Below are 211,660 nucleotides of genomic sequence, written 5' to 3' on the forward strand. Positions count from 1 at the left end.
CGGTCTTCCTGAGCTGGGACAACCCGCGCGCCGAGGCCTACCGCCGCCTGAATCACATCCCCGCCAGCTGGGGCACGGCGGTGAACGTGCAGGCGATGGTCTTCGGCAACATGGGCCAGGACTGCGCCACGGGCGTGGCCTTCACGCGCGATCCGTCCACGGGCGAGAACCGCTTCTACGGCGAGTACCTCAAGAACGCCCAGGGCGAGGACGTGGTGGCGGGCATCCGCACGCCCCAGCCGCTCAACAAGGCCAGCAAGGATCCGGACAACCCGCTGCCGAGCCTCGAGGAGGAGTTCCCCGAGTGCTACGACGAGCTGGTGGCCATCTACAAGAAGCTCGAGCGGCATTACCGGGACATGCAGGACATCGAGTTCACGATCCAGCAGGGCCGCCTCTGGATGCTGCAGACCCGCAACGGCAAGCGCACCGGCTTCGCCGCCGTGCGCGTGGCCGCCGAGATGCTCGGCGAGGGCCTCATCGACGAGAAGACGGCCGTCCTGCGCGTGGACCCCGGCCAGCTGACGCAGCTGCTGCTGCCGGTCTTCGACCAGAAGGCCAAGGCGGCGGCCATCGACAAGGGCGGCCTGCTGGCCAAGGGCCTGAACGCCGGCCCGGGCGCGGCCACCGGCGCCATCACTTTCAGCGCCGACGAGGCCGCGCGCCGCGCCGCCGAGGGCGAGAAGGTGCTGCTGGTGCGCATCGAGACGAGCCCGGACGACATCCAGGGCATGCACGCGGCCGAGGGCATCCTCACCAGCCGCGGCGGCATGACCAGCCACGCGGCCGTGGTGGCCCGCGGCATGGGCAAGAGCTGCGTGGCCGGCTGCGGCGCCCTGGAGATTGACTATGCACACGGCGTCATGCGGGTCGCCGGCAAGACCTTCCGCGAAGGCGACGCGCTCAGCATCGACGGCCTCACCGGCGAGGTGCTCGAGGGCTCGATCCCCGTGCGCCCCAGCGAGATCGTGCAGGTGCTCATCGACCAGGACCTGCCGCGGGAGAAGAGCCTGCTCTTCCAGCAGTTCGACCGCATCATGTCCCTGGCCGACGGCTACGCCCGCCTCAAGGTGCGCACCAACGCCGACACGCCCGTGGACTCCACGGTCGCGCGACGCTTCGGCGCCCAGGGCATCGGCCTCTGCCGCACCGAGCACATGTTCTTCGAGGGCGAGCGCATCGACGCGGTGCGCGAGATGATCCTCGCCGACACGCTCCCCGGCCGCGAGGCGGCGCTCGCCAAGATCCTGCCCATGCAGCAGTCCGACTTCGAGGGCATCTTCCGCGCGATGGACGGCCTGCCCGTCACCATCCGCACCCTGGATCCGCCGCTGCACGAGTTCCTGCCCCACGGCGACGGCGAGATCGGCGACCTGGCGCGCAAGCTGGGCGTCCCCGCCGAGCGCCTCAAGGCCAAGGTGGAGCAGCTCAGCGAGGCCAACCCCATGCTCGGCCACCGCGGCTGCCGCCTGGGCATCGTCTACCCGGAGATCACCGCCATGCAGGCGCGGGCCATTTTCCAGGCCGCCGTGGCCGTCCAGAAAACCGGTGTGCGCGCGCTGCCCGAGGTGATGATCCCGCTGGTGGGCAACGTCAAGGAGCTCGCGCTGCAGCGCAAGGTGGTGGACGACACGGCCAAGGCCGTCTTCGCCGAGATGGGCGCGCGCGTGGACTACCTCGTCGGCACCATGATCGAGCTGCCCCGCGCCGCCCTCACCGCCGACGAGATCGCCGCCGAGGCCGAGTTCTTCTCCTTCGGCACCAACGACCTCACGCAGACGGCCCTCGGCCTCAGCCGCGACGACGCCGGCCGCTTCCTACCCTACTACGTGGAGCTCGGCATCTACCCGGCCGACCCCTTCGCGCGCCTCGATCAGAGCGGCGTCGGCCAGCTCGTGCGCATGGGCTTCGAGAAGGGGCGCAGCGTGCGCGGCGGTCTGAAGGTCGGCATCTGCGGCGAGCACGGCGGCGATCCGAGCAGCGTGGAGTTCTGCGACGGCGTCGGCCTCAACTACGTGAGCTGCTCGCCGTATCGCGTGCCCGTCGCCCGGCTGGCCGCGGCCCACGCGGTGCTCAAGGCCTCCGAGAGCGAGGGAGCCTCGTCGCCGGGGGTGAAGGCCTGAGTTCCGAGCGCATCGACTCCGCCGCCTTGCGCCTGGCGCGCGAGGCGGCGGCGCGCATGGATCGGCCGGCCGTCCTGCGCTCGGTGCGCCGCTACACCACCGCGCTGCTCCTGGTGCAGACCGCCCTCGCGGCGCTGCTGGCCTGGCGGCCGGGGCCGCCGCGCGTCGGCGCGGTCTACCTCGTCGCCGCCCTGCCCTGGACGCTGCTGGTGAACGCCGTGCTCGGCCGGAACGTCCACCTGCTCTACACCGCGGAGGGACAGCCCCTCACGCGCCTCAACCTCGCCACGCGCGTCACGCTGATCCGGGTGCTGTCGATCCCCCTCGTGGGCGTCCTCGTGCTGCAGGGCGAGAGCATGATGGCGGGGCTGGTCTTCCTCGGCGCGGCGGTCACGGACTGGCTGGACGGCCACCTCGCGCGGCGCATGAACGACGTCACGCAGCTCGGCCGCATCGCGGACCCGAGCATCGACGCGCTCTTCTGCGGCCTCACCTTCGTCGCCCTCGCCGCCGCCCAGCGGCTGCCGGGCTGGCTGCTGGTGCTGGCGGGCATCCGCTACGGCACCCTGCTGGGCGGCGCGCTCTTTCTCAAGCTCTACGCCGGCGGCGTGCCCGTGCGCGCCACCTTCCTCGGACGGCTCTTCTACTTCATCCAGTACTCGCTGCTGCTGGCATTCCTGCTCTTCGACACGCCGGTCGTGGACCGCTGGACGCCACGCGCGCTCGGCGTGTTGCAGGTGCTGGTCACCGCGCAGCTGCTGCTGCTCGGGCGGACGATGCTCGCGGAGATGCGCCATGACCTCGAAAGCGACGCGGACTGATCGCCTGCTCTGCTGTCTCCTGCTGCTCGTGCTCGCGACGGGCTGCAGCACCCCGGCGCGCCAGCCGGTGACGACCTGGGAGGGCACGGCCGCGCACGTGCTGCTGGAGTACCGCGGCGAGGCGCTGGCCGTCTACGCCAGCGGGGACTTCAACGACTGGACGCCCCAGCGCAGCCCCTTCCAGCGCATGGGCGGCGACCGCTGGGAGCTGACGCTGAACCTCGCGCCCGGCGAGTACCGCTATCTGCTCGCCGTGGAGACACGGGACGACTGGTCCCTGCACCTCGATCCCGCCAATCCCCTGCGCAGCGAGGACGGCGGCGGCCGCGCCCTGTCGCTCCTGCGCGTCGGGAACGGAAACCGCGTGGACGACTAGACAGCGGATCGACTCCCGACGGAGTCGCCCGCCGCCGGAAGGACCCCTCGACGTGCAGCTCGACGCCCAGCTGGCCGCCCCTCTCGCCGCACTGCTCGTCGGTTTCGCCCTCTGTGGCTGGGCCGTCTGGGCCTACCGTCGCACCCTCACGCCCATCGGACCCGCGCGTCGCCGCCTGCTGCTCGCGCTGCGGCTGGCGGCATCGCTCTTGCTGGCGCTGATGCTGGGTGGACTGGACCTCGTGCTCGAGCGACCGCACTCGACGCCGCCGCTGCTGCGGGTCCTGGTGGACGCCTCCGCGAGCATGGAGCGCCCCGCCGGCGCGGACAGCACGGGGCCGAGCCGCTACGCCGGCGCCCGCGCGCTCGTGGACGACGTCGCCCGCCGCTATCGCGGCCGCCTGCGCGTCGAGCCGGCGGCCTTCGGGATGGAGCTGCGCGAGGGCGAGCTGCCCGCGCGCGCCACCGCGCCGCTGACGGACCTGGGCGGCGCCCTCGCGGCGCTGCCACCGGCCGAGCCCGGCGAGGCGCTGCTCCTGCTCAGCGACGGCTGCGACACCGAGGGCGGCCTCTGGAGCAGCGCGCTGGAGCGGGGGCGTCCCATCTTCGCGATGGCGCTCGGGGACAGCGTCGCGCCGCCGGACCTGCGCATCGACCGCGTGGACGCGCTCTCGGTGCTGCGCAAGGGCTCGCGCCTGCCGCTCACCGTGGACATCGCCGCCACGGGCGTGACCGCGCGACAGGGCCGTCTTCGCGTGACCGAGGGCGGCCGCGAGCTGGCGGCCCGGGACTGGCTGCTGGAGCCCGGCGAGACGGGCGCGCGGCTCGATCTCTCGCTGGAGCTGGACGGCGTCGGCGAGCACATGCTCGAGCTCGCCCTCGAGCACGCCGGGCCCGACGCCGCGCCGGGCAACGATCGACGTCTCCTGGCCGTGCGCGTGGTGGAGAGCAAGCTGCGCGTGCTGGTGCTCGCGGGCCGTCCCGACTGGGATCTATCCGCGCTGATGGACGGCCTTCGCGGCGAAGAGGCGCTCGACCTTCGCCTGGTGACGGCCGGGCCCGACGGCGGCCTGCGCGAGTCCCCCAGCGGCCGGCCCTGGACGCCGGAGGGCGGCGCGGGCGCCGACGGCTCCGACAACGGCGAGATCCACGGGCTGGTCCTGCACTCCTGGGCGCCGCAGTGGGATCCGGCGCTGCTCGAACGCCTGCCCCTGCGCGGCGGCGTGCTGATCATGGACGCCTTCCTGGCGCGCCCCGGCCGCGCGCGCCTGCCGGCGCGCTGGCGCGTGGACGTCCCGGGCATGGCGCCGCCGCGCCGCGAGCAGGTGCTGGACTGGGGACCCGACGCCACGCGCCACCCCGCGCTGCAGGGCGCGCTGACGCTGGGCATCGCCCCGAGCGCGCTGCCCGCGATGGTGCGCGTGGACCGCAATCCCCTGGCCGACGGCCGCGTGCTGCTCGCCGTGGGGGACGTCCCCGTGCTCGCCGCGCGCGAGCTCGGGGGGCAGCGCACCGTGGCGGCCAGCGGCGAAGGCTTCTGGCGCTGGCGGCTGCAGGGCGACGACGGCCGCCTGCTCTACGCCGAGCTGTTCTCGGGACTGCTGCGCTGGGTGGCGCGCGAGGATCCGCCGGGCCGGCTCCTGGTGGACTGGGGCGACGAACCGCTCATGGCCTCCCAGCCCGGCCGCCTGCACGCCGAGGTCTTCGATCCGGACTTTCGCCCGGTCGCAGGCGCCGCGCTGGACTGGAGCCTGAGCCGCGGCGACAGCCTGCTGGCCGGCGGCAGCTTCCAGCCCGAGGCCGCGGCGGAGGGCTACGCCGGACAGCTGCCGGCGTTGCCGTCGGGCGTCTATCGACTCGGCCTGACGGCCACGCTCCCCAGCGGAGAGCAGCTGAGTCGCCGGCTGGAGCTGCCCGTGCAGCCGCCCCGCCGCGAGCTGCGCGAGCTCGCCGCCCGGCCGGAGACCCTGCGCTGGCTGGCCGCCCGCAGCGGGGGCGAACTGCTCGCGGTCGGCGATCTCGACGGGCTCGACGCCGCGCTCGACTTCACCCCGCGCGCCAGCGTCGCGCGCAGCGTGTTGCGCCTGTGGCAGCATCCCCTGGCCTTCCTCCTCCTCCTCGCCCTGCTCGGCCTCGAGTGGGGACTGAGGAAGCGCTTCGGCATGGTCTAGGTCCCGCTGTCCTCCTCGGCCGCGGGGCCGGGGAGGTCAACATGGACGCCGGTCGCGTCGCACGCCGTCTGCTGCTCGTCGCCGCCTTCTGTCTCTACCTGCTCTGGGTCATCCTGGCCAGCCAGGCCCGCGCCGGGCTCCTGCTGAACGAGGTGCTCTACGACCCGCCGGGCGCCGACGGCGACGGCGAGTTCGTGGAGCTCATCGCGGCCGGCGACGACAGCGTGCGGCTCGCCGACGTCCGCCTGGAGTTCTGCAACGGCGCGACGCCGGGTGACTGGGAACTGCTCTGGTCCGGGGAACTGGCGCTCGCGCCCGGCGCGCTCTTCCTGGTGGGGGAGCCGGCGGTGGCGGGCGCGGACGTCACCGTGGATCTCGACATGCAGAACGGGCCCGAGGCGCTGCGCCTGCTCGCCGGGGAGACCCTGCTCGACCTCCTGGGCTATGGCGAGGGGCTGGATCCGTCGCTCGTGGAGGCGGCCGCCGCCGACGATCCGTCGGGCCTCGCGCTGGCCCGTCAGCCCGACGGCGTGGACACGGACCAGAACGCGCTCGACTGGTTCCCCGCCACGCCCAGTCCCGGCGCGCTCAACCTGCCGCCCTTCCGCGCCGCGCTGCGCGCGGTCGCGGCCCCCTGGCTGCCCGTGGCGCCCGCCGCCCCCTGCACGCTCGCCGTGGACGTGGCCAACGACGGACGGGATCCCTGGGGGGCGCCGCTCGTCCTCGCGGTGGACGGCGTGCCACGCGGCGCGCTGCCCGACCTCCCGCCGGGCCAGAGCGCCCGCGCGGCGATCGCGCTGCCGGGCCTGCCCGCGGGAGCCTATTCCCTCGCGATCGCGCTGCTCGCGCCCGACGGCGAACCCGCCGACACCCTGACCCTGCCGCTGGCCGTAGGCCTCGGCCCGCTGCAGCTGGCCGAGATCCTCTTCGCGCCCACCAGCGGCGGTGTGGAGTGGGTGGAGTGCCTCTGCCGCGAGCCGCTCTCGGGACTGGAGGACTTCCAGCTCTCGGACCTGGGCGGCACCGCGGCGAGCTTCCGCCCTCCGCCGCTGCCCGCGGGCGCGCGCTTCATTCTTTGCCCCGACCCCGAGCTCCTGCGCGCGCAGTGGCCCGCCCTGGATCCGGACCGGCTGCTCGCCGCCAGCCCCTGGCCGAGCCTCGCCAACAGCGGCGAATCGGACGAGGCGCCCGGCTGGACCGACGGCCTCCGCCTCGACGACGCCGCCGGCCGCCGCAGCGACGGCGCGCTCTACCGCGGCGACTGGGTGCCGGCACGCGGTTGGAGCCTCGAGCGTCTGCGCGACTACCCGAGCGGCGGCCTGCCGCCCTGGGCGCCCTGTCCGACGGGGGCGACGCCGCTGGCGGGCACGTCGCCACCGCCGGCGCCCACGGCCGGCGGCCTGGCCCTGACGCCGAACCCCTTCGATCCGCGGCGGGAACGCCTCTGGCTCGACCTGCGCGGCGAGGGCGGCGCGCTGGCCGTGGACATCTTCGACGCCGCGGGACGCCCGGTGCAGCGCCTCGAGGCGAGCCTGGCCAGCGGCCTCGCGCGCCTCGTCTGGGACGGCCGCGACGCCCGCGGCCGCGAGCTCGTGGACGGCGCCTACCCCCTGCTCGCGCGCTGGCAGTCCCCCGATGGCCGCCCGCGCGCGCTCCGCGCCGTGGCCGCCCTGCGGCGGAGCGGGACGTGAGGGGCGTCGCCGGCCGGCTCGCCGTGCTCGCTCTCGCGCTGGCGACGCCGGCGCGGGCGCAGCTCCTCAGCCTCTACCCTGAGCGCTCGCCGCGGGAGCTCCAGGCGTCGCTCGACGGTTTGGGTCCCTGGACGCCGCGCGTCCTCTTCGGCCAGTGGCGGCCCTACGGACTGGACGCCCGGGTGCAGGAGCTGGGACTGGCCGCGGCGGCAGCGGGCCTGGAACTGGACGTCCTCGCCACGCGCCAGGACTGGGGCCCGCTGGGGGCCTGGAGCCTGCGCGCGGGGGCGCGGCGGCGTCTCGCGGGAGGGCTGGCGCTGGGGCTGGCCTGGAGCGGCGAGCGCATCGACGGCGGCCGGGGCAGCGCCGCGCTGCGCCTGGAGGCGGCCCTGGGCCGGCGGCCGCGTTGCGTCCTGAGCGCCCGGCTGCTCGGGCCTCGCGGGCCCGCGCCGCGCAGCGCGGCGGCGCAGCTCGGCCTGAGCGTCGCCGAGGCGGGGTGGATCCTGCGGCTCTGGCGCCGTCAGGCGGGGCCGGACGGCGCGGAGGAGGGCCTCGCCCTGGAGCGGGGCGTCGGCGCGCTGGCCCTCGGCCTCGAAAGCCAGTGGCCGGGCTGGCAGGCCGTGGCGGTCCGCGTCGACGGGGGCCGCATCGCCCTGCGGCTGGAGGAGCGCTTCCATCCGGCCCTGGGGACGAGCCACGGCCTGCGCCTGCTGCTGCGCTAGGTGGACGTGCGCCGGCTCCTGCTTCTGCTCGTACTCGTATCCGCCAACGTCCGTGCCCAAGAGGCGTTGCCGCTGGACGCTGAAGTTCCACCCGAGGTGTCGGGCCTGCCCCTGCGCAGCGGGGGCACCCTGTCCTGGGGCGTGGCGGACGGCGCACCCGCCGGCGGACGCTACCGGACGAGCCTCGGCGCCGGGCCCTGGTTGCTGGGCGTGGCGGGGGAGTCCAGGCCCGGCGAGCGGGCCGCGCAGCCCCGGCTGGCGTTCGGCCGCACGCGTGGCCGCTGGCGGCTGCTGCTGGGCGGCGTCGACGGCGTCTGGGGCGACGGCTGGCTGCTGGGGAGCCGCCGGCGCAGCGGGCTGGGGCGTCCGCGGCTGCCGGGCCCCGCGCCCCTGCCGCTGCGCCTGTCCACGGCGCGCTCGCCGCTGGGGCGCGGCGCGCTGCTCGCGTGGACGGGCGGCGGGCTCCAGGGGGGGCTGGCCGTCCTGCGCGAGGACGACGGCCCGCAGCGCGCCGCCCTCGGCCGGCCCGCTGGCGCGGGGCGTCCCTGGACCTGCTGGCCGGGCCGGCGATGGGCGCGCTGGCCCTGGGGCTGCGGCGCGGCGGCGCCGCCGGCGGCGCGCAGGTCGACCTGGCCCTGCTCGCGCCCGCGACCGGCGGCCGCCGCCGGGGCCTCGGCTGGCGCCTGGCCCTGCCGCTGGGCGACGGCGTCGACCTGGCTGCCGAGGGACGTCTCCTGGACGGTCCGCGCCCCGCGGCCCAGCCGGGCTGGCTCGGCGCCGACCCCGGCGAGGAACTGCACGCGGCCCTGGGCCTGGCCGCGCGGGAGGGCTGGGTGTGGCGGCTCGGCCGTCGCCATCGCCGCGGTCTGGGACTGGCCGAGGATCTCCGCCGCGACGAGACCGCCCTGCACCTCGACGGCGAGCTGAGCGCGGGACAGCTGCGCCTGGCGCTGCGGCAGGTGGAGGAGCAGGTGGCCGTCGAGCTGATCGCGCCGCCGGGCTTTCCGCGGCGCGCGGACGAGCGCCGGGTGAGCCAGGAGCTCAGCGCCGCGCTTGCGACGTCCTCGCGCTGGCGCATGAGCTGGCGCCGACGTCTGAGCGCCACCGGCGGCGGCAGCCTCCTGCAGTTCGCCGGTCCGCTGCCGCCGTGGCCCGCGCTGCGCCTGCAGCTCTCGCGCGTGGATCTCGAGCCCGGCGCGCCGTCCTTCCTGCTCTTCGACGCCGACGCGCTCTCGCGCAGCGTGGAGGCCCTGTCCGCCGGCGGCTGGCGGCTGGGCGCGCGGCTCGGCCTCGGGCCGCCGGGACGTCGCCTCGTGACGAGCGCAAACCTGTCACGCCAGGACGCCGGCGACACGCGCTGGAGCGCGCGCTGCGAGCTCGACCTCGCTCGTCGTTGACAGGATCCGCGCGGGGTGTTCCCATGCGCCCGTGATGCGCTTCCACGGCAGCGGCGAGTGGACCGTCCTCGGTCTCATGTGCGGCACCAGTCTGGACGGACTGGACGCCGCCCGGCTGCGCCTGCGCGCGGGCGCGTCGGGTCTCGAGGCCTGGGAGTTCCTCGACTTCGCGACGGCGCCCTACCCGCCCGCGCTGCGCCTGGAGGCCGAGGCGCTCATCGAGGGCGGGCGGTGCAGCGCCGCGGCGTTGGGCGGACTGCACGTCGGGCTGGCGCAGGCCTTCGCCGCCTTCGTCACCGAGCGCTTTCCCGCGCCGGTGGCCGACCTCGCCGCCTTTCCCGGCCAGACGCTCTGGCACGATCCCGACGGCGCGGGCTTCAGCCTGCAGATCGGCTCGCCCGCGGCCTTCGCGCTGCTGACGGGGCTGCCCACGGTGGGCGAGTTCCGTCTGCCCGACGTGCTGCTGGGCGGACAGGGCGCGCCGCTGGTGCCGCTGGCCGACGCGCTGCTCCATCGCGACGCGGTGGAGGCTCGCGCGCTGGTCAACGTGGGCGGCATCGCCAACGTCACGCTGCTGCCACCGGGCCGCGGGGTGGACGGCGTCCGCGCCTGGGACACCGGTCCCGGCAACACGCTCATGGACAGCCTCGCGCGTCTCGCCACCGGCAAGCCCTTCGACGCCGACGGCGCGCTCGCCGCCCGCGGCCACGTGCTCGAGCCGCTGCTCGCCGAGTGGCTCGCCGACCCGTGGTTTCGTCGCGAGCCGCCGAAGTCCACGGGCCGCGAGCGCTTCGGCGGCAGCTTCCTGCCGCCCGCGGCGCTGGACGCTCTCCGCCGCGAACACGGCGACGCCGATCTCATGGCCACCCTGCTCGAACTCACCGTGTGCGCGATCGCCGACGCCCTGGAACGCGAGCGCGTCGATCGCGTCTACCTGGCCGGTGGCGGCGCGGAGAACCCCGCGCTGCGCGCGCGCCTGGCCGCGCGGATCGCGCCCGTGCCGCTCGCGACCAGCGACGCGCTCGGCCTGCCCAGCGCCGCCAAGGAGGCCGCCGACTTCGCCGTGCTGGCGCTCGAGGCCGCGGCGGGCAGGCCCGTCGCGCTGCCCGCCGTCACCGGGGCGCGCGCCGCCGCCGGCGCCGGCCTCTTCGCCCCCGGCGCACAGTCCTTCACCGCCTGAACGAGGATCCATCCCCATGACGACGACGCTCCGAACCCTTCGCAACCTCGCTCTCGTCTCGCTCGGCATCGCGCTGCTGGCGGGCTGTTCGGCCAAGTCGCCTGTCCCCGTCGTCGAGCAGCGCACGGTGGTGGAGGCCAAGCCGGAGCGCCTGCCGGCGCTGCAACTCGGACGCGAGCCGGACATCCGCATCCTGCTCACGCGCAACGTGAGCGCCGTGGAGGTGCGCTGCAGCCGCGGGTTCGTCGCCCTCGACGCGCGCGGCCGCGTGATGGGCCGCTACGGCACCGGGCAGCGCTACCACTTCTTCCAGAGCCGCAGGAGTCCGGACCGCCTCGAGGTCTACAGCGAGAGCCTGCGCGGCGGCGCGCGCACGCGCGCGGCGCTGGGACGTCTGCCCTTTCACGACGCCGTCTACCTGCAGCCCGAAAGCGGCGGCGTGCTGAGCGTGAACGGCCAGAGCTACCGCGGGCGCTTCAAGCTGTGGCGCGAGGGGGACCACTTCAGCTGCCTCAACCTGCTGCCGCTGGAGCTCTACCTGCGCGGCGTGGTGCCGCACGAGATCGGCCACCTCAAGGCCAGCGGCTTCGAGGCGATGAAGGCGCAGGCCGTGGCGAGTCGCAACTACGCGCTGCAGCGCCTGGCGGACAGCCGGGACCGCCCCTGGGACATGGTGGACACGGTGTTCGATCAGGTCTATCGCGGGGTGCACGAGGAGTCGCGCTGGGCCAACCGCGCGATCGAGGCGACGCGGGGGCAGGTGCTCTACGACGGCGCGCGGCCGGCGGAGGTCTACTACTCGTCCACCTGCGGCGGCTACACGACGGACATCGATCAGGTCTGGAAGCACGCGCCGGCGGCCCACCTCGTGGCGGTGCGCGACGCCGACGCGGCCGGCCGCTCCTGGTGCCACAGCAGCAAGTACTTCCGCTGGCGTCACAGCTGGAGCGCGCGCGAGCTGGGGCAGATCCTGCGCGCCTACCTGCCCGCGGCGGCGGAGCTGCCGTCCGGCACGAAGATCGGCTACATCCGCGACGTCCGCATCACCCAGACCACGCCCGAGGGCCGCGCCAAGCGCCTGGAGGTGGAGACCGACCGCGGCACCTTCGTCGTGAAGGGCGACCGCATCCGCTCGGCCTTGAAGCGCGATCTCGACGGCAACGCGCTGCGGAGCATCCTCTTTCAGCTGCAGGCGGAGCGGGACGCCCAGGGGCGCCTCGTGCGCCTCACGGCGGTGGGTGCGGGCTGGGGGCACGGCATCGGGATGTGCCAGGTCGGGGCCATCGCGCGGAGCGCGGCGGGGGAGTCCTACGACCAGATCCTGGCGGCCTACTACCCGGGCACGCGCCTCAGACGGGTCTGGCACTGAAGCGGGGAAGCCCTTGGGGGCTGGCCGCTTGCGCCATCGGACCGGGCCGTCCGCTGAGTATTGACACGCCCGGGCCCCTTTGCTACTTTCCCCCCCTGCCAGTTTGGGGGGCGTAGTTCAGCCTGGTTAGAACGCCTGCCTGTCGAGCAGGAGGTCGCGAGTTCGAATCTCGTCGCTCCCGCCTCAAGCGGTACCGTGAGCCCTGTCACAACGCGAGTTGCGGCAGGGCTTCGTGCTTCCGGTAGCGGCTTTCCCCCCTCGACAGGCCCCCCTCGGCTGGCTAGACTGCTGCGGCGCGCCGGCTTGCGCGCCGGTCCGCCCCACCCGAGGAGCCCGATGCGCCCGCTCGTTCCCCTCCTTGCCTCCGCCGCGCTCGCGGTCGCGCTTCCTGCCGCGGCAGCCACCTTCCTGGTGCTGCCCGACGGCAGCGGCGACACGCCGAGCATCGCCGACGCCCTTCGCCTCGCCGTGAGCGGCGACGTGATCGAGCTCGGCGACGGGGTCTTCGGCGGCCTGGGCAGCGCGGGCCTGGCCACCGACGGCCGCGCGCTGACCCTGCGCTCCCACAGCGGCAACCCCGGCGCCTGCGTGATCGACGGCGCGGCGGCCACGACCTCGCTCCTGCGCATCGGCGGCGGGGGCAGCGAGCTCTGCCGCATCGAGGGGATCGGCTTTCGCGGCGCCGCCCTCTCGAACGCGGACGGCGGAGCGCTGTTCATCGAGAGCGGCGCCCCGCGCATCGCGAACTGCCGCTTCAGCGACAACGCGGCGCACCGGGGCGGCGCGGTGCTCTGCACGGGCGGCGCGCCGCGCTTCGAGAACTGCCTCTTCGTGGACAACCGCGCGTCCACCGGCGGCGGCGCGCTGGCGGCGACGGAGGCCGCGGACGTCACGGTCACCGGCTGCCGCTTCGCGGGCAACACGGCCGCCTACGGCGGCGCCTTCTTCGTCGACCGGGCCTCGCTCACGCTGACGGGCAACATCGTCGTGGGCAACAGCGCGAGCGAGCGCGGCGGCGCGATCTACGCCGGCGACCACGCGTCGCTCGACGTCGCCACCTGCACGCTCGCCTGGAACGACGCGCCCGCGGGCTGCGGCCTCACCCTCGTCACCTTCGCGAACGCCGCGCTCCGGCGGACGATCCTCGCCTTCGGCGCCGGCGGCGAGGCCGTGGACCTGCGCTACGACGCCACGATCGCCGTGAGCTGCAGCGACCTCTTCGGCAACGCCGGTGGCGACTGGACGGGCGCGCTGGCCGCGCAGGCGAACCAGGCGGGCAATCTCGCCGCCGACCCGCGCTTCTGCGGCGATGCGGACGACCAGAACGTCGGCCTCGCCGCCGACTCGCCCTGCGCGGCGGGCGCCAGCGCCTGCGGCGCCATGGGCGCGAAGCCCGTCAGTTGCGCCGGTCGGGAAGCGCGCGAGACCAGCCTCGGGGCCGTCAAGACGCTCTATGGACGGGGGGGGGACTAGCGTGGGTCCGCGGATCATCGTCACCGGGGCGGCCGGCTTCATCGGCAGCAATCTCGTGGCCGCGCTGAACGCGGCCGGCGAGCGGGACCTCCTCCTCGTGGATCACCTGGACACGGGGCCCAAGTGGAAGAACCTGCTCGGCCTCCGCTACGAGGACTACCTCGACAAGGCGGAGTTCCGCGCGCGGCTGCGGGCGGGGCGTCTCGACGCGCCGCGGGTGATCTACCACCTGGGCGCGTGCAGTTCCACCACGGAGACCGACGCCGGCTACCTGATGGACAACAACTACGCCTACACGCGCGAGCTCTGTGCGTGGGCCCTGGCGGCGGGGGCGCGCTTCGTCTACGCGTCGAGCGCGGCCACCTACGGCGACGGCGCGCTCGGCTACGACGACGACGACGCCCTCACGCCGCGCCTGCGTCCGCTCAACATGTACGGCTACTCGAAGCAGGCCTTCGATCTGTGGGCGCTCGCGCACGGGCTGCTGGACCGCATCGCGGGACTCAAGTACTTCAACGTCTACGGACCGGGCGAGCAGCACAAGGGCGACATGCGCTCGGTGGTGCACAAGGCGGCCGAGCAGATCGCCGAGCGCGGCCGCGTGGGGCTCTTCCGCTCCTACCGGCCGGACTTCGCCGACGGCGAGCAGCGGCGCGACTTCGTCCACGTGGACGACGCCGTGGCCGTCACGCTGCACTTCGGCGCGCCGGACGCCCCCGGCGGCCTCTACAACTGCGGCACGGGTCGGGCCCGCACCTGGCTGGACCTCGCGCGCGCCGTGTTCGCGGCCATGGGCAAGGAGCCGGCGATCGACTTCATCCCCATGCCCGAGAGCCTGCGCCCCAACTACCAGTACGAGACACAGGCCCGCAGCGAGAAGCTGCGCGCCGCCGGCTACGCCGCGCCCTTCCGTTCGCTGGAGGACGGCGTCGCCGCCACCATCAAGGCGATTCACGGGAGCTGAGGATGCGCTTTCTCGTCACCGGCGGCTCGGGTTTCCTGGGCATCAATCTGATTCGACGCCTGCTGGCCGAGGGCCAGGAGGTCCGCAACCTCGACCTGCTGCCCTTCGACTATCCCGAGGCGCCGCGGGTCGAGTCGGTGGCGGGGGACATCCGCCACCGCGCGACGGTGGACCGCTGCATGGAGGGCGTGGATCAGGTGGTCCACTGCGCGGCGGCGCTGCCGCTCTATCCGGCCGAGGAGATCCGCAGCACGGACATCGACGGCACCCGCAACGTGCTCGACAGCGCGAAGGCGCACGGGGCGGCGCGCTTCATCCAGATCTCCAGCACGGCGGTCTACGGGATCCCCGATCACCATCCGCTGGTGGAGACGGATCCGCTGGTGGGCGTCGGACCCTACGGCGAAGCCAAGATCGCGGCCGAGCAGCTCTGCGTGGACGCGCGCGGCGACGGCTTCTGCGTGCCCATCATCCGCCCCAAGTCCTTCATCGGGCCCGAGCGCCTGGGCGTCTTCGCCCTCTTCTACGATTTCGCGCGCACGGGTCACGGCTTCCCCGTGCTGGGCAACGGCAACAACCTGTACCAGTACCTCGACGTCGCCGATCTCTGCGACGCCATCTGGCTCTGCGCCACGCTGCCCGCGGCCACGGTGGACGACGTGTTCAACATCGGCGCGAAGGTGTACGGCACCACGCGCGAGGACTTCCAGGCGGTGCTGGACGAAGCCGGCTACGGCAAGAAGATCAAGTCGCTGCCCGCCGGGCCGGCCATCGCGGTGCTGAGGGTGCTCGAGGCGCTCAAGATCTCGCCCCTCTACAAGTGGGTCTACGAGACGGCCAGCAAGGAGTCCTTCGTCTCCATCGAGAAGGCGGAGCGGGTGCTGGGCTACGCGCCGAAGTTCTCCAACCGCGATGCGCTCCTGCGCAACTACCACTGGTACCTGGAGAACCTCTCCCGCTTCCAGGGCGCCTCGGGCGTCACGCACCGGGTGCCCTGGAAGCAGGGCGTGCTGGCGATGGCCAAGCTCTTCTACTAGGCGTCGTCTCAGCGCAGCAGGACGAGCTTCCGCGCATCCGTTCGTCCCCCCGTCTCGAGACGGACGAAGTAGACGCCGCTGGGAGCGGCGCGCCCCTGGGCGTCGCGGCCGTCCCACTGCGCGGCGTAGCGCCCGGCCGGGCGCGCTCCCTCCTGCAGGACCGTCACCAGCCGCCCGGACACGTCGTAGACCGCCAGGCGGCTGGCCTGCCGTGCGGGCAGCGTGAAGGCGAACTGCGTGATCCCGGTGAAGGGGTTCGGGGCGGGGGCGTCGAGCAGGGCGTGCAGGGGGCCGCCGTCGCCTGGCCCTTCCGCCACCCCGGTGCTCGAGGACGTGCGCAGATCGGCCTCGCTGGGCGCATTGCCGGGAGGGGAGAGCCAGCGCGAGCGCGGGAAGTACACCGAGCGGCTGATCGTGCGCAGACGCCAGTGGTACAGCGTGGAGGGATCGAGCCCCCCGGCCAGATCGGCGAGCTGCACGGCGCTGCCGTCGACGCCGGGTGCGCCCGTGTCCCGGACGGGCCCGGTCACGAGGCCGCTGCCGTCGAAGGGCGTGCCGCGGGGCTTGACCTCGAACTGCAGGCGGATCGCGTCGCGGCCGGCGGCGCTGCGGCCGATCGCGTCGATGCGGAAAGCGTGGCCGGAGTCCGAGAGGCCGAGCAGGGCGATGGGGCCGCTGTCGTCGAAGCGCCGCTGGCGCGGGACGCGGGGCGGACCCCCGCCGCGGCAGCCCAGGGACAGGTAGAACTTCCCCTGGTCGGGCTCGGCGTCGTCGAAGTAGGGCGCGCCGATGAGGAGATCGGCGAAGCCGTCGCCGTTGACGTCTCCGGCCGGAGCGAGCGCGGTGCCGAAGCCGTCCTCCAGCTGCTCGCCGCCGAAGATCGCGGTGGACACCGGCGCGACGCCCGTCGCCGAGCCCCGATACACCCAGACCTTGCCGATGCTCCCGATGTACTTGCGCTCCCCGATGGCGATGTCCGAGAAGCCATCGCCGTTCGCGTCGCCGGCCGAGGCCACGGCGACGCCGAACCAGGCGTAGGGCTGGTAGCCGCGCTCCCACCAGTCGGGGAAGAGGGAGAGCCCCGTGGGCGATCCGTAGTACACGAACGCGGCGCCTTCCTCTGCGAGCGACTGCTGATAGCGCGGCGCGCCGACGATGACGTCCGAGTAGCCGTCGCCGTTCACGTCGCCCGCGCAGGCCACGGAGGCGCCGAAGTGAGCGTTGCTGCCGCCGGCTTCGGAGTACCAGTTGGCGAAGGGTCCGAGGCCGGAGGCGGAACCGAAGTAAAGGAACGCCCGGCCCTGTCCCGCGGCTGTGTTGGTGAACTGCGGCGCGCCGACGATGACGTCCGAATAGCCGTCGCGGTTCACGTCGCCGGCCGAGCTGACCGAGGCGCCGAACGCCGCCGAGTCCTGGTTGCCTTCCCGTGTCCAGGCGGGCGAGGTCGCGAGTCCTGCGGCCGAACCCAGGTAGAGCGCCGCGCGGCCTTCGTAGGCCTGGTCGTCGGTGAAGTCAGAGACGCCGATGATGACGTCGGCGAAGCCGTCGCCGTTCACGTCGCCGGCCCCGGCGACCGCGCCGAGGTAGTCCGGGAACTGCTGGTCGTTGTTCTTGAACCAGTCCGGGGTGGCCGACAGGCCGCCCGCGGAGCCGTAGAAGACGTAGCTGCGCCCGGCGAGGCCGTTGCCGTTGTCGCGTCCGGGCGCGCTGATGATGACGTCGGCGAAGCCGTCGCCGTTCACGTCGCCGGCGCCCGCGACGGCGCCGCCCACCCGCGCGCTGGCCATGTCGCCGACGAAGGTCCAGTCGGGCGTGCCGTGGTTCGTTCCGTCCGGCCCCAGGAAGAGCATGGCCATGCCGGCCTGCGGGAACTCGGTGGAGTCGTAGAAGGGGGATCCCACCAGGAAGTCGGAGTAGCCGTCGCCATTCACGTCGCCGGCCGAGGCGACGGCGGCCCCGAAGAGGTCGGAGCCCTGGGGGCCCAGGACCGTCGTGGGGGTCAGGACGTCGAGGCCACGCCCCGTGCCGTTGTAGACGAACGCCGCGCCCTCGCCCGGCTGCCCGTTCTGGTAGAGGTAGGCGCCGGCGATGGCGTCGTTGAAGCCGTCGCCGTTCACGTCCCCCGCGGTGCCGACCGAGTAGCCGAGGCGCGAACCCGCCTGCGCGTCGTAGAATGACCAGGTCGCTGCCGTCGCCGGTCCGCCGGGGCCGCCCGCGTAGACGAAGGCCACGCCCGCGTCGACCCCCGAGAAGTCGAGTTTCGGCGCCCCGACGATGACGTCCGCGTAGCCGTCGCCGTCCATGTCGCCCGCCGTCGCCACCTTGGTGCCGAACTCGGCCCCGGCCTGGTCGCCCTCGGCCGACCAGACGGGGCTCGCCGCGAGACCGTCCGCCGAGCCGAGGTAGACGAAGGCCGCGCCCTCGTCCACCTGGCCGTCGTCGTAGTAGTTGGCGCCCACGATGACGTCCGCGTAGCCGTCGCCGTTCACGTCGCCCGCGGTCCCCACCGACCAGCCCAGCCGCGCGTTGTCCTGGTCGCTTTCGGCGGTCCAGCTTGCCGTCGCGCTCAGTCCCGCCGGCGAGCCGAGGTAGAGGTAGGCCCGGCCTTCGTAGGCCTGGCCGTTGCTCAGGCCCGGCGCGCCGATGATGACGTCCGCGTAGCCGTCCGCGTTCACGTCGCCCGCCGGACCCAGGGAGAAGCCGAAGTTGGCCAGGTTGGCGTTGCCCTCCATGGTCCAGTCGGGGTCGAGGCTGAGGCCGAGAGGGCCGCCGAGGTAGAGGTAGACGACCCCCTCGTCGCTCTCGCCGTCGTCGTAGAGGAAGGCGCCGACGAGCACGTCGTCGTAGCCGTCGCCATCCACGTCGCCGGCGGTGGACACCGCGAAGCCGAAGTGGCCGCCGGCCTGGTCGCAGGTCGCCGTCCAGTCGGGGGCGTTGCTCAGGCCTTGCGGCGATCCGAAGTAGACGTAGGCGCGCCCCCGGTCCGTCCCCTCGTCGTCGTAGCCCGGGGCCCCGATGATCACGTCGTCGTAGCCGTCGCCGTTCACGTCCCCGGCCGTGGACACCGAAAGGCCGAAGTTGGCGTTGTCCTGGCCGCCGCTCGCCGACCAGTCGGTGCTGGGGTCGAGTCCCGTGGGCGTGCCGAGGTAGACGATGGCGGCGCCGTCGTTGGCCCCGAGAGCGTCGTAGAGGTAGGCGCCGGCGATCACGTCGGAGAAGCCGTCGCCGTTCACGTCGCCGGCCGTGGACACGGAGGCGCCGAAGTCGGCGTAAGCCTGGTTGCTCTCGGCGGACCAGGACGGCGTGTTCACGAAGTCGTCGATGTCCACGGCGTCCGCTCCCGCGGGCGAAGCCCACGCCAGCGCGAGCAGCATCAGGATGGCGGCCAGGGGGCGCGGGCGTCCGGCGGGGCCCGCCGGCGAGCGGGGTGGCGAGGCGGCATGCATTCGAAACTTCCCTTCGCGCAGCCGGAGCCGTCCGGCGCCAGCGCCGCCAGGTCGGCCACACGCTGTGGCCGACCGCGAGGCGACTGTCTCTGCAAGGGGAAGCGCCAAAATCGGGGGATTCGGCTCACCGCGAGGCGAAAGAATCGGCGCTCGACGGGAGGCGCTGGGGCCGGGCGCGCGCCCGGCCCCGCGTGGTCGCTACTTGGCGCGGGTGTAGCTGATCTCCATCCACTTGACCTCGCCGCTGCCCATGGGGCTGGGGCCCCACATCTCGAAGACGTGCTGGTCGTCGCTGATCATGTGCGAGACGAGGCGGCAGGGCATCTCCATCCCCATCACCGGGTCGACGTAGGAACCGTGGCAGACGATCTGCTTCGACTTCGGATCGTAGTCGCCCTCGTAGCTCATGATGCCCGTGCCCATGGAGTCGAGCCAGGTGCCGACGTACTTCTTCTTGCCGTTGTCGTAGCCCATCATGCCGCGGCCCTCGTAGGGCATGCCCATCATGCTGCCGGTGAAGTGGGACTCCAGGTAGCGGCCGCCGAAGATCATCGACGACGTCTCGGTGCCCGTGCTGACCATGGGCTCGCCGCTGGGATCCTGCCAGGACTTGACGGTGGCGTTCCAGGTGCCGGCGCCCTTCGCGAGCATGGCGTGGGGCTCGCCGGGAGCGGCGGCGTCCATGTAGGCCTTCATCATCGCCTCCTCGCTCATCGCGGGGGGCGCCTCGTCCTTGGCGATCGCGCCGCCGGCCAGCAGCAAGCAGAGACCGACGGCGAGCGTGAGAGCGCGCATTCTTGTCCTCCGTGGATTCGGTGAGGGGTGGGACGTCACTTGCGTCCCGGCAGGGCAGAATAGCGCAACGGCGCCGGCTTGCCAATGGGGGCGGCGGGCGCCGCCCCCATGCGCGAGAGGTCTAGCGGACGAGGGTCATGCGCCGCACGGCGCGGAGGCCGTCCGCCTCGAGGCGGTAGAGGTAGACGCCGGAGGCCTGGGGGTGACCGGCGTCGTCCGTGCCGCGCCAGGTCACCTGCTGGTGGCCCGCCGGCAGCGGGCCGTCGAGCAGGGTCGCCACGCGCGCGCCCTTCAGGTCGAAGATCTCCAGCCTGACCGGCCCGGCCGTCTTCAGGTCGAAGCGCAGGGTCGTGGTGGGGTTGAAGGGGTTCGGGTGGTTCTGGAAGAGCGCGGTGGCCACGGGGAGGGCGCCGTCGGGGAGTTCGGGATCGTCCACACCGGTTCCTTCGGTCTGGTGGTTCGCGTTGAGGAAGGGCGTGACGGTCACGAGGCCGAGGCTGGCGTTGTCCTCCTGGTCGGTGATGCCGGCCTTGATCGTGGCGTGGTCCGTGCTGCCCCAGTAGACGAAGGCGGCCGTCAAGTCGCTCGGACCATTGCGCAGATTGCGGCCGGCGGTCCCGCCGCCGTTGTCGTAGATGTCGTTCCACTGGTCGGGGTCGATGCCGAAGCTCATCGTGCCCCCGCCGAGGTAGACGCCGTAGGTCGAATTGTCGAACACCCGGCAGTTGCGCAGCGTCAGGGCGCCAGTCGTGCTCTGGATGCCGTAGCCGCCGTCGGTGACGGTGACGTGGTCGAGCATCAGCGTCCCGGCGCCGTTCACGTCGAAGCCGGCCGCGGCGCCCGTCATGCTGCAGTAGGCGAAGTTGCCGCCGCCGCTGGTGTAGAAGCGCAGTCCGTACCAGTCGGAGCCGGTGTTGCGGTCGAGGGTGACGCCCTGGCCGGCCGTGCCGGCGGCGTTCAGCGTACCGAAGACGTCGAAGCGCGTGTTGCCGTTGAAGCGCACGGTGACGCCGTCGCCCAGGGTGAGATTGCCCGCGGTAGCGATGGTGGCATTGACCGTGACCACGTAGTCGAGACCTGCGAAGGCCGGCCAGGTGCCGGTGCGGTCGCCGTTGCCGCTCCTCACCTGGATGGCGTTGTTGGTGTTGCCGGTCGTCGGGATCACGCAGCCGGGATCGGGGAAGGCCTCCGGGTCGATCGTCAGCGGCCAGCTGCAGGCCACGCCGGTCCCGCCGATGCTGTTGCCGGCGCCGAGGGTGAAGCTTCCGTTGTTCTCCACCCAGATCGCGCCGCGGGTGCCGCCGCAGCTTTCGAAGACGACGTTGTCCACCGTGGCGCCGGGGCAGTTGTTGAGGTAGAGGCCGGCGTCGGTGGTGCCGCGAATCGTGAAGGTGCTGGTGAGGGCGATGTTCGAGACGTTGCGCTGATCGAGGCCGGTGACGCAGTTCTCGATGAGGGTCGCCGCGTCCAGGAACTGCGGGGTGACGCCCTGGAGGTAGAGGCCGTCGGCGCTCATGCCGTCGATGTGGAGACTGGTGAGGGTGAGGCTGCCGCCCGTGGCCTGGATGCCATAGCCGCCGTCGGTGATGGTCACGTGGTCCATCGTCAACGCGCCCGCACTGTTCGAGTCGAAGCCGGCCGCGGCGCCCGTCATGCTGCAGTAGGCGAAGCTGCCGCCGGCGTTGGTGTAGAAGCGCAGTCCGTACCAGTCGGAGCCGGTGTTGCGGTCGAGGGTGACGCCCTGGCCCGAGCTGCCGGCGGCATTCAGCGTACCGAAGACGTCGAAGCGCGTGTTGCCGTTGAAGCGCACGGTGACGCCGTCGCCCAGGGTGAGATTGCCCGCGGTGGCGATGGTGGCATTGACCGTGACCACGTAGTCGAGACCTGCGAAGGCCGGCCAGCTGCCGGTGCGGTCGCCGTTGCCGCTCCTCACCTGGATGGCGTTGTTGGTGTTGCCGGTCGTCGGGATCACGCAGCCGGGATCGGGGAAGGCCTCCGGGTCGATCGTCAGCGGCCAGCTGCAGGCCACGCCGGTCCCGCCGATGCTGTTGCCGGCGCCGAGGGTGAACGTGCCGTTGTTCTCCACCCAGATCGCGCCGCGGGTGCCGCCGCAGCTTTCGAAGACGACGTTGTCCACCGTGGCGCCGGGGCAGTTGTTGAGGTAGAGGCCGGCGTCGGTGGTGCCGCGAATCGTGAAGGCGCTGGTGAGGGCGATGTTCGAGACGTTGCGCTGATCGAGGCCGGTGACGCAGTTCTCGATGAGGGTCGCCGCGTCCAGGAACTGCGGGGTGACGCCCTGGAGGTAGAGGCCGTCGGCGCTCATGCCGTCGATGTGGAGACTGGTGAGGGCAAGCGTTCCGCCGCTGCACTGCACGCCGGTGCCGCCGTCGGTGATGGTCACGTGGTCCATCGTCAACGCGCCCGCACTGTTCGAGTCGAAGCCGGCCGCGGCGCCATTCATGCTGCAGTAGGCGAAGCTGCCGCCGGCGCTGGTGTAGAAGCGCAGTCCGTACCAGTCGGAGCCGGTGTTGCGGTCGAGGGTGACGCCCTGGCCGGCCGTGCCGGCGGCGTTCAGCGTACCGAAGACGTCGAAGCGCGTGTTGCCGTTGAAGCGCACGGTGACGCCGTCGCCCAGGGTGAGATTGCCCGCGGTGGCGATGGTGGCATTGACCGTGACCACGTAGTCGAGACCTGCGAAGGCCGGCCAGGTGCCGGTGCGGTCGCCGTTGCCGCTCCTCACCTGGATGGCGTTGTTGGTGTTGCCGGTCGTCGGGATCACGCAGCCGGGATCGGGGAAGGCCTCCGGGTCGATCGTCAGCGGCCAGCTGCAGGCCACGCCGGTCCCGCCGATGCTGTTGCCGGCGCCGAGGGTGAACGTCCCGTTGTTCTCCACCCAGATCGCGCCGCGGGTGCCGCCGCAGCTTTCGAAGACGACGTTGTTTACCGTGGCGCCGGGGCAGTTGTTGAGGTAGAGGCCGGCGTCGGTGGTGCCGCGAATCGTGAAGGCGCTGGTGAGGGCGATGTTCGAGACGTTGCGCTGATCGAGGCCGGTGACGCAGTTCTCGATGAGGGTCGCCGCGTCCAGGAACTGCGGGGTGACGCCCTGGAGGTAGAGGCCGTCGGCGCTCATGCCGTCGATGTGGAGGCTGGTGAGGGCAAGCGTTCCGCCGCTGCACTGCACGCCGGTGCCGCCATCGGTGATGGTCACGTGGTCCAGCGACAGCGGCCCCGTGCCGGTCATGTCGAAGCCGGCCGCGGCGCCCGTCATGCTGCAGTAGGCGAAGTTGCCGCCGCCGTTGGTGTAGAAGCGCAGTCCGTACCAGTCGGAGCCGGTGTTGCGGTCGAGGGTGATGCCCTGGCCCGCCGTGCCGATCGCCTGGATGCTGCCGAAGGCGTCGATGCGCGTGTTGCCATTGAAGCGCACCTCCACACCGTCCTCGAGCGTGAGGACGACTCCAGTCGCCAGGCTCACGTTGCTCACGACGACGTGCGGGTTGTCGGCGGCGTGCCAGGTTTCGGGGCTGTTGATGGCGCCGGAGTGGTCCAGGGCGAAGGCCCCGGTGGGCAGGAGCAGGGCGCCGAGCAGCGCCAAGAGGGAGGCGGGAATCCGGCGCCGCGACGGCGCCGCGAAGCGGCGAGGGGTGATCATGGCGTCCTCCAAGGGGGCCGAGGGGGTGAGGCTGAGTCCTGTGACTGTCACGCATCGCGCGGGGCGAAGGGGACAGGGATTCCACGTCTCGGCAAACGGATAAGAGGCTCCGTCACTCGGCTGTCGGATTCAGGCCTCGCGCTCGAGCTCGCGCTGCAGCCAGCCGCGGAGGACGGTCCAGTCACGCTTGACGGTGGCCGTCGAGGTCTCGAGGACGGCCGCCGTCTCCTCGATCGTCATGCCGCCGAAGAAGCGGCACTCCACGATCCGCGCGTGGCGCGCATTCAGCGACGCCAGCTGATCCAGCGCCGCGTCGAGCCCGAGGATGCGCGCCGCCTCCGCCGCCGGCAGCTCGGCGGCGTCGTCGAGCGGCACGTGCAGCGCTCCGCCGCCGCGCTTCTGACGGTTCCGTCGCCGGGCATAGCTCACGAGGATGTTGCGCATGGCCTGAGCGGCCAGCGCCAGGAAGTGCGCGCGCGAGTCCCACTGCACGCGCTCGGACTGGACGAGCTTGAGGTAGGCCTCGTTGACCAGCGCGGTGGTGTCGAGGGTGTGCCCGGGGCGCTCGTGCTTCAGCTTGGCATGTGCGATCCGGCGCAGCTCCTCGTAGAGGCGCGGCACCAGCGCGTCCAGCGCCTGCCGATCGCCCCCGCTCCAGGCGAGGAGCAGTTCGGTGACATCCCGCTCGTCCGACATCGCCCGTCCATCGTTCGCGCCACGGCCGACCCACCCGGGCCTGGGGCCGCCCGGGGGGCCACACTAGCACGCGAACGGAGGACGCGCAACGCGCGCCCGATCAACGGAGTCGAATCACCTTGCGCGATTCCCGGCGGTCGCCTGCCTCGAAGCGAAGGAGATAGACGCCGGTGGGCACCGTGGCGCCGTGCTCGTCGCGGCCGTCCCACTGGAGCGTGTGTCGCCCCGCCGTCTGGACGCCGTCCGCCAGCAGGGCCACCCGCCGGCCCGACACGTCGTAGACGGCCAGCCGGCAGGCCGCGTCGCGTGGCAGCGCGAAGCCGAACCGGGTGCTTCCGGAAAAGGGGTTCGGTTGGGGGGGCTCGAGCAGGAGGGCGATCCCGCCGCCGTCGGGCTCGCTCACGTCCGTGGTCGCCCGGGTCCGCAGGTGGGTCTCCAGGGGCGCGTTGTCCGGCGGCGACAGCCAGCGCGAATGAGGAAAGAAGGGCGAGTCGCTCAGGATGCGCAGGCGCCAGTGATAGGGCGAGCCCGGCGACAGCCCGCCGACGACGCTGCTCAGGCGGATTGCGCTGCCCGCGCCGGATGGCGCGCCGGTGTCGGCCAGGGGACCCGTGACGAGGCCGGCGCCGTCGAAGGGCGCGCCCACGGGCTCGATCTCCGCCTGCAGGCGCACGCGGGCGCGACCCTGCGGGCTGCGCGCCTGTGCCTTGAGCCGACTGAGATAGCCCGAGTCGGAGAGTCCGCGCGGGCCGATGGGCGCGGCGTCGTCCACCCGCGCCTGCCGCGGACGGCGATCCAGCCCCCGGCCGCCGTTGCCGTAATAGAGGTAGGCGGCGCCTTCGGCGAAGTCGGGACTGTCCAGCTCAGGCGCGCTGATGAGCAGGTCCGAGAAGCCGTCCCCGTCGACATCCCCGGCGCAGGCTGCACAGGCGCCGAAGTGGCAGCCGGTCTGCCCACCGATTGCGGACCAGGCCGGGTCGTAGCCGAGTCCGAAGGGGGAGCCGAGGTAGACGAAGGCCTTGCCGTCGTCGACGCCGCCGCCGTCGAAGTAGGAGGACCCGACGACGATGTCGGAGTAGCCGTCGCCGTTCAGATCGCCGGCCGAGGCGACGCGGGACCCGAAGTTCGCGTGATCCTGAGTCCCGTCCGCGGTCCAGTCGGGCTGCGTGGAAAGCCCGGCGGCCGAGCCGTGGTAGACCTTGATGCGGCCCCGGTCGATGCCGCCGGCATCGTAGCCGCTGACGCCGACGACCACATCGGAGTAGCCGTCGCCGTTCACATCGCCGGCGCTGGCGGCGCGGTTCAGCTGGGCCGAGTTCTCGTCGCCGTCCGCGTGCCAGCTGGACTCGGTGGACAGGCCCGCGGCCGAGCCGAGGTAGAGGTCGACGCGGCCTTCGTAGGACTGATCGCCGGAGAACTTGAAGTCGACCACGAGCACGTCGGAAAAGCCATCACCGTTGACGTCCCCCGCCGAGGCGACCTGAAGCCCCAGGCCGCCGAGAATGCGGTTGCTCTCGACGCTCCACGCGGGCGTGCTGGAGAGCCCCGCCGGCGAGCCGAGATAGACGAAGGCGGCGCCTTCCGCGCTCTCGCCGTCGCTGTAGTCCGGGGCGCCCACGATGACGTCGCCGTAGCCGTCGCCGTTCACGTCACCGGCGCCGGCGACCGAATACGCGAAGCCCGATGACGGCTGGTTGCCTTCGGCCGTCCAGGCCGGGGAGGCCCCGAGCCCGGCGGCGGAGCCCAGGAAGACGAAGGCCGCGCCTTCGTTCGTCTCCCCGTCGGTGTAGAGGTCGGCGCCGACGATCACGTCGCCGTAGCCGTCGCCATTCACATCGCCGGCAGCGGCGACGCAGTCGCCGAAGCTCGCGTACAGCCCTTCACCCTCGACTTCCCAGTCGGGCGTCGTCGACGGCCCCGCGGCCGATCCGAGGTAGAGCCGCGCCCGGCCCACGTTCTGGGGGCCGTCGTCGAAGTAGGGCGAGCCGACGATGAGGTCTGAGAAGCCGTCGCCGTTCACGTCGCCTGCGGACGCCAGGGAGTGCCCGAGGACCTCTGCAGCCTGGCTGCCGTGGGCCGTCCAGCCGGGGCTCGGTCCGGGGATGCTCCCGCCGCCCGCATAGACGAAGGCGGCCCCCTCGTTCAGCTGCCCGCTGTCGTACTGGTAGGCGCCGACGAGGAGGTCCGAGTAGCCGTCGCCGTCCACGTCGCCGGCGGTGGCCACGCTGCAGCCATAGAGCGCTGGTCTGTCCGCCCTCGCCGATCCAGCGGGGCACCACATCGAGCCCGCTGGCATCACCTTCGTAGACGAAGACGCCGCCCTCGTCGGTCTGCCCGTCGTCCCAGAAGGGCACGCCGATGGCGACGTCGGCATAGCCGTCGCCGTCAACGTCGCCGGCGGTCGCCACCGAGGCGCCGAACTGCGCGAGCGCCTGCCCCGAGTGCGCCGACCAGTCCGGCGTTGCGCTCGGGCCCAGCGGTCCGCCGAGGTAGACGAAGGCTTTGCCCTCGTTGCTCTGTCCGTCGTCGTAGAGCGGCGCGCCCACGACGACGTCGGCGTAGCCGTCGCCGTTCACGTCGCCCGCGCCGGCCACCGCCGCGCCCAGGTGGGCCACGGCCTGGTCGGACTCCGCGATCCAGAGCGGCAGGTCAGACAGCCCCGCTGGCCCGCCGGAGTAGACGAAGGCCGCGCCTTCGAAGGTCTGCCCGTCCGTGTACTGCGGCGCGCCGACGATCACGTCGTCGTAGCCGTCGCCGTTGACGTCGCCCGCGGTGCCCAGCGACGAGCCGTAGTAGGACGTCGCCACGTTGCACTCGCCGATCCAGTCGGGGCTCGCGCCGGGGCCGGCCGGTCCGCCGAGGTAGAGGAAGGCCGCGCCTTCGTCGCTCTCGCCGTGGTCGTAGAGCAGCGCGCCGACGAGGAGGTCGGCGTAGCCGTCGCCGTTGACGTCGCCGGCGGTGGCCACGGGCAGCCCGAAGAACGCGCCGGCCTGATCGCTCTCGGCGGTCCAGGCGGGCGTCGCGCTCAGCCCGTCCGGGCCACCCAGATAGAGGAAGACCCTGCCCTCGTCGGTCTCGCCGTCGTCGTAGGCGAGCGCGCCGACGATCACGTCGTCGTAGCCGTCGCCGTTCACGTCGCCAGCCGCGGCCACCGACTGGCCGAACTTGGCGCCGGCCTGGCCGCCGGTCGCTGTCCACGCGGCGACGGTGGAGGGTCCGCCGGCGGAGCCGAGGTAGAGAAAGGCCGCGCCTTCGTCGGTTTCGCCGTCGTCGTAGAGGTAGGCGCCGACGACGACGTCGCTGTAGCCGTCGCCGTTGACGTCGCCTGCGGTGGACACGCTGATGCCGAGCGAGGCCAGCGCCTGATCGCTCTCGGTGATCCACAGGGGCGCGTCCATCAGGCGTTCCGCCTCGCCCGTCTCGCGCGCCAGCGCAGGCCGGACCAGGAGAGAGAGGAGCAGGAGCGCCGCGAGCCGGGCGGAGAATGCTCCGCCGCGGCCGCGGGGAAGCGGGCGGGTCGTGCTGGGCATGTCGCGACTCCTTCGGTCAGGCTAGAAGGGGAATGCGCCGAATCGGCGCGAAGTGGATCACGGCCGTCCGCGTTGTGCGCCAGCCAGGCGCGTGCTAGAGTCGCCGGATGGACGCCGAGCGCTGGCAACGCGTGCAGGAACTGGTGGAACGGGCGCTGGGCCAACCGCCCGACGCGCGTGCCGCGTTCCTTGCGCGCGCCTGCGACGACGATCCCGCCCTCCGCGCCGAGGCGCTCTCCCTGCTCGACGCCTGCGAGCGCAGCCCCGAGGAGCCGGCCCCACCGTCCGCCTGGCTGCAGCCGCTCGCGGCCGCGCCCTCTCCCCGGCTCGCCGAGAACGCGACGCTCGCGAACCGCTACCGTCTGCAATCCCTGCTCGCCCGGGGCGGCATGGGCGAGGTCTACGAGGCCTGGGATGAGGTGCTGTCCATTCCGGTCGCGCTGAAGACGCTCCATCTGGCCGCGGGCAGCGACGACGCCTACCGCCGGCTCAAGCTCGAAGGTCTTCTGGCGCGCGCCGTGTGGCATCCCAACGTCTGTCGGCACTACGCGCTCGAGCGGCACCGGGGCCCGGACGGCGACCTGTGGTTTCTCACCATGGAGCTCCTGCGCGGGGAGACCCTCACCGCCAGGCTGCGGGCGGACGGCCGGCTGCGCGGCGCGCGCGCCCTGGCGGTCGCGACCCAGGTGGCCCGCGGACTGGGCGCTGCGCACCAGGCGGGCGTCGTGCATCGCGATCTCAAGCCGGGCAACGTGATGCTCGTCGACGCGGACGGCGAGCGTCAGGCCGTGGTCATGGACTTCGGCATCGCACTCGCCGATGGCGCGGCGTCGGATCCTCTCGCCATCGTCGGCACACCGGCCTACATGGCGCCGGAGCAGCTGCGGGGAGAGGCCGTGGGTCCCGCGGCGGACCTCTACGCGCTCGGCCTCGTGCTCTACGAGCTGGTCACCGGAGCGCTTCCCTTGCCCGGGGACGGATCCCGCGCCGCCGCCGAGCGACGGCTGCGCGAAGACCCGCCGTCGCCGCGGCAGCTCGTCCCCGACCTCGACGAGCGCTGGGAGTCGGCGATCCTCGGCTGCCTGCAGCGCGACCCCGAGCGGCGGTTCGCCAGCGCGGAAGCGGTGGTGGCGGCGCTCACGGGCTCCGAGGCCTGGGCCGGGGCCGTTGGACTCGAGCGGGGACGCCCGGTCGAAACTGCCCTTCCCGCCGAGCGCGATCGCTTCGTCGGCCGCGCCGCCGAGCGCGAGCAACTGCGCCGCGCCCTTGACGGTGGCGCGCGGGTCGCCACCCTGCTCGGCGCGGCCGGCCTGGGCAAGACGCGCCTGGCCATCCACTTCGCGCGCGAGCACGCGGGCGGCTGGCCGGGAGGCGTGGTGTTCTGCGACTTCACGGAGGCGCGGAGTCTCGACGGCGTCGCGTCCGCCGTGGCGGGCGCGCTCGGCGTGCAGCTCGCGCGCGGCGACGCGATCGCCCAGCTGGGCCACGCCCTCGCCGGACGCGGACGCGCGCTGATGGTCCTGGACAACCTCGAGCAGATCGTCGACCTCGTCCCGGCGACGCTCGGTCGCTGGCTCGACATGGCCCCCGAGGCGCGGTTCGTGGCCACCAGCCGCGAGCGGCTGCGCCTCGGCGACCTCGAGGCCGCGATCGAACTGGAGCCGCTGGAGGCGGAGGCGGGGGCGGCGCTCTTCGCGGACCGGGCGCGGCGCCTGCGGCCGGGACTGGCGCTCGACGGGCAGGCGGCTGCGGCCGTGGGCGAGATCGTCCGTCTCGCCGACGGCCTGCCCCTCGCCATCGAGCTGGCCAGCGCGCGCGTGGGCGTCATGGACGTCCCTCAGATCGCGCGGCAGATGCGGCAGCGCTTCAGCCTGCTCAGCGGCGGCAGCGGCTCGCGCCACGAGACGCTCATGGCGGCGATCGACGCGTCCTGGGAGCTGCTCAAGCCCTGGGAGCGCTCGGCCTGGGCGCAGTGCGCGGTGTTCGAGGGCGGCTTCGCGCTGGACGCCGCCGAGCACGTGATCGCGCTGGATGCGCACGCCGACGCGCCGTGGGTGGTGGACGTCCTGGGCGCGCTCGTCGACAAGAGCCTGCTGCGCGCGTCGGCGCCGCTCGCGCGGGCCACGGCAGGCAGCCCCGCGCCGCGCTTCTCGCTCCTGCCCACGCTGCACGAGTTCGCGCGGCTGCGGCTGGACGGCGCGAGCACCGACGGCGAGAGGATGCCCGACGCCGCGGACGTCCAGGTCAGACATGGCGCCTGGTACGCGCGCTTCGGGGAGCGGGACGCGATCGCGCTGCTTCGGCGGCGCGGAACCGCGGCCGCACGCCACGCCGTGGAACCCGAGCTCGAGAACATCGCCGCGGCCTGCCGGCGCGCGATCGACCGCGATGACGCGCCGACGGCGGTGGCCAACCTGCGCGCGCTGTGGGCGGTGCTGGCCCTGCGGGGGCCCTTCGGCGAGGCGCTCGCGCTGGGACGTCTCGCGCTCGACCGGCTTCATGCGTCTGCCGCCGACGCGCTGCAGGTGCTCCGCGTGCTGGGCCAGGCCGCGTGGTACGCCGGCCTGCCCGACGAAGCCGGGGCGCACCAGCAGTCGCTGCTGGCCGGAGCGCGTGAGCAGGGCGATGAGGCGCTTGCCGCGCAGGCCCTGCTCGACCTCGCGGGTTTTCACGTCAGTCGAGGCCAGATGGAGGAGGGCGAGGCGATCCTTCAGCAGGCGCTGGCGGCGATCGCGGCCAGCGGCGATCACGCGAGCGAGGGCCAGGCCCTCAGCCTGCTCGGCGTCATCCACCGCGGACAGGGGCGTATGGACGCGGCGCGCGAGCAGCTCGAACGCGCGCTGGCGGCGGCGCGCGGCGCCGGCGACCGGCGGCTCGAAGGCTCGGTGCTCGTCAACCTGGGACTGGTCCTGCAGGACCTCGGCGATTCGGACGGCGCACGCCGGCACTACGAGGAGGGGCTGGCGGCGCACCGCGAGGTGGGGCACCGTCGCTTCGAGGGCAACGCGCACGACAACCTCGGCGCGCTCTGCCTGGACCAGGGCCACCTCGTGGACGCGCGCCGTCACATGGAACAGGCCCTGGCCATCCACCGCGAGACGGGCGCGCGCTTCTCGGAGGGCATCACGCGCATCAATCTGGGCTCGCTTTGCCACGCCGAGGCGAGGCCGGCGGACGCGCGCGCGCAGCTCGACGCGGCGCTGCGCATCCAGCGTGAGGTCGGCAACCGCAGGATGGAGGGGCACGTGCTCGGCGCGCTCGGCCGGCTGGAGCAGGAGTTCGGATTGCCGCAGGCGGCGCGGGCGCGCTACGATGCCGCGCTGGTCATCCATCGGGAGCAGGACGATGGCCGTTCGGAAGGCTACATCCTCACCCATCTGGCGAGCCTGCTGAACGCGGATGCGACGCGGGACGAGGCGCGGGCCTGCCTCGAACGCGCCGAGCCGCTGCTGCGCCAGGCGGAAGCGACGCTGGATCTGGGCCTGCTCCTCTGTGTCAAGGCCGAGCTTGCGCAGGGCGACGGCGATCCGTCGCTCGCGCGAACGGCGATCGCGGAAGCCCAGACTCTGGCGGAACGCCTGGGCGCGGAGCCCGGCTCCGAGTTCGGACGCATGCTGGCGCGGGCGCGCAAGGCGCTGGCGTCTGGATCGCAGAAGGAGTGAACATGTCGAAACTGCGTGTCTCGAGCTTCGGGTTGTCCCTCGACGGCTACGGCGCCGGCCCCGATCAGAGCCTCGAAAACCCCCTGGGCGTGGGCGGGCCCGAGATCATGAAGTGGTTCATGCCCACGCGTGTCTGGCAGGCGATGCAGGGCGCGGAAGGCGGCGAGACCGGCGTCGACAACGGCATGGCCGAGCGCAGCTTCGCGAACGTGGGCGCCTGGATCCTGGGCCGCAACATGTTCGGGCCCGTCCGCGGCCCCTGGCCCGACGAGAGCTGGCGCGGCTGGTGGGGGGAGAACCCGCCCTACCACGTGCCGGTCTTCGTGCTCACGCAGCACCCGCGGGCGCCGCTGGTCATGGAGGGGGGCACGCGCTTCCACTTCGTCACCGAGGGGATCGAGGAGGCGCTGCGCCTGGCCCGCGAGGCCGCCGGCGGCCGCGACGTGCGGCTGGGCGGCGGCGTGGACACCGTGCGTCAGTATCTGCGCGCGGGGCTGGTCGACACGCTGCACCTCGCCGTGGGGCCGGTGCTGCTGGGCGCGGGGGAGTCGCTGTGGCAGGGCCTGGATGCCAGGGCGCTCGGCTACGCGGTCGCCGAGACGGTGCAGGGCGAACGCGCGCTGCACGTCATGCTGAAGCGCGCCGACTGAGAATCGCCCCGAACCCGCGCTGGGCGGATCCGGGGCTTCGCTGAAGCAATGGCGCTCGTCAGAAGTTGACGGTTTGCACCATCCCCGCGGAGGTGAAGGTCGTCCGCAGCGTGCCGCCCGAGTAGGTGCCGCCGCTGTAGAGGCCGTCCAGCTCCGACCCGGTGCAGCTGCCGCCCGTGTAGACCCGATAGCTGGTGCCGGCGGTGAGGTCCACCGTGGAGAGCAGGATGCACGAGTAGCGATTGGCCGGCCGGAAGGTCACCAGCGCGCCGCCTCCCGTGTCCTCGATGTGGAAGAGCGTGCCGGCGCTCAGCGTCGTGTTGGTCTTGAGCAGCACGCAGCGCTGGGTGGACTGGCTGCTCGGCGTCTCGACCATGTTCGAGTTGATCTGCGAGACCACCGTGAACCCGCCGTCCACGCGGAAAGTGCCGTTGACGTCGATGCCCACCTCGGGTTGCGCGGGCGGCCCGTGCACGATCAGCGTGCCGCCGGCAAGGGTCAGGTTGCCGTTGCTGTCGATCGCGTCGCCTGCGGGCGCGTAGAGGTGGATGTACCCGCCGCTGATGGTGAGGTTGCTGCCGTCGTTGAACTCGCCGTCCACGCCGTAGGTGGCGTTGAGCCCGTCGTCGGTGGACGTGAGGTGGATCTCGCCGCCGTTGATGAACAGGTTCGGCGACTCGAGGCCCTCCACCGAGTTCACGATGTTGATGAGACCGCCGTTCACCTCGAGCCAGCGCTTGGACTTGATTGCGTCGTCGGCCGACGAGATCGTGATGTCTCCGCCGTCGATCGTGACCGTGCTGTCCACGGACACGGCCTTGGCCTCGGCGTAATCGCCGCCGCCGATGGAGATCGGTGCGCCCGTGGTCGTGATGTTGAGCGTGGGCCCGGTGCCGGGCACCCCGATGCTGAGGTCGAAGTCCCCGGAGATGCCCTTGCCGCCGGACCCGGAGTGGGACAGGGTGATCGTCCCCCCCGTCAGGATGACGTTCGCGTCGGCCTTGAGGCAGGGCCCGTGATAGGCGTCCGCCAGGCCGACGTCGTTGACGTAGACACCGCCGTCGCCGCTGGAGCTGATGTCCAGGACACCGGACGCGATGGCGATGTCGCCGTCGCAGGAGACGCCGCGGCCGGCCAGGCCGACGGTGGTCACAGTGACGTCGGCCCCGTCCAGTTCTACGAGATCGTCGGCCTTGATCGCGGTGCAGTAGGAGGGGTCGAAGCCCGCGCCGGAGGCCTCGAGCACCACGCCGCCGCTGGTCTGGATCGTCAGCAGGCCGCCGGTGAGCAGCACGCTGCCGGCGTTCAGCCCCTTGGACTGGTCGCCCTCCACCGTGAGCTGCGTGTTGCCGCCCGCGATCGTGATCGCTCCGTCGCACTTGACCGCGTCGCGATCGTCATCGGCGATGAGTACGGTGAGGGTGCCGGCGTCGATCGTCACCGGACCGTCGCCTGCGTCGACGCCATCGGCGTCGGCGCTCACGCTCACGCTGCCGCCGTGCTGGAAATAGCCCTCGTTGGTGTGGACGCCGTCTTTCACCGCACTCGTCACGATGATCGTGCCGCCCTGCACCTCGATGTAGTCATCGCTGCCGAGGCCGTGCTGGTCGTCACCCTGACCGTTCACGGTCAGGCTGCCGGCGCCGGTGAAGATGAGCTGCCCTTCGCTGAAAAAGGCCGCCTTCTGGTCCTCGTCGTTGGGGGGATCGGCGTAGGTCACACCGTCGGTGAGCGTCGAGCTGCCGAGCAACGCGACGCCGATGGTCACGTCGGCCTGCACGTTGATGGCCGGGCCGTCGAGGTTCTCGATCGAGACGCCGTCCAGGCGCAGGGTGAAGTCCTCGTCAGAGTAGATCTTGAACATGCCGTCGCCGGTGGTTCCCGACAGCGCGTACACGATCCCGGGCATGCCCGCCGCGCCCGACACGATGACGTCGGCGCCGGTCACGTCCACCGCGACGCCGGCGCTCTCCAGCGGATTGACCACGGTCACCGCCCCGCCGGCGTAGTCCACGGTCACAGTGAGGTCGGCGCTGTTGGCGAAGGTGATGCTGTCGATGTCCGCCAGCGCGAACTGGCTGGTGACGCCGAGCGCCTGGTGAACGCGCAGCAGCGTGCCGGCCGCGAAGGTCACGCTGTCGATGTCTGCCACCTCGAGCTGGACCAGGCCGCCCTGGGTGTGCAGGCGAAGCAGGTCGCCATCCGCACGCAGGCCCGAGAGGTCGAAGGTGACGCTCTCGATGCTGTCGAGGGCGTAGGTGTCGGTCTCGCCGTCAAGGCCGAGGACGTCCATCTCCTGGGCGACGGCCAGCGGCGCAACGCAAAGCGCGAGCAGCAGGAGTGCAAGCAGTCTCTTCATGGTGTTCCCCTTCCTCACTTTACCAGCAGCAGCTGCTGGGACAGGGTGGATTCCCCCGCGGCCACGGCGCAGAAGTAGACGCCGCTGGCGACGCGGGCGCCGCGGTCGTCGCGGCCGTCCCAGTTGACCTGGTGCTCGCCGGCAGTCTGCGTCGCGTCGAACAGCGTGCTGACGAGCGCCCCCTTCGCGTCGTAGATCCGCACCGCGACCCTGGCCGGCGCGGGCAGCGCGTAGGCGATCGTGGTGCTGGGGTTGAAGGGGTTGGGGAAGCTGCCGAGGAGGCGGAAACGCGAGGGCGTCTGTCCCCCGCCGTCGGGCTCCTGGACCGCGGTCAGGATGTCCCGGAAGGTGATGCGCTGGATGTCTGCGTGGGGGATCGTGACGGTCCCGCCACCGCTCAGGTGGATGGTCATGGCGTAGTCCTGCCCGAAGGCGTTCGCTGCAAGCAGCAGCAGGACGCACGCGCCGAGCGCTTTGATTCTCATCACTGCCTCCACACGTGGGGTTGGGTCCGCGGGCGCCGCAGTCGACCGGCGCCGAACCGCCAAGATTACCACAGTTGGACACCCAGCAGGTCCGAAACGCGGCATCGGGCGCGCGGCAGGCCACCCTTGCGGGGCGGCCGGGTCGGGCGCATACTGCGGGCACCCTCACCGCGTCACGAAAGGCGACTCCCATGTCCACAGGAACCGTCCGCCTGCAGCGGGTGATCAAGACGACTCCCGCCAAGCTCTACCGCGCCTTCATCGACCCCGACGCCATGGCCAAGTGGCTGCCGCCCCACGGCTTCACCGGCAAGGTGCACAGCATGGACGCGCGCGTCGGCGGCGCCTACTCCATGTCCTTCACCAACTTCTCCACGGGCGGCTCGCACAGCTTCGGCGGCGTGTTCGTGGAGATGGTCGAGGGCGAGCGGCTCGTCTACACCGATCGCTTCGACGACCCGAACCTGCCCGGCGAGATGAAGACCACCGTCACCCTCCGCGCGACGCCCATGGGCACGGAGCTGAACGTGGTGCAGGAGGGCATCCCCGCGATGATCCCGCTGGAGGCCTGCTATCTCGGCTGGCAGGAGTCGCTGCAGCTGCTGACGCTGCTGGTGGAGCCCGAGATCCCCGACGGCGCCTAGCCGCCCGTCGAATCCAAGGAGCCCTCATGTGCAAGGAGACCTCATGACCCTGCGCTGGATTCTCGCCGCGCTTCACCTGCTCGCCCTCGGCATCGGCCTCGGCGCCGTCTACTCGCGCGCGCGGCTGCTCAAGGGCCTGCGCGACGCGGCCCGCCTGCCCGAGGTCTTCCTCGCCGACGGCTACTGGGCGCTCGCCGGCGCCCTCTGGCTCGTGACGGGCCTGCTGCGCGCCTTCACGGGTCTCGAGAAGGGCGCGGCCTACTACCTGCACCATCCGCTCTTCCACGTGAAGCTGACGCTCTTCGTCGTCATCCTGCTCCTGGAGATCCGGCCCATGCTGGTGCTGATCCGCTGGCGGCAGGCGCGGCGGCGCGGCGAGACGCCGGACCTCGGCGCCGCGCCCGGGCTCGCGAAGATCAGCCACGCCCAGGCGGGGCTGGTGGTGATCATCCTGTTGCTGGCCACGGCCATCGCGCGCGGCCTGCTCTACCCCGCGAACTAGGAGAGGCATGGAGCCGCGACTCGCGATCGTCACCGGCACGAGTTCCGGCATCGGCGCCGCCCTGGCGGCGGCGCTGCTGGGCGAAGGCTGGGACGTCCTCGGCATCTCGCGCCGGCCCGTGGCGCTGGCGGACCCGCGCTACGCGCACCGCGTCGCGGATCTGGGGGATGTCTCCGCGCTCACCGGCTTCATCGACGCGCAGCTGCTCCCGCGCCTCGCTGCGAAACCGTGGTCGCGGGTGGGGCTGGTCAACAACGCGGCCAGCCTCGGTGGCCTGCGCCGGCTGGCGGAGCTCCCGCCCGAGGATCTCGCGGGGATCTACGCCATCAACGCGGTGGCGCCGGTCGCGCTGATGGGGGCGCTGCTGCGGAGCGTTCCGCGCGCGACGCCGCTGCGGATCGTCAATGTCTCCTCGGGCGCCGCGCATCACGGCATCGCGGGCGCGGGCGACTACTGCAGCAGCAAGGCGGCGCTGCGCCTGGCCGGGATGGCCCTCGCCGAAGAGCTGGAGCCCGGGCGCGACGTGGCCGTCTTCAGCTACGAGCCCGGCGTGGTGGAGACGGCCATGCAGGTGGCCGCCCGCTCCGCCTCGCCGGACACCTTTCCGGCCCAGCCCATGTTCGCGGGCTTCAAGGCCGACGGCCGTCTGAACGCGCCCGAGGCGGTGCTCGGTCCCATGCTCGACTTCCTCGCCGGACCCGCCGAGTCGCGCTTCGTGGAGAGCCGCTTCGGCGGCTAGCGGCACGCTTCCGGGTCGGTGACTCCGAAACCTCGCTGAATCGGCGGGGAGAATCGTGGGGGGTGACAAACAGAAAAGCAGCACCGGAGATCCGGCGCCCGAGCTAGCCCCCGGCGAATGGAGCATCGATGCGCGCGACCCCTTCCCCTCGTCTCGCCCTGCTGCTGCTTCCTTTCCTTTTCCTCGGCTGCAGCGACAAGAGCAGCACCACTCCCTCGACCTTCCCCACCGCAGGCCTCCTGGCCTTTCTTCCCTTCGACGGCGATGCCAGCGACGAGAGCGGCAACGGCAACGACGGCACCCTGATCGGCGGCGCCACGGCCTCGGGCGAGCTCCTGCTGGGCAACAACGCCGACGACATGCTCTCCCTGCCCGCCTCCGTCATGGACGGCCTCACCGACTTCACCTTCGCGGCGTGGCTGCGCCTGGACGCGCTCCGGAACGAGGGCCACGAGGTGATCAGCGGGGCCAACGCGGTCGAAGACAACGACCTGGTCTTCTGGTACCGCGAGCACACGGACGAGTGGGCCATCGGCGTCAACAACGGCAACGCCGCGCTTTCGACCGACGCACGGATCGAGGACGGCCAGTGGCACCACGTCGCGCTCACCCGATCGGCCGGGCAGTTCCAGCTCTACCTTGACGGCAGCGCCTCCGGCAGCGCCGTCTCGCAACCGACGGATGCCATCGAGATCGATCCCGGCGGCCTCATCTTCGGCCAGGACCAGGACACGGTCGGCGGCAACTTCGAAGCTGACGAGGCCTGGGCCGGCGCCATGGACAACTTGCGCATCTACGACCGCGCGCTGAGCGCCGGCGATATCGGCAAGCTCGCGGAGGAATCCCGCTAGACCGAGTCTAGGTTGCGGGCGGGGAGGCCCTGCGCTAGATTGGCCTGCGGAGGTGCCGGCCATGGCCCTGTGCGCGAGCGATCCGCTCTTCTGGCATCGGTTGCAGTTCGGCTTCACGGTGACCTTCCACTATCTCTTTCCCCAGCTCACCATGGGTTTGGCGCTGCTCATCGTCGTGATGAAGGGCCTGGGCCTGCGCGTGGGCGGCGACGGCTGGAACGACGCCGCGCGCTTCTGGATCCGCATCTTCGGCCTCGCCTTCGCCATGGGCGTGGTGACGGGCATCCCCATGGAATTCCAGTTCGGCACCAACTGGGGCGAGTTCTCCGCGCGCGCCGGCGGCGTGATCGGCCAGACCCTGGCCATGGAGGGGATCTTCGCCTTCTTCCTGGAGTCGAGCTTCCTGGCGCTGCTGCTCTTCGGCGAGCGGCGGCTCGGGCCGCGCGGGCACGCGCTGGCCGCGCTGGCCCTCTTCGTGGGCTCGTGGCTGTCGGGCTACTTCATCATCGCGACGAACGCCTTCATGCAGTCGCCGGTGGGGCATCGCCTCGCCGCCGACGGGAGCTTCCAGGTGGCGGACCTCGCGGCCTTCGTCTTCAATCCCTGGGCCGTGGTGCAGTTCGCGCACAACCAGGTGGCGGCCACGGTGACCGGCGCCTTCGCCATGGCCGCCCTCGGCGCGTTCTGGACCCTGCGCGGCGAGCACGCGGACGTGGCGGCGCGCTCGCTGCGGCTGGGCGTGGTGGCCGGGCTCGTCGCCGCGGTGCTGGTGACCTTCCCCACGGGGCACGAGCAGGGGCGCATGGTGGCCCAGGAGCAGCCGGTCACGCTGGCCGCGATGGAGGGCCGCTTCGACAGCGGACCGCGCGCGCCGATGGCGGTGATCGGCCAGCCCAACGTCGAGGCGCGCAAGCTCGACAACCCCATCGTGCTGCCGGCGGTGCTGTCGTGGATCGCCTACGGCAACTTCTCCGCGGACGTCCGCGGCCTCGACGCCTTCCCCGAGGGCGACTGGCCCGGCAACATCGAGCTGCTCTTCTACGCCTTCCACATCATGGTGGGCCTGGGGACGCTCTTCGTCGCCGTGATGGCCCTGGCCGCGCTGCTGGCCTGGCGGCGGCGGCTCGTTCGCGCGCGGTGGATGCTGTGGATCCTGACCCTGGCCTTCCCCTTTCCCTTCATCGCCAACACGGCCGGCTGGATGACGGCGGAGCTGGGGCGGCAGCCCTGGCTCATCTACGGGCTGATGCGGACGGCCGAGGGCGGCTCGCCGCCCGTCCACCCCGGGGACACGCTCTTCACCACGCTGGGCTTCGCCGGCCTCTACCTGGTGCTCGGGGTGCTCTTCCTGGGCCTGGTGGCCCGGGAGGTCGGACAGGGTCCCCGGCCAGCGCACGCCGGAAACCACTGAGGACGCGATGGAAGCGCTCTGGTATGGCATCGCCGCGATGACCCTGGCCATCTACGTGGTCATGGACGGCTTCGACTTCGGCGCCGGCGCGCTGCACCTCTGGATCGCGCGGCGCGACGCGGAACGCCGCCAGGTGCTCGCGGCCATCGGCCCCTTCTGGGACGGCAACGAGGTCTGGCTGCTCGCCGCCGGCGGCGTGCTCTTCCTCGCCTTTCCGCGCGTGCTGGCGGCCGGGCTGAGCGGCTTCTACCTGGCCATCATGCTGGTGCTCTGGCTGCTGATCCTGCGCGGGATCGCCATCGAGTTCCGCTCCCATCTGGCGGACGGCATGTGGCGCAGCCTCTGGGACGCGATCTTCGCGCTGGCCTCCACGCTGCTGCCGGTGCTCTTCGGCGCGGCGCTGGGCAACCTGCTCCGCGGCGTCCCCCTCGCGGCGGACGGCTGGTTCGCCCTCACGCTCTTCGCCTCCTTCTCGCCCCGGGGCGAGCTGGGAATCCTGGACTGGTACACCGTGCTGGCGGGCGTCCTGGCCCTGGTCGCGCTCGCCCACCATGGCGCGCTCTTCCTCGCGTGGAAGACGGACGGGGACGTCCAGCGCCGCAGCCGCCGCGCCGCCGCGGGCCTCTTTCCGGCGCTGCTGCCGCTCTGGTTGCTCGGCACGGTGGCGACCTTCTCCCTCAACCCCGCGCTGCGCGCGGCGGTGACGTCCCGCCCCCTGGCCTGGCTGGCCGGAGCCCTGCTGCTCGTGGGACTCGCGCTGAGCGGCCTTGCGCGCCGCGCGGGCCGCGACCTCACCGCCTTCCTGGGCTCGGCCGCCTTCCTGCTCGGCGTGCTGGGGGCGACGGCGGCGTCGCTCTACCCGGTGCTGATCCGCGCCGCCGGCGACGCCACGCTCTCCCTGGACGCCGCGGCCAGCGCCGCGAGTCGCGACTCGCTGACCGCCGCGCTCGGCTGGTGGCCCGCGGGGCTCGCGCTGGCGCTGGTCTACATCGCGATGGTCTTCCGGCTGCACCGCGGCAAGGTGAGCGCGGCGCCGGTGGCGGAGGAGGAGCGCTGATGCGCAGCAGCGACCGCTGGACGGCCCTGGGCGCGGGCGCCATCGCCGGCGCGACGATCCTGGGCCTCTTCGGCCGCATCGCCATGGCGGCGGTGGCCTGGGCCGTGGGCGCGCCCCTGAACCTGAGCGCGGCGGGCCTGCTGGAAGTGCTGGTGCTCGGCGCGCTGCTCGGCGCCGCGGGGGGATCGCTGCTCCGTCTGCCGCTGCTCGCGCGGCGCTCGACCGGCGCGGCGGGCGTCCTCATGGGCCTCCTGCTCTTCGCGCTGGCGCTCCTGCTCTCCGCCCTGGGGGGACGTCTCCGCCTGGAGGCCACGCCGCTGCAGGCGCTCACCGTCGCCGTGGTGCTGGCGGACTTCCTGCTCTACGGCGTGGCGGCCTCGGGCCTCCTGGCGCTGATGCGCCGGCCCGGCTGAGGCCGACGTGGGGGAGACATCGCCGCTGCGCGGGGCGACGCCCGCGGACATCCCCGGCATCGCGCGGGTTCATGTGCAGGCCTGGCGCGAGACCTACGCCGGCATCGTGCCGGCGGCACACCTGGCGCAGCTGTCCACCGAGCGCTCCGAGCAGGTCTGGGTGCGGTCGCTCGCGGCCCCCGCGGGCCGGACCTTCGTGCTGGCGCCGGGTGGCCAGGTGCAGGGCTTCGTCTCCGCGGGACCCACCCGCGGCGACCTGAAGGACTTTGACGGCGAGATCTACGCCCTGTATCTTCTCCGCCACCTGCAGGGCCGCGGCCACGGACGTCGCCTCTTCGCGGCGGCCGTCGAGGCCCTGCGGGACGACACGCACCGATCGATGGCCCTCTGGGTGCTGCGGGACAACCCGACCCGGGGCTTCTACGCGCACATGGGTGGCGTGGTGGTGGGCGAACAGCCCTTGACGATCGGGGGAGAGGAGCTCGTGGAGGTCGCCTACGGCTGGCCCCGGCTTTCCGACGTGACCATCGGCTGACCGCTTTCGGGACTCGCGTTCCGCCCCGGGGCGGGCGCCGAAGGCCCGTGGAGGAGTCGATGTCCTACCCTCGCGCCCTGCTGCTCACCGCCATCACCATGGTCGCCTTCGCGAGCAACTCCCTGCTCTGCCGCGCCGCACTGCGCGGAGCCTCGATCGACGCCGCCGCCTTCACGGCCCTCAGGCTGGCCTCCGGCGCCGTGATGCTGGCCCTGCTCTCCCGCCTGCGCCGCGGCCGTGACCGCGCGCCCGGCAGCTGGCGGTCGGCCCTGGCGCTCTTCGCGTACGCCGCCTGCTTCTCCTTCGCCTACCTGAGCCTCCCCGCCGCGACGGGAGCGCTCCTGCTCTTCGGCGCCGTTCAGGCGACGATGATCGGTCACGGCATCTCCGCCGGCGAGCGGATGGGCCGCTGGCAGTGGTTCGGCGTGCTGCTCGCGCTGGGCGGGCTGATCGGGCTGCTCCTGCCCGGTCTCAGCGCGCCGCCCCTCGTGGGAGCGGTCCTCATGCTGGGCGCCGGCGTGGCCTGGGGCGTCTACTCCCTGCGGGGTCGCCGCGCGACCAATCCCGTCGGCACCACGGCCGGCAACTTCCTGCGCGCGACGCCGTTCGCCCTGGCGCTGGTCCTGCCCTTCTGGCGGCAGCTCGCGGTGACGCCCCGCGGCGCCCTGCTGGCCGTGGCGTCGGGCGCCCTCGCCTCGGGTCTCGGCTACACGATCTGGTACCTGGCGCTGCCCGCGCTGAAGGCCACCCAGGCGGCCACCGTCCAGCTCAGCGTGCCCGTGATCGCGGGCCTGGGCGGCGTGCTCCTGCTGGGAGAGCCGCTCGGCCTGCGGCTCGCGCTGGCGTCCCTGGCCATCCTGGGCGGAATCGCCCTCGTGATTCTCGAGCGCCGCGCCGCCCCGGGCGCGGTCGCCGTCGCTCCCGAGCCCGCCACCCTGACCGCCAACGACGGAGGATGATGCCCATGCAGATGCCGACACCCGCTCCCGGCCACCGACTGCTCGAGCGCCTCGCCGGCGTGTGGGAGGGGGAGGAGACCATGTTCCCGTCCCAGTGGGATCCCGCCGGCGGCACCGCGCAGGGTCGCACGGAGAGCCGACTCGCTCTCGGTGGTTTCGCGCTGATCGGCGACTACACCCAGGAGCGAGAGGGACGGGTCACCTTTCGCGGCCACAGCGTGATGACCTACGACCCCAAGGCCGACCTCTACACCCTGCACTGGTTCGATTCCCTCGGCTCGCCGCCGGAGGTCTTCACGGGGCGCTTCGACGGCGACGTGCTCGTCCACAGCCACGGCGGGCCCCACATGCACGTGCGCCTGACCTACGACCGGTCGGAGGAGGGCACGCTCGGTTCGTCCATGGAGATGTCGCCGGACGGCAAGGACTGGAAGCGGCTCTTCGAGGCCCGCTACCGCTTCCGGCGCTAGGCTGGCCGCGGGGCCGTCAAACGGGGTACAATGGGACCGACCCCAGCCGCCGGGAGACGACCCATGCGCCGCAGCCTGCTCAGCCTCGCCGCGATCGCCCTCTGCCTGCTCGTCCTGCTGCCCCTCGTGCGCGGTGCGCGCCCCGTGGGAACACCCGTGGGAACAGCGGAGCACGAACCCAGCCGCGAGCCCAACGACTGGTTCTGGATGCAGCGCGCCTACCCCGGCGTCACGCTGAGCCAGGACGCGCTGGCGCGTGGCATGGCCCAGGCGGCGGCCAAGGAGGCCGGCGGCGCGCTGATGAACCGCTCGACCTGGACGCAGGCCGGGCCCACCAACGTGGGCGGGCGCGTGACGGACATCGCCGTCCATCCCACGAACCCCGATCTCGCCTACGCGGCCATGGCCAGCGGCGGCATCTTCGTCACGCCGGACGGGGGCACGAGCTGGTCGCCGATCTTCGACCAGGAGGCCGCGCTGCCCGTGGGCGCGGTGGCCCTGGATCCGAGCGACCCCGACGTGATCTACGCGGGCACGGGCGAGGCGAACGCGGCGAGCCTGAGCTTCTTCGGCCTCGGCGTCTTCAAGTCGGTGGACGCGGGCGGGAGCTGGCAGTCGCTGGGCCTGGAGGCGACGCGCTACATCGCGCGCATCGTGGTGGATCCCGCCGACGGCAATCGCGTCTACGTGGCCGCCACCGGCGCGCTCTTCGAGCCCAACCCCGAGCGGGGCGTGTACCGCAGCCTGAACGGCGGCGCAGACTGGGAGCGCGTCTTCGCCCTCACGGACTCCACCGCCTGCACCGATCTCGCGATCAATCCGCAGAACCCGCAGGTGCTCTACGCCGCCATGTGGGAGCGCATGCGCGGCCTCACCTACCGCCGCTCGGGCGGACCCAGCAGCGGCCTCTGGCGGAGCGAGGACGGCGGCGACAGCTGGCAGGAGCTCACGGTGGGCCTGCCCAGCGGCAGCGACGTGGGCCGCATCGGCGTCACCGTCTGCGCCAGCCAGCCGAACGTGCTCTACGCGATCTACGCGGACGCCAGCGCCTACTTCCAGGGCGTCTACAAGAGCACCGACGGCGGCGACACCTGGACCGCCACCAACGACGGCGCGCTGAGCGGCATGTACAGCAGCTACGGCTGGTGGTTCGGGAACATCCGCGTGGATCCGTCCAACCCGAACAACGTGATCGCGCTGGGCCTCTACGCCTACCGCAGCAGCACGGGCGGCTCGAGCTGGAGCCAGACGGGCAGCAACATGCACGTGGACCACCACGCGCTGGCCTTCGCGCCGTCGTCGCCCGGCCGCGCCTACGAGGGCAACGACGGCGGCCTCTACCGCTCGAACAACGGCGGCAGCACCTGGAGCAAGCTCTACGACCAGCCCACGAGCCAGTTCTACGCCATCGCGGTCGACTACCAGAACCCCGAGCGGCTGATGGGCGGCACCCAGGACGACGGCACCCTGCGCACCGCCACCGGCGCCCTCGACGACTGGTCCGACATCTACGGCGGCGACGGCTTCTACTGCCTCGTGGACCCCACCAACTCCAACGTGCTCTACGCGGAGTCGCAGTACGGCTACTTCGGCAAGTCCACCAACGGCGGCGGCAGCTTCAGCGGCGCCACCAGCGGCATCAACAGCGGCGATCGCACGAACTGGTCGACGCCCGTGGTCATGGATCCCTCCGACCACCAGCGGCTCTACTACGGCACCTATCGCGTGTATCGTAGCACCAACGCCGCCGGCTCCTGGACCGCCATCAGCGGGGACCTCACCGACGGCAATCACGGCGGCGGCTTCGGCACGATCACCACGCTGGCCGTGGCGCCCGGCGATCCCGACCTGATCTTGGCGGGCACCGACGACGGCCGCGTCTGGCTCACCGCCAACGGCGGCGGTGCCTGGCAGCCCGTGGACGCCACGCTGCCGCGCCGCTGGGTCACGCGCGTGGCCGTGGATCCGAGCGACACGCAGGTGCTCTACGTCACCTACTCGGGTCTGCGCTGGGAGGAGACGGGGCACGTCTTCCGCAGCGGCGACCAGGGCGGCTCCTGGCAGGACGTCACCGGCGACCTGCCGCAGATGCCCGTCAACGTGATCGTGGTGGATCCCGATCAGCCGAGCCGGGTCTTCGTGGGGACGGACGTCGGCGCCTACACCAGCCTGCAGCCCGGCGGCGCCTGGCAGGTGCTGGCCACGGGCCTGCCCCGCGCGCCGGTGCTCGACCTCGTGCTGCACCAGCCCACGCGCACGCTGGTGGCGGGCACGCACGGGCGCTCCATGTTCCGCCTCGCGCTGGACGACCTCACCGCCGTCGCCGAGGCCGCGCCCACCGCGCGCCTCCTGGAGGCGCAGCCCAACCCCTTCAACCCGCAGACCACGCTGCGCCTGGCGGTGGAGACGCCGACGCCGGTGCGCGTGAGCATCGTGGACGTCCAGGGCCGCACCCTGCGCGTGCTGCTCGACGAACGCCTCCCGGCCGGCGAGCGGACACTGCGCTGGGACGGCCGCGACGACGCCGGCCACGCCCTGCCCAGCGGCGTCTATCTCGCGCGGCTCAGCCAGCCCGCCGGCGACAGCGCCCGCAAGCTGGTGCTCCTCCGCTAGCCTTCTCGCGCTTGTGACGGGACGCCCGGGCCGCTAGACTCGGGCGCCCCCGTCGAAAGCGAGCGCCCATGATCCGCCGGCTCCTGCCGCTCCTGCTCCTCCTCGCCCTGGTCCTGCCCGTCCGTGCCCAGCCGCCGGCGCTCCAGCTCGAGACCCTCGCCGGGCCGCTGGACCTCGATCCCTCGCTGCCGCGCCTGGACGCGCTGCTGGGCTTCCCCTGGGGCGAGCGCCCCGCCGACGGCGACGCGATCCTCGCGGCTTGCCAGCGGCTCGCCAGCGCCTCGCCGCGCGTCTCGCTGCTCCACTACGGCCAGACCTGGGAGGGACGTCCCCTGGTCTGCGCGGCGGTGAGCAGTCCGGAGAACATCGCGCGCCTGGAGACGCTTCGCGCGGCCCACGTGGCGCGCATGCGTGGGGCCGACACGGGCGACGACCTGCCGCTGGTGCTGTGGATCGGCGCCAGCGTGCACGGCGACGAGACGTCGGGCGCCGACGCCGCGCTCGGCCTGCTCGCGCTGCTCGCCGCCGACCGTGGCCGGGCGACGGCCGGCCTGCTCGAGCGGGCGATCGTCCTCATCGATCCGCTGCAGAACCCCGACGGCCGCGCGCGCTTCATGGCCCGCTGGCGCGCCTGGGGTGGGCCGTCGCCGGTGCTCGACGACCAGGACCTCGGCCACCGCGGCGAGTGGCCCCCCGCCCGCGGCAACCACTACCTGCAGGATCTCAACCGCGACTGGTTCACCCTCTCCCAGCCCGAGACGCGCGGACGCGTGGCGCTCTTCCTCGACTGGTATCCGGCGATGAGCGTCGACCTGCACGAGATGGCCAGCAGCGCCACCACGCTCTTCTCGCCCCCGCGCGAACCCGACAACCCGCACCTGCCCGCGGCCACCCGCGGCTGGTGGCAGACCCTCGGCGACGCCGTGGCCCAGGCCTTCGGCCGCCGCGGCTGGCCCTGCGTGACCGGCGACTGGAACGAGGAGTTCAGCCCCAATCGCGGCGGCTCGTGGCCGCTGCACCTGGGGACCGTGGCGATCCTCGCCGAGCAGGCGAGCAGCGACGGCGGGGCCATCCTGCGTCCCGACGGCCAGATCATGGACTACCCCGACACCGTGGCGCGGCAGTTCACCGTGGCCTGGACGCTGCTCAGGACCGCCGCCGACAGCGCCGAGGCCCTGGCGGCCGACCAGCGCGCGTCGCGCCGCGCCTGGAAGGGCGTCGCCACCGACGGCACGCGCCTCTACCTCGTCGACGCCTCGCGGCGGCCCGAGGCGGCGCGCGATCTCGCCGAGCGCCTCACCGCTCAGGGCATCCGCGTGGACCGGACCCGCGCGCCCCTGCGGCTCGACGACGCGGTGGACGCGTGGGGCGAGCGGCGCGGCGGCCGCGCCTTCCCGGCGGGCAGCTATGTGGTGGACCTGGACCAGCCCGAGGGACGGCTCGCCGCGGCGGTGCTCGAGCTGGATCCGTCGCTGCCCGACAGCTTCCTCACGCGGGAGCGCCGCAGCCTCGAGCGGGGCGGTGGCACGCTGCTCTACGAGGCGGCCGCCTGGTCGCCGGCACTGGCGGGCGGCGTGGACGTCTACCGCTCCTCGCGCCGTGCCGAGCTGCCGTCGGAGCCCCTCGCCGAGGCCGCCCCCGGGGGCGTCTCGGGCGACGACGCCCCGCTGGGCTTTCTGCTGCGGCCGGACAGCCCGGGCGCGATCGACGCGCTCGCCGCCCTGCTGGGCGAGAGGGTCCACGCCCTGGCCAGCCAGGAGGCCTTCGCGCGCGACGGGCAGGAGTGGCCGGCGGGGACCGTCTACCTGCCCAGGCGGGGCAACGGCGCGGCGCTCGGCGAGCGGCTCGCGGCGATCGCCCGCGCCACCGGCGCGGAGTTCGTGGGGGTGGACCAGGCGCTCTCGACCTCGGGCCCCGATCTCGGCAGCTCGACGTGGCGCCGGCTCGGATCGCCCCGGGTGGCGCTGCTGGCCGGCTCGCCCTTCTACGCGACGTCCTTCGGCGCGCTCTGGCAGCACCTCGAGCGCGACCTGGGCCTCGCCGTCACGCGGCTGGACTTCGATCAGCTCGACACGGCCGATCTCGATCGCTACACGGTGATCCTCGTCCCGGACGCCGGGAACGGCCGCGGCGCGTCGCTGCGCGGCCGCCTGGGCGGCGCGGGCTGGACGCGCCTCGAGGCCTGGGTGCGGCGCGGCGGGACGCTCATCGCCACCGGCGAAGGCACGGGCCTGCTCTTTCCGCCCCCCGACGAGGCCCCCTGGGGCGACGCGCTGGGCGCGCTGCGCCCGCGTCGCCAGGTGCTGGACCAGGTGGACAGCCTGCTCGACGCCGGCCGGCGTCTCGCCACGCTCGACGCGCTGCGCGTGGACGGCGCCGCGCTCCGCGCAGGGGACAGCACGGCGGTGCGCCGCGCGCCCCTACCGGCGGCGAGCATCGCCACCACAACCCCCGAGTACGACGCCTGGCTGCGCCGCTTCGCCCCCGGGGGCGCGATCCTGCGCGTCGACCTGAACGCACGCCACTGGCTGAGCGCCGGCGTGGGGGACCGCGTGCCCGCCATGGTGAACACGGACCTCGCCCTGCTCAGCCTGGCGCCGGAATCGGTGGTGGGCCGCTTCGCCCCGCCGCCCAGCCTGCGCCTGGCCGGGGTGCTCTGGCCGGAGGCGCGCTGGCGCTGGGCGGAGACCGTCTATCTGAGTCAGGAGCGCGTGGGGGACGGCCAGGTGATCGCCTTCCTCGGCAACCCGGCCTACCGCGGCGCCTTCCGCGGCACGCTGCGGCTGCTGGACAATGCGCTGTTGCTGGGTCCCGGGCTGGGGACGCGGCCCAGGCCGCCCGTCCTGCAGGACTAGTCGCGCCGCCCGAGCCCCGGGGCGGGCGACTCGCCACCGCCGCCGACGGGACGTCGCCAGGGCAGGGGCCCCGTGCCGCGGCCCCAGGCGAGGGCGCGGCGCAGCGCGCGCACGTTGTTCTCCGCCAGGACGTAGAAGGTGGGCAGCACCACCAGCGTGAGCAGGGTGCTCGCCGCCAGGCCGCCCATGACCGCGCGCGCGAGCGGGAAGTAGTACGCGTCCGCCACCGACGCGCGGCCCAGCGCCAGGGGCAGCAGGCCGAGGACGGTGGTGGAGGCCGTCATGAGGATCGGCCGGAAGCGGTCGCGGCAGCCCTCGACGATGGCCTCCTCACGGCTGAGGCCCCGCCGCCTCAGCGCGCCGATGTGATCCAGCAGCACGATCCCGTTGTTCACCACGATCCCCACGAGGATCACCATGCCGATCATCGCGAACAGGTTGAGCGGCGTGCGGGTCAGCATGAGCGTCCAGAACACGCCGAGCACCGCGAAGGGGATGCAGAGCATGATCACGAGCGGGTGCAGGAAGGACTCGAAGAGCGCGGCCATGACGAAGTAGACGCAGGCCAGCGCCAGCAGCGTGTTCACGCCCATGTCGTTGCGCTGCTCGCGCTGCTCGCGAAGGCGGCGACCCTCGGACCAGCTGTAGCCGCTGGGCAGGTCGAGGGAGTTCATCACGGCGCGGACCTGCTTCATGGCGCCGTCGTAGTCGTCGCCCTCGTAGGAGGCGCTCACGGTGAGCGCGGTCTTCTGGCGCTCGCGCATGATCTGCGCCGGCCCGCGGCCGATCTCGAAGCGGGCCACCTGGCCGAGGAGGACGGCCCGGCCGTCCTGCATCGTCACCGGCAGCCGCATCAGGTTCTCGACGTTGCGGCGATCGCTGGGCTCGAGGACGATGCCCATGTCCACCTCGCGGTCCTCGCCCTGGAACTTGCGCAGGCCCACGCCCCGGAAGGTCAGGCCCAGCACCTCGCTGAGCTGCCGCGGGCTGACGCCGTAGCGCGCCGCCAGCGCGCGGTCCAGGATGACGCGCACCTCGTCGCGGCCGGACTCGCGGTTGGTGTCCACGTCGTGCAGGCCGTCGATGAGCTCCAGGCGGCGGATGACCTCCGTGGAGAGCGAGGCCAGCAGGTCGGAGTCCTCGCCGAAGAGCGTCGCCGAGATGAGCTGCGCGCCCTGGCCGACGTCCTCGTCGCCACGGAAGCGGTACTTCGCGCCGGCGAGCACCGGCAGGTTCTCGCGCAGCTGGGCCCGCAGGTCGCCGATGCGGTCCGGAGTCACCTGCACGCCGTCCGCGAAGTAGAGGCGGAAGACCGTGTAGTTGTCGTCGAAGAAGGTGTAGACGGCCTTCAGGTCCATGCTGTCGCGGCGCGCCACCAGGTAGTCCTCCAGCGCGGCGACGTACTCCTCCACGCGGTAGAGATTGGTGTTGTCGCTGTACTCCACCTCGAACTGCACGTGGTCGCGCTTGACGCCGCCGCCTTCGTCCATGTCCGCCGGCCCGAAGCCCGTGACCTTGGCGACGAGCAGCGTGAGCGCCACGACGCCGACCAGCAGCGTCACGGTGGCGCGGCGGTGCCGCAGGGCCGTCCAGCGCAGCACGCTCAGGTAGCGCTCGCGAAGCCAGCGCAGGAAGGCGAACTCCCCGCGGCTGCCGCCCGCGCGCACCCGCGAGATGAGCAGGGGCACCACCGTGAGGCAGATGAGCAGGGAAAAGATGAGCGTGACGGAGATCGTCATGCCCACCTCGGACAGCCACAGCGTGATCTCCGAGTTCTTGGTCAGCACGATGGGGGCGAAGACGATCACCGAGGTCAGCGTGCTCGCCACCACCGCAAGGGCCACCTCGCGGCTGCCTTCGCGGGCGGCGGTCAGGGCGTCCTCGCCCTTCTCGCGCCGGCGGTAGATCGCCTCCAGCACCACGATGGCGTTGTCCACCAGCATGCCCACCGCGAGCATCAGGCCCATCATGGTGAGGATGTTCAGGCTGCGGTGGCTCAGGTAGAGGAAGGCGCAGGTGGCGATCACCGAGACGGGAATCGCCACGGCGGCGACCAGCGTGGTGCGCAGCCGGCGCAGGAAGACCAGCAGGATGCCCACGGCCATCAGCGAACCGATGAGCCCCGACATCAGCAGGCCCTTCAGGCTGGCGAGGATGTTCTCGCCCTGGTCGAACCACACCACCACGTCGATGCCCTCGAGCGTGGGGTCGTCCTGGATCTGCCGCAGCACCTGGCGGACGCGGCGCGTCACCTCCACGATGTTCGCGCCGCTGGCCTTCTGGATCTCGAAGGCGATGGCCGGCTCGCCGTTCAGATGCCGGTAGTAGTTGGGCGCCGGCTCGGCGTAGACGATCTCGGCGATGTCGTCGAGCCGCACGCCCGCCTCGCCCACGGGCAGGGCGCGGATCTCGTCGAGGTTGCGGAACTGCCCCAGGCTGCGCACGGTGACGCGCTGCCGCCCGTCCATCACCCGGCCGAGGGAGAGGTCCACGTTGCTGGCGTTGAGCGTGCGGAAGAGCGCGCCGATGTCCACGCTGTGCGCCACGATCTTGTCCAGCAGCAGGTAGATGGTGACGTCCTTGGGGCTGATGCCGTCCACCTGCACCCGCCCCACGCCCTCGATGCGCTGCAGCGGCGCGATGATCCGCCGCTCCAGCAGCTCGTAGGAGCCGGCGAGATCGCGGCCCGGCGCGCTGATGCGGCCCTCCATCACCGGGATGTCCGTGGTGTTGAAGGTGAAGATGAAGTAGTCCTCCACGTCGTCCGGCAGCAGCGGGCGCACCTGCTCCATGCGCTCCTTGACCTCGAGGCGCAGGACGTCCACGTCGCGCCCGAAGTCGAACTGCACGCCGACGAAGGCGCCGTCGCGGCCGGAGAACGAGCGCAGCTCCTTCACGTCGCCCAGGGTGGCCATGACCTCTTCGACCGGGCGCGCGATCTCGCGCTCCACCTGCGCCGGCACGGCGTTGGGGTAGGGGATCTGCACGCCCACGAAGGGCCAGTCCACCTTGGGCAGGAAGTCCAGCTTGAGGCGCGTGAGGCTCACGGCGCCCAGCACCACCACGGCGGCCAGGGTGACGAGCACGGTCACGGGACGGCGCAGGCTGAAGTCCGACAGGCTCATCTCAGGCCTTCCGGTCCAGCAGGTCGTAGGTCACCGGGATGACCACGAGCGTCAGCAGGGTCGCCAGGCTCAGTCCGCCGATCACGGCCACGGCCATGGGGGCGCGGATCTCCGCGCCTTCGCCGAGCCCCAGGGCCATGGGCGCCAGGCCCAGCACCGTGGTCAGCGTGGTCATGAGGATGGGCCGCAGCCGCGCGGCGCCCGCCTCCACCAGCGCCCTGCGCTTTGGCACACCCTCGCGGCGCCGCTGATTGACGAAGTCCACGAGCACGATGGCGTTGTTCACCACGATGCCCGTGAGCATGACCGCGCCGATCAGCACGACGATGCTCACCGCCGTGTGCGTGGCCAGCAGCGCGAAGACCACGCCGACCAGGCCCAGCGGCACCGTCATCAGGATCACGAAGGGGTGGAGGAAGCTCTCGAACTGGCTGGCCATGACCAGGTAGACCATGAAGATGGCCAGCGTCACCGCGAGCATCAGGCTGCGGAAGGACGTGGACAGCTCGCGATTCTGTCCGCCCAGGGTGGCCGCCATGCTGGGCGGCGGGGGCATGTCGCCCAGCAGCTTTTCGATGGCCCGCGTGGCGCTGCCGAGGTCGCGCCCCGCGAGGTTCGCGCCGATCACCGCGGCGCGCTGCTGCCCCACGTGGACGATCTGCGCCGGTCCCGTGCCCACGTTCACGTCGGCCACCGTGGCGAGCGGGATCGGGCGCCCCTCCACCTGTCCCACCACCAGGCCGCCGATCTCGGCGACGTTCATCTCCTGGGCCGCGGCGCGGCGCACGCGGACGTCCACCTGGCGGTCCTCCTCCTTGAGCCGCGTGGCCACGTCGCCGCGGATCTTGCCGCGCAGCGTGCGGCTCACCGTGTCCATGTCGAGGCCGAGGCTGGCCAGGCGGTCGCGCTCGAAGTGCACCTGCACCTCGGGGTTGCCCTGCTCCAGGCTGCTCTTCACGTCGCGCAGGCCGGGGATCTGCGCCATGGCCACGGCGAGGCGGTCGGAGTAGGCGGCGAGGCCGTCCAGATCGTAGCTGTAGACCTGCACCTCGATGGGCGTCTGGAAGCTGAAGTAGCTGGGCCGGCGGAAGCTGTAGCGGATCTCGGGGTAGCCCGAGAGGATCTGGCGACAGCGGTCGATGAGCGCCGCCTCGCCCGCGCGATCGCCGGCGTCGGTCACGGTGATGCCGAGCTGCGCGACGTTCTCGCGGCGTTCGCTGCGCGCTCCGCCCAGGCTGGGGTTGTCGCCGGCGCTGGCGTAGAGGACGTCGATGCGCGGATCGTCCTTCAGCGCGTCCTCGATCTCGCCGAGCTTGTCCTCGGCGCGCGCCAGCGGCGTGCCGGCGGGGAACTCCAGATCGAAGGCGAACTGTCCCTGCGCGAAGGGGGGCACCAGCTCGAGGCCGAGGAAGGGCAGGCAGAGCAGCGCCGCCGCCGCGAGCAGCACGGCGACGGCGAGCGTCGCGGCGCGATGGGCAAGCGCGGTCTCGAGCAGGCGCGGGTAGGCGCGGTCGAGGCGCTCCCAGCCCGCGTCGAAGATGCGCTGCAGCGGCCAGAAGATCCAGCCCAGCAGGCGGCTCAGGCCAGCGCCCACCCAGCGGCCCACGCGGAGCAGCAGCCCGGGCAGCAGGGCGAAGAGCGCGCGTCCGACCCAGCGCAGCAGCCAGCCCACGGGCCGCGCCGGCCAGGTCAGGACGCGGCGGACCCGCCCCCGGGGGCGGACGGGCCGGGGCGTCGGCACCGCCTCCGGCTCTTCGGGCAGGGCGATGCCCGCCGGTCGGCCGCCCAGGCTCGAGAGCACGGGGATCAGCGTCAGCGCCGCCACCAGCGAGACGAGCAGCGAGGCCGCCACCGTCAGCGCCTGGTCGCGGAAGATCTGTCCCGCGATCCCCTCCACGAAGATGATGGGCAGGAACACGGCCACCGTCGTCAGCGTGGAGGCCGTGACCGCGCGCGAGACCTCCGTGGCGCCTTCGCGCGTCGCGTCCCAGAGGCTCGCGCCCTCGCCGCGCCGCCGGCTGATGGCCTCCAGCACCACGATCGCGTTGTCCACCAGCATGCCCACGCCGAGGGCCAGCCCGCCCAGGCTCATGATGTTGAGCGAGATGCCGAGCTGCTGCATCACGAAGAAGGTGCCGAGCACGGACACCGGGATCACCGTGGCGATGACGAAGGTGCTGCGCCGGTTCTTGAGGAACAGGTAGAGGACGAGCACGGCCAGCAGGCCGCCGATCACGGCGTTGCTGCGCACCTCGCGCAGCGACTGCTCGATGAAGGTGCTCTGGTCGGCCAGCACCACCAGGTCCGTGCCCTCCGGCAACTCACCGCGCAGCCGCTCGAGGCGCCGCTTGACGGTCTGCGCCACCTGCACGGTGTTGGCGCTGCCCTCCTTGAAGAGGCTCAGCTCCACGGCCTCCTGTCCCCGCACGTGGGAGACGACCTCGCGCTCCTTGTAGCCGCGCGTGACCGTGGCCACGTCGTCCAGCGTGACGCGGCGGTCGCCGTCCTCGTAGACGATGGTGCGGGCCACGTCGCCCTCGTCCTCGAACTCGTTGAGGGTGCGCACGAGGAACTCGGCGTCGCGGTCGCGCAGACGGCCGCCGGCGGTGTTCAGGTTCTGGTCGCCGAGGAAGGTGGAGACGGCGCTGATGGGCAGGCCCAGCGCGGCGAGGCGGTCTTCGTCCACCTCGACCTGGATCTCCTCCTCGAGACCGCCCTGCACGCGCACCGACGCCACGCCCTCCAGCGACTCGAGGTCCTTCTTCAGGAGGCGGTCGGCGAGGTGGCGCAGCGTGACCAGATCGTGCTCGCCGTAGAGGCCCAGGCGCAGGATGGGATCGAGGTTGGGGTCGTAGCGCAGGAGGACGGGGCTGCTGGCGTCCTCGGGCAGCCGCACCATGTCGACCTTCTCGCGGACGTCGAGCGAGGCGAAGTCCATGGCCGTCTTCCAGCCGAACTCCAGCGTGATCTCCGACACGCCGGGCCGCGAGACGGAACGCAGGCTGCGCAGACCCTGGATCACCGACACCGCCTCCTCGAGGGGCTCGGTGATGAGCTTCTCCACCTCGGCCGGCGCCGCATCGGCGTACTCGGTCTGGAGGGTGAGCGTGGGGTAGGAGATGTCGGGCAGCAGGTTGAGCGGCAGCCGCGTCAGCGAGACGAAGCCGAAGAGCAGGGCCGCGACGGTGATCATGAACACCGTCACCGGCCGCCGCATGGAGCCGGTGACGATCTTCATGACGCGTCGTCCTCGGCGGGGGTCGAGTCGGCCAGCGCGCTGCCCTCGGCGCCCAGGTCCTTGATCTTGGTCCCGGGCCGCAGGCTCCCCGTACCGACGCTCACCACGCGCTCACCCAGGTCGAGCCCTTCGAGCACCTCCACGTTGCGTCCGTTCGCGAAGCCCGTGCGGACGCTGACCTTGATCACGCTGTCGGCCACGGCCTTGAAGACATAGGTCTCGCCCCCCTCGGGCACGAGCGCCCGCTTGGGGATGACGAGGACGTCGCGATGCATGTCCGTCTGCACCTTGACCCGCACGAAGGATCCCGGGCGCAGCACGCCCTCCTGGCCCGCGATGCGGCAGGTGATCTTCACCGTGCCCGTGCGGGTGTCGACGATCGGCGCCACCCGCAGCACCTCGCCCGGCAGCTCGAGCTCGGGCTGGGTGTCGGGCGCGACGACCACGGCCTGACCGGGCGCGATGCGCATGGCCTGCTTCTCGGGCAGGTAGATCTGCGCCAGGAGCGGGTCGCTGTCCACGAGCCGGTAGAGGGTCGTGCCCGCGGTCAGATGCTGCCCCGGATCCACCCGCCGCTCGACGATCCGCCCTCCGAAGGGCGCCAGAATCCGCGTGTTCGCCACGCCGATCTCCGCCGCCTTGCGCTGCGCCTCCGCCTCTTCCCACTGGAAGCGAAGGTCCTGCAGTTCCTTGTTGCTGATGCCCTGCTCGTCGTGCAGCGCCTCACCGCGCTTGAACTCCCGCTCCCGGGCCTCGGCGCGGAGGGTGGCCTCCTTCAGCGCCACCGCCTCCGCCTCGCCGTCGAGCTGGGCGAGCAGCTGTCCGGCGATGACCCAGTCGCCCTCCTCGGCCCGGAGGCTCTGGATCTGGCCCGCGGCCTTCGACTGGACGTCCACCTGCTTCTCGGGCTCGAGCGAGGCCGTCGCGCCGAGATAGCTGGGCACGTCGTCGCGCGTCACCTCCGCGAGCTCGACGGGAATCCGCGGCTCCTCGTCCTCCTTCTTGTCCTTGTCGTCCCCGTGACGGAAGCGCGCCAGCAGTCCGCCGGACTTGCCCTGGCTCTTGCTGCTGTCGGCCTGGCTGCTGTCGGCGACGGCCGTGCTGTCGGCGGCCTGCCCTGCGTCGGCCGACGTGTCGCCGTTGCTCTTCGCGCAGCCCGAGAAGCCGTGGCTCGCGGCGAGCAGGAAGATCGCGAGAATGACGAACAGACTCAGGGGGCGAGAGTCGGCGGTGGATCCGGAGATCCGCTGCATGGTGGCCTCCTCGGCTCGAACGGGGAGTGGCGGCGAGCTGGACAGGTCGCTGGCGTACGGTCCTTGTCGTGAACGGTTACGCCTCGACTCCTTGGAGCCGCGCAGGCCGGTCTTGGTTACATCGCCCCGCGGCTTCGACGATCTGCGGACCCGTGGCTCGGCGTGCGCCCGCCCCCGGGGGCGGGTTGTTCAGCGGCGGCGCGTGTCTGGCGCTATCGGACCTCCTGGTCTCGCTCGCCCCCGGGGGCGGGTGGGGCTGCCGCGGGAAGATTCTCTCGACTATCTCTCGTGCCGCCCTTGACGGCCTTCATATGATACTATACATTGGTATCCCACGCAAGCCTCCCGCTGCACTTTCCTGGGACTTTCAACATGGAGACTCGAGCCGACCGCGCCCGGCGACTGCACCGGGCTCTGACGACTGAACTTCAGCGATTGCAGCGCCTCGAGAAGGGCGCGCTGCTCTCCTTCGCTTCTATCATGGAAGATCAGCTCTACCGCGAGCTGGGCTATTCCTCGATCCATGCCTACGGGCGAGAGGCGCTGGGCTTCTCCGAGCGCAAGCTCTCGGCCTTCGTGCGCATGGCAGGCGCCCTGGAGCGGCTACCGGAGACGCGGCGTGCCGTCGAGGCCGGCGAGTTGCCCTGGACCAAGGCGCGGGAGCTCGTCTCGGTGGCGACTCCCGCGAACGAGACCCTCTGGTTGAGCGATGCCAAGCGCCTCGGCCGCCGCGCGCTCGAGCGGAAGGTGAAGGCGAGTCGGCCGCGGCCGCCGAGGAAGCGCCAGGATCCCCCGGCGCTGTTCGCCGCGGGCGACCCCGAAGCGCGCCGCGAGGAGGCCGAGGCCGCCGCGCCGCTGCGCATCACGCTGAACTTCACGCCGGAGCAGCACGCGCGCTGGGAAGCGCTGATCGAGCAGCTGCGCAAGGACGGGCAGCTCGACCCGAGGGAAGAACTGGTGCTCGCAGCGCTCGCCACCCGCCCCCGGGGGCGGGTGAAGCAGGCCGCCACCGTGATCATTCGCCGCTGTCCGGACTGCGGGGCGCAGGCCTACGTCACCAGCCGCGGCGAACTGCCCGCCCCCGGGGGCGACCTGCCGCGCACGCTCACGCCGGCACTGCGGCGGACGATCCTCGCCCGCGACGGCCACCGCTGCCAGGGGCCGGGCTGCACGAGCACGCGCTTCCTCGAAGTACACCACCGGAAGCCCCGCGCAAACGGCGGCACGAACGACCCGAGTAACCTGATCACGCTCTGCAGCGCGTGCCATCAGCTCCATCACGAGCGGGGCCTCGCGCGGGCGGTCGTCGCCGGGGCGAGCGCGCGCGGCTCGCCCTGACTGACGCCGCCGCACGAAAAAGCCCGGCGACACGGGGTCGCCGGGCGGGGCGGAGCTGTGCGCGTGCGCAGCCCCACACGGCAAGTTTTCATTCAACCGGGTCCGGTACTCCTGCTATACTGAGGCGGATGCACCTGCCCCGTCGTGGGCATCTCGGGTAACCCTCGAAAGGACACTGTGATGATGAAGACCGTGAAGGGACTGGCCGCAGGCCTGCTAGTTCTCCTCCTGGCCCTGCCGGTGCTGGCCGACGCCACGCGCCTGCCGCTCGGCGAGGACGCCACCCGACTGGAACTGCTCTCCCGGGTGGGCGATGCCTACCACTATAGGCTCAGCCTCGACGGGCTCGCCGCCGAACGCGTGATGACGCCCCAGGGCGCCTTCACCCGGCTCGAGATTCCCGGCTACTACCACAGCCAGGACGTGGGCGCCCCCGCGCTGCCGCTCGTCAACCGGCTGATCGAGATCCCCTTCGGCGCCCGGGCGCAGGTCAGCGGGATCGACGTCCGCGAGCGCACGGTGGACCTGGCCGCCAGCGGCTTCGGCGATCCGCTGCTGCCGGCGCAGGCCAGCGTCTCCAAGAGCATGGATCCGGCCATGGCGCCCTTCGCTTACGATGCCGACGCCTACCGCGTCGATCCCGTGGCGCGCGATCTGGTGCGTGTGGTGGATTGCGGTCAGCTCCGCGGCGTGCACGTGGGACGTCTCGAGATCTCCCCGGTGAGCTACTCGCCGGAGGGGGGGAGCCTGCGCGTGGCCGAGAGCGTGGAGTTCACGGTGGACTTCGCGGGGGGGGATCCCGTGGCCGAGGCCCGTCTCAAGGCCCTCACCCGTAGCCCCTTTTTCACCCCGGTCTACGAGCGCATCGAAGGCGTGCGCGGTCTGCACGACAGCTATCCCGATCACGTCCGCGATCTGGTGACCCTCGTCGTCGTCACGCCGCCCGAGTTCGAGAATCAGCTGGCGGACTTCGTCGCGTGGAAGGAGCGCCGCGGCTTCAAGACGATCCTCGCGGTAACCGGCACTCCCGAGGTGGGCAGCACCAAGGAGCAGATCCGCGACTACATCCACGGGCTCTACAACAACGCGACGCCGGAGCTGCCGGCGCCCAGTTTCGTGATCTTCGTGGGCGACATCGCGCAGATGCCGACCTTCACCGAGGGCGGCGACGTGACCGACCGGCCCTACTGCGCGGTGGACGGGGACCTCTACCCCGACATCTACTACGGTCGCTTCAGCGCGACGAACCCGACGCAGCTGCAGAACATCCTCGACAAGACCCTGATGTACGACCAGTACGCCATGCCGGATCCCAGCTACCTCGACGAGGTGGTCATGATCGCGGGCATGGACGGCAGCTTCGGGTCGACCTGGGCCAATGGCCAGATCAACTACGGGACGACCTACTACTTCAACGCGGCGCACAACATTCTCAGCCACACCTACCTGTACCCGAACTCCGGCAGCCATGCCGCCGACATCGTGCAGGACGTGAGCAACGGCGTGAGCTACGTGAACTACACGGCGCACGGCAGCACGACGAGCTGGTCGGACCCGTCCTTCACGCAGTCGAACATCAACAGCCTGCAGAACTCCGGGAAGTACTGCCTCGCCGTCGGCAACTGCTGCCTCACGAGCAGCTACGAGGTGGCGGAGTGCTTCGCGGAGACCTGGCTGCGCGTCGCGGACAAGGGCGCGATCGGCTACATCGGCGGCAGCAACTCGACCTACTGGGACGAGGACTACTGGTGGGGCGTGGGCTACGGCTCGATCGTGGCCAACCCCACCTACGAGACTCACGAGATCGGCGCCTACGACGGCCTCTTCCATGACCATGGCGAGGCCATGACCCAGTGGTACGTCACCAACGACGCGCTGATCTACACCGGCAACCTGGCCGTGACCGAGGCCGGCAGCAACCTGATCAGCTACTACTGGACGATCTACAACCTCATGGGCGACCCGAGCCTCAGCACCTGGATCGGCACGCCGGGCACGAACCCCGTCAGCCACGACGCCACGCTGTTCACGACCAGCGCCTCGATGTCCATCAGCGCGCTCCCGAACAGCTACTGCGCGCTCAGCCAGAACGGCGTGCTCAAGGGCGCGGGCACCGTGGACGCGACCGGCACGCTGGACATGGAGATCTGGGAGCTGCTGACGCCGGGCACGGCCGAGTGCATCGTGATGGCCCAGAACAAAGTGCCGCACGTGGAGACCGTGAACATCGCCGTACCGGCGACGATCGTCTTCGATCCGGCGACGATCGACGCGGGCGTGCCCACCGACGTGACGGTGGGCGTCTACGAGGCCGACGGCGTGACGCCCAAGCCCGGCATCGAGGTCTGGGCCGACGGCATCGGCTACGCCACCGCGCATTCCACCACCGGCGTGGACGGCACCTGCGTCCTCAGCCTGGACTACCCCTACGGCCCGAGCCTGGACATCTGCGGGCAGGACCCCGCCGAGACCTACCTGCTCTTCCGGCAGGCGCTGCCCGTCAACGCGCTGGCCCAGAGCGGCATCGCGCTGCGCGTGAACACGGACATCGGTCTGAACGGCGCCTTCCCGCTCAACCTGCCGGGCACGCTCGAGGCCTACAAGCCCTTCGGCGGCGCGCTGCCGGCGCACGAGCTGTGGGCCTACGTCAACGACGAGCCCGGGCTCATGAGCACGGCGGACGCCCTGACCCTCACGCCGAACGCGCTGGGCAGCGTGCGCGGCGTCTTCGCGCAGGTGGGCTACGACTGCGTCGAGGCGACCTTCCCCATCATCGAGGCCTTCGGCACCCTGACCGGCCACGTGGACGCCGACGGCAGCCCCGCGGCGGGCGCGCTGGTCCAGGGCTGGGACGGCGGCGCGCAGCCGGCCTTCGAGGCCGTCTGCAACGCCTCGGGCGACTACGACATGGGCGAGGACATCCTCGTCGCCGACTACACGCTCACGGTGACGCTCTTCGGCTTCGAGCCCTTCAGCGAGGCCCTCTTCGTCGGCTACGGGCCGAACGTGCACGACGTCGACCTGCTGCCGGCGCCGAGCGGCCTGCTCACGGGCACGATCACCGAGGCGGGCAGCGGCGCGCCCCTCGGCGCGACCGTGCGGATCTTCCGCAGCGACACCGGCGAGCTCTACGAGGAGCTGAGCAGCAGCCCGACCACCGGCGCCTACGCCAGCGGCGCGCTGCCCTACTTCGACTGGGACGTGACGGTGCGCGCGAGCGGGCACATCCCGGAGAGCGCGACCATCACCGTGGACGCGCCCGCGGTGACCCGTGACTTCGTGCTCGAGGAGACGGTCGGCAACATCCTGATCATCGACGACGGCGCCAAGTCCACCTGGCACGAGGCCAAGCTCGACCTGGCCGGCAACGTGATCGAGGCGGGCTACGAGGACGCGCCCAAGGACATCGCCACCCTGCAGGGCGACCTGGAGGGCCTTGGCTACACGGTGATCGTCGAGACCATGTCCAGCAACCCGTCCACCTGGTTCGACTACGATTTCATCATGACCTGCAGCGGCAACAACACCACGACGCTGGACAACGCCACCTTCCGCGCGGCGCTTCTGAGCTTCGTGCAGGCCGGCGGCAAGCTGCTGGTGGAAGGCGGCGAGGTGGGCTACGACTGGGACTACCAGGACAGCGCCTGGGCCCAGGCCGTGCTGCACGTGGCAAACTGGAACCACGACAGCAGCGGCAGCGTGACCGTCTACGACGCCAACCATCCGGTGATGAGCTTCCCCAACGCCATCACGGGGCCGATCACCGTCAGCTACTCCGGATACGGCGATCAGGACGCCCTCGTGGTGACGGCCGACGCGGAGCGCATCGGCGCCTGGACCAGCTATCCCACCGATGCGAGCATCATCGTCTGCGACCGCGACGCCACGCCCGAGGATGGCGACTTCGTCATGTTCGGCTGGTGCTATGCGTCGATGGACGCGGCGAAGCGCGTTCAGCTTCTCGAGAACGCCGTGGTCTGGCTCATCGGCGGCGGACTGACGCCCGTCGAGGAGGCGCCCGTGACGCTGCCCACCCAGGTCGCACTGCGCGGCAACTTCCCGAACCCCTTCAACCCGAAGACCTCGATCCGCTTCGAGCTGCCGGCCACGGCCCAGGTCGAACTCGCGGTCTACGACGTGAAGGGCCGCCGGGTGGCGACGCTCGTCGACGGCACCCTGATCGCGGGACCGCACGTGGTGGAATGGCAGGGCCGTGAGGCGAGCGGCGCGCAGGCCACGAGCGGCGTCTACTTCGCCCGCCTGAAGGTGGGGGACGAGGTGCTGACGCGGAAGATGCTGCTTCTGAAGTGACGCGATCGCGTGTCCTCTCTCGCGCCGCTTCGAAGGCGCGCGACCCGGACACGCGACCGCTAGCAGGCAGACTCGAGGGGGGAGCCGCTTGGCTCCCCCCTTTGCGTCCCCGACGGTGCTATACTCCAGGGCGCGCGACGCGTCGCCGCGCTCCCGGGAGGTCCACCATGCGCCGAATCGCCCTGCTGCTCGCCCTCGTCCTCGTCGCCCTGCCCCTGGCCGCGCACGCGCAGTGGTCGGACGATCCCCTGGTCAACCTGGCCATCGCCGACCGCCCGTCGGAGCAGGTGGTGCCCAAGATCGCGGCCACCGCGGACGGCGGCTGTTACGTGGCCTGGTTCGATCTGGCCAGCGGCAACTACGACGTCTACCTGCAGCACCTGGACGCGGCCGGCAACGCGCTCTGGGCCCACAACGGCATCCTCGTGAGCGGCCACTCGCAGAACTCGTCCCTGGTGGACTGGGATCTCATCGCCGACAGCGAGGGCAACGCCGTCGTGGTCTTCACGGACGCGCGCGCGGGCAGCGACCTCGACGTCTACGCCTACCGCGTCTCGCCCGCCGGCGCCATGCTCTGGGGCGCCGATGGCCTGACCCTGAGCGACAACACGGACTACGAGCCCTCGCCGCGGGTGACCCAGGCGGCCGACGGCGACTTCGTCTTCATCTGGGCGCGCCTGCCGGATGTGGGCGACGGCAAGCTCATGATGCAGCGCGTCGCCCCGGACGGCACCCTGCGCTTCGCCGCCGGCGGGATCGCCGTGGCGGGCGAGGCCGGCGAGAGCCCCGGCTTCTGCGACCTGGTGCCGTCGGGCGCGGACGGCGTGATCGTCTGCTGGATCCGCGACATCAGCAGCTTCCTCAGCCCGCGCCATCTCTGGGCCGAGCGCTTCGACGTCACCGGCGCCTCCGCCTGGGGCGCGCCGGTGGTGGTCTACGACCTGGTGAGCCTGCCCATCGCCTACTACCCGCAGCTCCTCCCCGACGCCGCGGGCGGCGCGGTGCTGCTCTGGCACCGCAGCCTGAGCAACCTGTACAGCAGCCTGGTGCAGCGCCTGGACATCACGGGCACGGAGCTCTGGGCGCACCAGGGCGTGGCCGTGTCCACGTCGTCGACGCACTACCACATCTCGCCGACCTTCACCTTCGACGCGGCGACGGGCGCGACCACGGTGTTCTGGGACGAGCGCAACACCGCCCAGAGCCAGTGGGGGATCGCGGGCCAGCGCTTCGACGCGGCCGGCGCCCGCCTCTGGGGCGACGGCGGCCGCATCTTCCTGCCCACCGACACGCTCTACAAGTACGCCCTGCGCGCCCTGCCCGCCGCCGGCGGCGCCCTGCTCTTCTGGATCGACGAGCCCGGCGGCTTCGGCTCCGACCGCATCCGCGGCGTGCGCGTGGACGAAGACGGCAACTACCTCTGGGGGCCCGATCCCATCGGCGTGGCCACCCTGCCCAGCGGCAAGAGCCGTCTGCCCGTGGCCGGCGCGCCCGACGGCACGGCGCTCCTCATCTGGGAGGACGATCGCGGCGGCACGGTGGACGTCTACGGCCAGAACGTGCGCCCCGACGGCACCCTCGGCGGCGATCTGACGGCCGTCCCCGGGGGCGCCCCGGCGGCGGCGGCGCTGCTCGGCGCCTACCCGAACCCCTTCAACCCGGCGACCACCCTGCGCGTGGAGCTGCCGGCGGCGGGCCGGGTGCGCGTGAGCATCCTCGATCTGCAGGGGCGGCGTGTCCGCACCCTGCACGCCGGCCTGCTGCCTGCGGGGCCGAGCGCGATGGTCTGGGACGGCCGCGACGACGCCGGCCGCGCCCTGCCCAGCGCGCTCTACCTGGCGCGGGTGGAGACCCCGGCAGGCACGGCGACGGGCAAGCTGCTCCTGCTGAAGTGAGTTGCCTTGAATTCCGGGCGTGATTGGCCGAAACTTCGGCCATGCTCCAGCCCCTCGCCGTGAGTCCGTGAGGCGGACGCCGCGCGTCCTCGCCGTCGCCCTGCCGCTGGCCCTGCTCCTCGTGGGAGCGGGGACGTCGCCGCCCTGCGCCGCGGCGGGGAGCCCGGACGCCGCCCGGCGCCAGGCCGTCGCGAGCGTCGACAGCCTCTGGCTGGCGGGCGACGGCCCGGCCGCCCACGCGCTCATCGACAGCCTGCTCCCCGGCTTCAGAGCCGCGCGCGACAGCCTCGCGGTGGCCCGTCTGCAGCTGCGCCGCGGCTCCATGCGCGCTGCCCTGGGCGACGGCAACGCCGCCCTGCCCGCCCTCGACGAGTCGCTGGATCTCGCCCGCGCCCTGGGCGACAGCAGCATCGTCTGCGACGGCCTGCGCTGGCGAGCCGTCGCCCTCGGCCAGCTGGGCCGCGGCCTGGAGGCGCGGGCCGCCTTCACCGAGCAGCTCGCCCTGGCCACGGCCATCGGCGACAGCGCGGGCCAGGGCTGGGCGCTGAGCGGACTCGCCTACCACGACGGTCTCGCCGGTGAGACCCTGCAGGCGCGCCAGCGCTACACGCGCGCGGCGGCGATCTTTCGCGCGTTGGGACACGTGCGCGGCGAGCTCTGGGTACTCAACGGGCTGGGCATGACGGCCTCGGACCTGGGGGAGTTCGGCGTCGCCCGCGACAGCTACACGCGCACGGGCGCCATCGCCCGGCAGGAGGGCTTCGGCTTCCTCGAGGCGATGGCGGAGAACAACCTCGGCACGCTGGACTTCTCGCTGGGGGATCCCGGCCGCGCCCTCGCGCACTTCGAGCGCTCCTTCGCGCTCTTCGCGGCCCAGGGGGCGATGCGGGAACGCCTCGCCATCGCCCGCAACATCGCCGTCTGCCGCACGGAGCTGGGCGATCTCGATCACGCCATGGCCATGCTGGACTCGCTGCTGGCCGACAGCCGGGCCGGCGGCTACCAGGCGCTGGAGTACGACATCCTGCGCCAGCGGGCCTACGTGCTCTATTCCCAGAACCGCATGGACGAGGCCGCCCTCGGCTTTGCCCCGCTCATGGACTGGCCCGCGGACACGCCCGTGGACGCGCGGATCGAGACGCTCGTCGGCTACTGCGCCGCCCTCGAAGGCCAGGGCAAGTTCGCGGAGGCGCTCGCGCTCCTCGAGGCCAATGCGGACCTCGACCGCGCCGGCGTGGACCTGTCGCCGCGCCTGGACTACGCCACGCGACGGGGAATCCTGCTGCGGCGCCTGGGTCGACCCGCCGAGGCGCTGCGCCTCCTCGCCGACACCGCCCAGCGCGCCGACTCGCTGGGCCTGCAGTCGGTGCGTTCGGGCTGCCTCGTCGACGCCGCGCGCTGCGCGGAGACCCTGGACCGCGTGGACGAGGCCCGCGGACTCTACCTCCGGGCCTGCGAGGTCTGGGAGGAGGAGCGCAGCGTGCCCCTCGATCCCGAGTGGCGCGAGCGGCGCGGCGAGACCGGCCAGGCGGCCTTCACGGGCCTGGCCTCCCTGCTGCTCGAGCACGAGGGCGCCGACTCTCCCGCCTTCCGCGACGCCTACGCCCGCCTGCAGCGCTACAAGGCGCGCACGCTGCTCGAGCACATGCGCGGCCCCGGCCCGGCCCTGCCCGCCCCGCCGCCCGCCGTGAGTCTCGAGCGGCTGCAGGGCGGGCTCCTCGCGCCCACGGAGATCCTGCTCGACGCCTATCTCGGCGAGGCGCACTCCTTCCTGCTGGCCGTGACCCGGGACTCGCTGCGCGTGCTGCGCCTGCCGCCCAGGGCCGCGCTGGAGGCGCGGCTCGATCTCTTCGACCGGCTCGTGGCCCGTCCTCCCGGGGACGACGACTCGCGCCGGGCGCTGCTCGCGTCCGGCGGCCGCGCGCTGGCGGAGGAGCTGCTGCTGCCGCTCGCGCCGCTGCTGCGGGAACATCCCCGCGTGCTCTTCGCCCCTGACGGGGCGCTGCACGGCCTGCCGCTGGCCCATCTGGCGGGCTTCGTCCCCGGCGTGGGCGAGATCGACGGTTTCCAGGTGGTGCGCGTGCCGTCGGCGGCCGTGCTCGCGCAGCTGCGCGAGGGGGGCGAGCCCGGACCGCGTCCGGTGCAGCGGCTGCTGGCCCTCAGCGCGGACGGCGATCTCGAGGGACGTCCCCTGGCCGGCGCGCGGCGGGAGGCCAGCTACCTCGCCGGGCGCTACCGCGGCGTGGAGACGACGCTGGACCCGTCGCGGGGCGCGCTGGCCACGCTCGCCGACGCGGACCTGCTGCATCTGGCGCTGCACGCGGAGGCGCCGCCCGACTATGCCTGGCGCGCGTCGCTGTGGCTCGGCGGGGCGGAAGGTCCGGCACGGCTGTCGGCGCAGACGCTGCTCGCGCAGTCGTTCAACGCCCGGCTGGCGGTCCTGGCTGGCTGCAGCACCGCGGGCGGGCGCATGCCGGTGGGCGCGAGCGCGCAGAACATCGCCAGCGCGCTGCTCGGGGCGGGCGTGCCGGCCGTGGTGGCGAGCCTCTGGGCGCTTGACGACGCCGCCGCCCTCGCCTTCGCTCGCGCCTTCTACCCGCGTCTCGAGCGCGGCGAAAGCGTGGCGGCCGCCCTGGCCGGGGCCCGCGCGGAGCTTGCCGCCGTGGCGCCGGATCCGTACTACTGGGCGGGTCTGGTGCTGGTGGGCGACGGCGACGCCCGGCTCGCCCTGCGCCGCCGCCGGCTGCCCCCACGGGCCGCCGGGCCGCTCGCCGCGGGCGCCGGGCTGCTGATCCTCGCCTTCACGGTGGCTGTGATTTCGCGTACGGAAGGAGCGTCGAAGGGATGAGACGGCGCTACGCGACCCTGGACGACGACGCCCTGCTGACCCTCGCCCGCAACGCCGGCGACGAGGGCGAGCGCCGTCAGGCCGCCGCCGCGCTGCTCGCGCGCTACCACGGGCGGGTCTACCAGTGGTGCGCGGGCCAGCTGGGCGACCCACAGCGCGCCGAGGACGCGGCGCAGGAGGTGCTCTTGTCCGCCTATCGTGCCCTGCCCGGCTTCGACGGCCGGGCCCGCTTCGGCTCCTGGCTCTTCGCCATCGCGCGGAACCGGTGCCTGAGCGAACGGCGGCGGCGAGCCTTCCCGCGGGCGGAGGTCGAGCCCGACAGCCGTCCGGCCACGACGCCCGACCCCGAGCGCGAACTCATCGAGCGCGACGCCCGCGACGCCCTGCTGCGACGTCTCACGCGCTGGCTGGATCCGCTGGAGCAGGAGGCGGTCTGCCTGCGCTATCTCGAGCGCATGCCGGTCGACGCCATCACGCGGGTCCTCGACATCACGCAGTCCAGCGGCGCCCGCGGCGTGCTGCAGAGCGCACGGCGCAAGCTGCGCCGCGCCTACCCCGACCGGGAGGCCTTCCAGGATGACTGAGCCCCGCCACACGCACTGCATCCCCGTCGAGGGCCTGGGCGAGCTGGAGGCGCTGTCGCCGGAGCATCCCTGGCGGCGGCATCTGGCGGACTGCCCGCACTGCCGCGCGCTGCTGGCCGCCTACCGCGGCTTCGTGGACGGCGACGCCGCCCGGGCCGACGCCACGCGCGAGGCGCGGCTGGCGGCCTTCATCGAGCGGGAGATCGCGGGACAGGACCGGCCCGAGCCACACGGCCTCGCGCCGCGGCGGCGTCGCGGCCTGCCCCGCTGGCTGGCGCCGGCGCTGGGCGTCGCGGCGGTGGGGTTCATCGCCATCGGCCTCTGGCCGCACGCCGAGGGGCCGGAGCCCCGCCTGGGCGAGGCGCAGCGCGGTCCGAACCGGAGCGTGGACTCGCTGGTCGTCGCGACCCGTGCGGAGGGGGTGCTGCTGCGCTGGCAGGCGCCCGTGGACGGCGAGCGCGCCGAGGTGCTGGTCTTCGACGCCACCGTCAACCCGCGCGCCGCGTTTCGCGTGGGGGACGCCGACTCGCTGCTGCTGACGCGCGGCCGCCTCGATTCGCTGCGAGCAGGGGGGGGCGCCCTCTACTGGCGCGTGCGCGTGGAAACGCCCGGCGGACCCGCCGAGTCCGCCCCGCAACCGCTGCCGGAGCCGCGCGACCAGCGTCCCTAGCCCCGTCCGGCTAGCACTCCGGATCGCCCGTGGGGCCCAGGTCGTCCAGCAGCTCTTCCAGGTCGCGGGTCTCTTCACCGCTGTTCGCCAGCCGCCGCGCCTGCGCGTAGTCGGCGTCGAGGTCGGCCTTGAAGCGCTCGGCCGTCTGGCGCGCCTGGCTTCCAGAGGCCATCCGGCGCTGCCGCATGCGCCGCAGGAACGAGCGGTAGGGGTCTTCGCAGGTGTAGTCCTTGAGGGTGTAGCGCGCCACGAAGCGGCCGCAGGCGGCGCACTCCACGAAGACGTCCACGTCCTGCCCGGGGCGCATCAGCACCAGGTTGTGCATGGCGGTGCCGTCGCAGTGGGGGCAGTGCTCCCGCTTGGTCCTCACGTCCAGCTCCACGCTCCACCTCCGTCGGGACGGGGTCTAGGGTACCGCCGGGAAGAGCCCCGGCAACCAGCGAAAGACGGCGCTCTCGTAGAGCACCGTGAGCAGAATCCCCAGCACGGTGATCAGCGCGCCCACGCGGGCCATGTCGCGAACGCTGAGTCGCTCCGATCCATAGGCGATGGCGTTGGGAGGGGTGCTGATGGGCAGCGCCATGCCCAGGCTCGCGCAGAGCGCGGCCGCCACGCCCATGCGGGCCGGCCAGGCCGCGGCCACCGTGAGCGCCAGGGGCAGGATGACGTTCGCGCTCGCCGTGTGGCTGATCACCGTTGCCAGCAGCGCCATGGCCGCGCCCACGATGGCCAGGGCGGCCAGCGGCGGCAGGCCGTCGAGGGCGAGCACGCGCACGACGCTCTCGCCGAGCCCCGTGGCCTGAATCCCCACGCCCAGGGCGAGCCCGCCGCCGATGAGCAGCAGGATGTCCCAGGCCAGGTCGCGCAGGTGCTCCTTGTCGAAGAGCCCCGCCACGCTGAAGACGCAGACCGGCAGCAGCGCCACCAGGGCCGAGGGGATGTGGTGGACGGCGTCGCTCAGCCAGAGCAGCACGGTCACGGCGAAGGTGCCGTAGACCAGCCCGCGCCGCGACGCCGGCCCGCCCGCGGGCAGGTCCAGCGTGAAGGCGCTTCCACCCAGCGGGAAGAAGGCGAGCAGCAGCGCGTAGGCGATGGCGAGCATGAGCAGCATCAGCGGAAAGGCGCCGGCCATCCAGGCGAGGAAGGACAGGTGCACGCCGCGGTCGGCCAGCAGCCCGATGGCGATGGCGTTGGGCGGCGTGCCGATGGGCGTGCCCATCCCGCCGATGTTGGCCGCGAAGGGGATGCCGAGCAGGAAGGCGCGCGCCAGCGGGCTCTCCCGGGGCAGGCCCCGCACCAGGGGCAGCAGGCTCGCCACCATGATCGCCGTGGTGGCCGTGTTGGACATCCACATGGACATGCCTGCGGTGAGCAGCATGACGCCCAGCAGCACCCGGCGCGGGCGCAGCCCGAAGCGCGCGAGGCAGAAGCGCGAGAACTCGAGGTCGAGGTTCTGGCGGCTGAAGACGCGGGCCATCACGAAGCCGCCGAACATGAGGACGACCACGGGACTGGCGAAGGGGGTGAGGAAGAGGCGGTAGTCCAGCGCCGGCGCCCCGAAGCTGGGTCCCAGCGGCCCCAGGAGCAGGGCGCTGGCGAAGGCCGTGACCACGCCCGTCACGTAGAGGGGCACGGGCTCGGTGATCCACCAGTGCACCGCGAAGACGAAGACGCCGGCCATGATCCGCTGCGCGGACGGCAGTCCGCCGAGGAGGCTGGCCACGAACAGGCCGAGCAGAGGGCCGGCGGCCAGTGCGACCTGCCGGCGTCGCTGGGGAGACATGCTTCACCCCCGGGACCGAACCGCGGCCAATATAGACGCTCGCGCGCGGCGGGCAAGCCCGGCATGCACTTGAACATTTCCGTCATCCTGGGTAGTTTTGCGACGTGTTCGGCCGGCGCGCGGCGAGAGCGTCGAGGGCCGCCGGCCGAGACGGGACGACTCCCGAACGACAGTGACGAGGGGACGCATGAGCACGCCGCAGGACAGCTTCAACGCCCGCCAGACGCTTCGCACGGCCGCCGGCGAGGCCCTGATCTACCGTCTCGAGGCCCTGGCCGCGGCGGGCATCGCGGATCTGGACCGACTGCCCCGCACCATCAAGGTGCTGCTCGAGGCGGGGCTGCGGCTCTGCGACGGCTTCCGCGTCACCGAAGAGGATGTCCGACGGATCGGGAACTGGTCGCGTGACACTGTCGGAACAGTGGAGATTCCCTTCCGTCCGGCGCGCGTCATCCTGCAGGACTTCACCGGCGTCCCGAGCGTCGTGGATCTGGCCGCGCTGCGCAGCGCCATGCAGCGCCTGGGCGGCGATCCGGCGCGCGTCGAGCCGGGCGTGCCGGTGGATCTCGTCATCGATCACAGCGTGCAGGTGGACTACTTCGGCAGCAGCGACGCGCTGCGCAAGAACGCCGAGCTGGAGTTCGAGCGCAATCGCGAGCGCTACGAGCTGATCAAGTGGGCCACGGGCGCCTTCGACGGCTTCCGGGCCGTGCCGCCGGCGACCGGGATCGTCCACCAGGTGAACCTGGAGTACCTGGCCAGCGTGGTGGCCGCCGCGGCCGACGCCCAGGGCGGCAAGCTGCCGGTGCTCTTCCCCGACAGCCTGGTGGGCACGGACAGCCACACCACCATGATCAACGGGCTGGGCGTGCTGGGCTGGGGCGTGGGCGGCATCGAGGCCGAGGCGGTGATGCTCGGCGAGCCCATCAGCATGCTGCTGCCGCCGGTGGTGGGCGTGCGCCTCGACGGCGAACTGCGCGAGGGCTGCACGGCCACGGATCTCGTCCTCACCGTGACCGAGCGCCTGCGCGCGCACGGCGTGGTGGGCAAGCTCGTCGAGTTCCACGGGCCGGGCTACGCGTCGCTGGGTCTGGCCGACCGCGCGACGCTCGCCAACATGGCGCCCGAGTACGGCGCCACCGCCGGCTTCTTCCCGGTGGACGAGAAGACCCTCGTCTACCTGCGCCAGACCGGCCGCTCGCCCGAGCTGGTGGACCGCGTGGAGCGCTACTGCAAGGAGCAGTCGCTGTTCGTCACGGCCGACTCGCCGACGCCGGAGTTCAGCGAAACGCTCAGCATCGACATGAGCGCCGTCGAGCCCAGCCTCGCCGGTCCCACGCGCCCCCAGGACCGCGTGGCGCTGAGCGCGATGAAGCCAGAATTTCAGCGAGCTCTGGTTGAGCGTTTTGGCAAGCAGCCCTCCGCGGACAGCCCGAACGGCAAGCTGCGGCACGGGTCGGTGGTCATCGCCGCCATCACCAGCTGCACCAACACCAGCAACCCCGGCGTGATGCTCGCCGCCGGCCTGCTCGCCCGCCACGCGGTGGAGCGCGGCCTCGGCGTGAAGCCCACGGTGAAGACCAGCCTCGCGCCGGGCTCGAAGGTGGTCACGCGCTACCTGGACGACGCCGGCCTCACGCCCTTCCTCGACCGCCTTGGCTTCAACACCGTGGGCTACGGCTGCACCACCTGCATCGGCAACAGCGGTCCGCTGCCCGAAGTCGTCGCCAGCGACATCGAGAAGAACGATCTGGTGGCGGCGGCCGTGCTCAGTGGCAACCGCAACTTCGAGGGCCGCGTCAGCCCGCTCACGCGCGCGAACTACCTGGCCAGCCCGCCCCTCGTCGTTGCCTATGCCCTGGCGGGTAGGGTCGACATCGACTTCGCCACCGAGCCCGTCGGCAAGGGCAAGGACGGGCAGCCGGTCATGCTGGCCGACATCTGGCCCTCCAACGCGGAGATCAGCGCGGCCGTCGCGCAGTCCGTGAAGCCGGCGCTCTTCGAGGAGGAGTACGGCCGGGTCTTCGACGCCAACGAGGACTGGAACGCGATTCCCGTCCCCGAAGGGCTGCTCTTCGACTGGGATCCGGCGAGCACCTACGTGCGCGAGCCGAGCTTCTTCATGGCGCTCGCCCCCGAACCGCCGGCCCTCGCGCCGATCACGGGCGCGCGCGCGCTGCTCGTGCTGGGCGACAGCGTGACGACCGACCACATCTCGCCGGCGGGGTCCATCGCCAAGAGTTCGCCGGCGGCCCAGTACCTGACGTCGCACGGCGTCGCGCGCGACGACTTCAACAGCTACGGCTCGCGGCGCGGCAACCACGAGGTGATGGAGCGCGGGACCTTCGCGAACATCCGTCTGCGGAACCAGCTGCTCGACGGCGTGGAGGGGGGCTTCACGCGCTTCCTGCCCACGGGCGAGCAGATGACGGTCTTCGAGGCGGCCGCGCGCTACAAGGAGGCGGGGACGCCGCTCGTGGTGCTGGCGGGACAGCAGTACGGCACCGGCTCGAGCCGCGACTGGGCGGCCAAGGGCACGCGCCTGCTGGGCGTGAGCGCGGTGATCGCCGAGAGCTACGAGCGCATTCACCGCAGCAACCTGGTGGGCTTCGGCGTGCTGCCCCTGCAGTTCAAGCCGGGGGAGACCCGGAGCAGCCTGGGGCTGAGCGGCGAGGAGGTCTTCGACCTGCCCGGCCTGAGCGACGACGTCAAGCCCGGACAGGAACTGGAGGTCGTGGCGCGGAAGGAGGGCGGCGGCGAGATCCGCTTCCGTGCGATCCTCCGCCTCGACACGCCCGTGGAGGTGCACTACTACCGCAACGGGGGCATCCTCCACGCCGTGCTGCGCGGCATGCTGAAGTAGCGCCGCGTCCAGACGGATTTGGACTCCGCATATCCGAATTCCATCGCCCCGGCAGAAATCGACGCTGCCGGGGCGATTATCTAGGAATCGGACTGTTATCCTGGAACCAAAGCTGCTTTACTTGCATCGAAGGGCCGAGTGTCCCGAGGTGGACGCCGATTCCTTCACGACGCGAACCGTGGACCTTCAAGCCCTGGGAGAACCCATGCGCAAGAACCTTCTCCTGCCCAGCCTCGCCGCCATCGCACTGCTGACCCTTGGCTCGGGGCTCGCCCTGGCCTGCGGAGGCGCCAAGACCACCAGCACCGCCAGCGCGGCCGGTTCGGCCTGCGCGAGCAAGGCCGACGTGAGCACCGCGAGCTACCCCTCCGGCTGCTCGGCCGCCTGCGCCGAGGCCTGTGCCGGCGCCAAGACCGCGAGCGCCGCGGGCCACTGCGGCGGCGCGGCCATGTCGAGCGCCGGCGCCGATCACTGCAACGGTGCGGCCATGAAGACTGCCGGCGCCGCCTGCGCGGCCAAGGGCGACTTCTTCGTCAGCAACTACGTCGCCCTGACGGCGGCCATGAACAAGCACTGCAGCATGAGCACCAGCGCGGCGGCCCAGGCCTGGCACGCCGGTGTGGAGAAGCTGCTCGTCAACGCGGGCGACGCCACCAAGCGCGAGAACCTGAACACGCTGGCCGGCTACCTGGCCGACTGGCCGAGCGACGCCAGCGCGGCGGATGCCCGCTATCGCGCGATCTCCGAGTGGACCGCCGGTTACTGCCAGCTCAATCCCGAGCAGACCAGCGGCGCGAAGGTCGTGACCTGTCCCGTGTCCGGCCGCCGCTGGGTGGAGATGGAGACCGCCGCGACCGGCGACAGCCAGTCCTAGCGACAACGACTCAACGGAGCGCCCCCTCATCGCATCCGTTCCGGCGCCCCCCTGCACGCGAGGGGGGCGCCGTCTTGTTGCGCCCATCCGCTCGGACCGCTACGCTGCTCCCATGTCCGCACCTCGATCGCAGTCCTCGCCCTGGAAGCCGCGCGAAGGCAAGGCCCGACGCGCCGCGCGCGCCGCGCGCGTCTTCGGCGCGCTGGATGCCCTCTACCCCGACGCCCACTGCAGCCTGGACTTCCGCAGCCCCTATCAGCTCTGGGTGGCCACGGTGCTCAGCGCGCAGTGCACCGACGAGCGCGTCAACCGGGTGACGCCGGCGCTCTTCGCCGCCGCGCCGGACGTGGACGCCCTCGACGCCCTGCCCGCCGGGCGCGTGGAGGACCTCATCCGCAGCACGGGCTTCTTCCGCAACAAGGCGCGCAACCTCAAGGCCGCGGCGGCGCGGATCCGCGCGGAGCACGGCGGCCGTCTGCCCGACACCCTCGACGAACTCACGGCGCTGCCCGGCGTGGGGCGCAAGACGGCGAACGTCATCCTGGGCAACGCCTGGGGGGTGCCGGGCTTTCCCGTGGACACGCACGTGGGACGCCTCGCCCGGCGGCTCGGCCTGACGCCCCACGAGGATCCCGTGAAGGTGGAGATGGATCTCTGCGCGCTGGCGCCGCCGGAGCGCTGGACGCGGCTCAGCCACCAGCTGATCCAGCACGGGCGGCTCGTCTGCCAGGCGCGCAAGGCGCGCTGCGAGGACTGCGCGCTGGCGCCCGACTGTCCGTCGGCGGCGCCGGCCTAGTCGCCGGCGAGGAAGACGAGCTTGCGCGTCTCGCTGTAGTCGCCCAGCCGCACCCTGAGGAAGTAGACGCCGCCCGCCTGGAGGGCGCCGTCGTCGTCGCGCCCGCGCCAGTCGACGTTCAGGGCGCCGGCCTCGTGATGGCCGTCGAAGAGGCTCTCGACGCGGCGGCCGAGCACGTCCACGACCTCCACCGTCAACGGTCCGCTTCGCCGCAGCGCGAGGCTGATGCTCGTGCCGAAGCTGCCGCTGAAGGGATTGGGATAGGGGTCGAGGAGGGCGAGCGGGGCGTCGAGCGCGGGGCCGGGGATCGCGTTGTGCAGCAGGCGGTGGTCGGGGTCGAGCGTGAGGTCCGTCGGTTCGGTCGCGAAGGTCCACGTGTAGCGATTGATCGCCTCGCTCGGCGCCACGCGCTGCATGATGGGATCGCCGCTCGCGAACCCCACCTGCAGATCCAGGGAGTCGGAGAAGAGCTCGCCACCCTGGACCTGCTGCAGCTCCACGCTGAGCTCCCACTCGCCGCCGACGTTCGCGGCGTCCCAGGCCCAGGCGTAGACGGGGCGGCCCGTCCCGTAGAGCCAGCGCTGGAAGAACTGGTCGAGCGCGGAGCCCTCGGCGGGCGCGCTGTGGGCCTTCGCCGCGTCGATGAAGTCCTGCGTGCCCGCGATGCCGCCGGGAGGATCGGACGCGGCCCAGTCCTGGAGCAGGGTGAAGAAGGCCGCGTCGCCCATCCGCTGGCGAAGCATGTGCAGCACCCAGGCGCCCTTCCAGTAGACGGTGGTGTTGAACGTGTACTCGGGGTCCACGATCGTCCCCGAGAAGAGGATGTCGCTGGGCAGACGGCGGTAGCGGAACAGGTACTCACCCGCCGCGTAGCGCCCGAGGTGCTCGTAGTAGAGCGCCTCGGCGTAGGTGGCGAAGCCCTCGTTGAGCCAGATGTCCTCCCAGGTGGCGGGGCTGATCCGGTCGCCGAACCACTGGTGCGCCAGCTCGTGGGGCTGGACGTAGTTCGCGCTGTCGCCGGAGGCGATGCTCGCGCTGCCGATACTGCTGATCGTCTGGTGCTCCATGCCGCCGCCGAAGCTGAACTCCGCCACGCCGTACTTCTCGTCCTCGAAGGGGTACTCGCCGAAGTGGCCGCGGAAGGCGTCGAGCATGTCGCTGATGAGCGGCAGGTTGCGCTGCGCCTCGTCCTCGTGGTGCGGCCGGATGAACCACTGCAGCGGCATCGTCGCGCCGCCGCCGAGGTCGTAGCTCTCGGTCCAGGGCGTGCCGTCGCCCGCCGCGACGAAGGGCGCGATGGTGATCGAGACGAGGTAGGTGGCGATGGGGTGCCGCTCGCGCCAGCGGTAGGTGCGCATGCCCGCGCTCGCGTCGATCCCCTCCAGCACGCCGTTGGAGGCGACGACCATCGAATCCGGCACCGTGATCGCCAGCGCCAGCGAGTCGGGCTTGTGCGTCAGGCGGTCGATGCAGGGCCACCAGGCGCCGGCGTTCTGCGTTTCGGTCATGGTCTGGCAGCTGCGGAAGCGGTTGCCGTCGTCGTCCTGGTACTCGGGGAACCAGAAGGCGCCGAAGTCGGTCTGGTTGGGCAGGGCGACGTAGTCCACTTCCACCACGGACTCCACGCCCACCGTGGCGCCCGGCGTCGCGATGGAGAGCGTGGCGTCGTCGAGGCGGCGCCAGAGCGCCGGGCTGCCGTCCACGCGCACCGCGCTGGGGGTGAGCGTGTCCAGGGCGTCGAGGACCAGGCTGTCCACCGCAGCGACGGGGGTCACGTAGGCGGTGACGGTGCCGTCGAGCTGGAGCGCGGCGAAGTCCACGGTCGCGTCGATGGTGTAGTAGCGGACGTCCCACTCGGTCTGCCCGGCCTGCCCCTCCCCGCTGCGCTCGCCCAGCTGGGCGCGGAAACCGCAGCGCGGGACGGCGTTCGGCCCGCCCAGCAGGACCTTGTCGGTGCTCGGCGCTTCCTGGGCCAGCGCCGCGCCGGCGAGGACGGCGAGCAGCACGATGGCGACGCGGACGCGGGTCATGGCGGGGCCTCCTTCGCGGCGATGTCGGTGGGGCAGGTCAAGCCTAGCACGGCCCCGTGGCCCGCGCCAACGGCCAAGCGCGATGGATCAGAGCGTCACGAGCAGGCCGACGGAGAGGCGCACACCCACGAGGTCCAGCGGATAGGAGCCGCCGAGGATGTCGTTGGTGCCCCAGTCCTCGATGGCCGCCGGGTCGATGACCCCTTCCCGCGCGAGGTACTGGAGCGAGCCCTCGTAGTCGAAGGTCTGACGGATGTCGCCCATGATGCCCTGGATCTCGGCGTTGATGGACATGCGCGAGGCGAAGCGGTAGATCAGGCCGGCCAGCCCCATGTAGGCGAGCGTGGTGTCGGTGGCCTTCACCTCGAAGTGCCGATCGGGCAGGGGGACGTCCTCCGCGTCGGTCACGCCGCCGACGTTCAGCAGGTCGATGCCGAGACGGCTGTCGGCGGCCATGATGCCGACGCCGAAGCCCACGTAGGGCTGCAGCAGCTCGCTGCGCACGAACTCCAGTCCGTAGTGCAGCGTCAGGTCCAGCTCGTGGAGGCGGGTCTTGAGTTCGCGCGGCGAGGACCAGCCGCGCGGATCGAAGGTCGCCGCGCTCGAGTAGCTCGAGGTGCTGTAGGTGGCCGCGAAGCTGATGGCGCGCCGGTAGCGCCAGAACGCGCGCAGGCCCACCGGGAGTCCGGAGTCGAAGTCGCCGATGCGCGTGCCCGGGTCGCTGCCCATCACGGCCATGATGTCGTTGGTCCTGAACAGCAGGTTCGAGTGGCTGGGTCCGGCGTAGGTGGCCACCATCGCGCCGACGCTCCAGCGTGGACCGGTGGGCATCAGGGACTCGCTGCCGGCCCCGGGCGGCGAAGTCGCGGAGGCCGAGCTGGCCGAGACGACGAGGGCACAGAGAGCGAGCAGGCGAAGCAAGGGCAGCCGTCGGCGCATCGTTCCTCCTTGGGGACCCCGGAAAGGTAATGGCCGCAGGACCTTGGAATCAAGCGGGTTCCGGCGGCAGGGCGCCCCGCGCCGCGTCGAGGAAGTCCATGCTGCGCTCGACCGCACCGGCGCCCGCCCGCACGAAGTCCAGGGCGGCGCGACCGGCCGCGCCGCGCGCCTGCGGATCCAGCAGCGCCCGCCAGCGGGCGAGCAGCGACGGGCCGTCCTCCACCACGTAGCCGCCGCCTGCCTCCACGAGCCGCCGCGCCTCGTCGGCCCGGCCGATCCTCGGCCCCAGCAGCACGGGCAGGCCGCGCGCCGCGGGCTCGAGCACGCTGTGCACGCCGCGGCCGAAGCCGCCGCCCACCAGTGCGATCTCGCCCGCCGCGTAGAGCTCGGGCAGGATCCCCACGCGATCGGCGACGCAGACGCCGCCGTCGGCCAGGGCCGGCCGCTCGCTCAGCGTCCAGAGCGGAAGCTGGCGCGCGGCGGCGCTCCGCCGCAGGCGCGCGACGGCCTCCGCCGCGGGCTCGTGCGGCACGAGCAGCAGCCGCAGGTCGGAGCGCTCGTCGAGAAGCGCGCGGAAGGCGTCCAGCAGCATGTCCTCCTCGGGCGGCCAGGAGCTGCCGGCGACGAGACAGGCGCCGCCCGCCGCGCCACCAGTGCCACCCAGGGGCGAGGGCCTGCCCTCGGCCACGCGCGCCAGCACGCGGTCGAAGCGGGTGTCGCCGGTGACGGCGACGCGCCCCGCCGGCACGCCGAGCGCGGCGAAGGCGAGCGCGTCGCGTTCGCTGGCGGCGCCGACGCCGGCGAGGCGAGCGTGCAGCGGCACGGCGAGCAGACGTCCCGGCCAGCGCGCGCGCCCCGAGTCCGGGCTCAGCACGCCGCCCAGGAGCAGGGCCGGGCAGCCCTCGCGCTCGGCCTCGAGCACGAGGTTGGGCCAGAGGTCCCACTTCACGGCGGCGACGGCGTCGGGCCGCAGCGCGTCCAGCAGGCGGCGCATGGCCCGCGGCGTGTCGGCGGGCAGGGGGCCGACGACGTCCGCCGCGGCCACGCTCTCCACGGCCCGGCGCGCGGACGGCGACGCCACCGTGAGCATCAGTGCGGCGTCGGGGTAGCGCGCGCGCAGGCCGTCCAGGATGGGCCGCGCCTGCTCCAGCTCGCCCGCGCTGGCCGCGTGCAGCCAGAGGCGGGGCGAACGGGCGCGCAGCGCGGCGAGCGCCTGCCGGTCGAGGGGCGCCTCGCGGCGCCAGGCCAGCTGCGCGCGCAGCTTGGGCGCGAAGGGCGCCGCCAGGGGCAGCAGCGCGGCGGCCACTGGCGAGAGCGCGCGATAGAGCCCGAGCACGCTCACGACAGCACTCCCATGCGCTCGAGTTCGGCGAGCACCCTGGGGGCGTCGATGGCGCGGAGGCAGTCGGCGTGACCGTAGCGGCAGGGCTTCTCGCCGTGCAGCGCGCAGGGCCGGCAGGCCAGCGGCCGTTCGAGCACCCGGCTGTCCGCGAGTCGCGGGCCAAAGCCGAAGGCGGGCACGGTGGGACCGAAGAGCGTCAGCACGGGCACGCCCACGGCTTCGGCGAGGTGGGCGAGGCCGCTGTCGCCGCCGACCAGCACGCGGCCGCGGGACAACGCCGCAGCGACGCGCGGCAGCGGCCGGTCGCCGGTGTAGTCCACGACGCCCTCGCCGGCGAGACTGGCGGCGAGACGCCGGTCGTCGGGCCCGCCCACCAGCAGCACGGGCAGCCAGCCGCGCAGTCCGTTCACGAGCGCGTCGACGTGGGGCCAGGTCTTGGCGGGCCAGGCCGCGCCGGGCGCGACGAGCACGGGGTCGTCCGCCGTGGCGAGTCCCAGGCTGGCCAGCTCGGCGTCCACGCTTCGGCGCAGCTCCGCGTCCAGCGGATAGACGGGACCCGCACAGCCCGCCGATTGCCGGTAGGCCGTGCCGAAGGCGCGGCGGACCGTCTCGCGATGCCGCTGCCACACGGGCGTGAGCGGCGCGCGCGGTCGCCAGGCCGACGGCCAGCCGGGGCGCGAGAGCATCGCGCGCCGGCGGAGATCGTGGCGCGGCGTGCTCCACCAGCCCGCCGGCGGCGTGGCCAGGCGGCGGCGGAGCAGCCGGCTGCGCAGGTTCACGTGGAAGTCCAGCACGCGGTCGAAGCCCTCGTCGTCCAGCGCGCGCGCGAGCCCCGTCAGCGCGCGGCGGTCGCCGCCACGGGGAAAGCTCCACACGCGTCGCAGGGTGTCGATGGGGGCGAGCAGCGAACTCCACGGCTCGAGCGTGAGGAAGTGCCGCTCGTGCTCGGGTCCCGGCTCGCTGGCCTCCAGATCGCGCAGCGCCGGGAGCGTGAGCACGAGGTCGCCCAGGGAGCCGAAGCGGATGAGGAGTGTCTTCATGGCGGGGCGTCCCGGCTGCGGCGCCCGCCCTGCGCGGGACCGTCGCCATGGTGGACTGCGCGGCGCGCAGCGTCAAGCCGCCCGCTTCTCTGTTGACACTCGGCGCGTCGCGCGGGAAGCTGCGAACGAAGACCATGGAGCAACCCCCCGACGCCACGGGCCTGCACGCCCACGACCTCCGCCACTACCTCAGCCTGCTGGCCTGCGATCTCCGCCTCACCCGCGAGCGACTGGCCGAGACGGCCGAGGACGCCCCCGCGCGCGCCACGGCGCTGGCCGGGCTCCTGGCCCGACTCGACGCGGGCCTCGCCGAACTCGACGCGTCCCTGCGCGGGCATCGCGGCCCGGCGCCGGTCACCGCCCCGGACGGCGACCTCGCGCCGCTGGTCGAACGCCTCTGGCGTTCCTTCCTGCGCGCCGGCCGCCTGCGCCCCGGGAAGGCCGCGCTCCACCTGGCGCGTCCCCTGCTCTGGCCCGGCGATCCGAAGCAGTGGCAGAGCCTGGTGATGAACCTCCTCGAAAACGCCTGCAAGGCCGCTCCGGACGGCCCGGTGCGTCTGGAGGCCGACGGCGAGCGGCTCAGCGTGAGCAACGGCGGCGCGCCGCCCGCGGAGGCGCTGCTGCGGGCGCTCGCCGACGGCGTGGCGCCGCCCGCACGGGCCGACGGGCACGGCCAGGGCCTCGGCCTCATCCTCGCCGCGGCCAGCGCTCTGCATCTGCGCGTGGAGCCGGCGCTGGAGCCCGGCCGCTTCACGCTGAACCTGTTCCGCGCGGTCGCCGGCGCGCCGTCCCTGCTCCTCGTCGAGGACGACGAGGACCTGCGCGCCATGCTCGCGGAGTACCTCCGCGCCGAGGGCTTTCGGGTCGAGGCGAGCGCGGACGCCGCCGAGCTCGCGCCCGCGGCGGGCCGCTACCGGGCCGTGGTCGCCGACCTCAACCTGCCCGGCACGGGGGGCGGCGCGCTGCTCGCCGCCTGGCGAGCGGCCGATCCGGGGCTCGTCACGGTCCTGCTCACGGGCGACAGCGAGGCGCAGGAGCGGGACTGGCCAGGTGTGGACGCGGTGCTCATCAAGCCGGGACTCGGCCGGCTGCTGGAGTTGCTGGCGCCGCTGAAGGGGGACGGACGGTGACCGTCAACCTGGTGCTCGCCGGAATCTGCATCGCGCTGCTGGGCGCCTCGGCCTTCTTCTCCGGATCGGAGACCGCGCTCTTCGCGCTCGATCCCCGGCAGCGCCACGAGCTCGCGCGGAGCACCGATCCCGCGGCGCGCCGCGTGACGACGCTGCTGCGCGAGCTGGGCACCGTGCTCGTCACGCTGCTGGTGGGCAACACGATGGTGAACATCTTCCTGGCGGTGCTGTCGACGCGGCTCATCCTGCGCACGCTGGGACCCGAGCACGGCCCGCTGGTGAGCCTGGTGGGCGTGACCGGCGTGCTCGTCATCTTCGGAGAGATCCTGCCCAAGAGCGTGGCCGTGAACTCGCCGCGGCGCTACGCGATGCGGGTGAGCGGGCCGCTGGCCCGCACGCGCCGCCTGCTGAGCGGTCCCACGCGGCTCTTCCGTCGCATCAGCCGTCTCGTGCTCGACGTGCTCGACCGCGTCGTGCCCGGCGACCGCCTCGAGATGCAGGGCGACGAGATGCTCGGCCTGCTGAGCCTCGGCGAGGAGAGCGGCAGCTTCGGGGCGCGGGAGCGCCAGCTGGCGGAGGGGGTCTTCCAGCTCGGCGACCTGTCCGTGGAGGACGTGATGACGCCGCGCGTGGACCTCTTCCTGCTCGACGCCGCCACGCCCGCCGGGGAGGCGGCGGCGGCGATGCGCCGCACCGGGCACAGCCTCGCGCCCGTGACGGGCGAGACCAGCGATCACGTCCTCGGCCTGGTGCAGGCCCTGGCGCTGCTCGCCGAAGACGACCCCGCGCGCCCCGTGGGCGAGCTGGTGACACCGGCGGAGTACTGTCCCGAGACGCAGAAGGCGGGCTCCCTGCTCATGGAGCTGCTGGAGAAGGGCGCGCCGCTGGCCGTCGTGCTCGACGAGTACGGCGCCCTCGCGGGGCTGGCCACGCTCGAGGACCTCTTCGAGGTCGTGGTGGGAGACATCCGCGACAGCCACGACAGCGAAAGCCTCCGCTACCACATGCCCACGCCGAACACGCTGATCGCCTCGAGCCGCCTGCCCGCCGAGCGCGTGAAGGAACTGCTGGGTGTCGCGCTCAGCCCGGGCAGCGCCGAGACCCTGGGTGGGCGCCTCATGGAGGCCCTGGGCGAGGTGCCGGAGATCGGCAGGCCCTACGCGCTCGACGGCCTCGTGTGGACGGTCCTGTCGGCCCGCGGGCCGGCCCTCGGCACGCTGCGCCTGGAGCGTCGTCCATGAGCATGTCGCTCTGGCTGCTCCTGCTGCTGCTCGCCCTGACGGGCACGGCCTACTTCTCCGGCAGCGAGACCGCCGTGGTCACGGCCGGCCGGCTGCGCCACCGCGCCGAGCGCGACCGCGGCCGGCGCATGGCGGCGCTGGCGGAGCGCCTCTACCGTCGCCCCGAGCACACGCTGTCGGTGCTGCTGCTGGGCACGAACCTCGTGAACGTGCTCGCCTCGATCGCGGCGCTGATTCTCACCGAGGCCGCGCTCGAGCGCTGGGGTCTGCACGTCTCCGCCTTCTGGAGCGATCTGCTCTCCGCGCTCTGGGTCTCGCCGCTGGTCCTGCTGCTCGGCGAGATCCTGCCCAAGAGCGTCGGCCACCACTACGCCTTCCGCCTGTCGCGGCTGAGCGCGCCGCTGCTGCTCGCGTTCTACACCGTGCTCCTGCCCCTGGTCTGGCTGATCGACGGCATCCTCTGGGTCCTCCATCGCCTGCCCGGGCTGCGGGGCGGCGACTCCATGGACCAGGTGTCCTGGGACACGGTGCGCCTCCACCTGGAGGCCGCGCGCGCGGCCGGGGTGGTGGCCGTCGAGCAGGAGCGGGCGATCCAGCGGATCGGGCTGCTGGGCGGTCTCGACGCCGAGCGGCTCATGCGCCCGCTCGACTCGCTCTGCCTCTTCCCGGCCAGCGGCAGCGTCGACGATCTGCGCCGGCTGCTGGTGGAGACCGGCAGCCGCGAGGCCTTCCTCTACGAGGGGCGGCGGACGCGCATCGCCGGCGTGCTCCCCGCCCGGCGCCTGCTGGGGCGTGGGGGCGAGCCGGACCTGCGCGCGCTGCAGAGCCCGCTGGTCTCCCTCCACCGCCAGATCCCCGCGCTGGAGATCCTGGACACCCTGCAGCCCACGGGCCGCAAGCTCGCCGTCGTCGCCGACACGGCGGGCGAGGCGCGCGGCGTGGTCTTCCTGGAGGACCTCCTGCGGGAGCTGCTCCTGAAGGCGCCCCGCGAGTGGGACAGCGAGGTCCTCAACTCCGCTGGGTGAGTCCCGTTTACCGGACAGACCGCTCGCCGCATGAGGAATAGCGAAGGATTGTTGACCGCAGGGCCACCTTTTCTTATTTTTTCCTCACCTCACTGCACCGTCGCTTTGGAAGGAGTGTAGCCATGCAAGCCCTGGGCAAGGCCGAGATCGGCGAGCGCCTGAAGCGCTACCGTCTCGAGAAGAAGCTCACGCTCAAGGAGATCGAAGCGCTGAGCGGCGTGTCCGCGACGCACATCTCGGAGATCGAACGCGGAAAGTCCAGTCCGACGGTCGGCGCCCTCACCCGGATCGCCAAGGCCATGGGGACCGAGGCCGCCTACTTCGTCGAGGCGGAGGAACTGCCGCAGGTGAACCTGCTGGGCGCCGGCAGCCGCAGACGCTACCGCTTCATGGAGCCGCCGGTCTCCATCGAGTCCCTCTCGGGCAGCGTTCCGCACTCGCGCATGTCCGTGATGCTCATGACCTGGGACAAGGGAGCGGTGTCCACGGGCGAGGTGAATCGCCACGAGGGCGAGGAGTTCATCCTCGTGCGCAAGGGCATCCTCGAAGTGTACGTGGAGGAGGAGCGCTACATCCTCAAGGAGGGTGACAGCCTGCACTACCACGCGTCGAGTCCGCACCGCATCGAGAACATCGGCGACGCAGCCTGCGAGGCACTGGTGGTCACCGTGCCCAGCTTCAAGATCTAGGAGGGCGCAATGGAGATCCAGGAACTGGGCGCGCGCATCAAGCGCATCCGCAAGGGCAAGAGCATGACGCTCAAGGACATCGAGGCGCGCAGCCACGTGTCGGCCACGCACATCTCGGAGATCGAGCGCGGCAAGACCAGCCCGACGATCGGCGCCCTCTCGCGCATCGCGGCGGCGCTCGGCAAGGACACGGCCTTCTTCCTCGAGACGCAGAACCTCGACGACGTGAGCCACATCAAGTACGAGGAGCGCGCGAAGGAGGGCTTCAAGTCGGCCAAGGGCTTCTTCCAGCGCTTGACCCGCGGCATTCCCGGCGGCAGGTTGCAGGTCTACCGCCTGCATCTCGACCCCGGGGCGGAACTCAAGTACAGCCACCCGTCCCAGGAGGGGGAGGCCACCATGGTGCTCGAGCAGGGACGGCTCGAGTTCACCGTCGAGGACGAGAGCTTCACCATGGGGCCCGGCGACAGCATGCACTTCACGGAGATCTTCGCGCCCGCGGTGCGCAACCTCTCGACGACGGACCCGGCGGATCTGGTCCTGATCAGCATCCGCCGTCACAGCATCGACACGCTGTAGACGACGACCAGGAGGCGAGCGTGAGCCAGCCCGATTCCCGCGATCTGCTCTTCCTCAGTCTCATCTTCAACCTGCAGGCCGCCGCCATGCAGCAGCTCGGGAAGATGGTCAGCCCGCTCAGCGGCAAGATCGAGCGCGACCTCGCCGCCGCGAAGCAGAGCATCGATCTGCTGGAGAGCCTCGAGCGCAAGACCCGGGGCAACCTCAGCGCCGACGAAGCGCGGGCCATGCAGGACATCCTGACCACCCTGCGCCTGAACTACGTCGACGAGCTGAAGCGCGGCGAGACGCCGGACGAGACCCCGGCACCGCCGGCGCAGAACGACGAGGCCGCCGGTGGCGCGACGTCCTGACGCGGGTCGCCGCACGCGGCGCGCCGCCGCGGCGCTGCTGATCGCCGCCGTCTGGGCGGCGCCGGCGCTCGCCGGCTTCGGCCTGCCCGAAACCCAGGGCCTCCTGCACGTGCGCAGCGACGAGACCACCGGCCTCGGCGCGCTGGGCTTCGTGCTGGGCGAGTCCTACTACTACCAGGACGTCGGGCAGAGCAGCCGCTACCACTGGTACACGATGCGGCTGGGCCTGGCGTTCGGCCTCGGCGAGGCCGGGCACGTCACCTACGACCAGCGGCTCGTCGGCCTCATGCGCTTCGCGGCGCCCCAGGACGGCGACCTGTCGGCGGCCATCGGCGACTCGGACTGGACCGCGGGCCTCGGCGACGCCGACCTCGGCCTCAAGCTCACGCTCCCGCTGCCCGGTTCGCGGCTGCATCTCGCCGCCGAGGGCGCCCTGCGCCTGCCGGTGGGGGATACGCAGCGCCGCTTCAGCAGCGAGTCGCGCGACTACGAGGCCGTGGGCATCCTCAGCGTCGATCTCCTGCGCGGGGGCAGCTTCGTGCCGACGCGACTGCATCTCAACGCCGGCATCCGCGCGAATCGCGGCCGGCTGGGCAGCGGCCTGGGGCCGACGCCCACGGCCGCGGGCTGGCAGGGCGTCTATCCGCCCTACGTGCCGGCGCTGGAGGACGGACTGTCGGAGGACCGCATCCGCCAGGGCCTCTTCGGCGTCGGCCTCGAGTTCCTCGGCACGCGGATGCGCCTCTACGGCGAGCTGAGCGTCGACCTGCTCTACCAGCTCGAGAGCGACGCGGTGATGACCCGCCGTGAGGAGCCCTGGCGCCTCGGGCTCGGCTTCCGCTCGCGGGGGCCCTGGAACCTCGAGTTCAGCGGCGGCTTCGACCTGGACCTGTCCCGCGACGACTTCGACACCGCCTTCGTGCCGGAGTACCCCGGGCTGGTCACGAGCATCGCGGTGCGCAAGGACTGGCAGGCGCTGGCCGGCGACCCCGACGGCGACGGCATCCGCGGCGACGACGACCTCTGCCCCGACCGCCCCGAGGATCTCGACGGCTTCGAGGACGCCGACGGCTGTCCCGACCCCGACAACGACCGCGACGGCGTCCCCGACCTCATCGACCTCGCGCCCAACCTGCCCGAGGACATCGACGGCTTCGAGGACGGCGACGGCCGCCCCGATCTGGACAACGACAACGACGGGATTCCCGACGACGAGGATCTCTGCCCGGATCGGCCCGAGGACTACGACGGGGTGGAGGACGACGACGGCTGTCCCGACCGCGCCAGCGCGCCGCCGCTCACGTCGCCCGGGGTCCCCGCCGCGCCTGCTCCCGCGGACTCCAGCGCCGCGCCGACGGACTCCCTGCCGCCCGCGCCCGCTCCCGGCGCGCCCGGCGCGCCCTAGTCCCCGCGCTCGCGTCCCTTGACGCGCTGCCACTCGGCCTCCATGCGCGCCAGATCGGCGTCCTCCAGCGACGTGCCCGCGGCGGCCAGCCCGGCCTCCATGGCCGCGAACCGGCGCAGGAACTTGGCGTTGGCCTGCTCGGCCACCGCTTCGGCGTCGAGGCCGAGCCAGCGGGCGAGGTTGGCGAGCACGAAGAGCACGTCGCCCAGCTCGTCGCTCGCGCGCACGAGCCCGGCGGGGTCGAGCTGCCCGCGATAGCGCGCGGAGGGGCTGGCCGTGCCGCCGGGGACGTCCGCGGGGAGAGCGGCCAGCTCACGGCGCAGCTCGGCGAGCTCCTCGTCGAGCTTCTCGAGCACGCCGGCGGGGCCGTCCCAGTCGAAGCCCACGCCCGCGGCCTTCTCCTGGTAGCGATGGCTCCGCGCCAGCGCGCCCAGGCTGCGCGGCAGCGGCTTGAGCAGCCCGGGCGGCGCGCCCTCGGCGTCGCGCTCGGCGCGCTTCACCTGCTCCCAGACGCGAAGCTGGGCGGCGCTGTCCGCCACGGGCGCGGCGAGCGCGCCGTCGGCGCCCGGAAACAGCTGCGGGTGACGGCGGCGGAGCTTGGCGTCGATGCCGTCGAGCGCCGCCTCGGCGGCGGCCTGCCCGCGGTCGCGGGCGAGGCGCTGCAGCCCGAAGAGCAGCAGGTAGGCGAGGTCGCCGAGCTCGGCGACCGTGCCGGCGGGGTCATCCTGCTCGCAGGCCTCGAGCCATTCGTGGCCCTCGTCGATCAGGTGGCGCGCCAGGTCGGGGAGGCGCTGCTCCCGGTCCCACGGGCAGCCGTCCGGCGCGAGGAGGCGGTCCAGCGTGCCCCAGAGCCGGGCGAGCGCCGCGTCGGGGAGGCGGGGGGCATCGTGCGCGTCGGGTCGAGTGGACATGGCGCACACCCTAGCACGGCGCGCCCGCGGGCTCAATCGCGCCCGCGCGCGCGTTGACGCTCCCGTCCCGGCGCGCTAAGCTCACGGATCACGCTGGAGGCCGCTGGAAAGCATGGACACCATCCGCATCCGGGGCGCTCGGGAGAACAACCTGCGCAACCTGGACCTCGACCTGCCGCGGCAGCGCCTGGTGGTCATCTCCGGACCCAGCGGCTCCGGCAAGAGCAGCCTGCTCTTCGACACGCTCTACGCCGAGGGCCAGCGGCGCTACGTGGAAAGCCTGTCCACCTACACGCGGCAGTTCCTCGAGCGGCTGCGTCGGCCCGAGCTCGACGCCCTGGAGGGCATCGGGCCGGCCGTGGCCATCCGCCAGCAGAACAGCGTGCAGCACGGCCGCTCCACCGTGGCCACCTACACCGAGATCGCCGACTTCCTGCGCGTGCTCTTCGCGCGCGCGGGCACGCTGCACTGCCCGCGCTGCGGGGCGGTGGTGGAGCGCGAGGAGCCGTCGGTGCTGGCCGAGCGTCTGCTGACCCGCCACCCCGACCGCCTGGTCCAGCTCGCCTTTCCCCACCGCGTCGGCGCGAGCCAGAGCGGTGAGCAGGTGCGGGAGATCCTGCTCGCCCGCGGCTACAGCCGCGCGCGGGTGGCCGGGAGCGTGACACGTCTCGAGGACGCCCCCGCCGAGGGCCTGGCCGAGGGGCCGCTGCCCGTCGTCGTGGATCGCCTGCGCCTGGACCCCGAGTCGAGAAGCCGGCTGGCCGAGGCCCTGGAGACGGCCTTCCGCGAAGGCGACGGCCGCCTGCTCGTGCTGGACGAGCGCGGCGACGAACTCTCGCGCCACGCCGAGGGGGCCATCTGCGGGAACTGCGATCTCGAGCTGCCGGAGCCGCGGCCGTCCTTCTTCTCGTTTCAACTCGCGGAGGGCGCGTGCCCGGACTGCCGCGGCTACGGCAACCAGCTCGAGTTCGATCGCCACAAGCTGGTGCCGCAGCCCTCGCTGAGCCTGGCCGAGGGCGCGCTCGCGCCCTGGGCGTCGCCGCGTTTCGCGCGCTTCCAGCAGCGGGCGCTGGAGTTCAGCCGCGTGGTGGGCATCCCCACCAAGCGGCCCTGGGCCGAGCTGAGCGCGGCGCAGCAGCAGCTGCTGATCGAGGGCGGCCGCGGCTTCAAGGGCGTGCTCCCCTGGCTGGAGTCGCTGCGGGGCAAGTCCTACAAGAAGTACGCGCGCTTCTACTCGCGACGCTTCATGGCCGAACGGATCTGCGAGACCTGCGGCGGCAGCCGCCTGCGGCCCGAGGTGCGTCAGGTGCGCCTGGGCGAGTGGACGCTGCCCGACCTCTATCGCCTCAGCCTGGGCGAGGTCGCCGAGGCGCTGGGGGCGCTCGCGCTGGACGCCCCCGCGCACGGCGTGGAGCGCGTGCTGGAGGAACTCGAGGCGCGCCTCCACTTCCTGCTGCACATGGGGCTGCACTACCTGGGACTCGATCGCGCCACGCGCACGCTCTCCGGGGGCGAGTTCCAGCGCATCCACCTGGCGAACGCGCTGGGCAGCCATCTCACCGACACGCTCTACGCCCTGGACGAACCCACCGTGGGCCTGCACCCGCGGGACACGGACCGCCTGCTCACCACGCTGCTCGCCCTGCGGGACGCGGGCAACAGCGTGATGGTGGTGGAGCACGATCTCGAGGTGATCCGCCGGGCCGACCAGCTCGTCGACCTGGGCCCGGGCAGCGGCGCGCGCGGGGGCGAGGTGGTCTATCAGGGCCCGGTGTCCGAGCTGGCGACGGTGTCGCCCGATCACCCCTCGGCCACGCTGCGCTGCCTCGCGGGCGTCGAGCCGCTGGGCTTCATCGACCGGCGCCGGCGGCCGTCGCGGGGCAGCATCGTGCTCGAGGGCGTGACCAAGCACAACCTCGTGGACGTGAGCGCGGAGTTCCCGCTGGGCCGCCTGGTGGTGGTGACCGGCGTCAGCGGCTCGGGCAAGAGCACGCTGGTGTCGGACGTGCTCGTGCAGGCGCTGTCGAGTCCCGACGGTCCGCGGCCCGGCGATCCGTGGAAGCGCCTGCGCGGCGCGGACCGCCTCCACGGCTTTCGCGTGGTGGACCAGAGCCCGGTCGGCAAGAGCCCGCGCAGCAATCCGGCCACCTATCTCGGCGCCTTCCAGTTCATCCGCGAGCTCTACGCCCAGGCGGCGCGCGAGCAGCGGCTGCGTCTGGGCGCGGAGCACTTCTCCTTCAACAGCAAGGAAGGGCGCTGCCCCGAGTGCAAGGGCCTGGGCTCCGTGAAGCTGGAGATGGTCTTCATGGCCGATCTCTACGTGCCCTGCGAGGCCTGCGGCGGCACGCGCTTCCGTCCCGAGTCCCTGGCCGTGCGCTACAAGGGGCGGAGCATCGCCGAGGCGCTGGACATGACGGTGGACGAGGCCATCCAGTTCTTCGCCGGCCATCACGCGCTCGGCGAGCGGCTCTGGATGCTCCACCGCGTGGGGCTCGGCTACCTGCGTCTGGGCCAGGGCGCGAGCACGCTGTCCGGCGGCGAGAGCCAGCGGCTCAAGATCGCGCGCGAGCTGGCCTCGGCCGGCAGCGAGCGGAACCTCTACATCCTCGACGAGCCCACCACCGGCCTGCACCCGCTCGACGTGCGCCAGCTGCTGGCCGTCTTCCAGCGGCTGCTGAAGGCGGGGCACTCGCTGATCGTCGTCGAGCACAACCTGCAGGTGATCATGGCGGCCGACGTGGTGCTGGACCTGGGGCCGGAGGGGGGCAGCGGCGGCGGGCGCATCGTGGCCCAGGGGGACCCGGCCGCCATCGCGGGGACGCCGGCGTCCATCACCGGGCGCTATCTCGCGCCCATGCTGGCCGCCCAGGCTGCGGAGACGGACCTCGAGGACGAGGAGGAGGACGCATGAAGATCCTGGTGATCGGCGGCGCGGGCTACATCGGCGGCGCGTTCGTGCGGGCGGCGCTGTCGGCGGGGCACACCCCTCTGGTGCTGGACAACCTGAGCACGGGGCATCGGGACGCGGTGCCCGAGGGCGTGGCGTTCACGGCCGGCGACCTCAGGGAGCGCCGCGCGCTGGATCCGCTGCTCGCCGAGGCGGAGGCGGTGGTGCACTTCGCGGCGAAGAGCATCGTCAGCGAGTCGATGGCGGACCCGGTGGGCTACTACCGCGAGAATCTGGGCGGCTTCCTCGCGCTGCTGGAGGGCCTCGAGCGCTCGGGTCCGCGGCCGCTGGTCTTCTCCTCGTCGGCCGCCGTCTACGGCCAGGGGGAGGGGCGGCCGCTCGTGGAGGACGCTCCCTGCCGCCCGGTGAACCCCTACGGCGGCACGAAGCTCGCCATGGAGCAGACGCTGGTCCACGCCGCGGGCCGCCTGGGCCTGCGCTACTTCTCGCTGCGCTACTTCAACGCCGCGGGCGGCGTGCCGGGTCACGGCGAGCGCCACGACCCCGAGACTCACCTGATCCCGCTGGCCCTCGAGGCGGCGCAGGGCCGCCGGACGCTCACCCTCTACGGCGACGACTACCCCACGCCCGACGGCAGCTGCATCCGCGACTACATCCACATCGCGGACCTGGCCGAGGCCCACCTGGCGGCCCTGGAGCGCCTGGCCGCCACCGAGGGCGACGATCCCAGCGGTCCCGTGAACCTGGGCACCGGCCACGGGCAGTCGGTCAAGGAGGTGCTCGCCTGCGTGGAGCGGGTGACGGGCCGGCCGTTGCCGGTCAGCGTGGGGCCCCGGCGCGAGGGCGACCCCGCCCTCCTGGTGGCGGCGGTGGACCGGGCCGCGGAGCGCCTCGGCTGGCGCGCCCGGCGTCCGGATCTGGACGACATCGTGGGCTCGGCGTGGGAATGGCAGCAGGGACGCGGAATTGCGGACACCTGAATCGCTTGCCGGTTGACACCGCCTGCCGCCTGTGTTTGTTTAGCTCGCGCCGCGAAGGTAGCTCAGTCGGTAGAGCAGCGGACTGAAAATCCGCGTGTCGGCGGTTCAACTCCGTCCCTTCGCACCTCGACGCCGGTCCTCCCGCGGGCCGGCGTTTCCCATTGTGACCCGCCGTCCCTGTTGAGGCTCGATTCTCATCTGGCCCATTGACAAGCTTGCGGAATTGGTTTAGGTTAAGGGTTAGCGGACTTCTAACTCCTAATACCCTCTCCCCAAGGGGCGGCAATGATTCTCTCGAGAGCGAGCGAGTATGCGATCCGGGCCATGGTGTACATGGCGGGACGTGAAGCGGATGGACCGGTCCAGCTCAAGGAGATCGCGGAGTCCGAGAACATCCCGTTCCACTTCCTCGCCAAGACGATGCAGGTGCTGACGCGGATTCGTCTGGTGAAGTCCTTTCGCGGCCCGCACGGGGGATTCATGCTCATGCGGCCCGCGAACGAGATCTACCTGTACGAGATCGTCAACGCCTTCGATGCGATCAGCCAGTGGGACACGACCTGCGTCCTGGGCATCAATCCCTGCTCGGACGACGTGATCTGTCCCATCCACGACGACTGGAAGCCGATCAAGGAAGGAATCTTCGAGCTCTTCAGGACGCGGAACCTGGAGAGTCTGGTCGGCAAGCTCGAGGAAAAGCGGCAAAAGCTCCGCGAGCTGGGTCTGACGGGCTGACGGGTGGTGGCTCGTGGTCTAGAGGCGGCCTCGCGCGTGGAGGCCGCCTCGCTTTTTGGGGGCAGGCCCGCTAGAACAGATCTTCCCGGCCCACCGCGCGCAGGTGCAGCCGCGTGAGCAGCGCGTCGCCGTCCACCGCGCCCGTGCCCGACAGGTGGTCCAGCCGGAAGAGCAGACCCACGTAGACCGTATCGTGCTGCTGGAACAGGTCGAGGAAGCCGTCCGCGCTGAAGACCTGCTCCAGCGTGTTGACCTCGCCGCCGTTCAGCGTCCCCTCCAGCGAGACCAGGCGATTCGCCGTGTCCCAGAAGCTGGCGGGATCGTCGTCCGCGGCCACGTAGACGTCCATGCGCGCGCGCATGTTCACCGCCCCGATGACGTTCGTGTTGTCCAGCATCAGCTGCATGTCGACGCTGAGGGACTCGAGGGCCAGGGCGTCGCGCAGGCCCGAGGGCGTCTCGACTTCCTCGATGGGACTCGGCGTCTCGCTGAACTCGCCGGGCAGCACGAGGTAGGTGAAGCTGCGGTCGGCCTCGTCGATGAAGCTGTCCAGATCCAGGTTGATGGTGGTGCGGTTGCCGCCGCAGGCCAGCCCCAGGGGCAGGAGCAGCGTGGCGAGCGCGGCGGATCGGCGCATGCGGTGCCAGTTCATGGTCGCCCTCCTACAGGCTGAGGCTGAAGCCCAGGGCGAGCCCGCGCTCGTCCTGGATGTAGCGGCTGTGCGTTTCCAGCGCGAGATCGAGGCTGACCCCGCCGAGCTGGCGACCCACGCCAGTGGAGAACTGCCACTGGCTGCGGGCGTCGCGGCTCGTGCCCGCGCGCAGGGCCCAGTCGCCCACGCGATACTCGCCGCCCAGGTGGAGGCTGTTCGCCCAGGGGCGCACGCGCCATTCGCCCAGGAGCAGCATCGGGCCCTCGGCGTAGGCGGCGCTGAAGGTCCACAGCGCGTCCAGGTGATAGGTGTAGCTCTCCCCCTCGGCCAGCGTGGTCGTGACGGTCTCGCTGTCGCCGGTGACGTCGTCGGTCACCAGCTCCTGCTGCTCCAGCGTCGTGTCGCCGAAGCGCATGCTGCCGGCGATGTCGCGCACGCCGACGCCCAGGTCCCAGGGGCCCTGGCGCAGGAGCACGCCCAGGTCGAGCGCCACGCCGGGCGCGAACCCGGCGCCGCTGCGCAGATGGCTGAGCTGCTCGACGTCGAGCGTCTCGGAGGCGAAGAGCGAGTCGCCGGTGAGCACGGCCACGTCGATGTCGCCGACCGCCATGCCGAAGCCGGTGAGGAGCTTGGGGGCGACGCCGATGTAGACGTCCCGCGGCGCGGCCTCACGGTTCACCCGCCGCGCCCAGAGCAGCTTCCAGGCGAGGCCGCCGGCGGCGGCCATGTCGCCGTCCATGGCGTAGCGCGAGGACGGCTTCAGCGAGTCGCCCCCGGCCAGCAGGCCGTAGAAGGCGTCGTCGAGGGCGGTCTCGAGGCGCAGGTCGAGGTAGGGATTCACCTGCAGGCGCCAGCGGCCGGTCTCGCCGACCGGGCCGCCCAGCCCGACGCTGTACTGGTCGAGCCGCGTGCCCGTGTCGACGGGGTCCTGGGGCAGGATCAGGTGGGCGTCCTCCCAGTAGACGCGCAGGTGCTCCTGGCCCACGTCGATGGTCACGTCGCCATCGAGCGGGTCGGGCTTGCGCAGCTCCAGGTGCAGCGGGGGATTGCTGATCAGGTTGGCCAGCCGGACGGGGTCGAAGGCGTCGTCGTCGGGGTTCAGCTCCTGGGTGTCGTGAAAGAGCGTGAACAGCCCCAGCGGCAGGGGAATGCTGCCGCCCCAGTCCGAGGGGCGGGCCGGCACCGCCGCGTAGGCGGGGTTGTCGGCCACCAGGTGGCCGGGCCCGGGGGCGTGGACGCCGCCCATGGCCATCCGGCGAGCGTCCATGAGCAGCGCCTGGGCGGAGCCCGCGGACAGGGCCAGCAGGCCCGACGCGGCGAGCAGCGCCATGGCGAAGACCGTGCGAACTGAGATCCGTCGCGGCATCATGCGATCCCTCCTCCTTGCACGTCCCATCCCGTCGCGGAGCACGAGGCCTCAGGCGTTCCCGTGTCCGGCGGAGTATGGGCGCGAAAGTCCCGGAGGGCAAGATCGCCGCCGAACTCTTGACTTCGGCCCCGCGCCTCCCCACTATAACCCCGCTTTGGGCGTTTGGCTGGCGTAGCTCAGCTGGTAGAGCAACGCACTCGTAATGCGTAGGTCCGCGGTTCGAATCCGCGCGCCAGCTCCTGGTCCTTCGGGGCACACTCGTGGCCGTCCGGCGGGGCGGCCCTTTGCATTTCGGCCCTGACCGGGCCTTTTCCCGCAGCAAGGAGTCGCCGTGTCCTCGAGTCCCCTGATGGTGAGCGTTTCCGGGATCCGCGGCATCGTGGGCGGAAGCCTGCACCCCGAGGCCATCGTCCGCTACACGGCCGCCTACGCCACCTGGCTCCGGCGCCGCGGCGCGGCCGCGGGCACCCCGGTCGTGGTGGGACGCGACGGACGTCCCAGCGGGCGCATGGTGCTCGACCTGGTCAAGGGCGTGCTCTCTGCCGCGGGGCTGGAGGCGGTGGACCTCGGCGTCTCCACGACGCCCGGAACGGCCATGGCCGTGGGCGCGCAGCGGGCGGCGGGGGGGATCGTCATCACGGCCAGCCACAACCCGGCGCCGTGGAACGCGCTCAAGTTCCTCGACGACGCCGGCGACTTCCTCGCGCCGGCCCTCGGCCAGGAGGTGCTGGCCGTGGAGGCGTCCGGGGACTTCCACTGGGAAGGCCACGCGGGCCTGGGCGGCTTCCGCCGCTGGACCGACGCCAACCGCCACCATGTCGACGCCATTCTCGCCCTGCCCGCCGTGGAACCGGCCGCCATCGCGGCGCGCGGCTTCCGCGCCGTGGTGGACGCGGTCAACGCCTCCGGCAGCGAGGCCATGCCGCTGCTCCTGGACGCGCTGGGCGTGGGCTGCAGCAAGCTCTACTGCGACGGCAGCGGCGACTTCCCGCACAACCCCGAGCCCACGCCGGCCCACCTGGCCGACCTCGCCGCCGCCGTGCGCGCGGAGAAAGCGGACCTGGGCCTGGCCGTGGATCCCGACAGCGACCGCCTCGTCCTCGTGGACGAGAACGGCCGCGTCCTCTCCGAGGAGCTCACGCTGGCCCTCGCCGTGGACTACTACCTGGGCACGCGGCCGGGCCCCGTGGCCGCCAACCTGAGCACGAGCCGCCGCATCGACGACGTCGCCGCCCGCCACCGCCAGGTCTGCCACCGCTCGCCGGTGGGCGAGGCCCACGTGGTGGCGGCCATGCGCGCGGCCGGCGCGGTGATCGGCGGCGAGGGCAACGGCGGCGTGATCCTGCCCGAGCTGCACGCCGGGCGCGACGGCCTGGTGGGCACGGCCCTCGTGCTGGCGGCGATGGCGTCCACCGGGCGACCGCTTTCCGCCCTGGCCGACGCGCTGCCCGACTACCGGATGGAGAAGCGCCGCCTCGACCTGGCGGCGCGCGTGGATTCCGCGCGGCTCGTGGAGCTCGCGACGCGCCACTTCGACGGCGCCGCGCTGGACACGCGCGACGGCGTGAAGGCCAGCTACGGCGAGGGCTGGATCCACGTGCGCGCGTCCAACACCGAGGCGATCCTGCGGCTCATCGGCGAGTCCGAGGACGGCGCGTGGCTGAAGCGGCGCTTAGACGACGCGGAGGTCTTCTTCTCCGGCGCGCTCGCGGGCGGGGACTGAGCGTCCGGGATTTCTGTTGAGGCTCCGGGGCAGGGGACCGATACTCTAGCGAACCCTGCGGCTGCGAACCCCAAACGACGAGGCAGACAATGTGCGGAATCATCGGATACGTTGGGGCGCGACCGGCGCTGCCCATCCTCATCGCGGGGCTCAAGCGCCTGGAGTACCGGGGCTACGATTCGGCGGGCGTGGCGCTGCACGAGTCGGACGGCCTGACCGTCGTCAAGGCCGAGGGCAAGATCGCCAACCTCGAGTCCATCCTGCGTGACGGCAGCTACGACGCGACCCTGGGCATCGCCCACACCCGCTGGGCCACGCACGGCCCTCCGACGCGGGACAACGCGCACCCGCACACCGACGAGGCCGGCGGCCTGGCTCTGGTGCACAACGGCATCGTGGAGAACTTCCAGTTCCTGCGCCGCTACCTCAAGGAGCAGGGCATCGAGCCCCGCAGCGACACGGACACCGAGGTGCTCGCGCTGCTCATCTCGCACTACTACGACGGCAGCCTCGAGCAGGCCGTGCGACGCGCGCTCTCGATCGTGGAGGGCACCTACGGCATCGCCGTGATGCACCGCGACCACCCGCGCAAGCTCGTCGGCGCGCGCAACGGCAGCCCGATGGTGGTGGGCATCGGCGACGGCGAGTTCTTTCTCGCCAGCGACGTCGCCGCGATCCTCGCGCACACGCGCCAGGTGATCTACCTCGACGACCACGAGATGGTCGTGATCGACGACGACAGCTTCGCCACCAAGACCATCCGCAACGAGACGGTGGAGAAGAGCGTCCACGAGGTGACCTGGGACCTGGAGAGCATCGAGAAGGGCGGCTACTCGCACTTCATGCTCAAGGAGATCTACGAGCAGCCCGCCACCATCCGCAACTCCTTCCGCGGGCGCCTGCTGCTCGAGGAGGGCAAGGCCAAGCTGGGCGGGCTCATCCACAACCTGGACGAGCTGCGCGCGGCGGACCGCATCATCTTCCTGGCCTGCGGCACGAGCTGGCACGCGGCGCTGATCGGCGAGTACATGATCGAGCGCCTGGCGCGCATCCCGGTGGAGGTGGAGTACGCCTCCGAGTTCCGCTACCGGAACCCGATCATCAGCGACCGCAACATCGCCTGGTCGATCAGCCAGTCCGGCGAGACCGTGGACACCCTGGCCGCCATGCGCGAGGCGCGGACGAAGGGCGCGAAGGCCCTCGGGCTGGTCAACGTGGTGGGCAGCACGATCGCGCGCGAGAGCGACGGCGGCGTCTACATCCACGCGGGGCCGGAGATCGGCGTGGCCAGCACCAAGGCCTTCACGAGCCAGGTGACGGTGCTCGCCATCATCACCCTGCTCCTGGGCCGCATGCGCAACATGTCGAAGGATCAGGGCCAGGAGCTGGTGCGCGAGCTGGAGGCGATTCCGGCCAAGGTGGAGGCGATCCTGGGCATGGATCGCCAGATCCGCGAGATCGCCGAGATCTACGCCAACGCGAACAACTTCCTCTACCTGGGCCGAGGGATCAACTTCCCGGTGGCGCTGGAGGGGGCGCTGAAGCTGAAGGAGATCTCCTACGTGCACGCGGAGGGCTACCCCGCCGCGGAGATGAAGCACGGACCGATCGCGCTGATCGACGAGAACATGCCCGTGGTCTTCGTCAGCCCGCGCGGCGGCAGCAACGAGAAGATCCTGGGCAACATGGAAGAGGTGCGCGCGCGCAAGGGGCGGATCATCGCCGTGGTCAACCAGGGCGACACCGCGGCGGCGGCGCTGGCCGACCACGTGATCTCGATCCCCGAGACGGTGGAGTACCTCTCGCCGCTGCTCACGGTCGTCCCGCTGCAGCTGCTCGCCTACCACATCGCGATCCTGCGAGGCTGCAACGTGGATCAGCCGCGCAACCTGGCCAAGAGCGTCACGGTCGAGTAGCGGGGCGCAAGGGAGAAGCACATGAAGCGGGAGATCCTCAGCACGGGCGACGCGCCCGCGGCCATCGGTCCGTACAGCCAGGCCGTCCGCGCGGGCGGCTTCGTCTTCACCGCCGGCCAGGTGCCGCTGGACCCGGCCACGGGCAAGCTCGTGACCGGCGGCATCGAGGAGCAGACCCGCCGCGTGATGAAGAATCTCGGCGCCGTCCTCGCCGCGGCCGGGCTCGGCTTTGACGCGGTGCTCAAGACCACCGTATATCTCCTGGACCTGGGGGAGTTCGCCGTCTTCAACGGCGTCTACGGCGAGTACTTCGCGGGGATCGCGCCACCGGCCCGCTCCACGGTGCAGGTGGCCGCACTTCCCCTGGGAGCACGGGTCGAGATCGAGCTCGTGGCCGCGTTCCCCGCCGACTGATGCCCGAGGAGGCACGGAGATGGGACCGTCCTGGCGTTCGCTTGCGGCGGCGGTGCTGCTCCTGGGGACAGCGGTCATGGGCTGCAAGGATGCCGAGGCACCCCAGCCAGACCCCGACGTGGTGGCCATACGGCGGATGATCGGGGACTGGGAGCGGTCGATGGAGTTGGACGACGAGCCGGCGCTGCAGCCGCTCTTCGAGGGGGGCTACTGGCCGCACGCGCGCTCTCGCTACGTGATGTCCATCGTGGGCGGACATTCGCTGCGGGTGACGGACGTCGAAATCGAGGTCGGAGTGCAGCATGAGCAGGCCGTCGTGAGCTTCCAGTTCAGCGATCTCACGGACCACCACGGCTGGGCGGCGACCTGGATGCTCACCCTGCACCAGGCCTGGCTCGTGAGCGAGGAGTACGTGAGCTGTCTCGACTGCTGGTGACTTCGCTGCCAGCGAAGATCTGGGTCAATGTTGTCTCGTGGGAGTGGATGGGTCCTGGTGGGCCCCGAGGACTTCAAATCCTTCTGCCGGGTGCTAATCCCATCCGGGGTGGGTTCGATTCCCACGCATTCCCGCCATTTTCACTCCCCCGCTGGCGAGGTGCCATGCGCGCGCTGCTGATCGTCCTCCTGCTCCTGGCCCTCGCGCCGGCGGACGTGCGCGCGCAGAGCGCGGACTCGTCACCACAGGCTGCGGGCCAGGACCGGGCGCCAGGGCCGGATGCGCCGCCGCCCCGCGTGCCCCTGCCGCCGCCGCCGGGACCGCGCAACGCGCGCCTGGCCATGGGCGCGAGCACGCTCTTTCCGGGCCTCGGCCAGCTCTACAACGAGGAAGGGCTGCGCACGCTGGTGGTGTTCAGCTGGGAGGCCTACTACCTCTCCGTCATCCTGCGCGAGGGCCAGCGCGCCGACCTCTACAAGCGCCACGCCGCCGCGCTCGGGCCGGGGGAGACCTGGCTGGGCCTGGACCACGACGCCCTGCGCGCCCGCTTCGCGTCCCATGAACAGCGGCAGACGGACTACGTCTGGTACACCGGCGCGCTGCTGCTGGCGAGCATCCTCGACGCCTACGTCTTCGCCAACCTCCACGACTTCGAGACCGACGACATCCGCGGTCGGCGCGCCGCGCTGCTGCCCACCTTCGACACCGACCAGCACAGCGTGGGCCTGGCGCTCCGCTGGCGCTTCTAGGGCGCCATGTCCGCACTCGAGAGCATCCGCAACTTCTGCATCATCGCGCACATCGACCACGGCAAGAGCACGCTGGCCGACCGCCTGCTCGAGCTCACCGGCACCCTGGCGGGGCGGCAGATGCAGGACCAGGTCCTGGACAGCATGGACCTGGAGCGCGAGCGCGGCATCACGATCAAGAGCCATCCCATCGCCATGAACTACCGCGGGCAGGACGGCCAGGAGTACCGGCTCAACCTCATCGACACGCCCGGCCACGTGGACTTCAGCTACGAGGTCAGCCGCAGCCTCGCCGCCTGCGAAGGCGCGATCCTCGTGGTGGACGCGGCCCAGGGCGTCGAGGCGCAGACGCTGGCGAACCTCTACCTCGCGATGGAGAACGACCTCGCGATCCTGCCGGTCATCAACAAGATCGACCTGCCCACGGCCCGCACGGACGAGGTGCGCGAGGAGATCGAGCGCATCCTGGGCGTGGACGGCGAGGACATCCTCGCCGTGAGCGCCAAGACCGGCCTCGGCGTGCCCGCGCTCCTCGAGGCCATCGTCGAGCGCCTGCCCTCGCCGCCGGACCACCGGGACGCGCCCGCGCGCGCGCTCATCTTCGACTCGAGCTACGACAGCTACCTCGGGGCGGTGGCCACCGTGCGCGTGATGGAAGGCGGCCTCGCCAAGGGCGACCGCGTGCGCTTCCTCAACACCAAGCGCGAGTACGAGCTGCTGGAGCTGGGGCGCTTCGTGATGGGCCGGCGGCCGACGCCGCGCCTCGACTGCGGCGAGGTGGGCTATGCCATCACCGGCGCGAAGGAAGTGAAGTACGTCCAGGTGGGCGACACGCTGGCCGCGGCGACCAACCCGCCGCAGCTGCCGCTGCCGGGCTATCGGCGCGCGAAGCCGATGGTCTTCAGCGGTCTCTACCCGGTGCAGAGCGAGGACTACGAGGACCTGCGCGAGGCGCTGCTGAAGCTGCAGCTGAACGACTCGGCCATCAGCTTCGAGCCCGAGAGCAGCTCGGCGCTCGGCTTCGGTTTCCGCTGCGGCTTTCTCGGGCTGCTGCACATGGAGATCGTCCAGGAGCGCCTCGAGCGCGAGTTCCAGCTCACCCTGATCGCGACCTTGCCCAACGTGGAGTATCATGCCACGCTGCGCGACGGCTCCGAGACCGTGGTGTCCAACCCGGCCCAGATGCCCGACCCGGCCACGCTGGCGACGATCAGCGAGCCGATGGTGCGCGGGACCATCTACACGCCGGCGGAGACGGTGGGTGCGGTGATGAAGCTGTGCATCGAGCGCCGGGGCGTCCAGGAGGGCATGAGTTACCTGGACGGGACCCGCGTGGAGCTCCATTTCCGCCTGCCCCTCGCCGAGGTGGTGGTGGACTTCTACGATCGGCTCAAGAACTGCACCCGGGGGCACGCCAGCTTCGACTACGAGTACGCGGCGCACGCGGTCAGCGATCTGGTCAAGCTGAGCGTGCTGGTGAACGGCGAGGCCGTGGACGCGCTGTCGAGCATCGTGCACCGGGACAAGGCGCAGGCCTGGGGCCGGCTGCTCATCGAGAAGCTGAGGGAGGAGATCCCCCGGCAGCTCTTCGAGGTGGCGCTGCAGGCGGCGGTGGGAGGCAAGATCGTGGCGCGGACGAACATCAGCGCGCTGCGCAAGAACGTCACGGCCAAGTGCTACGGCGGCGACATCACCCGCAAGCGCAAGCTCCTGGAGAAGCAGCGCGAGGGCAAGCGCCGCATGAAGCAGGTGGGCAACGTGGAGATTCCCCAGGACGCGTTCCTGGCGGTGCTCAAGATGGAAAGGTAGGCGACGATGGCCAAGCAGAAGGAAAGCCCGGCGAAGAAGAAGTCCGCGCTGCGGGAGACCGTGGACGTGGTCGTCTGGGCGGTCGTGATGGCCTTCCTGGCCCGGAGCTTCCTGATCCAGGCCTTCCGCATCCCCAGCGCGAGCATGGAGGACACGCTGCTCGTCGGCGACTTCCTCTTCGTGAACAAGTTCCTCTACGGGCCGCAGATCCCCTTCACCGACATCCGCCTGCCCGGGCTGCGTGCGCCGCGCCCCGGCGACGTGATCGTCTTCCGCTTCCCGGAGGAGAAGGACGACTTCATCAAGCGCTGCGTGGCCGTGGGCGGGCAGACGATCGAGATCCGCGACGGCGTGCTCTATAGGGACGACCAGCGCGTCGAGGAGGACTACACCAAGTTCATCTTCGGCGACCGGCACAGCCCCGCCGCCCGCAACTTCGGCCCCTACGCGGTGCCGCCGGGCACGATCTTCATGATGGGCGACAACCGCGACAACAGCAGCGACAGCCGCGTGCACGGCCCCGTGGACTGGCGGAAGGCGGTGCGCGGCAAGGCGATCTTCATCTACTGGTCCTGGGACAAGGAGCATCACCTGCCCCGCTTCAGCCGCATCGGCGACCTGATCCGCTGAGCGCCATGTCCCGCGGGCTCTACATCCACGTGCCCTTCTGCGCCACCCGCTGCAGCTACTGCAGCTTCTACACCGTGACCGGCGGTGACCAGGACGCCTACCTGGACGCCCTGCTCACGCAGCTCGCCCAGGAGGCGCCCGCGCTGGGGCCGGGCCCGGTGGACAGCGTCTTCATGGGCGGGGGCACGCCCAGCTGGCTGGCGCCCGCGGCGATGGAGCGCCTGCTGGAGGCGCTCGCTCCCCGGGTGGGGCCGGACACCGAGTTCACCGTGGAGTGCAATCCCGAGGACGTCGACGCCGCCCTGCTGGCGCGACTCGCCGCCGGCGGCGTGACCCGGGTGAGCCTGGGTCTCCAGTCCACGGCCGACGCCGAGCTGCGGGCCGTGGGACGTCGCCACGACGCGGCCCGCGGGCTGGCGGCGCTGGACCTGCTCGTCGGCTCCGGGCTCCGCGCGTCGGCCGACCTCATCCTCGGTCTCCCGGGCCAGACGCCGGCCAGCCTCGCGGCCACACTCGACGCCGTGACAGTCCGTCGCCCCGAGCACCTCTCCCTCTACTGCCTCGAGCTCGACCCCGACGCCCCCCTGCGCCGCCGCCTGGCCGCCCAGCCCGCGCTCGACCCGGGCGAGGACTTCCGGGCTGACGCCTATCTTCTCGCACATCAGGTGCTTGGCGAGATCGGCTACAGTGCTTACGAGGTCTCGAACTGGTGCCTGCCCGGGGGCGAGTGCCGTCACAACCTGGAGATCTGGCGCGGTGGGGAGTTCCTGGGCCTCGGTCCGGGCGCGCACTCGCGCCTCGGCGGCAGGCGCTGGTCCTGGGCGCCCGACCTCGCCGCCTGGCGGGAGGCGCTGGCGGCGGGGGGCCGCGCGCCGGCCGTCGACGACGTCCCCAGCGCGAGCGAGGCCGCCCTCGAACGGCTCCTGCTGGGCCTGCGCGTGCGCGAGGGCCTGCCCCTCGACGAGCCGCTCCTCGCCGGCCGCGAGCCCTTCCTCGCCCGCTGCGAGGCCCAGGGCTGGGCAGCCCGGGAGGCCGGCCGCTGGCGCCTCGCCCCCAGCGGCTGGCTGCGCCTGGACGGGATCCTCGCCGCCCTGGCCACTTGACAGTGGCCGGGACCTGGCCTAATTTCTCGCAGACGCGCGCCAAACGGTAGTAATTACATGGACTTCAGGTACTACGAATCGCCCCGGGAGCGCGAGCTGCGCGTCCTGGACTCCGTCATCCGGCTTCACACGGAGCGGGCCGAGCCTGTCAGCTCGGCAGCCGTGTCGCGGGACCTCGGCCACTGCTGGTCCTCGGCGACGATCCGCAACGTGTTCACGGAGCTGGAGGAGTTGGGCTGGCTGGTGCAGCCGCACCGCGCCGCCGGGCGCATCCCCACGGATCTCGGCTATCGCATCTACGTCGAGCGGGTGATCCGGCCGGGCGGGCCGGTGGACCCCTGGCGGACGCAGCTGGAGGCCGAGCTCGGCCGCCAGGACGAGACCCTGCCCGCACTGCTCGACCGCGCGGCGCGGCTCATCAGCCGGCTCAGCCACGCGCTCGGGATCTCGCTGCTGGTGGTGGCCACGCCCTCCGGTCGGGAAGAGGGCGGCGGACGGCGCGCGCTCCAGATCACCGGCGTCGAGGAGCTGCTCGGCCAGCCCGAGTTCGAGGACCCGGGGCGCCTGCGCGTCCTGGTCCACCTGCTCGACGACAGCACGCCGGTGGGGGACTACCTGCGCGCGCTCTCCGACGCCCCGGGCCGCGTGCGCGTGCGCATCGGCAGCGAGAACACCCTGAACGGCCTCGATCAGTTCAGCCTGATCGGCGCGCGCATCTCGCGCGCCGAGGAGAGCGCCATCATGGGCCTGCTGGGCCCGGTGCGCATGGAGTACCCGCTCGTGCTCGCCAGCATGGAGAGCCTGGTGCGGCTGCTGCACGAGGGCGACGACGAGGACCCCGGCACCTCCCCCGCATGGAGTTGACATGATCGCCAAGGAACCCAGGCCCGGCGAGCAGGAGCTCGACGCGGCCCGCGCCGACGACGCGCCGACCGCCGCGGCGGACGCCGAACCCGCGGCCGAGTCCCTCGCGCTCGAGAACCTGGAGACGCGCTGCGCGCTGCTTCAGGACGAGCGCGACCGCCTCCTCCGCCTCCTCGCCGAGGCGGACAACCAGGTGCGGCGCATGCAGCGCGAGCAGGAACGCGAAGCCGCGCGCCTGCGCGGCGAGCTGGTGGAGCGCCTGCTGCCCGTGGTGGACGACTTCGACCGCGCCCTCGAGCAGCTGCCCGCGGACGACGAGGCGCCCCACGCCGCCGGCGTGCGGCTCATCGCGCAGCGCCTCGAGGAACTGCTGGCGGCCTTCGGCGTGGAGCCCATCGCGGCGCTCGGCGAGCGCTTCGATCCGCGCGTCCACGAGGCACTGATCCAGCTGCCCAACACCGACGCCGAGAAGGGCGTGGTGGTCCAGGAGCTTCAGCGCGGCTACCGGCTGGGCGAGCACGTCATCCGCCCCAGCAAGGTGGCGGTCGCAGGCTAGGAGGCCCATGGCTCAGCGCGACTACTACGAGGTGCTCGGGGTTCCGAAGGACGCCGACGAGACGGCGATCCGCAAGGCCTACCGCAAGCTGGCCATGCAGTACCATCCCGATCGCAATCCCGACGACAAGAGCGCCGAGGACAAGTTCAAGGAGGCCACCGAGGCCTACGAGGTGCTCAAGGACGCGCGCAAGCGTCAGGCCTACGATCAGTTCGGCCACGCGGGCGTCTCGGGGCAGGGGATGGGCGGCGGCGGTCCCTTCGGCGGTCAGGGCATCGACATGGAGGAGGCCCTGCGCTCGTTCATGCGCGACTTCGGCTTCGAGTCCTTCTTCGGCGGGGGCGGCGGCCCGGGCCGCGCGCGCGGGGCGGGCGCCGATCGCGGCGGGCGCGACCTGCGCGTGCGCGTGCGCCTGACGCTGGAGGAGGCCGCGCAGGGCGTCGAGAAGCAGATCAAGATCAAGAAGAAGGTGACCTGCTCCACCTGCTCCGGCTCCGGGCAGCGCCCGGGCTCGCGCATGCAGCGCTGCGCCGAGTGCCAGGGCAGCGGCGAGATCCGGCGCGTGCAGCGCTCGATCCTGGGGCAGTTCGTGAACGTCTCCGTCTGCCCGCGCTGCCACGGCGAGGGATCGGTGATCGGCGATCCCTGCGCCGACTGCCACGGCGAAGGGCGCGTGGACGGCGGTGACACCGTGCAGGTCTCGATCCCGCCGGGCGTCTCCACGGGCGACTACATCCCGCTGCGCGGCAAGGGTGAGGCCGGGTTGCGCGGCGGGCCGGCCGGGGACGTCATCGTGATGCTCGAGGTGGCCGAGCACGCGCTCTTCCAGCGGGTGCGGCAGGATCTCTTCCTGGAGCTGCCCGTCACCTACAGCACGCTGGTGCTCGGCGGCAAGGTGGAGGTGCCCACGCTCGACGGCGCGGCCAAGCTCACCGTGCCCCCGGGCACGCAGAGCCATCAGCTCATGCGCCTGCGCGACAAGGGGCTGCCGCACCTGAACTCCCGCCGGCGGGGCGATCTCATCGTGCGCCTGGTCTGCTGGACACCCGGGCGCACGGGCCGCGACGAGCAGAAGCTGCTCCAGGAGCTGGAGACGCTCGAGGCCGGCAAGCTGCCCGGCCCGCGCCGGCCCTCGTGAGCGAGGCGCCGGTCCTGCTCTGGCCCGAGCTGGCGGGGCCGGGAACGCTCGTCCTCGACGGCCCCGCCCAGCACTACCTCTGCAACGTCCTGCGCCTGCGCGCCGGCGACGCCGTGGAGCTTCGCGACGGCCGCGGCGCGGCGGCGCGGGGACGTCTCACGGCGGTGGAACGGCGACGGGCCACGCTGGAGCTCGAGGCGCCGCAGGCGCTGCCCGTCCCGCCGGGGCCGCGTCTCCACCTGGCGATGCCGCTGCTCAAGGGGCGCCGGCTGGACTGGGCCCTCGAGAAGTGCACGGAGCTGGGCGTGAGCGATTTCCACCTCTACGTCGGCCGGCACGGCGTGGTGCGGCGGGACCGCGCGCCCGAGCGCTACGGGGAGATCCTGCGCGCGGCCTTCGCCCAGTGCCGGCGGCCGCTCCTGCCCGCCCTGGACGGCCCGGCGCCCTTCGCCGATCTGCTGTCCCGCGCCACGACGGAGGGCTGGCGCCAGGCCTGGGCCGACGAGCGCGGCGCGGGCCGCGGGCAGGCGCCCTTCGCGCTGGCCGACGGCGAGGACCTGCTCGCCTGGGTGGGGCCCGAGGGTGGCTTTTCGGCCGAGGAGCGGGCGGCGCTGGAGGCGGCGGCGTCCCTGCGCCTCGACCTCGGGGCCCAGCGCCTCCGCGCGGAAACCGCGGCGGTGGCCGCGACCTGCGCGCTTCTGCTGCCCCGCGGCGAGACAAAGCCGCCGGCGGCGCGTTGACAGGGCGCCGAAGCGCGTCTATAATGCCTAAGTTTTTTATCTGCATCGTTTTCCAGTGGAAGCTTGAGCCGGTCAGGGAGGGGCATGAGCCTTCAGCAGCAACTCGATGACGATCTGAAGACGGCCATGAAGGCCGGCGAGAAGGCGCGCGTCGGCGTCCTGCGCATGCTTCGCGCGGAGATGACGAACGCGCGCATCGAGCGCGGCCACGCGCTCGACGAGGCGGAGATCCTCGACGTCCTCACGCGCTACGCCCGCAAGCGCCGCGACGCCGCCGCCGAGTACGAGAAGGGCGGCAGGCAGGACCTCGTGGACAAGGAACTCGCGGAGGCGGACATCGTGCAGGGCTACCTGCCGCAGGCCCTGGGCGAGGGCGAGCTCCTCGAGCTCGTGGAGGCCGTGGTCCGCGACCTCGGCGCCGGCGGCATGCAGGACATGGGCCGCGTCATGAAGGAAACCCTCCAGCGCGCCGCAGGCCGGGCCGACGGCGCCGCGGTCAGCGCCCTGGTCAAGCGCCGGCTGGCCGGGTAGCCGGCATGGGAGTTCATCTGCTGGTCATCGCCCTGGCGGCCACCCTGGGCCTGGGCCTCTATCACGGCTTTCGTGGCGGGCTGATCCGCAGCGCGTTCAAGCTGCTGGGTCTCGTGGCGGGCCTGCTCCTCGCGCGGCCGGTGGCGATCTGGGTGGCGCCGCAGCTGCCCGGCGCGCTGGAGTTCACCGGGAGCTGGATCCTGCTGGTCCTCGTCTGCTTCGTGGCGATCACGGCCGTCTTCGCCCTCGTGGGCTGGCTGCTGGCGAAGGCCATCGGCTGGACGCCGCTCGCCTGGGTCGACCGCCTCGGCGGCGCGGCGCTGGGGCTGGGCATGGGCCTCGTCGTGGCCGGGGCGATCCTCTCGCTGCTGAACTCGCTGGGCATCGCGCAGGAGCTGGCGAACCAGGCGACGGGCTGGGAGGCGCAGTTCCTGGACACGATGATCGACGTCACCCCCGGCCTCTTCGAGCGCCTGCGCCAGGTGGTCGTGCCCGGCGGCGCGCCGCGAGGCGCGGTCTGATGCCCTGGCTTCGCGACGCGCCGGCCCTGCGCTGCGGCGACGCGCCCCAGCGCCTCGAGTTCCCCGAGCTGCTCGAGGAACTCGCCGCGCGCGTGCGCTTTCCGCGCAGCGCGGAGGCGCTGCGGTCGCTCGCGCCCCTGACCGACAGCGCCGCCATCGAGGCGCGCCGCGAGCGGGTGGCGGCGTGGATCCGCCTGCTCGACGAGGGCCGCGAGCCCGAGCTGGCCGGCCTCGTCGACCTGGGGGCGGGCCTCGAGCGCGCCCGGCGTCCCGGGGCGCAGCTGCCCGGCGACGACCTCTGGACCCTGGCCCGGTGCCTGAACGCGCTCGTGCGCCTCGGGGACTTCCTCGCGGCCCAGCGCGAGCGTGCGCCGGTGCTGCACGGCGACTGGGGCAACCCGCCCGACCTGCGCGGCCTGGCCTCGGAGATCGAGCGCTGCGTCGACGAGGAGGGCGCCGTCCGCGACGGCGCCAGCCCCGCGCTCGCGCGCGTGCGCGCGCGCATCCGCGAGGGACGCGATCGCCTCCGCGGCACGCTGGACGCGCTGATCCGCGAGCGGCTGGCCGAGGGCGAGCGCGATCTGCGCCCGCGCCTGCGTTCGGGCCGTCTCGTCCTGCCCGTGCGCCGCGAGCAGCGGAGCCAGCTGCCGGGGATCGTCCACGACGCGTCGTCGAGCGGCAAGACGCTCTTCGTCGAGCCGCTCGAGACCGTCGAGCTGAACAACGCGCTCGCGGATCTGCTGGCCGAGGAGTCCGCGGAGTGCGCGCGCATCCTGCGCGCCCTGACCGCGCGCGTGGGCGCGTGGGTGGATCCCATCCGCGAGCGCCTGGACGCCGCGCACCGCCTCGAGCTGCCGCTGGCCGCGGCGCGGCTCGCGCGCGAGCGGCGCTGGACCTGGGCCGAGTGGTCGCCAGCGGGCGAGGACCGTCTCGTGCTGAAGGCCGCGGTGCATCCGCTGCTGGCGCGCTACCTGCCCGCGGGACGCCGTCCGGTGCCCCTGGACCTCGACCTGGACGCCGCGAGCCGTCTGCTGCTCGTGACCGGCCCCAACACCGGCGGCAAGACGGTCATGCTCAAGACCCTCGGCCTCCTGGTGCTGATGAACCAGTGCGGCCTCCCCGTGCCCGCCGCCGAGGGCAGCCGGCTGCCGCTCTTCGGCAGCCTCTTCGCCGACATCGGCGACGAGCAGTCCCTGCGCGACTCGCACTCCACCTTCAGCGCGCACCTCGCGCGGCTGGGCGACATGGCCGATGGCGCCGCTCCCGACGCACTCATCCTCGTGGACGAGATCGGCGATGGCACCGACCCGGAAGAGGGCGCGGCGCTGGCCCAGGCCCTGATGGCGCACTGGATCGGCCGCGGCGCGCGCGCGGTGGTGACCACGCACTTCGGCGTCCTCAAGGGCTTCGCCCAGGAGACGGACGGCGCGGCCAACGCCGCCATGGACTTCGATCCTCAGGCGCGGCAGCCGCTCTACACGCTGAGCCTCGGCATCCCCGGCAGCAGCCGCGCCATCGCCACGGCGCGCCGCCTGGGGATGAACCCCGAGGTGCTGGCCGAGGCGGAGCGCCTGCTGGGCGCCGAGGCGCTGAGCCTCGAGGCGCTGCTCGAGCGGCTCGAGCGGGAGACCCAGGCCGCCGCCGAGGCGCGCGCCGACGCCCAGGCCCTGCGCACGCGCTACGAGGGGATGGCGAGCGAGGTGGAGGAGCGGTTGCGTCACATCCGCGGCGAGGAGCGCGAGATCCTCGCCGAGACGCGCCGCGAGGCCGAGGATTTCCTCGCCGCCGCGCGCCGCGACTTCGAGCACGCCGTGAAGGCGCTGCGGGAGCGAGAGGCGGATCGCGAGAGCATCCGCGACGGCCACGAGACCCTCGAGCGGCTGGGCGCCGGGCTGCAGCGGCTGGAGCCCTCGCCGGCGCGGGCGCGCGCCGAGGCGCTGCCGCCGCTGGAGCACTGGCGGGCGGGCGACCGGGTGCGCCTGCGCGCCACCGGACAGACGGCCGAGATCCTCGAGGCCGCGGGCGCGGGACGTCTGCGCGTGTCCCTGCGCGGCCTGCCCCTGGTGTTGCCGCTCGCCGAACTGAGCCCACTGCCTCCCGGGGACGGCGGCCCGGCGGCCGGGCCCGCGGAGCGCGACGCGCTGGCGGGCGTGAGCTACCTCGCCGAGGCGCCCGACTCCTATCGTCTCGACCTGCGCGGCTACCGCGCGGAGGAGGCCGCGGAGGCGCTGGACGTCTTCCTCGACGGCGCCCAGCTCGCCGGTTTCCACGTGGTGGAGATCCTGCACGGCAAGGGCGAGGGCGTGCTGCGCGAGGAGGTGCGCCGGCGGCTGGCGGGCGACCGCCGCGTCGCCCACTTCGGCCTGGCGGATCAGAACCGCGGCGGGACGGGCGTGACCGTCGCCACGCTGGCGGGCGGAGAGCGCCGCGGAGGTGGGCATGCCTGAACCCGTCCGCGGCGGTGACGACTTCAAGGAGCGCGTGCGCGAGGCCACGGACATCGTGGAGCTGGTGGGGCAGTACCTCAAGCTTCGCCGCGTGGGCTCGAACTGGCAGGGGCTCTGCCCCTTCCACCACGAGAACAGCCCGAGCTTCAACGTCAACCAGGAGCGGCAGAACTTCTACTGCTTCGGCTGCAACAAGGGCGGGGACGTCTTCAGCTTCGTCATGGAGCAGGAGGGGCTGCCCTTTCGCGAGGCGCTGGAATTCCTGGCCCAGCGGGCGGGCATCCCGATCGAGCGGCGCGGGGGCGGAGACGGCGAGCGGAGCCGCGCGGACCTCTACCACCGCATCAACGAGTCCAGCGCCGCGTTCTACGCGCAGCAGCTGGCGAAGAGCGGCGCGGCGGCGCGCGCGCGCGACTACCTGGCGCGGCGCGACGTGAGCGCCGAGAGCGTGGAGGCCTTCGGGCTCGGCTTTGCGGGGCAGTCCTGGCGGGATCTGCATCAGCAGCTCAGCCGCCAGGGCTTCGCGCCCGAGGCCTGCGAGGCGCTGGGCCTCATCCGCCGCAAGGCGTCGAGTCCAGGCTACTACGACGCCTTCCGCAATCGCATCATGTTCCCCGTGCGCTCCGTGGCCGGGCGCGTGGTGGGCTTCGGCGCGCGCGTCCTCGACGACTCCCTGCCCAAGTACGTGAACTCCGCGGACAGTCCCGTCTACACGAAGAAGGCGATCCTCTACGGCCTCGATCGCGCCTGGCGCGAGATCCGGCGCAGCAAGCTGGCCGTGCTGGTGGAGGGCTACTTCGACGTCATCAGCTTGCACCAGGCGGGCGTGCCCCAGGCCGTGGCCGCCTGCGGCACGGCCTTCAGCAGCGATCAGGCGAAGCTGCTGGGCCGCTACACCGAGCGCGTCTGCGTGGTGACCGACGGCGACGCGGCCGGCCAGAAGGCCGCCGTCCGGGCCGCGGGCGTGCTGCTCACGGTGGGCCTGAGGCCCAGCGTGCTGGCCATGCCGCAGGGCGAGGATCCCGACAGCCTGGTGCGCGCCGAGGGCGGCGACGCCTTCCGCGAGCGTCTGCGCCGTGCGCCGGACTACTTCGGCTTCATGCGCGAGCTGGTGGCCGGCCGTGGCGATCGCCCGGCCGAGCGCGAGCGGGCGGTGCGCCGCATCCTGGAGGACCTCACCGCCTTCCCCGAGGGCGACCTGCATCTGGAGAGCCTGCTGGAGGAGCTGTCGCAGGCCTTCGGCGTGGACGGCGCCGTGCTGCGCCGCGCGCTGCGCGAGACGCGCCGCGTGGCGGACGGCCGGCGCGGCCCCCGCCGACGGCCCGAGGCCGAGCCCGAGCCCGGGCAGGCGGCGCCGCGGCGCAAGGGGGATGACGCGCCCGTCGCCGACGCCGAGGCGGCCAGCCAGGAGCGCCGCGAGAAGCTGATGCTCGCGGTTCTCCTCCAGCGGGAGGCCCAGCGGGGCGAGGTCTTCGCGCTCCTGCGGCCGGAGCACTTCGCCGACCCCCTGCGGGCCCGGATCTTCTCCGTGCTCTCCGCCCTGGGCCGGGTCCCCGCCAGCGGCGAGCTGGGGGAGCTCTTCCCGGATCCGGCCGCCGCGCGCAGCGTGCACGAGCTGACTTTTTTGCGCCTGCCGGCCGAAGGGGGCGGGGACTGGGTGCGCGCGGCCGCATTGCGCCTTAAATTGAAACGTATGCTCGACCTCAACCGGGACTTCCAGGGCCGCGTCCAGGCCATGGAGCTGGGGGGGGAGGAGGTCTCGGCGGACCTCCTCGCGGAGTGGCGTCACGTGGGAGAGGCCATTCGCGGCCTGCGGGCCGACATCGACCGACTTCTCGAAGCACAGAAAGGGTCATGAAGCGTGAGCAAGTCCAAGACGAGTCGCATCATCGTCGCCCTGAAGAAGCTCGTGGGGAAGAAGAACTACCTGCTGCACGACGACATCTACGAGCAGTTCTCCGAGGACTTCGACATCGACGCGGTGGACGGGGTCTACTCGCGGCTTTCCGAGCTGGGGATCGAGGTCTTCGACAGCGATGACGAGGCCAAGGTCAAGCTCCGCGCCCAGGAGCAGCGGCAGAAGAAGCTCTCCGAGAAGATGAGCCAGGCCGCCCAGCAGACCATGCGCTACGACGACCCCGTGCGCATGTACCTGCGCGAGATGGGCAAGGTGCCGCTCCTGGACCGCGAGGGCGAGATCGCCATCGCCAAGCGCATCGAGGCCGGCAAGCACCAGGTGCTCGAGGCGCTCTTCCACTCGCCGTTCACCGACGCCCACGTGGACCAGTGGGTGGAGGCGCTGGGGGCCGGCGCCCTCAGCGTCGAGGATCTGATCCAGGTCGACACGGGCGGCTACCAGGAGCACCACACGCCCCAGAAGCGCGACAAGAGCACCGTGGTGCGCACGCTGAGGAAGCTGCGCAAGCTGGGGCAGGAGATCGTCGCCTACGAGGAGAAGCTCCGGCGCGCGGACACCGAGCGCAAGAAGGCCTCCGCCCAGAAGGCCCTGGACGCCCGCCGCGAGAGCTGGATGGAGCTGCTGCACGGCCTGAACTTCCAGCCCAAGCGCGTGGACGAGCTGGTGAGCTCCCTGCGCGAGGTCTACGCCGAGTTCCAGGTGGCGTCCAAGCAGATCACGCACTACGAGAAGTTCCTGGGCATGGACTACGAGGGCCTGCGCGAGACCATCAAGCGCATGAAGGCGCGCGGCTGGAAGAACATCCAGCTGCGGGGCAAGGGCCGCTGGACCCTCACCGCCCTCGAGGACCTGCGCCGCAAGCAGTACGCGCTGATCCGCAACCTCAAGACGCTGGAGAAGGAGCGCGGCGTCACGCGCGACCAGCTCGAGTCGCTGCTCACGCGGGTCGAGCAGGGCGAGCGCCGCGGCGAGCAGGCGAAGAAGGAGATGATCGAGGCGAACGTCCGCCTGGTGATCTCCATCGCCAAGCGCTACACGAACCGTGGCCTCGAATTCCTGGACCTGATCCAGGAGGGCAACGGCGGCCTGATGCGCGCCGTGGACAAGTTCGACTACCGCAAGGGCTACAAGTTCTCCACCTACGGCACCTGGTGGATCCGCCAGGCCATCACCCGCGCCATCGCCGACCAGGCGCGCACGATCCGCGTGCCCGTGCACATGATCGAGGCGATCAACAAGGTGAGCCGGGCCAGCCGCAAGCTGATCCAGGAGTACGGCCGCGAGCCGACCCCGGAGGAGGTGGCCAAGTACCTCGCGTTCCCGGTGGAGAAGGTCAAGAGCGTGATGAAGGCGAGCATGGAGCCCATCAGCCTGGACCGGCCCATCGGCGAGGACGAGGACAGCAACCTCGGCGACTTCATCGAGGACATGCACGCCGACAGCCCGGCGTCCTCCGCGGCGCACTCCATGCTGCAGGACCAGCTCACCAAGGTGCTGTCCACGCTGACGCGCCGCGAGGAGAAGGTGATCCGCCTGCGCTTCGGCCTGGGCGACGGCACGCCCCGCACGCTGGAGGAGGTAGGCACGATCTTCCAGGTGACGCGCGAGCGCGTCCGCCAGATCGAGGCCAAGGCCATCCGCAAGCTCCAGCATCCCAGCCGGGCGCGCAAGCTCAAGGGCTACGTGGAGAACTACTAGGCCGAGCGCCCGATCCTCGAACCTGCCTGCGAAAAGAACGACGCCTCACCCCCGCGGGGGTGAGGCGTCGTGTGCTTTGCGCTCGAGGCGTGGCGACGTTTCCGCCGCGTCCATCCTGCGTCTAGTAGAGCGCCTTGACCTCGCTCCAGGACGACGACTCGGTGGCGACGGACGTGTGCCCGACCTCCCACTGGCCGTTGGACATCTGCGCCTGGATGCCGTTGCCGAGGTCGTCGACCATCAGGCCCTGGAAGGTGCCGTAGGCCTCTTCGGCGTTGATCGCGTCGATGGTGATGTAGCCGGACGTGCTGACGAAGATGTGCGCGGCGTCGATCGTGGCCAGCCAGGCTTCCCAGTCGAGGCTGAACGGATCGTCGGGGAAGGTCACGTTCACGGCGTCATCCACGAAGGCCATGCCGACCGTGAAGCCCACGGGATCGAAGAAGTAGTCGCCGGGGGCGAGCGGCGCGTGGCTCGAGATGAAGAGCAGAACGCCGTCGATGCTGCCGTCGGGGTTGTAGAAGCCGGCAACGCTGAGCAGCGTGTAGATGCCGCCGACGTCGACGACGACGCCGTAGCAGCCCTCCGCGCCGTCGGGGAAGTCGGGATCGCTGGGATCGATCGCGCCCTGGGCCTCGAAGATGCCCTCGTACGGCCCGGTGGGGTACTCGGTGTACTCGAAGTAGGTCCGGCCGGTGTCGAACAGGTAGTCCTGCGCGAGCGCGGGCTGGACGAGGACGAGGCCGCTGAGAAGAAGCGCGGCGAGAATAGCTCTGGACTTCATATGGACACTCCGCTGCTTGCTGAAGACGTGGTGATGGACGGGCTGCTTGCTCTGTCGTGCAAGCTTCGGCTAATCATATCACAGGTCGGGCGGCGATGGAACGGCAGTCTGACATGCGGGGCGCCCCGAGAGCGCAACTGGCGGAAACATTCCCGGCGAATCTTGATTTTTTGGTCGCATACTCGGTATTTGTACTATACTTCACGGGACTGCCCTGGACAGCCTGCCCTGGCCCGCGAGGCCGGGGGTGGCAACGCACCGAGCGAACAACGATGCCCCGTCCTCCCCGATGCGCCCTTTCCAGCCCCAGCGAGGCCAGTCGCCGCGCCGCGCGCGCCGCGCTGGTCCTGCTGCTGGCGCTCGGCGTCCTCCTGGGTCAGGGGGGGACGGCCCGGGCCGCGGACGGCCGCCTGGGCTACGAGGAGCGGCACCAGGACGGCGGCACGGCCGGCGTGGACTACCAGCTGCAGATCATCACGCGTGGCGCCCAGGCCCAGCAGTCGATGCCGCTCTGGGGGCCGCTCAGCCTCCGCGTCGAGGCGCAGGTCCAGGACGAGGAGACCCAGAGCCGGGTCGGGGACGTCTCCAGCGCCTGGGATCGGCTCACGCAGCGCGGCATCGCGTCGCTGCGCTTCGGCGGGTCCTGGCTGCGGGCCGACCTGCACGCCAGCGGCCGTCGCCGCGAGGAGTCGCTGCATCCCCAGCCCCTCCTGACCTCCGATGCGGGCGAACTGGGTGGCTGGGCCAACCTGCGCCCGGCCTCCTGGCTGACCTTCCAGGGAAGCTGGCTCGACAGCCGGAACTGGAACGAGCGCAGCGAGGGGCCCGAGGTGGAGACCCACGAGTCCCTGCGCTCCGCCGGAGCCGAGACCGCGCTGGGCCCGGTGGGCACCCTGCGCTACGCCTACGCGCGCAACGCCACGGAGAACCTGACGCGCTCCAGCCTCGGCGTGAACTCCAGCCACCTCCTCGCCTACGAGGGCGTCTACGGGCTCCAGGGCAGTCGCGGGCGCCTGTCCGTGAGCGCGCGCACGCGCCGCTTCAACCAGCACACGCGGCAGGACCCCTACGATGGACGCCTCCTGCTCGAACCCCTGGTGGTCGGCGTGCGCATCGACGACAGCCCCGAGATCGAGGACCCCCTGGAGGATCCGCTCACGTCCGTGCCCGGGCTGAGCGACCTGGACCGCCGCGCCGGCACGAGCGTCGATCTGGGTGACGACGCGCCCGTGGGCCTGCAGATCGGCGGCGACTACCGCAACCTGCAGATGGACTTCGGCCGGCCCTTCCCGCTCAGCGAGGCGGTGCTCTACGTGGATCGGCGCCCCCTGGCGCCGGAGCTGCTGCAGTGGCGCGTCTACATCGCGGACGATCCCCAGGGCCAGCTCTGGGAGGAACTGACGGGCGTCACGGCCGTCTACCGCGATCTCGACAGCGGACTGCAGGGCTGGGAGTTCAGCATCGAGCCGCCGATGGCCACCCGCTACGTCAAGTTCGTGGACGTGAAGCTGGGGCCGGTGGGCGCCGTGCTCCGCGTCACCGAGCTCGAGGTCTACACGCCGGACTCGACGCCCGGCCGCGAAACCCGCGACCAGGCGGACAGCCAGCGCCTGTTCACGGCGCTGGACTACGGCCTCGCGCGGAATCTGAGCGCCCGCGTGGACGTGACGCTCCGCCACCGCGGCGACCACGGCGACACCCCCGACCTCGACGATCGCGCGCAGGGCGCGGGCCTCAGCTACACGCGCGGCGCCTGGTCGGCCAGCGCCCGCGCGGAGCTGCACCGCGTGGAGAGCGGCGGCCGGCTCGACAGCGACGTCACCACGGCCGCCTTCGGCCTTCGGCGCCGCCTGGGCGACGCGAGCAGAGCCGGCGTCCACTACGACCGCGTGGACGATCGCGGCGACGGCGGCGACCGCCGCACCCGCGCGCTCAGCGTCAACGCCGACCTGCGCCTCGCGCCCGCCCTGCGCGTTTCGCAGCGCTTCAGCTACGGCTGGCTCGACGACCGCACGGCCGCGTTGAGCTCGCGCTCCTTCACGTCCCAGAGCGTCTTGCGGAGCGTGCCGGCGCGCTGGCTCTACGTGGACCTCACGCGAACCGATCGCTGGGTCCGGCGGGAGGCGGGCGCGGGCTTCACGCCCTTCAACGACAGCTCGCTCAGCCTGGGCCTGACGCCCGTTCCCCTCGTCAGCCTGCGCAGCACGGTGACCTACCAGGTGCGCGACAAGGGCGAGTGGCTCGTGCGGCACACGCTCACGTGGTCGCCGCTGCCCGGCGGGGATCTCGCCGTGCATTTGAACGCCAACCAGTTCTCTGATACACGGGTGGACACCCGACAGGCCGGGGCGGGCGCGTCCGTCACCTGGGAGCCGCGCCCGCGGCTGCTCCTGGAGGGCGGCGTGGACGCCCAGCGCACGCGGCGCGCGCAGGGCAGCAGCTCGCCGCTGAACACCTTCGTGAAGGGCAGTCTGGTCTTCTAGCTGCGGCCGCGGCGGAACGGCCGGCGGGGCGACAACAAGGAGAGAGCTACGATGCTTGGATTGCGGCGGATGGGTCTCCTGCTCGCGCTCGGACTCGCGCTGTCGGCGGGCTGCGCGCCGACGGTGAAGAGCTTCCTCCACCCGGACGTGGACCTGGGCTACGTGCGGCGCGTGGCGCTGCTCCCCTTCAGCAATCTCAGCGGCGACGAGTTCGCGGACGAGCGCATCACCTCGCTCTTCGTCACCCGGCTGCTCAGCGCGAACGTGGTGGAGGTGGTGGAGGCCGGCGCGGTGCGCGAGGCCATGACCCGGATGAACGTCAGCGCGGGGATGACCCTCAGCCCCGAGCAGATCGTCGCGCTGGGCAAGGCCCTCGCCGTGGACGCCCTCTTCGGCGGCACGGTGGAGGAGTACGGTCCCGTGCGCGAGCATCGCGAGACGCAGAACCAGGTCACCGCGTCCTTCACCCTGAGCGAGACCCAGTCCGGCACGCTGGTCTGGCGCGCCGAGGTGCACGAGGGCGGCGGGTCCTTCTGGCGGCGCCTCTTCGGCCTGGGCGGCCGCTCCCTGCACGACGTTTCCGCCGACGCCGTGGACCGCGCCCTGGGGACGCTCTTTTGACGTTCCGCCCTCGCATCCTGCCGCTGCTTGCGGCGCTGGTCCTGGCGGGACCGACCGGACGCGCGGCCGCCGCGCCGCTGCCGCCGTCGGCCCTGCTGCTCTTCCTGAGCGCGAGCGAGGGCGTGCGGTCCCCGGCCGCGCCGGCGGCGCTGCGGGACGAGGCGAGCCGGGCCCTGGTCGCGGCCTTCGCCAGCCCCGGGCGTCGCGTGTGCGCGGGCGCGGCGGTGGAGCCGATCCTCCGCGCCCATCGCGTGCGCGCGGCCACGGACGTCGACGCCGCGGTGCTCGCCGCCCTCGCGGATCGCTGCGGCGCCGAGCGCGCGCTGGTGCTGCGGCTGGTCCTCGCGCCCGGTGAGCTGTTCCTGGTTCTGGAGTCCATCGACACGGCCGACGGCCGTCTCGCTCAGGTCGGCGTGGTCGAGCGCCCGCTGGAGTCCGGCGCCGACTGGCGCCGCGCGCTGGGCGACGCCGTCCTCGAACTCGCGGCGGCCGCCGACCCCGAGCCGCTCCCGCGCGCGGACGCCCGCGCCCTGCTGACACTGCCCGCGGTCACCGCCGGCGGGGCGGTGGAGGGGCCCGCCCTGCTCGAGGCCTGCCTGCTTCGTCGGCTGCTGGCGTCCGGCCGCTGGCTGCTGCCCGCGCCGTCGCTGCTCCTCGGCGAGCTGCGCGCGGCGGGCACGCACCCGGCGCACCTGGGCGACGGCGATCGCCGCGCGCTGGGCGAGGCCCACGGCGGCGCGCCCCTGCTCCGTCCCTTCCTGAGCGAGTACGTCACGCCTGACCGCTCCGTGGGCTTCGCCGTCACCGACGCGGCGGACGGCGCCGAGGACGCGCCCCCGCGCCTGGGCGCGCGCGCTGCGCAGCGGCCGTGCTACGCCTCCCTCGAGCTGGTGGACAGCGACAGCGGCGTGCTGCGCCGGGTCGTCGAGGATTACCTGCCCGCCGCCGAGCTGCGCGGCAGCTTCGGCCGGCCCCGCAACATCACCTGGCTCACGCGGCTCGACTCCCTCGCCGAGTCGCTGGTGAGCGCCCTGGACCACGACGCGGCGGCCCTGGCCGTCGCCCCCTCATCCGGAGAATCGCAATGACCTGCCGACGTCTCGCGCCGCTCGCCGCGGCGCTCGCCTTCGCCATGCCCTTCGCGCCGGGGGCCGCCCGCGGCGGCGCGCCAGCGGACGACGCCGCGCTCGCGCTGGTCAACGGCGAGACCGTGACCCTCGCCGACCTGGACGCCGAACTGGGCAGCCGCCCCCTGGACCCCGCGGCCGCCCCGCCCGCGGTCGACATCCTCGAGCGGCTCGTCGAGAACCGCCTGCTCGAGCAGGAGGGCTATCGCATGGGCGCGGAGGAGGAGCCCGCCGTCCGCAATCAGGTGCTCGACCTGCGCCGGATACGCGCGGTGGTGGCGCTGCTCGATTCGGTGTCGGCGCAGTCGGCGAGCAGCGCCGCGGCGGCGCTGGACAGCGCCATGAACAAGGAGACCACCTTCCGGCACGTGGCGCACATCCTCGTCCCCGACGAGGCGAGCGCGCGCGGCCTGCTCGACAGCCTGGCGGCGGGGGCCGATTTCGCGGGCCTGGCGCGGCGCCACTCCACCGACGGCAACGCGCCCAAGGGCGGCGACCTGGGCTGGGCGCCCGCCGGCGCCTACGTGCCGGCCTTCGAGGCGGCCACCGGTTCGCTGGCGCCCGGCGAGGTGGCGGGACCCATCGAAACCGAGTTCGGCTGGCACCTGATCACGCTGCTCGAGACGCGCACGGAGTCCGCCGGGCAGTCGCCCGCGATGCGCGACGCCATGCACAAGCGCCTGGAGCGCGAGGAGCGCATGGCCGCCGTGCGGCGCTTCGTCGGAGCGCTGAAGGACGAGTACGGCGTGACCGTCAACGACTCGCTGCTGGCGACCCTGGACTTCGGCTCCACCGATCCCGCGGTGCTGGACCGCTACAAGGACAGCGACGCCGTCCTGGCGACGCTGCCCACCGGGCGGCTCACCGTGGGGGCGCTGAACCGTCAGATCCTCTTCAAGTACTTCCACGGGCTCTCGGGCCGCGACAACACGGACGCCATGCGCGACGAGGTCTTTCGCCAGTGGCTGGACGAGGCCCTGCTCAGCTACGAGGCGCGCCAGCGGGGCTTCGACCACAGTCCCGCCGTGGAAGTGGAGGCCCGTCAGCTGGAGCGTGCGCTGATTCGCGAGGAGGTGCTCAAGGCCGTCCTGATGGGCGTGCAGGAGCCCGCCGACGCCGACGTGGCCGCCTACTACGCGGCCAATGCCCAGCGCTTCGCGGATCCGCCCCGCGTCAAGCTCCGCAGCGTGGGCTTCGGCGACGAAGCCGCCGCCCGCCGCTTCCTCGCGCAGCTGGAGTCCGGCGCGCAGTTCGGCTGGCTCAGCGCGCGCGATCCCTCGGTGCGCGACGCGGACGACCCCCTGGGCGCGGACTGGCTGGAGCCGTCGGCGCTCGGCCTCGACGCCGCGCAGCTCGCGCGCGGACAGCGCGTGGGACCGCTGCCCTACGGCGAGGGCGACGGCGGCTGGGCCGTCGGCGAGCTGCAGCTCGTGGACCGTCCCGCGCCCCCGCCGCTGACGGCCTGCCGCGGCGCGGTGAGCGCGGCGCTGCTGCGGGAGCGGCAGCACGAGGCCGTCAACGAGGCCATCTCCCGCTTGAAGGACGCCGCCACGGTGACCTACGCGCCCGGCGCCGAGGCGCGGATCCGCGCGCGGCTCGCGGCGCTCACGACCCCCGACGAGACCAGGTCTGCCGCGGCTGGCGCCGCCGGCGGCGCTGGCGGAGGACACTGATGCATCGCCTGCTCCCCGCGCACGGCCGCGCGCAAAAGCTCCTCGCGCCCCTCGCCCTCGCGCTGACGCTGTTCGCGGCCGCGCAGCCGGCGCTGGCCGCGCGGGGCGGTCTGGGCTCGAAGTCCTGCCTCGACTGTCACGACAACCTGAAGAGCGAGACCCGCCGCAGCGACGCCCACGCCCCCTTCGCCAAGGCCGACTGCGAGGCCTGCCACAAGCCGCACGGCATCATGGGCGGTCTCGTCCTGAAGGCGGAGATCAACAGCCTCTGCCTCGAGTGCCACGAGGACGTCGCCGCCCAGCGCGAGCTGCCGGTGCTCCACGGCCCGCTGGACGGCGGCAAGTGCACCGACTGCCACGATCCCCACGGCAGCGGCGCGCCGATGCTGCTGCCCGGCAAGGGCGCCGAGGGCTGCTACGCCTGCCACGATCGCGCGGCGTTCACGCGCCCGGTGGTGCACGAGCCGCTGCGCAAGCGGGGCTGCAACGCCTGCCACGCGAGCCACGGCAGCGCCGAGCCCGGCCTGCTCGCGAAGCCGGCCACCGCGCTCTGCCTCGACTGTCACGCGGGCGGCGCCAAGCTGACGACCGCCCATGCGGGCGTGGACGTCGCCGCGGCGGGCGCCTGCGTGGACTGCCACGATCCGCACAGCGCGGACACGACGTCGCTGCTGCGCCGCTCGATCCACGCCCCCGTGGCGGACATGGACTGCGCCAGCTGCCACACGGTGGACGCGGCCGGCCAGGTCACGCTGACCGAGACGCCCGCCGCCACCTGCGCCATGTGCCACGACGAGGCCGAGCGCAAGCCGGCGGTGGAGCACCCGGCCTTCAGCGACGGCGACTGCATCGACTGCCACTCGCCCCACGGCAGCAACGAGCCCGGGCTGCTCAAGGCGCCCCAGGCGCAGCTCTGCTTCACCTGTCACGAGGCCGGCGACTTCAAGCGCGCGGACGGCCATCCCCCGGCGGTGAAGGGCCAGTGCAGCGCTTGCCACGACGCGCACGGCGCCGCCGAGCCGCAGCTGCTGCGCCAGCCGCAGCGCGAGCTCTGCCGGTCCTGCCACCAGGAGGCCTCGATCACGCCCGCGGCGGGACAGCACGAGCACACGCCCGCGGCCAAGCGCGACTGCACGGTCTGTCACGCGCCGCACAGCGCGGCCCAGCCCGGTCTGCTCCGCGAGCCCGCCGGCGAGCTCTGCCTGAGTTGCCACCTCAAGGTGAAGCTGCTCAACGCGTCGGAGCACCCGCACGGCGTCGTGGCCGCAGGTGACTGCCTGAGCTGCCACGAGCCCCACGTCGCCGCGCGCGCCGATCTGCTCAAGGACGCGCCGGGGACGCTCTGCCTCGGCTGCCACGAGGACTTCGGCCGCGCGCCCCAGGGCGGCTCGGTGCATCCGCCGGCCGAGGCCGGCGACTGCCTCGACTGCCACCTGCCCCACGGCGGCGAGCGCAAGGGCATGCTCACGGAGACGCCGGAGGCGCTCTGCCTCGGCTGTCACGACGCGGGCGCGGACCTGCCGCACCCCCACGCGCCCGTGGCCGAGGGCCGCTGCGCGGAGTGCCACGACGCGCACCGCTCGCCCGCGAAGCACCTGCTCGCGGCGCCGTCGCCGCTGCTCTGCACGGGCTGCCACGCGGACGTGGTGAGCGCCGAGGGCGCGACGTCGGTGCACCCGCCCTCCCAGGACGACTGTCTCGTCTGCCACGAGCCCCACGGCGGGCAGCGGGCGGGTTTCCTGGTGGAGCCGGCGACGGCGCTCTGCTTCCAGTGCCACGATGGCCAGGGCGCCGGCTTCCGCGGCGCGCATCTCGCGCTGGACGACCCGTCGGGCGTCGACTGCCTCGGCTGCCACGAGCCGCACCGCGGTCTGCAGACCGCGCTGCTGCACGCCAACGAGCATCCGCCCTTCGCGGACCGCGACTGCGGGGTCTGCCACAGCCAGGGCTCGACGTCCGTCGCCGCCGGCGTCTGCCTCGACTGCCACGACGACCCGGCCGCGGGACCGAACGTCAAGGTGGTGCATGCCCCGGTGGAGGCCGGCGAGTGCCAGGACTGCCACAACCCGCACGCCGCGAACGGCGAGCACCTCTTCCGCGGCCCGGTGGGGGAGACCTGCCTCGGCTGCCACGACGAGGGCGCGCTCTACCCCGACCGCGCGCTCGCCCATGCGCCCGTGCGCGACGGCCAGTGCGAGCGCTGCCACGACGGCCACGCCTCCGCCCAGCCCGCCCTGCTGCGCAAGGCGCCCGGCACGCTCTGCCTCAGCTGCCACCCGGCCATCGGCGACGCCTCGCGGGGCAAGGCCCACGCGCCCGTCGCCGACGGGGACTGCGCGGCTTGCCACGACAGCCACGGCAGCGGCCAGCCGTCGATGCTGGTGGACGCCGTGCCGGGACTCTGCTTCGCCTGCCACGACACCGGCGGCAAGGCGATGAGCAGCGCCCACGGCGGCTTCGACCTCACCGACGTGAACTGCACGAGCTGCCACGATCCCCACCGCTCGCGCGGCGCGGGGCTCGAGCGCGAGGGATCGGTGCACCCGCCCTACGCGGAGCGCAGCTGCGGGGACTGCCACGCGGGCAGCCCGGCCGTGATCGCGCCCCAGCGCGAGCTCTGCTTCACCTGCCACGCCGGGCTGGAGCAGGACGTCCTCGAGGGCAAGGTCCACCCGGTGCTGAACACCGACGCCGCCTGCACCAGCTGCCACCTGCCCCACGCCGCGGGGCAGCAGCACCTGCTGGCGGCCGATCAGGTGGAGCTGTGTGCGCGCTGCCACGCCGCCGAGGCGGAGCACCTGACGGCCGCCGAGCACCGCCATCCCGAGGGTCCGCGCGGCCTCTGCGCGAGCTGCCACGACCCCCACGCGGAGTCAACGGCGCCGCGGAGTCCCACCCAGGAGCTCTGCAGCAAGTGCCACGACTTCACCAAGCACGTGAGCCATCCGGTGGGGGCCGGGGTGACCGACCCGCGGACCGGCAAGGAGCTGGGCTGCCTCAGCTGCCACGATCCGCACGGCTCGTCCTTCAAGTACTTCCTGACGGGAGACCCGGGCGGTCGGCTCTGCGTCCAGTGCCACACGGACAAGATCCGCAGCCGCTAGGGGCGTCAGCTCGAGCGAACCGACGGGGGGAGGGCCACAGGCTCTCCCCCCGTTCGCGCTGGGGCCCGCGCCCGAGCCGCATCGCCCGCTCCCAGTGTGGTTGCGGGGAGTTGAAACTTCACCCGGAAGGCCAAAATCGAGTACAGGGGTAAAAGAGGTTCTTGACTGGAATGTTGTGAATTAGGTAACATACTGACCGGTCAGCGAGGTTAACCTCGCACAGCGACCCGGAGAAGGACGCGAGCATGGAGCGCAAGCTCTCGGTCAAGACGGTCGTCACCGGCTCACTGCTCGTTCTGATCCCAGCCCTGTTCAACGCGACTGACGCGACAGCAGCCTGGGTGATGGACTACGCGGGAGCGTTGTCACCGGATTATCACGACCGCCCCTGTGGGCGGCCCGTCGCCGTGAGCTACGCGGACGGGGACGACGTGCTCTGCGTGACCGACGCCGCCGCGCGCAGCCTGCGCGTCTACACCGCGGACGGCATCTACACCTTCGCCACCGACGCCCTCGCCGCGCTCAGCCAGCCGCTCGACGCGGCCATCGACGCCGAGGGGCGCTTCGTCTTCACCGACATGGACGCCGGCCGCGGCCGCACGCTGCGCCGGCTCGATCTGCGCGGCGAGCCTGACGCCTTCGACGTGGCCCTTCCCGCCGACGACTGGTTCCCCGAGCACCTGCTGATCACGCGTGACGGCGGGCTCGTCACCGTGGACAACACGCACCGGCTGCTCTGCAAGCACGACGCGGCCGGCGCGCTGCTCTGGAGCCGCACGCTGGCGCCCGAGGCCGGCGATCGCGATCTGGGGCTGGGGCGTCCCGCGGAGGCGGCGGACGGCCGCCTCTACATCACGAGCGCGTCGCTGCACGGCGTGCTGGTGCAGGACGCCGAGGGGCGTCCGCTGGACAGCTTCGGGCGCTTCGGTTCCGCGCGCGGACGCATGGTGCTGCCGGTGGGCGTGGCCGTGGCGCCGAACGGATCGCTGCTCGTGCTCGACCGCCTGCGCCACGTGGTCCTGCTCTTCGACGCCGAGCACGTCTTCCTGGGGGAGTACGGCAGCCTGGGCACTCACCCGGGGCAGTTCTACCACCCGAGTTCCATCGCCGCCACCGCCGACGGCCGCGTCATCGTGGCGCAGAGCTTCGCGGGCCGCGTGCAGATCTACCGTCTCTACGACAGCCAGGCCGGGGCCGCGCGCGCGGCTGCCGGCGAGGGCCGTCTCGCCGACTTGAATTCAGCATCATCCGTGAACTTCGAAGCAAGGGGGTTGAATCGCTCCGCGTCAGTGGCTGACGCATCTCGTGTTTCCAACGATGGGGGGGCTCCCTGGGGCCTTTCCGGGTTCGAATCCATCACCATGAGGTACTAGCAATGAAACTGTTCAAGCTCTTCGCCCTGGCCGCGGCGCTGGTCATCCTCGCCAGCGGCAGCGCGCTGGCCTTCCACGACGGCGGCGTTGCGGAGTGCGCCGGCTGCCATACCATGCACAACAGCGACGACGGCATGCAGGTGGGCGACAATCCCATCGGCAACGAGTACCTGCTCAAGGTCGGCAACGCCAGCGACACCTGCCTGAGCTGCCATGCGTCCTACGGCCAGTTCTACGGCGGCCTGGGCTACGGCCCCGGCGGCGACTTCTACTGGCTCACCCGTGACTACAGCTGGAGCGCCCACGGCCACACCACCTATAGCTACGGCGACAACCACGGTCACAACATCGTCTCCCCGGCCAACGGCCTGGAAGCCGACATCACGCTGACCGAGGCGCCGGGCGGCGACTTCCTGTCGACCTACCTGCGTTGCACCAGCTGCCACGATCCCCACGGCAACCAGAACTTCCGTCTGCTCTACGGCACGGACATGGGCCCGGTGTACAACGGCGGCCGCTACGACTTCGACAACCCGGCCCCCGAGGCCGTGGGCAACAGCCGCCGGACCATGGTCGGCGGCGGCGGCAACGAGACCGACGCTCAGCACACCGTCTACAAGAACGGCATGAGCGAGTGGTGCGCGAACTGCCACACCAACTTCCATTCCGACAACACGACCAACTTCGTGCATCCCACCGGTGAGAACCTGGGCTCCACGATCGCGGCCGCGTACAATGCGTACATCAGCACCGACGAGACCGTCGGCGGCGATCCCACGACGGCGTTCTGGGGCCTGGTGCCCTTCGAGGCCGTGAACGTGGATCTGGAGACCGTGGATCCGACCAACTACACGCAGGGCCCGGCGGGCACCGATCAGGTCATGTGCCTGAGCTGCCACCGCGCTCACGCGTCCGCCTTCGCGAACGCGGGCCGCTGGGACTTCGGCGAGACCTTCATCGCCGACAGCCACCCGCAGCCCACGGACACGGGCTGGTCGCAGGACGACGCCGACAACATGTACTATGAGTACACGTTCGTCACCAACCAGCGCTCGCTCTGCAACAAGTGCCACGTGAAGGACCTGGGTGACGCCCCTTTGGAGTAACGGTCACGGGGATTCCCCTCCAGTAGGGGGATCCCGCGAGGGCTCGGCCCCGCGCATTCCGTGACGTCTTGCAAGCCCGGACGAGGGCGGCTTCTGCGGAGGCCGCCCTCGTCTTTTGCGCCGCCGCTTGACGCGACCCGCCCCTGCCTCTAGCCTCCGCGCGAAGGGCCCATAGCTCAGTGGTTAGAGCAGGCGACTCATAATCGTTTGATCGCAGGTTCGACTCCTGCTGGGCCCACCGACGCCAACCCGCGAGAGGCCATGGAGAACAGCGAGCAGCTCCGCGAGCTCTATCATCACGATCGGCGGCTGGCCTTCATCGAGCGCCGGCTGCAGGAGATCCCGGCCGCCCTGCGCGCCCTCGGCGAGGAGGTCGCGCGCCAGGGCGAGGTGGGCCGTCGCCGCGACGACGAGGCCGCCGAACTGGCCGAGGCCCTGCGGCGGCTCGAGCGCGAGAGCGCCGTGCTGCGCGGCGAACTCGCCCGCCTCGCCGAGCAGCAGAAGGCCGTCACCGACATGGACGCCCTGCGCGCCAGCGAGCACCAGCTCGAGCACTGCCGGGCGCGGCTCGCGACCGTCGAGGACACGCTGCTGGTCAAGCTCGAGGCGCAGGAGATCCACAGCCGCGAGGGGGCGCTGCGCGCGCGGCGCGAGGGGGAGGAGCGTTCCGCGCTGGACGACGAACGCCGCGCCCTGGACGACGAGCGCCGCGAATGCGAGCAGGAGCAGGCCGAGTCGCTGGCGGCGCGCGAGGCGCTGCTGGAGGCGATGGCCGACGCCGACGCGCGGCGCTACCGGCGCATCTTCTCCAGCCATGGACATCGCACGCTGGCCCCGCTGCGGGGCGGCGGCTGCGGAGGCTGCGGCGCGGCCCTCCCGCCGCAGGAACTCGTCGAGGTCAAATCCCAGGGCCGCGTGATCCCCTGTCAGGGATGCGGACGGCTCGTGCTGCGCGTGGAGGAGGAATCGTGAGCCGAGGAGCGCTGCCGCCCGACCTGCCGGCCCTGCTGGCCTACCTGCGCGGCGAACGCGCGCGGCTGGACCTGGCCCCCGATCGCCGCCGCGCGCTCGCGGACTGGCTGGCCGCGCTGGGGGGGGAGTCGCCGGCCGCCGCGGCCCCCGCGCCCACGCCGGCGCCCGCGTCCGCGCGGCAGGCCGTGGCCCCCGAGGACTGGGTCCTGCTGCACACCGACGGCGCCAGCCGCGGCAATCCGGGGCTGGCCGCCGCGGGCATCGTGATCTACGGCCCCGGGGCGGGCGCGAATCGCCCGGAGCTGCACCGCGAGGGCGTCGCGCTGGGCGTGCTCACCAACAACCAGGCGGAGTACCGGGCCCTGCTGCTCGGCCTCGCCGCGGCCAGCCGGCTCGGCGCGCGACGCGTGGAGCTGGCCATGGACAGCGAGCTGATCGTCCGGCAGCTCGAGGGCCGCTACAAGGTGAAGAACGCGGGACTCAAGCCGCTCTACGAGGAGGCGCGGCTCGCGCTGACGCGATTCGTGGCCTGGCGCGCGCGCCACGTGCCGCGCGCGGAAAACGCCGTGGCCGATGCCCTTGCGAACGAGGCGCTCGACTCCCTATAATCGCCGCGGAAGCGAGCCGGATGGCCGCGGATTCTCGAATCCGAGGAAAGTCCGGGCTCCGCAGGGCAGGGTGCTGGGTAACTCCCAGGGGAAGCGATTCCACGGAAAGTGCCACAGAAAACAAACCGCCACCGCGCCTCGCGGCGTGGGGGTAAGGGTGAAAAGGTGAGGTAAGAGCTCACCGGGCGGCCGGCGACGGACGCCGCATGGCAAACCCCACCCGGAGCAAGACCAAATAGGGGAAGAGAGGCGGCCCGTCTCGCTCGATTCCCGGGTAGGTTGCTCGAGGCCGTCGGCAACGGCGGTCCTAGATAAATGGCCATCACTCCCTTCGGGGAGGACAGAACCCGGCTTACAGGTTCGCTTCCGCTTTTCGTTCGGGCGCCGTCAGCAGGAGGACGCGTGCAGCACGCCCCAGCCCCCAGCATCCGCCTCCGCGAGGCGCCCTCCGCGGACGAGCGCGCGCGGCTGGCCCGTGAGCTGTCCCTGCCACCGGCGGTGGCGGCGCTGGCCTGGCAGCGCGGAGTGCGCGGCGCGGACGACTGGCGCGGCTGGCTGGGCAGCGATCCCGCCGCGCAGCACGATCCCTACCTCCTCCCCGACATGGACCTCGCCGTCGACCGCCTCCGCTTCGCGCGCGAGCACGGCCAGCGCGTGCTGGTCCACGGGGACTACGACGTGGACGGCCTCACCGGCGCCGCCCTGCTCAGCCGGGCGCTGCGCGGTCTGGGCTTCGATGCGGACGCCTTCGTCCCGCACCGCGAGCGCGACGGCTACGGCCTCTCGGCCCGCGCCCTCGACCGCGCCGTCGAGGCCGGCTGCAGCCTGGTGGTCACGGTGGACTGCGGGTCGTCGGAGGGCGAGATCATCGAGTCCCTGGCCGAGCGTGGCGTGGACACCGTGGTCACGGACCACCATCTGGCCACCGCGCTGCCCGAGGCGCTGGCCTTCGTCAGCCCAATGCGCGCGGACAGTCGCTATCCCTTCCCCGCGCTCAGCGGCAGCGCGCTGGCCTACAAGCTGGCGCGGGCGCTCTGCGAGGCGCTGGGACGTCCGCTGGCGGGCGACCAGTGGCTGGACTACGCGGCGCTCGGCACGGTGGCCGACGTCATGCCGCTCACCGGCGAGAATCGCCTGCTGGTGAGCGCGGGACTGCGCGAGATGAGCCGCCGCCTCACCGCGCGGCCCGGCTCCACCGCCGACCGGAGCCCGGTCTGGCGCGTCATGGCCCGCACCGCCGGCCTGCAGAGCGGTGAGCTGAGCGCGCAGGATCTGGCCTTCCGCTTCGCGCCGCGGCTGAACGCCCCGGGCCGCATGGGCAGCGCGCGGCTGTCGCTGCAGCTGCTGGTCAGCGAGGACGCCCAGGAGGCCGCACAGCTGGCGGCCCAGGTGGAGGCCACGAACGAGGAGCGGCGCGAGCGCGAAGCGTCGATCACCGCGTCCGCGCGGGAGCGCGCGCTGGCCCGCCTCGAGCGCGCGCGGGTGGAGGGCGAGGCCCTCGGCGCGCTGGCGCTCGCCGACGCCGACTGGCACCCCGGCGTGCTGGGCATCTCCGCCGCGCGACTGGCGGACGAGTTCGCCCGCCCCGTCCTGCTCGCGGGCGTCGACGCCGACGGCAGCGCGCGCGGCTCCGGCCGCGGACCCGAAGGGCAGGACCTCAAGGCGCTGCTCGACCGCTGCGCCGACGCGCTCGAGCGCTACGGCGGACATCGCCGCGCTGTGGGCTTCACCGTGCGCGCCGGCCGCTGGGACGCCTTCGCCGCCGCCCTGGAGGCCGCCGCGCCGTCGCCCGCGCCGCCGGCGCCGCTGATGGCGGACCTGGCCGTCACGGCGGGCGAGCTCGACCGCCGCTTCCTGGACGGCCTCGAACTGCTCGGCCCCTTCGGGGAGGGCAACCCCGAGCCCGTCCTCATGCTGCGCGACGCGGTGCCCCTGGAAAGCCGCGTCCTGAAGGGACAGCACCTGCGCCTCGAACTCGAGGCCCCCGGGGGCGAGCGCCTGCGCACGATCGCCTTCGGTCGCGCGTCGGACCTCGGGCCGCGCCTGCATCGCGGCGAGGCCGTGGACCTCTGCCTGCGCGTGGCGCGCGACACCTTCCAGCGCCGTCCCGGCGAGCACGGGCTGAGCCTGCAGCTGGTGGAGCTCACGCCGGCGGGGACGGCGACGTCATGAGCGCGCGCCGCGAGGAGCAGCCGCCCCGGGATCCCGCCGCCCAGGCCGAGCTGGAGGAACTGCTCGCCACGGCGCGGCGGCTCTCGCCGCAGGTGGGCGTGGAGCTCATCGAGAAGGCGTTCTGGATGGCCCGCGAGGCCCACGCCGGCCAGCGTCGCGTTTCGGGCGAGCCCTACTTCAAGCACGTCGTGGCGGTGGCCAGCACCTGCGCCGAGCTGAATCTCGGCTCCAACGCCATCGCCGCGGCGCTGCTGCACGACACCGTGGAGGACACCGGCATCAGCGCCGAGCTGCTGCGCCAGGAGTTCAACCCCACGGTGGCGCTGCTGGTGGACGGCGTCAGCAAGATCGGCGCGCTGCGCTTCGAGAGCGCGGAACGGGCGCAGGCGGAGAACTTCCGCAAGCTGCTGCTGCACATGAGCAAGGACATCCGCATCCTGCTCATCAAGCTCGCGGACCGCCTGCACAACATGTCCACGCTCGACGTCCTGCGCCGCGACAAGCAGGAGCGGATCGCGCGCGAGACCATGGACATCTACGCGCCCCTGGCCCACCGCCTCGGCATCGGCCGGGTGAAGTGGCAGCTCGAGGACCTGGCCTTCAAGTACCTGGAGCCCGCGGCCTACGAGCGGGTGGCGGCGGCCATGGGGATGCGGCGCGAGAGCCGCGAGGACATCATCACGGCCATGCACGATCGCATCCAGGCCGCGATGGACGAGAACGGCATCGAGTGCGCGGTGGAGGGGCGCGCGAAGCACCTGTTCAGCGTGTGGCGCAAGATGCAGTCGCAGCACCTCGACGCCGACGAGATCCTGGACCTGATGGCCATCCGCATCATCACCGACAGCGTGGCCGACTGCTACCACGCCCTCGGCGTGGTGCACACGCTCTTCAAGCCGTTGCCGCAGCGTTTCAAGGACTACGTCGCCACGCCCAAGCGCAACGGCTACCAGAGCCTGCACACGGCCGTGATCAACGACGACGGGCGCGTCTTCGAGATCCAGATCCGCACCTACTCCATGCACGAGATCGCCGAGTTCGGCATCGCCGCGCACTGGCGCTACAAGGCGGGCGGCATGGGGACGGAGAAGCTCGAGGACGCCGGCACCAGCCGCGAGCTGGACTTCCTGCGCACCTTCCTCGACGAGCTCAAGGGCGGCGAGTGGAGCGAGGATCCCAGCGAGTTCATGGCCCACCTGAAGATCAACCTGTTCCAGGACGGCATCTTCGTCTTCACGCCGCGGGGCGATCTGCACATCCTGCCGGTGGGGTCGACGGCGCTGGACTTCGCCTACGCCATCCACACCGCCGTGGGCGACCGCTGCATCGGCGCCAAGATCGACGGCAAGATCGTCCCCCTGCGGCGCTCGCTGGAAAGCGGCGAGGTGGTGGAGATCCTCACGCGCAAGGACGCGCGCCCGAGCCGCGACTGGCTCAACTTCGTCAAGACCAGCAAGGCCGTCAGCCGCATCAAGCGGCGTCTGCGCGAGCGCGAGCTGGTTCAGTCGCTGGAGCTGGGGCACGAGCTGCTCGAGCGCGAGTTCAGGCGCCAGCATCGCCCCGTGCCCGACGAGTCGCAGCTCGGCGAGGTGGCCGAGGCGCTGGGGGTGGAGAACGCCGAGCGGGTGGTGGAGGGCGTCGGCCGCGGCAACCTGTCGGCGGCGTCCGTGCTCAACCGCCTCTATCCGCCCGAGGAGCGCGAGGCGCCGGTCTTCGACGAGGAGCTCTCCACGAAGCTGCGCCGCGACTCCGTGCGCGGCGTGCGCGTGGAGGGCCACGGCAACATGATGATCCGCTTCGCCGGCTGCTGCAGCCCGGTGCCCGGCGACGCCATCGTCGGCGTGGTGACGCGCGGCCGCGGCATCAGCGTGCACCGCAGCGACTGCATCAACGTGGTGGGCAACGCCGTGCTCGAGGAGCGGCGCGTGTCGGTGGAGTGGGACGTCGGGCAGCAGGAGACCTTCCTGCTCGGCCTCGAGGTGACGGCGGAGGACCGTCCCAACCTGCTGGTGGACATCACCGGCAAGATCGCGAAGACCAAGACCAACATCAAGAGCGGCAGCTTCGACCGCGACGAGCGCGACATGCTCAACCACTTCCACTTCACGCTCGAGGTGAAGGACACCGAGCAGCTCGAGGAGATCGTCCGGCAGATCAAGTCCGTGCGCGGGGTGCAGGATGTGTATCGCCGCTGAGGAGCGCCGATGCGCGTGGTGATCCAGCGCGTGAGCCGCGCCGCCGTGCGCGTGGATGGCGAGACCGTGGGCGAGATCGGCCGCGGCCTGCTGGCGCTCTGCGCGTTTCGCGAAGCCGACAGTGCTGCGTGCGTGCAGTGGATGGCCGCCAAGCTCGCCGACCTGCGCATCTTTCCCGACGACGAGGGCAAGATGAACCGCTCCCTGCGCGAGAACGGCGGCGCCGTCCTGGCCGTCAGCCAGTTCACGCTCTACGGCGACGCGCGCAAGGGCCGCCGTCCCAGCTTCGTGGACTCCGCGCCCGCCGAACTGGCCGAGGGCCTCTACCTCGCCTTCCTCGACGCGCTCCGCGCCGAGGGCCTGCCGGTGGCCGCGGGCGTCTTCCAGGCCATGATGGCCGTGGAACTCGTGAACGACGGCCCCGTGACCCTGATCCTCGATCGCGATGCCGCGCCGCCCCCGGGGGCGACGCCGTGAATCCCTTCGTCCCCGCCTCGCTCCAGCAGGACCTGATCCTCGCCTCGGCCAGCCCGCGCCGCCGCGCGCTGCTCGAGGGCCTGGGCTTCGCGTTCGCCGTCGAGCCCAGCGACTACCCCGAGGACGACGGCGATCTCTCCCCCGCCGGCGCCGCCCGCGCCCACGCGGCGGGCAAGGCCGAGGCCGTGGCGCTGCGGCGGCCCGGCGCGCTGGTGATCGGTGCGGACACGGTGGTCGCGCTGGACGGCGCCAGCCTCGGCAAGCCCGCCGACGCCGCGGCGGCCCGCGCGATGCTGGAGCGGCTCTCGGGCCGCGAACACGCCGTGATCACCGGCCTCGCCCTGGTGCGCCACGAACCGGGCTGCCAGCTGCTGCGACGGCGCGTGGCCGACAGCCGCACCCAGGTGCGCTTTCGTCCGCTGGCGCCCGCGGAGATCGACGCCTACGTCGCCAGCGGCGACTGCTTCGACAAGGCCGGCGCCTATGGCATCCAGGGCCTGGCCGCGCAGTTCGTCACCGGGATCAAGGGCTGCTACTTCAACGTGATGGGACTGCCCCTGGAGCTGCTCACCCGCATGCTGCAGGACTGGACGGAGTCCCCGTGAGCGCGTTGCCGCCGCTGCCGGCCGGGATCCCGCGCAATCTGGAGTACGCGGCGGGCCGACTGCGCGTGCTGGACCAGACGCTGCTGCCCGGCGCCCTCGAGTACCGCGATTGCGCCACGGTCGACGCGGTGGCCGAGGCGATCGCCGCGCTGCGGGTGCGCGGAGCGCCGGCCATCGGTGTGGCCGTTGCCTACGGTGTCTGCGTGGCCCTGGCTGCGGCGCTCGGGCGCGGGCCGGGGCTCGACGCCCAGGGGGCGTCTCGGGCACTGGCGCACGCGCGCGACGCGCTGGGCGCGACGCGGCCCACGGCCGTGAATCTGTCCGCCGCGCTCGAGGCGATGCACGACGCCGAGCGCGACGCCCTGGCCGCCGGCGTCGATCCGCCCGCCTTGCTGGCAGCGCTCGAGCGCGCGGCCCTGGCCTGGCACCTCGATGATGCCGCCCGCTGCGACGCCATCGCCGCCGCCGGCGCGGCTCGTCTGCCGACCCCCGCCCGCGTGCTCACGCACTGCAACGCGGGGCCGCTGGCGACCGGCGGCATCGGCACCGCCCTCGGGGTGCTGCTGGCCATGCACGCCGCGGGGCGCGACGTGCGGGTCTGGGCCGGGGAGACGCGCCCGCTGCTGCAGGGCGCGCGCCTCACCGTGTGGGAGCTGGGGCGGGCGGGCGTGCCGGTCACGCTGCAGGTGGACGCCGCCGGCCCCTCCCTGCTGCTCGCGCGCGAGGTCGATGCCGTGCTCGTCGGCGCCGATCGCATCGCCGCCAACGGCGACACCGCCAACAAGGTGGGGACGCTGTCACTCGCGCTCGCCGCCGCCCACGCGGGCGTGCCGTTCTACGTGGCGGCGCCGCTGAGCACCGTGGACCCGACGCTGGCCTCGGGCGCGGCGATCCCGATCGAGTCGCGGGCGGCCGGGGAGCTGCGCTTGCCGGGCGTCGCCCTCGACCCGCCCCCGGGGGCGGGGGTGCGCAATCCCGCCTTCGACGTCACGCCGGCCGCCCTGATCACGGCCTTCTTCACGGAGCGCGGAACGATCGAAGCGCCCTACGATTTCTTGGCGCCGCCCCGCTAGCCGTTCCGCGCCGCCATCAGCCTCCGCAGCTGGAAGGCGTGACGGAGCGGGTGCATCACCGCGTGCTCGAGCATGCTGTCGATGCAGTAGACGATTCCCCAGCGCGACTTGTGCTCCTCCCCGAAGCGTTCCTCGGGCACGTCGGCCAGCGGGGTGCGCCAGGCGCCGAGGACCTGCTCGAGGACGTCGTCCGCGGCCGCTTCGATCGCCTCGGCGGGCGGCGGCGCCGGGATCCCGGGATCGGGCAGGCCCAGCGACGCGCAGCACCAGATCATGTAGCCCCCGGCCGCACCCAGCACGTGACGGAGCAGGGTCTCCAGCGAGGCGTAGTCGGTGTCTTCGGTCTGGGGCAGCGCGAGACCGCTGGCCTTGGCCTCGCGCCACACGGCCAGGAAGTCGCGCATCTGCGCCTCGTGCAGCAGGATCATCGCCGCCGCGCCGGTGTACCGGTGGGGGGGGACGGTCATCGGGTCTCCTTGGCGTCGAGGAAGGTGCCGCGCTCGAGCTCGTCGAAGGCGCGGACCAGTTCATCCTTCGTGTTCATCACGATGGGGCCATGCCAGGCCACCGGCTCCCGCAGCGGCGCGCCGGAGACCAGCAGAAAGCGGATGCCCTCCTCGCCGGCCTGCACGGTCACCGCGTCGCCCTGGTCGAAGAGGATCAGGGAGCGGTTGTCGGCGCGTTCGAGCGTCGGGCCCGCGGGTTGCCCGCCCCCGGGGGCGGGTGCCGTGTGTTCCGTCGGCACGGGCTGCGGCGACGAGGCGTCCCGAAAGCTGCCGCCGCCGGCGAAGACGTAGGCGAAGGCGTGATGCCCCAACGGCACCGGGAGCGTCTTGCGGCGGCCGGCCGGCACCGTCACATCGAGGTAGACCGGATCCGCGGCGATCCCCTCAACTGGGCCGCGCTTGCCCCAGAACTGGCCGCAGACCACGCGCGCGAGGGTGCCGTCGTCGTCCGTGACCTCGGGGATCTCCGGCGATCGGACCTCCTGGTAGCGCGGCGCGGTCATCTTCAGCGCGGCGGGCAGGTTCGCCCAGAGCTGGAAGCCATGCATCCTGCCCTGCGCGTCGCCCTGCGGCATCTCCTGGTGGACGATCCCGCGACCGGCGGTCATCCACTGGATGTCGCCGGCACCGATCACCCCGCGGTTGCCCATGCTGTCGCCGTGCTCCACGCTGCCCGCGAGCACGTAGGTGATGGTCTCGATCCCCCGGTGCGGGTGCCACGGGAAGCCGGCCTCGTAGTCGAGCGGGCGCTCGTTGCGAAAGTCGTCGAGTAGGAGGAAGGGGTCGAAGTCATCGGTCTGACCGAACCCGAACGCCCGGCGCAGGCGAACCCCCGCACCCTCGATGGCGGGCCGTGCTTCGGCCATTCGCTTGACGGGACGGATGGACATGGCGAACTCCTTTGATGAGGGAGAGGCACCGCCGCGGACGACCCGCACACATGCTTCCCCTCACCGAGCGCCGGTAGCCACCGCCGGGACAGGATACTCAGTTTGCCCGCGATGCGCATTCTCTCGTGGCGGGCGCGTGTTGCTTCTCTATCGGACCTCCTGGTCTCGCTCGCCCCCGGGGGCGGGTGAGAGCTGCCGCGGGAAGATTCTCTCGACTATCTGCCTTGCCGCCCTTGACGGCCTTCGTATGATACTATACATTGGTATCCATCGCAAGCCTCCCGAGGCACTTTCCTGGGACTTTCAACATGGAGACTCGAGCCGACCGCGCCCGGCGACTGCACCGGGCTTTGAAGACTGAACTTCAGCGATTGCAGCGCCTCGAGAAGGGCGCGCTGCTCTCCTTCGCTTCTATCATGGAAGATCAGCTCTACCGCGAGCTGGGCTACTCCTCGATCCATGCCTATGGCCGCGATGCGCTGGGCTTCTCCGAGCGCAAGCTCTCGGCCTTCGTGCGCATGGCGGGTGCACTCGAGCGCCTGCCGGAGACACGACGCGCCGTCGAGGCGGGCGAGCTGCCCTGGACCAAGGCGCGTGAGCTCGTGTCCGTGGCGACGCCGGCGAACGAAGGCCACTGGCTCGACGATGCCAAGCGGCTCGGCCGCCGCGCGCTCGAGCGCAAGGTGAAGGCGAGCCGGCCGCGGCCGCCGAGGAAGCGCCAGGATCCTCCGGCGCTGTTCGCGGCGGGCGAGCCCGAAGCGCGCCGCGAGGAGGCCGAAGCCGCCGCGCCCCTGCGCGTCACGCTGAACTTCACGCCGGAGCAGTACGCGCGCTGGGAAGCGCTGATCGAGCAACTGCGCAAGGACGGCCGGCTAGACCCGAAGGAAGAACTGGTGCTCGACGCGCTCGCCACCCGCCCCCGGGGGCGGGTGAAGCAGGCCGCCACCGTGATCATTCGCCGCTGCCCGGACTGCGGGGCGCAGGCCTACGTCACCAGCCGCGGCGAACTGCCCGCCCCTGGGGGCGACCTGCCGCGCACGCTCACGCCGGCGCTGCGGCGGACGATCCTCGCCCGTGACGGCCACCGCTGCCAGGGTCCGGGCTGCACGAGCACGCGCTTCCTCGAAGTGCACCACCGTAAGCCCCGCGCGAACGGCGGCACGAACGACCCGAGCAACCTGATCACGCTCTGCAGCGCGTGCCATCAGCTCCATCACGCGCGCGGCCTCGCGCAGGCGGCGATGGGCGCACCGGCCGCGCGCGGCTCGCCCTGAACGTCAAGCGTGGGCGCGAAAAAGCCCGGCGACACGGGGTCGCCGGGCGGGGCGGAGCCATGCGCGAGGCGGGCTACTTGATCAGCATCATCTTGCGCGTCTGGCTGAGGCCATCGGCGTCGAGACGATAGAAGTAGATGCCGCTGCCCACGGCGCTTCCGGCATCGTCGCGGCCGTTCCAGTCGACCGCGTGCTCGCCGGCGGTGAAGGCGCCGTCAGCGAGCTGGGTCACCTGGCGCCCGGCCACGTCGAAGACCGTGAGCGTCGCCCGGCCGGGGGACGGCAAGGTGAAGCGCACGGTGGTCTTCGGGTTGAAGGGGTTGGGGCTGTTCTGGGCGAGGCGGAGGCCGGCGGCCGGCGTGTCCGCGGTCTCGTCGCCCGGGACGGCCGTCAGATCGTCGATGATGCTGTGGTGGGCGAACTTCTGGATGAACACCGACGCGTGGGGCTGCCCGGGCTGCAGCGCCTGGGCAGTGGCCACGATCGCGTTGGCCATGTCGCGCATCTTCGGGCCGAAGCCGATCCCGAACTGCGCCTCGAGGATGATCTGATCGACGCTGTCGCGGGTCTGCCCGAAGTCGCCGGTCAGCGAGATCAGGCTCTGGAAGAGCGGCGTGGACCAGAGCTCGTCGCTGATGCCGCCGGGGATGCTCTGGTGGGCGCCGTAGTTCGTGCTGTGGTTGTAGACCAGGTTGAGCTTGTTGAGGAGACGTCCGGACCAGCACTGGTTGCCGGTGCCGTGCCCGTCCCAGGAGAAGACCCACTCGGGGTGGTAGACCTCGCCGTTGGGCGTGCTCCAGCTGTAAGAGCCGGCCCAGTAGTCGCCGAAGCCTTCGCCCATGGCGCCGGTGTCGCCGCCGCCCCAGCTCGAGTTGATGCTGTAGTTGATGGCGTGGCCGTACTCGTGGAGCATCACGTCGCTGTCCTCGCTGTCGTCCACGCAGCCGTGGCCGAAGGACAGGCGGTTGCTCGAGGGCTGGTAGAAGCTGTTGTCGGCGCCGCCGAAGCCGTCCGTGTCGGTGCCGATCGGCCCCTCCTGGATGCCCGAGGCGCCGGTGAAGCCCATGCCCTGCATGTACCGCTGGTTCTGGTCCAGCATGAAGTAGGTCATGGCGTCGTTGAAGGCGTTGTTGCCGCGCGTGGCGGTCCAGTTGCCGTCGGTGGTGGTGCTGGGCGGCGTGTTCGGGGAGTCCCAGTTGATGATGTCCACCCAGGGGCCGGTCACGCGGTAGAGGCCGCCGCTGAAGGTGATGTCCAGCAGGGTGCGCGTGAAGTAGGCGCCGGTGAAGGCGCTGGCCGGGCTGTTGTCCTGCAGGTTGTCGTTGAGCAGCGTGGCCCGCGGATCGGGATCGAAGACGACGCCGCTGCCGGTGGCGCGGTCGCCGCGGGTGGGGGGCGTCGCGATCTCGCGCGCGGCGAAGCGGGCGAAGGCGTCGGCGCGGTCGCCGGCGGGGCCGTCCAGGGCGCCGATGCGCTCGTCCGGCGTCGCGCGCGTGAAGTCGTCCTCCACGCGGTAGAGGTTGGCGTCACGGAGCGCGGTCACGGCGCCGGTCGTGGCGTCCACGGCCAGCTCCCAGCCGCCGTAGGGGGCGTCGAGCGCCAGTTCCACGCGCCAGATGAGCTGCGGCGTGCCGGCCTCGACCGTCCACAGCAGGTGCGCCTGCGGCTCGGCCAGCAGATCGCCGCGAGCGTTCAGGCGCAGCCAGGCGGCGTCGAAGGCGGCATCGCGATCGATGTGCGCGGGCAGGGCCGGCCGGCTCGTCAGGGGATAGTAGTTGTTGTAGGCGCGGTAGACGTGGCCGTCCGCGGCCACCGACACGATCACCTCGCCGTGCTCCACCGGCAGGCCGTCCAGGAGCTGGGGGAAGCGATAGTGGGTGCCCAGCAGGCTCTCGCGCTGGGTCGCGGGGCCGAGGTCGGCGAGGGTGGGGTCGAGCCCGTAGGACTCGGCGCGCTGGGCGACGAACGCGCGCGCCAGGCTCTCGCCGCTCAGGCCGGAGGGCGCCTGCCAGGTCGGCTCGATCTGGAGCCGGGGGGTGTTGCGGTAGTCGTCGTGCTGGGTGTCGGGCAAGGGGCTGATGCCGGGGCCGAAGGCCGAGGCCTGGCCCAGCGGCGCGAGCGCCAGAAGCAGGAGCGCGCCGAGCCGGATCGCAGTTCGCTGCATCACAGTCTCCGTGGTGGTGGGTGAGAACGCGGCGGCGGTGTCCGGGCGGGCGTCCAGGGCACGGGGGACCCCACCGCTTGATGCCGAGTGGCCCCATTATCCCAGAACTCGTGCGCAATGGCAAGGGCAGGGCGCGCGCGCCACGCGCCCCCGGGGGCCGCGGGTGGCCCCGTTGACAGCGCGGAAATCCGCATGCTAGCTTGCGGCGTGAAGGCGGGAAGCCCTGCGAACCCGCACCCTCGCCGCCACCGCCAAGGGATCTGGCCAGATGCTGTCTTCGGCGTGCCGGCCGCTGCGAGCGGCCCTTTTCGTCTCTCTGCTGCTGCTTTGCGCCGTTCTGGCGGCGGGGCCTGCCGTTGCCCAGGGGGGCGGGGCGACGGTGACGGGCACGCTGCTCGACGCGGTCTCGGGCAAGCCGCTGCCCTACGGGAACGTCGTCCTGCTGGGCACCCAGTTCGGCGCGATGACGCTGGACGACGGCACCTTCCTCATCACCCAGATCCCGCCCGGCACCTACACCGTGCGCGCCAGCTACATGGGCTACAAGATGGACGAGCGCACGCTGGTCCGGCTGCGCAACGGCACGGTGCTGGAGCTGGAGTTCACGCTCGAGCCCACGGTGATCAAGTCGGAGACCATCACCGTGTTCGGCGAGAAGCCGCTGGTGGACGTCACCGAGGCCAGCAGCACCAAGAGCCTCGCCGCCGACGAGATCGCGAAGATGCCCGTGGAGACCGTCGCCGAGGTGGTGGTGACGCAGCCCGGCGTGGTGCAGCAGGACGACGAGATTCACATCCGCGGCGGCCGCAGCGACGAAACGCTGATCCTCGTGGACGGCGTGCCCATGAAGGACGCCCTCGCCGGCACGAGCAGCGCGAAGGGCATCGACTCCAAATCCGTGTCGGACATGGACCTGATCACCGGCGGCTGGCGCGCGGAGTACGGCGACGCGATGGCCGGCGTGATCAACGTCACGCTCAAGGAGGGCGGTCAGACCTTCAGCGGCTTCGCCGAGTATGGCATCGACCACCTGCCGGGCGTGGCCACCGACTGGGAGCACTATTTCACCGACACCTACAAGTTCCAGCTGAGCGGCCCGCTGCCCGGCAGCGGGACCTGGTTCCCCGGCGAGCGCCTGAGCTTCTTCGCCAACTTCAGCGGCGAGATCATGGACACGCGCTTCCCAAACATCCGCGACATGCCCGGCGGCGGGGATCGCCTGAGAATCGACTACGAGGACAGCTTCCTGGGCTTTCCGATCACCTGGAGCAGCAGCAACGCCGCGCCCCGTCAGAACAACGCGTGGAACGGCACGCTGAAGCTCGCCTGGAAGGTGAATCGCGACCACAAGCTCACGCTGACCATGACCAAGTACCTGGCCATGGATCAGGGCTTCGACCGCCACGACATCAGCGACCTCACGCGCGACAGCAACAGCTATCCCTACCAGTGGTCGCGCTACCTGGACCACTACAGCGCCTTCGTGGAGGACCGCAACACGGCCGTGCTGAACTACCGGCAGAGCTTCGGCAGCAGCATGTTCCAGGAGGTGCAGCTCTCGCGCTTCTACGTGCGCCTGCACCAGGACTCGCAGAAGCCCGCGGCTGACACGCTGCGCGACTACCTCGCCGAGTACGCGCCCCAGGCCCTGAACTGGCCGGACCCGGCCCAGGGCGACGACTGGATCTTCCACCCCTACTTCTACCTGAACGGCGACTACAACCAGTACCGCGACCGCTACGTGGAGCGCTGGAGCGGCAAGTGGAGCCTGACGAAGAAGTGGTACCCCAATCACAAGGGGAAGGCCGGCTTCGGGGTGGACTACGAGACCATCCAGAACGTGGAGATCCGCGACCCGTGGATCCAGCGGCCCGACGGCCTGGGCCGCAAGGACATCTTCCGCGCCAATCCGACCAAGGCCGAGGTCTACGTTCAGGACGACATCGAGTACAAGGGCTTCGTGTCGAACGTGGGCCTGCGCGGCGACTTCTGGTTCCCGGGCAAGCTGGCCGAGCGCGCGGCGCTGGCGGCGATCGACGGCACGGCGGGCGATCTGTTCAGCCCCGCGGTGGGCGAGCAGTACTTCGACGAGACGAGTTCGCTCTTCGGCAACCGCTTCAAGTACACCGTCAGCCCGCGCGTGGCCGTGAGCTATCCCATCACCGATCGGGACAACCTCTTCTTCAACTACGGCCACTTCAGCCAGTGGCCCACCTACTACTACGTCTACACGCACGTGGCGAGCGGCGTGGAGGACCTCTTCGGCAACCTGGGGAACATCAACCTGGATCCGCAGATCACGATCCAGTACGAGCTCGGCGCGCGGCACACCTTCACCGAAGGCCTGGCGGGGGACGTGACCGTGTTCGTGAAGGACATCTTCAACTACCCCACCAGCGAGCGCTTCACGGTGCAGTACTACGATCCGGTGGAGGGCAGCAAGGAAGCGACCTACTTCCTCTACCGGAACAGCGACTACGCGCGCAGCCGCGGCGTGGAGCTGAGCCTGCGCAAGCGCCGCGGACGCTACCTCTCGGGCTCGCTCAACTACACCTACTCCATCGCCACGGGCCGGAGCAGCGATCCGAATGCCCAGCGCGAGCTCTACGTCGGCGGGGCCACGGGCGAGGTGGAGCTGCAGGAGGGCTTCCTCTGGTGGAACCGGCCGCACCGGCTGAGCGCGACCTTCGACTTCCGCGTGGCCGACGCGCAGGGGCCCGAGCTCTTCGGCCATCACCTGCCGGGACAGTGGGGCTTCAACGGCTACTACAGCCTGTCCAGCGGGCGCGCGTACACGAAGGAGGACATCACCGGCCAGCCCATCAGCGAGGACTACGCGCACAACGGGCCGCTGGAGCAGAGCCTCAACCTGAAGCTGCAGAAGTGGGTGCTCTGGGGCGACTACCGCATCGACTTCACGCTGCAGGGCTGGAACGTGTTCAACTGGGACCAGCCGCGCAGCGTGGATCCGGTGACGGGCGAGCCCTACGCGGACGGCGTGGGCACCTACCTCAACCCGCCCACGGATCCCGACGCGCGGCTCGCGCGCTACCTGTCGCTGGCCGACCCGTCGCGCCTGGGCTCGCCGCGCCGCTTCAAGCTCAGCGTGGGGGTGAACTTCTGATGCGCCGCGCACTCTGCACGCTCGCGCTCGTCCTGCTGCTCGCGCCCGCGGCCCGGGCGTCCCAGGAGCTGGGCGGGCTGCGCGTGGCCACCAGCAGCGGGACCTTCCTCAAGATCGACATCAGCCCCCGCGCCGCGGCCATGGGCGGGGCCTGGACGGCCGTGGCGGGCGACGCCAGCGCCGCCTGGTACAACCCGGCGGGCCTGGGGCAGGTGCCGGCGCGTCAGGTCTTCATGAGCTACGTGGCCTGGCCGGCGGACGTCCACTACGCCAACCTGCTGCTCGCGATGCCCATGCCGGCGCTTGCCGGCACCGTGGGTCTGCAGTTCGGCAGCCTGGGCACGAGCGTGGACGAGACCGACGAGTACCATCCCTACGGCACCGGGCGCAGCTTCCGCTACGCGGACTGGGTGCTCGGCGCGTCCTACGCCAAGGCCATGACCACGCAGCTCCTGCTGGGCCTCTCGCTCAAGTACGTGCGCGAGGACCTGGGCTCGGACGTGGGCGGTCCCGTCACCAACACCTGGACCGTGGACGTGGGCACGCTCTACCGCATCGACTACGCGAACACGCGGATCGGCATGAGCATCGCCAACTTCGGCCCGGAGTTCAAACCCGCGGGCAGCTTCTGGAACTTCACCGAGGACAAGAACGAGGAGTACGAGGGCTTCCCGCCGCCGAGCACCTTCAAGCTGGGCGTGGCCTTCGAGTCCTGGAAGCGCTACCCCTGGATCCTCACGCAGACCCTCGAGATGAACCACCTCGCGGACAACCAGGAGACGGTGGCCACGGGCGCCGAGTTCTCCTACATGGGCGGGCTGCTGGCCCTGCGCGGCGGCTACAACTTCATGTCCGACACGATGGGCCTCTCGGCCGGCTTCGGCGCGAACTTCGCCTTCGGCGCGGGCCTCGCGGGGCTCGACTACTCCTTCACCGACGGCAACACGCTCGGGGCCATCCACCGCTGGTCCGTGCGGGTGGACTTCTGATGCGGAGGGCCGCGCGCATGAGCTCCTGGCGGCTTGGCCTCCTCCTGCTGGCGCTGACGGCGGCGGCCTGCGGGCTGCGGCCCGACCTGCCCAGCCAGATCCCCAACACCCAGGTGCTGGGCGACGACAGCTACGAGATCGCCTACCGCTGGCTGGTGGGGGGCGTCACCGACATGCTGGTGCACCGGAGCACGAGCATCTTCTACGTCATCCAGGACGCGGACAGCCTGAGCATCTACCCCACCTACAAGCGCGAGGACCTGGTGACGCCCGGCCACAAGCAACTCTTCCAGGGGCTGATCCAGCCCACGCTGCTGGCGGACGGCAGCGATCAGGGCTTCCGCATCTGGGTCTACGACGCGGGCGACGGCGCGGTGAAGGGCTACGACGGGGGCGAGTTCCTGGACACGCTGCAGGTCGAGGTCACGATCACCGACAGCGACTGGCAGCAGGTGGTGGCCATCGCGGCCGACGACGAGGGCCGCGTCTTCGTGGCCGACCGCGGCGGCAACCGCATCTTCCGCTATCGCATCATCGGCCAGCCGGGGGCGCTCTACGCCACCGAGGACGGCTTCCTGCCCTGGACCAGCCAGGCCGGCGGCGCGACGGTCAAGGACATCGCCTACGCGAACGGGCGCATCTACCTGCTCGACGACGGCCTCCACACCCTGCAGGTGCTGCACCCGCTGGGCGGTCCGCTGAACCCGCCGCTCTTCGACTACTACGACGACCTGCTGGACGACCCCGTCGGCCTCACGGCCGACGCCGAGCACCTCTTCGTGATCAACCGCTCGGACACCACGGTCTGGGAACTGGCCACCGACCTCACGCCCGACAGCGAACTGCGCGTGAACACGCACAGCAAGGAGATCCTGCGGGATCCGTCGGCGTTCACCGTGGTGGACGGGCGCGTCTACGTCGCCGACCCCACGCTGGGAAAGATCATCGACTATGAAAAGCGCCAGTAGCAGCCGGGGACGCACGCTTCGCCGCTGGGCCGCCGGCCTCGGCGCGCTGGCCCTCGCCGGGCTGCTGGGCGCGGGCGCGCCGGCGTCGCGGAGCCCGCACGACGCGCCGCCCGACCTCGTCATCCCGCTGGACGGCCCCTTCTGGGCCCGCCAGGACGAGGTGCTGCTGCTCGACTACGTCTTCAAGACGCAGAACGTGGGCAACCTGGCGCTGGCCGTGTCCAACCACGGCTTCCTCGGCAACAACTTCGCCGAGCGCGCCGCGTCGATGGAGTATCCCAAGGGCACCGAGGTGGACCACATGATCCGCGGCGGGCTCTGGGTGGGGGGCATCAACACCGACTTCGACACGCTCGTCACCACCGGCGTGCAGGACGGCTACTGGGGCACCTACACCCGCCCGACCGAGTGGGTGCCGGTGTCGATCCCGGCGGAGGAGCAGAGCCTGGGCTGGATCCGGGAACGCAGCACGCTGCCCACCAGCCCTTACTACGATCCGCAGCACGCCATCAGCGAGCAGGACCTGGTGACGGCCTTCCTCGACACGCTCGACCACCAGCACACGCCCGAGCAGGGCAACGCCGACAACTGGCACAGCGCGAGCGGGCTGATCGTGAACCAGGAGAGCTACGCCTGGAGCTACGAGCCGGCGGACGCCATGGTGCTCATCAAGTGGACCATCGTGCCCACGCGCACGCTGCTGGCGGCCTACTTCGGCGTCTACACCGAGATGACCAGCGGCTGGAAGGGCAAGTACCCGCTCGGCACCTGGCCGCCGGCCAGCGCGAACTGGTTCTACCACCACAACGTCTACTGGGTCGACGACATGCCCGAGTACGCCGAGCTCAGCGAGGACCCCTTCAACCTGCAGGTCGAGCACCACTGGACCTACGACGAGGGCCGCGCGCCCCAGCACGGCGGCATCAAGTTCCTGGGCGCCAAGTACAAGCCCGGCGGCGGCGAGTGGACCGAGGACGTGGGCCGCGTGGCCTGGCGCTGGTGGGACTGGGAGCCGGGCAGCTACGCGCGGGACAACGACTCCGAGAAGTACGCCATCCTCAGCGAGGACGGCGCCGACGACTGGCGCGAGATCACGCCCAGCCCGGACACCTCCGGGGACAGCCCGGTGGAGGTGCTGGACGTCGGGCCCTGGAATCTCTATCCCGGCGGCGCGGGCCAGGAGCCGGACACGCTGGTGCTCTCCTTCGCGCTGCTGGCCGGCGACAGCTTCGACGACATCGTCGAGAACGCCCTCTACGCCCAGAAGGTCTACAGCTTCAATTTCACCGTGCCCACGCCGCCCTACTCGCCGCGCGTGAAGGTCGAGACCGACCAGAAGCGCATCCGGGTGCTCTGGGCCGCCGGCCCCGAAGAGAGCGTCGACGCCGTGACGCGCGACTACGACTTCGAAGGCTATCGCGTGTACGTGGGCCGCAGCGCCGAGATCGCGTCCTTCGACCTGCTCGCCCAGGTGGACCTGGCGGAGATCCCCGCCAAGAACCCGCTCCTCGACGCCTACTTCACGCGCAGCTGGCTCGAGGACCAGGTGGGCGGCGGGCTCGACCAGGCCAGCGGCCAGGCGCTGCTCGACGGGAGCTTCCCCGGCGCCGGCTACGTCTACCACGACGGCGCGCAGGAGCCCTTCCTCGTCACCGAGCCGGATTCGGTGGGCTACAACACCGGCCTCGGCGGGGTGCTTCTCCCCGAGGACCAGTGGCAGACCGAGGTCGCCGGCGCCGACACCGTGGTCTACAAGTACGCCACCACGCTGGAACCCGTGAGCGACGGCCACCACTACTGGGTGTCGGTCACCAGCTACGACCAGGGCACGCCCGAGACGCCGAGCCTCGAAAGCGGCGTGGGACAGAACGTCGTCCACGTGGTGCCGGGGCGGAGTCCCGCCCAGGCGGCGGGTCAGCCGGTGACGGTCTTCCCCAATCCGTACCGCGGCAGCGCCGTCTGGGACCGCAACCGCGCCAACGGGCGCTACATCTGGTTCGCGGGCTTGCCCGCGCGGGCGAAGATCAAGATCTTCACCCTCGCGGGCGACGAGGTGGCCGTGATCGACTTCGACCGCGACCGCTACGACGGCGCGAACGCCGCCGGCGTGCTGGCCGCCTCGGCGGCGCCCGAGCTCTCGGGCACCATGGCGGCCTGGGATCTGCGCAGCCACAACGGTCAGCCCGTGGCCACGGGGCTCTACCTCTACTCCGTCACCGACCGCGCGAGCGGCGAGTCGCAGCAGGGCAAGTTCCTGATCCTGAAATGAGAACGTCCACGCGCATCGCACTAGGTCTCACCTTGCTCTCACTGCTGGCCGGCGCCTGCAGCGAGCAGGGCGGGCTCGGTCCGAACCAGCCGCCGCAGACCTTCCTGGTGGTGGAGGGCAGCGGGCTCAGCCCCACGCACTACCGTCAGATCCTGAGCTGGCACGGCGAGGACGCCGACGGCGAGGTCGCCCGTTACGAGTACAAGTGGGATCTGGACCCGGCCACCGGGGCCACCGACTTCGACACGAGCTGGGTGGGGGTGACGGCCCCCTTCGTCACCGCGACGCGGGACACCTTCTTCCTGCCCGTGCCGACCAGCGGGGCGGACACGCTGACCCATCGCTTCCGCATCCGCGCGGTGGACGATCAGGGGCTCGTCGATCCGGCGCCGGCCAGCGTGGAGCTGCCGGTGTTCAACCGCGCGCCGCACCTCTGGCAGGTCAGCAGCGCCGGCGACACCAGCAGCGTGATGAACCTGCCGGGGAACATCCTCCCGGTGCTGACGCTCCGCTTCAAGGTGGGCGACCCGGACAACCCCGCCGCCGACCCCCAGGACGCGCTGGCCTTCATCGACGAGATCCGCTTCTGGTTCGAGGACCCGGCCCAGACCCTGTCGGTGCCGGGCACGGACACGCTGCTCACCTTGCTCCCGGAGGATTTCGGGGACCAGGTCGGCGTGACCCGCGAGTTCCACCTGCAGGCGGTGGACAAGGGGGGCGCCGTGAGCAATGTCCTCACGGACACGGCCTTCGTGCAGGACGTCCGCCAGGCCCGGATCCTCCTCCTCGACGGCGCCGCCCAGGCCAGCGGGCAGAACACGACCATCATCGATCCCTTCTGGCGCACGAGCTTCACCGGCCTCTTCGGAGCGGGGGAGGTGCTGATCCACGACCTGGGGGCGGACGGGCCCATCGGCGCCCCGGAGAACCTTCACGCCATCTTCTCCCTCTTCGAGGCCGTCGTGTGGTACAATGGCACCGATGGCGCGCCGGTGCAGTTCACCAACGCGCCCAGCCCGAACGTGACCGCGGCCGAGGCGGGCATCCGCACCTATCTGCAGGCCGGTGGCAAGGTCCTGCTCTGCGGCTACAACATGGTGGGCGCCAGCCGTGGCGCCTACTCGGGTGGAAGCCTGTCCGTGGACTTCGAGCAGACGATCCTCGACGCGGACAGCCTCTACGCGCATCAGACCGGAACGGGCGGCGTGATGACGTCGAACTTCTGGGTCTTCGGCCCCAAGCAGTTCCAGGCCTTCGCCGCCGCGGGCACGACGCCGCTGGGGCTGCCGGCAGGCGCGCAGCTCAAGGGCATCGACCGCCTGGCGCTGAATCCGGAGGCGGTCTCCTCCGGCGAGGTGCAGGAGCTCTACCGGGTGACCGGGGACCAGACCTACCCGGCCAATCCGTTCTCGGGGGCGGTGGGGGTGCGCCGTCGTTTCGACTCCGGGGGGAAGCTCGTCTTGCTGACCTTCCCCATCAGCCTGACCTCGGCGAACGGCAACGTGCTCGCCGAGGTCGAGGGATACATGCAGGACTTTGGCGTCCTGCGCTGACAGGACGCCGGGGGCCCGCCTCGACCGCAGGGGGTCCCGCGCTTTGGACAGCTCAGCCGAATCACCGCAAGCCTAGGGGGGCGCGAACAATGAAGCGAATGAACCTGCTCCTGGCCGGGGCGCTGCTGCTCGTCGCAGCGGCGGCCCAGGCCCAGGATGTCGTCACCATCTACGATCTGCAGACCGACCTGGTCGCCGCGAACACGCTGGTCACGATCGAGGGCAAGGTCGTCACCGGCATCGACGCCGTGCCCTCGGGCTACGGCTTCTTCGTCCAGGAGCCGGCCGGCGGACAGAACAGCGGCCTCTACGTCTTCATCGGCGTCACCGCGGCGCCGGACGTGGTCATCGGCGACATCGTGGACGTGACCGGCGTCTACAACGACTACGGCGGCACCGGCACGCCGGGCAGCGGCCTCTGCGAGCTCAACCTCGCGCCCGCCTACGGCGGCGACGGCAGCTACACCGTCGTCGGCAGCGGCGCCGTGCCCACGCCCGAGCTGCTCCGCGCCTGGCAGACGTCCACGCTGAATCCCGTGGAGGCGGAGTCCTGGGAGTGCGTGCTCGTGCGTCACGAGAACGTCGAGCGCACGAACAACGACCTCGGCTTCGGCGAGTGGTTCGGCGTCGAGTTCGGCTACGTCGACAACGACTCGACCCGCTTCGACGCCGACGGCATGTACTCCGGCGCCGTGCCCCCCGTCGCGACGCAGCTGACCTCGGTCACCGGCGTGGTCAACTACACCTTCGGCGACTGGAAGGTCACGCCCCGCGGCGAGTACGACCTCGTCTACGTGGGCGTCGCGCCCGCGCCGAACCTCGACTGGGCCTGCGCGACGGGTGACGCCACCATCGACGTGCAGTTCGACCGCGAGGTCGAGGTGACCACGGCCGAGAATCCCCTGAACTACTTCCTGGACCTGGGCACGGTGTCCACGGCCAGCGTCGACGCGCTGAACAACCAGCTCGTGCACCTGACCCTCGCCGGGCCGATGACCCCCGAGATCCTGCTCAACCTCACGGTCATCGACGTCCAGAACACCGACGGCGTGCCCATGACGCCCCAGGCCACCCAGTTCTGGGGCGGCCTGAGCAGCGTGCCCTTCTCGCAGTACCCGGATGCGGGCGGCGACTCGTCCGCCGTGGCGGGTCAGGTCATCACCGTGAGGGGCGTCGTCCACAGCAAGTTCGACGTCTACGGAAACCACGTCTACATCGAGGACGTGAACTCGACCCTGCCGCTGGCGCCCTACAACGGCCTGGAGGTCTACTGCCCGGCCCTGTTGAGCGAGCTCGAGGAAGGCGACGAGGTCATCTTCGCCGACTACCAGACCGAGTACTTCAACCAGACCTCGCTGACCCAGCCCTTCCTCTACTACGAGAAGGTCTCCAGCGGCAACGCCGTGGCGGCGGCCCAGCCGATCACCATTGGCGACATGACCGACGTGTCCCTTTACGAGCCCTACGAGAGCGCGCTCGTGCGCGTGGAGAACGTGGAGGTCGTCGAGCGCGGCGGCGCCTGGAACTTCTACAACTGGTCCGTCACGCAGGACGGCCTGAACTGGCTGCACGTCGGCGACATGGGCGACTACAGCTACGTGGAGGGCCTGGGCGACTCGCTGAACATCAACGGCACGCTGCGCTACGAGTTCGGCGAGTACGTGCTGATGCCCCGCCGCGACGCGGACATCGAGATCCTCTACCAGAACCCGGTGGGCGCGGATGAGGTGCCGGCCGCGGCGCTGCTCGGCCAGAACCACCCGAACCCCTTCAACCCGAAGACGGAGATCAGCTTCAGCCTCGGCCAGGCCGGCGCGGTGAGCCTGGACGTCTTCGACGCCTCCGGCCGCAAGGTGAAGACGCTTCTGGCCCAGCCCATGCAGCAGGGCCAGCACACCGCGACCTGGAACGGCGACACCGATGCGGGAACGCCGGCGGCCAGCGGGCTGTACTTCTACCGTCTGCGCGCGAACGGCGTGGACGAGACGCGGAAGATGATGCTGCTCAAGTAAGACGCAGCAACGTTTGCACTTGGAGCCCGGCGATCGCGCGTGTGCAGCGCGGTCGCCGGGTGTTGCATCCTGCCCGGCCTCTCGGGCCGCGCGGGCGAGACGACCGATCACGTGGAGGTACGTCGTGCGCATCCGACACCTGGCGGCCCATCTTGCCCTGATCGGCGCCCTGGCGAGCGCCGTCGCCGCGCCGGCGCGCGCGGGCTTTCCGCACCCGGAAGCGCCGCGCACGGTCAACGTCTTCCTCCACACGGACGTCCCCGGCAAGGAGGCCCTGCTGTCCCAGTGGGACATGGTCATCCTGCCCTTCATGCTGCTCGACTGGGCGCCGTCGAGCCTGTCGCTGATCCGGCAGTACAACCCCGACATCATCATCCTGGTCTACATCGACCCGCTGGTGATCACGGACTCGCTGGGCCCGGACGACCTCCCCGGCACGCTGCGCTACGACCGCGTCACGACGATCGACCCCGCCTGGCTCGCCCGCACGGAGACCGGCGAGGTGATCTCGTTCTGGGAGCATTCGCAGCACGTGAACATCACGCCCGTCTGTCCGGTGGTGGGGGGCGAGCGCTACCGCGATCACTTCCTGCACTTCGTCCGCGACCGGCTCTTCCCCTACGTGGCCGACGGAACCATCGACGGCCTCTTCCTCGACGAGATGAGCGCCGGCGGCTTCCTGTGGTGGGATCCGCTCTTCGCGGGCAGCTTCGACTACAACAACAACGGCCTCGCCGACCGCAGCGAGGCCGGCATCGGCGACGAGACGCTGCTGGCCTGGCTCACCGAGAGCCAGCAGATGGTGGCCGACAGCCTGAACGCTTGGATGCCGCCGGGCTGCGTCCTCATGGGCAACAACGCCAATCCGCGCTACGACGCCCTGGAGGGCAAGCTCTTCGAATCCTATCCGAACAGCTCGAGCGAGGGCTACTTCGAGGGCACGCTCATGAACCTCGACGTGTGGAACTCGCTGGAGTTCGGGACGAACATCGTCGCCATCAACGCCGTCTATCCCTACGCCGAGGTGGGCGGCAGCCCCGACGACATGCCGCCCTTCCGCTTCCGCTTCACCTCGACGCTGCTGGGCGACAACTACTTCAGCTACGACTTCACCACCTTCGACCACTACCAGCTCACCTACTACGAGCTCTTCGACCACAACCTCGGGCTGCCCCTGGCGCCGCGCCACTCCATCGGCGAGACGCCCCTCTTCGTGGACACCTTCGAGGGCGGGGTGGGCCCCCACGTCACGCCCTTCACCCCGCACGCCAGCGTGACCGTGACCAGCGAGCCCGGCCTGGTGCTGGAGGGGGACTCCTCCCTGCTGATCACCTCGAACGCCGCCGATCCCTTCCCGACGCTGTTCTACGTCAACCCTCCGGGGGGCTGGCTGCCGGACACGCCCTACGTGCTGTCCTTCCGCTACCGCATCCTGGACACGGCGCAGCCGGAGTCGCGGCTCTTCTTCAAGAGCTCGCCGGGCGCCGCGGCCACCACCGTCTCGCCGCGCATCGAGGGCGGGGCGGAGGGGCTCTACCGCGGCACCATCCAGCTGACGTCCACGAACGACGCGGTTCGCCTGCTGACGCGCGGCGAGATGACCATGGTCATCGACTCGCTCTGCGTGGTGCAGGGCACGGGCGGGCTGCTGGCGCGCGAGTACGAGCACGGACTCGTGGTCTGCAACCCCTCCGGCTCGGGCAAGACCTTCGCCTACGATCCGCACTGGACGCTGCTGCCCGGCGACGGCCAGGCGACGGACTTCGCGGCCTGGGACAGCGCCCACAGCATCGTGATCGGCAACGAGGACGGCGTGGTCTTCGCGCGCAGCGGGACGGCCGTGGACCCGCCGCCGGCGCTGCCGGCCGGGCGCGTCACGCTGAGCGAGCCCTGGCCCAACCCGGGCAATCCGAGCTTCAGCGTCACGGTGGGGGGGACCGGCGACCAGACCGTCGCCCTGCTCCTCCACGACGTGCAGGGGCGCCGTCTGGCGCGGCTCTGGTCGGGGCGTCCCTCGGCCGGGGGCGAGACGCTGCGCTTCACGGCGGGAGAGAACGGCGTGCCGGATCTCGCGTCGGGGGTCTACATCCTGCGGGCCGCCGCGGCCTCGGGCGACGAGCAGCTGCGCCGCCTGGTGATCCTCCACTAGCGGCGCCGGCGGGTCCGTCTAGCCGGCGTCCTTGCGGATCGCCAGGATGATCTCCGGCGTGAAGTCGTGGCGCGTCACGGCGTGCGCGAGCTTGAAGGCCAGCCGCACCGCGCTGCGCTTGGGGCTGGCGCCGTTGCGCAGCACCGCGCAGCGATGCCACAGATCCGCCTGTCCCGCGATCCCCGGCAAGATGGGCTTCACCACCGCCGGGCTGCCCGCCTCGCGCGGCAGCAGGCGCAGGATGCCCCGCACCGTACCGCCCCGGATGCCGCGGCGCAGCAGCTCGGGCCAGCTGACGTCCGCCGGAAAGCGCGACGAGTAGCGCCGCGTGATGCGGTGGGCCAGTCCGTCGGGCACGTAGTTGAGCAGCGGGATGCCCGTGCTGTGCATCTCGATGGGGCAGAGCCGGTTGGGCGTCTCCTGGATGAACAGGACGCCCCCGGGCCGCAGCCGTCGCCAGAGCTGCTCCATGAGCGGACGCCGCTCGTCGGGCAGCAGGTGCTCGAAGACGGCGTTCAGCGTGATGTAATCCACCTCGCCCAGGCCGTCGGGCAGGCGATCGCCCGACGGCGAAACGTGGAAGCTGACGTTCCCGAACCCGTAGTGCCGCGCCCGCGCCTCGGCGACCCGGAGGTGCTCCGCCTCCAGGTCGATCCCCACGATCCGCGTGTCGGGCAGCCTGCGGCCGAGGATCATGGTGGACGACCCGGAGCCGCAGCCGAAGTCGAGCAGCGTTCGCCCGGCGAAGTCCTCGGGGGGCACGAAGCCGAAGACGCCCACGTCCACGTTGACGCTGGCGTAGAGGGGGTCCTCGTCCCGCGCGATCTCGTCGCAGACGTAGCCGGGGCCCTTGTGCGCGAGCAGCAGCTCGATCAGGGCGTCGGGGTAGGACGTCGTGCAGGGGCTGCCCTGGACGTGGAGCGCGGGGTCCGTCGCCGTGACCGTGATCCGCCGCCGGCCGTCCGGCAAGGGGGCGATCTTGATCCTGGCCCGGGGATGGTGTAGTTCTGTCGCTGCGTGGCCATCGGCGGACATGATCCGGCCCCCTCCCGCGGTGAGTCGTGCGCACGTGCGAAGCTGCGACTATAGCACGCGTTAGCGTCGCCGGACAACGGACCCGGGCGCCGGGCGGGCCCAGGCGCCGACGCCTACCGAAAGGGCAGCCGTGGAGCGAGTCTTTGCCAGCCTTCCGCTCGTCCTCTACCGCCGCTACGAGGCGGAGCTGGAAGGGCTGCCCTGCGGTCTCGAGCTGCTGATGGACCACGAGGCCCTGGATCCGTCCTTCGCGGCCCAGCGCGACGCCATCGCCGACGCCCTCGCGGCCCGGAGCGTCGGCTGCCGCTTCCACGCGCCCTTTCGCGACCTCACGCCGGCCGGCCACGACCCCGAGGCGGTGGGCCTGGCGCGGCGACGTCACACGGCCGCCCTGGCCGTGGCGCCGCGCTTCGGGGTGACGGGCGTCTCCGCCCACCCCGGCTGGGACCCCGGCCTCTACGGCACCGAGCACGAGCGGGGCGTCTGGCTCGAGCGGGCGACGGCCTTCTGGGCAGGGCTCGGCCCGGCCGCCGCGGCGGCCGGGGTGACGGTGGCGCTGGAGAACATCTTCGACCGCGACGCCTGGGCCCTGCGCTCGCTGCTGGCCGCGCTGCCCGCCGCGCAGTTCGGCTGGCTGCTTGACCTCGGCCACTGGCACGCCTACAGCTACGACGGCCTCATGCCCTGGCTGGAGGCGCTGGGGGAGCGGCTGGTGGCGGTGCACGTCCACGACAACGGCGGCCGCACGGACGACCACCGCGCCCTGGGCGCAGGCTCCCTGCCCGGCGACGAGGCCCTGGCGGCCCTGCGCAGCCTCCGGCGGCCCCTGGACTGGGTGCTGGAGAACCGTAGCGTGCCCGATCTGGAGACGAGCATCCGCTATCTCGCCGACAGGAGTGGTATCGCTGAACTGGAGGCGGCGGGGGCTCGATTGGAAAAGCGCGGCGCCCGCGGCGGGCGCTCTTGACACCGCCGTAACCCTTTGCTAGCTTGGGCTTTCGTTTCGTTCCACCGAACTCGCCGGAGCCATGACCCCGTGCAGCGCGCAGGGGACGCGCATGGCTGCGGCAATCCTCACTTGGAGGAAGCATGAAGACCCACGTCGCGAAGGCGGGGCAGGTCGAGGAGCGCTGGTACATCGTGGATGCGGAGGGGCAGACCCTGGGTCGGCTCGCCAGTCGCGTCGCGACGGTCATCCGCGGCAAGCACCGCCCCGACTTCACGCCCCACGTGGACATGGGCGATCACGTGATCGTCGTGAACGCCGAGAAGATCCACGTGACGGGCAACAAGCGCGGAGACAAGGTCTACACGCGCTACACGGGCTACCAGAGCGGTCTGCGGCGCACGCGCCTGGAGAACCTGCTCTCGGACAAGCCCACCGAGGTCATCTCCCACGCGGTGCGCGGCATGCTGCCCAAGAACCGCCTGGGCAGAAAGCTCTGCCGCAAGCTGCGGGTCTACGTGGGCCCGGGGCATCCGCATGCGGCGCAGCAACCCCAAACGCTTGAAATCTGAGAAGGAGTCCCGCAAGCATGGCTGATACCTACAGCGCGACCGGCCGCCGCAAGGAATCCGTGGCCCGCGTGCGCGTGATGGCTCCGGGCACGGGCAAGCAGACCGTCAACGGTCGGCCCCTGGACGCCTACTTCGGCCGCCGCAACCTCATCATCGAGGTGCGTCAGCCGCTGGAGTACGTGGACATGATGGATTCCGTGGACGTCCACGCCACCGTCGCCGGCGGCGGCATCGCCGGGCAGGCGGGCGCGGTGCGCCTGGGCATCGCCCGTGCGCTGCTGGAGAAGGACGAGGATCTGAAGAAGACGCTCCGCGGCACCGGCTGCCTCACCCGCGATCCGCGGATGAAGGAGCGCAAGAAGTACGGGCAGCCCGGCGCCCGCAAGCGTTTCCAGTTCTCGAAGCGCTAGTCGCTTCACCACTACACACACCGGTGGACCGGACGCGCAGGTCTCCCCGCGGGGAGCGCAGTCCGGGGCGAAGCCGGTGGAGGACGAACCTGCAGGAGGAACCGTGAGCTACACGATCACCATCAAGGACATGCTGGAGGCAGGGGTCCACTTCGGGCACCAGACCCGTCGCTGGAACCCCAAGATGAAGTCGTTCATCTTTGCGGAGAAGAACGGCATCTACATCGTCGACCTGCAGCAGACCCATCGCCTCGCCGCCAACGCCTACGAGAAGGTGCGCCAGGTGGCCGCCACCGGCGCCCCCGTGCTCTTCGTCGGCCCCAAGAAGCAGGCCCAGGAGACCATCCGCGAGGAAGCCCAGCGCTGCGGGCAGTTCTACGTGGTGGAGCGCTGGCTCGGCGGACTGCTCACGAACTTCAGCACCGTGCGCAAGAGCCTCGACAAGCTCGGCGACATCGAGAAGATGAAGACCGACGGGCGCATCGAGCAGTTCAGCAAGAAGGAGCGCATGCAGCTCGAGAAGACGCGGGACCGTCTGGAGCGCATGCTGGGCGGCATCCGGGGCATGGAGAAGACCCCGGGCCTCATCTTCGTGGTGGACACGGCGCAGAGCGAGATCGCGATCAAGGAGGCCAACAAGCTGCGGGTGCCCGTGGTGGCCATGGTGGACACGAACTGCGATCCCGATCACGTGGACTATCCCATTCCCGGCAACGACGACGCCATTCGCTCCATCAAGCTCTTCGCCCACATGGTGGCCGAGGCGGTCATCGAGGGCGGCGCCCAGTTCAAGGCCAAGGAGCGCGAGAGCAAGGCCATGGCCGAGAAGGCCAAGGCCGAGCAGGCATCCGACAAGGCGGCCGCCGAGCGGCCCCGCCGCAGCGCGGACAAGCCCGCCGCGGCGCGCCCGGCCGAGGCCCGCGAGCCGGAGGCTCCGGCGCCCGCGCCCGCCGGCGACACCGAACTGGACGCCTAGCTTCCACTCACAGTCACGCGATGACGCCGACGGCGCGTCGAGGAGGACACGATCATGGCCGAGATCACCGCCAAGCTGGTGAAGGACCTCCGGGAGAAGACCGGAGCGGGGATGATGGACTGCAAGAAGGCGCTGGCCGTCAGCGACGGTGATTACGAGAAGGCCGTCGACTACCTGCGCACGAAGGGCCTCGCCGACGCCAAGAAGAAGTCGGGCCGCGCCACCAAGGAGGGCCTCGTGTTCTCCTACATCCACCCCGGCGGCAAGGTGGGCGTGCTGGTGGAGATCGCCTGCGAGACGGACTTCGTCGCCCGCACCGACAACTTCCAGGACTTCTGCAAGAACGTGGCGATGCAGGTGGCCGCGGCCGCGCCCGTGGCCGTGGACCGCGACGGCCTCGACCCGGCGCTGGTGGCGCACGAGCGCGCGATCGCCGAGCAGCAGGCCAAGGAGTCGGGCAAGCCGGAGAACATCATCCAGAAGATTGTCGACGGTCGCATGGACAAGTACTATGGCGAGGTGTGCCTGCTGGAGCAGGCCTTCGTCAAGGACCCCGGGATGACCGTGAAGAACCTGCTGGATTCCACCATCGGCAGCCTGGGCGAGAACATGGCCATTCGTCGATTCGCCCGGTTCCAGCTGGGCGAGGAGCTGTCCTGAGCGCCGCATGCCAGAGACCGTCTACCAGCGCGTCGTCCTGAAGCTGAGCGGTGAGGCCCTCGCGGGCGAGGGCGGCATCGGACTCGACTTCCCACGGGTGCGCTCACTGGCCCGTGACCTGGGCGCGCTGACGCGGCTGGGGACGGAGCTGCTGCTCGTCATCGGCGGCGGCAACCTGCTGCGGGGCCGCTCGGCCCGCGAGAGCGGCGTGCCGCCGGTCCAGGCCGACCGCATCGGAATGCTGGGCACCGTGATGAACGCCCTCGCGCTGAGCGCCGCGCTCGACGCCGAGGGCGTCCCCGTGCTGGCCCTGAACGCCACGCCGCTGGAGCCCTTCGCGGCGCTCTACACCCCGGAGCGCGCGCGCGCGGCGCTGGCCGACGGCAAGGTGGTCATCGCGGCCGGCGGCATCGGGCAGCCCTTCTTCTCCACCGACACCACCGCCGCCCTGCGCGCGGTGGAGGTCGAGGCCGACTGCCTGCTCAAGGCGACCACCGTGGACGGCGTCTTCTCCGGCGACCCCCGCAAGGATCCGCAGGCCGTGCGACTGCCCCGCCTGAGCTACGACGAGGTCCTGGAGCGGCAGCTGGCCGTCATGGACGCCACCGCCTTCGCGCTCTGCCGCGAGCACGCGGTACCGGTGCGCGTCTTCAACTTCATGGAACCCGGGGCGCTGGAGCGCGTGCTCAAGGGCGAGCCCCTCGGCAGCCTGGTCAGCGAGAAGGAGCGCCAACGATGAACGACCCTCTGCTCACCGACGTCGAAGACCGCATGAGCAAGACCGTCCGCAGCACCGAGCACGAGTTCACGCAGATCCGTGCGGGCCGCGCGAGCACGGGGCTGCTGGATTCCATCCGCGTGGACTACTACGGCACGCCCACGCCGCTGAATCAGGTGGCCACGCTGGCGGTGCCGGAGGCGCGGCTCATCACCATCTCCCCCTGGGAGAAGAGCATGCTGGCCGTGATCGAGAAGGCGATTCTCGCGGCCAACATCGGCCTGACGCCCAACAACGACGGCAACGTGCTGCGCATCAACATTCCCGCCCTCACGGAGGAGCGGCGCAAGGAGCTGGTCAAGCGCGTCAAGCAGCTCGCCGAGGAGGGCCGCGTGGCCGTGCGCAACGTGCGCCGCAGCGGCATCGAGCAGGCCAAGCAGGAGCAGAAGGACCAGGCGATGACGGAGGACGACCTCAAGCGCGTCTCCGACGAGATCCAGAAGCTCACGGACCGCTTCGTGGGCGAGATCGACCAGTCCCTGGAGAAGAAGATCACCGAGATCATGGAAGTCTGAGGACGCCGCATGGCGGAGACCCTCAAGCGTCAGATCCTCGAGCAGGGCGGTCCGCCGACCCACGTGGCCGTGATCATGGACGGCAACGGCCGCTGGGCGCGCAAGCGCCTGCTTCCCCGCACCATGGGCCACCGCGAAGGCCGCAAGGCCGTGCGCCGCACGGTCGAGGCCGCCGCGGAGCTGGGCGTCGGGCACCTCACGCTCTTCACCTTCTCCATGGAGAACTGGCGCCGCCCGGGCGCCGAGGTGAAGGCGCTGATGGAGTTCCTCGAGGACGTCCTCGAGCACGAGTTCGACGAGCTCGACCGCAACGGCATCCGCCTCTCCAGCATGGGCCGGCTCGAGCTGCTGCCGCCGCGCACCCTGGCGACCCTGCGGCGCGCCGAGGAGCGACTGGCCAAGAACACGGGCATGGAGCTGGTGCTCGCGCTGAGCTACGGCGGGCGCGCGGAGATCGTCGACGCCGCCCGCGCCGTGGCCGCCGCCATCGCGCGCGGCGAGCTGGCCGCCGCCGACCTCGACGAGGACGTCTTCGCCCGCCACCTCTACCTGCCGGCCCTGCCGCCCGTTGACCTCCTGATCCGCACCAGCGGCGAGCAGCGCATCAGCAACTTCTGCCTCTGGCAGCTGGCCTACGCCGAGATCCACATCACGCCGGTGCTGTGGCCCGACTTCGACGCGGAGCACCTCTACCGCGCCATCCTCGACTACCAGAGCCGGGAGCGCCGCTTTGGCAAAGTCACCTGAGGGCGGGCTCCGGCTGCCCGCCCTGGGCCGTCGCCTGCTGGCGGCGGCCGTGCTGGTGCCGCTGGTGGTGTGGATCGTCCTCCAGGGCGGCTGGCTCTTCCTCGGCTTCAACGCGCTGTGGATGCTCCGTCTCGCCTGGGAGTTCGGCGCCATGCGCAAGGCGCGTGGCCGCCGCCACGGCGGCGCGCTCTTCGGCGCGATGGTGCTCGCCCTGCTGGCCGCCTTCCGCTGGAGCGGCCTGTCCATGGGGCTCGCGCTCTACGTGCTCATGGCCCTGGCGCTCTTCGGCTTCGAGGCGCTGCGCGGGCGCATCGAGGGCGCCACCGACCGCGCGGGGGAGAAGCTGCTCATCCTCTTCTACCTCGGTCTGCTGCCCAGCCACTGGGCGCTGCTGCGCGAACTGCCGCTCGAGGCGGGGCTGCCCTACATCGCCGGCGGGCACTGGTTCCTCTTCGCGGCCGGCGTCACCTGGCTGGGGGACACCTTCGCCTACTTCGTGGGCAGCGTCTGGGGCCGCCACTCGCTCCGCTCGCCGGTGAGCCCGCGCAAGTCGGTGGAGGGCGTGCTGGGTGGCCTCGGCGGCGCGGTGCTGAGCGCGTGGGTGCTGGCGCCCTACTGGGCGCGCTTCCTCTCGCCCTGGCAGATCGTGGTGGTGGGGCTCCTGCTCTCCGCGGCGGGGCAGCTCGGAGATCTCTTCGAGTCCTTGCTCAAGCGCGACAGCGCGATCAAGGACAGCGGGAGCATCCTGCCCGGCCACGGCGGCTTCCTGGACCGCGTGGACAGCATGCTCTTCTCCATCCCCGTCTTCTACTACCTCCTCCACTGGGCTATCCTCTGACCATGAAGCGCGTTGCTCTCTACGGCGCCTCCGGCAGCATCGGGGGCAGCACCCTCACGGTGCTTCGCGACCGCCCCGGCGACTTCGCCCTGGTGGCGCTCAGCGTGCACACGGGCACGGCCGCGCTGGCCGACTGGATCGCCGAGTTCGCGCCCGCGCGGGTGATGATCACCGACCCCCACGCCCGCGAGCGCTGGCGCGGCGCGCATCCCGCGCTGGCCGCGCGCTGCCTCCTGCCCGCGGGGGCGCCGCCCGACGCGCTGCTGGCTGACGACGTGGACGTCGCCCTCAACGGCGTGCTCGGCTTCGCGGGACTCGCCGTCACCCTGGCCGTGCTGGAGCGCGGGCTGGACCTGGCCCTGGCCAACAAGGAGTCGCTGGTCTGCGGCGGCGCGCCCCTGGCGCGCGCCCGGGCGGCGAGCGCCGGCCGCCTGCTGCCGGTGGACAGCGAGCACAGCGCGGTCTTCCAGCTGCTGGAGGGGCGCTCGCTCGAACAGGTGCGACGGGTCTGGCTCACCGCCTCGGGCGGCCCCTTCCGCACCCTGGACCTCGCCGCGCTGGACAGCGTGACGCCCGCGCAGGCGCTGGACCATCCCACCTGGTCCATGGGCCCCAAGATCACCGTGGACTCGGCGACGCTCATGAACAAGGGCTTCGAGGTGATCGAGGCCGCGCAGCTCTTCGGGATCGAGGCGGCGCGGATCGGCGTGCTGGTCCATCCCAGCTCGACGGCTCACGCGCTGGTGGAGCTCGCCGACCGCTCGCTGCTCTGCCAGCTGGCGGCGCCGGACATGAAGCAGCCCATCCTGCTCGCGCTCAGCCATCCCGCGCGGCCCGCGGCCGACTACGGGCGTCTGGATCTGGAGCGCCCCTTGCGACTGGACTTCGAACCCGTGGACTCCCGGCGATTCCCCGCGGTGGGACTCGCGCTGTCCGCCCTCGCCGCCGGCGGGACGGCCCCGCTGGCCCTCAACGCCGCCGACGAGGTGGCCGTGGCCGCCTTCCTCGAGGGTCGGCTGCCCTTCACCGGCATCGTGGCCGTGGCCGAGGACGTCCTCGCGGCCGGCGGCTGGGAACCGGCCGCGGACTTCGCGGCTTTAGTCGAGGCGGACGCCCGCGCCCGGCGCCTGGCGGGGGAGCTGGCTCGCGCCAAGGAAAGGACCCCATGATCACAGTGCTCCTCGCCTTCGTCTTCACCCTGGGCGTGGTGATTCTCGTCCACGAGCTCGGGCACTTCCTGGCCGCGCGTTCGGTGGGGATCCACGTGCACCGCTTCTCGATCGGTCTCGGTCCGGTGCTGCTGCGCTGGCGCGGGCTGGGCACCGAGTGGGCGCTGTCGCTCTTGCCCTTCGGCGGCTACGTCAAGATGGCCGGCATGCTGGAGTCGGTGGGCGAGGGCGAGACGCCGCCCGAGGAGGCGGACCTGCCCGCCGACGTCCTCTATCGCAACAAGCCCATCATCGCGCGGCTCTGGGCGATCGTCGCGGGGCCGCTGGCGAACCTGGTGCTGGCCGTGGTGCTCATGACCGGCGTGTTCTACGTGCAGGGCTTTCCCATCGTGCCGGACGTCTACCTGGACACGCCGCCCGCGGGCACGCCCGCGGCGCTGGCGGGCGTGGAGCGCGGCGACGAGGTCACGGCCGTGAACGGCGCGCCGGTGGCCAACTGGAACGAGTTCGCCACGACCCTGGGCGACGGCGGCGAAGGCAGCTATCGCCTCACGGTGCGTCGCGACGGCCAGCCCGTGGAGCTGGACCTCACGCTCACCAGCACTGACGGCCAGTTCGATCCCACGGGGCTCGGGGCGCTCTACGACAACCGCGTGGGCCGCGTGCTCAAGGACGGCCCCGCCGACCGCCTGGGGCTCACGCAGGGCGACCGCATCGTGGAGCTCGACGGCAAGCCCGTCCGCTTCTTCGACGAGATCGCCAGCACCGTGAACGCCAGCGCGGGCAAGCCGCTGGAGATCGCCTGGGAGCACGAGGGCCAGCGGATGACCGGCAGCATCACGCCGGAGAAGGCGCAGGTGCCCGACCCGGCGGACGAGGACAAGGTGATCGAGGCCGGGCGCATCTACTTCGAGCCCTACAGCGAGGGCACCGAGCGGATCGGCCTGGCGGAGGCCGTGAAGGTGGGGACGCTGCAGGTCGTCTTCACCGGGCGCAAGACGCTGGAGTGGGTGGGCAAGCAGGTCACCTTCCGCGGCAGCAAGGACGCCGTGGGCGGGCCCGTGCTCATCGCCAAGGTGGCCGGCGAGATGGCCCGCTGGGGCTGGGATCGCCTGCTCACCTTCGTCGCCTTCTTCAGCACGCAGCTCTGCCTGCTCAACCTGCTGCCCGTGCCCGTGCTCGACGGCGGCCACGTGGTCTTCCTGCTGCTGGAAGCGGTGGGATTGCCCCTGCGCGAACAGCTGAGGATGCGCCTCACCATGGCGGGCATGGTCCTGCTGATGGGGCTGATGTTCCTGATCCTGCTGCTGGACATCGGGCGCGTGCTGCCCTAGGCGGCGCGCGCCGGGGGCTCAACCGCCGCGCGGGGGAGCGCTCTCCATGATCTGCTTGCGCCGGACGATCTCCTCGAAGATCACCGGCCAGCGCGTGGGGTCCTTCGCGCTGATGTCCGCGGCCACCCCCTCGAGGGAGTCGGCGGGAAAGCTGTCCGCGAGCTGGTTGAAGCGGGCGTCCGCGAGGGAATCTCCCGCCGCCGCGAGCTGGCGGGCCTCCACCAGGCGCAGGTACTGCTGGACGAAGAACTCCTCGCGCGGGCTGAGGACGGCGGCGCCGCCGCCGCCCTGACCGCGCTGGCCGCAGGCGCCCAGGCCGAGCGACGCGGCCAGCAGCAGTGAAGCGGCGAGAAAGATAAGGACAGCGCGCGCGGGCATGGATAACACTCGCCTCATGTCTGGTGGAGCCCTTTCGACGACCCTCGCCGGACCCGCCGCGGCCCCCGCTGCGGTCGATGCCGCGGGAGTCTACGCGAGGCCGCCGGGCCTGTCAAAGCCCGCGCGCCGGCCCGCGCTCCGCCTGCGCGTGGGGGCGCTGCTCGCCCTCGTCCTGGGCTGCCTGCTCCCCGTGCGCGCGGCCGGGCAGGACGCCGGCGGCGAGGAGGGGCGGCCCGCCATCGGGCACATCACCCTCGACGGCAACCGCACCTTCTCCGACGGCGAGCTCAAGGCGCTCATGCGCACGCGCGAGCCGCGGCTGCTCCAGTTCACCGGCCACCCGCGCTACGTGCGCGACTGGCTGCGCAGCGACCTGGCCACCCTCGAGGCCTTCTACCATCGGGCGGGCTTCTACGAGGTCAGCGTCAGCTCCCTGCGCGAGGGCGACATCGTCTACGACCCCGAGCAGGGGAGCGTGGACATCAGCATCCACGTGGACGAGGGCAAGCGGCGCTACCTGCGCGCGCTGTCGATCACACCCTATCTCGGCGAGGCCGAGCGCGGCCTCCGCCGGCGCCTGGCCGCCCAGCCCGGGCAGCCCTTCGATCCCGAGGCCCCGGCCATGGATCACTTCCGCATCCTGCGGGCGCTGCAGGAGCAGGGCCACTTCGCCGGACGCGTGGAGCACGCGATCACCGTGGTGCCCACCGCCTCGCACGCGAGCCGCGATTCGGTGGACCTGGAGTACCGCGTGGATCAGGGGCCGCCGGCCCTGCTGGCCGGCCAGCGCCTGGAGGGCAACACGCTGGACGACGCGCTCATCCAGCGCGAGCTGACCCTGAAGGTGGGCGGGCCGCTCAAGCTGGACGCGATCCTGACCAGCAAGCAGAACCTGCTCGACAGCGGCTACTTCCGCGCCGTGGACTACCGGCTGGAGCCGGTGGACTCCACCGCCGGGCCCCGCCGCGAAGGCGAGGAGGAGGCGCTGCGGCTGGTCTGGATCTTCCGCGAGCGCAAGATGGCGACCGTCGAGACCGGCGTGGGTCTCGGCTCGGTGGACGGACTGCGCCTCCTCGGCGGCTGGACCCATCGCAACCTGCTCGACCTGGGGCAGCGCGTGTCGCTGCAGGCCAACTTCTCGCTGAAGGACGACCGCGACGGCCGCTTCGGCTTCAGCTACGAGCGGGAGTCGCTGGACTGGCGCTTCCTGGACATCGTGCGCCTGCGCGCGCGGCTGGGCCTGACGCTCTTCCGCGAGAAGGACTACGAGAGCGAGAGCGGCGCGTTCAGCCTGGAGACGCGGGCGATCCGGCTGAGCGCGGCGCGACGCGTCGACCCGGTCACCGTGATGCGGCTGCGCCAGCAGTTCGACTTCCTCTACCAGCGGCGCATCGTGGACCTGCCGCTGGCGGAGTACCAGCCCACCTACAACACGCGGTCCATCTCGCTGATTCTCGACCGCGACACCCGCGACCACTTCTTCAACCCCAGTCGCGGCGGGCACTCCTGGTCGAGCTACGAGCTCGCCGGCGGCGTTCAGGGCGGCGACCACAGCTTCCAGCGCCTGCAGCTCAACCTCACGCGTCACCGGCGGCTGAGCGGCGAGGGCATCGTGGCGTCGCGCATCTTCCTCGGCGGCGTCTGGCCCTACGGAAAGAGCCGCACGGAGCAGCTGGCCGGCGTGCCGGCCGACGGCGTGCCCTTTCAGGAGCGCTTCTACTGCGGCGGCGGCGCCACCGTGCGCGGCTACGACGAGAACAGCCTCGGCCCGCGCATCAACCCCGAGGACAGCGATCTCACGCCCGAGGTGCCGGGGCAGAGCCTGCCGGACTACATCCTCGGCGGACGCTACATGCTCGTGGCGAACCTCGAGTGGCGCTTCCCGCTGAGCCTCTTCGGCCGCAGCAGCTTCGGGGGCGTGCTCTTCTTCGACGGCGGCGGCGACTGGGAGAGCCTCGAGGACATCGCCATCGCGCGCGCCCTGCCCTGGCAGGCGGGCGAGCGCAACGACACGCGGCGCGTCTTCTACGGGCTGGGCGCGGGACTGCGCTATCTCACGCCCATCACGGTGATCCGCGTGGACTTCGGCCTGCCGCTGCAGAACCTCACCGACAAGGGCGGCCGCTGGCACCTCAGCCTGGGGCACACCTTCTGATGCGTCGGCACGTTCGCAACTCCACCCTGGCGGCCCTCGCGCTCTTCCTGCTGATCCTGGTGGGCGCGCTGCTCTTCGTCTCGCGCAACAACCCGTGGCTCGCCGAGCGGGTGGCGGCCATCGTGACGCGCAACCTGCTCCAGGCCCGCGGCTACAGCTTGCATCTGGCGGGCATCGAGGGCCGCCTGCCGGGCGAGCTGGTCCTCCACGGGCTGCGCGTGAGCTACGAGGGCCCGGGGCACGCGCCCTTCGACCTGTTCACCGCGGGGCGCGTGGCCCTGCGCTTCGCGCCCACGAGCCTGCTGCGCGGCGGCTTCCAGGGCGAGTGGCTGGAGCTCGAGAACGGCGTCCTGCGCGCCTACCCGGTGGAGGCCGAGGGCTGGGCCTATCCCGGCTTCGACAGCCCCGCCGGCGAGCGCAGCCAGGTGCAGGTGGCGGTGGACCAGGCCGTCTTCGACCAGCTCCTCATCCTGCGCGAGACGCCCGCGGGACGCGACACGCTGCGCCTCGGCCAGGGCGCCTTCAGCCTGTTCCGCAACAGCGACGGCACCTCCCTCGATCTGCAGCGCCTCACGCTGGAGCGACCCGGCCGGCCGACCCTGCACGCGGCGGGCCTGTTCATCCTGCGCGAGGGCGGCCGGCTCACCGTCGCGGGGGTGGACCTCAACCTGCCCGAGTCGCGCCTCGAGCTGCGCGGCGACCTGGCGCTGGCCGAGCCGCGGCGGCTGGACGTGGACATCAGCGTCAATCCCGCGCGGCTTCGCGAGCTGGCCGAGGCCGCCGACGCCGAGCTGGACACGGACAGCTACCTGCGCGGCACGGTGCACGTGGGGGGCAGCCCCGACAGCCTGCTGCTCGCCGGCCAGCTGAGCGGCGAGCTCTACGACTTCGCGCTCGACAGCGTCAGCTGCCGCGGCCTCTACACCGACGGCCGCTTCCACTTCTCGCTGCTGCGCGGCCGGGTGAACGAGAGCGCCGTGGACGGCGCCGCCTCCTTCACCCTGCCCCTCTTCGGCCGCGAGTTCGGCTACAGCGCCGACACCCGGCTCGAGCATCTCGACCTGGCGACGTTCTTCGGCAGCGGTCTCGTCACCGATCTCAGCGGCCGCCTGCACGCCGAGGACCCCGGCGGCGACGGCCGCTTCCGCTTCACCCTGGGCCCCGGCACGCTGGACCGCTACCCCTTCGCCGAGGCCGAGGGGCGCGCGGGGCTGCGCGGCGACAGCCTGCGCCTCATGGACGTCACGCTGCAGGATCGCGGGCTGGACGTCACCGTGGACGGCGTCATCCGCCCCGCCGCCGACAGCCTCGATCTGGCCATCGAGGCGCGGAGCGACGGCGCGCGGCTGACGGGCGTCTTCGCGGGAGACAGCCTCCTGACGGGGCGCGTTGAGCTGAGCGGCCGCTTCGCCGGCCCCGCGCCGGCGCCGGCGCTGTCGCTGGACGGGCGCTTCGAGGACCTGAGCTACCTGGGCGCCCACTGGCAGCGCGGGCGCTTCACGCTGCGCGGCGACGCGCTCGAACTCGCGCCCCTGGCGATCCACGCCGAGGGCGACAGCCTCCTCTGGCTGGGCGTCGAGGCCGACCGCTACTTCGTCGAGGCCAGCCTGCTGGGCGACTCGCTGCGCCTGCGCCAGATCTCCCTGGACGCGCCGGACGCGGCCGCGGACCTGGGCGGCAGCGTGGACCTGGCGCTCCTGCCGCCGCGGCTCACGCTCGATCGCGCCTGGCTGCGCTGGCTGGGGGTGGAGTGGCTCAACGACCGGCGGCTGCGCGTGGACCTCGGCGATCCGCCGGCCATCGGTCCCGTGCACTGGCAGTCGGAGCAGGGCGGCGTGGACCTCCGCTGGAACCGGCCCGAGAGCGGGCCGGATCGTCTGCGCCTGGACGCCCTGGACCTGGCGCAGCTCGGCCCCTGGCTGCCCGCGCGGCTGGGGCTGGCGGGCCGGCTCAGCGGCGACGTCGAGCGCCAGCCCGACGGCAGCCTCGTCGCCCGCGGCGCGCTGTCCTCGCTCGTCCTCGACGGCGAGGCGGCCGGCCACGCCGAATTCGCGCTGCGCTGGCTGGGGGACAGCCTCGCGGTGGACAGCCTGCGCTGGGAGCCGTCGCCGGGCCGCAGCCTGCGGGTGACCGGCGGACTCGCCGGACTTCCCGACGTGGCGGACGGCCCCGGCGCCCTGGCCCAGCTGGCGCCGGAGCGGCTCGTGGCCGACCTCGACGTCCAGGCCGACCGCTTCCCGCTGGAGCGGCTCACCCGCCTCTGGCCGGCGAGCGCGTTCATCCGCGGCAGCCTGAGCGGCGACCTGGCGGTGGACGGGCCGCTGAGCGACCCCGCCGTCCACTCCGAGGCCCGCCTCGACAGCGCGGCCTTCTGGGCCCTGGGACTGGATCGCCTGGGCTGGACCGCGCACCTCGAGAACGGACAGCTGCGCGTGGCGCACCTCGATCTGGCGCGGGGCGCGAGCCGGCTGGACGGCTGGCTCACCCTGCCGCTGACGCTCCGACTCGCCGACGGCCGGGGCGAGGCCACGCTGCGCGCGGACGGTCCCCTGGACGGCGACCTGCACCTGCAGGCCGACGGCGCCGACCTGCTCGGCGCCTGGGATCTGCTGGCCGAGGCGGGCGGCCGCCTGGAAGGGGACATCACGCTGGCGGGCACCGTGGCCGACCCGCAGCCCACCGGCTATCTGCGCCTCCGGGACGGCACGCTGCGCTTCGCGGGCTGGGAGGAGCGGCTCAGCGAGCTCAGCGCGGATGGTCTCGTTCGCGGCGGCACGCTGGAGATCCTGTCGATGCACTCGCGCGAGGGCATCCAGTGGTCGCGCTTCAAGGAGGGCGAGCTCTCGGGCCAGGGCTGGCTCACCTGGCTCGGCCCCTTCCGCTACGGCATGAGCGCGGACTTCGCGCGTTGCTCCTTCGGCACGCTACCCTTCTTCACGGGGCTCGTGAGCGGCCACCTGGACCTCAGCACCTGGGAGGAGGAGGACGTCCCGCCGCATCCCTACCTCGAGGGCGACATCGAGGTGCACGAAGGCACGCTGAGCTACTCCTTCCAGGACGTGGCCGAGACCGCCGGCCCCACCGTGGCGCCGGTGCTCAGCTACGACCTGCGCGTGCGCGCGGAGCAGAACCTGATGCTCGTCAACGACGAGGCGAACCTGGAGCTGTCCGGCGAACTGGAGCTGATCAACACGCCGTCGGGCCAGGACGTCAGCGGCGAGCTGCAGACCCTGCGCGGCTACTACCTCGTCTTCGGGACCAAGTTCTACCTGATCCAGGGCGATCTGGACTTCAGCAGCGCGGCGGACATCAATCCGAAGATCGACATCCTGGCCGAGGCCAGGAACCGGGACGACCGGATTCAGATTCACATCACCAACACCTTCGCGGAGCCCACGGTGGACGTGGTGAGCGAGCAGGGCTACGGGCGCGAGGACGTGCTGCGCATCCTCATGGGCCTGCCCGTGGGCGCGGAGGAGGGCGCGAGCGGCGCGGCCGGCACGGTCGTTGCGGGGCGCGTGGAGGCCGAGCTGCTGAACCGGCTGGAGCGCATGGTGTCGGGCGAACTGGCCGGCCTGGTGGACTTCGGGCTGGAGAACCGCAATCTTGCCGGGGCAGGCGAGATCGAGACGCGCTGGCGCATCGGGCGCTACCTGCCCGGCGGGTTCTACATCAGCTACAACCAGGGGCTGAGCCTGGACTCGGACCGGGAAGTGGGCCTGGACTACCGGCTCTACAACCGGCTCTATCTGCACTCCGAAGTGGTCAACCGCGGCGGGCAGTTCGCCGACGAGGGCTTGATCAACGAGTACAACGTGGACATCCGCTTCCGCTACGAGTACTAGTCGGGCGGTGGCGGCCGTTCGCCGCCGAGGAGGAAAGCGACGATGACCCGCCCCCGGTCCCTGCGGCCCCTAGCGCGCTGGAGCCTGCTCGCGCTCGTCGTTCTCGCCCTGACGCCGCTGAGCGCGGACGCGTATCTGTTCGGCAAGAACAAGGTCCACTACGACTCCTTCGACTGGCAGGTCTACCACAGCGCGCACTTCGACCTGTACTACTACCCCGAGGAGGCCGTGCTGGCCAGCCAGACGGCGCTGCTGGCGGAGCAGGCCTACGCGCGGCTCGCGGCGCTGCTCGACCACCGGCCCCAGGGACGCATCCCGCTGGTGCTCTACAGCTCGCATCCGTCCTTCCAGCAGACCAACGTCAGCCCGGAGCTGATCAGCGAGTCCACCGGCGGCTTCACGGACATCACGCGCAGCCGCGTCGTGCTGCCCTACAGCGGCTCGGTGCCGGACTTCCGGCACGTGGTGGCGCACGAGCTGGTGCACGTCTTCATGCTCGACATGCTCTTCGGCGGCCATGGTCCCGAGCACGTGCTGCGCAGCGTGGGGCAGTTCATGATGCCCCCGCTCTGGTTCATCGAGGGCATGGCCGAGTACCTCTCCACGGGCTGGGACGCCAGCGCGCAGCTCTATCTCGAGGACGCGGTGGCCAGCGACTACCTCGCGCCCCTCGACGGCTACGTGGGCGGCTTCCTCGTCTACAAGGAAGGCCAGGCGGCCATGGCCTACCTGACCCGGCGCTTCGGCGAGGGGATCCTGCCCGAGCTGCTGAAGGAGATGAGCGGCCGGGGCAACCTGGACCGCGCGCTGCAGAAGAGCACGGGGATGAACCTCGAGCGCTTCAGCCGCGAGTTCCTGCGCGACACCAAGGAGCGCACCTGGCCGCGGCTGGCCGAGCGGGGACGTCCCGACCAGCGCGCCTTCCGGCTGCTGGACCACGAGCAGGCGGGTCGCGCCTTCTTCATGCACCCGCGCTTCAGCCCCGACGGCAGCCGCATGGCCTACTTCGCCGACAACGAGGGCGAGGTGAACCTCTACCTGGCCTCCAGTCTCGACGGCAAGGTGCTGCGCCGCCTGGTCACCGGGCATCGCTCGTCGCGGCTCGAGAGCCTGCACCCCTTCGACACCGGCGTCTCCTTCTCGCCCGACGGCACCCGCCTCGCGTTCTCCGCGCTCTCCGGCGGCGCGGACGCGCTGGTGATCGTGAGCGCGGACGACGGCAAGGAGCTCGCGCGCTACCGTCCGTCGCTGGACAGCATGCGCGGCCCGGCCTGGTCGCCCGACGGCAGGCGCATCGCGGTGAGCGGCGTGGCCGGGGGCGTCACCGATCTCTATCTGCTGGACCTGGACGGCGGCGCCTGGCGCCAGCTCACCCACGACCTGGCCGACGAGCAGGACCCCGCGTGGCTCGACGCCGAGACGCTGATCTACGCGCGGCACGACGCGCTCTTCCCCGGCCTCTTCGCCGCGGACGGCGAGCATCCGCCCGTCTTCCTGGATCCGGCGGAGTTCGGCGAGCACCCCGAGGTCTTCGACGTGGGCGACGGCTACGACCTCTGGCGCCTCGCCGTGGACCCCGACGCGGCGCCCACGCCCCTGGCCGCCACCGCGGGCGACGACCGCAGCCCGCTGCCGCTGGCCGGCGGCGGCCTGCTCTTCACCAGCACCGCGGCCGGTCTCCAGGACCTCTGGTTCCAGGCCGCGCCCGACTCCGCGCCGCGCCGGGTCTACGCGCCGGCCGGCGGCGTGATGGGCCCGTCCCTCAGCCACGACGACACGCGCCTCGCCTTCTCCTCGCTGGACGGCGGCGGCTACGACGTCTTCGTCATCGAGGATCTGCCAGGCCTGCTCGCGCCCGAGGACGAGCGGCCGGGCCTGGCCGCGAACCCCGAGCAGCGGCTCTACACGCCCTTCGCCGCGCCGCCGGACTCCAGCGAGCTGGGCTTCGCACTGCCGGCCGCCGCCCCGGCGCCGGATAGCCTCACCGGCCGCGGCGAGCCCTACAGCACGCGCTTCCTGGTGGACGCCATGGGCCGGCAGGTCACCTACGACACCCTCTACGGGCTCTACGGAAGCAGCGTCATCACCTTCAAGGACGTGCTCGGCGACCAGGAGATCCTGCTGCTGCTCGACGTCTTCGGCAACATCTCCGACTCGAACCTCATGGCGGCCTACACGCGGCGCACCCGTCGCCTGAACTGGAGCGTGGGGGCCTACTCGTTCCTGAGCTACTACCAGACGCGCGTGGGCAGCTTCGGCGAGTACTTCCCCAGCGACCGCCTCGCCCTGGAGTGGCGCCGCGGCGGCTTCCTGTCGGCGAGCTATCCCTTCAGCCTGTTCATGCGCCTGGACTACGACCTCAACCTGCTCTACGCCCGGCGCGAGTACTACGAGGGCTTCGATCCCTGGGGACGGCCGATCCCCATCAGCGACCCGGACCGCCCGGCGGTCGAGAAGCGGCTCCTGGGGCAGCCGAGCCTGTCGCTGGTCTACGACAACGCGCTCTTCGACGCGCTCGGTCCGGTCAAGGGCAGCCGCTGGGCGCTGAGCGCCGCCTACGCGCACGATCTCGGCAGCGGTGAACCCGTGGCGCGCTGGCTGGCCTACGCCGACTGGCGCCACTACATGCTCGGCCCGGGGGGCCACAGCCTCGCGCTGCGCCTCAGCGGACGTTTCAGCGAGGGCGTCGACCCGGTGGTCTACACGCTGGGCGGCCCCTACGATCTGCGCGGCTACGACTACCTGGACTTCGCCGGCACGCGCACCGCGCTGGGCAGCGTCGAGTGGCGCTTCCCGTTCATCCGCTACATCTACCTCGGCGGTCCGTTGCCCCTGATCTGGGGCGGCATCGGCGGGAGCGTCTTCGCGGACTTCGGCGGCGCGTGGAACGGCGACAACTTCCGCGCCTTCAAGTCGGGCGACGGCCTGCGCCTGCAGGATCTGCGCAGCGACATCGGCTACGGCTTCCGCATCAACCTCGGCGGCTTCCTGCTGCTCTGGGACATCGCGTGGCCCACCGATCTCAAGGAGCTCGGGCCGCGGCGGACGCACTTCTCGATCGGGGCTCAATTCTGAGGCGGCGCGAAGGAGTTCCACCTCGCTTGACTTCGGCTCGCTGCGCTCGCCTCAGACGCGCTCGGCTGGAACCTTCGCGCCGCTGCGTAGCAGAAGCAGAGGCAGAAGCAGAGGCAGAAGAAGATTGCGCGAGCGGGGCGAGGTCCGTATGGTAGCCTCTCGCCGAAGCACCCAACGCCTGCCCATCTCATGGAGTTTCTGTGTCCTCCCTCACGCTCAACCCCCCGCAGCAGGAGGCCGTGGCCCACGGTGAGGGGCCCTGCCTCGTGATCGCCGGCGCGGGCAGCGGCAAGACGCGCGTCCTCACCGAGCGCATCCGCCGCCTCGTGGCCGCCGGCACGCCGCCCTGGCGCATCCTCGGCTTCACCTTCACCAACAAGGCGGCCGGCGAGATGCGCCGGCGCCTGGAGGCGAGCCTCGGCGAGGGGGCCCGCAGCCTCTGGCTCGGCACCTTCCACGCGACGGGCGTGCGCATCCTGCGCCGCGAGTGGGAGGCCATGGGCATCGCGCGGGACTTCAGCATCTACGATGCGGACGACCAGCTCTCCCTGCTCAAGCGTCTGATGAAGGAGATGGCCCTGCCGGAGGGCAGCTTCACGCCGCAGGCGGCGCGCGCGGCGATCGAGCGCTACAAGACCCAGCTGCTCGGCCCGGACGAGGCGACGGAACTGGCCGAGGGCTACCGCGACGGGCAGGCGGCGCGGATCTACGTCGCCTATCAGCAGGGGCTCGCGCGGGCGCAGGCGCTGGACTTCACCGACCTCATCGCGCTGCCGGTGCGCCTCTTCGCCGAGAACGCCGAGGCGCGGGAGCGCTGGTCGCGGCGCTTCGACTACGTGCTCGTCGACGAGTTCCAGGACACCAACGCCCTGCAGATGCGCTTCATCGAGCACCTGGCCGCCGCGAGCGGCAACCTCTTCGTGGTGGGCGACGACGACCAGTCCATCTACGGCTGGCGCGGCGCCGACCTCAAGCACATCCTCGACTTCGAGCGGCACTTCCCCGGCGCCGCGGTGATCCGCCTGGAGCAGAACTATCGCTCCACCCAGCCGATCCTCGAGGTGGCCAACGCGGTCATCGCCAACAACCGTCAGCGCAAGGGCAAGGCGCTCTGGACCGAGCAGGCCGAGGGCCAGCCGGTGCGCGTGCTGACCGTGAGCGACGAGGACGCCGAGGCGGACCTGGTCGCGCGCCGCATCCGCAGCCAGTCGGCGATGGGCACGCCGCTGGGGGAGTTCGCGGTGCTCTACCGCACGCACGCCCAGAGTCGGGCGCTCGAAGCGGCCATGAGCCGCCAGCGCCTGCCCTACCAGATCGTCGGCGGGACGCGCTTCTACGACCGCAAGGAGATCCGCGATCTGCTGGCCTATCTCAAGCTGGTGCTGAACCCGGCCGACACGGTGAGCCTGGAGCGCATCGTCAACACGCCGCCGCGGGGCATCGGCAAGACCACCCAGGCGCGGCTGATCGAGCTGGCGCGGCGCGAGGGCATCGCCCCGGGTCTGCTGATCACGGCCTTCCCCGAGCGTCTGGACACGCTGCCCGACGCCGGCGGCCGGCGCCTGCGCGAGTTCGGACGGCTCCTCCTCGAGCTGAGCGCGCGTCCCGACAGCGACGCCGCGCCCGAGGTGATCGAGCGCCTGCTCGAGCGCGTCCCCTACATGGACTACCTCACCGACAGCGATCCGCTGCAGGGGGAGACGCGACGCGAGAACGTGGAGGAGCTCGTGAGCGCGGCGCAGGCCTTCTTCGAGGCGCGGCTGGCGGCCACGCCGGCGGCGGTCGCGCCGGAGGCCCCCGACGCCCCCGTGGCCGGCGCGCCCACGCCGGGTTCGCTGGCGGACTTCCTCGCCGAGGTGGCCCTGGTGGCCGACATCGACGGCCTGGGGGAGGGGGGCGAGACCGTCACCCTGATGACGCTGCACAACGCCAAGGGCCTGGAGTTCGACACGGTCTTCCTCACCGGCGTCGAGGAGCAGCTGCTGCCCCACGCGCTGAGCACGGGCAGCGACGACGAGGGCGAGGTGGAGGAGGAGCGGCGGCTCTTCTACGTGGGCGTGACGCGCGCGCGCGCGCGGCTGTGGATCCTGCACGCCATGAACCGCCGGCGCTTCGGCGACACCCTGCCTTGCATGCCCAGCCGCTTCCTCGACGAGCTGCCCGAGCAGTGGGTGGAGCGCGAAGGCGAGGAGCTGCTGTCGGGCGCGGGCAGCTCGAGCTACGGGGGCTGGGGTGGCCAGCGCCGCGGCGGCGAGAGCCGCGGCGGCCAGCGCTGGCAGGCGGGGCGGGCCGCCGCCGCGCCGCGTCGCGACGCGCATCGCGCGCCGTCCTTCGGCGGCTCGGGCCACGACTTCGGCGGGCACTTCTCGCAGGACCCCGGGCAGGCCGGCGCAGCGGACGACTTCGCCGACGAGTTCACCCAGGACGACGGCGAGGCCGCCCTGCGCGTCGGGATGCGCGTGCGCCACGCCAGCCTGGGGCCCGGCACCGTGCACAAGCTCGAGGGCAAGGGCGACGAGCTGCGCGTGATCGTCATGTTCGACGAGAAGGGCGCCCGCAAGCTGCTGGCCCGGGTCGCGGGCCTGCGTCCCCTCTAGCGCGGGAGGCGCTCGTGAAGATCGACCGCGCGCTGCTGCTGCACCTGGAGCGCCTGTCGCGCCTCGAGCTGGCCGAGGACGAGCGCGCGGCCATGATGGACGACCTCTCCCGCGTCCTGGACTACGCCGAGCGCCTCGCGGCGCTGGACGCGGAGCTCCCGGGAGCGACGCTCGACGGCGCGCTCCGCGACGACGCGGTCCGTCCCTCGCTCGACGCCGCCACGCCGCTCGCCCTGGCGCCGGCCGTGGAGGAGGGCCACTTCCTCGTCCCGCCCGTGCTCGAGATCGAGGGCAAGCCGTGATCCCTCGCCTCGGACTGCGGGACGCCCGCCGCGCCCTGGACGCCGGCGCCTTCAGCGTCGACGAGTTCTGGCTGGCCCAGACGGAGCGCATCGCGCGACTGGACCCGCAGCTCCACTGCTACCTGCACCGGCCGGCGGACACCGCGGCGCCCCTTCCAACCGACGCGGTGCTCGGGGGATTGCCCTTCGCCCTCAAAGACAACATGAACCTCGCGGGGACGCCGACCACCTGCGCGTCCCGCCTCCTCGAGGGCTACGTCTCGCCCTACGACGCCACGGCCGCGGCCCAGCTCGTCGCCGCCGGCGGCCGCTACCTGGGCAAGACCAACATGGACGAGTTCGCCATGGGCTCCTCCTGCGAGCACTCGGCGGCGGGACCGACCCGCAATCCCTGGGACCTGGAGCGCTCCCCCGGCGGCTCCAGCGGGGGAGCGGCGGCGGCGGTGGCCGCCGATCTCGCGCCCTTCGCCCTGGGCAGCGACACGGGCGGGAGCATCCGCCAGCCCGCGGCCTTCTGCGGCGTCGTGGGCGTCAAGCCGAGCTACGGCCGGGTGAGCCGCCATGGCCTGGTGGCCTTCGCCAGCAGCCTCGACCAGATCGGCCCCCTGACGAAAAACGTGGAGGACGCCGCCCGGGTCCTCGAGCTGATCATGGGCCACGACCCCGCGGACGCCACGACCCTGCGCGCGCCCGTGCCGTCGCTCCTGCCCGAGACGGAGCGCGGCGTGGCGGGCCTGCGCCTCGGCCTGCCGGACGGCCTGGACGCGCTGCCCATGGACGCGACCGTCCGCGCGGCCTGGCTGGACGCCGCCGCCGCGCTGGAGCGGGAGGGCGCGCGGCGCGTGCGCGTCGAACTGCCCAGTCTCGGGCAGGCCGTGGCCATCTACGCGCTGGTGGCGAACGCCGAGGCGAGCAGCAACCTCGCCCGCTTCGACGGCATCCGCTACGGCCGCCGCGCCGCCGCGGACGACCTGGAGACCATGCTCACCCGAAGTCGCGGCCGAGGCTTCGGCGCCGAGGTGAAGCGGCGCATCCTGCTGGGCACCTTCGCGCTGGCGAGCGGCTACTACGAGGACTACTACCTGCGCGCCCAGCGCTGGCGCGCGCGCCTGGCCGAGGAATTCGCGGCGGCCTTCGCCGCCTGCGACGCCATCCTGCTGCCCACCGCGCCCACGCCGGCCTTCCGCCTGGGCGAGAAGCTCGACGACCCGCTGGACATGTACCTCTCCGATCTCTTCACGCTGCCCGCCAGCCTGGCGGGACTGCCCGCGGCGAGCGTCCCCACCGCCCTGGCGGGGGGGCTGCCGCTGGGGATGCAGGTCGTCACCCGCGCGCTGGACGAGCCCATGCTCATCCGCGTGGCCGCCGCGCTCGAGCGCTGCTTCCCCTTCGCGGCCCTGCGCCGCGACGCGGTGGACCGGGCGCTGGGGGAGACGTCGTGACGGGCGCCTGGGAGACGGTCATCGGCCTCGAGGTGCACGCCCAGCTCCTCACGGCCACCAAGGCCTTCTGCGGCTGCGCGGCGGCCGTGGGCGGCGCGCCCAACAGCCGCTGCTGCCCGGTCTGCCTCGGCCTGCCCGGCGCGCTGCCCGTCCTCAATCGGCAGGCGGTGGAGCTGACGCTGCGCGTCGGCCTCGCCACGGGTTGCCGCATCGCGCCCGTGAGCGTGATGGCGCGCAAGCACTACTTCTACCCTGACCTGCCCAAGGGCTATCAGATCTCGCAGTACGCGCGGCCGCTCTGCGAGGAGGGCGCGCTGACGGTGGACGGACGGCGCGTGCGCCTGAAGCGCATCCACCTGGAGGAGGACGCGGGCAAGAGCGTGCACGGCGCGGGGGGCACGCGGGTGGACCTGAACCGCTGCGGCGTGCCGCTGGCGGAGATCGTCACCGAGCCCGATCTGCGCAGTCCGGCCGAGGCCCATGCCACGCTGCGCGCGCTGCGGCAGCTGCTCGTCTACCTCGGCGTCTGCGACGGCAACATGGAGGAGGGGTCGCTGCGCTGCGACGCGAACCTGTCGCTGCGCCGGCCGGGGAGCACGGCGCTCGGCGTGAAGACCGAGCTGAAGAACCTCAACTCCTTCCGTGGCGTGGAGGCCGCGCTGCGCTTCGAGGCGGAGCGCCAGGCCGCGCTGCTGGAGGCCGGCGAGCGCGTGCGCCCGGAGACCCTGCTCTGGGACGCCGCGGCGCGCGAGGCGCGGCCCATGCGGGGCAAGGAGGACGCCGAGGACTACCGCTACGTCCCCGATCCCGACCTGCCGCCCGTGCGCGTCGACCCGGCCTGGCTGGACGCCGTGCGCGCCTCTCTGCCCGAGCTGCCCGCGGCGCGCGCGGCGCGTTTCGTCGCCCTGGGGCTCACGCCCTACGACGCCGGCGTGCTCACCGCCGATCCCGCCCTCGCCGACACCTTCGAGGCCGTGCTGGGCGCGGGCGCGCCGCTGGCCGCGGCGACGTCCTGGGTCTCGGGCGAGCTGCTGCGCCACGCCAACGAGCGCGGCCTCGCGCCGGCGGACTTCCCCGTGCCCCCGGCCGGCCTGGCGGACCTGCTGAAGCGGGTCGAGGCGGGCGAGCTGAGCAACTCGGCGGCGAAGACCGTCTTCGCCCGCATGGTGGACGAGGGCGGCGACGCGGCCGCCTGGATCCGGCGTCTGGACCTGGGCCTCGTGAGCGACGAGGACGCCCTGGCCGCCCGCGTGGCGGCCATCGTGGCGGCGAACCCGTCCGAGCTCGCCCGCTATCGCGCGGGCGAGTCGAAGCTCTTCGGCTGGTTCGTGGGTCAGCTCATGGCCGACAGCAAGGGCAAGGCGGATCCGCGGCTGGCGAGCCGGCTCGTCCGCGAGCGCCTGGACGCCGGCGCGGACGGAGACTAGTCCGTCCGCCAGCGCGGCCGGCGCTTCTCGAGAAACGCCCGCTGCGCCTCCTTGAAGTCCTCGCTCCGCCAGGCCGCGTGCCGCCAGGCGGCGATCTCAGCGAGAACGACGCTGTCAAGTGGCTCTGCCCCCTCGAGGCGGCGGAGGGTCTGTCGCGTGCCGCGCAGGGCGGCGGGCGCGGCGGCGAGGGCGCTCGCCATCAGCGTGGCGGCGGCCTGGTCCACCTGCTCCGCGGGCACGAGGCGGCAGAAGAAGCCGGCGCGGGCCGCGCGGCGCGCGCCGATCGGCTCGCCGAGCAGCAGCAGCTCCCGGGTGAGCGGCGCGCCGAAGGCGGACTGGAAGCGGCGCATGCCCGTCGGGCTGTAGACCAGGCCCAGGCGCGCCGAGGGCACGGCCAGCCGCAGGTCCCGCGCGCCCACGCGCAGGTCCGCGCAGCAGAGCAGCTCCACCGCGCCGCCGTAGGCGTCGCCGGCCACCGCCGCGATGACGGGGGCGGGATAGTCCCAGAGGCCGGCCATCACGCGCTCGAAGGGCACGGCCGCGCGGCGGGCCGGGTCGGCGTGGAAGATGTCCTCGGGGATCGCGTCCACCGGATAGCCCGTGCTGAAGTGGCGGCCCTCCGCGCGCAGGAGCAGCGGGGGGGCGCCGTCGGCGCGCAGGGCGTCGAGGGCCGCGAGGAGGGCGTGGAGCAGCGGCTCGTCCAGCAGGTTGCGGGGCGGCGCGGCGAGGGTGAGGACGGCGTGGCCGTCGGCGCGTTCTGTCCTGAGCGGCATGGGGGAGGAGACTAGAGCGTGGCGCGCCTCGGGGCAAGGGCGCGCTGTGTCCAACGAAAAGCGGGAGGCCGAAGCCTCCCGCGAATCCTGCTGCATGGGCATCGATCAGGATGCCCGGTCTCGCCCAAGCACGCTTTGCTGGCGCTTCGGCCTAGGGGCAGACGCTATTGTTGAAGTAGCCGCCGAAAATGCCGAAGTCCGCGACGGACGTGGAGCCGTCCTCGTTGTAGTCGTGGCAAGGATCGCAGCCCGCGGTGCAGTTGAAGTCCGCGGCAAACTTGCCGAAGTCGCCCACGGTGACGGCCAGGTCGCCGTTCAGATCCGTGCTGTCATAGTTCACGCAGACGGGGTTGCCCATGTTCAGGACGATGCCCAGCGCGTAGACGTAGACCGCGGCGGTGTCGCAGTTGATGCCGTCGCCGCCATCGCCCGTCAGACCGCCGTAGATCGTGCCGCTGAACTGGGTCTGGCCCAGGCCGTCGACGGCCGTGTCAGCCTGGCTGCCACCGGCGCACTTCACCATGTCACCAGGACGGTCCAGCCACAGATCGGTCGCCGCGAGCGTGATCACGGGATCGCCGTTGATGTCCAGCACGGTCACGTGGATCGTGTAGCCCTCGGCGCCGAGGGTGTCACCGCCGCCGGGGGCGATGGTGAAGCGGCCGCAGTTGTCGGCGGACGCGAAGGAGTTGTTGGTATCCGGGATACCTGCGCTTGCCCCCACTGCCAGGCCCAGAACGCACACGGCTGCCAGAGCAAGAGAGATGATATTCCTCATGGCCATTCGAAACCTCCTAAAAGGTAGACTAGGCCCCCGGTAAGGTGTCACGCGACGTGTCTTTCTTCCCGTAGGGCGCAACCGGTCAGCAGGGGTTGCATCCATGATGTGGGGCCCGTTCGGCCCACATCACCCATGAGCAGGATGAAGCGCATGGGGCGACAGACAAGGAGGATTATACCGCGAAGGCCAAAAAGCGGTCAACCCGGAATCCGGCATGAAATTGGGCTTGCCTGAAGTCGGCTGGGGCCCTGGGCGCGTGGGTTTCCGGGGGCCGGCGGGTCCGGCCGGGGTTCCGGAATCCGCAACATCAGAGCTCCTCGGCGAGGCCCCAGAGGGAGTCGACGGGAAGCGTGAAGGCGATGCCGGAGCCCTTGTCCGCCAGCGGACCGCCGATGGACTCCAGCAGCCCGACGGCCTCGGCCGCCTTCGCCCGGTCCGTCACCGACAGGATCAGGCGGTGTTTGCCCTCGCCGCCCGGGAAGAGCTGGCGCAGCCCGGCGAAGATGGGCACCTCCTGGGACAGGATCTCGCCCATGCCCTGCGCGCCCAGCACGGTGGCGCCCTGGACGCCGATCTCGAGGAAGGCTTCGAGCACCTCCTCGAGCAGCGCCGAGTCGCTGAGGACGATGACCAGCAGGACCAACGGCTGCTCCTTCGCGTCGGCCGCGTCGCGGCGGCCGGCGCCTGACTGAGGGTCCGGTCATGTTTCCGTCGGCGCGCCGCGAAGTCAAGGGGGAAGGCGCGCGCCGGCGGGCCTGTTGACAGCACTCGGGCCGCCCCGTAGAGTGCGCGCGAAATGCACAGCCACGACCCCGCCCCCGCCCTCGAACAGGACATCGCGCGCAGGCTGCGCCGCCGGCACCGCCGCGACGCCGCCGGCGCGCTGCTCTACATCCTGCCGGCCGCGGCCATCGTGCTGATCTTCCGCCTGGTGCCGATCCTCGCCGCCTTCACCTTCAGCTTCTACGAGATCAAGATGGGCGCGCTGGTGGGCTTCGTCGGCGTCGGCCACTACGTGAAGCTCTTCCAGGACCCCACCTTCTGGCACTCCCTCGGCACCACGCTCTGGTTCGTGCTGGGGACCGTGCCGCCGGCGATCTTCGTGTCGCTCTTCTTCGCCCTGCTGCTCAACCGCAAGATCAAGGCGCTCGGCCTGTACCGGACGATCTACTTCATGCCGGTGGTGACGAGCATGGTCGCGGTGGCCGTGATCTGGAAGTGGATCCTGGAGCCCGAGCTGGGCATCCTGAACTTCTTCATGGAGCGGCTGCACCTGGGGCGGCCGGGCTGGCTGGCCGAGAGCCGGGGCGTCTTCCAGCTGATGCTGGATCCCGGCGGGCGCTGGCTGCCCGGCTGGGCGGGCGGACCGAGCCTGGCGCTGGTCAGCCTGGCGATGGTGAACACCTGGAAGGGGCTCGGCTACAACATCGTCATCTTCCTGGCGGGACTGCAGAACATCCCCCAGCAGCAGTACGAGGCCGCGCGCATCGACGGCGCCGGCAACTGGCAGCTCTTCCGCCACGTCACCTGGCCGATCCTCAGCCCGACGACCTTCTACGTGTTCATCATGAGCACCATCGTGAGCTTCCAGACCTTCAGCCTCGTCTACCTCATGACCTCCCCGCCCGGCGGGCCCGAGGACAGCACGAAGGTCCTCGTCTACTACCTCTTCGACAAGGGCTTCACGCCGCCGGCCAGCCTGGGCCGCGCCAGCGCGGTGGCGCTGGTGCTCTTCCTGATCATCCTGGGCCTGACGATGGTGCAGCGGCGCCTGGCCGAACGCAGGGTGCACTACTGATGGCCGGCGCCGGACGCATGCACTGGCTCGGCCGCGGCGGGCTCCACCTGCTGCTCATCCTCGCGGGGCTTAGCATGGTGATGCCCTTCCTGTGGATGGTTTCCACGTCCTTCCGCAGTACCCTGGAGATCACGCGCGAGCCGCACCGCTTCCTGCCCGAGGTCTTCAGCCCCGGCTACGGCGAGCCCGGCAGCAGCTCCGAGGGCGAGACGCGCAGCCTCGGCAAGCTCGTGGCCAACTACGTGGAGGCCTGGCAGAGCGCGCCCTTCGGCCGCTACTTCTTCAACACCGTCTACGTGGCGCTGACCTGCGTGCTGGGCGTGGTGGTGACGAGCGCGCTGGCCGCCTACGCCTTCGCGCGCATGCGCTTCAAGGGCCGTGACGCGCTCTTCCTGCTCTTCCTCAGCATGATGATGGTGCCCGAGCCGGTCTACCTGGTGCCGAGCTTCATCATCATCGCGCGGCTGGGCTGGCTCGACACCTACTACGCGCTGATCGTGCCGTGGACGGTGAAGGTCTTTTCGATCTTCCTGCTCCGCCAGCACTTCAAGACCATCCCCCAGGACCTCTTCGACGCCGCCACCATCGACGGCGCCACGCGCTTCTCGATCCTGTGGCGGATCGTCATGCCGCTGTCCAAGGCGATCCTGGTGACGATCGTGCTCTTCACGATCATCGGCTCGTGGAACTCCTTCCTCTGGCCCCTGGTCATGACGCACAGCCCGGCGATGCGTCCCATCCAGATCGGCCTGGCGGCCTTCAGCCAGGAGGAGGGCACCGAGTACGGCCTGATGATGGCGGCCACCACGCTCAGCGTGCTGCCGCTGCTGGTGCTCTACTTCTTCGCCCAGAAGCAGATCATCGCGTCCCTGGCCTCCAGCGGCCTGAAGGAGTGAGCGTGCGACGCGCCTGGCTGCTCCTGGCCCTGCTGCCCCTGGCGCTGGGCGACTGCGCCCGCGGCGGCGACGAGAACGTCATCACCTTCTGGCACGCCATGGGCCGCTGGGAGCCGCAGCTGCTCGAGATCGTCGACGCCTACAACGCGCTGCATCCCGAGATGCCCGTGCGCGCCTACAACATGAGCCGCTACCAGGCGCTGAGCCAGAAGATCATCGCCGCCGTGGCCGCCGGGCAGCCGCCCACGATCAGCCAGGCCTACGAGGCGTGGACGTCCGAGATGATGGCCGGCGGCGTGATCGAATGCCTGCAGCCCTACGCCGACGGCGCGATGGGCGTCGACGGCCTCAGCGAGGCCGACTGGGCCGACTTCCGCCCGGTCTTCCTCGACGAGTGCCGGTACCCGGACGCGAACGGCGAAGGCCAGCTCTGGTCCTTCCCCTTCAACAAGAGCGTGCGCACGCTCTTCTACAACCGCGACCTCTTTGCCGAGCTCGGCCTCGACCCCGAGCGCCCGCCCCGCAACTGGGACGAGTGGCGCGACTACAGCGCGCGCATCAGCGCCGACCTCGACGGCGACGGCCGCAACGACCGCTGGGGCTCCACGGCGCGCGCGTCGGTGACGGTCTTCGGCAACCTGCTGCTGCAGGACGACGGCGACTTCTTCTCCGCCGACGGCAGCCGCTGCACCATCGCGGAGCCGCCGGGCGTCGAGGCCATGACCTTCATGCGCGCGATGTTCGGCGAGCGCACGCTGGGCTACGCCACCTTCGACTACGCCTACCAGAACGAGTTCAAGGCGGGGAAGGTGGGCATGATGGAGGGCTCGAGCGTCTCGCTGTCCTTCCTGCGCGGCATCCTGGACTTCGAGCTGGGCGTGGCGCCGCTGCCGGGGAAGAAGCGGGACGTCGCCCTGATCCAGGGGACGAACCTCGTGCTCTTCAAGCGCGCCACCGACGCGCAGAAGCGCGGCGCCTGGGAGTTCATCCGCTTCCTCACCGACACCGCGAACGCCACGCGCTGGTCCATCGCCACCGGCTACGCGCCCCTGCGCCGCAGCTGCATGGAGCAGCCGGCCATGCAGGAGCTCCTGGCGGCGACGCCGGGCCTGGAGGCGGCCTACGGCCAGCTCGAGACCGCGCGCAGCGAGCCGCGCAACGCCGCGTGGTTCGCCGGACGCAAGTACCTGGAGGAGGGCGCCATCCAGCGCGTGATGCGCGGCACCGCCGCGCCCGCCGAGGCGCTCCGCGCCACCGCCAGGAAGATCGACGCGGAAATCGCCTCCGAGTTCTGAGTCGCGCGGGCGCGGTGGGACGACGGGGGCCCCGGACCTCGGTCCGGCGCCCGGACTGCAGTGAGGTTGCCATGCCCTTGCTCGAGGTCCGCGAACTCCAGCGCCCCGCCCTGGGGCCGCTCGGCTTCAGCGTGGAGCGCGGCGCCTGCGTCTTCGTCACCGGGCCGTCGGGCGCGGGCAAGACCCTGCTCCTGCGGGCGCTGGCCGACCTGGATCCCCACGACGGCGAGGTGCTGCTGGACGGCGAGCCCCAGGCCAGCGTGCCGCCCGCGCAGTGGCGCCGACGCGTGGCCTACCTGCCGGCCGAGCCCGTGTGGTGGGGGACGCGCGTGGACGAACTGCTGCCCCCCGGACTCACCGATGCCGACCTGGACGCCCTCGGCCTGGACCCCGCGCTCCGCGCCAGCGCGCCGGAGCGCCTGTCCAGCGGGGAGAGCCAGCGACTGGCGCTGCTGCGGCTGCTGCCGCTCTCGCCCCGGCTGCTGCTGCTCGACGAGCCCAGCGCCAATCTCGACGCCGACAACACCGCGCGCCTGGAGGCCCTGCTCACCCGTCGCCGCGAGGCGGACGGCCTCTCGCTGCTCTGGGTCAGCCACGACGACGCCCAGCGCCGCCGTCTCGCGGACGTCACGCTGCGCCTGGCGGCGGGGAGGCTCGCGCCGTGAACGCCCTGCCCCTCGATCCGCTGGACCTGGTCCTGGCGTCCCTGCTGGTGCTCGCCCTGGGCCTCAGCTCCCTGCGCCTGGGTCTGGGCGTGGGACGCTCCCTCGCCACGGGCGCCGCCCGCACCACGCTCCAGCTGCTGCTGGCGGGCCTGGTGCTCAAGGCGCTCTTCGCCTCGCGCTCGCCGTGGCTCATCGGCCTGGCGGCCGCCGTCATGCTCACCGTGGCCGGCCGCGAGGTGCGCGCGCGCCAGAGCCGTCCCTTCCTCGGCCCCTGGGGTTACACGCTGGGCCTGTCGGCGATGTTCATCTCGGGCTTCGCGGTGACCCTGTTCGCGCTGCTGGCCCTGCTGCGCCCGGACCCCTGGTACCATCCCCGCTACGCGCTGCCGCTGCTGGGGATGATCCTGGGCAACACGATGAACGGCGTGGGCCTGGCCCTGGAGCGGCTGGGCAGCGGCGCGGAGCAGCGGCGGCGGCAGATCGAGGCGGCGCTCCTGCTCGGCCAGGACTGGCGCGAGGCGTCGGCGCCGCTGCGCCGGGAGAGCGTGCGCGCGGGCATGGTGCCCGTGCTGAACTCCCTGGCCAGCGCCGGGATCGTGAGCCTGCCGGGCATGATGACCGGGCAGATCCTGGCGGGTGCGGATCCGTCCCAGGCGGTGATGTACCAGATACTGATCATGTTTCTCATCGCCGCGGGCTCGGGCTTCGGAGGCGTGGCGGCCGTCCAGCTGGGCGCCCGGCGCCTCTTCGACGAGCGCGAGCGGCTGCGGCTGGACCGGCTGGGACGACGGGATTGACCGTGGTTTACACGGCCGTCCAAAGACGCTAGAACCAAGGGTCCGGTTCGAGGCGAGCGCCGCAGAGGCGGCCCACGCCTCGCATCGACACGGTGTCGGCACCGGACCTGAAAGGAGACGAGCATGATGGATCACGATCTCGACCGGCGGGCCTTCCTCAAGCAGGCGGGCCTGCTCGCGGCGCTGGGACTCGGCGCGGTGGCGGTGGGGGGCGCCGGCTGCGGCGGCGGGGGCTCCGAGAGCGCCTGCGACGACCTCAGCGGGCTCAGCGCGGCCGACAAGCAGACGCGCGTGACCTACGGCTACCGGAACCCGTCCCTGATCGAGGCCAAGCACTGCGCCAACTGCAACTTCTACACGCCGCCGCCGGCGGGACAGCACTGCGGCTCCTGCACGCTGGTCAAGGGTCCCGTCGCCCCGACCGGCTACTGCAACAGCTGGGCGGCCCCGGTGCCCAAGGACTCCACCCAGGTCGGCTAGCGGGAACCCGGACGGCGGGGGAGTGTTGCAGAGCGCCGCACCCCCGCCCATGCCGGCTGGCCCCGGTTCGATCACGCCCGCGTCCGACAACCCCATGAGCGAGGATGAGGCATGAGCCCCGATTTCGAACGCAAGCTGGACAACTACGCCCGACTGGCCGTGGAGGTGGGGGTGGGCCTCGCCCCCGGACAGCGTCTGCTGCTGCGCGCGCCGGTGGAGTGCGCCGATCTGGCCCGCCGGATCACCGTGGCCGCCTACCGCGCGGGCGCGCTTCTGGTGGACGTGCTCTTCGACGACGAGGCGAACACCCTGAGCCGCTTCCAGCATGCGCCGGAGGCGTCCTTCGACGAGATCTCCACCTGGTCGGCGGACGCCCTGATCAAGGCGTCCGAGCGCGGCGACGCGATCCTGCGCGTCCACGGCAGCAACCCGGACCTGCTGGCCGGGCAGAACGGCGGGCACATCGCCAGGGTGCAGAAGAACCTGCAGCGCTACAGCGAGCCCTTCTCGCGGCGGATCAGCGCCAAGGAGGTCAACTGGAGCATCGTGGCCGCCCCCGTGCTGCCCTGGGCGAGGCGCGTCTTCCCCGAGCTGGCGCCGGAGGCGGCGATGGACGCCCTCTGGGAGGAGATCTTCCGCATCTGCCGCGCCGACCGGGACGATCCCGTCGCGGCCTGGCGCGAGCACACCGCGGCGCTCAAGCGCCGCCGCAGCCACCTGGACGGGAAGCAGTACCGCGCGCTGCGCTATCGCGGCCCCGGCACCGACCTGGAGCTGGGATTGCCCGAGGGCCACTGCTGGATGGGCGGCGTCAGCCACGACCGCGGGGGCCACGCCTTCGTCGCCAACATGCCCACCGAAGAGGTCTTCTCGCTGCCGCACCGCGAGCGCGCCCAGGGCACCGTCGCCGCGAGCATGCCGCTGGCCTACGCCGGCAGCCTGATCGAGGGCATCCGCCTGCGCTTCGAGGGCGGGCGGGTGGTGGAGGCCCACGCCGACAAGGGCGAGGCCGCCCTCACGAGCCTGCTGGACACCGACGAGGGCGCGCGCCGGCTCGGCGAGGTGGCCCTGGTGCCGCAGAGCTCGCCCATCGCGCAGGCGGGACGCCTCTACTACACGACGCTCTACGACGAGAACGCCGCCAGCCACCTGGCCGTCGGGCGCGCCTATCGCGTCTGCCTGACGGGCGGGGTGGACATGGACGACGCGGCCTTCCGCGCCGCTGGCGGCAATGACAGCCTTGCCCATGTGGACTTCATGATCGGCTCCGGCCAGATGGACGTGGACGGCGTGCTCGCCGACGGTGGGGTGGAAGCGGTGATGCGCGGCGGCGAGTGGGCCGTCGAGGTCTGATCGCAGTGGAAAGGAACAGCATGCTCGCTACACCCCCGCGCGGACGCCTATGGCGCGCCGCTTCGGCCCTGACCCTGACCCTCCTGCTCGCCGTGCCCGCGCTGGCGACGGCCGCGCCGCGCATGCGCCTGTCGGCCACCAGCGTGGACTTCGGCCGCGTCGCGCAGCAGCAGGTCTTCAAGCGCGAGGTCACCATCCAGAACACGGGCGACGCGCCGCTGGAGCTCAGCGGCGTCTACACCTCCTGCTCCTGCACGGAGGTGTCGACGCGGGACACGAGCGTGCCGCCGGGCGGCAGCACCGTGCTGGACGTGACCTTCCACAGCCGCGACCTCTCCGGCGAGAACAACAAGATCATCGAGATCAACAGCAACGATCCGAACCAGTCGCTCGTGGAACTGCCGCTCAAGGCCTTCGTGGCCGCGCCGATCCTGGTGGAGCCGAGCGACCGCAACCTCGACTTCGGCACGGTGAACCGCGGCGAGAGCCCGTCGCTCACGGCGACGCTCAAGGCCGACGGCAAGCCCACCCTCTCCGCCACCCTCGAAGACGACGGCGACGCCTCCCGCCGCTTCGGCGCCGCGCTCACCCCGGGCGGCAGCGCCGACACGGCCGTCCTCGAGCTGCGGCTCAAGCCCGACGCCATCGCCGGCCCCTTCCGGCAGGTCCTCCGCGTGGAGACCGGCGACGCGCGCATGCCGACCCTCGACTTCACCGTGACCGGCACCATCCTGGGCGACCTCACCACGTCGCCGGGCCGTGTCAACTTCCGCTTCGTGAAGCCGGGGCAGGAGCTCAGCAAGGAGATCGCGGTCAAGCCCAAGGCCGCCGCGCTCGCCTTCACGGTGACCGGCGCGAGCGTCGACCTGCCCGGCCTGAGCGCGGAGGTGCTCGCCGACGGCAGCGGCGGCGACGCCCGCGTGCGGATCAGCGGCACCGCCCTCGCCGCGGAGGACTCCCTCGCGGTGGCCAGCCAGGGCCGGCTCAAGAGCCACCTGCACATCTACACCGACCGTCCCGAGGAGCCGGAGCTCCAGGTGGACGTGCTCTACATGCTGCGCTAGGGGAGCGATGGCCGTCACTGAGGGCTTCGGGACGCGGCGGGTGCTGGGCGAGGCGGCGGTGGTCGTCGCGCTCAGCCTGGCGGCCGCGGCCGCGGCCTGGATCGGCGCCTCGCCGCGCCTGCCGCTCGTGGCGGACCGCGAGGTCTACGAGTTCGAGCTCAAGCAGCCCCTGCTCGGCGCCGCAGACGCCCTCGCCCTCTACGCCGCCGGCAGTCATCTCTTCGTGGACACGCGGCCGGTGGAGCTCGAGGACGTGGACCACGTGCCCGGCGCCATCGCGCTGCGTCCCGACCGCTTCGACGACGACCTGCGCGCCGTCGTCGACTTCCTCACGCCCGACGAGCCCATCCTGCTCTACGGCGGCGGCGACGACCTGCAGGCCACGGCGGCGGTGGCGGGCCAGCTCGCCGCGCGGGGCTACGCCGACCTGACGCTGCTCGACGGCGGTTTCCCCGCCTGGCGCGCCGCCGGCGGCGAGGTGGAGGCCGGGGAGGGGGCGCCGTGAGCGCGGCCCGGATCACGCTGCCGGCCTGGTTCGCCTGGCTCGTCGCGCTCGCCGTGGGCGGCACCTTCGTTGTCGCCTCCCTGGACAAGATCGCCAACCCCGGCGACTTCGCGCAGTCCGTCTACCACTACCGCATGCTGCCGCTGGCGCTGCTCCACCCCTTCGCGCTGCTGCTGCCCTGGGTCGAACTGCTGGGCGGCCTCGCGCTGCTCGCGCCGCCGCTGCGCCGGGGCGGGGCGCTGCTGGTGGGGCTGATGAACGTCATGTTCATCGTCGCGCTGGCCGCCGCGATGGCGCGCGGCCTGGACATCCACTGCGGCTGCTTCAGCGCCGGCGGCGGCCACGGCGTGTCGCTGGGGCTGATCGCGCGCGACGTCCTCCTGCTCGCCGGCTGCGTGCTGCTGCTCCTCGCCCGGCGCCGCTGAGAGCCGGGCACAGCCCTTGCGATGACCCCCGCGCCCCCTCCTCCCGCATCTTCGACGAGGAGGCATGCGTGCACCACTCCAGCGCGGTGCGGCTGGCGAGCCTGCTGGCGCCACTGTTCCTGATTCTCATGCTGCCCGTGGGCAGCGTGGCCGAGGTGGTCATCAACGAGGTGCTGGCCGATCCGGTGAGCGACTGGTCCGGCGACGGCATCATCGACTTCAAGAACGACGAGTGGGTGGAGATCGCCAACGCCGGTCCCGACCCGGTGGATCTGGACGGCTACTGGCTCTCGGACGCGGGCACCGACCCCGCCGTGCGCTACCGCTTCAGCGGCAGCCTGGCGTCGGGGGAGACCTTCGTGGTGACCGGCGCGATGGCCGTGGCCTGGCAGATGGACACCGGAAACGGGAGCGCCGGTCTCAGCCTGAGCAACTCGGGCGGCGAGGTGGCCCTCTTCCACGACGTCGGCGCCGAGACCACCCAGGTGGACCTGATCGCCTACGTCAGCTACCAGATGGACGACGACCGGTCGCTCGGACGCTTCCCCAACGCCGGCGAGGACTGGATCCTCTACGACGGCCTGAACATCTACCACGGGAACCAGATCCCGGGGTCGACGGGCTGCCTGCCGAGCTTCGGGACCGCGAACGTCTGCGAGCACACGCCGGCCGGCGACGCCAACTGGGGACGGGTCAAGTCGCACTACGGCGGCTGACGGGCCGGGCGGGGCGGGCACTCCGCCCCGCCCGCGCTCCCGCGGGCGCGGTGGACCGGCCGGGGACCCTGTGCTAGAGTGCGCGCGGGAGGGCCATGGTCGCCAATCGCCAGGTCTGCTGGGAGCTGTTTCGCTGCAGGGATCGCAGCTGTCCCGTCTATGGCGATCACATCGTGGGCAGCCCCGTGCTCATGCGCGTCGACGCCGCCGAGGTGGCGCAGTGGCGCAGCGGGCTGCTGGGTCCGGTGGAGGCGCTGAGCTGCCAGTACTTCCGCCGGCTGCGCGAGCGGGGACGCGGCCGCCGCGCCGTGGACCGCAACCTGGACCTCTTCCTCGAGCGCGCGCTGCGGCGCGCGGCGTCCTTCCAGCGCCGGCTGGCCATCTACGAGAGCAGCGAGCACACCGGCGCGCAGCTCGACGAGCTCAGCCTCCTGGGGCAGTTCAGCCAGCTCATCCCCAACCTCGGCTCCATCCGCGAGGTCTGCTTCGCGCTGCTCACCGTGGTGACGGCGGGACAGGGCCTCGGCTTCAACCGCGCGATGCTCTTCTGGAAGGATCCGGAGGAGGCCCGCGTGGGCGGCCACTGCGCCATCGGCCCCGGCGACGACGCCGAGGCCAGCCGCATCTGGGCGGAGCTGGCCGAGCAGGAGCCCTGGCTCGATCTGCGCGAGCTGGTCACCCGCGGCCTGGCCGGCGCGCCCGAGGAGGCGCCGCTGGCCCGGCGCATCCGCGAGCTGACCTTCGCCGTGCCCGAGCCGGCGAGCCGCTTCACGCGCGCGCTGCACGAGCTGCAGGAGCTGCACGGCGACGAGCTCGAGCACCCGACGGACCGGATGCTGGTGCAGCGTCTCGACCTGCAGCACTTCGTCACGCTGCCGCTGGTGCGCGCCGAGCGGAGCCTCGGCTTCCTGCTGGTGGACAACCGCTACAGCGGCGTGGTGCTGGCGCCGGAGCGCGTGGACGTCCTCCAGGTGCTGGTGCGCTTCGCCACGGGCATCCTCGAGAACCTGCTGCTGCGGGAGTCGCTGGAGCGGACCCTGGCGCGCAGCCAGGCCAGCGCGGAGGTGCTGGCGGAGATCCGTCGGCGCGTGAATCGCGCCGAGAAGCTGGCCGCCAGCGGCGAGCTCTCGGCCGCCGTGGCGCACGAGATCCGCAACCCGCTCACGGCCATCGGGGGCTTCAGCCGCCGCCTGCTGCGCAGCGCCAGCCTGGCCGAGGTGGATCGGCGCACCGTGCAGGTCATCGCCGACGAGGCCCTGCGCCTCGAGGAGACCCTGGGCCGCCTGCTGCACAGCGCCCAGCGCGAGGAGCTGCAGGTGCACCCCGTGGACCTCAACGACCTGGCGCGCGACATCGAGGGCCTGCTGCGCGACCGCGTGGCGGAGGCGGGCATCCGGCTCACCAGCGAGCTCGAGCCCGCGCTTCCGCGCACCACGCTGGATGAGCGCCGCATCCGCCAGGTGATCCTCAACCTCGTGCAGAACGCGATCGAGGCCATCGAGGGGCGCGGGGAGATCCGTCTCGAGACCGAGCGCGACGAGGGCTGGCTGCTGCTGCACGTGGTCGACAACGGCTGCGGCATGGATGCCGAGCAGCAGAAGCGCATCTTCCGCGCCTTCTACTCCACCAAGGACGCGGGCACCGGCCTCGGCCTCGCCATCTCCCAGCGCATCGTGCGCCAGCACGGCGGCGAGCTCAGCGTGGAGAGCAGCCCCGGCCTGGGCACGCGCTTCAGCCTGCGACTGCCGCTGCGGGCCGGCGCGCAGGCGGGCGTGGCGCGCGAGGCCGCCAGCGAGGGGGACGGTCAGTGACCGCCGCCATCGAGGCGCTGCTGCGGGACTTCGAGGCCGGCCGGCCGCGGGCGCTGGCGCGGCTGATCTCGCTCATCGAGGACGAGGCCCCCGGCGCGCGCGAACTCGAGGCCTGGGCGCTGGCGCGGGCCGGCCAAGGTTACCGTGTGGGCATGACGGGCCCGCCCGGCGCCGGCAAGAGCAGCCTCCTCGACGGCCTCCTGCGCGCCTACGGCGCGCGCGGCCTGCGTCTCGGCGTGCTCGCCGTGGACCCCAGCAGCCCCTTCACGGGGGGCGCGCTGCTCGGCGACCGCATCCGCATGCACGAGGCCTCGCGCGACGCGGGCGTCTTCATCCGCAGCCTCGGCAGCCGGGGCAGCCTGGGCGGGCTCAGCGCGCGCACCGAGGCGGTGGCCGACCTGCTGGACGCCTTCGGCCACGCGCGCATCTTCATCGAGACCGTGGGCGTGGGGCAGAGCGAGCTGGACATCGTGGAGAACTGCTTCAGCACGGTGGTGGTGCTCACGCCGGAGAGCGGCGACGGCATCCAGACCATGAAGGCCGGCCTCATGGAGATCGGCGACCTCTTTGTGGTCAACAAGGCCGACCGCGACGGCGCCGAGCGCCTCGCCGGCGAACTGGAGGCGACCCTGTCGGGCCGCGGGCCGCGGGAGGGCTGGCTGCCGCCGGTGCTGCGCACCGTGGCCACCGACGCCGCACGCGGCGTCGAGGCGCTGGTGGACGCCATCGAGTCCCACCGCGAGTTCCTCGCGCGCGAGGGACGGCTCGCCCTGCGGCGGCACGAGGCCGTCGCGCGCCGCGCGCGCGCCGCCGTGGACGCCGCCGTGGGCGCTGCGTTGTGGGGCGACGGCAATCGTATGCGTGTGGTGGAGAACGGGGTTGCAAAGCTTCTCGACGGACGGATAGGCTTCGACGCGCTCGTGTCCTCGGCGCTGCCGGCGGACCTGGGCTGCCTCGAGGCGGCGCCCGACCCGGGCGCGCGAACGCCGGACGACTGAGCGCGGCGGGGGACGCATGGACGAACGCATTCGAGTACTGGTGGCCAAGCCGGGCCTGGACGGCCACGACCGCGGCGCGCGCGTGATCGCCGCCGCCCTCGTGGACGCGGGCATGGAGGTCATCTACACGGGCCTGCACCAGACGCCCGAGATGATCGTGGAGGCCGCCGTCCAGGAAGACGTGGACGTGGTCGGCCTCAGCGTCCTCTCCGGCGCGCACATGAGCCTGATCCCGCGCGTGAAGGAGCTGCTCGTGGCGGCCGGCGCGGACGACGTGCTGATCACCGGCGGCGGGATCATCCCCGCCGAGGACGCCGAGGCGCTGGCGGCCCAGGGCGTCGGCAAGCTCTTCGGCCCGGGGACCGACACCCGGGCGGTGGTGGACTACATTCGGGAGGAAGTGGCCAGGCGCCGCGAACGCGCCTGACAGGGCGGGGGAAACCCCGAGAACCGTGCCTCGTAGAGGGGGCTCCGGGAGGTGTCATGAACGAGAAGGCAGTGCTCGTGATCGGCGCGGGCACCATGGGCAACGGCATCGCGCAGGTCTTCGCCGCCAGCGGCTTTTCCGTGACGCTGGTGGACGTCAACCAGGGCCTGCTGGACCGCGGGCTCGGCGCCATCGGCAAGAGCCTGGACCGCATGGTCAAGAAGGAGCTCATCGCCGAGAGCGACAAGACTGCCATCCTGGGCCGCATCCAGCCCAGCGTCGGCATGCCCGAGCGCTCGGACGCCTTCCTGGCCATCGAGGCCGCCACCGAGAACCTGGCCGTGAAGCACCAGCTCTTCGCCGCGCTGGACAAGGCCCACGCCCCCGAGGCGATCCTGGCCAGCAACACGTCGAGCATCTCGCTCTGCACGCTGGCGGGGCCGCTGAGCCATCGCGAGCGGGTCATCGGCATGCACTTCATGAACCCGGTGCCGGTGATGAAGCTCGTGGAAGTGATCCGCGCGCTGGACACCAGCGACGCGGTGACCGAGCGCGTGGTGTCCCTGTCCAAGGAGCTGGGCAAGACGCCCGTGGTGGTGAACGACTACCCGGGTTTCGTGTCCAACCGCATCCTGATGCCCATGATCAACGAGGCCGTCTACACGCTCCAGGAGGGCGTGGCCGACCGCGACGCCATCGACACCATCATGAAGCTCGGCATGGCGCACCCCATGGGACCGCTGCAGCTCGCGGACCTGATCGGGCTCGACGTCTGCCTCTTCATCATGGAGGTGCTGCACCGGGACCTGGGCGACAGCAAGTACCGCCCCTGCCCGCTGCTCCGGAAGATGGTCGACGCGGGGCGGCTGGGCCGCAAGAGCGGCCGCGGCTTCTACGACTACGAATGACGAAGGGAGAGTCCCGATGAAGTCCAGTCGCGCGCTCGCCGTCCTCCTGCTCTGCCTGCTGCTGCCGGCGGCGGTCTCGGCGCAGGACTACTCGCCAGCGCCGGTGAGCCGCGAGGGCGCGATGCTGCGCAGTCTCGTCATCCCCGGTCTGGGGCAGATCGAGCAGGGGCGCGTCGGGCGCGGCGCGCTCTGGGCCGGCGGCGCCGCGGCGCTGGCCGGCGCCACCTTCTTCGCGCACATGGAGTACCACAGCGCGGCGAAGGACTTCGAGAACGCGCGGGACAGCTACCAGCGCGCCCTCGCCGACGGCGACACGGACGGCGCCTACCAGGACTACCTGGACATGCAGCGGCTGGAACCCATCGCCGACGACCGCCAGGGCACCCGGCGCAACCTGGAGATCGCGCTGGGGCTCTGGTGGGCCGGCAGCCTGGTGGACACCTGGCTGTTCAATCATGACGACGGGGGTGACGCTGGTGAACTCGCTCGAGGGGCTCTCCCGGGGCGGCTGAGCCCCGTACTCCGTGGCGAGGCGGCCGGCCTGGCCTGGACCCTGGACTTCTAGCGGCGGGAGGATCCCATGCGACGCAGCCTGAGCACCCCGAGCGCCTTCGTCCTCGTCCTGCTGGCGGCGATTCTCGGCGCCTGCACGCAGGAGCACGATCCGCTGGCCGAGCGCTTTCCCCTGCCCGTGATCACCGAGGCGCGGCAGGTGGACTCGCAGACGGTCCAGCTGGCCTGGAACGCCCCCAATCCCGAGGGAGTGGACGAGTTCCGCCTCTACGTCGGCCTCTACGCCAATCTCGGCTTCACCGTGCTCGACGTGGACTCCCTCTACACCACGACCTCCGAGACCAGCTACACCTACGTGGATCCTGGCCTCGCCTTCGTCGACAGCGGGCTCTGCGAGCAGGCCGGCCTCTGCGACACGCTCGCCGCCTACGCCTACTTCCGCGTAAGCGCCGTGCGCGCGGGCGTGGAGAGCGATCCCGGCCCGCGGGCCTTCATCGATCGCTAGGCGCTAGGCGCCCGGACGCCAGGCTGGCCCGCAACTTGATTTGACGACTCCCGTCGCCCCGCGCGGCGGGAGTTCGTGTTTCAAGTCCCTGCGTGGACGCCACTTGGCGATCCGCGTTCCGGGGACGCCGCCGGTGGCCGGCGAGAAAGCGGCCGACCGGACGAATCCTCGCCAGCGCGGGCAGCCCGACCGGGAGGAACCATGCGCCGGATCACCCTCGCCGTCCTGCTCGCCTCGCTGCTCGTGCCCTCGGCCGCCTCGGCCGGCGACGACGGCGAGTGGATCGACCTCGCCACGCTGAAGCAGGCGAGCGTCCACAGCGACGCCGAGCTGCCGCCCTCGCCCGCGCCGGTGACCACCCAGGCGCCCGCGCCCGAGGCGACCGCGAAGGCGCCCGCCGCCCCGGCGGAGGACCCGCCGCCGCTGGAGCTGCCGCACCGCTTCCACTGGCAGGGCGAGCTGCGCGAGCTGGGCCGTGTGGGCTACGTCTACCTGGGGGACTACTACGCGGTGGAGGAGCGCGACTTCGGCAAGGCCGAGACCTGCTACGAGTACGCGCTGCGGCCGTGGCCCGAGTGCGGCCCCATCCAGACGCGGCTCGAACTGCTGAGCCTCTTCACCGGCGACTGGCTGCGCGCCGCCGAGTCCATGCAGGTGGGCTTCGACCAGGGCGCGCCGCCGCGCGTGACGCAGGACTACGGCATCGACGCCTCGACGCCGTTGACCTCGTCGAAGGAAGCGGACGTCCCCGCCGTCCCCGCCATCCTCTTCCGCAACGCGCTGGTGCAGGCGCGCCAGGTCGAGGCGACGCCCGACCAGGAGGCGCCGCGGGGCTTCCTCGTGGGACGTCTGCTGGCTTTCCTCGGCGAGACCGAGGCGGCCATCGAGGCGCTCGGTCCCGTCGCCCTGGACGAGGACGAGACCGCCGCGCCCTGGAACTTCCAGGCCGCCAGCCAGCGCGCGGCGATGTACCTGGAGGCCTGGCAGCCCGAGCTGGCCTACGTGAACCTGCTCCAGGCGGAGGCGCTGGCCGGCGAGCACCCCGTGCTCATGGACCGCATCGCGGCGCTCGAGCGCGACATGGCCCTGGTGGCCGCGCCCGGCGAGGGCGACACGGCGACGGTGGTGGTGAGCATCCTCGGCCGGCAGGGCCAGGGGCGCTGGATCCTGAGCCCGCCCGACCTGGACTTCGACGGCCGCGTGGACGTGGCCGCGGTGGCCGGGCAGACGCTGGGCGAGGAGCAGGTGCTCTCGCCGCAGCTGCTCTACCGCGGGCACGACTACTGGCTGATGGCCGCGCCGCTGGGCAGCGACGTGCAGGCCTGGGAGGCGGGCGCCACCGTGACGCTGGTCGGCGCGCGCAGCCGCGGCTAGCGGCCGCGGGGGTACTCCACGAGCTCGAGCAGCACGCCCAGGGTGTCCTTGGGGTGCAGGAAGCAGATGCGCAGGCCGCCCGCGCCCAGGCTGGGCTTGGCGAGCGGGCGCAGGCCGCGCTGCGCCAGCTGGGTGAGCGCGGCGTCCAGGTCGGCCACCTCGAAGGCGATCTGCTGCAGCCCTTCGCCGCGACGGTCGAGGAAGCGGGCGATGGGACTGTCGTCGCCGAGCGGCGCCAGCAGCTCGAGCCGGCAGTTGCCGCCGTCGAGCAGGATGACCTCGACGCCCTGGGCCGGCAGCCGCTCGCGGGCCAGCTCGGTGAAGCCGAGCAGCTCCACGTAGCGGATCCGCGCGGCCTCGAGGTCCTGCACGGCGACGCCCACGTGGTCGAGCCGTCGCCAGATCCCCGCGGGGAGCTTCTCCTCGTAGCGCTTCATCGCAGTCATGCTCACCTCAGTTGCCGGGCCGGTACTGTCCGAACACCGCGCGCAGGACGTCGCAGGTCTCGCCGAGCGTGGCGCCCGCGGCGAGCGCGTCCTTGAGCGGGGGGAGGAGCGGCGTCGTGGACCGGGCCGCCGCGTCCAGGCGCTCGAGGGCGGACGTCACCGCGTCAGCGTCGCGCGATTCGCGCCAGCGCGCCAGGCGCTCGCACTGCTGCGCCTCGAGCGCGGGGTCGAGGCGGAAGCGTTCGGCCGCGGCCTGCCGCTCGTCCTCGGTGTAGCAGTTCACGCCCACCTGCTCCTGCGCGCCGGACTCGATGGCGCGCTGCGTGCGGTAGGCGGCCTCGCCGATCTGCTGCTTCTGGAAGCCCGCCTCGATGGCGCGGGCCGCGCCGCCCAGGCTCTCCACCGCGTTGACCAGCGCGCGGGCCTCCTCTTCGAGATCGCGCGTCCAGCGCTCCACCAGGTAGCTGCCCGCCAGCGGATCGACGCTGTCGGCCACGCCGCTCTCCGCCGCGAGGATCTGCTGCGTGCGCAGGGCCAGGCGGGCGCTGGCTTCGCCGGGCAGGGCCAGCGCCTCGTCGAAGCTGTTGGTGTGCAGGCTCTGCGTGCCGCCCAGCACCGCGGCCAGGGCCTGCACGGTGACCCGCACGACGTTGTTCAGCGGCTGCTGCGCGGTCAGCGTGCTGCCGGCGGTCTGGCTGTGGAAGCGCAGCTTCATCAGGCCGGGCGCGCTCACCTGGAAGTGCTCGGCGAGGAGACGCGTCCAGAGCCGGCGCGCGGCGCGGAACTTGGCGACCTCCTCGAAGAGGTTGTTGTGGACGTTGAAGAAGAAGGACAGGCGCGGCAGGAAGTCCTCCAGCGCGAGGCCCGCGCTCCGCGCCGCGCGCACGTACTCGAGCGCGTTGGCGAAGGTGAAGCCCAGCTCCTGCGCCGCGGTGGAGCCCGCCTCGCGGATGTGGTAGCCGCTGATCGAGATGGTGTTGAAGCGCGGCGCATGCTCGGCGCACCAGGCGAAGGTGTCGGTGATCAGCCGCAGGCTCGGCCCGGGCGGATAGATGTAGGTGCCGCGGGCGATGTACTCCTTGAGCACGTCGTTCTGGATCGTCCCGCGCAGGCGCTCGCTCGGCACGCCCTGGCGCTCGGCGGCCAGCGCGTAGAAGAGCAGGAGCTGGGCGGCGGGCGCGTTGATGGTCATCGAGCTGCTCACCGCGCCCAGGTCGATCGCCTCGAAGAGTCGCTCCATGTCCGCCCGCGACGCGATGGCCACGCCCACGCGCCCGACTTCGCCGAGGGCGTAGGGGTGGTCGGAGTCGTAGCCCATCTGCGTGGGCAGGTCGAAGGCCGTGGACAGGCCCGTCTGTCCGCGCTCCATGAGATAGCGGAAGCGCGCGTTGGTCTCCTCGGCCGAGCCGAAGCCCGCGTACTGCCGCATGGTCCAGAGGCGGCCGCGATACTGGTTGGGCTGCACGCCGCGCACGAAGGGCGGCTCGCCGGGCAGGCCGAGCTCGGCGGCCGGGTCGAAGTCGGCGAGGTCGTCGGGGCCGTAGAGCGCGTGGACGTCCCGGCCCGAGGGCGTTTCGAAGGACGCGCGGCGGTCGGCAGCCTTCGCGCGATGCGGCTCCAGCGTCTCGGCCGTCCAGCGCTCGCGGGCGGCGCGGTAGGTGGCGGCAGGATCCTTGGGCGTGCCGGCGCTCATGCGTCCTCCCCGTCGCGGGTCACGCGCGCGAGCAGGGCGTTCGTCTCCACCAGCTGGCCGTCCTTCACGAGGATCTCCTGGACCACGCCGTCCAGCTCGCTGGCCAGCTCGTTCTGCATCTTCATGGCCTCGAGGACGAGCAGGCCCTGGCCACGGGTCACGCGCTCGCCGGGCGCGGCCAGCGCGCGCAGCACGATCCCGGGCATGGGCGCGCGCAGCTCGAAGAGGCCGTGGGCCGCGGCGGTGGGGGCGAGGGCGTCGACGGCGGCTTCGAGCTCGTCGCGCACGGTGAGCTCCACCTGCTCGCCGATGGCGCCGACCACGAAGCGTCCCGTCTCCCAGTCGGTCTCCACCAAGTCGACCAGGTAGGAGTGGTCGCCGACGATCAGCGACAGCACCTGGTCGCGCTCCACCACCGTCTGCTCCACGAGGCGCTCCACGCCGTCCACGGTGATGGACCAGCGCTCGCCCTGGGGGGCGATCGAAACGTCGTGGGTCTGCTCGCCGAGGCGGACGACGTAGCGCGTGGCGCTCATGACTGGCTCCTTCGCATCACGGCCTCGCGGCGCGCGGTCTGCCGCCAGCGGCTGGGCAGGCAGTCCGAGGCCGCGGCCTGGTCGAAGTTGAGGCGGCGGCCGTGCAGGTGCGCGGCCAGCACGGCGGCGAGGACGGCCACGTCGGGCACCCGCGGGTCGTGGCGGATCTCGGTGGGGTCGAAGCGCTCGTCGATGAAGTGCGTGTCGCAGTCGCCCGCGGCGAAGGCCTCCTGCCCCAGCAGCCACTGGTGGAAGGGGATGTTCGTCTTGATGCCCGCGATGGCGTACTCCTGGAAGGCCTGGCGCGCGCGGCGGATGACGTCGGTGCGGTCCGCGCCGTAGACCACCAGCTTGCTCAGCAGGGGGTCGTAGTAGACGGGCACCTCGTACTTCTCGTAGATGCCGCTGTCGTGGCGCAGGCCGGGGCCCGCCGGCAGGCGCAGGCGCTGGATCTTGCCCGTGGAGGGCAGGAAGCCGCGCTCGGGGTCCTCGGCGTAGATGCGGAACTCCATGGCCCAGCCGCGCCGGCTCACCTGCTCCTGCGTCAGCGGCAGGCGTTCGCCGGCCGCCACCTGAAGCTGCATCTCCACGAGGTCGAGGCCGGTGACCAGCTCGGTGACCGGGTGCTCCACCTGGAGGCGCGTGTTCATCTCGAGGAAGTAGAAGTTGCGCGCCGCGTCGACGATGCACTCCACCGTCCCCGCGCCCACGTAGTCCACGGCGCGCGCGGCCTGCACGGCCATCGCGCCCATGGCCTCGCGCATCTCCGGCGTGACGAAGGGGCTCGGGCTCTCCTCGACCACCTTCTGGTGCCGCCGCTGGATCGAGCACTCGCGCTCGCCCAGGTGGATGCAGCCGCCGTGCTGGTCGGCCATCACCTGGATCTCGATGTGACGCGGCTTCTCGATGTACTTCTCCACGAAGACGGCGTCGTCGGCGAAGGCCTTGCCCGCCTCCTCGCGCGTGGCGCGCAGCGCGCCCGCCAGCTGCGCCGGATCGCGGACCACGCGCATGCCCTTGCCGCCGCCGCCGGCCGCGGCCTTGAGCATGACGGGGTAGCCCATCTCGCCGGCCAGGCGCGCGGCCTCGGCCGGGTCGGTGACGGCGCCGTCGCTGCCGGGGATCACGCGCACGCCGGCCTCCAGCATGAGGGCGCGGGCGCGCAGCTTGTTGCCCATGGCGGCCATGGCCGCCGGCGGCGGACCGATGAAGGCGATGCCCGCGTCGGCGAGCGCCGTGGCGAAGTCCGGGTTCTCGGAGAGGAAGCCGTAGCCGGGGTGCACGGCGTCCGCGCCGGCGCGGCGGGCCGCGTCCACCAGCTTGTCGATGCGCAGGTAGCTCTCGGCGCTGGTCACGCCGCCGAGCGGCAGGGCCTGCTCGGCGTAGAAGACGTGGGGGGCCTGGCGGTCCACGTCGCTGTAGACGGCCACCGACTCCACGCCCAGCTTGCGCAGCGTGCGCATCACGCGCAGCGCGATCTCGCCACGGTTGGCCACGAGCACCTTGCGGAAGGGTGGGGTCATCGCGCGCTCCGATCAGAGGGGAAGGTTGCCGTGCTTCTTGGGCGGCAGCTGCTGGCGCTTGTTCGCGAGGCTGCGCAGGCCGGCGATGAGGCGCTGGCGCGTTTCGCGGGGCAGGATCACGTCGTCGATGAAGCCCGCCTCCGCGGCCAGGTAGGGGTGCGCGAACTGCTCGTTGTAGCGCTGGATCAGCGCGGCGCGGCGCGCGGCGTCGCCCTCGCCACCCGCCAGCTCCTTGCGGTAGAGGATGTTCACCGCGCCCTCGGCGCCCATCACCGCCAGTTCGGCCATGGGCCAGGCGTAGTTCAGGTCCGCGCGGATGTGCTTGGAGCTCATCACGTCGTAGGCGCCGCCGTAGGCCTTGCGCAGCACCACCGTGAGCTTGGGGACCGTCGCCTCGCAGAAGGCGAAGAGCAGCTTCGCGCCGTGCTTGATGATCCCGCCGAACTCCTGGTCCGTGCCGGGCAGGAAGCCGGGGACGTCTACCAAGGTGATCAGCGGAATGTTGAAGGCGTCGCAGAAGCGCACGAAGCGCGCGCCCTTCACGCTGGCGGCGATGTCCAGCGCGCCGGCCATGGCCTTGGACTGGTTGGCCACCACGCCCACGCTCTGGCCGCCCAGGCGCGCGAAGCCCACCACGATGTTGCGCGCGTAGTCCTTCTGCACCTCGAAGAAGCTGCCGCCGTCGAAGACGCGGTCGATGACCTCGACCACGTCGAAGGGCACCTTGGGATCGGCGGGAATCAGCGAGTCGAGGCTCTCGTCCTGACGGTCGGGGGGATCGTCGCTGTCCACGCGCGGCGGGTCGTCGAGGTTGTTGGAGGGCAGGTAGGAGAGCAGCTTCTTGACCTGCAGCAGCGCCTCCTGATCGCTGGCCGCGCTGAAGTGCGCCACGCCGCTGCGCGAGTTGTGCGTGCCCGCGCCGCCGAGGTCCTCGAAGCTCACCTCCTCGCCGGTGACCATCTTGATGACGTTGGGGCCGGTCACGAACATGTGGCTCGTGCCCTCGACCATGAGGATGAAGTCCGTGATCGCCGGGCTGTAGACTGCCCCGCCCGCGCAGGGGCCCATGATCACGCTGATCTGGGGGATGACGCCGCTGGCCAGCGTGTTGCGCAGGAAGATGTCCGCGTAGCCGCCGAGCGAGTAGACGCCCTCCTGGATGCGCGCGCCGCCCGAGTCGTTCAGGCCGATCACCGGTGCGCCGCCCTCCAGCGCCAGGTCCATGAGCCGGCAGATCTTCTGCGCGTTCGCCTCGCTCATGGTGCCGCCGAAGACGGTGAAGTCCTGCGCGAATGCGTAGACCAGCCGCCCGGCCACGCGGCCGAAGCCGCAGACGACGCCGTCGCCCACGGGCCGGTTGTCGGCGATGGACGGATCCCCCGAGCGATGGGTGACGAAGACGCCCAGCTCCTGGAAGGTGCCCTTGTCGAAGAGCAGCTGGATGCGCTCGTGGGCCGTGAGGCGGCCGGAGTCGTGCAGCTTGGCGATGCGCTCGGCGCCGCCGCCGAGACGGGCCTGCTCGCGCTTGGCGTCCAGGCGCTGGTACTTCTCGTCGTGGGCCATCGAAGTCCTTGGGAGGGGGTAAGATGCGCTCGGGGCTGAACCCGCGCAGTCTAGCGGCCGGCGCGGGCAGCGTCAAGACGGCGGCCGCGGCGCGATCGGCGCTGGAACTTCCGTCGCGCTGCGGGTATTCTCGCCCGCAGTCCCACCCCGAGGAGAAACGCGATGACCCTCCGCCGCGCCGCGACCCTGTCCCTGTTGGCCCTTGCCCTTGCCGTCCTGCCCGCGCTGGCCCAGCCGCCCGTGGATACGCCGCCGCCGCCGGAGGAGGATGCGCCCTGGTCCCCGGAGACCTTCCAGACGGAGTTCGCCGCGAGCTACACGCCGCAGCGCGCGCTCGCCCTCTGCATGGACGCGGCCGAGGAGACCGACGACTTCGACTTCCTGCGGCTCATCCTCGACAAGTGGAAGAGCGTGGATCCCGACGACGCCGCGGCCTACTTCGCGCGCCGGCAGGCGTCGCGGGAGGGCTCGCCGCAGGCGGCCGTGCTCCGCGGCCTCGCCAGCCAGGATCCGCTGGACGCCCTCCACTGGGCGCGCGCGGCGATCGCGCTCGACCCCGGCAACCTGGCCGCCTACCGCCTGCTCACCGGCATCTACATGCGAAACCTCTTCGGCGAGACCGATCCGCCCGAGGCGCTCGTCGCCGCCTTCGAACGCGACAAGGACGCCTTCCAGCGGCTGGCGGAGTTCAGCGGCGACGACCCCGAGGCCCTGCGCCCGCTCGAGGAGTACCAGCTTCACGCCGGTGACGCCCAGGCCGCCCTCGCCACCTTCGAGAAGGCCAAGGCCGCCGGCGCCCGCTGGGCGCAGGACCTGGAGCTGGCGCGCATCAAGGCGCATCTCGGCGACTATGGCGCGGTGCGCGACATCGTCGCGAAGAACATCGACAGCTTCGTGGCCGCCGGCCGCCTCTCCGCCGACGAGCGCGACGACTACGTGCGCTACTACTACGCCAACAGCCTGCGCGACGCGCACGCCTACGAACAGCTGCTCACCGAGCGCCGCGCCGAGACCCCGGCCGCGGACGACCGCGAGGCGCGCGCCGACCGCGACTACGACATCGCCTGCCTCGAGGCGATGCTCGGCCGCCGCGAGCCGGCCGTCGACGCGCTGCAGGCCGCGCTGGACAGCGGCTTCACCAACGCTCAGCAGATGAAGGACGACGAGGACCTGAAGTCCCTGCACGACCACCCGCGCTGGAATGCCCTGGTGGCGGAGGCCGAGGCGGCGCACGCGGCCGGCGCCGACGTGCGTCGCACGGCGATCCTCGCCGAGCAGGTGGACCGCGTGGCCCCGGACTGGACGCTTCGCGCCACCGACGGCACGATGGTCTCCCTGGCCGACCTGCGCGGCCAGGTGGTGCTGCTGGACTTCTGGGCGACCTGGTGCGGTCCCTGCCGCATGGCGATGCCCGTCCTCGACACCTGGATGAAGGAGCGCAAGCCCGCAGGGGTGCGGGTCTTCAGCGTGAACGTCTGGGAGCAGACGCCCGCCGGCGCCGCCGCCTTCATGAAGCGCGAGGGCTACGGCATGGAGCTGCTCTTCGACGGCGACGACGTGGCCAAGGCCTACGGCGTCACGGGCATTCCCTACCTCTGCGCGATCGACGCCGAGGGCCACCTGCGCTTCGAGGAGAAGGGCTACTCGCCCGAGCTGGCCGACAAGCTCGACGCCTGGGCGGGCGTGCTGGTCACGCGCTAGTCGGCGACCAGGGCAGCGCGCCGAGATCGACGTTCCCGCCGCTCAGCACCAGCCCCACGCGCCGGCCGCGAAAGCGCGCCGGCGCGGCCATCACCGCGGCCAGGGGCACCGCGCCCGACGGCTCCACCACCAGCTTGAGCCGCTCCCAGAGCAGCCGCATGGCGGCGACGATCTCGTCCTCGGTCACGGTCACGATGCCCGCGAGCAGCTCGCGCAGGATGGGGAAGTTGCGCTCGCCGAGGCCGGTGCGCAGACCGTCGGCGCAAGTGCGCGGGTCGGTCTGGGGGAGGCGCCGGTCCGCGGCGAGGGAGCGGAAGGCGTCGTCCGCGCCCGCGGGCTCGGCGCCCACGAGCTCGATGCGCGCGTTGATGCCGTGGGCCGCGATCGCGCAGCCGCTCATGAGGCCGCCGCCGCCGACCGGGGCGATCAGGACGTCGAGGTCGGCGCGCTCTTCCAGCAGCTCCAGCGCCGCCGTGCCCTGCCCCGCGATGATCGCGTGGTCGTCGTAGGGGTGCACGAAGCGCGCGCCGGTCTCGGCGCCCACGCGGGCGGCGGTCTCCTCGCGCGCGGCGAGCGTGGGGGCGCAGAAGGTGATCCTGCCGCCGTAGCCGCGCACGGCCGCCTGCTTCACCGCGGGCGCGTTCTCGGGCATGACGATCTGCGCCGCCACGCCGCGCTCCCGCGCCGCGAGCGCCAGCGCCGCGGCGAAGTTGCCCGACGAGTGCGTGAGCACGCCGGGGGCGGCGTCGCTGTCCGACAGGGTCATCACCGCGTTCATCGCCCCGCGGATCTTGAAGGAGCCCGTGCGCTGCAGGGGCTCGCACTTGAAGGCGAGCGTCGCGCCCGTCAGCGCATCGAGGCCGGCGCTGGTCAGCACCGGCGTGCGGTGGATGCGGCCGGCGATGCGCGCCGCGGCGGCGCGGACGGTGTCGAGCGTGGGCCTGTCCTGCATGGCGCTCCTCGGGTTCGGTGACGCGCGAGTGTAGCGCGGCCCGCCCCCGGGGGCGAGCTTGATGCGCGGGTCCGAAAACCCGCCCCCGGGGGCGGGTGCGTCGGGCGCTCCGTGCGGGCCAGGGCCTGAAAAATCTGTCGACACCTCCTTGCGTGGGATACCAATGTATAGTATCATGCGTGGGTCGTCAATAGCCAAGCGGTGGAGTGGTGGAGGCTTTCGTCGTGGCATGCAGGGGGCGGGAGAGTCCGTCGAATGCCGGCCGGTCGGCCCCCGGGGGCGAGCTTGACGTCCGAGTCCGAAATCACGCCCCCGGGGGCGGGCGAGCGCGCTTGACCGCTTCGGCGGCGTGGCATAGACTCGCCCCGCCTGCCCCTCCAAGCCCACGGATTCCAACACCTTGGCCGCAGAAGCGGAAGGAGCGCCATGCCCTTCGAGAACCTCGAATTGCGCCACGAGGGCGCGCTGAGCTGGCTGACGGTGCAGCGCCCCAAGGCCCTGAACGCACTGAATGCCGAGCTGCTCGCCGAGCTGGGCGAGGCCCTGGATCAGCTGGAGGCCCGTGCGGCGAGCGGCGAGACCCGCGTGTTGGCCGTGACCGGGGCCGGCGAGAAGGCCTTCGTCGCCGGCGCGGACATCGGCGAGATCGCGCCTCTGCGCGGGGCGGCCGGCAGGACCTTCGCCGAGCGGGGCCAGGCGATCTTCAGCCGGGTCGAGAACCTGCCCGTTCCGGTGATCGCCGCGGTGAACGGCTATGCCCTGGGCGGCGGCTGCGAGCTGGCGCTGGCCTGCCATCTGCGCGTGGCGGCCGACACGGCGGTGCTGGGGCTGCCGGAGGTCACCCTGGGCGTGATCCCGGGCTACGGGGGCACGCAGCGGCTGCCGCGGCTGATCGGGCCGGGGCGGGCGCTGGATCTCATCCTCACGGGGCGCATGGTGAAGGCGCCGGAGGCGCTGGAGCTGGGCCTGGTGAACCGCGTGGTGCCGGCGGCGGAGCTGCTGGACGCCGTGCAGGCCCTGGCGGCCAAGCTCCAGGCCGTGGGCCCCCTGGCCCAGCGGGCGGCGCTGGAGGCCGTGCGGGAGGGCCTGCAGGGCACGCTGACCGAGGGCCTGGCCGTGGAGGCCCGGCTCTTCGGGGGGCTCTGTGACACGGCCGACATGGTGGAGGGTACGGCGGCCTTCCTCGAGAAGCGGAAAGCGGCGTTTACCGGCAAGTGAGGGGCGGCGGGCCGGCCTTGACCCAAGCCCTTGCAAGACCTTTACTATTGCCTCCGCGGGGTCCATCGGAGCCCGGGGGGCGCCGTCCGCGCGAGAGTGGCGGAACTGGCAGACGCGCAGGATTTAGGTTCCTGTGAGGCGACTCGTGGGGGTTCAAGTCCCCCCTCTCGCACCCACGATCACGTCCACGTCAAGGAGACGCATGAGCAGCCAGCAGGCCGCCCCGGGGCAGGATTCACAGCAGCACGAGCACGGACACCACGACCATCCGCCGCTCGTGGAGCTGCAGGGCGTCGAGGTCGAGGAGACGCAGTCCTGGCAGCGCGTGGTGAGCATCAAGCTGCCCGTCAGCGAGTGGGACCAGGCGCGCGCGACGGTGCTGGTGGGCATCCGCCGCAAGGCGCAGCTGCCCGGCTTCCGCAAGGGCAAGGTGCCGAAGGCGATGGTGGAGAGCCACTACGCCCGCGAGATCGCCTACGACGCGCTGGACTGGCTGCTGCCGCGCGCCTGGCATCAGGCGATGCACGAGGTCACGCTCAACACCGTGAACGACCCCGAGTACAGCGACATCGACTTCGGCGAGGAGAGCGGCACCTTCGGCTTCAAGGCCACCGTGGAGGTGCGACCCGAGGTGACGATCACCGGCGCCAAGGGCATGGCCGTCACCTGGTATCGCGAGGACCCGCCGGCCGACGGCGTGGAGCGCACGCTCGAGTCGCTCCAGGAGAGCCGCGCCACCTACGCCGAGGTGGAGCGCGCCGCCGCCGACGGCGACCGGCTGAGCGTCGACTTCCGCCAGGTGGACGAGGACGGCCACGCCATCCTCGGCACCGAGGTCACGGGGCACCTCTTCGAGCTGGGCAGCGACTACGTGCTCGACGCCTTCTCCGACGGCGTGCGCGGCATGAGCGTCGGCGAGGAGCGCCGCTTCCCGGTGACCTACCCGGCCGACTACGACCAGGAATCCCTGGCCGGGCAGTCGCGTCACTTCCAGGTGACGCTGAAGCGCATCGAGGAGAAGCGGCTGCCCACGCTGGACGACGCCTTCGCCGCCGAAGTGGGCAAGTTCAAGTCGATGGACGAGTTGCGCGAGCAGATCAAGGGCAACATCGAGGCCGACATCGAGAACCGCAATCGGGGGCGTCTGGAGACGGCCCTGGTCCAGGGCTTGCTGGCACTGAACCCGTTCGAGCTGCCGCCGTCCATGGTCGAGAACTACCTGGTCCACCTGGTCGCGGACCAGGAGCGCCGCGCCGGACGGGAGATCACGGACGAGGAGCGCCGCGAGGCGGCCAAGGCCATGCGGCCGGGCGCCGAGTTCGCCATCAAGCGCTGGTTCGTGATCGACACCGTGGCGAAGCAGGAGAGCCTCGCGGTGGACGACGCGGAGTTCGAGGCGCACCTCGAGTCCCTGGCCAAGGCCGAGGGCAGCGAGGTCGAGGACATCCGCCGCAGCGTGAAGCGCGCGGATGCCGAGGAGCGCATCCGGGAGGATCTGCTGCACCGGAAGGTCTTCGCCTTCCTGGAGGAGCAGGCGACGATCAAGCGCGAGCCGATGCCCCAGGCGGGGGCCGAGAGCTAGCGGGCGGGCCGAGCGAGCATGAGAAAGGACGGATCCATGGCCTACATCCCCATTCCCTACGTCATCGAGCAGACGGGGCGCGGCGAGCGTTCCTACGACATCTACAGCCGCCTGCTGAAGGACAGGATCATCTTCATCGGCTCGCCCATCGACGACCACCTGGCCAACCTGGTGATCGCCCAGCTGCTCTTCCTCGAGGCGGAGGACCCGGAGCGGGACATCAACATCTACATCAACTCGCCGGGCGGGAGCGTCAGCGCGGGGATGGCCATGTACGACACCATGCAGTACATCAAGCCCGACGTGGCGACCATCTGCATGGGCCTCGCCGCCAGCATGGGGGCCTTCCTCCTGACCAGCGGCGCCAAGGGCAAGCGCAGCGCCCTGCCCCACAGCCGGATCATGATCCACCAGCCCAGCGGCGGCACCCAGGGGCAGGCCAGCAACATCGAAATCTACACCCGGGAGATCCTGAAGACCCGGGACCAGATCAACGAGCTCCTGGCCCATCACACGGGCCAGCCCGTGGACCGGATCAGCCGGGACAGCGACCGCGATTTCTTCATGTCCGCGCCCGAGGCGCGGGACTACGGCATCGTGGATCGGGTTATCGAGCAGCACGCCGCATCCCCGCGGGACGAGGACTAAGCTTCGTCTTGGAGCGGGAACCGAGATAGGGTATCTTACGTGCCAGGGGAGCCCGGGCCCAGGCCCGGGCCGCACGACGCTGCGGCCGCCCGTATTCCAAAAGGACGAACCGGATGATCAAGTGTTCCTTCTGTGGCAGGGGACAGGACGAGGTGGCCAAGCTGGTCAGCGGCCCCAACGTCTACATCTGCAACGAGTGCATCAAGCTCTGTAACGACATCCTCGAAGAAGAGATGGTCCGCCCCGCCATCTTCGAGGATGGCGACTTCCCCAAGCCCACGGAGATCCGCGAGCAGCTCGACACCTACGTCATCGGCCAGGAGCGGGCCAAGATCACGCTGGCCGTGGCCGTCTACAACCACTACAAGCGCATCCATCACCTCCGCGAGGCGGAGGAGGTGGAGCTCGAGAAGAGCAACATCCTGCTGCTGGGGCCCACGGGCACCGGCAAGACGCTGCTGGCGCAGACCCTGGCCCACCTGCTGAAGGTGCCCTTCGCGATCGTGGACGCCACCACGCTCACCGAGGCGGGCTACGTGGGCGAGGACGTCGAGAACATCCTCGTGCGGCTGCTGCAGGCGGCGGACTACAACGTGAGCGCGGCCGAGCGCGGGATCGTCTACATCGACGAGATCGACAAGGTGGCGCGCAAGAGCGACAACCCGTCCATCACGCGCGACGTGTCGGGCGAGGGCGTGCAGCAGGCGCTGCTCAAGATCCTCGAGGGCACCGTGGCCAACGTGCCGCCCCAGGGCGGCCGCAAGCACCCGCAGCAGAAGTACATCGAGATCAACACGCGCAACATCCTGTTCATCTGCGGCGGCGCCTTCGACGGCCTGCACCAGGTGATCTCCAGCCGCGTGGGCTCGAAGAACATGGGCTTCGGCGCCGAGGTGCGCAGCAAGCGCGAGAAGGACCGCGACGACCTCTTCCTGCAGGTCACGCCGCAGGACCTGCTGCGCTACGGGCTGATCCCCGAGCTGGTGGGCCGCCTGCCGGTGGTCGCGCCGCTGCACGGGCTCGACGAGGCCGCCCTGGTGGAGATCCTCGTCAAGCCCAAGAACGCGCTGGTGAAGCAGTACCGAAAGCTCTTCGAGATGGAGGAGATCCAGCTCGAGTTCGACCCGGGCGCGATCCGCGCCGTGGCCCGCAAGGCGCTCAAGCGCGCCACCGGAGCCCGCGGCCTGCGCGCCATCATGGAGGAGGCCATGCTCGACCTCATGTACGACCTGCCCAGCCGGCAGGGCGTGCAGCGCGTGGTCATCTCCGAGGAGAGCGTGTCCGAGGGCAAGCCGCCGAAGATCTTCTTCGACGACGAGCGTCAGATCCGCGAAGCCTAGACCGCTCAGCGAGAACTGAAGCCGGGGCGCCGCCCAGGCGCTCCGGCCTTTGCGTCAAAAGGGGACCCATGTTCGAGATCAAGTACCAGGATCGCACCCTCCAGGTGGACGAGGTGCTGCCCCTGCTGCCCCTGCGCGACGTGGTGGTCTATCCCACCATGATCCATCCGCTGCTGGTGGGCCGTCCGGGCAGCATCGCGGCCGTGGAGCAGGCCATGCTGGCCGAGCGGCTGATCTTCGTCGCCACGCAGAAGGACAAGGAGACGGACGAGCCGGCGCCCCAGGACATCCACCGCACGGGGACCATCGCCCACATCACGCAGCTGCTGCGCCTGCCCGACGGCACCATGAAGATCCTCGTGGAGGGTCTCGCCCGCGGGCGCGTGCGCCACTACGTGCAGGAGGAGGGGCACTTCACCGTGCAGGTGGCGCCCCGCCAGGATCTGCTGCCGGACGAGGAGACGGAGATCGACGCGCTCGTCCGCATGACGCAGGAGTACTTCGCCGACTACGTGCGCCACCACAAGCGCATCGCCGAGGCCGTGCAGGAGAACATCGCGGGCATCGGCGATCCGGTGCTGCTGGCCGACACGGTGGCGACGCACCTGCCCGACAAGCTCGAGCTCAAGCAGACGCTGCTGGAGGAGGAGAACGTCGCCAGCCGGCTGCGCATCCTCGTGCGCGTGCTGAGCGAGGAAGTGGAGATCCTCAAGCTCGAGCGCAAGATCGAGAGCGAGGTCAAGAGCCAGGTCCAGCGCAACCAGCGCGAGTTCTATCTCAACGAGCAGCTGAAGGCCATCCGCCGCGAGCTGGGCCAGGACGTGGACGAGGGCCGCGAGCTCGACGAGCTGGCCGCCGCCATCGAAGAGGCGCGCATGCCCGAAGAGGTGGAGGAGACGGCCATGCGCGAGCTGGACCGCCTCGCCAAGATGCCGCCGATGAGCCCCGAGGCCAGCGTCATCCGCACCTACATCGAGACGCTCGCGGCCATGCCCTGGCGCAAGAAGACCCGCGACCGCCTCGACATCGGCCGCGTGCGCCGCAAGCTGGACGAGGACCACTACGGGCTGGAGAAGATCAAGGAGCGCATCATCGAGTTCATGAGCGTCATGAAGCTCACGCGCCGCAAGAAGACCAAGAGCCCGATCCTCTGCTTCGTGGGACCGCCCGGCGTGGGCAAGACCAGCCTCGGCCGCTCCATCGCCGACGCCATCGGCCGCCACTTCCAGCGCCTCAGCCTGGGCGGCGTGCACGACGAGGCCGAGATCCGCGGCCACCGGCGCACCTACATCGGCTCGATGCCGGGGCGCATCGTGCAGGCGCTGAAGAAGGCCGGCACGCGCAATCCCGTCATCCTGCTCGACGAGGTCGACAAGCTCGGCATGGACTTCCGCGGCGACCCCGCGGCGGCCCTGCTCGAGGTGCTCGACCCCGAGCAGAACCACACCTTCAGCGACCACTACCTCGAGGTGCCCTTCGACCTGTCCGAGGTGCTGTTCATCACCACGGCGAACACGCTGCACAGCATTCCCGACGCGCTGCGCGACCGCCTGGAGATCATCCGGCTGCCGGGCTACCTGCAGCACGAGAAGCGGGGCATCGCGCGCGGCTTCCTGCTGCCGAAGCAGATGCGCGAGCACGGCCTCAAGGACGGGCAGCTCGCGATCCCCGACGAGACGCTGGACCGCATCATCGACGAGTACACGCGCGAGAGCGGCGTCCGCAACCTCGAGCGCGAGCTGGCGACGCTCTGCCGCAAGACCGCGCTCGCGGTGGTGGAGAAGGGCAAGAAGCGCCTCAAGATCGAGCCCGCGCAGCTCGAGACCTACCTCGGCCCGCCGCGCTGGCTGCCGAAGAGCCTCGACCAGGAGGAGAACGTCGTGGGCAGCGCCACGGGCCTGGCCTGGACGCAGGTGGGCGGCGAGACGCTGAACATCGAGGTGCAGCTGATCCCGGGCAAGGGCGAGTTCATCCTCACGGGCCAGCTCGGCGACGTGATGAAGGAGAGCGCCAAGGCCGCGCAGACCATCGTGCGCAGCCGCGCCGAGACCTGGGGCATCGCCAAGGACTTCTTCGCGGGGATGGACGTGCACATCCACGTGCCCGAGGGCGCCACGCCCAAGGACGGCCCCAGCGCCGGCGTGGCCCTCACGGCCGCGCTGGTGAGCGCGATCACGGGGATCCCGGTGCACAAGGACGTCGCCATGACGGGCGAGATCACGCTGCGCGGCAACGTGCTGCCGGTGGGCGGCCTGCCGGAGAAGACCGTCGCCGCGCTGCGGCTCGGCATCCGCAAGGTGCTGCTGCCCAAGGGCAACGAGAAGGACCTGCCCGAGCTGCCCGAGCCCGTGCGCAAGGGGCTGGAGCTGGTCTTCGTCGAGCACGTGGACGAGCTGCTCGCGCACGCCCTGGTGGAGCAGCCGGGCCAGCCGGGACGTGGCCGCGGTGGACGCGGCGGCAAGACCGGCAAGGCGGCGAAGCCCAAGAGCACGCCCGCGCGCCGGCGCAGCGGCGCGACCGTGCACGCCTAGCCGCGTGGGACGCTTCGAGGATCTGCGCTTCACGAAGAGCGTCCTGAAGCTCGCGGACTGCCCGCCGGAGCCCTGGCCCGAGGTCGCCTTCTCGGGCCGCTCCAACGTGGGCAAGAGCAGCATGATCAACCGCATCACGGGCAGGCGCGGCCTGGCCAAGGTCAGCCAGCGGCCGGGCAAGACCCAGGCGCTGAACTTCTTCCGTCTCGGCGACTCGGACGCGCATCTGGTCGACCTGCCCGGCTACGGCTACGCCAAGGTGCCGAAGGCCGTGCAGGACGCCTGGCGCCGCTTCATGACCGACTACCTCGAACGCCGTCAGCAGCTCGCCGGCCTGGTGCAGCTCATGGACTGCCGGCACGAGCCCACGGCGCTGGACCGGCAGATGGTGGGCTGGCTGCGCACGACGCAGCTCCCCTTCCTGCTCGTGCTCACGAAGGCCGACAAGCTCAAGCGCAGCCAGCGGCAGGGCGCCGTGGCCCAGGCCCGCCGCGCGCTGGAGCTGACGGCCGAGCAGCCGCTGCAGCTCTTCTCGTCGGAGGACGGCGAAGGCCGCGCCGAGGTGATCGCCTGGATCGACCAGCGGCTCGCGGCCTGGCGCATGCCGGAGCCCGCGCCCGCGGCCCCGGGCGACGCGAGCGAGGCCTCGGCGAACCCGCCCCTGGAGTCCTGAACCTTCGTTGACAGGCCCGGAAGGGGCGTCTATCTTGGGACGGCTCCGAGCCCGGCCAGCGCGCCGGGCTCACTGCTGAGGAGAAGAGCCATGAGCGCCAAGCAGGGCAGCGCCACGGTCGTCATCGGCGGCCAGTGGGGCGACGAGGGCAAGGGCAAGATGGTGGACACGCTCGCCGCCCGGCACGACGTGGTCGTGCGCTACCAGGGCGGCGCGAACGCGGGGCACACCATCCGCGCCGAGGGGCAGGAGTACATCTTCCACCTGATCCCGTCGGGCATCCTGCTGGAGAACAAGGACTGCGTGCTCGGGCCGGGGCTGGTGGTGGACCCGCTCACCCTGGCCGAGGAGATCAAGACTCTCAAGAAGCGCGGCGTCTCCGTGGACGGCCGGCTCTTCCTCAGCGACAGCGCGCACCTGATCCTGCCCTATCACCGGCTCATCGACCGGCTGCAGGAGGAGTCCAAGAAGGGGCGCTCCATCGGCACCACGGGCCGCGGCATCGGCCCGGCCTACGCGGACAAGGTGTCGCGCAGCGGCCTGCGCGCGGACCTGTTCCGCCTCGAGCCCGAGCGCTTCAAGCGGGTGATCATCGAGCGGATCATCGAGCAGAACCGCAAGATCGACGCGCTTTATCACGGCGACCCCGTGAGCCCCAACGAGACGGCCGAGAAGCTGCTCGCGCTGAAGCCCGTGATCGAGCCCCTGCTCGTGGACAGCGGCGACTTCCTGCACGAGGCCCTCGCGGACGGCAAGCGGCTCCTGCTCGAGGGCGCGCAGGGCACCCTGCTCGACATCGACCACGGGACCTACCCCTTCGTCACCAGCAGCAACCCGAGCATCGGCGGCGCGGTGACCGGCAGCGGCGTGTCGCCGCGCTGGATCGGGTCGGTGGTGGGGATCTTCAAGGCCTACTGCACGCGGGTGGGCAACGGGCCGTTCCCGACCGAGCTGAAGGACGAGCTCGGCGAGGCCCTGCGCCAGCGGGGCGCGGAGTTCGGCGCCACCACGGGCCGGCCGCGCCGCTGCGGCTGGTTCGACCTGCCGGCCGCGCGCTACGCGGTGCGGCTGAACGGCATCGACGTGCTGGCCGTCACCAAGTTCGACGTGCTGAGCGGCCTCGACGAGATCGGCGTCTGCACGGGCTACCGCCTCGACGGCGAGCCGATCGACCGCTTCCCGCGCGACCCGGCCACGCTGGACCGCGTGGAGCCGGTGGTGGAGATGCTGGAGGGCTGGCGCGAGGACATCAGCGAGGCCAAGCGCTGGGAGGACCTGCCCGCCGCCGCGCAGCGCTACCTGGAGTTCCTCAGCCGCGGCCTCGGGCTGCCGGTGGGCCTGCTGGGCGTGGGGCCGGACCGAAAACAGATCCTGGACCTGCAGGCGCGCGCGGTGGCCTAGGCTGTTTCGTGGGTTCCGGCCGCGGCGGGCCGTTCGGCGAGACCGGGGCTTCGAAGCGCGGCGGCCCGCCCTCAATCGCGGCGACGCCGCTTGACGGGTCCAGGCACACTCCCTACGATTTCGACGATACGGGCCGTTAGCTCAGTCGGTAGAGCATCTGACTTTTAATCAGGTGGTCCCGGGTTCGAGTCCCGGGCGGCCCACTCTAAGCCGATGATAGAGAAAGAGATGGACCTAGCTCTTCAAGCGACTGATTCCGGAATGCGGATGATCCTACCCGGATCCTACCTTCGCGAGAAGTTCGAGTATGACCGAAGTAGGATCGTAGGGCGCTGTCGCTGGGCTCCGCATGAGCCGGGTCGGATGGGCTCGGGGCTGAGGCACCCTCAGATCTCTCATGTTCCCGCCTGCTCGGCTCGCAGTGAGCCTGAGCGATGCAGCCCCTTGAATCCTGGATTTCCATCACTCACCAGCTACGAACGTACTCGCATTTCCTGTCCCCAGAGCGCTGGATTGCAGAGATTTTCGCCGGCAAACTAGCCGGCGTGATGGTA

Annotated in this window: 164 protein-coding genes, 7 tRNA genes, 1 other RNA gene and 1 pseudogene (1 of these 173 only partly in view); 136 read left to right on the top strand and 37 right to left on the bottom strand. The window is 71.9% G+C overall.

What is annotated here, in order from left to right; translation table 11 throughout:
* The 6 genes in view from H6693_11565 to H6693_11590 are tightly spaced (at most 52 nt apart) and all read left to right on the top strand, a layout consistent with a single transcriptional unit that may run on beyond the window.
* Window positions 1-2,123, top strand: the 3' portion of a protein-coding gene (locus tag H6693_11565; GenBank protein MCB9516823.1) for a pyruvate, phosphate dikinase. 649 nt of this gene lie to the left of the window's left edge; the window shows 2,123 of its 2,772 coding nt (coding positions 650-2,772); its start codon lies beyond the left edge, outside the window; the stop codon is at window positions 2,121-2,123.
* Between the two features lie 26 nt (window positions 2,124-2,149).
* Window positions 2,150-2,944 (top strand): CDP-alcohol phosphatidyltransferase family protein, encoded by a 795-nt coding sequence (locus tag H6693_11570; protein ID MCB9516824.1) that lies wholly within the window; start codon window positions 2,150-2,152, stop codon window positions 2,942-2,944.
* Complete coding sequence (locus H6693_11575; protein MCB9516825.1) at window positions 2,919-3,320, top strand: hypothetical protein; 402 nt, start codon at window positions 2,919-2,921, stop codon at window positions 3,318-3,320. The genes H6693_11570 and H6693_11575 overlap by 26 nt, the downstream gene beginning before the upstream one ends.
* Window positions 3,321-3,372: 52 nt before the next feature.
* Window positions 3,373-5,490: a hypothetical protein gene (locus H6693_11580; protein ID MCB9516826.1), complete on the top strand. Its 2,118-nt coding sequence runs from the start codon at window positions 3,373-3,375 to the stop codon at window positions 5,488-5,490.
* 41 nt (window positions 5,491-5,531) lie between these two features.
* Window positions 5,532-7,181: a hypothetical protein gene (locus tag H6693_11585; GenBank protein ID MCB9516827.1), complete on the top strand. Its 1,650-nt coding sequence runs from the start codon at window positions 5,532-5,534 to the stop codon at window positions 7,179-7,181.
* Window positions 7,178-7,903 (top strand): hypothetical protein, encoded by a 726-nt coding sequence (locus H6693_11590; GenBank protein ID MCB9516828.1) that lies wholly within the window; start codon window positions 7,178-7,180, stop codon window positions 7,901-7,903. The genes H6693_11585 and H6693_11590 overlap by 4 nt, the downstream gene beginning before the upstream one ends.
* Before the next feature lie 170 nt (window positions 7,904-8,073).
* Here H6693_11590 and H6693_11595 read toward each other — a convergent pair whose 3' ends face one another.
* Window positions 8,074-8,313: a hypothetical protein gene (locus tag H6693_11595; protein ID MCB9516829.1), complete on the bottom strand. Its 240-nt coding sequence runs from the start codon at window positions 8,311-8,313 to the stop codon at window positions 8,074-8,076.
* Window positions 8,314-8,472: 159 nt separating this feature from the next.
* On the opposite strand from H6693_11595, the gene H6693_11600 reads away from it, so the two are divergent.
* The 7 genes from H6693_11600 to H6693_11630 all read left to right on the top strand — a co-directional run bounded on the left by H6693_11600 (window position 8,473) and on the right by H6693_11630 (window position 15,323).
* Complete coding sequence (locus H6693_11600; GenBank protein MCB9516830.1) at window positions 8,473-9,300, top strand: hypothetical protein; 828 nt, start codon at window positions 8,473-8,475, stop codon at window positions 9,298-9,300.
* Window positions 9,301-9,331: 31 nt separating this feature from the next.
* Entirely contained in the window at window positions 9,332-10,480 is a 1,149-nt protein-coding gene (locus H6693_11605) for an anhydro-N-acetylmuramic acid kinase (GenBank protein ID MCB9516831.1), read from the top strand.
* Between the two features lie 16 nt (window positions 10,481-10,496).
* The gene (locus H6693_11610) at window positions 10,497-11,849 is read left to right on the top strand and encodes a SpoIID/LytB domain-containing protein (protein MCB9516832.1); all 1,353 of its coding nucleotides are present in this window, start codon (window positions 10,497-10,499) and stop codon (window positions 11,847-11,849) included.
* A gap of 106 nt (window positions 11,850-11,955) precedes the next feature.
* Window positions 11,956-12,030 (top strand) — tRNA-Asp (locus H6693_11615).
* Window positions 12,031-12,185: 155 nt separating this feature from the next.
* Window positions 12,186-13,322 carry a right-handed parallel beta-helix repeat-containing protein gene (locus tag H6693_11620; protein MCB9516833.1) on the top strand — a complete coding sequence of 379 codons (1,137 nt, stop codon included), beginning with the start codon at window positions 12,186-12,188 and terminating at the stop codon, window positions 13,320-13,322.
* Window positions 13,303-14,286, top strand: coding sequence for an ADP-glyceromanno-heptose 6-epimerase (gene rfaD / locus H6693_11625; protein ID MCB9516834.1), 984 nt, complete (start codon window positions 13,303-13,305; stop codon window positions 14,284-14,286). The genes H6693_11620 and rfaD overlap by 20 nt, the downstream gene beginning before the upstream one ends.
* A 2-nt stretch (window positions 14,287-14,288) precedes the next feature.
* Complete coding sequence (locus H6693_11630) at window positions 14,289-15,323, top strand: NAD-dependent epimerase/dehydratase family protein (GenBank protein ID MCB9516835.1); 1,035 nt, start codon at window positions 14,289-14,291, stop codon at window positions 15,321-15,323.
* Between the two features lie 8 nt (window positions 15,324-15,331).
* Here the strand turns inward: H6693_11630 and H6693_11635 are convergent, their stop codons facing one another.
* The 7 genes and pseudogenes from H6693_11635 to H6693_11665 all read right to left on the bottom strand — a co-directional run bounded on the left by H6693_11635 (window position 15,332) and on the right by H6693_11665 (window position 27,439).
* Window positions 15,332-18,769 carry an FG-GAP repeat protein gene (locus tag H6693_11635; GenBank protein ID MCB9516836.1) on the bottom strand — a complete coding sequence of 1,146 codons (3,438 nt, stop codon included), beginning with the start codon at window positions 18,767-18,769 and terminating at the stop codon, window positions 15,332-15,334.
* 198 nt (window positions 18,770-18,967) lie between these two features.
* Window positions 18,968-19,564, bottom strand: coding sequence for a DUF1579 domain-containing protein (locus tag H6693_11640; protein ID MCB9516837.1), 597 nt, complete (start codon window positions 19,562-19,564; stop codon window positions 18,968-18,970).
* Window positions 19,565-19,685: 121 nt separating this feature from the next.
* Complete coding sequence (locus H6693_11645) at window positions 19,686-23,213, bottom strand: right-handed parallel beta-helix repeat-containing protein (GenBank protein ID MCB9516838.1); 3,528 nt, start codon at window positions 23,211-23,213, stop codon at window positions 19,686-19,688.
* Window positions 23,214-23,342: 129 nt separating this feature from the next.
* Window positions 23,343-23,909, bottom strand: coding sequence for a sigma-70 family RNA polymerase sigma factor (locus H6693_11650; protein MCB9516839.1), 567 nt, complete (start codon window positions 23,907-23,909; stop codon window positions 23,343-23,345).
* A gap of 100 nt (window positions 23,910-24,009) precedes the next feature.
* Window positions 24,010-24,792 (bottom strand): T9SS type A sorting domain-containing protein, encoded by a 783-nt coding sequence (locus H6693_11655; protein MCB9516840.1) that lies wholly within the window; start codon window positions 24,790-24,792, stop codon window positions 24,010-24,012.
* 678 nt (window positions 24,793-25,470) lie between these two features.
* Window positions 25,471-25,743 (bottom strand): annotated as a pseudogene (locus tag H6693_11660) (FG-GAP repeat protein).
* 46 nt (window positions 25,744-25,789) lie between these two features.
* On the bottom strand, window positions 25,790-27,439 hold the full coding sequence (locus tag H6693_11665; protein MCB9516841.1) for an FG-GAP repeat protein: 1,650 nt from the start codon (window positions 27,437-27,439) through the stop codon (window positions 25,790-25,792).
* Window positions 27,440-27,546: 107 nt separating this feature from the next.
* Between H6693_11665 and H6693_11670 the strand changes: the two genes are divergently transcribed.
* Together H6693_11670 and H6693_11675 are read left to right on the top strand one after the other, a co-directional pair.
* Window positions 27,547-31,101: a tetratricopeptide repeat protein gene (locus H6693_11670; protein MCB9516842.1), complete on the top strand. Its 3,555-nt coding sequence runs from the start codon at window positions 27,547-27,549 to the stop codon at window positions 31,099-31,101.
* Window positions 31,102-31,103: 2 nt separating this feature from the next.
* Window positions 31,104-31,751 carry a dihydrofolate reductase family protein gene (locus tag H6693_11675; GenBank protein ID MCB9516843.1) on the top strand — a complete coding sequence of 216 codons (648 nt, stop codon included), beginning with the start codon at window positions 31,104-31,106 and terminating at the stop codon, window positions 31,749-31,751.
* 58 nt (window positions 31,752-31,809) lie between these two features.
* Here the strand turns inward: H6693_11675 and H6693_11680 are convergent, their stop codons facing one another.
* Both H6693_11680 and H6693_11685 read right to left on the bottom strand, forming a co-directional pair.
* On the bottom strand, window positions 31,810-34,110 hold the full coding sequence (locus H6693_11680) for a carbohydrate-binding domain-containing protein (protein MCB9516844.1): 2,301 nt from the start codon (window positions 34,108-34,110) through the stop codon (window positions 31,810-31,812).
* Between the two features lie 14 nt (window positions 34,111-34,124).
* Window positions 34,125-34,595, bottom strand: coding sequence for a T9SS type A sorting domain-containing protein (locus tag H6693_11685; GenBank protein ID MCB9516845.1), 471 nt, complete (start codon window positions 34,593-34,595; stop codon window positions 34,125-34,127).
* Window positions 34,596-34,786: 191 nt separating this feature from the next.
* Here H6693_11685 and H6693_11690 point away from each other — a divergent pair, with 191 nt between their 5' ends.
* The 12 genes from H6693_11690 to H6693_11745 all read left to right on the top strand — a co-directional run bounded on the left by H6693_11690 (window position 34,787) and on the right by H6693_11745 (window position 47,644).
* Window positions 34,787-35,239: an SRPBCC family protein gene (locus H6693_11690; protein ID MCB9516846.1), complete on the top strand. Its 453-nt coding sequence runs from the start codon at window positions 34,787-34,789 to the stop codon at window positions 35,237-35,239.
* Window positions 35,240-35,282: 43 nt separating this feature from the next.
* Complete coding sequence (locus H6693_11695) at window positions 35,283-35,741, top strand: DUF2214 family protein (GenBank protein MCB9516847.1); 459 nt, start codon at window positions 35,283-35,285, stop codon at window positions 35,739-35,741.
* Window positions 35,742-35,748: 7 nt separating this feature from the next.
* Window positions 35,749-36,480 carry an SDR family NAD(P)-dependent oxidoreductase gene (locus H6693_11700; protein ID MCB9516848.1) on the top strand — a complete coding sequence of 244 codons (732 nt, stop codon included), beginning with the start codon at window positions 35,749-35,751 and terminating at the stop codon, window positions 36,478-36,480.
* Between the two features lie 128 nt (window positions 36,481-36,608).
* Complete coding sequence (locus H6693_11705) at window positions 36,609-37,331, top strand: LamG domain-containing protein (protein MCB9516849.1); 723 nt, start codon at window positions 36,609-36,611, stop codon at window positions 37,329-37,331.
* A 61-nt stretch (window positions 37,332-37,392) separates the two neighbouring features.
* Entirely contained in the window at window positions 37,393-38,742 is a 1,350-nt protein-coding gene (locus H6693_11710) for a cytochrome ubiquinol oxidase subunit I (protein MCB9516850.1), read from the top strand.
* Between the two features lie 7 nt (window positions 38,743-38,749).
* Window positions 38,750-39,799 (top strand): cytochrome d ubiquinol oxidase subunit II, encoded by a 1,050-nt coding sequence (gene cydB, locus H6693_11715; protein MCB9516851.1) that lies wholly within the window; start codon window positions 38,750-38,752, stop codon window positions 39,797-39,799.
* The gene (locus tag H6693_11720; GenBank protein ID MCB9516852.1) at window positions 39,799-40,212 is read left to right on the top strand and encodes a hypothetical protein; all 414 of its coding nucleotides are present in this window, start codon (window positions 39,799-39,801) and stop codon (window positions 40,210-40,212) included. Before cydB ends, H6693_11720 begins: the two co-directional genes overlap by 1 nt.
* Window positions 40,213-40,219: 7 nt before the next feature.
* The gene (locus tag H6693_11725; GenBank protein ID MCB9516853.1) at window positions 40,220-40,747 is read left to right on the top strand and encodes a GNAT family N-acetyltransferase; all 528 of its coding nucleotides are present in this window, start codon (window positions 40,220-40,222) and stop codon (window positions 40,745-40,747) included.
* A 59-nt stretch (window positions 40,748-40,806) separates the two neighbouring features.
* On the top strand, window positions 40,807-41,706 hold the full coding sequence (locus H6693_11730) for a DMT family transporter (GenBank protein MCB9516854.1): 900 nt from the start codon (window positions 40,807-40,809) through the stop codon (window positions 41,704-41,706).
* A gap of 5 nt (window positions 41,707-41,711) precedes the next feature.
* On the top strand, window positions 41,712-42,176 hold the full coding sequence (locus H6693_11735) for a DUF1579 family protein (GenBank protein ID MCB9516855.1): 465 nt from the start codon (window positions 41,712-41,714) through the stop codon (window positions 42,174-42,176).
* Between the two features lie 63 nt (window positions 42,177-42,239).
* Window positions 42,240-44,789 (top strand): glycosyl hydrolase, encoded by a 2,550-nt coding sequence (locus H6693_11740; protein MCB9516856.1) that lies wholly within the window; start codon window positions 42,240-42,242, stop codon window positions 44,787-44,789.
* Window positions 44,790-44,857: 68 nt separating this feature from the next.
* Window positions 44,858-47,644, top strand: coding sequence for a hypothetical protein (locus tag H6693_11745; GenBank protein ID MCB9516857.1), 2,787 nt, complete (start codon window positions 44,858-44,860; stop codon window positions 47,642-47,644).
* Here H6693_11745 and H6693_11750 read toward each other — a convergent pair.
* Genes H6693_11750 through H6693_11760 form a run of 3 tightly spaced genes read right to left on the bottom strand, consistent with a single transcriptional unit; the run spans window position 47,641 to window position 55,260 of the window.
* Window positions 47,641-50,769, bottom strand: coding sequence for an efflux RND transporter permease subunit (locus tag H6693_11750; GenBank protein MCB9516858.1), 3,129 nt, complete (start codon window positions 50,767-50,769; stop codon window positions 47,641-47,643). The two genes, H6693_11745 and H6693_11750, sit on opposite strands and share 4 nt — an antisense overlap.
* A 1-nt stretch (window position 50,770) precedes the next feature.
* Window positions 50,771-54,007, bottom strand: coding sequence for an efflux RND transporter permease subunit (locus H6693_11755; protein MCB9516859.1), 3,237 nt, complete (start codon window positions 54,005-54,007; stop codon window positions 50,771-50,773).
* Complete coding sequence (locus tag H6693_11760; GenBank protein MCB9516860.1) at window positions 54,004-55,260, bottom strand: efflux RND transporter periplasmic adaptor subunit; 1,257 nt, start codon at window positions 55,258-55,260, stop codon at window positions 54,004-54,006. The genes H6693_11755 and H6693_11760 overlap by 4 nt, the downstream gene beginning before the upstream one ends.
* 435 nt (window positions 55,261-55,695) lie before the next feature.
* Between H6693_11760 and H6693_11765 the strand changes: the two genes are divergently transcribed.
* The 6 genes from H6693_11765 (at window position 55,696) to H6693_11790 (ending at window position 66,906) form a co-directional block, all read left to right on the top strand.
* The gene (locus tag H6693_11765; GenBank protein MCB9516861.1) at window positions 55,696-56,598 is read left to right on the top strand and encodes an HNH endonuclease; all 903 of its coding nucleotides are present in this window, start codon (window positions 55,696-55,698) and stop codon (window positions 56,596-56,598) included.
* A gap of 183 nt (window positions 56,599-56,781) precedes the next feature.
* Window positions 56,782-60,909, top strand: coding sequence for a T9SS type A sorting domain-containing protein (locus H6693_11770; protein ID MCB9516862.1), 4,128 nt, complete (start codon window positions 56,782-56,784; stop codon window positions 60,907-60,909).
* Window positions 60,910-61,076: 167 nt separating this feature from the next.
* A complete protein-coding gene (locus H6693_11775; GenBank protein ID MCB9516863.1) occupies window positions 61,077-62,804 on the top strand; it encodes a hypothetical protein in 1,728 nt (575 codons plus the stop codon).
* A 67-nt stretch (window positions 62,805-62,871) separates the two neighbouring features.
* Window positions 62,872-65,652 carry a CHAT domain-containing protein gene (locus H6693_11780; protein MCB9516864.1) on the top strand — a complete coding sequence of 927 codons (2,781 nt, stop codon included), beginning with the start codon at window positions 62,872-62,874 and terminating at the stop codon, window positions 65,650-65,652.
* The gene (locus H6693_11785; GenBank protein ID MCB9516865.1) at window positions 65,649-66,236 is read left to right on the top strand and encodes a sigma-70 family RNA polymerase sigma factor; all 588 of its coding nucleotides are present in this window, start codon (window positions 65,649-65,651) and stop codon (window positions 66,234-66,236) included. The genes H6693_11780 and H6693_11785 overlap by 4 nt, the downstream gene beginning before the upstream one ends.
* A complete protein-coding gene (locus H6693_11790) occupies window positions 66,229-66,906 on the top strand; it encodes a hypothetical protein (protein ID MCB9516866.1) in 678 nt (225 codons plus the stop codon). The genes H6693_11785 and H6693_11790 overlap by 8 nt, the downstream gene beginning before the upstream one ends.
* Before the next feature lie 10 nt (window positions 66,907-66,916).
* On the opposite strand, the gene H6693_11795 is transcribed toward H6693_11790, so the two are convergent.
* Together H6693_11795 and H6693_11800 are read right to left on the bottom strand one after the other, a co-directional pair.
* Window positions 66,917-67,276, bottom strand: a complete 360-nt coding sequence (locus tag H6693_11795; protein ID MCB9516867.1) for a hypothetical protein — start codon at window positions 67,274-67,276, stop codon at window positions 66,917-66,919.
* Window positions 67,277-67,312: 36 nt separating this feature from the next.
* Window positions 67,313-68,689 (bottom strand): DASS family sodium-coupled anion symporter, encoded by a 1,377-nt coding sequence (locus H6693_11800; protein MCB9516868.1) that lies wholly within the window; start codon window positions 68,687-68,689, stop codon window positions 67,313-67,315.
* 187 nt (window positions 68,690-68,876) lie between these two features.
* Here H6693_11800 and acnA point away from each other — a divergent pair, with 187 nt between their 5' ends.
* The 3 genes from acnA (at window position 68,877) to nth (ending at window position 73,222) form a co-directional block, all read left to right on the top strand.
* Window positions 68,877-71,552, top strand: coding sequence for an aconitate hydratase AcnA (acnA, locus tag H6693_11805; GenBank protein ID MCB9516869.1), 2,676 nt, complete (start codon window positions 68,877-68,879; stop codon window positions 71,550-71,552).
* A gap of 205 nt (window positions 71,553-71,757) precedes the next feature.
* On the top strand, window positions 71,758-72,426 hold the full coding sequence (locus H6693_11810) for a hypothetical protein (protein ID MCB9516870.1): 669 nt from the start codon (window positions 71,758-71,760) through the stop codon (window positions 72,424-72,426).
* Window positions 72,427-72,538: 112 nt separating this feature from the next.
* Window positions 72,539-73,222 (top strand): endonuclease III, encoded by a 684-nt coding sequence (gene nth / locus H6693_11815; protein MCB9516871.1) that lies wholly within the window; start codon window positions 72,539-72,541, stop codon window positions 73,220-73,222.
* Here the strand turns inward: nth and H6693_11820 are convergent.
* The 4 genes from H6693_11820 to H6693_11835 all read right to left on the bottom strand — a co-directional run bounded on the left by H6693_11820 (window position 73,219) and on the right by H6693_11835 (window position 78,573).
* On the bottom strand, window positions 73,219-75,252 hold the full coding sequence (locus H6693_11820) for a T9SS type A sorting domain-containing protein (GenBank protein ID MCB9516872.1): 2,034 nt from the start codon (window positions 75,250-75,252) through the stop codon (window positions 73,219-73,221). The genes nth and H6693_11820 overlap by 4 nt on opposite strands.
* Window positions 75,253-75,339: 87 nt before the next feature.
* Window positions 75,340-76,191 (bottom strand): outer membrane beta-barrel protein, encoded by an 852-nt coding sequence (locus H6693_11825; GenBank protein ID MCB9516873.1) that lies wholly within the window; start codon window positions 76,189-76,191, stop codon window positions 75,340-75,342.
* A 49-nt stretch (window positions 76,192-76,240) separates the two neighbouring features.
* Complete coding sequence (locus H6693_11830) at window positions 76,241-77,533, bottom strand: hypothetical protein (GenBank protein MCB9516874.1); 1,293 nt, start codon at window positions 77,531-77,533, stop codon at window positions 76,241-76,243.
* Entirely contained in the window at window positions 77,530-78,573 is a 1,044-nt protein-coding gene (locus H6693_11835) for a glycosyltransferase family 9 protein (GenBank protein MCB9516875.1), read from the bottom strand. The genes H6693_11830 and H6693_11835 overlap by 4 nt, the downstream gene beginning before the upstream one ends.
* 134 nt (window positions 78,574-78,707) lie before the next feature.
* Between H6693_11835 and H6693_11840 the strand changes: the two genes are divergently transcribed.
* From H6693_11840 to H6693_11870, 7 genes are all read left to right on the top strand, one after another.
* Window positions 78,708-79,703 (top strand): hybrid sensor histidine kinase/response regulator, encoded by a 996-nt coding sequence (locus H6693_11840; GenBank protein ID MCB9516876.1) that lies wholly within the window; start codon window positions 78,708-78,710, stop codon window positions 79,701-79,703.
* Window positions 79,700-80,944: an HlyC/CorC family transporter gene (locus H6693_11845; GenBank protein MCB9516877.1), complete on the top strand. Its 1,245-nt coding sequence runs from the start codon at window positions 79,700-79,702 to the stop codon at window positions 80,942-80,944. Before H6693_11840 ends, H6693_11845 begins: the two co-directional genes overlap by 4 nt.
* On the top strand, window positions 80,941-81,969 hold the full coding sequence (locus H6693_11850; protein ID MCB9516878.1) for a DUF21 domain-containing protein: 1,029 nt from the start codon (window positions 80,941-80,943) through the stop codon (window positions 81,967-81,969). Before H6693_11845 ends, H6693_11850 begins: the two co-directional genes overlap by 4 nt.
* A gap of 122 nt (window positions 81,970-82,091) precedes the next feature.
* A complete protein-coding gene (locus H6693_11855; GenBank protein MCB9516879.1) occupies window positions 82,092-82,658 on the top strand; it encodes a cupin domain-containing protein in 567 nt (188 codons plus the stop codon).
* Between the two features lie 9 nt (window positions 82,659-82,667).
* A complete protein-coding gene (locus tag H6693_11860; GenBank protein ID MCB9516880.1) occupies window positions 82,668-83,237 on the top strand; it encodes a helix-turn-helix transcriptional regulator in 570 nt (189 codons plus the stop codon).
* A 20-nt stretch (window positions 83,238-83,257) separates the two neighbouring features.
* Window positions 83,258-83,590 (top strand): DUF1844 domain-containing protein, encoded by a 333-nt coding sequence (locus tag H6693_11865; protein ID MCB9516881.1) that lies wholly within the window; start codon window positions 83,258-83,260, stop codon window positions 83,588-83,590.
* On the top strand, window positions 83,574-84,995 hold the full coding sequence (locus tag H6693_11870; GenBank protein MCB9516882.1) for a hypothetical protein: 1,422 nt from the start codon (window positions 83,574-83,576) through the stop codon (window positions 84,993-84,995). Before H6693_11865 ends, H6693_11870 begins: the two co-directional genes overlap by 17 nt.
* Here H6693_11870 and mazG read toward each other — a convergent pair.
* Window positions 84,992-85,906: a nucleoside triphosphate pyrophosphohydrolase gene (mazG, locus tag H6693_11875; GenBank protein MCB9516883.1), complete on the bottom strand. Its 915-nt coding sequence runs from the start codon at window positions 85,904-85,906 to the stop codon at window positions 84,992-84,994. The genes H6693_11870 and mazG overlap by 4 nt on opposite strands.
* Before the next feature lie 112 nt (window positions 85,907-86,018).
* Between mazG and uvrA the strand changes: the two genes are divergently transcribed.
* The 4 genes from uvrA to H6693_11895 all read left to right on the top strand — a co-directional run bounded on the left by uvrA (window position 86,019) and on the right by H6693_11895 (window position 90,529).
* On the top strand, window positions 86,019-88,817 hold the full coding sequence (uvrA, locus tag H6693_11880) for an excinuclease ABC subunit UvrA (GenBank protein ID MCB9516884.1): 2,799 nt from the start codon (window positions 86,019-86,021) through the stop codon (window positions 88,815-88,817).
* Window positions 88,814-89,794 carry a UDP-glucose 4-epimerase GalE gene (gene galE, locus H6693_11885; GenBank protein ID MCB9516885.1) on the top strand — a complete coding sequence of 327 codons (981 nt, stop codon included), beginning with the start codon at window positions 88,814-88,816 and terminating at the stop codon, window positions 89,792-89,794. Before uvrA ends, galE begins: the two co-directional genes overlap by 4 nt.
* A gap of 51 nt (window positions 89,795-89,845) precedes the next feature.
* A tRNA-Phe gene (locus tag H6693_11890) sits at window positions 89,846-89,918 on the top strand.
* Between the two features lie 161 nt (window positions 89,919-90,079).
* On the top strand, window positions 90,080-90,529 hold the full coding sequence (locus tag H6693_11895) for an Rrf2 family transcriptional regulator (GenBank protein ID MCB9516886.1): 450 nt from the start codon (window positions 90,080-90,082) through the stop codon (window positions 90,527-90,529).
* A gap of 70 nt (window positions 90,530-90,599) precedes the next feature.
* Here H6693_11895 and H6693_11900 read toward each other — a convergent pair whose 3' ends face one another.
* Together H6693_11900 and H6693_11905 are read right to left on the bottom strand one after the other, a co-directional pair.
* Window positions 90,600-91,181, bottom strand: a complete 582-nt coding sequence (locus H6693_11900; GenBank protein ID MCB9516887.1) for a hypothetical protein — start codon at window positions 91,179-91,181, stop codon at window positions 90,600-90,602.
* Window positions 91,182-91,191: 10 nt separating this feature from the next.
* Entirely contained in the window at window positions 91,192-92,547 is a 1,356-nt protein-coding gene (locus tag H6693_11905) for a hypothetical protein (GenBank protein ID MCB9516888.1), read from the bottom strand.
* Window positions 92,548-92,715: 168 nt separating this feature from the next.
* Between H6693_11905 and H6693_11910 the strand changes: the two genes are divergently transcribed.
* The 19 genes from H6693_11910 to rpoD all read left to right on the top strand — a co-directional run bounded on the left by H6693_11910 (window position 92,716) and on the right by rpoD (window position 111,743).
* Window positions 92,716-92,788, top strand: a tRNA-Thr gene (locus H6693_11910).
* A 93-nt stretch (window positions 92,789-92,881) separates the two neighbouring features.
* Window positions 92,882-94,273, top strand: a complete 1,392-nt coding sequence (gene glmM / locus H6693_11915; protein MCB9516889.1) for a phosphoglucosamine mutase — start codon at window positions 92,882-92,884, stop codon at window positions 94,271-94,273.
* 89 nt (window positions 94,274-94,362) lie between these two features.
* Complete coding sequence (gene glmS / locus H6693_11920) at window positions 94,363-96,189, top strand: glutamine--fructose-6-phosphate transaminase (isomerizing) (GenBank protein MCB9516890.1); 1,827 nt, start codon at window positions 94,363-94,365, stop codon at window positions 96,187-96,189.
* Between the two features lie 21 nt (window positions 96,190-96,210).
* Window positions 96,211-96,603, top strand: a complete 393-nt coding sequence (locus tag H6693_11925) for a RidA family protein (protein MCB9516891.1) — start codon at window positions 96,211-96,213, stop codon at window positions 96,601-96,603.
* A 19-nt stretch (window positions 96,604-96,622) separates the two neighbouring features.
* Window positions 96,623-97,039, top strand: a complete 417-nt coding sequence (locus tag H6693_11930; GenBank protein ID MCB9516892.1) for a hypothetical protein — start codon at window positions 96,623-96,625, stop codon at window positions 97,037-97,039.
* Window positions 97,040-97,078: 39 nt separating this feature from the next.
* Window positions 97,079-97,176 (top strand) — tRNA-Sec (locus H6693_11935).
* 27 nt (window positions 97,177-97,203) lie between these two features.
* A complete protein-coding gene (locus tag H6693_11940; GenBank protein MCB9516893.1) occupies window positions 97,204-97,788 on the top strand; it encodes a hypothetical protein in 585 nt (194 codons plus the stop codon).
* A 6-nt stretch (window positions 97,789-97,794) separates the two neighbouring features.
* On the top strand, window positions 97,795-99,597 hold the full coding sequence (lepA, locus tag H6693_11945; GenBank protein MCB9516894.1) for an elongation factor 4: 1,803 nt from the start codon (window positions 97,795-97,797) through the stop codon (window positions 99,595-99,597).
* Between the two features lie 6 nt (window positions 99,598-99,603).
* Window positions 99,604-100,227, top strand: coding sequence for a signal peptidase I (lepB, locus tag H6693_11950; protein MCB9516895.1), 624 nt, complete (start codon window positions 99,604-99,606; stop codon window positions 100,225-100,227).
* A gap of 5 nt (window positions 100,228-100,232) precedes the next feature.
* Window positions 100,233-101,330 (top strand): coproporphyrinogen III oxidase family protein, encoded by a 1,098-nt coding sequence (locus tag H6693_11955; GenBank protein ID MCB9516896.1) that lies wholly within the window; start codon window positions 100,233-100,235, stop codon window positions 101,328-101,330.
* 57 nt (window positions 101,331-101,387) lie between these two features.
* Window positions 101,388-102,194 carry a hypothetical protein gene (locus H6693_11960; protein ID MCB9516897.1) on the top strand — a complete coding sequence of 269 codons (807 nt, stop codon included), beginning with the start codon at window positions 101,388-101,390 and terminating at the stop codon, window positions 102,192-102,194.
* A 1-nt stretch (window position 102,195) separates the two neighbouring features.
* Window positions 102,196-102,750, top strand: a complete 555-nt coding sequence (locus H6693_11965) for a nucleotide exchange factor GrpE (protein MCB9516898.1) — start codon at window positions 102,196-102,198, stop codon at window positions 102,748-102,750.
* A gap of 7 nt (window positions 102,751-102,757) precedes the next feature.
* On the top strand, window positions 102,758-103,888 hold the full coding sequence (gene dnaJ, locus H6693_11970; protein MCB9516899.1) for a molecular chaperone DnaJ: 1,131 nt from the start codon (window positions 102,758-102,760) through the stop codon (window positions 103,886-103,888).
* On the top strand, window positions 103,885-104,628 hold the full coding sequence (locus tag H6693_11975) for a 16S rRNA (uracil(1498)-N(3))-methyltransferase (protein ID MCB9516900.1): 744 nt from the start codon (window positions 103,885-103,887) through the stop codon (window positions 104,626-104,628). Before dnaJ ends, H6693_11975 begins: the two co-directional genes overlap by 4 nt.
* Before the next feature lie 84 nt (window positions 104,629-104,712).
* Window positions 104,713-105,159 (top strand): GatB/YqeY domain-containing protein, encoded by a 447-nt coding sequence (locus H6693_11980; protein MCB9516901.1) that lies wholly within the window; start codon window positions 104,713-104,715, stop codon window positions 105,157-105,159.
* Window positions 105,160-105,164: 5 nt separating this feature from the next.
* Window positions 105,165-105,680, top strand: a complete 516-nt coding sequence (locus tag H6693_11985) for a CvpA family protein (GenBank protein ID MCB9516902.1) — start codon at window positions 105,165-105,167, stop codon at window positions 105,678-105,680.
* Window positions 105,680-108,127 (top strand): Smr/MutS family protein, encoded by a 2,448-nt coding sequence (locus H6693_11990; GenBank protein MCB9516903.1) that lies wholly within the window; start codon window positions 105,680-105,682, stop codon window positions 108,125-108,127. The genes H6693_11985 and H6693_11990 overlap by 1 nt, the downstream gene beginning before the upstream one ends.
* Window positions 108,120-109,985: a DNA primase gene (locus H6693_11995; GenBank protein ID MCB9516904.1), complete on the top strand. Its 1,866-nt coding sequence runs from the start codon at window positions 108,120-108,122 to the stop codon at window positions 109,983-109,985. The genes H6693_11990 and H6693_11995 overlap by 8 nt, the downstream gene beginning before the upstream one ends.
* A 3-nt stretch (window positions 109,986-109,988) precedes the next feature.
* Window positions 109,989-111,743, top strand: a complete 1,755-nt coding sequence (gene rpoD, locus H6693_12000) for an RNA polymerase sigma factor RpoD (GenBank protein ID MCB9516905.1) — start codon at window positions 109,989-109,991, stop codon at window positions 111,741-111,743.
* A gap of 121 nt (window positions 111,744-111,864) precedes the next feature.
* On the opposite strand, the gene H6693_12005 is transcribed toward rpoD, so the two are convergent.
* On the bottom strand, window positions 111,865-112,527 hold the full coding sequence (locus tag H6693_12005) for a hypothetical protein (GenBank protein MCB9516906.1): 663 nt from the start codon (window positions 112,525-112,527) through the stop codon (window positions 111,865-111,867).
* Between the two features lie 272 nt (window positions 112,528-112,799).
* Between H6693_12005 and H6693_12010 the strand changes: the two genes are divergently transcribed.
* From H6693_12010 to mtnA, 16 genes are all read left to right on the top strand, one after another.
* Window positions 112,800-115,010 (top strand): hypothetical protein, encoded by a 2,211-nt coding sequence (locus tag H6693_12010; GenBank protein MCB9516907.1) that lies wholly within the window; start codon window positions 112,800-112,802, stop codon window positions 115,008-115,010.
* Between the two features lie 69 nt (window positions 115,011-115,079).
* Window positions 115,080-115,631 (top strand): hypothetical protein, encoded by a 552-nt coding sequence (locus H6693_12015; protein MCB9516908.1) that lies wholly within the window; start codon window positions 115,080-115,082, stop codon window positions 115,629-115,631.
* Window positions 115,628-116,719, top strand: coding sequence for a hypothetical protein (locus H6693_12020; GenBank protein MCB9516909.1), 1,092 nt, complete (start codon window positions 115,628-115,630; stop codon window positions 116,717-116,719). The genes H6693_12015 and H6693_12020 overlap by 4 nt, the downstream gene beginning before the upstream one ends.
* Window positions 116,716-118,431: a peptidylprolyl isomerase gene (locus H6693_12025; protein ID MCB9516910.1), complete on the top strand. Its 1,716-nt coding sequence runs from the start codon at window positions 116,716-116,718 to the stop codon at window positions 118,429-118,431. The genes H6693_12020 and H6693_12025 overlap by 4 nt, the downstream gene beginning before the upstream one ends.
* Window positions 118,431-121,535 (top strand): hypothetical protein, encoded by a 3,105-nt coding sequence (locus tag H6693_12030; protein ID MCB9516911.1) that lies wholly within the window; start codon window positions 118,431-118,433, stop codon window positions 121,533-121,535. The genes H6693_12025 and H6693_12030 overlap by 1 nt, the downstream gene beginning before the upstream one ends.
* Window positions 121,536-121,780: 245 nt before the next feature.
* Window positions 121,781-122,908, top strand: coding sequence for an NHL repeat-containing protein (locus tag H6693_12035; GenBank protein ID MCB9516912.1), 1,128 nt, complete (start codon window positions 121,781-121,783; stop codon window positions 122,906-122,908).
* A gap of 2 nt (window positions 122,909-122,910) precedes the next feature.
* Window positions 122,911-124,014, top strand: coding sequence for a hypothetical protein (locus H6693_12040; GenBank protein ID MCB9516913.1), 1,104 nt, complete (start codon window positions 122,911-122,913; stop codon window positions 124,012-124,014).
* A 165-nt stretch (window positions 124,015-124,179) separates the two neighbouring features.
* Window positions 124,180-124,252: transfer RNA gene (locus H6693_12045), tRNA-Ile, on the top strand.
* Between the two features lie 23 nt (window positions 124,253-124,275).
* On the top strand, window positions 124,276-124,986 hold the full coding sequence (locus tag H6693_12050; protein MCB9516914.1) for a hypothetical protein: 711 nt from the start codon (window positions 124,276-124,278) through the stop codon (window positions 124,984-124,986).
* Entirely contained in the window at window positions 124,947-125,594 is a 648-nt protein-coding gene (locus H6693_12055; protein ID MCB9516915.1) for a ribonuclease HI family protein, read from the top strand. The genes H6693_12050 and H6693_12055 overlap by 40 nt, the downstream gene beginning before the upstream one ends.
* A gap of 8 nt (window positions 125,595-125,602) precedes the next feature.
* An RNA gene (rnpB, locus tag H6693_12060) (RNase P RNA component class A) lies at window positions 125,603-125,965 on the top strand.
* 31 nt (window positions 125,966-125,996) lie between these two features.
* Window positions 125,997-127,766, top strand: a complete 1,770-nt coding sequence (gene recJ / locus H6693_12065; GenBank protein MCB9516916.1) for a single-stranded-DNA-specific exonuclease RecJ — start codon at window positions 125,997-125,999, stop codon at window positions 127,764-127,766.
* Window positions 127,763-129,961 carry a bifunctional (p)ppGpp synthetase/guanosine-3',5'-bis(diphosphate) 3'-pyrophosphohydrolase gene (locus H6693_12070; GenBank protein ID MCB9516917.1) on the top strand — a complete coding sequence of 733 codons (2,199 nt, stop codon included), beginning with the start codon at window positions 127,763-127,765 and terminating at the stop codon, window positions 129,959-129,961. Before recJ ends, H6693_12070 begins: the two co-directional genes overlap by 4 nt.
* Window positions 129,962-129,970: 9 nt before the next feature.
* On the top strand, window positions 129,971-130,438 hold the full coding sequence (locus H6693_12075) for a D-tyrosyl-tRNA(Tyr) deacylase (GenBank protein MCB9516918.1): 468 nt from the start codon (window positions 129,971-129,973) through the stop codon (window positions 130,436-130,438).
* Window positions 130,435-131,043, top strand: coding sequence for a septum formation protein Maf (gene maf, locus H6693_12080; GenBank protein MCB9516919.1), 609 nt, complete (start codon window positions 130,435-130,437; stop codon window positions 131,041-131,043). The genes H6693_12075 and maf overlap by 4 nt, the downstream gene beginning before the upstream one ends.
* A 14-nt stretch (window positions 131,044-131,057) precedes the next feature.
* On the top strand, window positions 131,058-132,116 hold the full coding sequence (gene mtnA / locus H6693_12085; GenBank protein ID MCB9516920.1) for an S-methyl-5-thioribose-1-phosphate isomerase: 1,059 nt from the start codon (window positions 131,058-131,060) through the stop codon (window positions 132,114-132,116).
* On the opposite strand, the gene H6693_12090 is transcribed toward mtnA, so the two are convergent.
* Complete coding sequence (locus tag H6693_12090) at window positions 132,113-132,583, bottom strand: hypothetical protein (protein ID MCB9516921.1); 471 nt, start codon at window positions 132,581-132,583, stop codon at window positions 132,113-132,115. The genes mtnA and H6693_12090 overlap by 4 nt on opposite strands.
* The gene (locus tag H6693_12095) at window positions 132,580-133,512 is read right to left on the bottom strand and encodes a pirin family protein (GenBank protein ID MCB9516922.1); all 933 of its coding nucleotides are present in this window, start codon (window positions 133,510-133,512) and stop codon (window positions 132,580-132,582) included. Before H6693_12095 ends, H6693_12090 begins: the two co-directional genes overlap by 4 nt.
* A gap of 371 nt (window positions 133,513-133,883) precedes the next feature.
* Between H6693_12095 and H6693_12100 the strand changes: the two genes are divergently transcribed.
* Entirely contained in the window at window positions 133,884-134,786 is a 903-nt protein-coding gene (locus H6693_12100; GenBank protein ID MCB9516923.1) for an HNH endonuclease, read from the top strand.
* Window positions 134,787-134,859: 73 nt separating this feature from the next.
* Here H6693_12100 and H6693_12105 read toward each other — a convergent pair whose 3' ends face one another.
* A complete protein-coding gene (locus H6693_12105) occupies window positions 134,860-136,950 on the bottom strand; it encodes a T9SS type A sorting domain-containing protein (GenBank protein MCB9516924.1) in 2,091 nt (696 codons plus the stop codon).
* 268 nt (window positions 136,951-137,218) lie between these two features.
* Here H6693_12105 and H6693_12110 point away from each other — a divergent pair, with 268 nt between their 5' ends.
* The 7 genes from H6693_12110 (at window position 137,219) to H6693_12140 (ending at window position 150,014) form a co-directional block, all read left to right on the top strand.
* On the top strand, window positions 137,219-140,074 hold the full coding sequence (locus H6693_12110) for a TonB-dependent receptor (protein MCB9516925.1): 2,856 nt from the start codon (window positions 137,219-137,221) through the stop codon (window positions 140,072-140,074).
* On the top strand, window positions 140,074-141,063 hold the full coding sequence (locus H6693_12115) for a PorV/PorQ family protein (GenBank protein MCB9516926.1): 990 nt from the start codon (window positions 140,074-140,076) through the stop codon (window positions 141,061-141,063). Before H6693_12110 ends, H6693_12115 begins: the two co-directional genes overlap by 1 nt.
* 17 nt (window positions 141,064-141,080) lie before the next feature.
* Complete coding sequence (locus H6693_12120; GenBank protein ID MCB9516927.1) at window positions 141,081-142,031, top strand: hypothetical protein; 951 nt, start codon at window positions 141,081-141,083, stop codon at window positions 142,029-142,031.
* Window positions 142,015-144,300, top strand: a complete 2,286-nt coding sequence (locus H6693_12125) for a hypothetical protein (protein ID MCB9516928.1) — start codon at window positions 142,015-142,017, stop codon at window positions 144,298-144,300. Before H6693_12120 ends, H6693_12125 begins: the two co-directional genes overlap by 17 nt.
* A complete protein-coding gene (locus H6693_12130; GenBank protein MCB9516929.1) occupies window positions 144,297-145,853 on the top strand; it encodes a hypothetical protein in 1,557 nt (518 codons plus the stop codon). The genes H6693_12125 and H6693_12130 overlap by 4 nt, the downstream gene beginning before the upstream one ends.
* Window positions 145,854-145,942: 89 nt before the next feature.
* On the top strand, window positions 145,943-147,865 hold the full coding sequence (locus tag H6693_12135; protein ID MCB9516930.1) for a T9SS type A sorting domain-containing protein: 1,923 nt from the start codon (window positions 145,943-145,945) through the stop codon (window positions 147,863-147,865).
* A gap of 124 nt (window positions 147,866-147,989) precedes the next feature.
* Window positions 147,990-150,014 carry a hypothetical protein gene (locus H6693_12140; GenBank protein ID MCB9516931.1) on the top strand — a complete coding sequence of 675 codons (2,025 nt, stop codon included), beginning with the start codon at window positions 147,990-147,992 and terminating at the stop codon, window positions 150,012-150,014.
* A gap of 18 nt (window positions 150,015-150,032) precedes the next feature.
* Here the strand turns inward: H6693_12140 and H6693_12145 are convergent, their stop codons facing one another.
* The gene (locus H6693_12145; protein MCB9516932.1) at window positions 150,033-151,049 is read right to left on the bottom strand and encodes a class I SAM-dependent methyltransferase; all 1,017 of its coding nucleotides are present in this window, start codon (window positions 151,047-151,049) and stop codon (window positions 150,033-150,035) included.
* 130 nt (window positions 151,050-151,179) lie between these two features.
* Between H6693_12145 and H6693_12150 the strand changes: the two genes are divergently transcribed.
* The 11 genes from H6693_12150 (at window position 151,180) to rseP (ending at window position 159,994) form a co-directional block, all read left to right on the top strand.
* A complete protein-coding gene (locus H6693_12150) occupies window positions 151,180-152,016 on the top strand; it encodes a sugar phosphate isomerase/epimerase (GenBank protein ID MCB9516933.1) in 837 nt (278 codons plus the stop codon).
* Window positions 152,017-152,138: 122 nt separating this feature from the next.
* Complete coding sequence (gene rplM, locus H6693_12155) at window positions 152,139-152,567, top strand: 50S ribosomal protein L13 (protein ID MCB9516934.1); 429 nt, start codon at window positions 152,139-152,141, stop codon at window positions 152,565-152,567.
* A gap of 17 nt (window positions 152,568-152,584) precedes the next feature.
* Window positions 152,585-152,977: a 30S ribosomal protein S9 gene (gene rpsI / locus H6693_12160; protein MCB9516935.1), complete on the top strand. Its 393-nt coding sequence runs from the start codon at window positions 152,585-152,587 to the stop codon at window positions 152,975-152,977.
* A 103-nt stretch (window positions 152,978-153,080) separates the two neighbouring features.
* On the top strand, window positions 153,081-153,953 hold the full coding sequence (gene rpsB / locus H6693_12165; GenBank protein MCB9516936.1) for a 30S ribosomal protein S2: 873 nt from the start codon (window positions 153,081-153,083) through the stop codon (window positions 153,951-153,953).
* 54 nt (window positions 153,954-154,007) lie between these two features.
* Window positions 154,008-154,613 carry a translation elongation factor Ts gene (gene tsf / locus H6693_12170; GenBank protein ID MCB9516937.1) on the top strand — a complete coding sequence of 202 codons (606 nt, stop codon included), beginning with the start codon at window positions 154,008-154,010 and terminating at the stop codon, window positions 154,611-154,613.
* A 7-nt stretch (window positions 154,614-154,620) separates the two neighbouring features.
* Window positions 154,621-155,352: a UMP kinase gene (locus tag H6693_12175; GenBank protein ID MCB9516938.1), complete on the top strand. Its 732-nt coding sequence runs from the start codon at window positions 154,621-154,623 to the stop codon at window positions 155,350-155,352.
* Window positions 155,349-155,906, top strand: coding sequence for a ribosome recycling factor (gene frr, locus H6693_12180; GenBank protein ID MCB9516939.1), 558 nt, complete (start codon window positions 155,349-155,351; stop codon window positions 155,904-155,906). The genes H6693_12175 and frr overlap by 4 nt, the downstream gene beginning before the upstream one ends.
* A 9-nt stretch (window positions 155,907-155,915) precedes the next feature.
* Window positions 155,916-156,653 (top strand): di-trans,poly-cis-decaprenylcistransferase, encoded by a 738-nt coding sequence (gene uppS / locus H6693_12185; protein MCB9516940.1) that lies wholly within the window; start codon window positions 155,916-155,918, stop codon window positions 156,651-156,653.
* On the top strand, window positions 156,637-157,491 hold the full coding sequence (locus H6693_12190; protein MCB9516941.1) for a phosphatidate cytidylyltransferase: 855 nt from the start codon (window positions 156,637-156,639) through the stop codon (window positions 157,489-157,491). The genes uppS and H6693_12190 overlap by 17 nt, the downstream gene beginning before the upstream one ends.
* A 2-nt stretch (window positions 157,492-157,493) precedes the next feature.
* A complete protein-coding gene (locus tag H6693_12195; GenBank protein ID MCB9516942.1) occupies window positions 157,494-158,660 on the top strand; it encodes a 1-deoxy-D-xylulose-5-phosphate reductoisomerase in 1,167 nt (388 codons plus the stop codon).
* The gene (gene rseP, locus H6693_12200) at window positions 158,657-159,994 is read left to right on the top strand and encodes an RIP metalloprotease RseP (protein MCB9516943.1); all 1,338 of its coding nucleotides are present in this window, start codon (window positions 158,657-158,659) and stop codon (window positions 159,992-159,994) included. The genes H6693_12195 and rseP overlap by 4 nt, the downstream gene beginning before the upstream one ends.
* An 18-nt stretch (window positions 159,995-160,012) precedes the next feature.
* Here rseP and H6693_12205 read toward each other — a convergent pair whose 3' ends face one another.
* Window positions 160,013-160,372: a hypothetical protein gene (locus H6693_12205; protein ID MCB9516944.1), complete on the bottom strand. Its 360-nt coding sequence runs from the start codon at window positions 160,370-160,372 to the stop codon at window positions 160,013-160,015.
* A gap of 16 nt (window positions 160,373-160,388) precedes the next feature.
* Between H6693_12205 and H6693_12210 the strand changes: the two genes are divergently transcribed.
* The 7 genes from H6693_12210 to gatB all read left to right on the top strand — a co-directional run bounded on the left by H6693_12210 (window position 160,389) and on the right by gatB (window position 175,215).
* Window positions 160,389-162,527, top strand: coding sequence for a BamA/TamA family outer membrane protein (locus tag H6693_12210; protein ID MCB9516945.1), 2,139 nt, complete (start codon window positions 160,389-160,391; stop codon window positions 162,525-162,527).
* The gene (locus H6693_12215; protein ID MCB9516946.1) at window positions 162,527-166,372 is read left to right on the top strand and encodes a translocation/assembly module TamB domain-containing protein; all 3,846 of its coding nucleotides are present in this window, start codon (window positions 162,527-162,529) and stop codon (window positions 166,370-166,372) included. Before H6693_12210 ends, H6693_12215 begins: the two co-directional genes overlap by 1 nt.
* A 42-nt stretch (window positions 166,373-166,414) precedes the next feature.
* Window positions 166,415-169,447, top strand: coding sequence for a PD40 domain-containing protein (locus H6693_12220; protein ID MCB9516947.1), 3,033 nt, complete (start codon window positions 166,415-166,417; stop codon window positions 169,445-169,447).
* A 200-nt stretch (window positions 169,448-169,647) separates the two neighbouring features.
* Window positions 169,648-172,044: a UvrD-helicase domain-containing protein gene (locus H6693_12225; GenBank protein ID MCB9516948.1), complete on the top strand. Its 2,397-nt coding sequence runs from the start codon at window positions 169,648-169,650 to the stop codon at window positions 172,042-172,044.
* A 14-nt stretch (window positions 172,045-172,058) separates the two neighbouring features.
* A complete protein-coding gene (gatC, locus tag H6693_12230) occupies window positions 172,059-172,346 on the top strand; it encodes an Asp-tRNA(Asn)/Glu-tRNA(Gln) amidotransferase subunit GatC (protein MCB9516949.1) in 288 nt (95 codons plus the stop codon).
* A gap of 14 nt (window positions 172,347-172,360) precedes the next feature.
* On the top strand, window positions 172,361-173,788 hold the full coding sequence (gene gatA, locus H6693_12235) for an Asp-tRNA(Asn)/Glu-tRNA(Gln) amidotransferase subunit GatA (protein MCB9516950.1): 1,428 nt from the start codon (window positions 172,361-172,363) through the stop codon (window positions 173,786-173,788).
* The gene (gene gatB / locus H6693_12240; protein ID MCB9516951.1) at window positions 173,725-175,215 is read left to right on the top strand and encodes an Asp-tRNA(Asn)/Glu-tRNA(Gln) amidotransferase subunit GatB; all 1,491 of its coding nucleotides are present in this window, start codon (window positions 173,725-173,727) and stop codon (window positions 175,213-175,215) included. The genes gatA and gatB overlap by 64 nt, the downstream gene beginning before the upstream one ends.
* On the opposite strand, the gene H6693_12245 is transcribed toward gatB, so the two are convergent.
* The 3 genes from H6693_12245 to H6693_12255 form a co-directional block, all read right to left on the bottom strand.
* Window positions 175,212-175,988 (bottom strand): enoyl-CoA hydratase/isomerase family protein, encoded by a 777-nt coding sequence (locus H6693_12245; GenBank protein ID MCB9516952.1) that lies wholly within the window; start codon window positions 175,986-175,988, stop codon window positions 175,212-175,214. The two genes, gatB and H6693_12245, sit on opposite strands and share 4 nt — an antisense overlap.
* 151 nt (window positions 175,989-176,139) lie before the next feature.
* A complete protein-coding gene (locus tag H6693_12250) occupies window positions 176,140-176,733 on the bottom strand; it encodes a hypothetical protein (GenBank protein MCB9516953.1) in 594 nt (197 codons plus the stop codon).
* A 343-nt stretch (window positions 176,734-177,076) separates the two neighbouring features.
* Complete coding sequence (locus H6693_12255) at window positions 177,077-177,412, bottom strand: hypothetical protein (GenBank protein MCB9516954.1); 336 nt, start codon at window positions 177,410-177,412, stop codon at window positions 177,077-177,079.
* A gap of 153 nt (window positions 177,413-177,565) precedes the next feature.
* Between H6693_12255 and H6693_12260 the strand changes: the two genes are divergently transcribed.
* The 18 genes from H6693_12260 to H6693_12345 all read left to right on the top strand — a co-directional run bounded on the left by H6693_12260 (window position 177,566) and on the right by H6693_12345 (window position 193,299).
* Window positions 177,566-178,567, top strand: coding sequence for a sugar ABC transporter permease (locus H6693_12260; GenBank protein ID MCB9516955.1), 1,002 nt, complete (start codon window positions 177,566-177,568; stop codon window positions 178,565-178,567).
* Window positions 178,568-178,584: 17 nt separating this feature from the next.
* Window positions 178,585-179,463 carry a carbohydrate ABC transporter permease gene (locus H6693_12265; protein MCB9516956.1) on the top strand — a complete coding sequence of 293 codons (879 nt, stop codon included), beginning with the start codon at window positions 178,585-178,587 and terminating at the stop codon, window positions 179,461-179,463.
* A gap of 2 nt (window positions 179,464-179,465) precedes the next feature.
* Window positions 179,466-180,758, top strand: coding sequence for an ABC transporter substrate-binding protein (locus tag H6693_12270; GenBank protein MCB9516957.1), 1,293 nt, complete (start codon window positions 179,466-179,468; stop codon window positions 180,756-180,758).
* Window positions 180,759-180,829: 71 nt separating this feature from the next.
* Entirely contained in the window at window positions 180,830-181,423 is a 594-nt protein-coding gene (locus tag H6693_12275) for an ATP-binding cassette domain-containing protein (protein MCB9516958.1), read from the top strand.
* Window positions 181,420-182,220, top strand: coding sequence for an iron export ABC transporter permease subunit FetB (gene fetB / locus H6693_12280; GenBank protein ID MCB9516959.1), 801 nt, complete (start codon window positions 181,420-181,422; stop codon window positions 182,218-182,220). The genes H6693_12275 and fetB overlap by 4 nt, the downstream gene beginning before the upstream one ends.
* A 123-nt stretch (window positions 182,221-182,343) precedes the next feature.
* Window positions 182,344-182,700 (top strand): high-potential iron-sulfur protein, encoded by a 357-nt coding sequence (locus H6693_12285; GenBank protein ID MCB9516960.1) that lies wholly within the window; start codon window positions 182,344-182,346, stop codon window positions 182,698-182,700.
* A 111-nt stretch (window positions 182,701-182,811) separates the two neighbouring features.
* The gene (locus H6693_12290; GenBank protein ID MCB9516961.1) at window positions 182,812-184,053 is read left to right on the top strand and encodes an aminopeptidase; all 1,242 of its coding nucleotides are present in this window, start codon (window positions 182,812-182,814) and stop codon (window positions 184,051-184,053) included.
* Between the two features lie 20 nt (window positions 184,054-184,073).
* The gene (locus tag H6693_12295; protein MCB9516962.1) at window positions 184,074-185,117 is read left to right on the top strand and encodes a DUF1573 domain-containing protein; all 1,044 of its coding nucleotides are present in this window, start codon (window positions 184,074-184,076) and stop codon (window positions 185,115-185,117) included.
* Window positions 185,118-185,124: 7 nt separating this feature from the next.
* A complete protein-coding gene (locus H6693_12300; GenBank protein ID MCB9516963.1) occupies window positions 185,125-185,622 on the top strand; it encodes a rhodanese-like domain-containing protein in 498 nt (165 codons plus the stop codon).
* Window positions 185,619-186,047 carry a DoxX family membrane protein gene (locus H6693_12305; GenBank protein ID MCB9516964.1) on the top strand — a complete coding sequence of 143 codons (429 nt, stop codon included), beginning with the start codon at window positions 185,619-185,621 and terminating at the stop codon, window positions 186,045-186,047. The genes H6693_12300 and H6693_12305 overlap by 4 nt, the downstream gene beginning before the upstream one ends.
* Before the next feature lie 68 nt (window positions 186,048-186,115).
* Window positions 186,116-186,763: a lamin tail domain-containing protein gene (locus H6693_12310; protein MCB9516965.1), complete on the top strand. Its 648-nt coding sequence runs from the start codon at window positions 186,116-186,118 to the stop codon at window positions 186,761-186,763.
* Between the two features lie 95 nt (window positions 186,764-186,858).
* On the top strand, window positions 186,859-188,574 hold the full coding sequence (locus H6693_12315; GenBank protein ID MCB9516966.1) for a GHKL domain-containing protein: 1,716 nt from the start codon (window positions 186,859-186,861) through the stop codon (window positions 188,572-188,574).
* A complete protein-coding gene (meaB, locus tag H6693_12320; protein MCB9516967.1) occupies window positions 188,571-189,572 on the top strand; it encodes a methylmalonyl Co-A mutase-associated GTPase MeaB in 1,002 nt (333 codons plus the stop codon). Before H6693_12315 ends, meaB begins: the two co-directional genes overlap by 4 nt.
* Before the next feature lie 16 nt (window positions 189,573-189,588).
* Window positions 189,589-189,999, top strand: coding sequence for a cobalamin B12-binding domain-containing protein (locus tag H6693_12325; protein ID MCB9516968.1), 411 nt, complete (start codon window positions 189,589-189,591; stop codon window positions 189,997-189,999).
* A gap of 56 nt (window positions 190,000-190,055) precedes the next feature.
* Entirely contained in the window at window positions 190,056-190,907 is an 852-nt protein-coding gene (locus H6693_12330; GenBank protein MCB9516969.1) for a 3-hydroxybutyryl-CoA dehydrogenase, read from the top strand.
* A 16-nt stretch (window positions 190,908-190,923) separates the two neighbouring features.
* Window positions 190,924-191,472, top strand: a complete 549-nt coding sequence (locus tag H6693_12335) for a hypothetical protein (GenBank protein ID MCB9516970.1) — start codon at window positions 190,924-190,926, stop codon at window positions 191,470-191,472.
* Window positions 191,473-191,487: 15 nt separating this feature from the next.
* Window positions 191,488-191,925: a hypothetical protein gene (locus tag H6693_12340; protein MCB9516971.1), complete on the top strand. Its 438-nt coding sequence runs from the start codon at window positions 191,488-191,490 to the stop codon at window positions 191,923-191,925.
* Between the two features lie 201 nt (window positions 191,926-192,126).
* Window positions 192,127-193,299: a hypothetical protein gene (locus H6693_12345; protein ID MCB9516972.1), complete on the top strand. Its 1,173-nt coding sequence runs from the start codon at window positions 192,127-192,129 to the stop codon at window positions 193,297-193,299.
* Here H6693_12345 and mce read toward each other — a convergent pair.
* From mce to H6693_12370, 5 genes are read right to left on the bottom strand one after another with little or no spacing between them, the layout of a single operon-like run.
* Window positions 193,296-193,736 carry a methylmalonyl-CoA epimerase gene (mce, locus tag H6693_12350; protein ID MCB9516973.1) on the bottom strand — a complete coding sequence of 147 codons (441 nt, stop codon included), beginning with the start codon at window positions 193,734-193,736 and terminating at the stop codon, window positions 193,296-193,298. The genes H6693_12345 and mce overlap by 4 nt on opposite strands.
* 16 nt (window positions 193,737-193,752) lie before the next feature.
* Window positions 193,753-195,438, bottom strand: coding sequence for a methylmalonyl-CoA mutase (locus H6693_12355; protein MCB9516974.1), 1,686 nt, complete (start codon window positions 195,436-195,438; stop codon window positions 193,753-193,755).
* Window positions 195,435-195,974 carry an acetyl-CoA carboxylase biotin carboxyl carrier protein subunit gene (locus tag H6693_12360; GenBank protein ID MCB9516975.1) on the bottom strand — a complete coding sequence of 180 codons (540 nt, stop codon included), beginning with the start codon at window positions 195,972-195,974 and terminating at the stop codon, window positions 195,435-195,437. The genes H6693_12355 and H6693_12360 overlap by 4 nt, the downstream gene beginning before the upstream one ends.
* Window positions 195,971-197,497 carry an acetyl-CoA carboxylase biotin carboxylase subunit gene (locus tag H6693_12365; protein MCB9516976.1) on the bottom strand — a complete coding sequence of 509 codons (1,527 nt, stop codon included), beginning with the start codon at window positions 197,495-197,497 and terminating at the stop codon, window positions 195,971-195,973. Before H6693_12365 ends, H6693_12360 begins: the two co-directional genes overlap by 4 nt.
* A gap of 12 nt (window positions 197,498-197,509) precedes the next feature.
* On the bottom strand, window positions 197,510-199,060 hold the full coding sequence (locus H6693_12370; protein MCB9516977.1) for an acyl-CoA carboxylase subunit beta: 1,551 nt from the start codon (window positions 199,058-199,060) through the stop codon (window positions 197,510-197,512).
* Between the two features lie 162 nt (window positions 199,061-199,222).
* On the opposite strand from H6693_12370, the gene H6693_12375 reads away from it, so the two are divergent.
* Window positions 199,223-200,761: a redoxin domain-containing protein gene (locus H6693_12375; GenBank protein MCB9516978.1), complete on the top strand. Its 1,539-nt coding sequence runs from the start codon at window positions 199,223-199,225 to the stop codon at window positions 200,759-200,761.
* Here the strand turns inward: H6693_12375 and H6693_12380 are convergent.
* On the bottom strand, window positions 200,751-201,713 hold the full coding sequence (locus H6693_12380) for a pyridoxal-phosphate dependent enzyme (protein MCB9516979.1): 963 nt from the start codon (window positions 201,711-201,713) through the stop codon (window positions 200,751-200,753). The two genes, H6693_12375 and H6693_12380, sit on opposite strands and share 11 nt — an antisense overlap.
* Before the next feature lie 426 nt (window positions 201,714-202,139).
* On the opposite strand from H6693_12380, the gene H6693_12385 reads away from it, so the two are divergent.
* The 9 genes from H6693_12385 (at window position 202,140) to H6693_12425 (ending at window position 211,309) form a co-directional block, all read left to right on the top strand.
* Complete coding sequence (locus H6693_12385; protein ID MCB9516980.1) at window positions 202,140-202,931, top strand: enoyl-CoA hydratase/isomerase family protein; 792 nt, start codon at window positions 202,140-202,142, stop codon at window positions 202,929-202,931.
* A gap of 90 nt (window positions 202,932-203,021) precedes the next feature.
* A tRNA-Leu gene (locus tag H6693_12390) sits at window positions 203,022-203,103 on the top strand.
* Between the two features lie 30 nt (window positions 203,104-203,133).
* Window positions 203,134-204,513: a trigger factor gene (tig, locus tag H6693_12395; GenBank protein MCB9516981.1), complete on the top strand. Its 1,380-nt coding sequence runs from the start codon at window positions 203,134-203,136 to the stop codon at window positions 204,511-204,513.
* A 36-nt stretch (window positions 204,514-204,549) separates the two neighbouring features.
* Window positions 204,550-205,161 (top strand): ATP-dependent Clp endopeptidase proteolytic subunit ClpP, encoded by a 612-nt coding sequence (gene clpP, locus H6693_12400; protein MCB9516982.1) that lies wholly within the window; start codon window positions 204,550-204,552, stop codon window positions 205,159-205,161.
* 113 nt (window positions 205,162-205,274) lie between these two features.
* The gene (gene clpX, locus H6693_12405) at window positions 205,275-206,501 is read left to right on the top strand and encodes an ATP-dependent Clp protease ATP-binding subunit ClpX (protein MCB9516983.1); all 1,227 of its coding nucleotides are present in this window, start codon (window positions 205,275-205,277) and stop codon (window positions 206,499-206,501) included.
* A 68-nt stretch (window positions 206,502-206,569) separates the two neighbouring features.
* Window positions 206,570-209,032 carry an endopeptidase La gene (lon, locus tag H6693_12410; GenBank protein MCB9516984.1) on the top strand — a complete coding sequence of 821 codons (2,463 nt, stop codon included), beginning with the start codon at window positions 206,570-206,572 and terminating at the stop codon, window positions 209,030-209,032.
* Window positions 209,033-209,036: 4 nt separating this feature from the next.
* Complete coding sequence (gene ysxC, locus H6693_12415) at window positions 209,037-209,705, top strand: ribosome biogenesis GTP-binding protein YsxC (protein MCB9516985.1); 669 nt, start codon at window positions 209,037-209,039, stop codon at window positions 209,703-209,705.
* 90 nt (window positions 209,706-209,795) lie between these two features.
* Window positions 209,796-211,106 carry an adenylosuccinate synthase gene (locus tag H6693_12420; GenBank protein ID MCB9516986.1) on the top strand — a complete coding sequence of 437 codons (1,311 nt, stop codon included), beginning with the start codon at window positions 209,796-209,798 and terminating at the stop codon, window positions 211,104-211,106.
* A gap of 130 nt (window positions 211,107-211,236) precedes the next feature.
* Window positions 211,237-211,309: transfer RNA gene (locus H6693_12425), tRNA-Lys, on the top strand.
* The last annotated feature ends 351 nt before the right edge of the window (window positions 211,310-211,660 follow it).

The organism is Candidatus Latescibacterota bacterium (assembly GCA_020633725.1).
In the GTDB taxonomy this organism is placed as follows: domain Bacteria; phylum Krumholzibacteriota; class Krumholzibacteriia; order JACNKJ01; family JACNKJ01; genus VGXI01.

What these genes read in the sequence shown, in the direction of transcription:
- H6693_12115 (MCB9516926.1), top strand. Translation starts at nt 140,074, where the DNA reads ATGCGCCGCGCACTCTGCACGCTCGCGCTCGTCCTGCTGCTCGCGCCC.
- H6693_11640 (MCB9516837.1), bottom strand. Translation starts at nt 19,564, where the DNA reads ATGCGCGCTCTCACGCTCGCCGTCGGTCTCTGCTTGCTGCTGGCCGGC.
- H6693_11685 (MCB9516845.1), bottom strand. Translation starts at nt 34,595, where the DNA reads ATGAGAATCAAAGCGCTCGGCGCGTGCGTCCTGCTGCTGCTTGCAGCG.
- H6693_12095 (MCB9516922.1), bottom strand. Translation starts at nt 133,512, where the DNA reads ATGTCCATCCGTCCCGTCAAGCGAATGGCCGAAGCACGGCCCGCCATC.
- H6693_11575 (MCB9516825.1), top strand. Translation starts at nt 2,919, where the DNA reads ATGACCTCGAAAGCGACGCGGACTGATCGCCTGCTCTGCTGTCTCCTG.
- H6693_12300 (MCB9516963.1), top strand. Translation starts at nt 185,125, where the DNA reads ATGGCCGTCACTGAGGGCTTCGGGACGCGGCGGGTGCTGGGCGAGGCG.
- clpX (MCB9516983.1), top strand. Translation starts at nt 205,275, where the DNA reads ATGATCAAGTGTTCCTTCTGTGGCAGGGGACAGGACGAGGTGGCCAAG.
- H6693_11925 (MCB9516891.1), top strand. Translation starts at nt 96,211, where the DNA reads ATGAAGCGGGAGATCCTCAGCACGGGCGACGCGCCCGCGGCCATCGGT.
- H6693_11710 (MCB9516850.1), top strand. Translation starts at nt 37,393, where the DNA reads ATGGCCCTGTGCGCGAGCGATCCGCTCTTCTGGCATCGGTTGCAGTTC.
- H6693_12315 (MCB9516966.1), top strand. Translation starts at nt 186,859, where the DNA reads ATGGTCGCCAATCGCCAGGTCTGCTGGGAGCTGTTTCGCTGCAGGGAT.
- mazG (MCB9516883.1), bottom strand. Translation starts at nt 85,906, where the DNA reads ATGTCCACTCGACCCGACGCGCACGATGCCCCCCGCCTCCCCGACGCG.
- clpP (MCB9516982.1), top strand. Translation starts at nt 204,550, where the DNA reads ATGGCCTACATCCCCATTCCCTACGTCATCGAGCAGACGGGGCGCGGC.
- H6693_11860 (MCB9516880.1), top strand. Translation starts at nt 82,668, where the DNA reads ATGGAGATCCAGGAACTGGGCGCGCGCATCAAGCGCATCCGCAAGGGC.
- H6693_12385 (MCB9516980.1), top strand. Translation starts at nt 202,140, where the DNA reads ATGCCCTTCGAGAACCTCGAATTGCGCCACGAGGGCGCGCTGAGCTGG.
- uppS (MCB9516940.1), top strand. Translation starts at nt 155,916, where the DNA reads ATGGCGGAGACCCTCAAGCGTCAGATCCTCGAGCAGGGCGGTCCGCCG.
- lepB (MCB9516895.1), top strand. Translation starts at nt 99,604, where the DNA reads ATGGCCAAGCAGAAGGAAAGCCCGGCGAAGAAGAAGTCCGCGCTGCGG.
- H6693_12375 (MCB9516978.1), top strand. Translation starts at nt 199,223, where the DNA reads ATGACCCTCCGCCGCGCCGCGACCCTGTCCCTGTTGGCCCTTGCCCTT.
- H6693_12110 (MCB9516925.1), top strand. Translation starts at nt 137,219, where the DNA reads ATGCTGTCTTCGGCGTGCCGGCCGCTGCGAGCGGCCCTTTTCGTCTCT.
- H6693_12070 (MCB9516917.1), top strand. Translation starts at nt 127,763, where the DNA reads ATGAGCGCGCGCCGCGAGGAGCAGCCGCCCCGGGATCCCGCCGCCCAG.
- H6693_12030 (MCB9516911.1), top strand. Translation starts at nt 118,431, where the DNA reads ATGCATCGCCTGCTCCCCGCGCACGGCCGCGCGCAAAAGCTCCTCGCG.
- H6693_11585 (MCB9516827.1), top strand. Translation starts at nt 5,532, where the DNA reads ATGGACGCCGGTCGCGTCGCACGCCGTCTGCTGCTCGTCGCCGCCTTC.
- H6693_11840 (MCB9516876.1), top strand. Translation starts at nt 78,708, where the DNA reads ATGGAGCAACCCCCCGACGCCACGGGCCTGCACGCCCACGACCTCCGC.
- H6693_11775 (MCB9516863.1), top strand. Translation starts at nt 61,077, where the DNA reads ATGCGCCGAATCGCCCTGCTGCTCGCCCTCGTCCTCGTCGCCCTGCCC.
- H6693_12325 (MCB9516968.1), top strand. Translation starts at nt 189,589, where the DNA reads ATGGACGAACGCATTCGAGTACTGGTGGCCAAGCCGGGCCTGGACGGC.
- H6693_12120 (MCB9516927.1), top strand. Translation starts at nt 141,081, where the DNA reads ATGAGCTCCTGGCGGCTTGGCCTCCTCCTGCTGGCGCTGACGGCGGCG.
- H6693_12265 (MCB9516956.1), top strand. Translation starts at nt 178,585, where the DNA reads ATGCACTGGCTCGGCCGCGGCGGGCTCCACCTGCTGCTCATCCTCGCG.
- H6693_12285 (MCB9516960.1), top strand. Translation starts at nt 182,344, where the DNA reads ATGATGGATCACGATCTCGACCGGCGGGCCTTCCTCAAGCAGGCGGGC.
- H6693_11645 (MCB9516838.1), bottom strand. Translation starts at nt 23,213, where the DNA reads ATGATCACCCCTCGCCGCTTCGCGGCGCCGTCGCGGCGCCGGATTCCC.
- H6693_11690 (MCB9516846.1), top strand. Translation starts at nt 34,787, where the DNA reads ATGTCCACAGGAACCGTCCGCCTGCAGCGGGTGATCAAGACGACTCCC.
- H6693_11705 (MCB9516849.1), top strand. Translation starts at nt 36,609, where the DNA reads ATGCGCGCGACCCCTTCCCCTCGTCTCGCCCTGCTGCTGCTTCCTTTC.
- H6693_11905 (MCB9516888.1), bottom strand. Translation starts at nt 92,547, where the DNA reads ATGCCGCGACGGATCTCAGTTCGCACGGTCTTCGCCATGGCGCTGCTC.
- H6693_11995 (MCB9516904.1), top strand. Translation starts at nt 108,120, where the DNA reads ATGCCTGAACCCGTCCGCGGCGGTGACGACTTCAAGGAGCGCGTGCGC.
- rfaD (MCB9516834.1), top strand. Translation starts at nt 13,303, where the DNA reads ATGGACGGGGGGGGGACTAGCGTGGGTCCGCGGATCATCGTCACCGGG.
- H6693_12135 (MCB9516930.1), top strand. Translation starts at nt 145,943, where the DNA reads ATGAAGCGAATGAACCTGCTCCTGGCCGGGGCGCTGCTGCTCGTCGCA.
- H6693_11620 (MCB9516833.1), top strand. Translation starts at nt 12,186, where the DNA reads ATGCGCCCGCTCGTTCCCCTCCTTGCCTCCGCCGCGCTCGCGGTCGCG.
- H6693_11835 (MCB9516875.1), bottom strand. Translation starts at nt 78,573, where the DNA reads ATGAAGACACTCCTCATCCGCTTCGGCTCCCTGGGCGACCTCGTGCTC.
- H6693_12275 (MCB9516958.1), top strand. Translation starts at nt 180,830, where the DNA reads ATGCCCTTGCTCGAGGTCCGCGAACTCCAGCGCCCCGCCCTGGGGCCG.
- H6693_12290 (MCB9516961.1), top strand. Translation starts at nt 182,812, where the DNA reads ATGAGCCCCGATTTCGAACGCAAGCTGGACAACTACGCCCGACTGGCC.
- H6693_12195 (MCB9516942.1), top strand. Translation starts at nt 157,494, where the DNA reads ATGAAGCGCGTTGCTCTCTACGGCGCCTCCGGCAGCATCGGGGGCAGC.
- H6693_11990 (MCB9516903.1), top strand. Translation starts at nt 105,680, where the DNA reads ATGCCCTGGCTTCGCGACGCGCCGGCCCTGCGCTGCGGCGACGCGCCC.
- H6693_11750 (MCB9516858.1), bottom strand. Translation starts at nt 50,769, where the DNA reads ATGAGCCTGTCGGACTTCAGCCTGCGCCGTCCCGTGACCGTGCTCGTC.
- frr (MCB9516939.1), top strand. Translation starts at nt 155,349, where the DNA reads ATGAACGACCCTCTGCTCACCGACGTCGAAGACCGCATGAGCAAGACC.
- H6693_12295 (MCB9516962.1), top strand. Translation starts at nt 184,074, where the DNA reads ATGCTCGCTACACCCCCGCGCGGACGCCTATGGCGCGCCGCTTCGGCC.
- H6693_12005 (MCB9516906.1), bottom strand. Translation starts at nt 112,527, where the DNA reads ATGAAGTCCAGAGCTATTCTCGCCGCGCTTCTTCTCAGCGGCCTCGTC.
- H6693_11755 (MCB9516859.1), bottom strand. Translation starts at nt 54,007, where the DNA reads ATGAAGATCGTCACCGGCTCCATGCGGCGGCCGGTGACGGTGTTCATG.
- H6693_11810 (MCB9516870.1), top strand. Translation starts at nt 71,758, where the DNA reads ATGCGCAAGAACCTTCTCCTGCCCAGCCTCGCCGCCATCGCACTGCTG.
- H6693_11695 (MCB9516847.1), top strand. Translation starts at nt 35,283, where the DNA reads ATGACCCTGCGCTGGATTCTCGCCGCGCTTCACCTGCTCGCCCTCGGC.
- H6693_12210 (MCB9516945.1), top strand. Translation starts at nt 160,389, where the DNA reads ATGTCTGGTGGAGCCCTTTCGACGACCCTCGCCGGACCCGCCGCGGCC.
- H6693_11720 (MCB9516852.1), top strand. Translation starts at nt 39,799, where the DNA reads ATGCGCAGCAGCGACCGCTGGACGGCCCTGGGCGCGGGCGCCATCGCC.
- H6693_11825 (MCB9516873.1), bottom strand. Translation starts at nt 76,191, where the DNA reads ATGCGCCGACGGCTGCCCTTGCTTCGCCTGCTCGCTCTCTGTGCCCTC.
- H6693_11600 (MCB9516830.1), top strand. Translation starts at nt 8,473, where the DNA reads ATGGGCGCGCTGGCCCTGGGGCTGCGGCGCGGCGGCGCCGCCGGCGGC.
- H6693_12050 (MCB9516914.1), top strand. Translation starts at nt 124,276, where the DNA reads ATGGAGAACAGCGAGCAGCTCCGCGAGCTCTATCATCACGATCGGCGG.
- mce (MCB9516973.1), bottom strand. Translation starts at nt 193,736, where the DNA reads ATGAAGCGCTACGAGGAGAAGCTCCCCGCGGGGATCTGGCGACGGCTC.
- H6693_12105 (MCB9516924.1), bottom strand. Translation starts at nt 136,950, where the DNA reads ATGCAGCGAACTGCGATCCGGCTCGGCGCGCTCCTGCTTCTGGCGCTC.
- rpsI (MCB9516935.1), top strand. Translation starts at nt 152,585, where the DNA reads ATGGCTGATACCTACAGCGCGACCGGCCGCCGCAAGGAATCCGTGGCC.
- tig (MCB9516981.1), top strand. Translation starts at nt 203,134, where the DNA reads ATGAGCAGCCAGCAGGCCGCCCCGGGGCAGGATTCACAGCAGCACGAG.
- H6693_11635 (MCB9516836.1), bottom strand. Translation starts at nt 18,769, where the DNA reads ATGCATGCCGCCTCGCCACCCCGCTCGCCGGCGGGCCCCGCCGGACGC.
- rplM (MCB9516934.1), top strand. Translation starts at nt 152,139, where the DNA reads ATGAAGACCCACGTCGCGAAGGCGGGGCAGGTCGAGGAGCGCTGGTAC.
- H6693_11850 (MCB9516878.1), top strand. Translation starts at nt 80,941, where the DNA reads ATGAGCATGTCGCTCTGGCTGCTCCTGCTGCTGCTCGCCCTGACGGGC.
- H6693_11740 (MCB9516856.1), top strand. Translation starts at nt 42,240, where the DNA reads ATGCGCCGCAGCCTGCTCAGCCTCGCCGCGATCGCCCTCTGCCTGCTC.
- H6693_12245 (MCB9516952.1), bottom strand. Translation starts at nt 175,988, where the DNA reads ATGCCGCTCAGGACAGAACGCGCCGACGGCCACGCCGTCCTCACCCTC.
- H6693_12125 (MCB9516928.1), top strand. Translation starts at nt 142,015, where the DNA reads ATGAAAAGCGCCAGTAGCAGCCGGGGACGCACGCTTCGCCGCTGGGCC.
- H6693_12340 (MCB9516971.1), top strand. Translation starts at nt 191,488, where the DNA reads ATGCGACGCAGCCTGAGCACCCCGAGCGCCTTCGTCCTCGTCCTGCTG.
- H6693_12205 (MCB9516944.1), bottom strand. Translation starts at nt 160,372, where the DNA reads ATGCCCGCGCGCGCTGTCCTTATCTTTCTCGCCGCTTCACTGCTGCTG.
- H6693_12420 (MCB9516986.1), top strand. Translation starts at nt 209,796, where the DNA reads ATGAGCGCCAAGCAGGGCAGCGCCACGGTCGTCATCGGCGGCCAGTGG.
- H6693_11735 (MCB9516855.1), top strand. Translation starts at nt 41,712, where the DNA reads ATGCAGATGCCGACACCCGCTCCCGGCCACCGACTGCTCGAGCGCCTC.
- H6693_11610 (MCB9516832.1), top strand. Translation starts at nt 10,497, where the DNA reads ATGACGACGACGCTCCGAACCCTTCGCAACCTCGCTCTCGTCTCGCTC.
- tsf (MCB9516937.1), top strand. Translation starts at nt 154,008, where the DNA reads ATGGCCGAGATCACCGCCAAGCTGGTGAAGGACCTCCGGGAGAAGACC.
- H6693_12365 (MCB9516976.1), bottom strand. Translation starts at nt 197,497, where the DNA reads ATGACCCCACCCTTCCGCAAGGTGCTCGTGGCCAACCGTGGCGAGATC.
- H6693_11940 (MCB9516893.1), top strand. Translation starts at nt 97,204, where the DNA reads ATGCGCGCGCTGCTGATCGTCCTCCTGCTCCTGGCCCTCGCGCCGGCG.
- cydB (MCB9516851.1), top strand. Translation starts at nt 38,750, where the DNA reads ATGGAAGCGCTCTGGTATGGCATCGCCGCGATGACCCTGGCCATCTAC.
- lon (MCB9516984.1), top strand. Translation starts at nt 206,570, where the DNA reads ATGTTCGAGATCAAGTACCAGGATCGCACCCTCCAGGTGGACGAGGTG.
- H6693_11800 (MCB9516868.1), bottom strand. Translation starts at nt 68,689, where the DNA reads ATGTCTCCCCAGCGACGCCGGCAGGTCGCACTGGCCGCCGGCCCTCTG.
- H6693_11730 (MCB9516854.1), top strand. Translation starts at nt 40,807, where the DNA reads ATGTCCTACCCTCGCGCCCTGCTGCTCACCGCCATCACCATGGTCGCC.
- H6693_12175 (MCB9516938.1), top strand. Translation starts at nt 154,621, where the DNA reads ATGCCAGAGACCGTCTACCAGCGCGTCGTCCTGAAGCTGAGCGGTGAG.
- H6693_11665 (MCB9516841.1), bottom strand. Translation starts at nt 27,439, where the DNA reads ATGCCCAGCACGACCCGCCCGCTTCCCCGCGGCCGCGGCGGAGCATTC.
- H6693_11960 (MCB9516897.1), top strand. Translation starts at nt 101,388, where the DNA reads ATGGACTTCAGGTACTACGAATCGCCCCGGGAGCGCGAGCTGCGCGTC.
- H6693_11770 (MCB9516862.1), top strand. Translation starts at nt 56,782, where the DNA reads ATGAAGACCGTGAAGGGACTGGCCGCAGGCCTGCTAGTTCTCCTCCTG.
- H6693_11675 (MCB9516843.1), top strand. Translation starts at nt 31,104, where the DNA reads ATGTCGAAACTGCGTGTCTCGAGCTTCGGGTTGTCCCTCGACGGCTAC.
- H6693_11900 (MCB9516887.1), bottom strand. Translation starts at nt 91,181, where the DNA reads ATGAACTGGCACCGCATGCGCCGATCCGCCGCGCTCGCCACGCTGCTC.
- H6693_11790 (MCB9516866.1), top strand. Translation starts at nt 66,229, where the DNA reads ATGACTGAGCCCCGCCACACGCACTGCATCCCCGTCGAGGGCCTGGGC.
- H6693_11745 (MCB9516857.1), top strand. Translation starts at nt 44,858, where the DNA reads ATGATCCGCCGGCTCCTGCCGCTCCTGCTCCTCCTCGCCCTGGTCCTG.
- H6693_11895 (MCB9516886.1), top strand. Translation starts at nt 90,080, where the DNA reads ATGATTCTCTCGAGAGCGAGCGAGTATGCGATCCGGGCCATGGTGTAC.
- H6693_12220 (MCB9516947.1), top strand. Translation starts at nt 166,415, where the DNA reads ATGACCCGCCCCCGGTCCCTGCGGCCCCTAGCGCGCTGGAGCCTGCTC.
- glmS (MCB9516890.1), top strand. Translation starts at nt 94,363, where the DNA reads ATGTGCGGAATCATCGGATACGTTGGGGCGCGACCGGCGCTGCCCATC.
- H6693_11855 (MCB9516879.1), top strand. Translation starts at nt 82,092, where the DNA reads ATGCAAGCCCTGGGCAAGGCCGAGATCGGCGAGCGCCTGAAGCGCTAC.
- H6693_11700 (MCB9516848.1), top strand. Translation starts at nt 35,749, where the DNA reads ATGGAGCCGCGACTCGCGATCGTCACCGGCACGAGTTCCGGCATCGGC.
- H6693_12215 (MCB9516946.1), top strand. Translation starts at nt 162,527, where the DNA reads ATGCGTCGGCACGTTCGCAACTCCACCCTGGCGGCCCTCGCGCTCTTC.
- H6693_12010 (MCB9516907.1), top strand. Translation starts at nt 112,800, where the DNA reads ATGCCCCGTCCTCCCCGATGCGCCCTTTCCAGCCCCAGCGAGGCCAGT.
- H6693_11820 (MCB9516872.1), bottom strand. Translation starts at nt 75,252, where the DNA reads ATGACCCGCGTCCGCGTCGCCATCGTGCTGCTCGCCGTCCTCGCCGGC.
- H6693_11980 (MCB9516901.1), top strand. Translation starts at nt 104,713, where the DNA reads ATGAGCCTTCAGCAGCAACTCGATGACGATCTGAAGACGGCCATGAAG.
- H6693_11630 (MCB9516835.1), top strand. Translation starts at nt 14,289, where the DNA reads ATGCGCTTTCTCGTCACCGGCGGCTCGGGTTTCCTGGGCATCAATCTG.
- H6693_11965 (MCB9516898.1), top strand. Translation starts at nt 102,196, where the DNA reads ATGATCGCCAAGGAACCCAGGCCCGGCGAGCAGGAGCTCGACGCGGCC.
- H6693_12355 (MCB9516974.1), bottom strand. Translation starts at nt 195,438, where the DNA reads ATGAGCGCCGGCACGCCCAAGGATCCTGCCGCCACCTACCGCGCCGCC.
- H6693_11670 (MCB9516842.1), top strand. Translation starts at nt 27,547, where the DNA reads ATGGACGCCGAGCGCTGGCAACGCGTGCAGGAACTGGTGGAACGGGCG.
- H6693_12015 (MCB9516908.1), top strand. Translation starts at nt 115,080, where the DNA reads ATGGGTCTCCTGCTCGCGCTCGGACTCGCGCTGTCGGCGGGCTGCGCG.
- H6693_12025 (MCB9516910.1), top strand. Translation starts at nt 116,716, where the DNA reads ATGACCTGCCGACGTCTCGCGCCGCTCGCCGCGGCGCTCGCCTTCGCC.
- uvrA (MCB9516884.1), top strand. Translation starts at nt 86,019, where the DNA reads ATGGACACCATCCGCATCCGGGGCGCTCGGGAGAACAACCTGCGCAAC.
- nth (MCB9516871.1), top strand. Translation starts at nt 72,539, where the DNA reads ATGTCCGCACCTCGATCGCAGTCCTCGCCCTGGAAGCCGCGCGAAGGC.
- rseP (MCB9516943.1), top strand. Translation starts at nt 158,657, where the DNA reads ATGATCACAGTGCTCCTCGCCTTCGTCTTCACCCTGGGCGTGGTGATT.
- H6693_11985 (MCB9516902.1), top strand. Translation starts at nt 105,165, where the DNA reads ATGGGAGTTCATCTGCTGGTCATCGCCCTGGCGGCCACCCTGGGCCTG.
- H6693_12370 (MCB9516977.1), bottom strand. Translation starts at nt 199,060, where the DNA reads ATGGCCCACGACGAGAAGTACCAGCGCCTGGACGCCAAGCGCGAGCAG.
- lepA (MCB9516894.1), top strand. Translation starts at nt 97,795, where the DNA reads ATGTCCGCACTCGAGAGCATCCGCAACTTCTGCATCATCGCGCACATC.
- H6693_12330 (MCB9516969.1), top strand. Translation starts at nt 190,056, where the DNA reads ATGAACGAGAAGGCAGTGCTCGTGATCGGCGCGGGCACCATGGGCAAC.
- H6693_12130 (MCB9516929.1), top strand. Translation starts at nt 144,297, where the DNA reads ATGAGAACGTCCACGCGCATCGCACTAGGTCTCACCTTGCTCTCACTG.
- H6693_12090 (MCB9516921.1), bottom strand. Translation starts at nt 132,583, where the DNA reads ATGACCGTCCCCCCCCACCGGTACACCGGCGCGGCGGCGATGATCCTG.
- H6693_12360 (MCB9516975.1), bottom strand. Translation starts at nt 195,974, where the DNA reads ATGAGCGCCACGCGCTACGTCGTCCGCCTCGGCGAGCAGACCCACGAC.
- H6693_12035 (MCB9516912.1), top strand. Translation starts at nt 121,781, where the DNA reads ATGGAGCGCAAGCTCTCGGTCAAGACGGTCGTCACCGGCTCACTGCTC.
- H6693_11760 (MCB9516860.1), bottom strand. Translation starts at nt 55,260, where the DNA reads ATGCAGCGGATCTCCGGATCCACCGCCGACTCTCGCCCCCTGAGTCTG.
- acnA (MCB9516869.1), top strand. Translation starts at nt 68,877, where the DNA reads ATGAGCACGCCGCAGGACAGCTTCAACGCCCGCCAGACGCTTCGCACG.
- dnaJ (MCB9516899.1), top strand. Translation starts at nt 102,758, where the DNA reads ATGGCTCAGCGCGACTACTACGAGGTGCTCGGGGTTCCGAAGGACGCC.
- H6693_12260 (MCB9516955.1), top strand. Translation starts at nt 177,566, where the DNA reads ATGCACAGCCACGACCCCGCCCCCGCCCTCGAACAGGACATCGCGCGC.
- H6693_12075 (MCB9516918.1), top strand. Translation starts at nt 129,971, where the DNA reads ATGCGCGTGGTGATCCAGCGCGTGAGCCGCGCCGCCGTGCGCGTGGAT.
- H6693_11955 (MCB9516896.1), top strand. Translation starts at nt 100,233, where the DNA reads ATGTCCCGCGGGCTCTACATCCACGTGCCCTTCTGCGCCACCCGCTGC.
- H6693_12335 (MCB9516970.1), top strand. Translation starts at nt 190,924, where the DNA reads ATGAAGTCCAGTCGCGCGCTCGCCGTCCTCCTGCTCTGCCTGCTGCTG.
- H6693_12040 (MCB9516913.1), top strand. Translation starts at nt 122,911, where the DNA reads ATGAAACTGTTCAAGCTCTTCGCCCTGGCCGCGGCGCTGGTCATCCTC.
- H6693_11650 (MCB9516839.1), bottom strand. Translation starts at nt 23,909, where the DNA reads ATGTCGGACGAGCGGGATGTCACCGAACTGCTCCTCGCCTGGAGCGGG.
- H6693_12345 (MCB9516972.1), top strand. Translation starts at nt 192,127, where the DNA reads ATGCGCCGGATCACCCTCGCCGTCCTGCTCGCCTCGCTGCTCGTGCCC.
- H6693_11930 (MCB9516892.1), top strand. Translation starts at nt 96,623, where the DNA reads ATGGGACCGTCCTGGCGTTCGCTTGCGGCGGCGGTGCTGCTCCTGGGG.
- H6693_12380 (MCB9516979.1), bottom strand. Translation starts at nt 201,713, where the DNA reads ATGCAGGACAGGCCCACGCTCGACACCGTCCGCGCCGCCGCGGCGCGC.
- H6693_12145 (MCB9516932.1), bottom strand. Translation starts at nt 151,049, where the DNA reads ATGTCCGCCGATGGCCACGCAGCGACAGAACTACACCATCCCCGGGCC.
- H6693_12055 (MCB9516915.1), top strand. Translation starts at nt 124,947, where the DNA reads ATGCGGACGGCTCGTGCTGCGCGTGGAGGAGGAATCGTGAGCCGAGGA.
- H6693_11785 (MCB9516865.1), top strand. Translation starts at nt 65,649, where the DNA reads ATGAGACGGCGCTACGCGACCCTGGACGACGACGCCCTGCTGACCCTC.
- H6693_11680 (MCB9516844.1), bottom strand. Translation starts at nt 34,110, where the DNA reads ATGAAGAGACTGCTTGCACTCCTGCTGCTCGCGCTTTGCGTTGCGCCG.
- galE (MCB9516885.1), top strand. Translation starts at nt 88,814, where the DNA reads ATGAAGATCCTGGTGATCGGCGGCGCGGGCTACATCGGCGGCGCGTTC.